The 230,686-nt window shown below is 30.2% G+C and carries 161 protein-coding genes, 3 tRNA genes and 1 other RNA gene (1 of these 165 only partly in view); 100 read left to right on the top strand and 65 right to left on the bottom strand.

Translation table 11 applies throughout. The features are described 5' to 3' along the window. On the top strand, positions 1–960 hold the 3' portion of the coding sequence (locus R3X25_RS01430; protein ID WP_317671128.1) for a Gfo/Idh/MocA family oxidoreductase. 114 nt of this gene lie to the left of the window's left edge; only the last 960 of its 1,074 coding nucleotides appear in the window; its start codon lies off the left edge, out of view; it ends in the stop codon at positions 958–960. Positions 961–972: 12 nt separating this feature from the next. Further along, positions 973–1,425, top strand: coding sequence for a MaoC family dehydratase (locus R3X25_RS01425; RefSeq protein ID WP_317671126.1), 453 nt, complete (start codon positions 973–975; stop codon positions 1,423–1,425). A 71-nt stretch (positions 1,426–1,496) separates the two neighbouring features. Here the strand turns inward: R3X25_RS01425 and R3X25_RS01420 are convergent, their stop codons facing one another. Beyond that, positions 1,497–2,822 carry a family 43 glycosylhydrolase gene (locus R3X25_RS01420; protein ID WP_317671123.1) on the bottom strand — a complete coding sequence of 442 codons (1,326 nt, stop codon included), beginning with the start codon at positions 2,820–2,822 and terminating at the stop codon, positions 1,497–1,499. A gap of 353 nt (positions 2,823–3,175) precedes the next feature. On the opposite strand from R3X25_RS01420, the gene galB (R3X25_RS01415) reads away from it, so the two are divergent. The 7 genes from galB (R3X25_RS01415) (at position 3,176) to R3X25_RS01385 (ending at position 17,791) form a co-directional block, all read left to right on the top strand. Further along, a complete protein-coding gene (gene galB / locus R3X25_RS01415; protein ID WP_317671121.1) occupies positions 3,176–5,608 on the top strand; it encodes a beta-galactosidase GalB in 2,433 nt (810 codons plus the stop codon). 41 nt (positions 5,609–5,649) lie between these two features. Next, a complete protein-coding gene (locus R3X25_RS01410) occupies positions 5,650–9,405 on the top strand; it encodes a T9SS type A sorting domain-containing protein (RefSeq protein ID WP_317671119.1) in 3,756 nt (1,251 codons plus the stop codon). Positions 9,406–9,414: 9 nt separating this feature from the next. After that, a complete protein-coding gene (locus R3X25_RS01405; RefSeq protein ID WP_317671117.1) occupies positions 9,415–10,959 on the top strand; it encodes an arylsulfatase in 1,545 nt (514 codons plus the stop codon). Positions 10,960–10,985: 26 nt separating this feature from the next. Further along, a complete protein-coding gene (gene galB / locus R3X25_RS01400; RefSeq protein WP_317671115.1) occupies positions 10,986–13,448 on the top strand; it encodes a beta-galactosidase GalB in 2,463 nt (820 codons plus the stop codon). A 152-nt stretch (positions 13,449–13,600) separates the two neighbouring features. After that, entirely contained in the window at positions 13,601–14,719 is a 1,119-nt protein-coding gene (locus R3X25_RS01395; protein WP_317671113.1) for a glycoside hydrolase family protein, read from the top strand. Between the two features lie 5 nt (positions 14,720–14,724). Continuing rightward, positions 14,725–16,317: a sulfatase gene (locus tag R3X25_RS01390; RefSeq protein WP_317671111.1), complete on the top strand. Its 1,593-nt coding sequence runs from the start codon at positions 14,725–14,727 to the stop codon at positions 16,315–16,317. Positions 16,318–16,372: 55 nt separating this feature from the next. Continuing rightward, on the top strand, positions 16,373–17,791 hold the full coding sequence (locus R3X25_RS01385) for a glycoside hydrolase family 28 protein (RefSeq protein ID WP_317671109.1): 1,419 nt from the start codon (positions 16,373–16,375) through the stop codon (positions 17,789–17,791). Positions 17,792–17,832: 41 nt separating this feature from the next. Here the strand turns inward: R3X25_RS01385 and R3X25_RS01380 are convergent, their stop codons facing one another. Beyond that, the gene (locus tag R3X25_RS01380; RefSeq protein ID WP_317671107.1) at positions 17,833–18,993 is read right to left on the bottom strand and encodes a hypothetical protein; all 1,161 of its coding nucleotides are present in this window, start codon (positions 18,991–18,993) and stop codon (positions 17,833–17,835) included. A 190-nt stretch (positions 18,994–19,183) separates the two neighbouring features. Here R3X25_RS01380 and R3X25_RS01375 point away from each other — a divergent pair, with 190 nt between their 5' ends. The 7 genes from R3X25_RS01375 to R3X25_RS01345 are packed head-to-tail and all read left to right on the top strand — an operon-like array spanning position 19,184 to position 33,074. Further along, complete coding sequence (locus R3X25_RS01375) at positions 19,184–22,021, top strand: glycoside hydrolase family 2 protein (RefSeq protein WP_317671105.1); 2,838 nt, start codon at positions 19,184–19,186, stop codon at positions 22,019–22,021. Positions 22,022–22,031: 10 nt separating this feature from the next. Beyond that, a complete protein-coding gene (locus R3X25_RS01370) occupies positions 22,032–24,860 on the top strand; it encodes a glycoside hydrolase family 2 protein (RefSeq protein WP_317671103.1) in 2,829 nt (942 codons plus the stop codon). 11 nt (positions 24,861–24,871) lie between these two features. After that, on the top strand, positions 24,872–26,158 hold the full coding sequence (locus R3X25_RS01365) for a glycoside hydrolase family 117 protein (protein ID WP_317671101.1): 1,287 nt from the start codon (positions 24,872–24,874) through the stop codon (positions 26,156–26,158). Between the two features lie 9 nt (positions 26,159–26,167). Beyond that, on the top strand, positions 26,168–28,696 hold the full coding sequence (locus R3X25_RS01360; protein WP_317671099.1) for a beta-mannosidase: 2,529 nt from the start codon (positions 26,168–26,170) through the stop codon (positions 28,694–28,696). Between the two features lie 12 nt (positions 28,697–28,708). After that, complete coding sequence (locus R3X25_RS01355) at positions 28,709–29,560, top strand: glycosyl hydrolase (RefSeq protein WP_317671097.1); 852 nt, start codon at positions 28,709–28,711, stop codon at positions 29,558–29,560. A 2-nt stretch (positions 29,561–29,562) separates the two neighbouring features. Further along, positions 29,563–31,524, top strand: a complete 1,962-nt coding sequence (locus tag R3X25_RS01350) for a hypothetical protein (RefSeq protein ID WP_317671095.1) — start codon at positions 29,563–29,565, stop codon at positions 31,522–31,524. 11 nt (positions 31,525–31,535) lie between these two features. Continuing rightward, positions 31,536–33,074: an alpha-L-fucosidase gene (locus R3X25_RS01345; RefSeq protein WP_317671093.1), complete on the top strand. Its 1,539-nt coding sequence runs from the start codon at positions 31,536–31,538 to the stop codon at positions 33,072–33,074. 8 nt (positions 33,075–33,082) lie between these two features. On the opposite strand, the gene R3X25_RS01340 is transcribed toward R3X25_RS01345, so the two are convergent. Beyond that, positions 33,083–34,471, bottom strand: coding sequence for a DUF2225 domain-containing protein (locus tag R3X25_RS01340; RefSeq protein ID WP_317671091.1), 1,389 nt, complete (start codon positions 34,469–34,471; stop codon positions 33,083–33,085). Between the two features lie 632 nt (positions 34,472–35,103). Between R3X25_RS01340 and R3X25_RS01335 the strand changes: the two genes are divergently transcribed. The 7 genes from R3X25_RS01335 (at position 35,104) to R3X25_RS01305 (ending at position 46,851) form a co-directional block, all read left to right on the top strand. Further along, positions 35,104–36,399, top strand: a complete 1,296-nt coding sequence (locus R3X25_RS01335; RefSeq protein WP_317671089.1) for a glycoside hydrolase — start codon at positions 35,104–35,106, stop codon at positions 36,397–36,399. A gap of 533 nt (positions 36,400–36,932) precedes the next feature. Next, positions 36,933–39,716, top strand: a complete 2,784-nt coding sequence (locus R3X25_RS01330) for a VPS10 domain-containing protein (RefSeq protein ID WP_317671087.1) — start codon at positions 36,933–36,935, stop codon at positions 39,714–39,716. 7 nt (positions 39,717–39,723) lie between these two features. Beyond that, positions 39,724–41,316, top strand: a complete 1,593-nt coding sequence (locus R3X25_RS01325) for a sulfatase (protein WP_317671085.1) — start codon at positions 39,724–39,726, stop codon at positions 41,314–41,316. Between the two features lie 192 nt (positions 41,317–41,508). Then, on the top strand, positions 41,509–42,822 hold the full coding sequence (locus R3X25_RS01320) for an amylo-alpha-1,6-glucosidase (RefSeq protein WP_317671083.1): 1,314 nt from the start codon (positions 41,509–41,511) through the stop codon (positions 42,820–42,822). Positions 42,823–42,833: 11 nt separating this feature from the next. Further along, positions 42,834–44,348 carry an alpha-L-fucosidase gene (locus tag R3X25_RS01315; RefSeq protein ID WP_317671081.1) on the top strand — a complete coding sequence of 505 codons (1,515 nt, stop codon included), beginning with the start codon at positions 42,834–42,836 and terminating at the stop codon, positions 44,346–44,348. An 18-nt stretch (positions 44,349–44,366) separates the two neighbouring features. Next, complete coding sequence (locus tag R3X25_RS01310; RefSeq protein ID WP_317671079.1) at positions 44,367–45,791, top strand: sulfatase; 1,425 nt, start codon at positions 44,367–44,369, stop codon at positions 45,789–45,791. A 175-nt stretch (positions 45,792–45,966) separates the two neighbouring features. Continuing rightward, on the top strand, positions 45,967–46,851 hold the full coding sequence (locus tag R3X25_RS01305; RefSeq protein WP_317671077.1) for a family 16 glycosylhydrolase: 885 nt from the start codon (positions 45,967–45,969) through the stop codon (positions 46,849–46,851). A 62-nt stretch (positions 46,852–46,913) separates the two neighbouring features. On the opposite strand, the gene R3X25_RS01300 is transcribed toward R3X25_RS01305, so the two are convergent. After that, the gene (locus R3X25_RS01300) at positions 46,914–47,927 is read right to left on the bottom strand and encodes a LacI family DNA-binding transcriptional regulator (RefSeq protein WP_317671075.1); all 1,014 of its coding nucleotides are present in this window, start codon (positions 47,925–47,927) and stop codon (positions 46,914–46,916) included. 161 nt (positions 47,928–48,088) lie between these two features. Here R3X25_RS01300 and R3X25_RS01295 point away from each other — a divergent pair, with 161 nt between their 5' ends. The 19 genes from R3X25_RS01295 (at position 48,089) to R3X25_RS01205 (ending at position 79,442) form a co-directional block, all read left to right on the top strand. Next, complete coding sequence (locus R3X25_RS01295) at positions 48,089–49,753, top strand: sodium:solute symporter family protein (RefSeq protein ID WP_317671073.1); 1,665 nt, start codon at positions 48,089–48,091, stop codon at positions 49,751–49,753. Next, positions 49,743–52,022 (top strand): FAD-dependent oxidoreductase, encoded by a 2,280-nt coding sequence (locus R3X25_RS01290; protein WP_317671071.1) that lies wholly within the window; start codon positions 49,743–49,745, stop codon positions 52,020–52,022. The genes R3X25_RS01295 and R3X25_RS01290 overlap by 11 nt, the downstream gene beginning before the upstream one ends. Before the next feature lie 87 nt (positions 52,023–52,109). Then, positions 52,110–55,148 (top strand): glycoside hydrolase family 2 TIM barrel-domain containing protein, encoded by a 3,039-nt coding sequence (locus R3X25_RS01285; protein WP_317671069.1) that lies wholly within the window; start codon positions 52,110–52,112, stop codon positions 55,146–55,148. Next, positions 55,145–56,200, top strand: coding sequence for a hypothetical protein (locus R3X25_RS01280; RefSeq protein WP_317671067.1), 1,056 nt, complete (start codon positions 55,145–55,147; stop codon positions 56,198–56,200). Before R3X25_RS01285 ends, R3X25_RS01280 begins: the two co-directional genes overlap by 4 nt. A 6-nt stretch (positions 56,201–56,206) precedes the next feature. Beyond that, the gene (locus tag R3X25_RS01275; RefSeq protein ID WP_317671065.1) at positions 56,207–57,307 is read left to right on the top strand and encodes a glycoside hydrolase family protein; all 1,101 of its coding nucleotides are present in this window, start codon (positions 56,207–56,209) and stop codon (positions 57,305–57,307) included. A gap of 2 nt (positions 57,308–57,309) precedes the next feature. Continuing rightward, complete coding sequence (locus tag R3X25_RS01270) at positions 57,310–58,872, top strand: sulfatase (RefSeq protein ID WP_317671063.1); 1,563 nt, start codon at positions 57,310–57,312, stop codon at positions 58,870–58,872. A gap of 10 nt (positions 58,873–58,882) precedes the next feature. Continuing rightward, complete coding sequence (locus R3X25_RS01265) at positions 58,883–59,992, top strand: glycoside hydrolase family protein (RefSeq protein ID WP_317671061.1); 1,110 nt, start codon at positions 58,883–58,885, stop codon at positions 59,990–59,992. Between the two features lie 19 nt (positions 59,993–60,011). Beyond that, positions 60,012–61,142 (top strand): glycoside hydrolase family protein, encoded by a 1,131-nt coding sequence (locus R3X25_RS01260; RefSeq protein ID WP_317671059.1) that lies wholly within the window; start codon positions 60,012–60,014, stop codon positions 61,140–61,142. Position 61,143: 1 nt separating this feature from the next. After that, positions 61,144–62,865: a glycoside hydrolase family 2 protein gene (locus tag R3X25_RS01255; RefSeq protein WP_317671057.1), complete on the top strand. Its 1,722-nt coding sequence runs from the start codon at positions 61,144–61,146 to the stop codon at positions 62,863–62,865. Beyond that, on the top strand, positions 62,853–64,097 hold the full coding sequence (locus tag R3X25_RS01250; RefSeq protein ID WP_317671055.1) for a family 16 glycosylhydrolase: 1,245 nt from the start codon (positions 62,853–62,855) through the stop codon (positions 64,095–64,097). Before R3X25_RS01255 ends, R3X25_RS01250 begins: the two co-directional genes overlap by 13 nt. A gap of 4 nt (positions 64,098–64,101) precedes the next feature. Then, positions 64,102–65,349 (top strand): glycoside hydrolase family 117 protein, encoded by a 1,248-nt coding sequence (locus tag R3X25_RS01245; RefSeq protein ID WP_411556555.1) that lies wholly within the window; start codon positions 64,102–64,104, stop codon positions 65,347–65,349. 83 nt (positions 65,350–65,432) lie between these two features. Beyond that, positions 65,433–66,728, top strand: coding sequence for a glycoside hydrolase family 117 protein (locus R3X25_RS01240; RefSeq protein WP_317671053.1), 1,296 nt, complete (start codon positions 65,433–65,435; stop codon positions 66,726–66,728). Positions 66,729–66,757: 29 nt separating this feature from the next. Then, the gene (locus R3X25_RS01235) at positions 66,758–68,209 is read left to right on the top strand and encodes a sulfatase (protein ID WP_317671051.1); all 1,452 of its coding nucleotides are present in this window, start codon (positions 66,758–66,760) and stop codon (positions 68,207–68,209) included. Between the two features lie 162 nt (positions 68,210–68,371). Continuing rightward, positions 68,372–70,957, top strand: coding sequence for a right-handed parallel beta-helix repeat-containing protein (locus tag R3X25_RS01230; protein WP_317671049.1), 2,586 nt, complete (start codon positions 68,372–68,374; stop codon positions 70,955–70,957). A 298-nt stretch (positions 70,958–71,255) separates the two neighbouring features. Beyond that, a complete protein-coding gene (locus R3X25_RS01225) occupies positions 71,256–71,450 on the top strand; it encodes a hypothetical protein (RefSeq protein WP_317671047.1) in 195 nt (64 codons plus the stop codon). 302 nt (positions 71,451–71,752) lie between these two features. Further along, positions 71,753–73,324, top strand: a complete 1,572-nt coding sequence (locus R3X25_RS01220; protein WP_317671045.1) for a sulfatase — start codon at positions 71,753–71,755, stop codon at positions 73,322–73,324. Positions 73,325–73,358: 34 nt separating this feature from the next. Continuing rightward, positions 73,359–75,818, top strand: coding sequence for a sugar-binding domain-containing protein (locus R3X25_RS01215; protein ID WP_317671043.1), 2,460 nt, complete (start codon positions 73,359–73,361; stop codon positions 75,816–75,818). A gap of 12 nt (positions 75,819–75,830) precedes the next feature. Then, a complete protein-coding gene (locus tag R3X25_RS01210) occupies positions 75,831–77,390 on the top strand; it encodes a sulfatase-like hydrolase/transferase (protein ID WP_317671041.1) in 1,560 nt (519 codons plus the stop codon). Between the two features lie 96 nt (positions 77,391–77,486). Further along, entirely contained in the window at positions 77,487–79,442 is a 1,956-nt protein-coding gene (locus R3X25_RS01205) for a glycoside hydrolase family 2 protein (protein ID WP_317671038.1), read from the top strand. Between the two features lie 80 nt (positions 79,443–79,522). Here R3X25_RS01205 and R3X25_RS01200 read toward each other — a convergent pair whose 3' ends face one another. Next, entirely contained in the window at positions 79,523–81,202 is a 1,680-nt protein-coding gene (locus tag R3X25_RS01200; protein ID WP_317671036.1) for a sulfatase, read from the bottom strand. A gap of 365 nt (positions 81,203–81,567) precedes the next feature. On the opposite strand from R3X25_RS01200, the gene R3X25_RS01195 reads away from it, so the two are divergent. From R3X25_RS01195 to R3X25_RS01180, 4 genes are all read left to right on the top strand, one after another. After that, positions 81,568–83,211, top strand: a complete 1,644-nt coding sequence (locus tag R3X25_RS01195; protein ID WP_317671034.1) for a sulfatase-like hydrolase/transferase — start codon at positions 81,568–81,570, stop codon at positions 83,209–83,211. 148 nt (positions 83,212–83,359) lie between these two features. After that, positions 83,360–84,661, top strand: a complete 1,302-nt coding sequence (locus tag R3X25_RS01190) for a sulfatase-like hydrolase/transferase (protein ID WP_317671032.1) — start codon at positions 83,360–83,362, stop codon at positions 84,659–84,661. A 4-nt stretch (positions 84,662–84,665) separates the two neighbouring features. Next, a complete protein-coding gene (locus R3X25_RS01185) occupies positions 84,666–86,033 on the top strand; it encodes a glycoside hydrolase family 28 protein (RefSeq protein ID WP_317671030.1) in 1,368 nt (455 codons plus the stop codon). Positions 86,034–86,045: 12 nt separating this feature from the next. Further along, positions 86,046–87,884, top strand: a complete 1,839-nt coding sequence (locus tag R3X25_RS01180; RefSeq protein WP_317671028.1) for a sulfatase — start codon at positions 86,046–86,048, stop codon at positions 87,882–87,884. A 77-nt stretch (positions 87,885–87,961) separates the two neighbouring features. On the opposite strand, the gene R3X25_RS01175 is transcribed toward R3X25_RS01180, so the two are convergent. Together R3X25_RS01175 and R3X25_RS01170 are read right to left on the bottom strand one after the other, a co-directional pair. Next, positions 87,962–89,149 carry a T9SS type A sorting domain-containing protein gene (locus R3X25_RS01175; protein WP_317671026.1) on the bottom strand — a complete coding sequence of 396 codons (1,188 nt, stop codon included), beginning with the start codon at positions 89,147–89,149 and terminating at the stop codon, positions 87,962–87,964. Positions 89,150–89,227: 78 nt separating this feature from the next. Continuing rightward, the gene (locus R3X25_RS01170) at positions 89,228–89,596 is read right to left on the bottom strand and encodes a hypothetical protein (RefSeq protein ID WP_317671024.1); all 369 of its coding nucleotides are present in this window, start codon (positions 89,594–89,596) and stop codon (positions 89,228–89,230) included. Between the two features lie 269 nt (positions 89,597–89,865). Between R3X25_RS01170 and R3X25_RS01165 the strand changes: the two genes are divergently transcribed. From R3X25_RS01165 to R3X25_RS01145, 5 genes are all read left to right on the top strand, one after another. Further along, the gene (locus R3X25_RS01165; protein WP_317671022.1) at positions 89,866–93,051 is read left to right on the top strand and encodes a TonB-dependent receptor; all 3,186 of its coding nucleotides are present in this window, start codon (positions 89,866–89,868) and stop codon (positions 93,049–93,051) included. Positions 93,052–93,067: 16 nt separating this feature from the next. After that, a complete protein-coding gene (locus R3X25_RS01160) occupies positions 93,068–95,065 on the top strand; it encodes a RagB/SusD family nutrient uptake outer membrane protein (RefSeq protein ID WP_317671020.1) in 1,998 nt (665 codons plus the stop codon). Between the two features lie 52 nt (positions 95,066–95,117). After that, on the top strand, positions 95,118–97,136 hold the full coding sequence (locus R3X25_RS01155) for a hypothetical protein (RefSeq protein ID WP_317671018.1): 2,019 nt from the start codon (positions 95,118–95,120) through the stop codon (positions 97,134–97,136). A 196-nt stretch (positions 97,137–97,332) separates the two neighbouring features. Then, a complete protein-coding gene (locus R3X25_RS01150; protein WP_317671016.1) occupies positions 97,333–99,186 on the top strand; it encodes a sulfatase-like hydrolase/transferase in 1,854 nt (617 codons plus the stop codon). Positions 99,187–99,284: 98 nt separating this feature from the next. Beyond that, positions 99,285–100,895 carry an alpha-L-fucosidase gene (locus R3X25_RS01145; RefSeq protein ID WP_317671014.1) on the top strand — a complete coding sequence of 537 codons (1,611 nt, stop codon included), beginning with the start codon at positions 99,285–99,287 and terminating at the stop codon, positions 100,893–100,895. Between the two features lie 91 nt (positions 100,896–100,986). Here R3X25_RS01145 and R3X25_RS01140 read toward each other — a convergent pair whose 3' ends face one another. The 19 genes from R3X25_RS01140 to R3X25_RS01055 form a co-directional block, all read right to left on the bottom strand. Continuing rightward, positions 100,987–105,198: a two-component regulator propeller domain-containing protein gene (locus R3X25_RS01140; protein WP_317671012.1), complete on the bottom strand. Its 4,212-nt coding sequence runs from the start codon at positions 105,196–105,198 to the stop codon at positions 100,987–100,989. A gap of 165 nt (positions 105,199–105,363) precedes the next feature. Beyond that, positions 105,364–106,908 carry an arylsulfatase gene (locus R3X25_RS01135; RefSeq protein ID WP_317671010.1) on the bottom strand — a complete coding sequence of 515 codons (1,545 nt, stop codon included), beginning with the start codon at positions 106,906–106,908 and terminating at the stop codon, positions 105,364–105,366. Then, complete coding sequence (locus tag R3X25_RS01130; protein ID WP_317671008.1) at positions 106,908–108,251, bottom strand: family 43 glycosylhydrolase; 1,344 nt, start codon at positions 108,249–108,251, stop codon at positions 106,908–106,910. Before R3X25_RS01130 ends, R3X25_RS01135 begins: the two co-directional genes overlap by 1 nt. Before the next feature lie 3 nt (positions 108,252–108,254). Further along, the gene (locus R3X25_RS01125; protein WP_317671006.1) at positions 108,255–110,903 is read right to left on the bottom strand and encodes a T9SS type A sorting domain-containing protein; all 2,649 of its coding nucleotides are present in this window, start codon (positions 110,901–110,903) and stop codon (positions 108,255–108,257) included. A gap of 8 nt (positions 110,904–110,911) precedes the next feature. Further along, on the bottom strand, positions 110,912–111,001 hold the full coding sequence (locus tag R3X25_RS15215; RefSeq protein ID WP_411556554.1) for a hypothetical protein: 90 nt from the start codon (positions 110,999–111,001) through the stop codon (positions 110,912–110,914). Between the two features lie 84 nt (positions 111,002–111,085). Further along, positions 111,086–111,991, bottom strand: coding sequence for an alpha/beta hydrolase (locus tag R3X25_RS01120; RefSeq protein WP_317671004.1), 906 nt, complete (start codon positions 111,989–111,991; stop codon positions 111,086–111,088). A gap of 78 nt (positions 111,992–112,069) precedes the next feature. After that, on the bottom strand, positions 112,070–113,644 hold the full coding sequence (locus tag R3X25_RS01115) for an alpha-L-fucosidase (protein ID WP_317671002.1): 1,575 nt from the start codon (positions 113,642–113,644) through the stop codon (positions 112,070–112,072). Positions 113,645–113,755: 111 nt separating this feature from the next. Then, positions 113,756–116,671: a glycoside hydrolase family 2 protein gene (locus R3X25_RS01110; RefSeq protein WP_317671000.1), complete on the bottom strand. Its 2,916-nt coding sequence runs from the start codon at positions 116,669–116,671 to the stop codon at positions 113,756–113,758. Between the two features lies 1 nt (position 116,672). Further along, on the bottom strand, positions 116,673–118,898 hold the full coding sequence (locus tag R3X25_RS01105; RefSeq protein WP_317670998.1) for a glycoside hydrolase family 3 C-terminal domain-containing protein: 2,226 nt from the start codon (positions 118,896–118,898) through the stop codon (positions 116,673–116,675). Between the two features lie 68 nt (positions 118,899–118,966). Beyond that, positions 118,967–120,511, bottom strand: coding sequence for an alpha-L-fucosidase (locus R3X25_RS01100; RefSeq protein ID WP_317670996.1), 1,545 nt, complete (start codon positions 120,509–120,511; stop codon positions 118,967–118,969). Between the two features lie 111 nt (positions 120,512–120,622). After that, positions 120,623–122,248 carry a DUF5060 domain-containing protein gene (locus tag R3X25_RS01095; protein WP_317670994.1) on the bottom strand — a complete coding sequence of 542 codons (1,626 nt, stop codon included), beginning with the start codon at positions 122,246–122,248 and terminating at the stop codon, positions 120,623–120,625. Between the two features lie 142 nt (positions 122,249–122,390). After that, positions 122,391–122,798 (bottom strand): hypothetical protein, encoded by a 408-nt coding sequence (locus R3X25_RS01090; RefSeq protein ID WP_317670992.1) that lies wholly within the window; start codon positions 122,796–122,798, stop codon positions 122,391–122,393. 61 nt (positions 122,799–122,859) lie between these two features. Next, a complete protein-coding gene (locus R3X25_RS01085; protein WP_317670990.1) occupies positions 122,860–123,807 on the bottom strand; it encodes a hypothetical protein in 948 nt (315 codons plus the stop codon). Between the two features lie 141 nt (positions 123,808–123,948). Continuing rightward, entirely contained in the window at positions 123,949–124,719 is a 771-nt protein-coding gene (locus R3X25_RS01080) for a T9SS type A sorting domain-containing protein (RefSeq protein ID WP_317670988.1), read from the bottom strand. Between the two features lie 461 nt (positions 124,720–125,180). Next, positions 125,181–126,815, bottom strand: a complete 1,635-nt coding sequence (locus R3X25_RS01075; RefSeq protein WP_317670986.1) for a hypothetical protein — start codon at positions 126,813–126,815, stop codon at positions 125,181–125,183. A gap of 49 nt (positions 126,816–126,864) precedes the next feature. Then, positions 126,865–128,643 (bottom strand): RagB/SusD family nutrient uptake outer membrane protein, encoded by a 1,779-nt coding sequence (locus tag R3X25_RS01070; RefSeq protein ID WP_317670984.1) that lies wholly within the window; start codon positions 128,641–128,643, stop codon positions 126,865–126,867. A 56-nt stretch (positions 128,644–128,699) separates the two neighbouring features. Further along, positions 128,700–131,897, bottom strand: a complete 3,198-nt coding sequence (locus R3X25_RS01065; RefSeq protein ID WP_317670982.1) for a TonB-dependent receptor — start codon at positions 131,895–131,897, stop codon at positions 128,700–128,702. Between the two features lie 227 nt (positions 131,898–132,124). Beyond that, a tRNA-Arg gene (locus R3X25_RS01060) sits at positions 132,125–132,198 on the bottom strand. Between the two features lie 35 nt (positions 132,199–132,233). Beyond that, entirely contained in the window at positions 132,234–132,383 is a 150-nt protein-coding gene (locus R3X25_RS01055; RefSeq protein ID WP_317670980.1) for an SsrA-binding protein, read from the bottom strand. Positions 132,384–132,930: 547 nt separating this feature from the next. Here R3X25_RS01055 and R3X25_RS01050 point away from each other — a divergent pair. After that, a complete protein-coding gene (locus R3X25_RS01050) occupies positions 132,931–133,866 on the top strand; it encodes a calcium/sodium antiporter (RefSeq protein WP_317670978.1) in 936 nt (311 codons plus the stop codon). Positions 133,867–134,165: 299 nt separating this feature from the next. On the opposite strand, the gene rho is transcribed toward R3X25_RS01050, so the two are convergent. After that, positions 134,166–135,866: a transcription termination factor Rho gene (rho, locus tag R3X25_RS01045; RefSeq protein WP_317670976.1), complete on the bottom strand. Its 1,701-nt coding sequence runs from the start codon at positions 135,864–135,866 to the stop codon at positions 134,166–134,168. 213 nt (positions 135,867–136,079) lie between these two features. Here rho and R3X25_RS01040 point away from each other — a divergent pair, with 213 nt between their 5' ends. After that, entirely contained in the window at positions 136,080–136,514 is a 435-nt protein-coding gene (locus R3X25_RS01040; protein WP_317670974.1) for a DUF4293 domain-containing protein, read from the top strand. A 136-nt stretch (positions 136,515–136,650) separates the two neighbouring features. Further along, complete coding sequence (locus R3X25_RS01035) at positions 136,651–138,345, top strand: tetratricopeptide repeat protein (protein WP_317670972.1); 1,695 nt, start codon at positions 136,651–136,653, stop codon at positions 138,343–138,345. On the opposite strand, the gene R3X25_RS01030 is transcribed toward R3X25_RS01035, so the two are convergent. Next, positions 138,342–138,836, bottom strand: coding sequence for a metallophosphoesterase family protein (locus R3X25_RS01030; RefSeq protein ID WP_317670970.1), 495 nt, complete (start codon positions 138,834–138,836; stop codon positions 138,342–138,344). The two genes, R3X25_RS01035 and R3X25_RS01030, sit on opposite strands and share 4 nt — an antisense overlap. A gap of 63 nt (positions 138,837–138,899) precedes the next feature. Here R3X25_RS01030 and truA point away from each other — a divergent pair, with 63 nt between their 5' ends. Further along, positions 138,900–139,652, top strand: coding sequence for a tRNA pseudouridine(38-40) synthase TruA (truA, locus tag R3X25_RS01025; RefSeq protein WP_317670968.1), 753 nt, complete (start codon positions 138,900–138,902; stop codon positions 139,650–139,652). Next, on the top strand, positions 139,645–141,408 hold the full coding sequence (locus tag R3X25_RS01020; RefSeq protein WP_317670966.1) for an ABC transporter ATP-binding protein: 1,764 nt from the start codon (positions 139,645–139,647) through the stop codon (positions 141,406–141,408). The genes truA and R3X25_RS01020 overlap by 8 nt, the downstream gene beginning before the upstream one ends. Here R3X25_RS01020 and cdaA read toward each other — a convergent pair. From cdaA to R3X25_RS01000, 4 genes are read right to left on the bottom strand one after another with little or no spacing between them, the layout of a single operon-like run. Then, positions 141,405–142,178 (bottom strand): diadenylate cyclase CdaA, encoded by a 774-nt coding sequence (cdaA, locus tag R3X25_RS01015; RefSeq protein ID WP_317670964.1) that lies wholly within the window; start codon positions 142,176–142,178, stop codon positions 141,405–141,407. The two genes, R3X25_RS01020 and cdaA, sit on opposite strands and share 4 nt — an antisense overlap. A gap of 50 nt (positions 142,179–142,228) precedes the next feature. After that, on the bottom strand, positions 142,229–142,942 hold the full coding sequence (locus R3X25_RS01010) for a hypothetical protein (RefSeq protein WP_317670962.1): 714 nt from the start codon (positions 142,940–142,942) through the stop codon (positions 142,229–142,231). Next, a complete protein-coding gene (gene folP, locus R3X25_RS01005) occupies positions 142,939–143,772 on the bottom strand; it encodes a dihydropteroate synthase (RefSeq protein WP_317670960.1) in 834 nt (277 codons plus the stop codon). The genes R3X25_RS01010 and folP overlap by 4 nt, the downstream gene beginning before the upstream one ends. Beyond that, on the bottom strand, positions 143,772–144,353 hold the full coding sequence (locus R3X25_RS01000; protein WP_317670958.1) for a TIGR00730 family Rossman fold protein: 582 nt from the start codon (positions 144,351–144,353) through the stop codon (positions 143,772–143,774). Before R3X25_RS01000 ends, folP begins: the two co-directional genes overlap by 1 nt. An 83-nt stretch (positions 144,354–144,436) precedes the next feature. Between R3X25_RS01000 and R3X25_RS00995 the strand changes: the two genes are divergently transcribed. From R3X25_RS00995 to R3X25_RS00960, 8 genes are all read left to right on the top strand, one after another. Beyond that, positions 144,437–144,973 carry a DUF1599 domain-containing protein gene (locus R3X25_RS00995; RefSeq protein WP_317670956.1) on the top strand — a complete coding sequence of 179 codons (537 nt, stop codon included), beginning with the start codon at positions 144,437–144,439 and terminating at the stop codon, positions 144,971–144,973. Between the two features lie 17 nt (positions 144,974–144,990). Beyond that, positions 144,991–145,956 (top strand): DoxX family protein, encoded by a 966-nt coding sequence (locus R3X25_RS00990; RefSeq protein ID WP_317670954.1) that lies wholly within the window; start codon positions 144,991–144,993, stop codon positions 145,954–145,956. Then, the gene (gene crcB / locus R3X25_RS00985) at positions 145,957–146,328 is read left to right on the top strand and encodes a fluoride efflux transporter CrcB (protein ID WP_317670952.1); all 372 of its coding nucleotides are present in this window, start codon (positions 145,957–145,959) and stop codon (positions 146,326–146,328) included. 287 nt (positions 146,329–146,615) lie between these two features. Continuing rightward, positions 146,616–146,954 carry a P-II family nitrogen regulator gene (locus R3X25_RS00980; RefSeq protein ID WP_317670950.1) on the top strand — a complete coding sequence of 113 codons (339 nt, stop codon included), beginning with the start codon at positions 146,616–146,618 and terminating at the stop codon, positions 146,952–146,954. Between the two features lie 32 nt (positions 146,955–146,986). Next, positions 146,987–148,186, top strand: a complete 1,200-nt coding sequence (locus R3X25_RS00975) for an ammonium transporter (protein WP_317670948.1) — start codon at positions 146,987–146,989, stop codon at positions 148,184–148,186. Between the two features lie 57 nt (positions 148,187–148,243). Next, positions 148,244–149,248: an outer membrane beta-barrel protein gene (locus R3X25_RS00970; protein WP_317670946.1), complete on the top strand. Its 1,005-nt coding sequence runs from the start codon at positions 148,244–148,246 to the stop codon at positions 149,246–149,248. Between the two features lie 347 nt (positions 149,249–149,595). Then, the gene (locus R3X25_RS00965) at positions 149,596–149,934 is read left to right on the top strand and encodes a P-II family nitrogen regulator (protein WP_317670944.1); all 339 of its coding nucleotides are present in this window, start codon (positions 149,596–149,598) and stop codon (positions 149,932–149,934) included. A gap of 21 nt (positions 149,935–149,955) precedes the next feature. Then, positions 149,956–151,194, top strand: coding sequence for an ammonium transporter (locus tag R3X25_RS00960; protein ID WP_317670942.1), 1,239 nt, complete (start codon positions 149,956–149,958; stop codon positions 151,192–151,194). Between the two features lie 60 nt (positions 151,195–151,254). Here R3X25_RS00960 and R3X25_RS00955 read toward each other — a convergent pair whose 3' ends face one another. Next, on the bottom strand, positions 151,255–151,869 hold the full coding sequence (locus R3X25_RS00955; protein ID WP_317670940.1) for a DUF1684 domain-containing protein: 615 nt from the start codon (positions 151,867–151,869) through the stop codon (positions 151,255–151,257). Then, positions 151,869–152,399 carry a DUF4252 domain-containing protein gene (locus tag R3X25_RS00950; protein WP_317670938.1) on the bottom strand — a complete coding sequence of 177 codons (531 nt, stop codon included), beginning with the start codon at positions 152,397–152,399 and terminating at the stop codon, positions 151,869–151,871. Before R3X25_RS00950 ends, R3X25_RS00955 begins: the two co-directional genes overlap by 1 nt. 240 nt (positions 152,400–152,639) lie before the next feature. On the opposite strand from R3X25_RS00950, the gene R3X25_RS00945 reads away from it, so the two are divergent. Next, positions 152,640–153,860: an MFS transporter gene (locus R3X25_RS00945; RefSeq protein ID WP_317670936.1), complete on the top strand. Its 1,221-nt coding sequence runs from the start codon at positions 152,640–152,642 to the stop codon at positions 153,858–153,860. A gap of 6 nt (positions 153,861–153,866) precedes the next feature. On the opposite strand, the gene R3X25_RS00940 is transcribed toward R3X25_RS00945, so the two are convergent. Beyond that, positions 153,867–154,640, bottom strand: coding sequence for a DeoR/GlpR family DNA-binding transcription regulator (locus R3X25_RS00940; RefSeq protein WP_317673374.1), 774 nt, complete (start codon positions 154,638–154,640; stop codon positions 153,867–153,869). A gap of 317 nt (positions 154,641–154,957) precedes the next feature. Between R3X25_RS00940 and R3X25_RS00935 the strand changes: the two genes are divergently transcribed. The 4 genes from R3X25_RS00935 (at position 154,958) to R3X25_RS00920 (ending at position 160,934) form a co-directional block, all read left to right on the top strand. Then, the gene (locus R3X25_RS00935; RefSeq protein ID WP_317670934.1) at positions 154,958–156,520 is read left to right on the top strand and encodes a glycerol-3-phosphate dehydrogenase/oxidase; all 1,563 of its coding nucleotides are present in this window, start codon (positions 154,958–154,960) and stop codon (positions 156,518–156,520) included. A 341-nt stretch (positions 156,521–156,861) separates the two neighbouring features. Then, the gene (glpT, locus tag R3X25_RS00930) at positions 156,862–158,199 is read left to right on the top strand and encodes a glycerol-3-phosphate transporter (protein WP_317670932.1); all 1,338 of its coding nucleotides are present in this window, start codon (positions 156,862–156,864) and stop codon (positions 158,197–158,199) included. Between the two features lie 82 nt (positions 158,200–158,281). Beyond that, positions 158,282–159,574 (top strand): glycerophosphodiester phosphodiesterase family protein, encoded by a 1,293-nt coding sequence (locus R3X25_RS00925; protein WP_317670930.1) that lies wholly within the window; start codon positions 158,282–158,284, stop codon positions 159,572–159,574. Between the two features lie 22 nt (positions 159,575–159,596). Continuing rightward, on the top strand, positions 159,597–160,934 hold the full coding sequence (locus R3X25_RS00920) for an OprO/OprP family phosphate-selective porin (protein WP_317670928.1): 1,338 nt from the start codon (positions 159,597–159,599) through the stop codon (positions 160,932–160,934). A 69-nt stretch (positions 160,935–161,003) separates the two neighbouring features. Here R3X25_RS00920 and trpB (R3X25_RS00915) read toward each other — a convergent pair whose 3' ends face one another. From trpB (R3X25_RS00915) to R3X25_RS00880, 8 genes are all read right to left on the bottom strand, one after another. After that, positions 161,004–162,209, bottom strand: coding sequence for a tryptophan synthase subunit beta (gene trpB / locus R3X25_RS00915; protein ID WP_317670926.1), 1,206 nt, complete (start codon positions 162,207–162,209; stop codon positions 161,004–161,006). A gap of 139 nt (positions 162,210–162,348) precedes the next feature. After that, complete coding sequence (locus R3X25_RS00910) at positions 162,349–163,047, bottom strand: methylmalonyl-CoA mutase family protein (RefSeq protein WP_317670924.1); 699 nt, start codon at positions 163,045–163,047, stop codon at positions 162,349–162,351. Then, entirely contained in the window at positions 163,037–164,227 is a 1,191-nt protein-coding gene (locus tag R3X25_RS00905; protein WP_317670922.1) for a methylmalonyl-CoA mutase family protein, read from the bottom strand. Before R3X25_RS00905 ends, R3X25_RS00910 begins: the two co-directional genes overlap by 11 nt. A 53-nt stretch (positions 164,228–164,280) precedes the next feature. Continuing rightward, positions 164,281–164,598: a septum formation initiator family protein gene (locus R3X25_RS00900; RefSeq protein WP_317670920.1), complete on the bottom strand. Its 318-nt coding sequence runs from the start codon at positions 164,596–164,598 to the stop codon at positions 164,281–164,283. 1 nt (position 164,599) lies between these two features. Continuing rightward, entirely contained in the window at positions 164,600–165,205 is a 606-nt protein-coding gene (udk, locus tag R3X25_RS00895) for a uridine kinase (protein ID WP_317670918.1), read from the bottom strand. 157 nt (positions 165,206–165,362) lie between these two features. Beyond that, positions 165,363–165,436, bottom strand: a tRNA-Thr gene (locus tag R3X25_RS00890). 389 nt (positions 165,437–165,825) lie between these two features. Beyond that, positions 165,826–165,900 (bottom strand) — tRNA-Pro (locus tag R3X25_RS00885). A gap of 49 nt (positions 165,901–165,949) precedes the next feature. Beyond that, positions 165,950–166,288 (bottom strand): thioredoxin family protein, encoded by a 339-nt coding sequence (locus R3X25_RS00880; RefSeq protein ID WP_317670916.1) that lies wholly within the window; start codon positions 166,286–166,288, stop codon positions 165,950–165,952. A gap of 170 nt (positions 166,289–166,458) precedes the next feature. Here R3X25_RS00880 and trxB point away from each other — a divergent pair, with 170 nt between their 5' ends. Next, positions 166,459–167,406: a thioredoxin-disulfide reductase gene (gene trxB / locus R3X25_RS00875; RefSeq protein WP_317670914.1), complete on the top strand. Its 948-nt coding sequence runs from the start codon at positions 166,459–166,461 to the stop codon at positions 167,404–167,406. A 153-nt stretch (positions 167,407–167,559) separates the two neighbouring features. Then, complete coding sequence (locus R3X25_RS00870; protein ID WP_317670912.1) at positions 167,560–169,146, top strand: aspartate:alanine exchanger family transporter; 1,587 nt, start codon at positions 167,560–167,562, stop codon at positions 169,144–169,146. A gap of 19 nt (positions 169,147–169,165) precedes the next feature. On the opposite strand, the gene R3X25_RS00865 is transcribed toward R3X25_RS00870, so the two are convergent. Further along, positions 169,166–170,014, bottom strand: coding sequence for a GIN domain-containing protein (locus R3X25_RS00865; RefSeq protein WP_317670910.1), 849 nt, complete (start codon positions 170,012–170,014; stop codon positions 169,166–169,168). A 218-nt stretch (positions 170,015–170,232) separates the two neighbouring features. Here R3X25_RS00865 and R3X25_RS00860 point away from each other — a divergent pair, with 218 nt between their 5' ends. From R3X25_RS00860 to R3X25_RS00815, 10 genes are all read left to right on the top strand, one after another. Further along, positions 170,233–171,624: an anthranilate synthase component I family protein gene (locus R3X25_RS00860; RefSeq protein ID WP_317670908.1), complete on the top strand. Its 1,392-nt coding sequence runs from the start codon at positions 170,233–170,235 to the stop codon at positions 171,622–171,624. A gap of 102 nt (positions 171,625–171,726) precedes the next feature. After that, the gene (locus tag R3X25_RS00855) at positions 171,727–172,302 is read left to right on the top strand and encodes an aminodeoxychorismate/anthranilate synthase component II (protein WP_317670906.1); all 576 of its coding nucleotides are present in this window, start codon (positions 171,727–171,729) and stop codon (positions 172,300–172,302) included. A gap of 97 nt (positions 172,303–172,399) precedes the next feature. Continuing rightward, on the top strand, positions 172,400–173,386 hold the full coding sequence (gene trpD / locus R3X25_RS00850; protein ID WP_317670904.1) for an anthranilate phosphoribosyltransferase: 987 nt from the start codon (positions 172,400–172,402) through the stop codon (positions 173,384–173,386). A gap of 37 nt (positions 173,387–173,423) precedes the next feature. Continuing rightward, positions 173,424–173,702 carry a GIY-YIG nuclease family protein gene (locus tag R3X25_RS00845; RefSeq protein ID WP_317670902.1) on the top strand — a complete coding sequence of 93 codons (279 nt, stop codon included), beginning with the start codon at positions 173,424–173,426 and terminating at the stop codon, positions 173,700–173,702. A 49-nt stretch (positions 173,703–173,751) separates the two neighbouring features. Then, positions 173,752–174,537, top strand: coding sequence for an indole-3-glycerol phosphate synthase TrpC (trpC, locus tag R3X25_RS00840; RefSeq protein ID WP_317670900.1), 786 nt, complete (start codon positions 173,752–173,754; stop codon positions 174,535–174,537). A gap of 114 nt (positions 174,538–174,651) precedes the next feature. Beyond that, complete coding sequence (locus R3X25_RS00835) at positions 174,652–175,266, top strand: phosphoribosylanthranilate isomerase (protein WP_317670898.1); 615 nt, start codon at positions 174,652–174,654, stop codon at positions 175,264–175,266. Beyond that, the gene (gene trpB / locus R3X25_RS00830; RefSeq protein WP_317670896.1) at positions 175,266–176,447 is read left to right on the top strand and encodes a tryptophan synthase subunit beta; all 1,182 of its coding nucleotides are present in this window, start codon (positions 175,266–175,268) and stop codon (positions 176,445–176,447) included. The genes R3X25_RS00835 and trpB (R3X25_RS00830) overlap by 1 nt, the downstream gene beginning before the upstream one ends. 107 nt (positions 176,448–176,554) lie before the next feature. Further along, a complete protein-coding gene (gene trpA / locus R3X25_RS00825) occupies positions 176,555–177,319 on the top strand; it encodes a tryptophan synthase subunit alpha (protein ID WP_317670894.1) in 765 nt (254 codons plus the stop codon). Positions 177,320–177,344: 25 nt separating this feature from the next. Next, entirely contained in the window at positions 177,345–178,472 is a 1,128-nt protein-coding gene (locus R3X25_RS00820) for a helix-turn-helix domain-containing protein (RefSeq protein ID WP_317670892.1), read from the top strand. Between the two features lie 120 nt (positions 178,473–178,592). After that, positions 178,593–179,840 carry a DUF1566 domain-containing protein gene (locus R3X25_RS00815; protein ID WP_317670890.1) on the top strand — a complete coding sequence of 416 codons (1,248 nt, stop codon included), beginning with the start codon at positions 178,593–178,595 and terminating at the stop codon, positions 179,838–179,840. Here R3X25_RS00815 and R3X25_RS00810 read toward each other — a convergent pair. Next, the gene (locus R3X25_RS00810) at positions 179,837–180,490 is read right to left on the bottom strand and encodes a uracil-DNA glycosylase family protein (RefSeq protein WP_317670888.1); all 654 of its coding nucleotides are present in this window, start codon (positions 180,488–180,490) and stop codon (positions 179,837–179,839) included. The genes R3X25_RS00815 and R3X25_RS00810 overlap by 4 nt on opposite strands. Before the next feature lie 67 nt (positions 180,491–180,557). Here R3X25_RS00810 and R3X25_RS00805 point away from each other — a divergent pair, with 67 nt between their 5' ends. Further along, positions 180,558–182,807 carry an FUSC family protein gene (locus tag R3X25_RS00805; protein WP_317670886.1) on the top strand — a complete coding sequence of 750 codons (2,250 nt, stop codon included), beginning with the start codon at positions 180,558–180,560 and terminating at the stop codon, positions 182,805–182,807. Here the strand turns inward: R3X25_RS00805 and R3X25_RS00800 are convergent. From R3X25_RS00800 to R3X25_RS00790, 3 genes are read right to left on the bottom strand one after another with little or no spacing between them, the layout of a single operon-like run. Further along, a complete protein-coding gene (locus R3X25_RS00800; protein WP_317670884.1) occupies positions 182,779–183,447 on the bottom strand; it encodes a M15 family metallopeptidase in 669 nt (222 codons plus the stop codon). The two genes, R3X25_RS00805 and R3X25_RS00800, sit on opposite strands and share 29 nt — an antisense overlap. 5 nt (positions 183,448–183,452) lie before the next feature. Beyond that, positions 183,453–185,180, bottom strand: a complete 1,728-nt coding sequence (locus tag R3X25_RS00795; protein ID WP_317670882.1) for a TonB-dependent receptor — start codon at positions 185,178–185,180, stop codon at positions 183,453–183,455. A 25-nt stretch (positions 185,181–185,205) separates the two neighbouring features. Then, positions 185,206–188,220, bottom strand: a complete 3,015-nt coding sequence (locus R3X25_RS00790; RefSeq protein ID WP_317670880.1) for a tetratricopeptide repeat protein — start codon at positions 188,218–188,220, stop codon at positions 185,206–185,208. Between the two features lie 204 nt (positions 188,221–188,424). Between R3X25_RS00790 and R3X25_RS00785 the strand changes: the two genes are divergently transcribed. Next, complete coding sequence (locus R3X25_RS00785) at positions 188,425–189,108, top strand: cell division ATP-binding protein FtsE (RefSeq protein WP_317670878.1); 684 nt, start codon at positions 188,425–188,427, stop codon at positions 189,106–189,108. 3 nt (positions 189,109–189,111) lie between these two features. After that, positions 189,112–189,999 carry a glycosyltransferase family 2 protein gene (locus tag R3X25_RS00780; protein ID WP_317670876.1) on the top strand — a complete coding sequence of 296 codons (888 nt, stop codon included), beginning with the start codon at positions 189,112–189,114 and terminating at the stop codon, positions 189,997–189,999. Positions 190,000–190,002: 3 nt separating this feature from the next. Here R3X25_RS00780 and R3X25_RS00775 read toward each other — a convergent pair whose 3' ends face one another. Beyond that, positions 190,003–191,118: a glycosyltransferase gene (locus tag R3X25_RS00775; protein WP_317670874.1), complete on the bottom strand. Its 1,116-nt coding sequence runs from the start codon at positions 191,116–191,118 to the stop codon at positions 190,003–190,005. Continuing rightward, positions 191,115–191,354: a uroporphyrinogen decarboxylase gene (locus tag R3X25_RS00770; protein ID WP_317670872.1), complete on the bottom strand. Its 240-nt coding sequence runs from the start codon at positions 191,352–191,354 to the stop codon at positions 191,115–191,117. Before R3X25_RS00770 ends, R3X25_RS00775 begins: the two co-directional genes overlap by 4 nt. Before the next feature lie 339 nt (positions 191,355–191,693). On the opposite strand from R3X25_RS00770, the gene R3X25_RS00765 reads away from it, so the two are divergent. Beyond that, on the top strand, positions 191,694–192,194 hold the full coding sequence (locus R3X25_RS00765; protein WP_317670870.1) for a hypothetical protein: 501 nt from the start codon (positions 191,694–191,696) through the stop codon (positions 192,192–192,194). A gap of 10 nt (positions 192,195–192,204) precedes the next feature. On the opposite strand, the gene ssrA is transcribed toward R3X25_RS00765, so the two are convergent. Continuing rightward, positions 192,205–192,598: a transfer-messenger RNA gene (ssrA, locus tag R3X25_RS00760) on the bottom strand. 118 nt (positions 192,599–192,716) lie between these two features. Between ssrA and R3X25_RS00755 the strand changes: the two genes are divergently transcribed. Both R3X25_RS00755 and R3X25_RS00750 read left to right on the top strand, forming a co-directional pair. Continuing rightward, the gene (locus R3X25_RS00755; RefSeq protein ID WP_317670868.1) at positions 192,717–193,922 is read left to right on the top strand and encodes an NAD(P)-dependent oxidoreductase; all 1,206 of its coding nucleotides are present in this window, start codon (positions 192,717–192,719) and stop codon (positions 193,920–193,922) included. After that, positions 193,909–194,127 carry a DUF3820 family protein gene (locus tag R3X25_RS00750; protein ID WP_317670866.1) on the top strand — a complete coding sequence of 73 codons (219 nt, stop codon included), beginning with the start codon at positions 193,909–193,911 and terminating at the stop codon, positions 194,125–194,127. The genes R3X25_RS00755 and R3X25_RS00750 overlap by 14 nt, the downstream gene beginning before the upstream one ends. 101 nt (positions 194,128–194,228) lie before the next feature. On the opposite strand, the gene creD is transcribed toward R3X25_RS00750, so the two are convergent. From creD to R3X25_RS00735, 3 genes are read right to left on the bottom strand one after another with little or no spacing between them, the layout of a single operon-like run. Then, the gene (gene creD / locus R3X25_RS00745; protein ID WP_317670864.1) at positions 194,229–195,596 is read right to left on the bottom strand and encodes a cell envelope integrity protein CreD; all 1,368 of its coding nucleotides are present in this window, start codon (positions 195,594–195,596) and stop codon (positions 194,229–194,231) included. Between the two features lie 51 nt (positions 195,597–195,647). Then, on the bottom strand, positions 195,648–195,944 hold the full coding sequence (locus tag R3X25_RS00740; RefSeq protein WP_317670862.1) for a transcriptional regulator: 297 nt from the start codon (positions 195,942–195,944) through the stop codon (positions 195,648–195,650). Positions 195,945–195,952: 8 nt separating this feature from the next. Next, positions 195,953–196,570 carry a hypothetical protein gene (locus R3X25_RS00735; protein ID WP_317670860.1) on the bottom strand — a complete coding sequence of 206 codons (618 nt, stop codon included), beginning with the start codon at positions 196,568–196,570 and terminating at the stop codon, positions 195,953–195,955. A gap of 162 nt (positions 196,571–196,732) precedes the next feature. On the opposite strand from R3X25_RS00735, the gene R3X25_RS00730 reads away from it, so the two are divergent. The 3 genes from R3X25_RS00730 (at position 196,733) to R3X25_RS00720 (ending at position 200,829) form a co-directional block, all read left to right on the top strand. Beyond that, positions 196,733–199,282 carry an adenosylcobalamin-dependent ribonucleoside-diphosphate reductase gene (locus R3X25_RS00730; protein WP_317670858.1) on the top strand — a complete coding sequence of 850 codons (2,550 nt, stop codon included), beginning with the start codon at positions 196,733–196,735 and terminating at the stop codon, positions 199,280–199,282. A gap of 69 nt (positions 199,283–199,351) precedes the next feature. After that, positions 199,352–199,729 (top strand): DUF1801 domain-containing protein, encoded by a 378-nt coding sequence (locus R3X25_RS00725; protein ID WP_317670856.1) that lies wholly within the window; start codon positions 199,352–199,354, stop codon positions 199,727–199,729. Positions 199,730–199,830: 101 nt separating this feature from the next. Next, entirely contained in the window at positions 199,831–200,829 is a 999-nt protein-coding gene (locus R3X25_RS00720) for a T9SS type A sorting domain-containing protein (RefSeq protein ID WP_317670854.1), read from the top strand. A gap of 272 nt (positions 200,830–201,101) precedes the next feature. Here the strand turns inward: R3X25_RS00720 and kdsA are convergent, their stop codons facing one another. From kdsA to R3X25_RS00705, 3 genes are read right to left on the bottom strand one after another with little or no spacing between them, the layout of a single operon-like run. Next, positions 201,102–201,923: a 3-deoxy-8-phosphooctulonate synthase gene (kdsA, locus tag R3X25_RS00715; protein WP_317670852.1), complete on the bottom strand. Its 822-nt coding sequence runs from the start codon at positions 201,921–201,923 to the stop codon at positions 201,102–201,104. 29 nt (positions 201,924–201,952) lie between these two features. Continuing rightward, positions 201,953–202,165, bottom strand: coding sequence for a DUF2007 domain-containing protein (locus R3X25_RS00710; RefSeq protein ID WP_317670850.1), 213 nt, complete (start codon positions 202,163–202,165; stop codon positions 201,953–201,955). A 45-nt stretch (positions 202,166–202,210) separates the two neighbouring features. Next, the gene (locus R3X25_RS00705; protein WP_317670848.1) at positions 202,211–208,885 is read right to left on the bottom strand and encodes an alpha-2-macroglobulin family protein; all 6,675 of its coding nucleotides are present in this window, start codon (positions 208,883–208,885) and stop codon (positions 202,211–202,213) included. Positions 208,886–209,052: 167 nt separating this feature from the next. On the opposite strand from R3X25_RS00705, the gene R3X25_RS00700 reads away from it, so the two are divergent. Then, a complete protein-coding gene (locus R3X25_RS00700) occupies positions 209,053–210,408 on the top strand; it encodes a UDP-N-acetylmuramate--L-alanine ligase (RefSeq protein WP_317670846.1) in 1,356 nt (451 codons plus the stop codon). Positions 210,409–210,431: 23 nt separating this feature from the next. Here the strand turns inward: R3X25_RS00700 and R3X25_RS00695 are convergent, their stop codons facing one another. The 3 genes from R3X25_RS00695 to R3X25_RS00685 form a co-directional block, all read right to left on the bottom strand. Further along, on the bottom strand, positions 210,432–211,931 hold the full coding sequence (locus R3X25_RS00695) for a TrkH family potassium uptake protein (protein WP_317670844.1): 1,500 nt from the start codon (positions 211,929–211,931) through the stop codon (positions 210,432–210,434). Between the two features lie 3 nt (positions 211,932–211,934). After that, positions 211,935–213,281: a Trk system potassium transporter TrkA gene (trkA, locus tag R3X25_RS00690; protein WP_317670842.1), complete on the bottom strand. Its 1,347-nt coding sequence runs from the start codon at positions 213,279–213,281 to the stop codon at positions 211,935–211,937. Between the two features lie 169 nt (positions 213,282–213,450). Then, a complete protein-coding gene (locus R3X25_RS00685; protein ID WP_317670840.1) occupies positions 213,451–214,155 on the bottom strand; it encodes a carboxypeptidase-like regulatory domain-containing protein in 705 nt (234 codons plus the stop codon). A 134-nt stretch (positions 214,156–214,289) separates the two neighbouring features. On the opposite strand from R3X25_RS00685, the gene radC reads away from it, so the two are divergent. The 3 genes from radC to R3X25_RS00670 all read left to right on the top strand — a co-directional run bounded on the left by radC (position 214,290) and on the right by R3X25_RS00670 (position 217,209). Continuing rightward, positions 214,290–214,988 carry a RadC family protein gene (gene radC / locus R3X25_RS00680; protein WP_317670838.1) on the top strand — a complete coding sequence of 233 codons (699 nt, stop codon included), beginning with the start codon at positions 214,290–214,292 and terminating at the stop codon, positions 214,986–214,988. A gap of 86 nt (positions 214,989–215,074) precedes the next feature. After that, positions 215,075–216,304 carry a polysaccharide deacetylase family protein gene (locus R3X25_RS00675; RefSeq protein WP_317670836.1) on the top strand — a complete coding sequence of 410 codons (1,230 nt, stop codon included), beginning with the start codon at positions 215,075–215,077 and terminating at the stop codon, positions 216,302–216,304. After that, positions 216,301–217,209 (top strand): hypothetical protein, encoded by a 909-nt coding sequence (locus tag R3X25_RS00670; RefSeq protein WP_317670834.1) that lies wholly within the window; start codon positions 216,301–216,303, stop codon positions 217,207–217,209. The genes R3X25_RS00675 and R3X25_RS00670 overlap by 4 nt, the downstream gene beginning before the upstream one ends. A 14-nt stretch (positions 217,210–217,223) precedes the next feature. Here the strand turns inward: R3X25_RS00670 and R3X25_RS00665 are convergent, their stop codons facing one another. Continuing rightward, positions 217,224–218,483, bottom strand: a complete 1,260-nt coding sequence (locus R3X25_RS00665; protein WP_317670832.1) for a polysaccharide biosynthesis C-terminal domain-containing protein — start codon at positions 218,481–218,483, stop codon at positions 217,224–217,226. Continuing rightward, on the bottom strand, positions 218,476–219,498 hold the full coding sequence (locus R3X25_RS00660) for a glycosyltransferase family 4 protein (protein ID WP_411556567.1): 1,023 nt from the start codon (positions 219,496–219,498) through the stop codon (positions 218,476–218,478). The genes R3X25_RS00665 and R3X25_RS00660 overlap by 8 nt, the downstream gene beginning before the upstream one ends. A 169-nt stretch (positions 219,499–219,667) precedes the next feature. Here R3X25_RS00660 and R3X25_RS00655 point away from each other — a divergent pair, with 169 nt between their 5' ends. From R3X25_RS00655 to R3X25_RS00640, 4 genes are read left to right on the top strand one after another with little or no spacing between them, the layout of a single operon-like run. After that, positions 219,668–220,348, top strand: a complete 681-nt coding sequence (locus R3X25_RS00655) for a YjjG family noncanonical pyrimidine nucleotidase (protein WP_317670830.1) — start codon at positions 219,668–219,670, stop codon at positions 220,346–220,348. Positions 220,349–220,373: 25 nt separating this feature from the next. Next, complete coding sequence (locus tag R3X25_RS00650) at positions 220,374–220,919, top strand: hypothetical protein (protein WP_317670828.1); 546 nt, start codon at positions 220,374–220,376, stop codon at positions 220,917–220,919. Further along, complete coding sequence (locus R3X25_RS00645; RefSeq protein ID WP_317670826.1) at positions 220,916–222,289, top strand: DUF5723 family protein; 1,374 nt, start codon at positions 220,916–220,918, stop codon at positions 222,287–222,289. Before R3X25_RS00650 ends, R3X25_RS00645 begins: the two co-directional genes overlap by 4 nt. Before the next feature lie 33 nt (positions 222,290–222,322). After that, a complete protein-coding gene (locus tag R3X25_RS00640) occupies positions 222,323–223,198 on the top strand; it encodes a hypothetical protein (protein ID WP_317670823.1) in 876 nt (291 codons plus the stop codon). Positions 223,199–223,256: 58 nt separating this feature from the next. Here R3X25_RS00640 and R3X25_RS00635 read toward each other — a convergent pair whose 3' ends face one another. Further along, entirely contained in the window at positions 223,257–224,531 is a 1,275-nt protein-coding gene (locus R3X25_RS00635) for a replication-associated recombination protein A (RefSeq protein WP_317670821.1), read from the bottom strand. 506 nt (positions 224,532–225,037) lie between these two features. Here R3X25_RS00635 and R3X25_RS00630 point away from each other — a divergent pair. After that, the gene (locus R3X25_RS00630) at positions 225,038–225,715 is read left to right on the top strand and encodes a rhomboid family intramembrane serine protease (protein ID WP_317670819.1); all 678 of its coding nucleotides are present in this window, start codon (positions 225,038–225,040) and stop codon (positions 225,713–225,715) included. Positions 225,716–225,788: 73 nt separating this feature from the next. Next, positions 225,789–226,484, top strand: a complete 696-nt coding sequence (locus R3X25_RS00625; RefSeq protein ID WP_317670817.1) for a hypothetical protein — start codon at positions 225,789–225,791, stop codon at positions 226,482–226,484. A gap of 105 nt (positions 226,485–226,589) precedes the next feature. Here the strand turns inward: R3X25_RS00625 and rlmB are convergent, their stop codons facing one another. Beyond that, positions 226,590–227,327, bottom strand: coding sequence for a 23S rRNA (guanosine(2251)-2'-O)-methyltransferase RlmB (gene rlmB / locus R3X25_RS00620; RefSeq protein ID WP_317670815.1), 738 nt, complete (start codon positions 227,325–227,327; stop codon positions 226,590–226,592). A gap of 82 nt (positions 227,328–227,409) precedes the next feature. Further along, a complete protein-coding gene (locus tag R3X25_RS00615; RefSeq protein WP_317670813.1) occupies positions 227,410–230,631 on the bottom strand; it encodes a PA domain-containing protein in 3,222 nt (1,073 codons plus the stop codon). Between the last annotated feature and the right edge of the window lie 55 nt (positions 230,632–230,686).

Genomic DNA, 230,686 nt, shown 5'->3' with positions numbered 1-230,686 from the left:
TTTATGGTTGAAGGAATTACTAACAGAACAAAAAAAAGAGCTGAAGATTTAGCAGCATCATTTAACATTCCAAATGTGTATGATACTGTTGAAGAAATGGTTGCAGCGGCTCCAGAAAATGCAGTTTTCGATTTAACATTAATGCCAAATCAGTTTGTAGCGTCGTTAGAGCTATTGCCAGATGAAGCAGCGGTTTTAATTCAAAAACCAATGGGCGATGATTACCAACAAACATTAGCTATTTTAGAAGTTTGTCGTAGAAAAAAATTGAAAGCAGCAATTAATTGTCAAATGCGTTATGCGCCGTATGTGATGGCTGCAAAGTATTTAATTGAGCAAGGCTTAATAGGTGAATTATACGATTTTGAAGTTCGTTTATGTTTATACACACCTTGGGAATATTTTCCAAATGTGGTAAATCATCCACGTTTAGAAATTCAACAACATAGTATTCATTATATAGATTTAATTCGTTCGTTTTTAGGGAATCCATGCAAAGTGTATTCAAAAACTTTAAAACATCCTGCAAAACCTATGTCGTCTACGCGTACAACAACTATTATGGATTATAGCGATAGTATGAGAGCGGTTATCAATACCAATCACGATCATAATTTTGGTGAGAAAAATCAAGAAAGTTTTGTGAAGTGGGAAGGAACAAAAGGAGCAATAAAAGCTAGAATAGGATTGCTACTAGATTACCCGAATGGAAAACCAGATTTATTTCAATATTGTATTGTTAAAGAAGGTGAAGAGCCAAAATGGGTTGAGGTTGAACTAGAAGGCTCTTGGTTCCCAGATGCTTTTGTTGGTACAATGGCGTCGTTAATGCGTTATGTTGAAGGTTCAACAGATGAATTACCAACAAGTGTTGAAGATGTGGTGCACTCAATGGCAATTGTTGAAGCAGCTTACGAATCGAATAATGATGGAGGAGTACCTCCAAATTACAATATTTAATAAAAAATTATTATGCATATAAAATCACAATTTTTTGAAGATTATGAGTTAGGTCATAAACGTGAAACATTAGGAAGAACTATTACAGAAACAGATTTTGTGGTTCACGCGGGACATACAGGAGATTATTTTCCACATCATATGGATGCTGAATGGTGTGCAACACAACCGTTTAAGCAAAGAATTGCACACGGAACATTAACTTTTGCTGTTGGAATTGGAATGACTGCGACGGAAATTAACCCAGAAGCTTTTTCTAAAGGGTATGATAGACTGCGTTTTGTGAAGCCAGTTTATATTAATGATACTATTAGAGTTGTTGTTACAATAAGCGAGAAAAAAGAATCTAAACGTCCGGAATTAGGGCATGTAAATGAGCACGTAGAAATATTTAACCAACGAGATGAGTTAGTGCTGGTTTGTGATCATATTTTGTTGGCGAAGAAAAAAGAGTTTGAAAAGTAAATTTTTAAATTTTAAAGTAAAAAAGGGTGAAATTAATTTCACCCTTTTTTTATATAGCTTTTTAAGAAAAATTAATCAAATTTTATCCAATCAACATTCATTAGATAACTATCATTTCCTTCAAAAACCAGTTTAATATTTTGAATTCCTTTAACTGTTTTGTCTAAAGGAACTTTAAATTCTTTCCAATTATCCCAGTTTCCTGTATTTGTAACTTTAATTTTTGCAATCAATTCATTAGCAACAAAAACGTTTACAGTTCCTCCTTGCATTCCAGAAGAAGCTTTTAAAATTACATTTTTTGCGGTTCCATTTCCAAAATCAACTGAATTGTAAGTAACATATGAACCATTTTTTATATAGTCTAATTGCCATCCAACAACATCAGCATATTTAAGTCTGTTCACTTTTAAATTATGTGCTTTTGAATAGCGATCGATTTGAATAGGTTTATCAATTTTTGTGATTCCAATTCCTCTTAAAGTTGCTTCTTTTTTTAATATTGCTCCTTTATTGTCGAAGAATAAACTATCAGCTCTCATTGATCGTAAGTGTTGATTGTTTGAAATATCATGATGATGGTAAAAAATAAACCATTGTTTTTTGTATTCAACAATAGAATGGTGATTTGTCCAAATTCCATCTTTAAAACGATCCATTATTATACCTTGATATTCAAAAGGTCCCATGGGATTTTTACCAGTAGCATATGAGATTTCTTCAGAACCAGATTGATCATGAGGAAATGTAAAATAATAGATTCCATTTTTTTTAAAAACAAAAGAACCTTCTTTATACCGAGTTGGTAATTTTTCAATGGTTTTTGGCTTACCTTTTATGGATTTCATATCAGCATTAAGTTCTACAGCTTTTAAATTTTCACCACCGCCATAATATAAATATGCTCTTCCATCATCATCTATTAAAACATTTGGATCAATACCTTCAACACCTTGAATATAATTGTCTTCCAGTGTGTAAGGGCCTTCAGGAGAAGTGGCAGTTGCAACTCCAATTCTTCTAAATCCTTTTCCATCTTCCGGTGGAGCTGGGAAAAAATAGTAGTATATTCCATCTTTTTCAACACAATCTGGAGCCCACATTCCAAAACCATCTTTCTTTCCCCAAGGCACATCAGTTTGATCAATTATTAAACCATGATCTGTCCATGTTGTTAAATCTTCAGTTGAAAAAACATTATAAGATGGCATACAAAAGCCATTTTGGCTTTTCCCTTCTTCACACACAATATCTGTTGAAGGAAAAACATAAAGTTTGTTATTAAATACACGTGCAGTTGGATCTGCTGTGAACATATGTGTTACCAATGGGTTTTGAGAAAAAGCATGCCAACTTGTTAAAATAATCAGACATGTTAAAAGTAAAAATTTATTCATTATTTTTATAATTTAGGTTACTACAAACTTAAATATATATACTGCTTGGTATTAATTTTATTGGGTTTAATCATATAACAAATGGTTTTATAAAATCAAATATTTCGTATGTAATTGCTATGTTAAAAGTAATTGCAAAACGCATTGAAATGGTTAGTGTAAAAAACAAAAGCTTGTTCATTGTCTATTTATGTAGAACAAATGTTTATAAAATAGAAATACTGTTCGCAATATTTTTTGAAGGTTATGGTAACAGTTATATTTACGTAGTAAACAAAACAAATAGAATTATAAATATCCATATGCAACTTTTAAATTTATATAAATCAGTATTTTTTTTAGGAATAATTTTGATGCTTCAAGCCTGTAATACTAGATATTCGGAATCCATTCCAGATCAAAATTTTAATAAAGATTGGCTTTTTCAAAAGGAAGCACCTGAAGAAGCAAAATCTATAGACTTTGACGATGCCGATTGGAGAAGTTTAAACTTACCACATGATTGGGCAATTGAAGGTCCGTTTGATAAAAAGTACAATGCAAGAACGGGAGGTTTACCTGTTCATGGAGTTGCTTGGTACAGAAAACATTTTACTATTGAAAATAAATATAGTGAGAAACAAATCTCTATAGAGTTTGATGGAGCTATGAACAATGCTAAAGTTTGGTTAAACGGAGAGTTTGTGGGAGAAAGACCTTATGGCTATATTGGTTTTGAATTAGATTTAACAAAGCATATTAAGTTTGGAGAAAAGAACGTAATTGCGGTTCAGTTATCTCCTGAAGATCTTGCTGCTAGATGGTATTCTGGAGCTGGAATTTATAGAAATGTTCGTTTAAAAATAAATAATTCAATTCATATTCCACAATACGGAACGTATGTAACCACTCCGAAAATAAACAAAACAAAGGCTGAAGTTAATATTGAAACTAAAATAGTAAGTGCAGCTAAATCATCAGAAGAAGTAGTATTGAAAACTATTATTTTAAACTCAAAAGGAATTCAAGTAGTTGAAAATTTGAAAAAAATAACAATTCATAAAAATTGGGAAGTAGTTGAGAATGTTGGTTTAACAGTTGAAAATCCTGATTTATGGGATCTTAATAATCCAGTTTTATACACTGCTAAAAGTTCAATACTAATTAATAAAAAAATAGTTGATGAATATGAAACAAAATTTGGAATAAGAGAAATAGAATTTGATAAAGACAAAGGGTTTTTATTAAACGGAAATCAAGTTGAGTTAAATGGTGTTTGTATGCATCATGATCAAGGTCCATTAGGAACAGCTATTAATTATAGAGCCAAACAACGTCAAATGGAAATTATGCAAAGCATGGGTGTTAATGCATTGCGTACAAGCCATAATCCACCATCACCAGAAATTTTACAAGTTTGTGATGAACTAGGAATTGTGGTTATTGCTGAAGCTTTTGACGAATGGAAATTAGGGAAAGTTAAAAATGGATATAACAAGTTTTTTGATGAATGGCATGAAAAAGATTTACGTGATATGATTAAGAGAGATCGAAATCATCCATCGGTTATAATGTGGAGTATTGGGAATGAAATTTTAGAGCAAAGTAGAAAAGACGGTTGGAAAGTAGCAAAACAATTAAATGATATTTGCCACGATGAAGATATTACACGTCCAACAACAGTAGGCTTTAACTATTATCCAGCTCCTTTTAAAAATAAATTGGCAGAATATGTAGATATAGTTGGAATGAACTATTGGCCAGAAAATTACAATGAAATTTTAGAGGCAAATCCTGATATGATTATTTATGGTTCTGAAACTTCATCATTAACAAGTAGCCGAGGTGTTTATCATTTACCAATTGAATTTACAGAAAAACACGAAACAAATCATGTTTCAAGTTACGATGTTATTGTTGGTCCGCCATGGGCGTATCCTCCAGATGTTGAATTTGATGCTCAAGAAAAGTGTCCTAAATCTTTAGGAGAATTTATGTGGACTGGATTTGATTATATTGGAGAACCAACGCCTTATGGAGGTAGAGATAATTCAACACATGGTTATTGGAACGATGATTGGCCATCGCGATCATCTTATTTTGCACCAGTTGATTTATGTGGATTTCCAAAAGATAGATATTATTTATACCAAAGTCAATGGACAACAGAGTCTATGGTTCATGTTTTACCACATTGGAATTGGGAAGGTAAAGAAGGAGAAACAATTCCTGTTTATTCTTATACAAATTGTGAAGAGGTTGAATTATTTGTAAACGGAAAATCTTATGGTAAAAAAGTAAAAGGAAAAGATTTTACAATGATTCCTGCAGAATATCACGATTATAAAAAAGGAATGTACAAGTCTAAATACCGTTTATCTTGGAATGTACCTTATCAACCAGGAAGTTTAAAAGTTGTAGCATACAACAAGGGAAAACAAGTTGTAACTAAAGAAATAAAGACTGCAGGAAAACCAGCAAAAATTTCATTAGTTGCCGATAGAACTGAAATTGATGCAGACGGAAATGATTTGTCTTTTATTACTGTTAGAGTTGAAGATAAGGATGGAAATATGTGTCCAGAAGCTAATAATTTAGTGAATTTTAAAATTGAAGGTCAAGGAGTTTTAGCAGCTGTTGGAAGTGGTGATCAAACTTCGTTAGAATCATTTCAAGTTCCAAAAAGAAAGGTTTTTAATGGAATGTGTTTAGTAGTTCTAAAATCTTTAGAAACCACAGGAGAAATTAAACTAATAGCAAAATCAGAGCTTTTAAAAGAAGCTCAAATTGTGATTAGTACAAAATAAGTTGAAGCATAAAAAGCGAGTTCATAATTAAAAAAATAAAAATGAAAGTGTTTAATTTATTGAAATTTGTTATTGTTCTATTGTTATTTCCCGTAATGTTAAATGCTCAAGTTTTTAGTAGCGGGTTTGAGAATGATTTGAATACGGATTGGCATTCAGATACTAGTGGAACAGGTCTACCTATTTTTGAAATTAATACAGCTTCAAAATATCAAGGTTCCAATGGCTTTCATATGGAGTTTAACCAAGCTGAACAAAAGGGAAATTTATGGACACCAAGAAATATAGATTGGAAAAATGGAGCAACCTATACTATTTCATTTTATTACAAAGCATTAGTTCAAGGTACTAATTCGGAGCCAAATATTAAGATATTTTCTAGTGATGGAACTAAATTAGAGCAGCTAAACTTTACCTTATCTAGTACAGATTGGGTAAAATATTCAGCTAATTTCACTTCAACTTTAGACGATGATGGTGGTTATGTGTTATTTTCAATGAGACCAAATGACAATGAAACAGGAGAATTTTATTTTGATGATTTTTTAATTGAAGAAACTCAAGATAATTCGGCTTTTTTTAATTCTTTAAGAACAACAGATGTCGATTCTGACTCATCTATAGTTTGGCAGCAATTTGGACCAGGAATGAGTGGGAATAATAAGGGAGCACAATGGCACCCAACCGATTCAGATATTTTATATATTGCTCCTAATATGGGGAATGCTTATCGTTCAACAGATAGAGGATTTACCTATGAAACTATGATGGATGAAGATGGTCCATCTTATAACACAGGTCTTCGTGGACCACGTGATTTTACTTCATTAGATTTTTCAAGGCAAAACCCAGATTATGGATTTTGTACAGACGAAAATAATAAAGGAATTTTTCATTCAACGGATAAAGGAAAAACATGGGAGTTGCAAGATAAATTTGGAGATTCTTATTTGTCTTGTGTAACCGTTGACCCAAATAATGAAAATATATGGTTTGTTGGAGCAGGAAGAATGCGAAATTTAGGTAGAATTTTATTTCCTTTAGCTGAACCACATGGAATCTATACTGATGATAATAGCGAAGGTAAAATTTGGAAAAGTACAGATAAAGGAGTTAGCTGGACATTGAAAAATGCTGGACTAGATTCAAAAGCCGATGTTGAAACTATTATAATTGATCCAGAAAATTCATCTACAATATATGCTTCTACAAATTATGGTTTTTATAAAAGTACTGATAGTGGAGATAGCTGGGTGAGAAAAAATGTTGAAGTTGATGGTTTAGATGTGATTCGTTCGTTTACAATGCACCATAATACAACTTCAGGCGATTTAACTTTTTATGTAATAAGTAGTGTAATGTGGGAAGCAGATGGAACTTCAATTAAAGATGCTTCAGGAGGAATTTTTAAAAGTACAGATAGAGGTGAAACATGGCAGAAAGTAAATGGAAATATTGCTTTAGATATGACTCAATTTAGCAGTAATAATGATGTTAAAAAGAGTTACTATGGTGCGGTTTCTTATTTTTTTGGAATTACAAGTAGCGAAGCTGAAACAACATATTCAACCTTACCTTCAAGTATTACGCAACGTTTTAATACCATAACGGTTGATCCAATGGATCCAAATAACGTGTATGTAAACAATATGTATTCCAATGCATCAGACAATAATTTTAAACCTGGACAAATTTGGAGATCGAAAGATGGAGGTGCAAATTGGTATGTGACCTTCAGAAATGGTACAAATTGGGATAGTGGTAGCGATATAGCTTATTGGCAAGGAAGAGGAAATCCAATAGGTAGTAATGTTACAATTAAGTATTTAAGCCATTGGATGAATAGAGATGAATATGAAAGAAAATCGTGCAACTTTATGAAATTCAATGCTGATGGTACAGTATTGCACACTCAAATGGCAAAAATTTCATTAATGTCTTATAATGGCGGCGACACGTGGGTAGATATTGATGATCAAGAAACTTCAACTCCAGAAAGTTATGTTGGAGCTGGAAATAGTAATGTGCCTGGTCATGGATTTTTTCAACATGAATTAATTGAAGATAAAGTATTCTGTTCTGCTGGTGAAAACACCTTGTGGGTAACAAATAATGAAGGTGATGAAGTGCGAACTGGAGCACAAGCTGCAACTTCTTATAAAATTTTAGATGATGAGCAATCATTAAGTAGCTATACAATTCATCCAACAAATGTAAATATACATTATGCATTATTTTTTAGACAAGCAGGAAAAGGAAAACTGTATAGATCTTTAGATGCAGGTGCTAATTGGGAACATATAGGAACTCCAATTCCTGAATGGCCAACTTCTACAACAAATACAGGTGGAGACCAATCTGTACATCAAATTAGTTTTATAATTGATAAAACCAATCCCGATTATATGTATTTCTGTGTGCCTCAAAAAGCAAGTAAAATACAATATGTTGGTGATTCTGTTGGAGAATGGGGAATATTTAAGTCAGTTGATGGCGGTGTAAATTGGACCAAGCCAAATACTGGTTTGCCAAGCTCATTAGATGTAACTGCTATAGCTTTAGATCCAAATGATTCCTCAATACTATATGCAACCATTCAAGGTACAGATGGAGGTTTATTTAAATCTGTTGATAGAGGTGAAAATTGGTTGGAAGTAGACTCGGCAGCAGCTTTGTTAAGTAGATATGGAGTGAATGATATTCATTTTTCAAAAGATGGATTGGTTTATATTACTACAGGACATAGTTGGTGGGATGAGAATGAAGGTGGTTTATGGGTTAGTAATGATGGAATGGAAACTTGGGAACGTATTTTTGATTTTCCTTGGGTTTTTAGAGTTGAAACAGCTAATTACGATCCAAAAACAATTTTAATTTCTACGTTAGGAAATAATGCTACAGATAATAAAAACCCTGGAACATATCTTTCAAAAGATGGAGGAGAATCTTGGCTGAAAATAAATAAAGGAAATGGACAGTCAGATAGAATTAATGATATAGCAATAAATTATAGCGTACCAGGAAAATATTATGTGTCAACTTATGGAAGTGGTTGGTATGTGGCTACAGATCCTAATCCAAATGAACCTGATACAACTTTGTCAATTGATGAATTTGAAATAATTGGTGTTAGTGAAACATGTAGAGATAGTGATAACGGAAGTATTAAAATTAGTACAGATCAAACTTTAAATTATAAAGCAATTTTGAATGGGGAATCTATTAGTAAAACTGAAGATTTTTCGAATTCAATCAATTTTGAAGATTTGAAATCAGGAAGTTATAATCTTTGTATTCAGGTTGAAGAAAAGCCAGGTTATGAAGCTTGTTATATTATTAATATTGTAGAGCCTGATGAGTTGGGTGTTTCTTCAAAAGTAGATACAGAATCTAATAAAGTTTCTATTTCTTTAAATGGAGCAAAAAAATATTTTGTAACCTTAAACAATAAAACAATTGTCACTTCAAAATCTAATTTAGATTTGGATTTAGTGGAAGGTGAAAATATTTTAGAAGTTAGAACTGAAACTATTTGTCAAGGTGAGCATTTAGAAACTATTGTTGCTTCGTCATTTGGAAATAAAGTTTATCCAAACCCAGTAAGTAATGAATTAAATATTAGTGGTTTAACAAATGATAGCTACTTAAAAATATTTTCTTTTGACGGTAAATTACAAATGCATTTTAGTAATATTTCTAAAGGGAAATTTGATTTATCTTCCTTAAAAACAGGGTTGTATTTTTATTCTGTTCATAATAGTTTACAATCAAAATCAGGGAAATTCATAAAATTATAATAACAAATAATGAAATTATTTAAAATATCAATTAGCATTTGTGCAATGCTACTAGTTTGTGCTGTTTCTGCACAAAAAAAAGTTACAAAAAAGCCAAACATTATTGTTGTATTAGCTGATGATGTTGGAGTTGGAGATATTTCAAAATATAGAAGGTTGCACAACCCAAAAATTATTGTTGAAACGCCTAATATTGATAAGTTGGCTGAAGGAGGTATGCTGTTCACTAATGCTCACGCACCGGCATCGTTATGTGCAACTTCCCGTTATTCAATAATGACAGGTAATTATAATTTTAGAAGTCCATTGCCTTGGGGTGTTTGGTCTGGTTATGCACAGAGTGTTTTTACTTCTGAAACTTTAACGTTAGGAAGATTAATGAAAAAGGCAGATTATAATACAGCTTTTGTTGGGAAATGGCATTTAGGAACTGGATTTAGAGATAAAACAAATCCTGAAAAGATATATGAATTAAAAAGAGGTAAAACATTGAACTTAAATGTTGATATCACTAAAATTGTTGCTGATGGCCCAATGCAAAATGGTTTTGATTACAGTTTTACGTTGCCTTCAGGAATTCAGAATGAACCTTATGCCGCTTATGAAAATGATGAATGGTATCCATTGAATGAAAAATCATTAATCGGTTTAATTGATGCAGATTATTGCAATCGTTTAGGTTTTGAATTAGATAAGAAGGAAGGTTTAGGAGATTCTAGATGGAATCCAAGTGAAATAGGTCCGCTAATTGTAAATAAAGCAGTTGATTATATTAAAGAAAATGCCAATAAGGACAAGCCTTTTTTTATGTATTACTGTTCACAGGCTGTACATACGCCACATATGGCACCAGAAGAACTTGATGGTGTAAAAATTAAAGGTACAACACCTTCAAAGCACTTGGATATGGTTAAGGAATTGGATATTCAAATGAAAATGATGATTGACGAATTAAAAAAGCAAGGTATTTATGAAAATACGGTGTTTATTTTTACTTCAGATAATGGAGGTTTACATACAGATGGTGGAACTTGGAATGCTAGACACGAACCAAGCGATATTTACAGAGGTTGTAAAAACGATCCTTATGAAGGTGGAAGTAGAGTGCCATTCATAGTTTCTTGGCCAAATAAAATTAAGGGAAATACAAAAGCGAATCAAGCAGTTTTAGGAACTGATATTATGGCAACTATTGCTGCAATTTCAGAAGTAAATATTGAGAATGGACAAGCATTGGATTCTTATAATTTAGTACCTGTATTAAATCAACCTAAAAAAGCGAAGACTAGACCGTTTGTAATTATTCAAGGTGGTTCAGGTAAAGAAGGAATGATTGTAAAAGATGGTTGGAAGCTTATTATTCAGTTTGATAAAAAAGACAAGACTGATAAAACTAGAACGCCAATAGCATTATTCGATTTGAAAAATAATATTTGGGAACACGAAGAATTTAATCAAATAAACAATCCAAAATATTCAAAGAAAATTAAAAACTTGTTGAAACTTTATAGTGATACTAGAGATAGTGATGTTGGAACTAGAAAAAATATATAAAACACCCATAATTAAGAATATTTAAAATGAGAAAAGTACTTTACTTAATGAGTTTTTTATTGCTAGCAATGGTTGGTATAAATAAAACTCAAGCACAAGATATTAAGTTTAACGATGGTTGGCGTTTTTACAATGCTGAAGCTGAAGGAGCAGAGCAACCAAATTTTGATGATTCAAAATGGAGAAATTTAAGTTTACCACACGATTGGGCAATTGAAGGTCCTTTTAGTGAAGAATACAATGCACGGTGTGGAGGTTTACCTTTTCACGGTACAGGTTGGTATAGAAAAGATTTCAAAATGGAAGCTTCAGCAAAAGGAAAAGTTGTAAGACTAGAATTTGAAGGAGCAATGTATGATGCTCATATATGGGTAAATGGAGAATTTGTAGGAAACAGACCATACGGTTACATTGGTTTTGAATTCGATATAAGTAAACACTTAAAATACGATGGTTCAAACAATGTTGTGGCAGTTCGTTTACGTCCACAAGATTTATCTTCTCGTTGGTATCCTGGAGCAGGTTTATACCGTTCAGTTTGGTTGAAGATTGACAGTCCAGTTCACGTAGAGCAATGGGGAGCTTATATTACAACACCAACAGTTTCAAAAAAATTAGGTGTTGTTCAAAATGAATCTACTATTGTAAATAATAGTAATACAGATGCTAAAGTTAAAGTAAAGCAAGAGTATTTTTCACCAGATGGAAAATTAGCTGCTTCAATTGATGATGAAATTACGGTAAAAGCAAATTCTAGCGAAGTTTCAGGAACTTGGGTAAATGTGAACAATCCTAAAATTTGGGACACTGAAAATCCACATTTGTATAAAGCAGTAACCACTGTTTCTCAAAACGGAAAAGTAATAGATACTTACAATTCAACTTTTGGTTTTAGATCAATTTCATTTACTACTGAAGGGTTTTTCTTAAACGGAGAAAAAATAAGATTTAATGGTGTTTGTTTACACCACGATAACGGTGCATTAGGTTCAGCAGTTTATAGAAGAGCTGACGAACGTAAGCTTCAAATTATGAAAAGTATGGGTGTTAATGCTATACGTACAAGTCATAATCCGCCATCTAGAGAGTTTTTAGAGATCTGTGATGAATTAGGTTTACTAGTTTTAGATGAAGCTTTTGATGTTTGGAAAGAAGAAAAAGTTCCAAATGGTTACAATGTATTTTTTGAAGAATGGGCGGAGCGTGATATTAAAGATATGGTGAAAAGAGATAGAAACCATCCATCAGTAATTATGTGGAGTACAGGGAACGAAATTCACGAACAACACGATAAAAAGAATGGTTGGAAAGTGGCTAAAATGTTAAGTGATTATTGTAAAGAAATTGATCCAACGCGTCCTACAACATTAGGAATGAACAATTTTGAAGCGCCTTATAAAATGAATTTTGCAGCACAATCAGACATTGCAGGTATCAATTATAAGCCAACTAAATATGAATATATTCACGAAACATACCCACAATTAGCATTGTATGGTTCAGAAACTTCAAGTTGTACAAGTAGTCGTGGTGTGTATCATTTACCAATTGAAAAATATACAACGCACGAATCTTTACACGTAACTAGTTACGATTTAATTGGCCCACCTTGGGCATATCCACCAGATGTTGAATTCCATTTTCAAGAGAAAAACCCAAATATTATGGGAGAATTTATTTGGACCGGATTTGATTATTTAGGAGAACCAACTCCATACGGAGGAAAAGATAATTCAACAAACGGATATTGGAATGGTCATTGGCCTTCAAAAAGTTCATATTTTGGAGCTGTTGATTTATGTGGATTCCCAAAAGACAGATTCTATTTATACCAAAGTCATTGGACAACAAAACCAATGATTCACCTATTACCACATTGGAACTGGAAAGGAATGGAAGGTGATAATATTCCTGTTTATTGTTACACTAACTGTGATTCTGCAGAGCTTTTTGTGAACGGAAAATCAATGGGTAAAAAAGTAAAAGGTAAAGACTTAACAGAGTTAATTGTTAATTTTATCAGGTATGAAGGAGAAACATTTCAATCTAAATACCGTTTGTCTTGGAATGTACCTTACGAAGCTGGTAACATAAAAGTTGTTGGTTATAAAGACGGAAAACAAGTATTAGAAAAACAAATTAACACAGCAGGGAAACCAGCAAAAGTTAGTTTAAAAGTTGACAGAAGAGAAATTAATGCCGATGGTGAAGATTTAGCTTATGTAACAGTTAGAATTGAAGATAAAAATGGAAATTTATGTCCAAATGCAACTAATTTGGTAAACTTCTCTGTAAAAGGTGCAGGAGAATTGGTAGCTGTAGATAATGGAAATCAAATTAGTTTAGAGTCTTTTCAAGCAAATCATAGAAAAGCGTTTAGCGGTATGTGTTTAGCTGTCTTGAAGTCTTCAAAAACTTCTGGGAAAATTACATTAACTGCAAAATCTAGAAGACTAAAAAGTGCTGTAGTTGTTGTAGAAACAAAATAATTTATGTTGGATATCGTCACCCTGAACTTGTTTCAGGGTCTCATAAAGAAGATTAACAACATTAAAAATAATGAGATTCTGAAACAAGTTCAGAATGAAGGTTTTCAAAACTTTTAAGGCAACACTTTATTTTTTATTGAAAATTATTAAAAATGGTTAAAAAAGGTATTTTAATATTAATTGGATTGTTTGCAATAGTTTCTTGCGGAACTAAATCAGGTGTAAATAGTCAAGAAGAAATAAGAGACTATAAAAACATTAGTTTTAAAGCTTTGTCGCCAGAAACGGTGGCTAGTTTTCAAAATAATAAGAAAACAACACAGGTTTTAGTAGAGCCAGATAATTTTGTTTGGGGATTAAGTGTCGTAAAATGGGAAGGGAAATACCACGCTTATTACGCTCGTTGGAATAAAAAATACGAGCATAAAGGTTGGATGACCAATTGTGAAATTGCACACGCAGTTTCAGATAATGCCGAAGGCCCTTTTGAGTTTGTAAATGTGGTTTTAAAAGATAAAAAAACTACTGGTTGGGATTTGAATAACTCTCACAATCCATACGCAACAATTGCTGAAGGAAAAATTTGCTTGTATTACATAGCGAATGATATTAAAGATCTGCTAAAAAAGGATGGTATTGAATATCCAACTCAAGATTGGTTTGAAAATAACAGAAAACCTATAAGAGATAGTCAAAGAATTGGAGTTGCAATTGCAGATAATCCTAACGGTCCATTTGTGCGTTCAGAAAAAGTTGTTGTGGAACCAGACAATGAGAAATTCAAAAAAATAGCTGTAAATCCTGCGGTAATTTATCAAAATAATCAGTATTTAATGATTATGAAAGGAGATGATTTAAAGTACGAAAATCCTTTTAGAATTCAATTAGTGGGAAGCTCAAAAAATCCAGAAGGTCCTTTTGAATTCAAGAAAAAACCTGTATATGCTAAAGCTCAAACAGAAGACGCTTGTATGTGGTTTGATCAAGTAATGAACAAATATTATATGGTTTGTCACGTTATGGGAAAAAAGGATTTAGCGTTGTTTAATTCTGAAGATGGATTTGATTGGCAACAAGATGAAAGAAGCGTTTTTATGAAGAAAGAATTCGTACTTTCGGATGGAACAATTTGGAAACCAAAACGTGTGGAACGTCCGTTTGTTTTAACCAATGAAAAAGGGCAACCAACTATGATTTATGTTGCGGTTTATGATAACAAAGTAAACGGAAATATTGCCATTCCAATTGAATATAAAAAAGCTAATAAATAATAATGATGAAAAAAATAGTTACACTTCTTTTAATAGTTGTTACATCACTTGTTTCGTGTAATACAAACAAAAAAGTTGAGGAAAAATCAACAGAGCCAGAAAAGAAAAACATTCTATTCATTCTTGCAGATGATTATGGATATAACGATATGAGTTTTAGAAACGATAGTTTTTATGAAACTCCTAATATTGATGCTATCGCCAAAGAGGGAACAGTTTTTAGCAATGGTTATGCTAATTGTCAGGTTTGTAGCCCTTCAAGAGCAAGTATTATGAATGGTAAATTTCCTGCACGTCACGGAATTACAGATTGGATTGGAGCTCGAGAAGGAGAAAAATGGAGAGAAAAGAAACGTTTTTCAAAGTTAATGCCTCCAACCTACAATCATAATTTAGCACATAAAGATGTTACGTTGCCAGAAGCTTTAAAAGAAGAAGGTTATACAACGTTTTTTGCAGGGAAATGGCATTTAGGTGAAGAAGGTTCTTGGCCAGAAGATCACGGTTTTGATATTAACAAAGGTGGCTGGGACGCTGGTGGACCTCGTGGAGGTTATTATTCGCCATACAAAAATCCAAATCTAAAAGATGGTGAAGATGGTGAAAATTTAAGTATGCGTTTGGCAAAAGAAACAGTGAATTTTATGAAAGATAATAAAGACAAAAAGTTTTTAGCTTATTTATCTTTTTATGCGGTTCACGGTGCTATTCAAACTTCAAAAGAAAAATGGGAAAAATACCGTAAAAAAGCAGAAGCAAACGGTATTGCAGAAAGTTCATTTAAAATGAAGAAATTTTTACCAATGCGCGAAACTCAAGACAATCCTATTTATGCTGGTTTGGTGGAATCTATGGATGATGCAGTTGGTGAAGTATTACAAGGATTAAAAGATTTAGGATTGGATAAAAATACCATTGTTGTATTTACATCAGATAACGGTGGAGTATCAGCTGGAGATTCTTATTCTACTTCAAATTTACCTTTAAGAGGTGGAAAAGGGTATCAATATGAAGGTGGAATTAGAGAGCCTTATTTTATAAAAGTTCCTTGGTTAGAGAGCATTGCGGAGAATAATACACCAGTTTCTGGAGCAGATTTTTATCCTACTTTGTTAGATTTAGTGGGTGCAAAATTAAAACCAGAAGAACATTTAGATGGTGTAAGTTTAGCACCGATTTTAAAAGGAGGAACTATTGAAGAACGCCCACTTATTTGGCATTACCCTCATTATGGAAATCAAGGAGGTGAACCTTCATCAGTTATTAGAAAAGGAGATTGGAAATTGATTCATTATTATGAAGATGGTAGAAATGAGTTATTTAATTTAAAGAATGATGTAGCGGAAATGAATGAAATATCAAAAGATAATGTAGAAATAACAGCATCATTAAAAAAAGAACTATTCGATTATTTAAAAGAAGTTGGAGCTAAATATCCTGAAAAAGACCCATTATATAATGCGGAGTTGGAAGCCAAACATTTAGAAAAAATGGCAACTAAAAAATTACAAAGTTTAGAGAAACAGCGAAAAGCTTATTTGTCACCAGATTTTGATCCTAAAAATAATTGGTGGGGAAGTTTTCAAACTATAGATTAATTGATTTGTCATTCTTGCGTAGGCAGGAATCTATTAAATAATACAAATTTTAAAAATGAAAAATAAAATCACTTTAATAGTTAGTCTTTTAGTAATCACATTAATGTCTTGTGAAAAACAAACAGTTTGGAATGTGAAAGATTATGGCGCTTTAGATGATAACAAAACAATAAATACAGAGGCAATTCAAAAAGCAATTGATGAATGTAACAAAGCCGGAGGAGGAACTGTTACTTTGGATGGTGGAACTTTTGTTTCTGGGACTTTATTATTAAAAAGTAATGTTAATTTAAATATTACTGAAAATACTGTTTTATTGGCAAGTGTTAATCCTAATGATTTTCCAGTTGTAGATCCATTTATTGATGCTACAGGTCAGTTTAGAGGTCAATGTTTTATTGGCGCAATAGATGTAGATAATGTATCTATAACAGGTAAAGGCACTATAAATGGTCAGGGAGAAATGTTCACTAATAAAAATATAGTAAAAACCTTAAAAAGGCTTGGTGAAAAAATGATTGTACCTGACTTTTCTGATTTAATTGCAAAGGACAATAAGTATGTAAATAATAATATACGATTTTCAAATCGTCCTTTTTTAGTGCGTTTAGTGCGTGCAACTAATGTAAAAATGAAAAATATTCATTTGCGTCAGCCTGCTGCTTGGACATTGCATCTTTTTCAATGTGATCAATTTGAAATAGATGGAATAGATATTCATAGCCATGCAAATCAAAATAATGACGCTATTGATATAGATTCTAGCACGCACGGTGTTATAAAAAATGCTACAATTGATTCTGGAGATGATGCAATTTGTTTTAAGTCTACGAGTCCTAAACCTTCATCAGATATTGAAGTTTACGACTGTAAAATTAAGAGTCATTGGGGAGCCATTAAATTTGGAACAGAATCAATGGGAGATTATAAAAATATAACAGTTAGAGACTGTTTTATTCATGATACTCGAGGAGGAGGAATTAAAATGTTAAGTGTTGATGGTGCAAATATTGACAATGTGTTAATTGAAGATATTACTATGGAAAATGTTGAAATGCCAATTTTTATTCGTTTAGGTGAAAGAGGTTTAACATATAGAGGTGTGCCAAAAAAGCCAGTTGGAAGTATCAATAATGTTGTAATTAGAAATATAAAAGCAAGTGTTTCTGAATTGTCAGAGTTAAGATTAACTCCAACTTCAGGTTTCTTTTTTACTGGAACCCCAAATCATAGAATTGGCAGTATAAAATTTGAAAATATAGAAGTTAGTTTACCTGGAGGTGGAACTGAAGAAGACACTAAAATTGTGGTGCCAGAAAATGAAACGGAATACCCTGAATTTACTAAATTAGGAGCTACACCTGCTTATGGTGTTTACGCTAGACATATTGAAAAGCTAGAGACTAAAAATATTAAGTTTACCTTAAGAAGTGAGGATAAACGTAAAGAAATTGTGTTAGTTGACGTGAACTAATAAATTACATTAATTAGAATATTTTTGAAATGGTAGTAAAATTAAAAACTTACTACCATTTCTAGTTTTATATCTGTATTAGTTCGGTTTTGCCCTTTAACTTTAAATAATGCTGTAAAATGTTTTTTATCTTTCAAAAATGTTTTTGCAAAGTGTTGCAAACTATCCTTGTTTGTGAAATATTCTGCAGTAGCACTTACACCAATATCGTGTTCAGAGAAAAATACAAAATGTTCAGTATCTCCAATGCTAGAATATTTTGAAACCAAAGCATATTCTTCTTCTACAATAGGTGATTTTAGGTTAAATATTGTATCCTTTAGTTGTGGATGATTTGTTAGCTTTAATTCACTATTTCCGATAGTAAAATAAGGATTGGCTTCATTAAAAAAACGAATAAATTGATTTTTATTTTTAATAGGACCTGCATAAATAGCATTTCCTTCTTTTATTTCTGAAATTGAAGTTAATGTTGAAAATCGAATTGGTAAATTTTGATGGTAATGTTGAAAAAGTCTTTCAAATTGTTGGGTTGCTAAAGCAGCCATTCTTGTAGTATAGGTGTAGTTGGCTGGTTTTATATAATTTTTTAATTCTGGTTTTTCTTCTAATAAATCATAAAATTCATTTATATTATTTATGTTAAAATCACGTGTCCAACCTGTATGCCCAGTTATTGTGGTTCCCGCAACACCAAAGTGATCACCGATAAACAAATTAGTAGGTTTTTCTTTGTTAATTATAGATTTCCAAAGGCTTGGTGGTTTTGGAGATGAGTTTGTATAAAAAAGAGCGAATATGGCTAGAAATAAACCAATATAAGGGATTATTTGAGCCCATTTCAGTTTTTTAATAAGTTGTTTCCCTACTTGTTTTTTAAAAAAACGAACCTCATATTGACCTTTATCAATAGTTAATTGCCAAATATCATCTTTTCCTTCATTTTCATAATATTGAGCAATTTTTTTTCGGAGGTTGTATACATTAACACGTACTCTAGGATTGTTTTTGTCAGTAACTACTTTACTTCCAAAAAATTCTATATCAATAACACTCTCTTTTAAATTAACACCATTTAAAGTAGCTTCGTTCAAATATTGCAGCAAGGCATTACTAGTTGAAGCCTTTTTAAAGGTATTACTTTCACGTATTTTAGTGACAAGTTCTTGTTTTTGATTTTTTGAAAGCTTTGTGCTAATCATATAGTTTTTGTTTGAAAATCAAATAATTAAATTTAAACATTAACCGTTATAGGTACCGTTAAAGGTGCGTTAAAGTTATTAAATATAATCCTTATAAATATATTTGATATGAAGTTTTTTTAGCTAAACAGTCAATTATGTTTTGAAAGAAATTTAGAAAGAAAACTTTAATCTTATTTAAATACAAAAAATGAAAAAATTTAGATTGGTTCTACTAGCATTAATTGTGTTTTCAATTCAGTTTGGAAATGCACAAAAAAAATCTCAAAATAACATTGAAACTCAAATCCAATACTTATCAGGAACAGATAAAGACAATCTTGTAGAGTGGGATTTTTATTGTTCTGAAGGAAGAAAAAGCGGAGAATGGACAAAAATTGGAGTGCCTTCTTGTTGGGAGCAAGAAGGTTTTGGAGCGTACAATTATGGTAGCGATGATGAAAAGAATAGAGCTAAAGAATACGGATTGTATAAACATACTTTTAGCGTTCCATTAAGTTGGAAAATTAAAGATGTAAAAATTGTTTTTGAAGGTGTAATGACTGATTGTGAAGTAAAGATTAATGGAAAATTGGCAGGAGAAATTCATCAAGGATCTTTTTACGAATTCAACTATTCAATAAACAAGTTGTTGAAATACGGTAAGAATAATCTACTTGAAGTTAAAGTAAATAAAGTTTCAGCAAACGAATCTATCAATCAAGCAGAACGTGTTGCAGATTTTTGGATTTTTGGAGGAGTTTATCGTCCGGTTTATTTAACAATTTCACCAAAAGATAATATAGATCGCTTGGCTGTTGATGCGAAAGCTGATGGGAATATTATAGCAGATTTATTTCTTGATTCAAAAAAAGCAAGCGATGTTAGTTTAGCGTTATTTGATTTAAAAGGAAATAAAGTTCAGGATATTAATGTAGATGCAGTTAAAAAAGAAGATGGTAAATGGCAAATTTCTGCAAAAGCAAACAATATAAAAACTTGGAATGCTGAAAAGCCAAATTTATATGCTGTACAATTCAATTTATTAGATAAAAAAGGAACTATTTTACATACAGTGAATCAGCGAGTTGGTTTTAGAACTGTTGAAATTTTAGAAGGTGACGGAATTTATGTGAACGGGGAACGAATTAAGTTTAAAGGTGTGAACCGCCATTCATTTCATCCAAAATCTGGAAGAACAACTTCAAAAGCTTGGAGTGTTGAGCAAATTGAAATGATGAAGGATATGAATATGAACGCTGTTCGTATGGCACATTATCCACCAGACACACACTTTTTAGAAGCTTGTGATTCTATTGGTTTATTTGTTATTGATGAAATTTGTACGTGGCACAATCCTATGTTAGATACTAAAGTTGCAACTAAAATTGTAAAAGAAACTGTGGTTCGTGATGTAAATCATCCATCAATTTTGTTGTGGGCAAATGGAAATGAACAAGGTTGGAATCCAGAAGTAGACAATGATTATGCAAAATGGGACATTCAAAACAGAGAAGTAATTCACCCTTGGAGTATTTATAAAAAAACAAATACTATTCATTATAGTCATTACCATTCTTTAATCAATGATTCATATTCGAAAGAAAAAATATTATTTCCTACAGAATTTTTACACGGTTTATACGATGGTGGGCACGGAGCTGGTTTAGATGATTATTGGAATATAATGTGGAATTTACCATTAAGTGCGGGTGGTTTTCTTTGGGATTTTGCAGATGAAGGCATTGAGCGAACAGATAGAAATGGAGAAATAGATTTACAAGGTAACAAAGCTCCAGATGGAATTGTAGGACCTTATGGTGAAAAAGAAGGAAGTTACTTCACTATTAAAGAAATTTGGTCTCCAATTTATATTGAAAACAGATTTATTAATGCAGATTTTAACGGAATTTTCAGAATAGAAAATCGTTACCATTATACCAATTTGGAAGAATGTTCAATGACAGCCAAATGGTTGAAGTTTGATGGTCCAAATGGAAAATCGAAAGCAACTATTCTATCTCAAAGTAAAGTAGAGTTACCTAATTTAAATCCTTTAGCAAAAGGTAAATTTGAATTAGTTAAACCTCAAAATTGGAGATCGGCAGATGCTTTGCATTTAACAGCTACAGATTTTCGTGGGAAAGAAATATTTACGTGGACATATCCAGTTTCAAAGCCAAAACAAGTGAGTATTCCTAAAATTGATAATGGAACAAAACAACAAATTAAAACTGAAACTGCAAACAAAACTATTAAAGTTGAAGCAAATGGAATAACTTATTTGTTTTCAGAAGAAACGGGCTTACTTCAAGAAGTGAAGAAAGGGAATACAATAATTCCGTTAAATAATGGTCCAATAATTTTAAATCAGAAAGACAAAATTAAAGAGTTGAAAGTAACTCCTTCAGAAGAAAAGGTAGAAATTTTAGTAGTTTTTGAAGAGAAAAAATGGATGCCTGCGTGGTCAACAATAAAAGAAAAACGTTCAGATATAATAAAGTGGACAGTTAATTCTAACGGATTACTAGATTTAAAAGTTGAATTTAAAGGATTCAGAAATTTAAAAGGGTTTAGAGGTATTACATTTTCTTTTCCAGAAAAAGAAGTTGCCGGTATGAAATGGTTAGGTGATGGCCCTTACAGAGTTTGGCGTAATAGAATGAAAGGAACAAAATTCCAAGTTTGGGAGAACGATTATAACAATACTGTTACTGGAGAATCTGGGTTTGTGTATCCTGAATTCAAAGGTTTCTTTTCAAGTTTATATTGGTCAAAAGTAAAGGGTAATAATAGCAATGGTTTTACAGTGTATTGTAAAACACCGCACACGTATTTACGTATGTTAACTCCACAAGAACCTAAAGAAAACAAGAATGGGAAATTACATCCTGAATTTCCAAAAGGTGATATTTCTTTTGTGATGAATATACCTGGGATTGGAACAAAGTTTCAGTTTTCTGAAAGTATGGGGCCTCAAGGGAATAAAGAGCATTATTTTGGTAATGATGACGAACCAATAGTACTTGATTTAACATTTGAATTTTAATTAGTATAGAATGAAACATTTAAAAATATATACGTTGCTTTTGGTTGCTTTTCTGTTTAGTATTTCAGAAGTAGTTTTTGCACAAAATCAAATTGAAACTCAATATTTATCAGGAACAGATAAAGACAACTTGGTTGAATGGGATTTTAAAGTCTCTTATGGAATGAACAGTAAAAAATGGACAAAAATTGGAGTGCCTTCTTGTTGGGAATTGCAAGGTTTTGGAAACTACAATTACGGAAGAGATTATAAAGCTGGAAAAGAATACCACGATGAACACGGTTTATACAAACATAAGTTCTCTGTTCCTAAAGAATGGAAAAATAAAGAGGTGAAAATTGTTTTTGAAGGTGTTATGACGGATGCTGAAGTGAAAATAAATGGAAAGTTGGCAGGAGAAATTCATCAAGGTGCTTTTTATGAATTCAAATATTCAATTACCAAATTGTTGAAATATGGAGGCGAAAACCTTATTGAAGTTAAGGTAAATAAAATGTCTTCTAATAAATCTATTAATAGTGGTGAGCGTAATACTGATTTCTGGATTTTTGGCGGAATATATCGTCCGGTTTATTTACAGGCATTTCCAAAAGAGCATATAGAACGTGTTGCAATCGATGCCAAAGCTAATGGAACGATTAAAGCCGAATTATTTACAAATTCAAAAAAAGCTGTTGATACAAAATTTGTTTTATTGGATGATAAAGGCAACAAAATACAAGATTTAAGTATTGATAATTTAGTGAAAGAAAATGGTAAGTGGATTGTTTCAACTTCAGCTTCTAACATTCAAACTTGGAATCAAGAGTTACCAAAAATGTACCAACTTCAAATAAGTTTGTTAGATAAAAAAGGAACTGTTCTACATACATACAATCAAAAAATAGGATTTAGAACTGTTGAAGTAAGAGAAGGTGATGGAATTTATGTAAATAATAAACGCATTAAATTTAAAGGTGTAAATCGTCATTCTTTTCACCCAGAATCTGGAAGAACAACTTCAAAAGCATTAAGTATTGAACATATTAAAATGATGAAGGATATGAATATGAACGCAGTTCGTATGTCTCACTATCCACCAGATGTTCATTTTTTAGAAGCTTGTGATTCGCTTGGCTTGTTTGTTCTTGATGAACTTTGTACTTGGCATACACCTTATTTAGATACTGAAGTTGGGAAAAAACTGGTGAAAGAAACAGTGGTTAGAGATGTAAATCACCCATCAATTTTAATTTGGGACAACGGTAATGAAACAGGTTGGAATACGGAATTAGACGATGAATTTGCTAAATGGGACATTCAAAAAAGAGAAGTAATTCACCCTTGGGGAATTTTTAAGAAAACGAATACATTTCATTATTTACCATATCACGGTTTGGCTTATGATGGTTATGTAAAAGATAAAATATCATTTCCTACTGAATTTTTACACGGTTTATATGATGGTGGTCACGGTGCTGGATTAGATGAGTATTGGAAAGTAATGTGGAATTTGCCGTTATCTGCAGGAGGTTTTTTATGGGATTTTGCTGATGAAGCAGTGGTAAGAACCGATAAAAATGGAATTCTTGATGCAGATGGTAATCACGCTCCTGATGGTATTGTTGGTCCGTATGGCGAAAAAGAAGGGAGCTATTTTACAATTAAAGAAGTTTGGTCTCCAATTTATATTGAAGAACGAAATATAAGAGAAGGATTTAACGGTGTATTTAGAGTTGAAAACAGATACCATTTTACAAATTTAGATGCGTGTACAATGCAAGCTAAATGGGTTTCTTTTGAAGGTCCAAATGGATCAGCTCAAGAAAAAGTAATATCGGAAAGATCTGTGAGTTTACCTTCATTAGCTCCAGAAAATAAAGGAACATTTAAAGTTGATTTACCACAAAATTGGAAAAATGCAGATGTTCTTTATTTAACAGCAACCAACCAACACGGAATGGAAATTTTTACGTGGTCTTATCCGGTTAAACTTCCGCAGGATTATAGTAAAATTAGCTATTCAGGAAATGGAGAAATTTCAACCAAAAGTAATACTTCCAAAATTGAAGTTTCAACAAATAAATTAGATCTAACTTTTTCATCAAAAACAGGTGAAATTGAGCAGGTAGTTAAAAATGGAGTAAGTATTCCATTATCAAAAGGTCCAGTTCTTTTAGGTACAAAATCAAAATTAGATACTGTGTATTTTAAAACTTATCAAGATAAGGTTGAAGTGATTGCACTTTATCAGCAAAAAAAGAAATATTGGGACTGGAAGGATAACAATGAAATGACACAAGATTTCATAAAATGGACCATTCACCCAAATAGTTTAGTGGATTTGCAAGTAAGCATTATAGGAACTCGTAAAACCAAAGATTTCTATGGAATTACCTTTTCTTTTCCAGAAAAAGAAGTTGCAGGAATGAAATGGTTAGGAGATGGACCATATAGAGTATGGCGTAATAGAATGAAAGGAACTCAACTAAAGGTTTGGGAAAATGATTATAACAATACAATAACAGGAGAATCTGGTTATGTGTATCCTGAATTTAAAGGTTATTTCTCAAGCATTTATTGGGCAAAATTACGTGGTAACAATAACAATGGTTTTAATGTGTATTGCCATAGCAATCATACTTTTTTAAGAATGTTAACTCCAGAGCAACCTGCAGATGTATTGCGAGGGGCATCAGTAACAAAGTTTCCAAGCGGCGATATTTCATTTGTAAAAAATATACCACCAATTGGAACTAAATTTAAAGAAATTGGCGAGATGGGACCAACAAGTAATGCCGAAATGATTTTTGGAAACGACGACGAGCCAATTGTAATTGATTTAACTTTTGAATTTTAAAACGTACTAAAATGAAAATAAAACACGAATTTTTATGGGCTATTATACTATTAATTTTAGTAGGTTGTAATGTAAATAAAACTGAAAAAGAAGTAACTACAAATGAAGAATTTCCTTTCTTTATTCCTGCTGAAAAACCAAGCAGACCTTTAAGTAAAGCTGTAGAAAGAAATTACAATGCGTATGAAAATATTCGTCCTGAACAAACAGAACTCTACACCCAATTTAAATACACAAAACTGAAAGGTTTTGATTATAATGGCGGTGACGGAACAATTACACGTCGTGACCCTTCAAAAGTGATTTTCGAAAACGGGAAATACTATGTTTGGTATACTGGCCGAAAAACACCAGTTAAAGCGGTTGGTATGTCGCGTGCAAAAGAAGCTACAGATGTAATTCCATCAGCAGATTGGGATTTAGCAGATATTTGGTACGCAACTTCTGAAGATGGTTTTACTTGGAAGGAAGAAGGAATTGCAGTTCCTCGACCTCCAAAACCACAACCAGGTTGGCGTTCAGTTACTACAACTGATATTTTAAAATTCAAAGGAAAATACTATTTGTACTTTCAAGCTTTTATGGAAGCAAGTGGATTACGTGGGGATTTTTGTCCAGTTTCTGTAGCAGTTGCAAATTCACCTGATGGTCCTTGGGAGCATACAGGGAAAATTGTAATTCCAAATGGGCCAGAAGGTTCTTGGGATCAATATTCTATTCACGATCCTTATCCATTAGTACACGATGGAAAAATATATTTATACTACAAAGGTGATTTTGATAAAAGACCAGAATTAAAACCTTCAAAAATAAGAATGCAAGGTTTGGCAATTGCTGAAGATCCGTTAGGACCTTTTACAAAGCATCCATTAAATCCAGTAATCAATTCAGGTCACGAAACAATATTATTTCCTTTTAAAGAAGGTGTAGCTGCTATTGTTCAGAGAGATGGGCAAGAGCATAATACAATTCAGTATGCTAAAGATTGGGTAAACTTTGAGATAGCTGCAATTACTGAATTACTACCAGTTGCTGCAGGGCCGTTTGTGCCAGATGCATTTACTGATACTAAAAATGGAAGAGGAATTACTTGGGGAATTTCGCACTTTATAAATGCAGGAGGAAATTGGAATCATACCATACTTACACGTTTTGATTGTGATTTAAGTCAAGATGTTGATGATCAAAAAATGAAAGATCATCATTACAATTATAGTCCTGAATTTCATTATACACACCGTTTAACAGGAAAGCAAAAAGAGAGAATTAAAAAACAAACTGAAGAGTTGAAGAAATAATATTTTAATATGAAACGAATTTTTATAAATACCTGTATAGTACTGTCGTTAATTTTTACGGTGAATGTTTCTTTTGCCCAAAATAATAATACAGCTTCTGAAAATAAATCAGAGAGAATAACACACGATTTAAGTGGTTACCATTGGAAAGTTCAAGGAACGTTACCAGGTAGAGGATTGGAAGAAAAATTTCCTGAAATTAGTTACGATCATATGGGAGATGCTCTGAATTGGGCAACTGCTCACGTTCCTGGAGATGTGTTTACAGATCTTTGGAGAGTAGGACGAATCGAAGATCCTCATTTTGGAAGAAACAGTGTAAAAGCCAAATGGGTGAATGAATATGAATGGTGGTATTTACGTATTTTTAATGTGCCAAAAGAAATGAAAGGCAAGAAGATTGATCTTACTTTTGATGGAGTAGATTATGCTTGTGATGTGTTTTTGAACGGAAAAATGTTGGGTTCTCACGAAGGAATGTTTACTGATTTTTCTTTTGATGTTACAGATTTGGTAAGTTTTGATTTTAAAAGACGAGGAAGAAATGTATTGGCGGTTAGATTGCATCCAGCACCAAGACGTTATAGTCAAGTGGCGGGTAGAAAACCTGCTTGGCACGGAGATTATTGGGTAGACCTTGTGCCTACTGGTATTTGGAAACCTGTGCGTTTAGAAGCTTATGAGTCAGCAAAAATTGAAGATGTTTATGTGCAAACCAAGCTTGGCAAAAATGGATCGGCAGATTTAGATATTCAGGTTGAATTAAATAATGAAGGCAATTCAGATGAATTGGTTGATATAGAAATTGAGATTAAAGGAGAAAATTTTGAATCTAAAACCTATTCAACAACTATAAAAAAACAATTGACTTCTGGAGTAAATGAATTTAAAACTTCAATTCATATTCCAAAGGCTAAATTATGGTATCCGTGGGATTTGGGTGATCAAAACCTTTATATTGCCAATGTTTCAGTAAAAAATAGTAAAAACAAATTGTTAGATGCTGATAATACCGTTTTTGGAGTTCGTGAGTTAAAAATGGAAATGAATCCTGGTTATACAAAAAATGAGGTAGAAAATCCTTGGACAGTAATGGTGAATGGAAAACGTCATTTTATTCGTTCAGGAACTTGGGGAGGTCCACCAGATATTTTCTTCGGAAGAGCTTCAAAAGAAAAATATGAAGAATTTGTGAAATTAGCGAAAGCAGCTAATATGAATAACCTGCGTATTTTTGGTTGGCATCCTACTGAAATTCCATATTTCTATGAATTATGTAATAGAGAAGGAATTACTGTTTGGCAAGATATTTTACCTATTGCAAGTTTATCGCTACCAAAAACAGAGGAGTTTAAAAAAGCCATTTTTTCTGAAGCAATTTCAGTAGTAAAAGATTTAAGAAATCATCCGTGTATGGTTATTATTGAAGGTGGAGAAGAAATTTTAATGACGGCTTCTGATCCTTTACACAATCTAAATTTAATGAAAGAATTGGGTGAAGTTGTAAAACCATATACCAATTTACACTACGTTCCGGTTTCGCCTTTAAGTGATCACGTAGGTATAAAATTAGGTTTTAAACCTAAAGAAAGTACACACGCCAATGGTTTATTTTATGGTGAAGGTCATAAAAATATGGAGCAATTTTTCAACAGTAAAGATTTTGCAGCGGTACCAGAGTTGGCTATTTCTTCTTGTCCAAATGTTGAAAGTATTAAAAAGTTTATTCCTGAAGATGAATTGTGGCCTCCAGGACCAAGTTGGGGACATCATTGGACGGATTTTGATACCTTTAGAACATTGAACTTTGATGCTTTAAACACGCAAGCAACTGGAAGTATGCAAGAATTTGTGGATGCAACGCAAATAGCGCAAGGTGTTATTTTTCAATATGGTTTGGAATACTTCCGAAGAAGAAAGCCAAAATCTAGCGCTATTAGTATTTGTCATTATATCACTTTTGCGCCTGATATGAAATGGGGAATAGTAGATTATTATCAGCAGCCAAAAATATCTTATGAATATGTGAAAATGGCATATCAACCATTATTGGTGAGTTTAGAACACGAAAGAAGACGTTGGTTGCCGGGCGAAGAGTTTATTGGTAAATTGTGGGTTGTAAACGATATGTATAAAGAGTTTAAATCTTGCAAAGCTGAAGTTGTATTTTACGATAATAACAAGAAAGAAGTACAAAGAGAAACGATAGAAATAGGTAATGTAAAGGAAGACAGTTCAAAGAAATATGCTACTGTAAATTGTAAAGTCCCAGGTAAATTAGGAGATCAATTTCACGTTAAAATTGAAATGAAAGATAAAAGTGGTGAAGTAGTTTCAGAAAATAGTTATTTATTATTGGTTGGTGACGAAAAAGTTGATTTACCAAGGTTAAGAGAAATTGGTAAAGAAGCAAGAGATAAAAAAGCTAAATACGGATCACATAATTACTTAAGATATTTTGAAGGCTTAAACGGAGCGAAAGGAATAAAACAGGCTGATGAAAAAATGCCAACAGTTAAAGAATTTGATAAAAATTAAATTGAAATTTTAATGAAGCATACACTAACATTAATTGCGTTTTTATTGGTTTGTTCATATAGTATAGCGCAACCAAAAGTTGAAGGTAAAGTTTGGGATAAAGTAAACGAATTAAGCGATGAGTTTAATGGAAATGAAATAGACGAAGCTAAATGGAATCTTGGTCCTGATGGACATTCTGAATTAAATTGGAAGGGGCGTGTACCTGCTTTGTTTCAAAAAGAAAGTTTTGGAATTGACAATGGATATTTAACTATTGAAGTTGGGAAGTTGCCTAAACCAGTTAAATTTAAATCAAATAATAAAACAATAACTTATAAATATCACGGAGGAATTTTAAGGTCTTTTGTTTCAACTTCAATTGGACATTATTATGAATGTAGAATGAAAATGAATAAGACTGAAATGGGCGGTGGTTTTTGGCTGTGTCACAAAGGAACTTGTGAAAATAAACACGAAATAGACATTACGGAATCTGTTGGCCAGTTAACAGAAAAAACACATAAGTGGGCTTATGATTGGGATCAGATAATGCATTCAAATGCCATACATAGAGAATCGGCTTGTAATAAATCGGTTAGAGACCAGAAAAAAATGGCGCCACCAACAAAAAATTCAGAAAGGTTTTATACCTATGGCTTTTATTGGAAAAGCGCCACAGAATTATTGTTTTATCTCGATGGAGAATACGTATATACTTTAACACCTCCTGTACCTTTTGATCAAGATTTGTTTTTACAGTTTTCCATAGAAGCTTATGACTGGAATCCAATTCCAGAAGAAGGAAGCAAAGTTGCTACAGCAAGTAAAGAAGATAGAACAACTTATATAGATTATATACGTGTGTATAAATTGAAAGAATAAAAATGAAAAAAATAAATGTTTTAATTGCACTGTTAGCAATTACGGCTATTGGTTGGGCTCAAGAAACAGAGATTAATGTTAATCTGCAAACCAAACACATAGTTGGAGATATTGAAGACTTTGATCGTGAAAAATACATTACCATTCATGCAAACATTGAGAGTGATTGGTCTGGAAATCATGTAAGTGCTGATATTAGGAATGAATTTTTGAATACATACGATGTGTATTTAGGAAGAGAAACCGGAGGTTTAAAAGGAGCTCTAAATCGAGTAAAACAAGACCCAAATAGGCCTGGATTTGCAGATGCTTCACATTTAAAAAAGTTGGGTTATAACGCAATTAAATCCTATAAAAATAAAGACCTTAAACAGTATGATAACAGGTTGAATAATATGGTGATTGGTTCACAATTTCATCCTATTTGGCCCGAAGGTTCTAAAACGAAACAAGGTTGGTCCTTGTCACAAAAAGATACTAAACAAGAACCTTTTGGAAAAGCTAGTGGTGAGTATATGGCTCATTATATTAAAGAATTTTTCTCTGCGGATAAAAAGCGCCCAAAGTTTATAGAGGTTATTAATGAACCTATGTGGGATTTGGTTCCAAGAAAGAATAGAGGAATAGCAGAAAAAGAAATTGAAGCTGTTCAGAAAATGGCAAAATTTCACTCAACGGTTGCTCGAGAGATTAAAAAATTAAATCCAGACGTGTTGGTGGGTGGTTTTACCTGCGCGTTTCCAGATTTTGAATTTTATGATTTTAACAGATGGAACTATCGTTGGAAGCAATTTATAGATATAACAGGTGATGATATGGATTTTTGGTCACTTCATTTTTATGATTTTCCATGTAAACAGAAGTATGAGAAAGGGAAATTAACCTATGTCAAAAAGTATCGTAAAGGGAGTAATATCAAGGCTACTCTAGATATGTTGGAGCAATATAGTATGCTTAAATTTGGAAAAATTAAACCTTTGGTAATTTCAGAATATTCAGTTCAAGCGCATAGATACAGAGATTTAGCTTGGACACCTTGGCGAGATTTCTTGTATGTAAAAAGTGCTAACTCAATGTTGATGACCTTTATGGATTATTCGAATTCCGTAGCAATGGCAATCCCGTTTTTTATGTTGAAATCTGAATGGGGAAGAACCAAAGATGGTCATCCATACCGAAGCAGATTATTTCGTCAACAATTTGAAAAAGAAGGTGAAACAGGAGATAAGTGGGTATATACAGATTTGGTTCATTTTTATCAATTGTGGTCTGATGTTAAAGGTAAGCGAGTTGATATTACTTCAAATAATATTGATATTCAGACCGATGCTTATGTAAAAGGTAATAAAGCCTATGTGATTTTAAATAATTTAACTGAAGAAAAAATTTCATTAAAATTAAATGTTTTTAATCAGAGAAATAATGTGCTTAAACGTGTAAAAATTAAACATCATTATGCACCTTATAAGCCTATAGAAATTGAAAGAGAAGGCGTTGTTGAGGAGAAAACAGTTAAAAAAATAAATGAAATAGAATTAGAGGCTGAAGGAACAATGGTTTTAGAATATTTCTTTAAAAAAACAATCAAATTTTCAGAGCTGAAAGAGGAAACAAAGTATTTTTCTGAAGAATATTTAAAGCCAATTGAAGCCAATAAAGAATTAATTTTTAATATAAATAATATTGAAGTTGCTGATAATTCAAAAGCTGTTTTAAGAATTGGAATAGGAAGAGATCATGGAAAAAGTTTGAAGCCTCAAGTTCAGTTGAATGGTGAAAATATTAGCGTTCCAGAAAATTATGCTGGATTGCCACAAACTGAAAGAGATCGATTTTATGGTGTTTTAGAGATACCAATTGATACCAAATTGCTAAAAACAAACAATAAAATAAGTGTAAAATTTGCTGATAACGGAGGTCATTTAGCAACAGTAACAATGAAAGTATTTAATTTTAAAAAGTAAACTTGTATATAATGAAGCTAAATAATTTAATTATTGCTGTTATATTGATTGGAAGTCTTTATGCTTGTAAAGAACAAGTTGTATCTAATCAACAGCAAAGCAAAAAAAAAGTAACTCATTTTGAACCAACATTTGAATCTCTTAAAAAACATAAAGCAGCACCAGAATGGTTTACCGATGCAAAATTGGGGATGTATTTTCATTGGGGACCTTATAGTGTGCCAGCATATGGTAGTGCTTGGTATCCAGCTAATATGTATATGAAGGGGAGTAATGTAAATAAGTTTCACGAAAAGAATTTTGGTCCAATAGAAGAATTTGGTTATGAAGATTTTATTCCAATGTTTACAGCTGAACATTTTGATGCAGAAGATTGGGCTGATTTATTTGAAATGACAGGAGCTAAATTTGCTGGTCCTGTGGCTGAACACCACGATGGTTTCGCCATGTGGGATAGTGAAGTGAATCCTTGGAATGCTGCAGATATGGGGCCAAAACGCGATGTTTTAGGAGAGCTATTTACTTCATTAAAGAAACGTGATATTAAAACATTGGCAACTTTTCATCATGCACGTAACGGACAACGAAATGCGAATAAGCCTGAATATTGGGGACGTAATGGTTTTAATAGTCATTATCCATATCATCCAGATTTACCTACGGCAACTACCGATCCAAAACTTCGTAAATTATTTGGAAACTGGGAGAAAATTGAAGATTTTAATCAGTATTGGTTAGACCAAGTTGAAGAGGTTGTAGACAAATATAATCCTGATATTTTATGGTATGATTCATGGTTAAATATGATTCCAGAACATAAAATAAATGAAATGCTTGCATACCACTTTAACAATGGATTAAAAAACAATAAAGAAGTTGTAGTTTGTAGTAAGCATCAAGATATTCCTTTGGAAATTGGAATTGATGATCTTGAACAGGGAGGACGTAGAGATATTTATCCATTACCTTGGATGACAGATATTACCTTAAGTCAAAAACGTTGGATGTATGTTGAAGGTGAAAAATATAAAGATGCGGCTTTAGTAGTAAGAAACATGATTGATGTTTGGAGTAAAAACGGAACAGTTTTGTTAAATATTTCACCTCGTGCTGATGGTGTAATAAATAAAGAGCAACGCGACATTTTAAAAGAGATAGGAGCTTGGATGAAAGTTTATGGTGAAGCAGTTTATGGAACACGTCCGTTTAAAGTTTTTGGATATGGTACAGCTAATGCAACAGATGCTTCACACGATGGGCAATCAGCAAAAGTAAAATATACTGCTAGTGATGTTCGTTATACGGTTGCCAAAGACAAAAAATCTATGTATGTGTTCTTTTTAGGAGTACCTAAAGGTGGAAAAACAATAAAAATGCGAGCAATAGGTGGTTTTCATCGTAATCTTCCTCCTTCACCAATTAAAAATATTAAGTTAATGGGTAATAATATTGATATAGATTGGGAGCTTACCACACAAACATTACTACTCAAAATGCCAAAAGTAGAGTACAATCCAATAGCAACAGTTTTAAAGTTGGAATTGGAGTAATCTAATTATTATAACTTGCTAATATAATCTTCTAGACTATCAGATCTTTCCAAACCAAGTTTTTTACGGATTCGAGATCTGGAAATATGAACACTATGTGGTTCGATATTTAATATTCGAGCCATTTCTTTAGTGTTAAACTTAAGTTTTATTAGAGCGCTATGCTTTTGTTCGGTAATAGTTAAATTTGGATGTTTTAGTTTTAATCTATTGTAAAAATCGGAATTTACTTCAGTAAAACGTAAGTTAAACTCATCCCATAAATCTTTTGCTCCTTTTTTGTATTTTGCACTTAATGATTTAAAAGAAGATGGAGATTTTTCTTTTAATATTTTAAGTAAATCATCAATGGCACTATCTTTATCAATTAATTGTAGCGCGTAAGAGGTAAGTTCCTTACTTTTTAGTTCAATTGCTTCTTCACTTTTTTCCTTATCTAATTTAGATTGTAATTCAGTTTCTGCTTTGTCAAGCAGTGATTTTTTTAGTTTTAAACGCATTCTAGATACCCAAAATAGAACAATGCCTAAAATAAAAACTAATGCTAATATAATTTTTAATTTAAATTGTGTTTGTTTATTTTGTTCAATTACCTTTTTTTGTTCAATAAGTAGAGTTTCTTTTTCTCTTAAAGAAGCTAAATAACTATTTTTTATTTCAAATATTTCACCATAAGCATTATTTTTAATTCGATTTAAACTGTCAGTTAGTTTGTTTTTTTTGACTAAATAGTTGTAAGCTTGTTTGGTGTTGTTTTTTAGATTATAAGCTTTTGATAAATTACTATAAAGGCCTAAAATAATAAATTTATTAGTTTTAATATTATCTGTTAATTTTAAACTGTTTTCAAAATAAAAAATAGCGCTATCTATTTCTTTTTCTTTTATTTTAAGTTCTCCTATGGTAGAGAAAACTCGAATTTTATATTTAACATCTTCATTTTTAATTAATTTTTTAATTTTTAAAAGGTAGTCGTTAGCCTCTTTTAAATCTCCAATTTTCACTAATAAATTCCCTTTTTCGAGCTCAAATTCAGTTGCTATGTAACTCTTGTTTTTAATCATTTTTTCAGTGAAAACGCAAGAATCTAAATATTGAAGGGCTTTATTGTAATTTCCTGATCTACGCTGTCTATTTGCTAAATTTAAATAACTAGCATTTAATTGTTGGGTGTTATTGTTGTTTTCATAAATAATTTCTTTTGAATAATAAAGTGCTTTTTCCAAATGAACTAAAGATTCTTCATCCTTATTAAATTGATCATATAGAATAGATAATTTTCTATGAATAACGGCCTTTTGAGAATCGTTATTTGTTTTATTTACTAAATACAATGCTTCCCATAAATGATCAAATGCAATACTGTATTTACCTCTTGTTTTTTGAATGTCGGACATATTTAAAAGACACTGAATTGCTTTTTTAGAATTTTTTGAATTCTTAAAATAGAGATAGCTTTGCTTAAATTTTTTGTATGATTTATTAGGAAATAGCTTTGATTGTTCAATTGCAGTTGCAATTTTAATTGTATAGAATTGTGTTGAATCCTGTATAATTTTTTTTTGAGCTAAAGTAGAGCCTATGCACAGAAGTGTTATAAGTAAAAAGGAATTAAAGTATTTGTTAATCAAGATTATAAGTTTTTTGTGTAGATGTTTTTTATTTCTAATAACAATAGTTAATAATAATGTAAAAGTATAAAAATTATTAAGCTGTATAGTATTTGTATAGTAAAATTTATAAGTGTGTTATGTAATAATTGGTATTTTTGATTAATTGTTATCTTATTTATAGCATTTAAATATAAATTTTAATTTATGTTTCAAGTTTGGTTAAATATATCCCTTCAGAAAAATTATTTAAATTAATTGAAGGGATATTTCAAAATTAGAATAACCTTATAATTAGAGAAAAACATTTTAAGTTGCTATAAGTATAAGATAATCATTTGCATTATTTAGAAAAACATATGTAGGGCATTGTTTTACTTGTAACAGTTAAATTTACAGAAATAAATAAACCTTTTATAATGAATAGTAACCAATATATTTTTCCGAAATTTTTAGTAGTATTAGTATTGATATTTCTTTTTTCTTGTGAGAGTAAAAAAAATAAAGACGTTGAAGAAACTAATAAATCTTCACAAGTTTTTCCTCAAAAATTACCAAAAGAAAAACCTGAAATGGAATTAAGTAGTGCAATAAATAGATTGTACAATGATTATTCGGCTCCAAAACCTCAAGAAAATGAGTTGTTTTCTCAATTTAAATATACCGAATTGAAAGGTTTTGATTATAATAATTACGATGGAACTATTACAAGAAGAGATCCGTCTAAAATAATTTTTCATAATGGGAAATATTATGTTTGGTACACCTATAGAAATACTCCAACGCCTCCTCAAGGTGCTGAAAAAAGTACAGATAAAATTCCATCTTCAGACTGGGATTTAGCTGAAATTTGGTATGCTACAAGTGTTGATGGTTTTACATGGGAAGAACAAGGTGTTGCAATTAAAAGACCTGAAAAACCATTGGTAGGTTGGAGATCTGTTACTACTACAGATATTTTAATTTGGAAAGGGAAATATTATTTATATTACCAAGGCTTTATGGAAGCTAGTGGTAAAAGAGGAGATGATTGTCCTGTTGCTGTTTCGTATTCTGATTCACCTGATGGACCGTGGACGCCATATAATAAAATTGTAATTCCAAATGGACCAGAAGGTTCATGGGATCAGTATTCTATTCATGATCCATACCCGTTAGTACATAATGGAAAAATTTATTTGTATTATAAATCAGATTTTGGAGAAAAAGGAGATTGGGTACGTATGCAAGGTTTGGCAACTGCTGATAATCCTTTAGGACCGTTTACAAAACATCCTTTAAATCCGGTAATTTCTTCTGGTCACGAAACTTCATTGTTTCCATTTAAAACAGGAATTGCAGCATTAGTTTATAAAGATGGAAATGAACATAACACAATTCAATATGCCGAAGATGGTGTAAATTTTGAAATTGCTGCAATTTCAGAATTAATGCCTTACGCTGCTGCTGCTTATATTCCAGATGCTTTTACTAACACTAAAGATGGACGAGGAATTACGTGGGGATTAGCTCACTTTATTAATGTTACTGGAAACTGGAGTAAGTTTAGCTCAAAACTAGTAAGATTTGATTGTGATTTAAGTCAAGATTTAAATGATCCAGAAATGAAAGAACCTAGAGTTAAACATAAACCAGATGTGTATTTTAGACAAGGTTTAAGTAAAAAGCAAAAAGAAAGAATAATTAAAGATAATTCAAAAAATACAGAGCTATAATCAATAGAATTATAATTTAAAAATAAGCTTAAAGAAGCAAAAAAAGCATTGAAATTTCTAAAGAAATATTTAATTAAAAGCAAACATTTCCACGTTTTTACTAAATAATTTAATCTCAAAACACATTAATTTAATGTGTTTTGGGATTTTTTTATTCCATTAGCTAGGGTTCATATAAAAAAACACATATATGATAGTTTCTAAATCAATAGTAAGTTTTAATGCAAAGGTTTAGTTCTAAATTTGTTGGAATAACAATTAAGTTAGAAGGATTTAAAAGAATTGAATTAAAAATAGGCGAAAAATAAACAGTAACGTTCAAAGTCTATCCGCAACAATTCACTCAATATAAAAATGGAGAATGGGTTATTAAACCTGAAAGTTTTGAATTTTTAGTTGGAACTACTTCAACAGATATTGGTTTAAAAAGAGGTATAGAATTAAAAGGAACTAAAAAGGTTTTGAAAAATGGGCGTTCAGTATTTTTTCAGAAAGAGAATAAATAAGTTCAAAATTATAAAAGAATAGCAACAATGAGAAAACATCTTATTTTATTAATTACAATTTTAACTGTTTCGGTAAACGGACAAAACAAGTTATTTAATCAATTAGCTAATAAAAGGGTAGCTTCTGGTAATACTATAAACTGGAAACAGGTTGGACCAGGAAATGCTGGTTTCGCAAATTTATTAAGATATCATCCAACAATACCTGGAAAAGTAGCATTATGTCCAGATATGTGGAATGTTTATCAATCTGAAAATAATGGTAAAGACTGGTATGGAGTTACAGATTTTGATGGCGATGCATCTTTTTATCATTTACGAGATTTAGAATATTCAATAAGTAATCCGGAGTTTGCTTTGGCTATTGCTTCATCAGAATTATGGTCTTCAAAAAATGGAGGGAAAAACTGGCAGTTGGTAAAAAATTGTCCATGGTATAAACCAGAAATTGATGGAAGCGATAAAGATGGATGGCGAAAAAAAGTAGCTGCATTAAATATAGATCCTACTAATGAAAATATTTGGTTTGTTGCCGGAGGAGAAAATGTGCGAGGTCAAGATTGGCTTTCGAGTTATAAAGATGTTACATCTGCAAATCCAAGAGGTAAAAAAGCTCAATTTGAAGGGGAAATATGGAGAACAAAAAATGCAGGGAAATCTTGGAAATTAGTAAATATTGGGTTAAATCCAAAAGCCCAAATTGGGAGAATTATTGTAAACCCTAAAAATTCAAAACAAGTATTTGTAGCTTCTAATTATGGAGTTTATCGATCAGATAATGGTGGAAATTCATGGGAGCAAATTACCAAAGGGCAATTAGATAATAATATTATTATGGATATGGATTATTACTATAATTCAGAATCTGGAAAATTTATTTTATACCTTATAGATCAAGTTCATTATATTCCAAATGACAAAACAACAAAATGTTCTGGAGGAATTTACATTTCTTCTAATGAAGGAAAAACTTGGCAAAAAATCAACGGAGATTTAGGATTGGATATTAATAGATTAACGGGTGGAGTTCCTAAAAATTATTATAATTATATTTCAAAATGGTTAGGTGTTCCCGTGTGGAAAGCAAAATCTATGTATCCACAACTACCAACAAAAGCTCTTCAATATTTTAATATGTTAAGTACAGATCCTAGTAGAGAAGGTGCTTTGTATATTGGTTTTTCAGATCCTCAAATTGGAAATTCTATTATGCCAGGGCGTGTTTGGACAACTTCAAACAATGGGAAAAAATGGATTAATACAGCACGTTTGTATGAAGAGACTTGGGCAAAAGATAAAGATTATTGGGCAGAAAGAGGAAACCCTTATCACCAGAATATGAAAGTTGGACATTCTTCACCGCATATGCGTTTTGGAAAAGATTATGCTTTGCGTTCAACTCGTGGTTTAGACGTTGGTGTTGATGGAAGTGTTATGATGATTTCTGACCACAGTACAATGTTAAGTACTGATCACGGTAAAACGTGGCAACAAATGGATGAAGATTATACACCTTCAGGAGCCATTATTGGACACGGAAATAGTAATTTACCGGGATTAATTATTAAGCAAGATAAGCGTTTTGAAACTACGCTGTTAGGATCTGGAGAGCACGAACTTTGGATACCTGCTAACGATAGTCCAGACGATAGAATTGCTTTAAAATATATAGGTAGTACGCAGCCAACGGTAAGTAATTTGGTGTTCGATCCTTACAATGCTAAAATTGTATATGCAACTTCTAACAGACAAGAAAATAAACAAAACATATTCCGTTCTACTGATGGTGGTTTGAATTGGGAAAATTATGGAGTTGCAACACCAGCAACTAATAAATGGTTGGATGATTTTTATACAAATGGTTTAATTATTGACCCAATAAATAATGAGAATTTATATTTTGGAATTTCTATAATTGAAAACCGTAGTAAGGCAAAAATGGGAGGTTTTTATTATTCAGATGATTATGGGAAAACGTTTTCAACTAGAAATTATGGACTTCCTTTACCTTTAAGAGTCAACGATGTAAAATTTGATCCAAGAGATAAAAGAATGGAGTCACTTTTTATTGCTGCAGAAAAACACACCATTAATTACCACGGACCAATTGCAGAAGGAGGAATGTATTATTCATCTAATAGAGGCTTGTTATGGGAAAAAGTGAATTTACCACCTTCAATTAAAGGAGTTAATTTTATCAGCTTCGATCACACCAACAGAATGTATATTACAACTGGTTTCCGTCAAGGTGGTAGCGGTGTTTGGTATTCAGATGATTTTGGGGAGAAATGGCATCAAATTTTTAAATATCCTGGAGCACAATGTATAGATATTTCACCATATGATAACAATTTGTTAGTTGTTACTGTCGAACATATGTCAAAAAATCCAGGCGTGTATATTAGTCGTGATAGAGGTGAAACTTGGGAAAAGAATAATGAAAATATTACCATTCCTCATAAAATTGAAGATGTTAAATTTGATATTCATAATCCAGGTGAAATGTGGATAGCTACATTAGGTTGTGGTTTTTATAAAGGTAAAATTAAGTATGGAGATAAAATTCAAGTTGTTGATATTTCAAAAAATACTGTTGAATTAAATAAAGGTGAAAAAATACAATTAACAGCTAGTATTATTAATTCTAATTTTTCTGATGAAAAATTGATTTGGAAATCAGAAAATCCAGCAATTGTAAAAGTGAGTACTAACGGAGAATTAACAGCAGTTAGTAATGGTTTAACTAAAGTTTGGGTAACTACAAAAAATGGTAGGTTTGCTGATTTTAGTGTTGTAACTGTAAAAAAATAGAATAAAAATGAAAACAATAAAAAAGTATATTAATGTAAGTGTTTTTCTTATAACAGTTGCTTTGTTTGCTCAAAATAAACAACCAAATATTATTTATATAATGTCTGACGATCACGCAGCACAAGCAATTGGTGCTTATGGAGGTGAATTGGCAACATTAAACCCAACACCAAATATAGATAAATTAGCTTCCGAAGGAATGTTGTTTAAAAATGCTTTTTGTAACAATGCAATTTGTACTCCAAGTAGAGCAAGTATAATTAGTGGGCAATATCCGCAAACAAATGGTGTATTAGATTTAGATATGGCTTTAGATACAAATAAGCAATATTTACCAATAGAATTGAAAAAGCTGGGATATTCAACAGCAATTATAGGGAAATGGCATTTAAAAAACGAACCTGTAAATTTTGATTACTATAAGGTATTGCCGAGCCAAGGAAAATATTTTAATCCTACTTTTCTTGAGAAAGGAAAAGGAGAATGGCCTAAAAATATATCAAAATCTACAGGTCATTCATCTGATGTAATAACAGATTTGGCTATTAATTATTTAGAAGGTGTAGATAAGTCGAAACCATTCTTTTTAATGCATCATTACAAAGCGCCACACGATATGTTTGAGTTTGCGCCACGTTATGAAGATTATTTAAAAAACACTGAAATTCCAGAACCTGCAAGTATGTACAATCAACCGTATTGGGGTTCAGAAGGTACAAGAGGTAAAAATGATAGTTTAATTAATTATATAGGAACATCAATTTCTCCAAGAAATACAAATGCGAATAAGCATAGCAATTATTCAAAATACTTTTTTGAAGATTTAGAAGTAGATGATAAAACAAAAACGCATTTAGCATATCAAAAATATTTAAAAGATTATTTACGTTGTGTAAAAGGTGTTGATGATAATTTAGGACGTTTGTTTGATTATTTAAAAAAAGAAGGGCTTTGGGAAAATACGGTTATTATTTATACAGGTGATCAAGGAATGATGTTAGGTCAACACGATTTAATTGATAAACGTTGGATATATGATGAAGCAATGCAAATGCCTTTTATTGTGCATTATCCTAAAATGATTAAGGAAAGAAAAACCACTGATTTGTTAATTAACAATACAGATTATGCTCCAACTATGATTGAACTTGCAGGCGGTAAAACACCAAAATATATGCAAGGAAAAAGCTTTATAAAAACCTTAAAAGGAAAAAGTGAAAATAAATGGAGAACAGCTACGTATTACCGTTATTGGATGCATATAATTCATCACTACGTACCAGCGCATTTTGGATTGAGAACAAAAGATTATAAGTTGGTGTTTTATTATGGTAAACACTATCTAGATGAAGAAGAATTTGAAGGCCATTATTGGAAAAAAAGTTATGAAGGTGTAAACAGAGAAACACCACATTCTTGGGAATTCTACGATTTAAAAAACGATCCAAAAGAACTTCATAATAGATATAATGATCCTGCTTATAAAACAATAATTGAAGAGTTAAAGGTTGAATTAAAAAAACAACGTGAAGAGTTAAATGAAACTGATAAAGAGTATCCTCAAATTCAAAAAATAGTGGATGAGCATTGGAACGATTAAATAATTTTAAAGGTTGAATATTTAAAATTCTTGAGCTAAAGATAGTTATAAGATAAGTTTATAAGTTGTTTGCATACTTGTTTTTTTGTGAATATTTGCAGTTTAGATTAATTATATGGAACATATGTTGAATTGATTTTCTGTATTTATTTATAGGAGTTAAATTAGTATAAACAATTCTACATAATAAAGATGAGATATAATTATTCAATAGTTTTAGCTGCAGTGTTTTCTTTCTTTTTTGTGAATTTAAACGCACAAATGAACAAGCTAGTTGAGATTCCAATCAATAAAAATTTTGATGCCAATTCAATAATCTTAAAAACAAGATTAAGAGAGCTGAATAAAGATATTGCTACTTACGGAATTTTACTAGATAAAGAAATAACCAACAAAAAATTATTGACAGGTTATAAATACGAGCAATTTTACGATTGGGATTTGTATTTTGAAAATATTTATATGTCGTATTACGGAATTTCAAATTTCAATTTCGACAATCTTGAAGGTTTTTTTGCTATTCAACATCCAGATGGATTTATAAAGCGTTCTTTAGGTCCAAAGAATTTTGGGTCTGATCACCATTTTAAGCCTTTTATTGCGCAAACAATTGTGTTAGGTTCTCGTCAAACTGGAAATTGGGAATGGGCTAAAAAATACTACAAACAAACTCAAAAGTATCTAGAGCATTGGTTTGAATATGATACAGATAAAAACGGATTAGCTTATTGGTCTGGTCAACAAAAAGGAAGTTGGTCTGGAGCTGCAGATCATAGTGGAATGGATAACCAAAACACACGAACGTTAGGTTTAAGCGAAGGTGTGGATTTAAACTGTTATTTGATTCGTGAATTACAAGCTATGGCAGTTATTGCTAAAGAAATAGGGAAGAAAAAAGATGTGAAAGGTTATCTGCAACACGCAGAAGAAATTAAAAAGATGATTAATGAACATCTTTGGGATGAAAAATCAGGTTTTTATTATGATAGAAACGAAGAAAATGGAAAAACTACGTTTGTAAAATCGGTTTCAGGTTTTACGCCAATTTGGGCAGGAGTAGCTTCAAAAGAACAAGTAAAACGTATGGTTGAAGAACATCTTAAAAACCCAAAAGAATTCTGGACAAAATTCCCAGTTCCTAGTTACGCATTAACTGAACCAGATTATCGTCAAAATTATCAAGGACAAAAAGGTTGTAACTGGAAAGGCTCCACTTGGATTCCAACAAATTATATGATAGTTCACGGATTACACGATTATGGTTACAAGGATTTAGCTAAAGAAATTGCAACTAAAACCTACAATTTAGTATTGAATAATAAAACTACACGTGAATTTTTTAATGCTGAAACAGGGGAAGGTTTAGGAATGAATCCATTTTTTGGATGGTCATCACTGGCTTACATTTTACCTCTTGAACTGGAATTGGGTTATGATCCAACAGATTTAAAGGAGAAAAATATAAAGCCAATAGTTAAAGAAAAAATAGGGGTTAATTTTAAATAAAATATTTACTAATGAGTCTAAATAAGGTTTTACTAATAGTACTAGTTCTTGTAATTTCAAAAATTTCAGGGCAAGAAAAATTTCAACCAGAATGGGAAAGTTTAAATAAACATAAAGCTACGCCAGAATGGTTTGCTGATGCTAAACTTGGGGTCTATTTTCATTGGGGAGTATACAATGTGCCAGCAAATGGAAACGAGTGGTATGGTCGTTTTATGTATGAAAAAGATCGTCAAAAATCTTGGGGAAAAGACATTTACGATTATCATACAAAAACCTATGGAAGAGATGTGGATTATCACGATTTCATTCCTCAATGGAAAGCTGAAAAATTTTCTGCAAAACGTTGGGTAGATATGTTCGAAAATATGGGAGCTAAATTTATTGGAACAATAGCAGAACACCACGATGGGTTTTCTTTATGGGAAAGTGAAGTAAATCCTTGGAATTCTAAAGATAAAGGACCTAAAATTGATATAGTTAAGCAAATTGCAAAAGAAGTTAAAAGTCGTGATTTAAAATTTATGACAACATTCCATCACGGATTTCATATGTTATTTTTCCCAAAAAAAGAAAACAGTGCACTTCGTCCGTTAAGTGAACACAACGTAGTTTATAAAAATCCAGAAGTTCCTCAAGATCCAAAATACCGTGCACTTTATGGAACAATGTCATACAAAGAAGAATGTGATATTTGGTTAGGTAAATTAGATGAAGTAATTAACGAATATTGCCCAGATTATATTTGGATGGATTTTGCACAGGGTTATGTACAAGAAAATTACCGTCAGCAATTTTTGGCCAATTATTTTAATAAAGCACAAGAATTAAGCAAAGAGGTGGTTGTAAATACAAAAGGAGATTTTTTCCCTACAGATTTGGCCGTTGTAAATATTGAAAGAGCAACAATGGAAGATATTACACCATTTGTTTGGGTAACAGATTTTCAATTAGGTAGTTCTTGGGGATATAACAAAGATAAACGTACGGCTTTAGATCCTAAAAAAGCAATTAGAATACTTGCCGAAGTAGTTAGCAAAAATGGTGTAATGATATTGGCTGCAGCTCCAATGGCAGAAGGTGTAATTCCAGTTGAACAAGCAAAATCTATGGAAGGTATTGGTGCTTGGTTAAATTTATATGGAGAATCTATTTATAGCACTAGACCTTTTGTTGAATTTGGACAAGGACCAACAGAATTAAAAAGAAATCCTAATGATAATTGGAATGCGTATGGTTCAATAAAAGCAGGTTTAAATAGCTTAAATAGTCAAGATGTTCGTTATACAAAAAATGGTAAATACGTATATGTAATTCAGTTAGGTTGGCCAGGTTCTAAAAAAGAAATTACATTAAAAACTTTTGCAGGAAAAGCTATAGATTTAAAAATTAGATCTGTTTCTGTTTTAGGTTCAAAAGAAAGAATTAGATGGAAAAAGACTGGTGAAGGATTAAAAGTTACTTCACCTAAAAATAAACCTGCTGAAGGTGATGCTGCAATAGTTTATAAAATTACTTTAAGATAATTATAGCCTATGTTTTTAATGAAGAAATATCTGTTTTTATTGCTGATTTTAATATCAGTGAGTTCTGTGTTTTCACAGACAAGCGACAAACAACCGAACTTTATCATCATTTTTACTGATGATCAAGGGTACGAAGATTTGAGTTGTTTTGGTTCAAAGAATTTAAAAACACCAAATATTGATAAAATGGCTGATGAAGGTGTTAAACTGACAAGTTTTTATGTAGCTTCTTCAGTTTGTTCTCCTTCAAGAGCAGCTTTACTTACAGGGAGAATGCCGAAACGTGTAGGTGTTCCTAGAGTTTTATTTCCGAAGAAAAACGAAAAAGGACTTCCTTCCGAAGAGATAACAATTGCAGAATTACTGAAAGAGAAAAATTATGCTACAGCATTGGTTGGGAAGTGGCATTTAGGTCACGATAAAAAGTATTTGCCATTAAATCAAGGATTTGATTCTTATTTTGGAATTCCTTATAGCAATAATATGTCAATTGCATCTGGAATTGATATTTCTCCAAATGTAGTGCTGAATGATGGCTATACGCTCGAAAAAATGCATTCGGATATTAGTAGAGTTGAAGTGGAGTCTAAAAAAGGACCAAAAAATGCATTGAAAAATAAACCTCCATTAATGAGAGGGAATGAAATTGTTGAGTATCCTACCAATCAAACTACTTTAACGGAACGTTATACGAACGAAGCAGTTTCATTTATTCAAAAAAATAAGGAAAAACCATTCTTTTTGTATTTAGCGCATTCGTTTCCACACGTACCAATTTTTGTTGGAGACAAATTTAAAGGTTCAAGTGGAACAACACCTTATTATGATGCAGTTCAGGAAATTGATTGGAGTGTAGGTGAAGTTTTTAAAGCATTAAAAGAAAATGGTTTGGATGAAAATATGATTGTGATTTTTACTTCAGACAATGGACCAAATAGTCACGGTTCAGCAAAGCCATTAAAAGGAAGGAAATTTGATACGTATGAAGGTGGACAAAGAGTGCCTGCTATTTTTTGGGCGCCTAATAAAATTAAACAAGGAATTGTAAGTGATGAAATTGTTTCTTCACTAGATATTTTTCCAACCATAGCTAAATATGCTGGTATTTCAATGCCAAAAGGTAGAGTTTTTGATGGATATGATATTTCAAAATTACTGAAAGGAAAATCAAAAAAATCACCTAGAAAAGAAATGTATTTCTATAGTTCAAATTCAACTAAAATTGATGGCGTTCGTGTTGGAGATTGGAAATATGTAATTAATGGCTACAGAAAAACTTCTTGGCGAAAACTTACCAAAGAAGACACTAAAATTAAATTATTCAATTTAAAAGAGAATAAATCAGAGGCAGAGAATGTAATCGAATTAAATTATAAAAAAGCAAAAAAATTATTGAAACGAATGAATTATTTTGATGCGGAATTAGAAAAGGATATATTATAAAACTAACATTTGATTTTTTGTATTTTAATAACTTAAAAATATGATTTTTTATTAAGTCAAAACGAATGATACAACAATTGATTAATAAATGGATACATATGATTTATAGTTTTATTTTTTCAATTATAGCATCTACTTTAGTGATGTAATAAAATTTAAAATCAGAATATAGAATATGAAGTATCTAAAAAATATAGCTAAACAAGTATTAGTTTTAATATTGTTTATAGCTGCTAGTACAATTTACGCTCAAAAAGCACCAACTTTTTTAAAAGGTGAAGATCCAAAACCAAGCGATAAAAAATGGAAATTAATTAAAAATATGTCCGATGAATTTAACGGTAAAAAGTTAGATGAAGCAAAATGGCAGTCATCTGGACAAGGATGGAAAGGTCGTGCGCCAGGATTATTTTTACCAGAAAATGTAATAGTAGCAGATGGTAGTTTACAAATTACAACAACCAAAATGGACAAAACCGTTATAAAAAATAACAAAGAATTTACACACGGAGGAGGATATGTTGGTTCAAGAAACGGAATGAAATATGGGTATTATGAATGTTCTATGAAAGCAAATAAAACCTTTATGTCTTCAACATTTTGGTTAATTAATGAGAATAGAGGTGTTCAAGGTTGCGATAGAAGAACTACAGAACTTGATATTCAAGAATGCGTTGGTCAAATTGTAAACGACGCCAAATGGATGGAGTTTTTTGATCAAAGAATGAATTCAAATACACATAGTAGAAATATTCCTGAAGGTTGTGATTATAAAAAAGGAACTAGCAAAGGTGGAGGAGACCTTGGAGGAAAAGTATACGATGATTATCACGTATATGGTGTTTGGTGGAAAAGTAAAGATGAGGTATTGTTCTTTTTAGATGGAAAATTAGTTAAAAAAGTAACACCTCCAGCAGATTTTAACATACCTATGCATTTAAGAATGGTTGTTGAAACGTATGATTGGAATCCAGTACCTGCTGATGGCGGAATGAATAAATCAAAAGAAGATAGAACTACAAATTACGATTGGGTACGTTCTTGGAAATTAGTTAAATAATAAATAGTAAGATTAATCTTAAATATAAAAAAATGATAATGGTTTCTTTTTAGAAATTTTTATCATTTTTTTATTGAAGATGCTCTAATATGAAGTTCTCCGTCTAAAACAATTGTCTTTGGAACATACTTACTTTCACATTCAATTTGGTCTAATAATAATTTAGCAGCTTCTTTACCAATTTCAAAAGTAGGTTGTTGTACCGATGTAAGTGGAGGTTCAACCATACTACCCATTTTAGATTCTGAAAAACCAACAAAAGCAATATCTTTTGGCACCTGAAAACCGTGTTTTTTAAATACATTCATCGCACCCATAGCCAATTGATCATTTGCCGCAAAAATAGCATCAGGTATGGTGTTGTTTGCAATTAATTGTTTTGCAATTTTTTCTCCATCTTCCATATGAAAACCAGAAGTAATAACTTGATTTTTTTCAACAGTTAATTTATGCTTTTTATGAGCATCAACAAAGCCTCGTCTTCGTTCTCTAGAAAGTGTTAATGTCTTTATTCCTTGTAAATGAAATATGTTTTTAAAACCTTGTCTAATTAAATGTTCGGTTGCGAACATGGCCCATTTGTAATCATTAAATAATACTTTTGAAGCATTAATTTCTTTATAAGTTCTGTTGAAAAAAATAATAGGAAATCCGCTATTTACCAAATCTTGGTAATAATCAATATTATCAGTTTCTGAAGACAAAGAAATTAATAAACCATCAACCATACTATTTTCTAAAGATTGTACGTTTTTCAGCTCTGTAGTATAGCATTCATTAGATTGGGTAATTAATACTTGGTATCCTTTTTCAAACAAAACCTCTTGTGCACCTATAATCACTTCAGGAAAAAAGCTATTCACAAATTCAGGAACTACAATACCAATATTAAATGATCTTTTTTGAACTAAATTTTTTGCCATTCTATTTTGGCGGTAACCCATTTCTTTGGCAGTTTTTAAAACAAGTTCTTTGGTTTTTCTGCTTATATCAGCTTTATCATTAAAAGCACGTGAAACTGTTGAAACAGATGTGTTTAGTTTTTTAGCAATATCTTTTATAGTAATATATTTCATATAAAAAAGAAAGTGTAAATATACATAAATTGAATTATTCCGAGAACGTTCTCGGTAAATATTCATTTAAACGAAAACGTTTTCGTTGATGCTGTGGGGAATTTGTTTTAAATGAAGAATAAGTAATGCTTAAATTTACTTTGTAAGAAAACAAACAAATTATGAGCGCTATTGATATTGGAACCATTCTAATTTTTACCCTTTTAGTTTTTATATGCGGATTAAGTTTTGCAAAGTCTGGAAAAAATATGAAATCCTTTTTTGCCGCAGGTGGAGCACTACCTTGGTGGATGAGTGGTTTATCGTTATTTATGAGTTTTTTCTCGGCTGGAACCTTTGTGGTTTGGGGATCTATAGCGTATAGTAGTGGTTGGGTTGCAGTAACTATTCAATGGACAATGTGTATTGCAGGTTTAATAATAGGTTTTGTAATTGCTCCAAAATGGCAAAAAACAAAAGCCTTAACAGCTGCAGAATTTATTACAGATAGATTAGGGTACAATACGCAAAAAGTTTACACTTATTTATTTTTAGGAATATCAGTATTTACAACGGGAGCATTTTTATATCCAGTAGCAAAAATAGTTGAGGTTTCAACAGGAATCCCAATTTCAGCGAGTATTATATTTTTAGGAGTGTTAATTCTTATATATACAGCAGTTGGGGGATTATGGGCGGTGATTGTAACTGATGTTTTACAATTTGTAGTTCTTTCTGCGGCGGTTTTAATTGTGGTTCCATTATCGTTTGATAAAATAGGCGGAATAGATAATTTTATTGCTAAAGCACCAGACAATTTTTTCAACTTTACAAATGCAGAATATTCGTGGGAATTTATGGTAGCCTTTGGATTGTATAATTTATTTTTTATTGCCGGAAACTGGGCTTACATTCAACGTTATACAAGTGTAGCAACTCCAAAAGATGCTAAAAAAGTAGGTTGGTTATTTGGTGGGTTGTATACAATTAGTCCACTAATTTGGATGTTACCTCCAATGATTTATAAAGTATTAAATCCTGAATTGGGAGGTTTAGCAGATGAAGGAGCTTACCTGTTAATGTGTAAAGAAGTTTTACCCGTTGGTATGTTAGGTTTAATGTTAGGAGGAATGATCTTCGCAACATCAAGTTCAGTAAATACTACATTAAATATTTCTGCAGGAGTGTTGGCTAATGATGTTTACAAGCACTTTTTTCCAGAAACCAATGGAGATAAATTGGTGAAAGTAGGAAGGATTTCAACCATAGTTTTAGGATTAATAACAATTGTTGTAGCGCTATTAGTACCTTATATGGGTGGAATTGTTGAGGTTGTTATGAGTTTAGCCGCTATAACTGGTGGAGCAATGTTTTTACCACCGTTGGTTGCTTTATTTTCAAAATATCAAACAGGTAGAAGCGTGTTAATAGTTACTATAGTTTCATTGGTAATTAATTCATTTTTCAAATTTGTGATGCCTTCTCTATTCGATTATAGTTTAAACAGAGCATTAGAAATGACAGCAGGTGTTGGTATTCCAATTGCTTTATTAATCTTTTTTGAAATATATGCAAGAGTTAAAAACACAGATGTTTCTCAATATGAAAAGTACACAGCGTTGGTTGATACAAAGGCTTCGTTAGATGCAGGAGAATCTGAAGGTGGAAATAAAAAAGGAGGTAGAGTTATTGGTATTGGAGTAGCTTCAACAGGATTATTAGTGGTTATCATCTCATTTTTAGAGGGAAAACCAACGTTGTTGGTTACAGGAATGGGAGTTTTAGTACTTGCTTTAGGAACTTATATAATTTTAAAAAATTCAAATAAAATTCAAAATGCTAATTAAAGATTTTAACAAAGAAGTTAGATCAAACAAAATTGTAGAATTACAAAGTAATTTTGTTGTTGTAGGTGGAGGAACAGCTGGAGTATGTGCGGCAATTACTGCTGCAAGAAAAGGAACTAAAACAGTTCTAATTCAAGATAGACCAGTTTTAGGAGGTAATGCCTCTTCAGAAGTTCGATTATGGATTTTAGGAGCAACTTCGCATTTGGGAAACAACAACCGTTGGTCTCGTGAAGGTGGAGTAATGGATGAAATTTTAGTTGAAAACCTTTATAGAAATAAAGAAGGAAATGCTGTAATTTTTGATACCGTATTATTAGAAAAAGTATTGAATGAAAAAAATATTACACTATTGTTAAATACTAGTGTGTATGATATTTCAAAATCTAGTGATACAAAAATAGAATTTGTTAAAGCTTTCAATTCTCAAAACTCTACAGAGTATGTTGTAAACGCACCTTTATTTTGTGATGCTTCTGGCGATGGAATTGTAGCTTTTAAAGCTGGAGCTGCATTTAGAATGGGAGCAGAAACTAAAGAAGAATTTGGAGAACTATTTGCACCTTATAAATCTTATGGCGAATTATTAGGGCATTCAATGTATTTCTACAGTAAAAATACAGACAAGCCGGTAAAGTTTGTTGCTCCTGAATTTGCGTTGAAAGACATTAAAAAAATTCCTCGTTATAAAGCGATTGGAAAAGATGATAAAGGTTGTCGTTTTTGGTGGTTTGAATATGGTGGTGATGGAGATACCATTCACGATACTGAAGAAATAAAATATGAACTTTGGAAAGTAATTTACGGAGTTTGGGATTATATTAAAAATTCTGGAGAATTTGAAGATGTAGATAATATGACTTTGGAATGGGTTGGTACGGTTCCTGGAAAACGTGAAAGCCGACGTTTTGAAGGCCTGTATATGATAAAACAACAAGATGTAATTGGTCAAGCTAATTTTGACGATGCCATTGCACACGGTGGTTGGGCCATAGATTTACATCCTGCAGAAGGAGTTTATAGCGAATTGTCTGGTTGTACACAATGGCATTCAAAAGGAGTGTATCAAATTCCTTATCGTTCATTTGTAAGTAAAGATATTGACAACTTGTTTTTGGCTGGTAGAATCATCAGTGCAACACACGTAGCGTTTGGTTCAACACGAGTAATGGCAACAACAGGTTTATGTGCGCAGGCTGTTGGTATGGCTGCTGCTATTTGTATTGAAAATAAGGTGAAACCTGCTGAAATATTAGAAAATGGTTTAATAAAAACCTTGCAAAATGAATTGAATCTTGTTGGGCAAAGCATTCCAAATATTCCAGTTCAAGTAGAAAGTAATTTAGTAAATGAAGCAACTGTTTCTAGTTCTTCAACATTAAAAATGAATGAAATTCCTTTTGATGGAGAATGGACAAATTTAGCAACTTCAGCAGCGCAATTATTGCCTTTTAAAGCTAACGAGAATTATAAATTTAAGGTGCAATTAAAAGCAGAGGAAGATACAAAGATTAAAGTCCAATTAAGAACTTCAAAAGAATCTAAAAATTACGCGCCAGAAGTAATTTACGAAACTCAAAGTATTAATCTTAAAAAAGGAGAACAAGAAGTTGAATTTGAATTTTCAACTGCAATGCCAGATGATCAATATGCTTTTGTAACATTTATGTTTAATAAAAAAGTATATTTTAAAAACAGTAACAAACGTTATTCAGGAGTTTTATCGGTATTTAATGGTGTAAATAAAGCAGTTTCAAATAACGGGAAACAAACACCACCAGATGGAATTGGTGTTGATACTTTTGAATTTTGGATTCCGCAAAGAAGACCAGAAGGACAAAATATAGCAATGGAAATTTCTCCAGCAATTGAAGCTTTTGAAGCTACAAATATTGGAAATGGATATGTACGACCTTGGGGAAGTGTAAATTCTTGGACAGCTAGTTTAGAAGACGGAAATCCTAGTTTAAAAATTGAATGGAAAACCGAAAAAGAACTTTCTGAAATTAAATTGTTTTTAGATCCAGATTATGATCATCCATTAGAATCTACTTTAATGGGACATCCAGAAGAAGTTGCTCCTTTCTGTGTTAGAAATTATAAAATCAAAGATTTAAATGGAGCTATTTTAATTGAAAAAGAAGGAAATTATCAAACCATTAATTCTTGGAAATTCGATTCAAAAATAAAAACAAAAGGAATAATAATTGAAGCTGAACATCCATCAGAAAATGTTCCTGCATCCATATTTGAAGTAATCTGTAGCTAGTGTGTTATGTCATTCTGAACTGGTTTCAGAATCTCATCTTATTGGTAGAAAAAAGAATATTAGAATTCATAAATAATAAATTAAGAAATGAAAAAAATATTAATTTCCATAATAATTATCAGTAGTTTAATAGCTTGTAATTCAACACAGCAAAATGTTGAAGCTCTTGAAAAAACTTCAGAAAACGTAGCAACCTTAAATGGTAATTGGAAATTCAATACCATTTATGGAATGGGTTCAAACCCTTTGAATATTATAGAGCAAAAATCTGATATTGTTATTGATAATAATGATAAAAGCAGAATAGAAATAAAAGGAAAGTGGAAAACTAAAAAAGTTGGAGGAAGAGGTTCTGTTTTTTATGGTGAAGATTATTTAACACATAGTTTTGGAATAAATGAAGCAGATAATAATTACGTGCGTTATAAACCAACAATAATCAAAACAGGTTATTACGAAGCTTTAGTTAAATATCCTTTTGCTTCGCACTTAACAGCGCAAGTAAACATTAATCATTCAGAAGGAAAAACTTCAGAATATGTAAGTCAACGTACTGATTGTGGACAATGGATAAGTTTAGGGATATTCAAATTCAATGCTTCAGAAAATAATTATGTTGAGGTTACTGCTATAACGGAAGGTGTAGTAGCTGCAGATGCAGTTATGTTTAGACCAATTTCAGAAGAAAAATATACCGAAGCAAAAGAGCAACCAAATCAAGTGTATTTATCAGAATACAACGATTCGGATTGGCATAATTTAAAAGTTCCTGGTCATTGGGGAATGCTAAATTCATATTCAAATTACAATGGTTTAGGTTGGTACAGAAAAGAATTTAAGCTACCAGAAGGTTGGAAAGCGAATTCAAACGAAAAAATTAGGCTAAAGTTTGACGGTGTTTATCACGTTGCTAAAGTTTATTTGAACGGACAATTTATAGGAAAGCATAGAGGAGGTTTTACACCTTTTGATTTTGAAGTGGAAGACCAATTAAATTTTAATGGGCGAAATATTATAGCTGTTGAAGTTGATAATAGAAATAAGGTTGGCGCAACTTGGAATTGGGGAGGAATAATTAGAGATGTTACCTTGGTGAAAAATAATGAAGTTAGAATTAACAATCAGTATATTCACGCAACACCAGATTTAGAAAAAGGAACAGCAGCTTTAAGGTTGAAAGTGAAAGTTGAAAATAACTCGGATAAAGCTAAAAGTATTTCAGTTAAATCTATTATTTCAAAGGAAGGGAAAATTTCAGAATTGGCTAAAACAGTTGAAGTTCCTGCTAATGTTATTTCAGAAGTTGTTTTAGAAGAAAAATTAGAAGCTAAAAATGTAGAATTGTGGCATTTTGACAATCCTGAATTGTACAATTTAGAAACTACTATTTCAGAAAATGGAACTGTAATTGATTCTAAAAACAATGATTTTGGTATTAGAAAAGTTGAAGTTACAGATTCGAAATTGTTATTAAATGGAGAACCTGTTCGTTTAGGAGGATTTAACCGTGTAAGTGAGCATCGTTATTATGGATCTTCAGAACCAATGGAAGTACTTGAAAAAGATGTTGATTTAATGAAAGAAGCTGGTGCTAATTTTATGCGAATTATGCACGGAACTCAAAATAAAAAACTGATTGAATTATGTGATAAAAAAGGGATTCTAATTTTTGAAGAAGTTAATGTTCGTGATTTAGGAAATCCTGAATTTACAGCTCCTGATTATCCGTTGGCAAAACACTGGTTAAAAGGAATGGTAGAACGCGATTGGAATCACCCAAGTATCATTGGTTGGAGTGTAGGAAACGAACTTTCAAATCATTACGAATATGCAAAAACAACAATAGATTTTGTTCGTGAATTAGACCCAAATAGATTGGTGACCTGTGTTAGTAATAGTGGTCAAAAAAGTTTCTCTAATCGTAAAACAGATCCAAATACAGAGGTTGATATTATTATGCATAATATGTATCGCTGGCAAGGTGAACCTCAAGTAATTATTGATAAATTAAGAAGTGAATGGCCAGAGAAACCAATATTTATTTCAGAATATGGTTTTGATCCGTACCCAACAACTTCATTAGACGGAGATCAACAAATATTTTCAGATTGGAATGAGCATTGGCGAGGTAAAAACGAATTTGTTATTGGAGGTTCATTATGGACATTTAACGATTACAGAAGTGGTTATGCGGCAACTTCTCAAGAAGAAAATAGAGTCTGGGGATTAATAAATGTTTGGAGACAAAAAAGAAGAATGTTTAACAGAGTGGCTAAAGAATTTAGCCCAATAAAAGATATTGAAGTAAGAGATTTAAACCTTTCTAAAAACAAAGCTGAAGTTTTTATTCCAATTAGAGGGCTAAATGATTATCCAAGTTATGCTCTAAACAATTACAAATTAGAATGGAATTTTAGAAATACTGATGGAAAAGTAGTTGAAGAAAAGTCTATTGAATTACCAGCTATAAATCCAGAAGATAAAACCTGGAAAGGCGAAATTACTTGGGGTAAGCTACCAAAAGACTTATTGGATTTAAGAATCCGCTTGGTGAGTTCTACTGGTTATCTGAGGTATGAGAAAGTAATACCGTTTACAGTTGCCAAATCTCCACAAATTTCTAGTGTTGATTTAGGAGATGCATCCGCTAGAGTATTCTTTGAAAAAGTTCCCGGAGCAACTGAATATTTACTTCGTTACAAAAATGATAAAGGTGAAACTGTGGAGTCTTTTAAAACCATTACAAATGCTATTGAATTGGATAGCTTAACCAACAATAAAGAATATAGTTTTAGTGTAATAGCTTTAAATGATAAAGGAGAAAGTACTTCGCCTAACACCGTTAAAGCAAAACCAAACGGTAAATTATTAGCTCCTAAAATTTGGGATGCATTTATTACCGACAACAAAATTGTAATTGGCTACACAAGTGAGTTTGAAGACACTTTTTATAATGTGAAATACGGAGCATCAAAAGAGAATTTAGATAAAGAGTTTAGGTCAAATGTTAGAGGGATGATGACGATTGATATTGAGAATGAAGATGCAATCTATTTCCAAATTCAAAGAGAAATTGGAGATAAGAAAGGTAATTGGACGCAAATTGTAAAAGCTGAAAAACAATGAAGAATTTGATAAGGTTTTGTGTGTTTTTTTTAAGTAGTTGGCAAGTTTCAATTGCTCAAACACCACAGCAACTTCCTGAAAATGGAAATGAATATGAAGTATACAGAGACAATAGTATTTCAGATGAATTTAATTCAGCAAAACTAGATGCTAAAAAATGGGGAAGACGAAATACTGGTGGAGCTTCAATTGAAGATTATGTCAATGATAAATCTTTGGTTCTAATGGAGAAGGAAACCGTAAATAACCTAACAACCAAGTATGTTTCTATAAAAGCAACTAAAGAAAAAGGAGCACCAAAAACAGCAGGATTAGTTAATAAAGCTAGTGGGTTTTACGGTTTTTATACGGTGAGATTTAGATTTAGAGGATTTGATACTGATGATGTAAAAGAAAAAGGTTCAGTATGGCACCCCGCAGTTTGGTGTGCCCTTCAAAATAATACAGATGTAGTAAAAAGAACTGCTACTAAAGATAAGGATTTTTGGACTGAAATAGATTTTATGGAGTGGGAAAATGGTGCAAACGGATGGAGTAGCGATGCGCCTGCTAGATTAAAAGATAGTAAAGGAGTTAAGCGGAAGGTAATTACTAAAGGAAAAGGTGCTGAAAAAGCAATTATGACCAAAGGTCCTTTTCAAACATATGATCCTGTTTGGCAAACTATAGGTTTAGAATATACTCCAGAATATTTGAAATTATGGAAATGGACAAATGGTGAATGGGTTCATATGGGTAATAGAGTTGTAAGGTTTGTTGAGGAAGACGAAACAAATCCTGAAAGTAAGTATACAATTAGTACTATTGGAAAGAACGCTAGAAAACCAGCCTTTTGGATTTTAGGAAATATTGTAGCCAGACACGTACTAGCAAAAGTTGAAAATGGTACAAACACACATACTATAAACGATATGGCGTTAGATTTTGATTTCTTTAGATATTATCGTCATAAGTCTACTGTAAATATTGATTGGATGTGGGAAAATGGAGTAAAAAATGGAGGAGGAAAAATTAATAAAGATTTTTCTGAAATTCAAACTATAAGAAATTAAAGAATTATGAATCTAAAGAGTGTAATAATACCCGTATTTTCTTTCTTTATATCTTTTATAGGTTTAGCTCAAACAGATTTCGATTTTAAAGAATTACTTCCTGAAAAATTTGATAAAGCAAACATAATTACGGAGAAAGATTACAATGTTTGGGGAACAAATATTTTAAAAGGGAAAGATGGTAAATTTCACGCAATTTATTCACGTTGGTTAAAATCTAGAGGACATTTAGGTTGGGTTACGCATTCTGAAATTGCACACGCAGTTTCTGATAATTTAGAAGGTCCTTATAAATTTAAAAATTTGGTTTTACCTCCAAGAGGAAATAAATTTTGGGATGGAGACTGTACGCATAACCCTCACGTAATTGAACACAATGGTAAATACTATTTATACCATATGGGTAACAAAGGTAGCGGTTTTTGGAATAAAACTGCAGACACAATTATGCCAAAATATACGGATAAAGAATGGTGGATAAATAGAAATAATCAACGTATTGGGTTAGCTATAGCAGACGATTTAAATGGAGAATGGAAACGTTTCGATAAACCGTTAATTGATGTTTCTGGAGATAGAATGATGACTTCAACACCAACTATTTCAATACGTCCTGACGGAAAGTTCTTGTTGGCATATAAGTATGTGGAACCAAACGAAAAATTTAAAAACGGAAAAGTAGTGCACGTTACTTCTCTTTCTAAATCTCCAATGGGCCCTTTTGTAGATACGGGAATTCCTTTTATTACGCATCCAACGGCAAGTTTTGCTATTGACGATCATTTAGAGTGGGTTTATAATGGAAATTACTATTGCATAGCAAAAGATTCACGTGGAGCTTGGAGCGATTATCCTGATGGTTCTACAATGTTATTTGAGTCAGGAGATATGGGTTTGGATTGGAAACCAGCAAAAAACTTTTTAGTATTAAAAGCAGGTGAAATAAAATGGACAGATGGTACAGTTACAAAAACAGAACGTACTGCAGATATGCCAAAATTTTATATGGAAAATGGAATTCCAAAAGCATTAATTATTGCCATTTTACCAAAGGATAGTGAAATATCATATTCGTTAGTTATTCCATTAATTCAGAAAAAACAGTAAAAATGAAAATAAGAATGTTAAAATATAGTCTGTTACTTTCTTTTTTAACTTCCTGTTTTTTAGGAATGAGTCAAGGTAATTCACAAAAAAATATAATTCTTATAGTTACAGACGATCACGCATACCAAGCAATTAGTGCTTATAATGATAGATTTGCCAACATTGCTCGAACTCCAAATATTGACAAATTAGCCAATGAAGGAGTTCGTTTTGATCGAAGTTATGTGGGTAATTCTATTTGTGCGCCTTCAAGAGCTACAATGCTAACAGGTAAACACAGTCATATAAATGGAATAAAAACGTTGAAAGAAAAGTTTAATGGAAATCAACCAACCATAGCAAACATTCTTCAAAAAAATGGATATGAAACTTCTTATTTTGGTAAATGGCATTTAAAAAATAATCCTGTTGGGTTTTCTAATTGGGATGTGTTAATTGGTCAGGGCGATTATTACAATTCCGATTTTAAAACTGAAAATGGAATTACCAGAAGTGAAGGTTATGTAACAGACGTAATTACTGATAAAGCAATAAACTGGCTAGATAATCAAAGATTAAAAGACAAACCTTTTATGATGATTGTTGGGCACAAAGCTCCACACGCAAATTGGTTACCACCAGTAAAATATTTAACCACATTTGATGAAATTGATATTCCTGAACCAAAGAATTTATTTGATGATCATTCAGGAAATGGTTTAGGAGTAAAAGAAACTGATATGACCATTGAAGAAATGCCAATGGGTTGGTATTGTCAATTATGGTCTGAAAAACAAGATAAACCTAATAGATATGAAGATTTAGGAGGTTCTTTATGGGAACGAGCTTATGGAAGGTTAAGTAAAGAAGAAAAGGCAAGTTTCGATAAAGTTTTCAATCCAAAGAATGAAGCTTTTTTGAAAGCAAATTTAAAAGGTGAAGATTTAATTAGATGGAAATATCAACGAATACTAAAAAATTATTTGGGATGTGTAAAATCTGTAGATGATAATGTTGGTAGATTAATGGATTATGTGAAAACTTCAGGTTTAGAAGAAAACACTTTAGTTATTTATGTATCCGATCAGGGATTGTTTTTGGGTGAACACGGTTGGTATGATAAACGAATGATGTACGAAGAAGCTTTTAGAACACCACTAATAGCTTATTGTCCTTCTTTAGTAACTAAAGGCAAAGTGAGTAAACAATTGGTTCAAAATATTGATTATGCTCCTACAATATTAGATTTTGCAGGTGTTGAAATTCCTTCGGATATGCAAGGTGAAAGTTTATTGCCAATTCTGAAAAATAGAAAAGCAAAGAATTGGAGAGAAAGTTTGTACTATCAATACTACGATTATCCTGGAGGACACGATATTCAAAAACATCAAGGCGTAGTAACCAAAAGGTATAAACTGATTTATTTTTATGAAATTAATGAATATGAATTTTATGACTTGAAGAAAGATCCTTCAGAAATGAAAAATGAGTATTCTAATTCAAAATATAAAAAGCAGATTTTAGAATTAAAAGAAGAGTTAATCAAGCTTCGGAAAAAATATAAAGTACCAAAAATAGAAGTTTAAAGTATAAAAAATGAAGAATTATATCATAGTGTTATTTATAATTGTTTCGTTCAGCGCATGCAGAAACAAGGAGCAAAAGAATGATTCGCAAAAAGAAATTACAAAAGAGAATTTTCAAATTGAATTAGGAACCGTTGCTCTTAAATCAAAATTTGAAAACGATTCAATTAGTATTTGGGGAGGTTCTATTACCAAAGGAAATGATGGCTTATATCATATGTTTTATTCAAGATGGAAAAAGGATTTAGGCTGGGTTTGGGAAACCCATTCAGAAATTGCGCATGCAGTTTCAGAGAGTCCTTTTGGACCGTTTAAACATAAAGATATTGCATTAGAAATAAGAGATGCTAAATTATGGGATGGATTATGTACGCACAATCCAACAGTTCATAAATTTGGGGATAAATACTACCTCTATTATATGGGGAATACTGGTGATGGTAAAATTTACAGTAAACCTGGAAAAATAAAACTAAATCCTGTTCATAGAAATAATCAGCGTATTGGAGTTGCGGTAGCTGATTCTCCAAATGGACCTTGGAAACGATTTGGTAAACCTTTAATTGATGTAAGTAAAGATTCAACATCTTTAGATGCACTTATGACCAGCAATCCATCAATTACCCAAAAACCTGATGGAGGTTATTTAATGGTTTATAAAGCAGTAAGTAAGAAAAAACCCGGAATTTGGGGAGGTCCAGTTGTGCATTGTGTTGCAACTTCTGATAATCCAACGGGACCATTTGTAAAATACGATAAACCCGTTTTTACAGCTGAAGGTCACAATTTTCCTGCGGAAGACCCATTTATTTGGTATCAAGATGGGAAGTATAGAGCTATTGTAAAAGATATGCACGGAGCCTTTACAGATGCTGGAAGGGCATTGGTTTTGTTTGAATCTATTGATGGTTTTGATTGGAAGCTCTCGCAAAACGCTTTGGTATCAACCTTGCAAATAAAATGGGAAGATGGAACTGTTCAAAAAGTAGATCATTTAGAACGTCCGCAGTTGTATTTAGAAAATGGTAAACCAAAAGTGTTGGTTTGCGCCTCTGATATTAAAAATGAGCAAGGTGTATTACAATCCTTTAATGTTCAAATTCCAATTGTCAATAAATAATATTTATAAAAATTAAATAATGAAACATATTGTAATTATTGTAGCTGCATTATTCTTGCTTTCATGTGGCGAGAAACCTAAAAAAACGGTTCAAAAAGATAATCAATCAAAAGAGATAGATTTAAAAATTGAATTTGGAAAAGTGTCACCAACATCTGTTTTTAGCGGTGGAGATTCTTTAAGTATTTGGGGAGGATCAGTAGTAAAAGGCGAAGACGGATTGTATCATATGTTGTATTCTCGTTGGCCAAAAAAGATAGGTTGGGAATGGGTAAATTATTCTGAAGTTGCGCACGCTACTTCAAAATCTCCATTTGGACCATTTAAACATGTTGATGTTGCTTTAAAAGAACGAGGTGAAGGTTTTTGGGATGGTTCAGCTACTCACAATCCAACGGTACATAAAATGAATGGGAAATATTACATTTATTATATGGGAAATTTTGGTGACAAAAAAATTGTAAGCGTTCCAGGTAAAGCAAAAATTAATTGGATGCATCGTAACAATCAACGTATTGGAGTTGCTGTAGCTGATAGTCCAAACGGACCTTGGAAACGTTTTGATAAGCCAGTGTTAGATATTACGCATACTAATGATGATGCTCCAGATGCGTTAATGACTTCAAATCCATCAGTTTGTCAAATGACAGATGGTAGAGTTTTAATGGTTTATAAAGCTGTAGGTAAAAAGTTTCCAATGCCAAATGGAGGACCAGTAGTTCATATGGTAGCCATTGCAGATAGCCCAACAGGGCCATTTGTGAAGCAAGATAAATTAGCTTTTGAAATAAAAGGAGAGCGTTTTCCAGCAGAAGATCCATACATATGGTATCAAGATGGAAAATATAGAGCTATTGTAAAACGTATAAAGCATGTTGGTAAAAAACGAATGTTCTCATTAGTTCAATATGATTCTGAAGATGGGTTAGATTGGAAAAAATCAAAATACCACGAAATTTCAGAGCGAATTATAACTTGGGAAAACGGAAGAGAACAACAATTTAAACATTTAGAACGGCCGCAGGTAGTTCTAGAAAATGGAGAAGCAGTAGCTTTAATGTGTGCTGCAGATACTTTAGACGTGAACAAAGTGCGTCATTCATTTAACATTCAAATACCTTTAAAAATAACAAAAGAAGAACGTAAATAATATGAAATCACTTTATTATTTCTTAATACTAGTTTTAACACTGTTGTCCTGTTCTGAATCACATGAAAATAATGTTGAGACTCAAATTTTATTAAATGGTACTTGGCAATTTTTAGCTTCTAATAAAGTAGAAGAAAGTGATGTAGTTAAAGAGCAAAATATAGAATGGGATACTATTAAGGTTCCAGGAAATTGGGATACCAGAGATCGTTATTCAGAATATGTAGGGAAAGGATATTATCAAAAAAGATTTGAAGTGCCTAAAAATTGGAAAGGGAAGCAAATACGATTAAAATTTGATGCAGTTTACCAAACTGCAAAAGTTTGGCTAAACGGAGAGTTGTTAGGCGAGCATATTGGAGGTTATACACCTTTTGAATTTAACATAACAGATAAAGTTGATTTTAGTAAATCAAATTCTGTTGTGGTAATGGCAGACAACACATACAAGCGAGGAGCTTGGTGGGCTTGGGGAGGAATTAGTAGAGATGTTACCTTACAAGTTAATGAAGATGTTCGATTTGTATATCAACATATTACATCTGAACCAAATTTTGAAACAAACAAAGTAAATTTCACTATCAAGTATAAAGTTGAAAATAATGGAAGTAGTAACATTGAAACTCAAATTAGTTCTAATATTGAGGGAATTTATACCGATTCACTTCTAATTAATGTTGAAGGTAATTCCATAAAAATTTCATTAGTAAAATTCGAAAAAAACCTTTCTGAAGTTGATTTATGGCATTTTAATTCACCAAATTTATATGAATTGAATAGTGTTGCCAAAGTTGAAGGTAAGGAGGTAGATTTATCAAAAGATAAATTTGGAATTCGAAAATTTGAAGTCCGTGGAGAACAGTTTTATTTAAATAATAAATCTGTAAGAATGAATGGAGTAAACCGAATTCACGACCATCCAGATTATGGAAATACAGAGCCAGATTATTTAATTAAAAGCGATTTATTAGATATTAAGAATAATTTACAATGTAATTTTTCTAGATTAATGCACGCACCACTTTCAAAAAATATTTTGAAATTTTGCGACAGTATTGGTTTTTTATTGGTTGAAGAAATTCCTGTTTGGGGAGAAAATGACCAACAATCAGTTCCAAATAATCCAGTAACAAAAAAATGGATGAAAGAAATGATTGAACGGGATTACAATCATCCGAGTGTAGTGGCTTGGAGTGTTGGTAATGAATTGAGAACAATAGAACCTAAATGGGGAAAGCAACACCTAACAAAAGATCAGTATAACTATGTAAACGAAATGATAGATTATACAGAAACTTTGGACAAATCAAGATTAAAAACGTATGTGAGTAATACATCATATCAAGGTGGAGAAATAGGGGATGAACCTTATGAAAAGGTTGACTTTTTATGTGTAAACAGCTATGGTGATGCTATAAAAATAATAAAGAATGTTCACGAGAGATTTCCCAATAAACCCATTTTTATTTCAGAAATAGGAAAAGGTCAAATTGGTCCTGCTCCAGATGCTAAACTTAAAAATGAGTTGATTTTTTATATCAAAGAATTAAAAAATTACCCATATGTAACTGGCGTATCAATTTGGAGTTATAATGATTATCGAAGCAATTACAAAGGTACTCCAGAGTCAGGTTTTAGAGAATGGGGAATAGTAGACGAAAGACGTAATAAGAAGAAAGCATATTATCAGTTAAAAGAAATTTATAAAGAATGGGAAGATTAATTATAACTTTAGTACTGTTATTTTTTGTTTCAGTAACTTTAAAAGCTCAATTGCCAGAAAGTATTAGTAATGAGTATAGTTTAAGTTGGGAAGATAATTTTGAGTATAGTAATTCAAAATTAGAGAAAAATTGGGAGTCTCAAAATGGGCCAAGTGGACATATTTTATGTAGTAGATGGAGAGAAAATGCAGTAGTTGAAAATGGGATTTTAGAATTACAGGCAAAAAAAGAACAACGTGGTGGACAAGAATGGACAGCAGGTAATATTTGGACAAAAAAGAAATTTAAATACGGTTATTTTGAATGCCGTTATAAGTATGCCGCAGCCAATGCAACTAATAATTCTTTTTGGTTAATGACGAGAGGTGGTGAGCCAACCGAAGGCAAAAAATTTGAAATTGATATTAATGAAGGACACTTTCCAAATGAAGTAAATACCAATATTCATAATTGGTCAGATTTCACATATAATGCCAATGGCAAAAAAAAGCATTGGTCTAATCACAAAGGCTTTTCTTTTGGAACCAAACCCGATTATTCATTTCAATTAGAAATACCAGTGAAAACTACAAAAGTGAGATTGGTTTCAAAAAATAAATCAAAATTTCACATTAGGGAGTTTCGTGTTTTTGGTGTTAATAATGATGGAAATTATCCAATTGTGTTATCTGAAACTGCAGATAAAGATGTTAAAGGTTTGGTAAATTATGTGAGAAATAAAAATGTAAAAATTTCTTCAAGTGGAATATTTAAAAATCAGTATTCAGAAAATAATTTAGCAGATGGAAAAATTAACACTTCTTGGGTTACTCAAGTTGATGGTGAAAAATGGATAGAATTTGAATGGCAGAAAGAAATAGAAATAGGCTGTATTCAATTTATAAATGGTTGGAATCACAACGGGAATTGGAACGATTTACTTTCCGAGTTTAAAGTTCAATATTTTAACAATGGTAATTGGCAAGATATTGCCGTTTTAGATATTGAAAAAAGCACAAATTTTGCGGAAGAATTTCATACTTACGGTTTAGAGTGGAATGAAAATGAACTAGTTTTCTATTTTGATGGTAAAGAAATTAGAAGAGAAAAAAACACTTTTTGTTATAGTGAAGCTCCAATTTGGTTAAGCTTGGCAATTATTAAATGGTCTGGAGCGGTAACAGATGCCATAGATGGAACTTCTATGAAAATAGATTATGTAAAATACTATCAACCTAAATCTAATTATTAAAATAATGAAATCCACAGTAGTCTATATAGTAAGTGTTTTATTAATTGTAGCATCGTCATGTTCCAATGAAAAACCAACACATAAAAAAGATATTGAACCGTTTCCATATACAGTTACAGAAGAAACGGCTAATATACAAATGAGTGCTGCAATGAAACGTAGTTTTGAAAACTACGATGGCATTCATCCATCAGAAAATGAATTGTATTCCCAGTTCAAATATACCGAGTTAAAAGGGTTTGATTATAATGGCCATGATGGAACAATTACGCGTCGCGATCCTTCAAAAATTATTTTTGAAAACGGCAAATATTATGTTTGGTATACTTATCGAAATACAGAGGTTCCTCCAATTGGAGCAAAAAGAGCTAGTGAAAGTACAGAAACTATTCCTTCAACAGATTGGGATTTGTGTGAAATATGGTATGCCACAAGTAAAGATGGTTTTACTTGGGAAGAACAAGGGGTAGCAATTCCTCGTCCACCAAAACCAGAAGTAGGTTGGCGATCTGTTTCAACAACAGATATTTTAAAATGGGAAGGAAAATATTATCTGTATTATCAAGGTTTTATGGAAGCTAGTGGTAAAAGTGGAGATTATTGTCCAGTAGCAATGTCTTATTCAGATTCTCCAGACGGGCCTTGGAAAGCAGTTAAAGGCGCAGTAATTGAGAATGGTGCTGAAGGTGAATGGGATCAATATGCAATACACGATCCATATCCTTTAGTTCATAATGGAAAAGTATATATTTATTATAAATCGGCATTTAACAGACCTGGAAATGTTTGGGTAGCAGGTGGATTGGCAATTGCTGATAATCCAATGGGACCATTTAAAAAACATCCGTTAAACCCTGTTTTAAATTCGGGCCATGAAGTAGCACTTTTTCCATTTAAAAAAGGTGTTGCAGCAATGGTAGCTAAAGATGGAAATGAACATAGTACAATTCAATATGCAGAAGATTGGGTTAATTTTGAAATTGCAGCTATAAGTGAAATGTTTCCATATGCACCTGGTTCATATGTGCCAGATGCATTTACAAATACAAAAGATGGAAGAGGAATTACTTGGGGTTTGAGCCATTTTAATGCTAGAACAAATAGTAAAAATATGCATACTATATTAGGAAGATTTGATTGTGATTTAAGTAGAGATATAAATGATCCAGAAATGAAACACACTCGTAATAATTTTAAATACGATGTTTATTTTTCAAAAGGTTTAAGTAAAAAACAAAAAGAAAGATATTAAATTCGAATAAATAACATTTCTATATATAGATTTATAGAGTATTCTCTATAGTAAATAGAATAAACTTAACAAATTTTAATAAAATGAAATTAATAACTAAATTTAAAAAAATAGGAGTAATAGCTATAGTTATAAGCATATTATTATCTTGTTCTGATAAAGAAAATAAATCAGAATCTATAGAAAAGAATGAAACAAAGGCTCCAACAATGTTCCCGTTTAAAATGCCTGAAAAAAAACCAAATATACCTTTAAGCGCAGCTTCAGAGCGTATGTTTGATTATGATCAGCCAAGAGTTCAGGATAACGAGTTATTCAGTCAGTTTAAATATACGCGTTTAAAAGGTTTTGATTATAATAATGGAGATGGTACAGTTTCACGTAGAGATCCTTCTAGACCAATTTTGGTAGATGGAACATATTACCTTTGGTATACAAAACGCCATACTAAAGTACCGCCAATAGGTTGGAATAGAGCTGCAGAAGCCACTGACGAAATTCCTTCAACAGATTGGGATTTATGTGATATTTGGTATGCTACTAGTAAAGATGGTATTACATGGGAAGAACAAGGCGCAGCAGTAACTAGACCTGAAAAACCAAAATCAGGTTGGCGTTCGGTTGCAACACCAGATATTCTAGTTTGGAAAGGAAAATATTATTTGTACTATCAAGCATTTGATGAACCAAGTGGATTGAGAGGAGATTTATGTCCAGTTTCAGTTTCATATGCAGATTCACCAAACGGACCTTGGACTCACGGAGGGGATAAAGTAATTCCTTTTGGTAAAGAAAACGAATGGGATAGAAACGCAACACACGATCCACATCCAATTGTTTACAAAGGGAAAATTTATGTGTATTACAAAGCAGCTTATAATAAATGGCCAGACAATAGAACTAATTATGCTGTTGGTCATGGATTAGCTATTGCTGAAGACCCATTAGGGCCGTTTGAAAAACATCCATTAAATCCAGTAATGCAATCTGGTCATGAAACTACGTATTGGCCATTTAGAGGAGGAATTGCTGCCCTAGCAATTAAAGATGGAAATGAGCGTGAAACTATTCAATATTCAGAAGATGGAGTTAATTTTAAAATTGCGTCGGGTGTTTCATTAACACCGACAGCAGCAGCACCTTTTATTCCAGATGCTTTTACAAATACAAGTAATGGTAGAGGTTTTACTTGGGGATTATGTCATTTTGTAAATGCAGGTACACCTAAAAAAGGATATTCTATTATGGCACGTTTTGATTGTGATTTAAGTTTAGATTACGATGAACCATTAATGAAAAAGACAGGAGTTTGGCATAAACCAGAGGTTTATTTTCAACAAGGAATGGGAAGTATTGGAAAAAATCCAGAAGGAAGATAACAACTATAATTTCATTAAAAAAGTTTAAAATGAAACCAGTATTCAATAATATTTTAAAAACTATATTAACTATATTTTTAATAGTTGTTTCTGTGTCGTGTACTTCAAAAGAAGAAGTGAAACCAAACATTCTTTGGATTAATTGTGATGATTTAGGTAGAGAATTAGCTTGTTACGGAAATAAAGATGTAAAAACTCCTAATATGGATAAATTGGCTAAAGATGGCGTAAGGTTTACAAACGCTTATTCTAATGCAGCTGTTTGTTCTGCAAGTCGTTCTTCTCAAATTTTAGGAATGTATCCAAGTGCAGCCAATGTGTTAAACCATAGAACTATAGAAAAGAAAGAATTACCTGAAGGAACTCCAACAGTTATGGATATTTTTCGTAAAAATGGATATTTCTGTACCAATGGTTGGGCGCATAAAATGAATAAACCAGGAAAAGAAGATTATAATTTTTTAGGTAAAAACTTTTTCGATGGTACCGATTGGAAAGAACGTGCTGAAGGTCAACCGTTTTTTGCGCAAGTTCAAGTTCACGAACCACATAGAGTTTTTGTTGAAGATAAGGACAATCCTGTAAACCCAGATGCTGTAAAATTACCTGGTTGTTACCCAGATTACCCACTTATTAGAGTTGATTGGGCAAACTATTTAGAAAGTGTACAAACTGCAGATAAACGAGTAGGATTTATACTTGATAGATTAGAAAAAGAAGGTTTAGCTGATAATACAATTGTTATTTTGTTTGGAGATCACGGTCGTCCACATTTACGCGATAAACAATGGTTGTATGAAGGTGGTTTGGCTATTCCTTTAGTTGTTCGTTACCCTAAAAAAATCAAGGCAGGTACTGTTAATAAAAATTTAATTAGTTTAGTTGATGTTACAGCGAGTTCTTTAAAATTGGCAGGAATTGAGGTTCCAAAACATATGCATGGTAAGGATGTTTTAAACGGAGAAAAAAGAGAATACATGTATGGTTTTCGTCAACGTTGTGGAGATGCTGTTGATAATATTCGTTCCATAACCGATGGAAGGTATAAGTTAATTTGGAATAGAATGCCAAATGTTCCTTATATGCAATTAACATCTTATAAAAAATTGCAATACCCAGCTTTTACATTATACAAAGTTTTAGATAAAAAAGGTGAATTAGAAGCTCCTTATAATCAGTTTATGGCTAAAACTCGCCCAGATTTTGAATTGTATGATTTAAAAAATGATCCAAATGAATTTAATAATTTAAATGAATCTGAAGAGTATAGTGAAATTCAAAAAAGATTATCTGAAAAGTTGATTTCAGAATTAAAAATTATTGAAAAAAACATGTTTATTGAATCTGATAAAGCAATTGAAAAAGCCAAGAAAGGATCAAATGCATTTTTATTAAAAGGATTTAAGAAAAAAGGGCTAAAGCCAGATGCTTCTGATGAAGAAATTATTAAACAATGGGAAAAAGAATTATTAAATAAATAAAATTAAAGGGCAATAGAGGTAGTAATTGGTTGTTTTAAAAAAATATTTTATAAAATATTACACATTATAAATAACCATTTGTTATTCATAAAAAACGAATAGTTGTATTTCATTTATAAATGTACTATTACTTTTGAGAAACAAAAGTAAACATTGATTATTATGCTTAAAACAATACACTATTTTATTTATGTATCTCTTATTTTATGTAGTTCAGCTATTTCTGCTGAAAATATTTACGTTGCTACTAATGGAGATGACTCTAATAATGGAACAATTAATAGTCCGTATAAAACATTTAGTAAAGCAATATCTGTTATGTCAGCAGGTGATGTTTGTATAATTAGAGAAGGAGTGTATACAGAAGAATTATCAATAAGTAAAAATGGAACTGCTGGAAATTACCTAACCTTTAAAGCTGCTGATGGTGAAACGGTAGAAATTAAAGCAACCAAAGCTATAAATGATTGGCAAGTTCATAGTGGTAATATTTATAAATCAAATGTAAATATGTCTATAGATAGTAGATTTCGTGCTGTTTATCATAACAGTGAATTTATGGATTTAGCCAGATGGCCTAATAATACAGATAACAATCGTTGGACTATTAATAGTGTGCCTGTAACAGATGGTGATGGAACACATTTTACAGCTGATGATATTCTAAATATTGATTGGACAGGAGGTTTAGTTTATTATTTAGGAGCACATTCAGGTGCAAGTTGGACCAGAACTATTACAAATAGCTCTACCACTCAAATAGATTTTACGGAAGTAGATATTACTCAATGGCCTTTTAGCACTCATAACCCAACTACTTGGAGAGATTATCCAGGAAATAATCGTGGTCAATTATATTTATTCAATAAGTTAGAAGCGTTAGATTATTCTAGAGAATGGTACTATGATCAAGATACAGAAACGCTTTATTTTCAAACAGCTGATGGTTCAATTCCAGAAGACGGAACAGTAGAATATGCTACTCGTAAATATGCAGTAGAACTTTCAGGAGATTACATTAAATTAGATGGATTAAACTTTTTTGGAGGTAGTATTAAAATCAATAATAATGCAGATAATAATCAAATTCTTAATTGTAAAATAATTCATGGAAGTGAAGGACATGATAGTTTAACAAATACATCAGCTCAAGTTGGTGAGGGAGCTATCGAAATTCTTGGAGATAACACTTTAGTACAAGGTTGTACTGTAGATCATAGTTCTGTGAGTGGTATAATTGTAGCAGGTTGGGCAGCTTCAAATTGTACTATTCAAGAAAATTACATAAGTAATATAGATTATGTTGGAATTCATGCATCTCCAATTAGAACAAGTGCTAATGATATGAAAATATTGAAAAACACTATTTTTAATGCAGGTAGAGATGGTATGTATGTTGCAGGTTCAAATTGTGAGATTGCTTATAATGATGTTTCTGCATCACAAAAAATAAATAGTGATTCTGGTGTGTTTTATACTGTTGGTAATTCCGAATTAAAGAATAATGAAATTCATCATAATTGGTTTCATGATGCCACGGCACCATCGTATTCTCATAACCCTAGTGATCCTGGTAAAGCTGCAGGAATTTATTTAGACAATAACAGTAAAGGTTATACAGTTCACCATAATGTAGTATGGAACGTTTCATGGAGCGGATATCAAGTAAATTGGAACAATACATATTTAGACTTTTTTCATAATACTATTTGGAATGCAGAACGTGCTATGGATTCTTGGGTAAATGGTTACACACAAGAAAATAATAAGATATATAATAACTTTGCGAGTTCAGGTGATTGGTTTACTGAAACATCAACAGATTTTGATATTCAAAATAATTTAATAACAAGTACTTCTCCATTTGAAGATGCAGATAACCAAAATTTTATACCATCATCTGGAAGTGAAGTAGTTGATGCAGGAATGATAATTTCTGGATTCGAAAAACCTTATAAAGGAAGCGCACCTGACATAGGAGCTTACGAAAGATTTGGTACCAATTGGACAGCAGGTGTAAATGCTATTGAAGATACTGGTGAAGGACAAACATTGTCTGTGTTAGATGCACAGTTTACAATTGCTGCAACAACAGAAACATGTCCTAATAAAAATAATGGAAATATTAATATTGTTGCAGATGTAGAGCAAAATTATACGGTTAGTTTTAATAATAAAGAAACTAATTTTACAAATGAAGTTAATATAGAAGATATAGAACCAGGTGTTTATGATTTATGTATTTCAATAGAAGATGCTTCAGAAAGTCAATGTTTTAGTGTAGAAATTAAAGAAGCTTCTGAAATTTCGGGTAAATTTTCTTTAGAAAATAAAAAACTATCTGTGGATATAGGTTCAGGTTCAGCTCCATTTAAGGTATTTGTAAACAACAATCTAAAATACGAAACATATGATAAATCTTTTATTGTTGATGTAAATCAAAATGATGAAATTAGAATAAAATCTAGTATAGATTGTGAAGGAGATATTATCGATATTGTTGATTTATATAACAATATAGTTGCATACCCAAATGCTACTTATGGAGATTTTCAATTACTTGTACCTGAAACAGAAGGCGATATTTTTGTTGAAATGTATGATGTTTATTCTCGCTTAATATCATCTAAATTATATGTTATTAAATCAGGAAGAATTAATTTAAGTTTAAAAAATAAGCCTTCAGGAATCTATTTTGTTAGAGTTATGAGTGAAAAGCCTGTAAGTGTTAAAGTTATAAAGAAATAATACACTTTATAAAGTTGAATTCTCTAAAACAGTAAACTGTTTCAGTATGAAAAAACACCAAATTTAGATAGTTTTTATAAAGAGTCAGTAAGGTTAACAGATTTTTTAATGATATTTATTACGTAAATAATAAGCCTAAACAATTTAAAGGTTATATTCAACATGCAATTGGTGAAAGTATAGGTATTTGGAAAGCTCAACAGGTTTCAGAAGGATTAAAGAATATGAATAATATGCATGCTATTAAAGTTGAAAAAGATGGTTTGTATAGAATTTCTTGTAGAAGATGGCCAGTAGAATGTTCAGGGTCAATATATTAGGTGTGCCTTATATAAACCCAAAAGGTGGAATGTATTATTACAAACCAATAACTCCAAAAAAAGTTAGAATTTTAATAGCTAATCAAATTTTAGAAAAAGCAATACAAAAAAATGATGAAGAAGTTGTTTTTTTGGTTAATTTAAAAAAAAGGAAAAACCTTATTGGTGAATGATTTTATTGAAGGAAAAGAAAAATACGGTGTATACTATACGTATATAAAATTTATAGAATAACGCTTATTTTTTTCAAGTTAAAAGCTCTAAATTTTCTTAAATAAAGCAGAGTTTTAGCTGTTGAAGAGTTTTTTATGTTAAATTTTGTTTGATTTTAAAATTTAAAATCACCTAAAAATATAAAATGTTCTTGAACATATGTTGTGTATTTTTATTTTATAGTAATACTATTACAATACTCAATTTGGAACATTTTGTTATAAATAGAATAGCTTTGAGTTATAATATTTATAAATAAATTATGAAAAAATTGAAGCTTATTTTAACAACTATAGTTGTAATAAATTCCCTTATTTCATGTGCTCAAAAAGATGAGCGACCAAACATTGTATTTTTACTTTCTGATGATCAAACAAGTGTTGCAACAGGTTGTTATGGTAACAATCAAGTAGTAACCCCAAATATGGATAATTTGGCAGCAGAAGGAATTTTGTTTGAAAACCATTACAATACTACTTCTATTTGTATGGCTAGTAGAGCTACAATTATGACTGGTATGTACGAGTATAAAACAGGTTGTAATTTTATGCATGGATCTTTACGTCCAGAAAAATTTCAAAAGTCATATCCAGTAATTTTAAAACAAGCAGGTTATTTTACCGGATTTGCAGGTAAATTTGGGTTTCCAGTTTCAAATCAAGAAGGTTGGGACGATAAAAACATGAAGGTAATACCTGCAAAAGAATTTGATATGTGGGGCGGAGGTCCTGGGCAAACACAATACAAAACTGCCAAAAATCCATCTATAGCCAAATACGCAAAAAAATATCCACATAGTACACGCGCTTATGGAGCTTGGGCAAATGATTTTATTTCTGAAGCAAAAAAATCGGGTAAGCCATTTTGTATGTCTATAAGTTTTAAGGCGCCGCATTTACCATTTACACCAGACAAGTATTTTGATTATGTTTATGAAAATAAGGAATATAAGAAACCTGCTAATTACGGAGCAGAGAATGCAACACATTTATCGCCACAAGCAAAATCTGGACGTCAATACAATAGCTATAATTTTTGGAGAGATTCTGAACAGAGTTATCAAAAAGCTATTAAAGGTTACAATCAATTAATTCATGGAGTAGATTATGCGTTAGGAATGATTCGTAAATCTTTAAAAGAACAAGGTGTAGATGAGAATACAATAATCATATTTACCAGTGATAATGGTTATAGTTGTGGAGCACATAATTTTGGAGGTAAAGTATTACCTTATGAAGAAGCTTCAAAATCACCTTTAATTATTTATGATCCTAGAACACCTAAAAATAAAAGAGGTCAAAAACGTGAAGTTGTTACAGCAAACATTGATATGGCTCCGACAATTTTAAGTTATGCAGGTGTTGAAATTCCTAAAAATATGGATGGTGAAAATTTACTTCCTTTAGTAAATAATCCAAAAGGAATTGGTCGTGAAACTGTTGCGTTAACAAATATGTGGGGAAATGATGAAATTCAGGCAATGAGTGTGGTTTCTAAAGATTGGAAATACATTTATTGGCAGTATGCAAATGATAAAATGCAACCAACTGAAGAATTGTTCAATATTGGAAAAGATCGATTAGAAATGAATAACTATGCGAGTACTTCAGAATACAAAAAACAATTGGAGAAAATGCGCAAGCTATACGACAAACAACTAGAAAAAATTGAAGCAGAAGCTATTAACTATAACGATTATAAAAAATATAGCATTATGTTTAACAGAAGTACAAAAGCTGAAGATAAAAAACAATACCTAACAGGCGATTATAACGAGGTGTTGAGACAGCAAAAAATAATGCAAGCAAAAAAAACAAAAACAAACAAATTATAATTACAGTTGTTAAAATATAAATTAACCTAAACAAATGAATTTTTCAAAAAACTTTTTAAATCTTACAGCTATTGTTTTGTTAGTGCTATCTTCTTGTTCAAAAAAGGAAGAATTTCAAACAGCTAACATTAATTTTAATAAAAATTGGCAGTTTTCCAAAGGGGAAATATCAGAAGCTATTCAACCAAATTTTGATGATTCAAAGTGGGAAACAATTAATGTTCCTCACGATTGGAGTATAAAAGGTCCTTTTTCAAAAGAAAATCCTTCTTTTTCTAGAGGTGGCTGGTTACCAACTGGAAAATCTACGTACAGAAAAACTTTTACAGTTCCTGCAAGTAGAAAAGAAAACAAAGTGTTTGTGTATTTTGATGGAGCTTATAGAAATTCTGTTGTTTACATAAACGGACAAAAAGTTGGTTATAGACCAATGGGATATATTGGGTTTGAGTATGATTTAACGGAACATATTAATTTTGATGAAGAAAATGTTTTAACCGTTACTTTAGATAATAGTGAGCAGCCAGGTTCTAGATGGTATACCGGAACAGGAATTTACAGAGATGTAACTTTAAAAATTAGAAATAAAACATACATTCCAAATTGGAGTTTGTATGTAACAACTCCGAAAATTTCAAAAGAAACGGCAACTATAAATGCGGCTTTTAACATTAAAAATGAATTTAGTGAAGCTACCAATATTACCGCAAAAACAATAGTTTTAAAAAATAATGTTGAAGTTGTTTCAAAAGAAAATGAAGTTACACTTTCACCTGATAAAGCAGAAAGCTTAAATGTCTCAATTGATATTGAAAACCCTAAATTGTGGGCGCCAGAAACACCTGAATTATATACCGTAAAAGTTCAGTTATTTAACAAAGGTGAATTAATTGGCGAAGAAACTACAAGAACTGGTATTAGAGATTTACAGTATAGTAATAAAACTGGTTTTTCAATTAACGGAGTTCAAACAAAATTAAAAGGTGTTTGTTTACACCATGCTGGTGGTCCACTTGGTTCAGCAATTTATAAAAGAACAATTCAGCGTCAGTTAGAAATTCTACGTGAAATGGGATGTAATGCTGTGCGTACTGCTCACAACCCTTTTTCTACTGAATTTTTAGAGGTTTGTGATGAAATGGGATTCTTGGTAATGAACGAAGTTTTTGACGAGTGGGAAGTTGTAAAAAAACCAGCAACAATTCAAGATGGAAAAAAGATTCGTATTCCTGTAAAATTTTACGCTGATAAATTTAAAGAATGGGCAGATACAGATTTAACTGATTTTGTTTTACGAGATAGAAATCATCCATCTGTTGTTATGTGGAGTATTGGAAACGAAATTGACCAAATGAAAACAGATGAAGGTATTCCAATTGCAAATAGATTGATAGATATTATTCATAAACTAGATGATAGACCTGTAACAAATGGACTCATTGGTTACGGTTGGGATGCTTGGCCAAGTGAAGGTGCCGCGCAAACAAGTGATATTAGAGGTTACAATTATATAAAAGAAAATGGATTAGATAGAGAAGATAAAATTGCTCCAAACGCCATGGGAATTGTAACAGAATGCGCTTCGGCTCAATCTTATTATCCACGTAGCACTTATTTATATGGAAAAGAAAAAGAAGAATGGTGGAAAAAACTAGGCTATACAAGTGATGATGCTTACAAATGGGTTGAACAACGAGAATTAATTGGTTATAGAGGTGTACAAGCTTGGAAAGATATTAAAAATAGAGATGACATTATGGGACAGTTTATTTGGACTGGTTGGGATTATTTAGGTGAAGTGATTCCTTTTGGTTGGCCAGCACGTTCATCATCTTTCGCTCCTATAGATTTATGTGGATTCCCAAAGGATGGTTATTATTTTTATCAATCACAATGGTCTGATAAGCCAATGGTTCATATTTTTCCTCATTGGAATTTAGAGGGTATGGAAGGGAAAGAAGTTACCGTTTACGCTTATACAAATGGAAATGAGGTTGAATTATTTCAAGATGGAAAATCTTTAGGTAAACAAAAAAATAACTTAAACAATGTTGAATATCAAGAGTGGAAAGTCACTTACAAACCAGGAACTTTAAAAGCTATTTCATACAAGTACGGAAAAGAAATTGCAACCAAAGAAGTTAAAACGGCAGGAAAAGCAGCAAAAATTGAATTATTTGTACGTAGAACTAACTTAAAAGCTGATGGAGAAGATTTGAGCTACATTGAATGTACAATTTTAGATAAAGATGGAAATGTGGTGCCAAAAGCAGCTAATGTTATCAATTTTGAAGTTACTGGAGAAGCAAGTTTAATTGGAGTTGGAAATGGTGATAATATGAATCTAGATTCTTTTCAAGCTTCCAGCAGAAGAGCTTTTAACGGTAAATGTTTAGCTATTATTAAAACAACTGAAATAGAAGGTGATATTATTTTTAAAGCCACTTCCGAAGGTTTAGAAACGACATCAATAAAGTTTACGTCATTAAAATAATAAAAGATAAAAATGAAAAACAGTAAAAATCTTATAAGAATAGTTTTACTACTATTAGCGGTTGTAAATTCAACTCAATTATTTTCACAGAAAAGAAGTAAAAAACCTAATGTACTTGTTATATATACGGACGATCATAGATATACCGGAGTTCATGCTCTTGGAAATATGGCAGTAAAAACCCCAAATATAGATGCTCTAGTTCATGAAGGTATTGCATTTACAAACACCTATTTAATGGGGTCTTTTTCTGGAGCAACGTGTATGCCAAGTAGAGCAATGTTACATACAGGAAGACAGTTATTTAATTTAAAAGCTCAAGGGCGTCATATTCCTACAACTGATACTACAATGGGTGAAGCTTTTCAAAAAGCAGGTTATACATCTCATATTGTTGGAAAATGGCATCAAGGGAATCCTTCATTAAATAGATCGTTTGATACGGGTGATAATATTATGGGTAGAAGTGCTTATCTAACAGACCATTTTAGAATGCCTTTTTGGGATTTTGATAAAAAAAGCGATTATACAAGAGGTGAAGCTTTTTTGTTGATTTATGATAAAGATGGAAACACAAAAAGACGTGGTTTAACTAAAGATGATAAAAGAGGTCCAACAGGTACAGAAGCTAATGGACCACATACCTCGGAAGTTTTTGCTGCAAAAGCTTCAAAATATATAAAGGAAAGTAATAAGAAAAAACCATTCTTTATGTATGTTGCTTTTCATGCGCCACATGATCCTAGACAAGCTCCAAAAAAGTATATGGATATGTATCCAGTAAAAGATATTAATTTACCTCCTTCATACATGGAACAGCATCCTTTTGATAATGGAGATATGGTTTTAAGAGACGAAGCTTTAGCACCTTGGCCAAGAACGTTAGATGTTGCAAAACAACATTTAGCAAGCTATTATGCTATTATTACTCATTTAGATGCGCAAATTGGGAAAGTTATTACAGCTCTAAAAGAAAGTGGACAATACGAAAATACAATTATTGTATTGGCTGGTGATAGTGGTTTAGCTGTAGGTAATCATGGTTTAATGGGGAAACAAAGTGTGTATGATGAAGATGGAATCCATGTGCCATTTATTATTTCAGGAAACTTAATTAAAGATAAGGGTAGAACCATAAATTCTTTAAGTTATATTCATGATATTTTTCCAACAGTATGCGATTTAGCTCATATAGAAAAACCTACATCAATAGATGGTAAAAGTCTAGTTCCTGTAATTAATAATGAAGTTAATCAAGTTAGAGATTATACATATCATGCATATAAACAATTTCAAAGAGCTTATAGAAAAGGTGATTTTAAGTTGATTGAATATGTGAAAGCAGATGGAAATCATTATAAAAAAGGAAAATTTGTTGCAGGTTCTAGAGTAACTCAATTATTTAATGTAGTTAAAGATCCGTGGGAAACTACTAATCTTTCATTCTTAAACGAATACAAACAGAAGGTTGCAGAAATGCAAAAAGAAATGAAAGAAAAAGCAATAGAATTAGGTGATGATAAAGAAAAAATTGATGCTGTAGAATTCGATTTCTGGGATTATTATAATTAAATTGCATTTATGAAAAAATACATCTTTTTTATTATAACAGCCCTAATCTCATGTAATATAAACGCACAAATCCCTTTTTTAAAAGAAAGGGATTTTTTGAAATTAGAAGATTGGAGTTTTGTTAAAGGTAAATTTAATGGCGCGGAAGCACTAAATTTTGATACATCTACTTGGTCTAAAGTAAAAATACCACATACATACTCAATGGATGCTATTGAAAATATAGGGTATTACCGTGGTGAAGCTTGGTATAAAACTAGTTTGCAACTTTCTGAAACCATAAAAAACGATAGAATTTTTATACGTTTTGAAGGTGTTGGCCATGATACACAAGTATATGTTAATGGAGTGAGTGTTGGTAAACATGTAGGAGGATATTCGGCATTTTGTTTTGAAATTACAGATGCTATAAATAAAAATGGAGAAAATACAATAGCAGTAAATGTAACTAATGAGCCAAATTATAAACGCATTCCAACAAACGATAAATTATTTAATTTCTATGGAGGTATTTATAGACCAGTTCAAATATTTAGTACTCCAAAATGTGCTATCGACCCAACGTATTTTGCCTCTTCGGGTGTGTTTGTTGAAACAAAATTAGTAGAAGAAAAAAGAGCGCAAGTTGAGGTGAGAACCCATATTTCTAATACATCAGATTCGAATAATATTGACTTAAAATATACGCTTGTAGATAGTAATAATGAAGTGGTTTTTTCTGATGAAGTGAAACAGGTTTTAAATTCTAAAAATCAAGTAGTTTCAAAAGTAATAAATATTGAAAATCCTATTCTTTGGAATGCTAGAAAAAACCCAAGTCAATATACTCTAAAAATTCAATTAGAAAATAACAATCAAGTTGATATTGTAGAGCAAAAATTTGGAATAAGAACTTATAATTTTGATAATGACAAAGGTTTTGTTTTAAATGGAGAGCCTTATAGGTTGTTTGGAGTTTGTAGACATCAAGAATGGAAACAATTTGGTCCTGCTTTGGAAAATAAACAGCATGAAAAAGATATGGACCTTATTGATGAAATTGGAGCTTCTGCGTTAAGGTTAGCACATTACCAACAATCTGATAAAATGTATGAAATAGCAGATGAAAAAGGAATATTAGTTTGGGCAGAAATACCTTTTGTACATGATTATACAGGAAGAGAAGGTGGTAATGCCAAAGAACAACTTAAAGAGTTGATACTTCAAAATTACAATCATCCAAGTATTTTTGTTTGGGGATTATGGAACGAAGTTAGAGCGTGGAAGGATCCAAACGAATTTCCTGTTGGATTAACTAAAGAATTGAATAAAATTGCTCATAATTTGGATAAAACTAGATTAACAACTTCAGCAAGTGATAGAGGAATAACTTCTAATATGGGTAGTATTACAGATTTGCAGGCGTGGAATAAATATTTTGGTTGGTATAGTGGAGATTATTCAGATATGGGAAAATGGATTGATGAATCACATAAAATTCAACCAACTATTAAAATTGGAATAAGTGAGTATGGTGTTGGAGCAAATATTGCTCACCAAGATAGAAGTAAGTTAGAAAAACCAAAAGGAAATATTTTTCCAGAGCAAATACAAACTGAATACCACGAAACTACGTGGAAAATATTAAAGGAAAGACCTTTTGTTTGGGGAACTTTTATATGGAATATGTTCGATTTTTCTGTTGCTAGCTGGAATAGAGGTGGAGTTAGAAATTTAAATCACAAAGGTTTGGTAACTTTTGATAGAGAAATAAAAAAAGATGCTTTTTATTTTTACAAGGCAAATTGGTCAAAAGAACCAGTTTTATATATTGCTGAAAGAAGAAATAATAAGCGTACAGAGGATGTTGTTAATGTAAAAGTTTTTACAAATTTAAAAGGTATAACGTTAAAAGTAAATGGTAAAAAAATTGCGTCAAAAAAACTAACATCAGATTACAAAACAATTGTTTTTAACAATGTTAAATTACTAAAAGGTAAAAATACGTTAACTGTTTTATCTAATAAAAAACACAATAGTTTATTAGATGAAGTAATTTGGTTTGTTGAATAAAAAAAAGCGTGTAAAAAACACGCTTTTCTTAATCAATCTAAAAATTAGTATAATCTTAATTTTACTAAACTACACTATTGTTAATCGTTCCAATGTTCGTCAATAACTTTTTGAATGTGAGGAAATTTCTCTCCATCTTCTTCATTAAGTTCTTTACGTTTAGCAGTTAATTGCTCTTTTAAATTGGCGATAATATCTTTATATGCTGGGTCATTATATGCATTATTCATTTCTTTAGGGTCTTTTGATAAATCGTAAAATTCCCATGCAGCTGGCGTGTGTAATGTAAATCTATTACCCCAACTTTTTTTATTCCATTCAGCATCTGGATTGTCAGTATCTACCCAATACCTTCCATAGAAGAAAATTAATTTGTATTGCTTTGTTCTTATTCCAAAATGAGCAGGATTTGCGTGTGCATGTGCCATATGCATCCAATATCTGTAATAAGTAGATTGTTGCCAACCTTCAGGTTCTTCACCAGTTTCTAATATATGTTTAAAACTATGACCTTGCATTGCCTCTGGCGGAGTTCCACCAGCCATTTCAATTAAAGTAGGTGCAAAATCGGTGTTGTTAATAATAGCATCAGTTCTTAAACCAGCTTTAATTTTTTCAGGATAGCGAACAAAGAAAGGCATACGTAAAGATTCTTCATACATCCAACGCTTATCAACATAATCATGTTCTCCAAGCATAAACCCTTGATCACCAGTGTAAACTATAATAGTATTATCATATAAACCTTCAGCTTTTAAATACTCAATTAATCTTGCAACGTTGTCATCCACACCTTTAACACAGCGTAAATATCTTTTTAAATATTCTTGATAAGTAGCAGAAGTATACTCTTTATCAGTCATTTGATCGTTAATTTTTGTTGAAGGATCAAAGTCAGGATCAGAAAAACGTACAGATTTTTTATTCCACGTTCTCATTCCTTTATTTCTAATGGTATTTCGTTTTGAAACAGAAGAACCTATTACAGATAGTAATTCATCATTTTCTCCTCTTGTAGCTATTGAACCGTTGTTTTTATTGTCATATAAACTTTCTGGTTCAGGAATAAAAGTATCTTCTAAATAATCTTTGTACCTTGGAGCGTATTCAAAATCATCGTGAGGTGCTTTGTATTGGTGAAATAAAATAAAAGGTTTTGTTTTATCTCTTTTATTTTTTAACCAATCTATAGTAATATCAGCAACAATGTCTGAACTATGTCCTTTATACATTTTTCCTTCATAAGCTGGATCTTTTTCTTCAGCAAAATGCATTCCAGTTTGCGTTAAATAGGGATCAAAATAGGAACCTTGTTGTCCATGTTTTGTAAATACATTGTAATAATCAAAATTAGGTTCAGCTTTTAAATGCCATTTACCAATCATTGCAGTTTGGTACCCTAATTTTTTCATTTCAATAGGTAAATATTGATGGTCCATTGGAAGTTCACCTTCTAAATCTAAAACACCATTTGCCTGACTGTGTTGACCAGATAAAATTGCTGCTCTACTTGGCGTACAAATTGAGTTGTTTACAAAGCAGTTATCAAAAATAATACCTTCATTAGCTATTTTGTCTAATGTTGGAGTAGGGTTTAATTTTGCCAATCGACTTCCATAAATTCCAAAAGCTTGAGACGTATGGTCATCTGCCATAATATAAATAATATTAGGTCTAGTAGGTTTTTCTTCTGAAGTCTTTTTTGCGCAAGAAATAGTTAGAGCAAAAATAACGCACAGAAATAAAATTTTAATTTTCATAAAAATCGTATTTAATAAGAAGAACAAATATCTTTTAAATCAATTAGATTCATTGCAACATATGTTTTAATTAGGGACACTAATGTTTGTATTCAATAAAAATATATTAATGTTTGGAAAACCAAATTCAATAAATAGAAATGTTATTTATAATAAAACCTTTTGAATAGTTAATAAAAGCGGTGGTTAAGGGTGTTTGTATAAACATTATATAGTTCTGTTTTTTAATTTATTTAAACATATGTTGTAGTATTATAGTGATACTCAATATTAATAATGTGATGTATTTAATAATTTTACTTCGTAACAAGAGAGTGAAATTCTTTTCTTTTAATAACGAAGCTAAAATTTAATAAATAATAAAAATGAAAAAATTTATAATCATTTGTTTTCTAGGACTTCAATTTCTTCAAGCCCAAGAACGTCCCAACATAGTTTTTATACTAACCGATGATCAATCTTATGGATTAATGGGTTGTACAGGAAATGAGATTGTACAAACACCAAACATTGATAAAATGGCGAATGAAGGTGTTTTGTTTACAAACGCACACATTACAAGTGCTATTTGTACTCCAAGTAGAATTTCAATATTATTAAGTCAATATGAGCGCACTCACAGCGTAAACTTTAATTCGGGAACAAGTGTTTCTGATGAAGCTTGGGAGCAATCGTATCCAATGGTTATGCGAAGAGCAGGTTATTTTACGGGTTGGATTGGAAAAAATCACGCACCAATTGGTGATGGCGGTTATACCAGCGGATTAATGGATAATAGTTTTGATTATTGGTATGCTGGTCACGGACATTTAAGTTTTTATCCAAAAAACCGTCACAAAATATTTAACGATGCAATTGCCTTTACACAACCTGAAATTTTAAATGAAGCAGTTGATGACTTTATAGATCCTAATGAGCGTAATTTAAAAGGTGCAATTAAGTTTTTAGATGAAAGACCAGCAGACAAACCTTTTATGTTATCGATTAATTTTAATTTACCGCATGGCGCAAGTACAAGTACCATGAAAATGAAAAAAGATGACGATGAAATTTATAAAACCTTGTACAGAGATTTAGATATTCCTTTACCTGAAAATTATATAGCTAAAAAAGATATAAAAACACCAAAATTACCTGCAGCTATTCATAAAGTAGAAGACAGACAAAAAGGTTATGATTATTCTGATACTCCAGAAGGAACTATTGAGCGTTACACACGCCAATTACAAGCTATGACTGGAATTGATCGTTTGGTTGGAAATTTAAGACAAAAGTTAAAAGATTTAAAACTAGACAAAAACACTGTAATTATTTTTAGTTCAGATCATGGTTTATTTATGGGAGAACAAGGTTTAGGTGGAAAATCTTTATGTTATGAAAAAACAACGCACGTACCAATGATTGTTTTAGATCCAAGGTTAAAGAAAAAACAAAGAGGTTTTAAAAGTGATGCTTTGGTACAAAGTATTGATATTGCTGCAACAATGGTAGCAATGGCTGGAATTGAAAAACCAGCTTCATTTCAAGGAAAAGATATTTCAGCTTTAATTAAGGGTGAAAATCAAGAAGTTAGAGAGTATGTGTATACTGAAAATTTATGGTCTACACACTTTGGAAATCCACGTTGCGAATCTGTTCAAAATAAAGAGTGGAAATACATTAGATATTATAAAAACAACAATTTTTCGGCAACCAAAGAAATTGCAGCAGCAAAATTAATTGGAATGCCAGTATCTAAAATGTTATACGCAGTACATGATCCAGAAATAGCAGTTTACAGAGATTATATTGAAGCTCCATTACAAGGTGAAAAACCTGTTTATGAAGAGTTGTACAACCTAAAAAACGATCCTGCTGAATTACAAAATTTAGCTATGAATTCGGAAAATGAAGCTATTTTAGAAAACTTAAGAAAAGTTTGGAAGGTCGAAATTACCAACGCTAGAGGTACAGGTAATCCAAAAGTGTTAAGATATACAAATGATAGTCATCCAAAAGGAGGACATTAATAATTAATTAAAAAAATAAGACTTGCTGAAAGTTTGAGTTTTCGTCAACCTGAACTTGTTTCAGGTTCTCATCAATAATAAACACTATGATGGGATTCTGAAACAAGTTCAGAATGACGATCTATACTTTGATAGTCTTTCTTAAAATATGAAAAAAATTCTTTTTACAGCAATACTATACTGTGTTTGTAATGTAGCAAACGCTCAAACAAACATTGTGTTTATAGAATCTGATGATCAAAGTAATCAAGCGATAGGTGCTTATGGTAATTCAGCAATGGTTACACCAAATATGGATGCTTTAGCAAAAGAAGGAGTTTCATTTATGAATGCATACAATATGGGCTGTTGGTCACCTGCGGTTTGTATTCCAAGTAGAACCATGTTGTTTTATGGCAAAACTCTTTGGAAATCACAAAAAATTAATAGGAAAAATGCACCAAAAGCTTTTCCTGAAGTTTTAAGAGAACATGGTTACATTACTTATATGACAGGGAAATGGCATGCTTGGGGTAAAAATCCACGAGATATTTTTGATAAAGTAGGAAGTATTCAACCAGGACAGTTAAAAACATACAACCAAAAAGCAGGTCATGTTACTGATATTACTGGAAAAGAAGCAGTTGAGTTTGTAAAAAATTATAGTGAAGAGAAACCTTTCTTTATGTATGTGGCTTTTAATGCACCGCATGTACCAAGACAAACTACTCAAAATTATTACGATTTGTATCCTGCAAAGGATATGATTTTACCTCCAAGTGTTGTAAATGGAAGGCCATTAAATAAAAATGTAAAGTATCAATATACCAATAATCCTTTGAGTTCAAAAACCATGCAATCTAGAGTTCAGCAAAACAATGCAATGGTAACGCATATGGATGATAGAGTTGGAGATATTATAAAGGCTTTAAAGGAAAAAGGTATTTATGATAATACTATTATTGTATTTATGTCGGATCATGGAATAAGTTTTGGTGAGAATGGAGTTGCCGGAAAAGTTTGTTTATATGAGCCAAGTGTAACAGCACCTTTAATTATAAAAGCACCCAAAATAAAACCAAACACAAAAATTGAAGATAGAGTTTACCTTCAAGATGTAAACCCAACATTGTTTGATTTATTAGGTATTCAAGGTTTAAGTGATATAGATTTTCAAAGTTTAGTACCATTAATTGAGAATAAAGAGACTGCTAGAGAGTCTATTTATTTAGCAATGTTTGATGATCAACGTGGTATAATATCAAACAATAAAAAATTAATACTGTATCCAAAAACCGGAGCTATTGAGTTTTATAATTTAGAAAAAGACCCTTGGGAAACAGAAAACTTAATTAAGTTAAAAAAATCAAAATCAACAGTGAAAGCTTTACTAAATCAGTTTCAAAGTTGGCAAGAAAAAGTTGGTGATACAGTTAGTATTTCAAAAACATATAAACAATACCTAAATTAAAATTATGAAAAAATTGATCTTTCTTATAATCATAGGCTTTCAATTACAAGTGTTTGCAACAGATTTTAATGTTTTGGATTATGGAGCAAAAGCCGATGGAATAACTAAAGATACAAAAGCTGTGCAAGCAGCAATTGATGCATGTACAAAAAATGGTGGAGGAACCGTAGTTATTCCTGCTGGAAAAACAGTGGTTATTGGCACCATTTATATAAAAGATTTTGTAACACTTCATATTCAAAATGGAGCAGTTTTATTAGGTAGCCCAGATATAGCAGATTACGCAACCGATACGCATAAAAATATGTATAAAAACGAACCACATATGGATCGTTGTTTAATTTTTGCTAAAAACGCAAAATCATTCGCCATTGAAGGTTATGGAACTATTGATGGTAACGGTCACCCAAAATATTTTACAAAGAAAAAAGGAGGAAGACCAATGTTAATGCGTTTTATGTATTGTGAAGATATTCATTTAAACAATATAAAAATTATAAATCCTGCAGCATGGACAGCAGCTATTTTGTATTCAAATGAAATTGCTGTAAGTGGAATTCGAATTAAAAGTAGAGTTAATAGAAATGGTGATGGATTAGATTTTGATGGCTGTACAAATGTTAGAGTAACCAATAGCTCATTTGATACAAGTGACGATTCTATTTGTATTCAAGCTTCATTAATAGAAAAACCAAGTAAAAATATAGTAGTTGATAATTGCGTGTTTACAAGCAAATGGGCAGGTTTACGAATTGGTTTATTATCTAGAGGAGATATTTCTTCAGTAGCAGTTTCTAATTGTACCTTTTTTGATATTCAAGATTCTGGATTAAAAATTCAAATGAATGAAGGCGGAGAAATGAAAAATATGACTTTTTCTAATTTAGTAATGAAAAACGTTCCTAGACCAGTTTTTATGACATTTACACAGCAAAAAGCTTGCGTTGATGCTCCAAATGAAATGTATCCAATGAAAGCAATGCATAGCTTTATTTTTAGTAACTTTATTGTTGATAATAGAGCGTTAGATAAAAATTCAGCCTTTTTTTTAACAGGAATGCCAAATAACTACATTAAAAATATTCAAATAAATAATATTCAAATCACAGTTGCTGGTGGAGGAACAAAAGAAGATGCTTCAAAAGAAATTAAAGAGTATACATTAGAAACTTTAGGTGGTTGGTGGCCAGAATTTAGTAAAGTTGGAACGTTACCTGCATCAGGTATTTATGCACGTCATATTAAAGGTTTATCTATTCAAAATTTTCATGTAAATACAATAAGTAAAGATGAGCGTAAGCCAGTTGTATTAGATGATGTTTTAGATGGATTTAGTAGCAACATATTTTTAAATAGAAAACAGATAAAATAATTATATTAATTTATGAAATATACTAGAATATTTTTACTAGGAGCACTTATTACTTTAAGTGCCTGTAAAAGTCAAGTTGTAGAACAACCAAATATTATTTGGATAGTTTCGGAAGATAATTCCAAGCACTATTTAAAAATGTTTGATGAACATGGTATTGAAACACCAAATATTGAAAGTTTAGCAGAAAATGGAGTTGTTTTTGATAGGGCATTTTCAAACGCTGCTGTATGTAGTGCGGCACGGTCAACTTTAATTTCAAGTTCGTATGGACCAAGAGCAGCATCTCACTACCATAGAAGAATCCAAGAAGTTCCTTTACCAAACGATGTTGCTATGTTTCCTGCGTATTTAAAACAAGCTGGTTATTATACAGCGAATAATGCAAAAGAAGATTATAATTTTGTAAAAGGAGATACTGTTTGGGATATGTCTTCGAAAAAGGCAACTTGGAGAGGTAGAAAAGAAAATCAACCTTTTTTCTATGTGTATAATATTGGAACAACGCACGAAGGTAGACTTCATTTTGATGAAGAAGTTTTAAACAAAGGAATCGAGGAAAATAAGAATACAGAAGTTTTTATTCAGCCAAATCACCCACAAACTGAAACATTTAAATATACCAACATCCATTACAGAAAAAAAATAGTAGAAATGGATACTGAAGTTGGAGATATTTTAGAAAAATTAAAAGAAGATGGATTGTATAAAGATGCTTTCATATTTTATTACGGAGATCATGGTGGAGTTTTACCAGATAGTAAAGGATATTTAACTGAAACAGGTTTACATGTGCCACTTGTAGTACATGTACCTGAAAAATACAAACATTTAGTAAATCAAAAAATAGGTTCTAGAACCAATCAATTTGTAAGTTTTGTAGATTTTGGAGCAACTGTATTAAATTTAGCTGGAATTGAAATCCCAAAAGCAATGGATGGAAAACCATTTTTAGGGAAAAACGCAGTGACAGATAATGATATAACCTACAGTTATGCAGATAGATTTGATGAAAAATATGATATGGTGAGAGCTGTTAGAAAAGGAAAGTATAAATATGTACGTAATTATATGCCTTTTAATTTTGATGGTTTAATGAATGAGTATCGTTACAAACAATTAGCATATAAAGAATGGGCTCAATTATATAAGGATAATAAGTTGAATAAAATTCAATCTCAATTTTTTGAATCAAAACAACCAGAAGCATTGTATAATGTTGAAGAAGATCCATTTGAAACAAATAATTTAGCAGGAAATAAAGAGTATATAGAAACTTTAAATAATATGAGAAATAAAATGACTACTTGGGTTAAAAGTATGCCAGATCTTTCATTTTATCCAGAGTATTATCTAATTAATAACGCATTTGAAAACCCAGTTGAATTTGGACAAACTAACAAAGCTAATATTGAAAAGTATATAGATATATCTAATTTAGTTTATAAAGATTTTAACGATGTTAAAAATGAATTAGAACAACATTTGAAATCATCTGACACTTGGGAACGTTATTGGGGAATTATTATTTCTGGTAGTTATAAGAATTCTGATAAAAACTTGAATGCTATTATAGCTGATATTGCAAATAACGATGACGAATTAATTAACAGAGTTAGAGCAGCTGAATATTTAGGTTTAAAAGGAATTAAAAATCCTGCTGAAGTTATACAAGAAGCAGTCTATAAATCAAATGATGGAGCAGAAGCATTGTTAATTTTTAATACTATAGTTTTATTGCAAGATGGATATAATTATAAAATAGATATAGATTTTGATAAGTTATCTGAAGTTGTTAAAAACGACAAACAAGTACAAAGAAGATTGGAATACTTAAAAATAGGGAAATAAATAGTAAATATTTCTATACTAATTAAAAAAGGCTTGCAATTATGCAAGCCTTTTTTAGTTGTGAAATAGAAGAGTACTTATTCTTTTATAAATTTAGATAATTTACCAGTATCTGTTTTAATTAAATAGATACCTTTTGATAAGTTTGAAACATCCATATTGGTTGGGTTGTTAAACTTTTTTACTTGTTTACCCATAACATCATAAATGTATACAGATTTAATATTATTATTAGCTGTAGAAATTGAAATAAAATCAGCAGTTGGGTTTGGGTAAACACCTATTTTTTTTGCTTCATAATTATTAACACCTAAAGTCCCATCGTTATCAAATACTATTTTATCTAAAGTAAAGTTTCCTGCTGCAGTAGTACCGTTGTTAATTCTAGGGCGTAAAATAATAGTTGAAATATTTCCTGTCCAAGTATTTGTTCCTCCTTGAGACAAATCTTTACTAGAAGATTGCTCAAAAGGATCTGTACTTGCCATTTCAGTAGTTATCCCTGTCATTTTATCATAAAGACCGTTATTAGCTGTGTGAAATGCAAATTGTGTGTTTGTAGATTCATTTCTATAATAAATGATAGCAAAAGGATTAGCTGATGCATCTATGTAATTTACACCTAAATCTATTTTTACACCTGAACTCATTTCAGCTGTGGTTGTAATAGTAAGTTCTCCATTTGAAACTGAATGTGTAGCGTTAGTTTCATCAGTAATTGTGTATCCTTCATCAAAATTAATTTCAGTTATTTCGATGGGGATAATTTCAATGGCTTCCATTGTAGTAGGGTTACTGTTTGTGTCAACCGTACCACTTGCAGTGTTTAGTAGCCTAACTAAAATGTCATATTCATTTCCTACAACATATGAACCTCCAGTACCACCACCAGCTGTGTTCTCTACCAATTCTGTAAAAGTAAAAGTTCGTTTTATAGTATTAGCATCTGTACCAGCAGCTTCTACAAAAGTATAAAAATTACCTGAGGTAGAATCTGTTGCATCTACGTTGATGTTAGTTTGCAATAATTTATCAGCATTAGCTAAAGACCCTGTGTTGTAAACTCTAATATTGGCTAAAATAGTTGTATTGTCATCAGGTATATTGTCAATAGTTATAATAAGTTGACTTCCTGGTGCAATTTTTCCTGTTGCTGCTACAATTTCATCTGGAAATGTATCAAAAGTAACTGTTTGTGCGTAAATAACTGTTGTTAAGCTTGTAAAAATCAAGGTAAACAAAGTTTTTTGTAGTAGTTTTTTCATCATAGTAAAAATTTTATATTGGTATATAGTATTTGTTAAAAATAACTAGGTTTATAAATTATAAACCTAGTTAAAGTCTTATTTCTTATTTTTTTTCCAAGTAGATTTTTTATATTCTTTGAAAAGAGTATTTGCTTGTTTAATTTCTTCTTTAGAAAATTTTGGAGCAAGTTTATTTTTAAATTCTTTTAACATAGTAGCCCAAATTTCCGTTTTTTCTTCTTTAGATAATTTTTTAATTTTTCCTCCAGCAAGTTTTTCTCTGTCTGCAGTTAACCTTTCAGCCACAGCTTCAACAAACAATTTTGATTGCTCTGGAGTTAAATCCATTTTTTTAGAAGCATATTCTAAACAAGCAGTTGCTTTTTTAGTAGCATCAAATTTCTTTTGTGCATTTACAGTAAAAAGCATTCCACAAAAAATAAATAATAGTATGTGTTTTTTCATAAGTAATAGGTTTTTAAATTATTAAGTTCAAAAATAAGGGTTTGTATTTGGTGTGTTTAGTTGGAATGTCTAATAAAATAGAACATATGTCTACCAAATTCAAAGGCAGTTAAATACTACGCTTCTTAATTTTAAATAACTTCTGAAAACGTTTTAAATAGGCGAAATTTGATTTGGACTATAGTGTAATTTAATTAAACATATGTTATATGTTAATCATATGTTAAATAGGATATTTGTTACAACCAAATTTAAAATAAACATAAAGTATGGAATTCAAATTAAATGTTAACTGGAAACTGAAAGCATCGATAATGACTTTACTATTAGTCATTAGCTTTAGTTTTACTCAAGCTCAAAAAGCTACGGTTAAGGGAACAGTAACTGGTGATGGTATGCCTTTGCCAGGTGTAAGTATTCTTGTTAAAGGAACTGCCAATGGAGTTACAACAGATTTTGATGGTAATTATGAAATTAAAGTAAAAAAAGGAAAAACTTTAGTTTTTAGTTATTTAGGTTTTCAAACAAGACAAATTGTAGTTGGCTCAAAAACAACAATTAATGTGGTGTTAAAATCAGATGTTTCAACACTAGAAGAGGTTGTTGTTATTGGTTATGGTACTCAAAGAAAGAAAGAAGTTACCGGTGCGGTTGTTAAGGTAAAATCTGAAGATTTAGAAAAAACAACAACATCAGATATTGGTACTGCCTTACAAGGTCAAATAGCAGGTGTTAATGTTGCTTCTAGTTCAGGTGCTCCTGGTGAAGAAGCAAATATTTTAATTCGTGGGTTTAGTTCTCTTATGGATGGACAAAGCGGCCCATTGTATGTTGTTGATGGTATTCCTTTTGATTCAGATCCGCAATTAAGTATTAGTGAAATTGAATCTATAGATGTATTAAAAGATGCAGCTTCCGCTTCAATATATGGTACACGTGGTGCTGGTGGTGTAATATTAATTACAACTAAACAAGGTAAGGTTGGTCAAATGAGAATCTCTATTGAATCTGAATATGGTATCCAAAGAATTACGTCGGATTTTGATCAAATGACTAAAGAAGAATATACATACCTTCACTTATTAAGATCAGCTATAAACACAGATAAGCCACAAGGTGGAGTAGACGGTGATATTCATAGAAATACTAGTTACTTTACAAACGATACTGATATTGGTGATGTATTATTAAATGATAATGCACCAATTCAAAATCATCGTATTAATATTACTGGAGGTAAAGAAGGGTTAACATATAATTTTAACGCCAATTATTTCCAACAAGAAGGATCTTTTTATAATTCAGACTATAAAAGATTTAATGTACGTGCAAATACTATGTTTGTAAAAGGTAAATGGAAAATTAAAACTTCATTAACTTTTAAAAGAGATGATCAATTAAAGCCTTGGTCTGGAATGATGAACAAAATTTATGAATATCAAGCTTTTAAACCAGCAGTTGATTTAGATGGTAGTGTGCTTGAAGATATTTCTGAAATAAGTACCGATGATCCAACTAATGATTGGAAATTAAATGAGGCTAGAGCTTTAGCAAATACTTTAAGAACCATTAAAACAGAAGACAAAAGAGAAGGAAACAGCCATGCGGGAAATGTGCAGTTTGATTTTGATGCTTCTGATAATTTAAGACTTACTGGAAGATTTGGTGTTCAATATGAAGATAAAAAATGGGTTGAAAAAGTTCCTAGATACGATATTTACAATACAGAAGGAGATTTAATTTCTAATCCAAATAATATTACATCTCAAACTATTACTGATATAACTTCTCAAAAATATACAGCTGAAGTATTTGCAAATTATAACAAAACTTTTGGATTGCACACTATTAATCTGTTAGCAATGACTTCTTTTGAGAAATCAGAATTAGAACGTTATAGTTTAGAAGTAAGAAATAACTTAAATTCAGAAATTACAGTTTTAGATAATTATGAATTGATTTATAATATTGAATCTGGAGGATATGATTATACTAAAACCTTAATAGGTAACTTGGCAAGAATTCAATATAACTACGATGGAAAATATTTATTTAGTGCTAGTGCACGTTATGATGGTTCTTCTCAATTTTCAGAAGACAATAGATGGGGATTATTTCCTTCAGTTTCTGTAGGTTGGAATGTGTCAGACGAAAACTTTTGGGAACCTTTAAAACATGTTGTTAATTCATTTAAAGTAAGAGCAAGTTACGGTACAACTGGTAACGATAGGTTTACAGCTTATAGTAACCAAGCTGTTGTTGAGCCAGGTGCAGATTATGTGTATGGTAGTAATAGCGCATCTGACGATCTTACTAGTGCCGGTACAGAATCAAGTGCTTTAGGTACTACTCAATTAGAATATGCAAACGCAAATTTAAAATGGGAAACAAATATTGAACAAAACATTGGTTTTGACTTTGGTTTCTTCAAAAATAAATTAACTTTCTCTGCCGATTTTTATAAAAATGAAAAAGAAGATTTATTATATCAAATTGTAAATCCACCTTCAACAGGAGTTTCAGGGTCTTATAGAAGTACTGTATTTAATGTTGGAAACATGGAAAATAAAGGTATTGAGTTAGGCTTTAATTACAAACATAGAGCAAGTAAAGATTTTAATTGGAGTGTTTCTGGTACGTTTACTAAAAACGAAAACATGGTAACAAAAACAAGTGAAAACAATCCAATTATATATTTAGATAATGGATATATTTCAACAAAAGGTTCTAAAGAAATTGTAACAGTTATTACTGAAGGTTATGAAGCTGCAGCTTTCTTTTTACGCGAAACAGCAGGTGTTATAAAAACCGAAGAGCAATTGGCTCAATACCAATTAATAAACCCTAGTGCAAAAATGGGAGAATTAATGTATGTAGATCAGTTAACTGAAGATACTGATGGTGACGGTGTTGCAGATGCTGGAAACGGTGCAATTGATGATGGAGATAGAATTTATCAAGGTAGTGGATCTCCAGATTTTGAAACAGGATTAAATATTTCTGCTAATTACAAAAACTTCGATTTTTCAATGCAATGGTATGCATCATTTGGAGCTGAAATTATGAATGGTAGTAAAGCATATGCGTACCAAGCAGGTGTACATAAAGATTTATTTTATTCATGGACAGAGAACAATCAATCATCTGATGTGCCTTGGTACGATGGAAATAATACTACATCTTATAGAGGAGCTTCAGATTATTTTTTAGAAGATGGTGATTTTGTTAGATTAAGAAACATTTCAGTAGGATATACTTTACCTAAAAAATCAAGTGCAAAATTAGGACTTAGTAAATTTAGAATATACGTGCAAGCGCAAAATTTACTTACTATTACAGATTACACAGGGTTTGATCCTGAAGTAGGTGGTAACGGATTAAGTACTCGTGGTATTGACCAAGGAAGATATCCTATATCTTCTCAAGTTAAGGCAGGTTTACAACTTCAATTTTAATTTAAAGTAGATGAAGATGAAAAATATACACAGAAAATTAGAAAATTATAAACTAATGATAAATAAGACATTTTTGAAAGGAATAATTCCTTTATTTATACTTGCCTTTTCGTTTCAGGCATGTGTAGATGAATTAGACCAAGTAAATCCAAATGCATTAACACTTGATACATTTTGGCAAACTACGGCAGATTTAAGTAGTGGATTAAACACGGTTTATGCCTCATTAAGAGATGAAGATATTTTAGGGATAAAATGGGAGTATAATAGAACAGATATTACAGTTCCTGCGGTTTTTAGAAGTAAAAGTACTGGGAATTCAATGTATGATCAATCGTTTGATTTAACAACAAATGAAGTGCAAAATAAATGGGATGCTTGCTTTAAGGGAATTTTTAGAGCTAACCAAGTTATAGATGCTTACTATAGGTTAGAGCCGACATTTAATGGAGAAGATGCAGTACAAACAGGCGTATACATACTTGCTCAAGCAAGAGCTTTAAGAGGGTATTTTTACTATGTTTTATACAATTCATACAATAAAGGTTCTTTACCGTTGTTTGAAACAGTTCCTGTAGATATTGATGATTTTCAAAGACCTTTTTCTTCTGCCGAAGATATTCAAGCTTTTTACAGAGCCGATTTAGAATATGGAATAGAAAATTTACCAGGCACATATAATGCTTGGCAATCTGAAGTAGGAAGCGGTAATTTAGGACGCATAACTGGCGGTTTTTGTGAAGCATTATTAGCAAAAAGTTATATAAATGAAAATGACTTTGTAAATGCTGAAATTTATCTGAAAAATGTAATGGATAATTATGGATATACGCTTGTTGATGATTTAGCAAAATGCTTTACAGGTATTGCAGAATTTAATAATGAGTCTATTTTTGAAATTAATTATTCCTACGATGCTAATCCGTTAGGTTTAGATGAACAAAACCTTTCACAAAGTATTTCACATCAATTGAATGATGGAAATCAGGTTCAATTTAGTTCTTGGTTAACATTAAAATACAGAAATGAAAAACCAGACCCATTAGATCCAGCAAATTTAGTAGATAGAAATGTTTACGATAGTTCTGGAGACCCAGAAAAAGATATGTTTGGGAATGATAGCATTCAAGTAGATGTTTTAAGAATGTATAGCTTACGTATGAACAACTCTATATCATCTGTAGATGATAGAGATGGTAGAATGTATGGTGTAGAGAATGCTATTTATGGAACAGAAAAAACAGCTAATACTCATGCTAGGCAATATCCAAATTTTATTAAAAAATTCACAGGTTGGAATACAGAAAATGGCGGAATGGGTGAAGATGAAGATGCTGATAAAGATAATAGATCAGATATCAATATACCAATAATGCGTTTGGGAGAAGTTTATTTAATGTATGCTGAATGTATGATTGAAAAAGGCGATTTAAGTGAAGCTTTAAGATACATTAATAGAATTAGAAAACGTTCTCATCTTATTTTGTTGGGGAAATCTACCGATCCAAGTGCAGAGTTTGCAGGTTCTGATACTACGTATATGGATGATATTGATTTAGATTCATCAAATGGAGAACAAATTGTAACATTAGAAAATTTAGAAAATCATTTAAGGTTTACAGAAAAACCATTAGAATTATCTTTAGAAGGCGATAGAGTTTTTGATTTAAGACGTTGGGGAGTTTGGAAAGAGCAATTAGAGCTTTTAGCATCATTCCATTATGATAGCTGGAACTTTAAAAATAATGTAATGGGTAAAAACCCTATTAGATGGAGAAGTTTTATTATGCCAACGGGAGAAGTTCCAACATATGACGATCCTAATTTACCAGCTTATGCTTTTAGATTTCCAAAAGATGATCCAGCGGATCTTTTTATTAGTGGAAATATGAGAGTTGATGAACCACATTTAAGAGATGCTCTATTAGGTTCTCAAAATTTTATTGAAGAATTACATGGGTATTTACCAGTTCCACAAGATGAAATAAACTCTAATTTAAACTGGGATCAGTAAATTGGGAGAGTTAAGTAATGTTACCTTAACTTTTAAACTAAAATATTAAATTATGAAAAAAATAAAATATATAATCAAAACAATATTTACATTGTCGGTACTAGCACTAATGTTAATTAGTTGTGACGATGATGATTATGAAGCGCCAGGATCTTTTTCAGATTTGTCAATTACTTGGTCACAAACTGCATCAACTAAAGAGTCTGAAGTAAATAGATTTTTCTCATTTATGGATTTATCTGCAGGTGTTGAAGAAAGCTTTTGGAAAATTCCAGATAACGCATTCTTTTTAGAAGGTCCAATTCCTAATAATTTAGACAATCACGATGCCTATATTATAAATCCAGGAACTACAATTTCAACAGATAAAACTGTTCATGTTTTATGGAAAAAAGGAGACTCACTAACTGAAGTTTCTTATCATGGTGTATTTGAAGATTCTACCTCTTTTGTATTTAATAAGTACTATGATATTGAACTTAAAACAGATGTTACTGATACTATTCGAACTATAAATGTGGATGGTAAATGGGTTGTAGATTATACCTTTATAATAGATGTTTATGATACCGTAGTTGCAGTACCAGAAGTTAGATATATGGACGAAACAGTTTTAGATCATAAAACAGTAGAAAGTGTAACTTTAACGTATGGAGATCAATTAATTTTTGAAGATTTAAGCGGATTACAACCGGATAATATTGGGCGTCCAGAAACTACTAAATGGCGTGTACATACTTTAGAAACAGATTCAACACAACAAACTAGTATTTATAGTAAAACTTTTACTAGAGTTGAGTTGAAAGATAGAGTGATAGATACTATTACTTTTAATAAATTAGGTGATTATAGAGTGGAATTAAAAGCTTCACGTGCAAGAACCGAAAAATTAAAATTAAGTGATGATATTTATGACATTCCTACTATATTTACTGTATTGCCTTTAGATGTTCCTTTAACATATACAGGAGATGTTGTAGAATCCAATGCTGATGAAATTATAGTGTCAATAAGTCATAAACTGCAAACATTTACTGAAAATGTTTCAAGTAATTTTATTGTAGAAGTTGATGGTGTAGAAAAAACTATTGAATCTGTGGTAAGAAATTCTAATGGAACAAAATTAATTATAACTTTAGAAAATCCTTTAGTACCAGCAGATGCTTCTAAAGCTGTAACTATTTCATATGATGGTGAAAATGCAGCTCTTTTATCTTTTGATGAACGTTTATTAGAAGCTTTTGATAATCTACCAATCGAAGTATATGTTCCAACTCCTGTTGAGCAGCAAGGTGATGTAGTTGAACTAGAAGACCAAACAATTCAAATTGGTTTTGATACTGAAATGGATCCAAATTCATTTACAGATCCAACTTCTGGTTTTGAAGTATTGGTAAACAATGTAGTTTTTCCAATAGCAACAGTTAGTGCAGACTCTGCAGACTCAAGCATATTAAATATAGTTTTAACGGATCAAATTTATAGAACAGATGTAATTACAATTTCATATGATGGAACAGGGTCTATTTATGGATTGGGTGATGGAGCTGTAACACCTTTTTCTAATTTAACAGTAACAATGTACGAAGGAAATATGATTTTAGATAGTTCTTTTGAAGGTACACTTGGAGACAATTGGAAAGAGGGAGCAAGTGGTTCTGGCGCAGTAGTTGAGTTTAGTACAGAACAAGCTTTTGATGGTTTGCAAAGTGCTAAATTAGAAGATTCTAAACCACGTTTAGAAACCGTAGGCGGAGTTTTAAATTATGAAGCAGGTGTAACGTATTTAATTACCTATAGAAGATATATAGCTTCAGGTTCTGATATACAAGAAAATGTTTCTGGAGATAAAATTTGGTACGATTTAAGTACTGCAGTAACTCCTAGATGGCAAGCCCTTGGAGATCCAGTTCCGGCAACAGATACTTGGGAATATGTGGAAGTAGAAATTACTCCAGGTTCAGATTCTATGGGTAAAAACTTAAGGCTTCAACCTGTTCCAACTTCAGGTGTAGACTTTGTAGTATATTACGATGATTTTAGAATATTTAAAAAAGATGCTAGACCTTAATTATCATAAAGTTTAAGTTTAGAAAAACCTGCAATATTTATTGCAGGTTTTTTTTTTATGATTAATTCTAACATGATTTTTGCATTAATCTACAATAACACTATACAACAAACATTTGTGCTATTTTATTAGACATCTGTAAATCAATTGCATTATTAGAATAGCCATTTTTGTAGCAATTAAAAAATCGTAATTCATGAAACATATTAAAAAAACATTTCTAATTACATTAATTTTTGTTGTAAAAATTTCAGTAACAAGTTTTGCTCAAAATGTAGTGAAACCAAATATTCTGTATATAATTACTGATGATCAACGTAAAGATTCTAATGGGTATTATAATGAGATTGTAACAGGTAAAAAGGAAAGCCCACTTGGATATGTGGAATCACCAAATTTAGATGCTTTAGCAAAAGAAGGAACAGTATTTACAAAAATGTATTGTAATTCTCCTGCGTGTCAACCTTCAAGAACTAGTATTATTACTGGTAAATATCCTTTTAGAAATGGTGTTTATGGATTTGAATACCATCATAATCAACCAGATTTTTTTAATAAAATTATGCCAGAAGTTATGAGAGATAATGGCTATGAAACGGCTTTGTTTGGTAAAAACGGTGTGTATTTAAGAAAATTCAAACAAAAAACACCATTAAATTTTCATTATGAAAAAACGGTAGAAGCAACAAAAAGTTTACGTGATTTTGGTGTAACAGATTGGACAAATAAAGCCATTTGGGGAAAAGTAAATGGAAAATCTAAAAAATTAGATACTAGAGTAAATTTTTATTACCCAAACGGAGTAAATAAATCGTTTAGTAGATCTAAAAATCTATCTGCTGAAGACAAAAAAACAAAAGCTGAAGTTGAGAAAGAACTAGATATACTTTATGCGTACACAAGAACTAATCCAGATTTAATTATTGGTGGAGTAAACTCAATGCCGGCTGGTAAAACTTTAGATGGAAATATTTATAAAGAGTATTCAAAATATCTTCAGAATAAAGATAGTAATTATAAGTTGGAGAATGGAGAAGATTTTGAAGGAGCAACTTCTAGCAAACCAATATTTGTAAACTTAAGTTTTCACTTACCACACACACCGGTAATGCCGCCAAAAGAATTTAGAGATAGGTTTAAAAATAAAACATATAACATTCCTGAATTTGATAAAAAAGAAGTGGAAAAACTTCCAAAACAAATGCAAGATTTATATAATAAATTAAAAATTGATGGATTGTCTTATAAAGATATGCAGCAAGCAATTAGAGATTATTATGCTTTTTGTGCATATGGAGATTATTTAATTGGTAAAGCAGTAAAAGAGTTTAAAACATATTCCAAAGTAAATAATAGACCGTATGTAATTTTATATGTTTGTGGAGATCATGGTTGGCATTTAGGCGAAAATGGAATTGAAGCAAAATTTACACCTTGGGAAATGTCTACACACACATCAGCTATTGCAGTTTCATCAGACAAAAAGCTATTTCCAGCTGGAAAAATATATCAAGATTTTACCGAATATGTAGATATTATGCCTACAATATTATCAGCCGGAGGTGTTAATATTTCTTCAAATGAATATAATTATCTAGATGGATATAATTTAGCAGAAGTTCATAATAATAAAAAATTAAAAAGAGAATATATACTTGGAGATTTTAATCATGTTGCTGGTCCTAGAGCATACATTAGAACTGAAGATTTTGCCTTTTCAATGCAAACTAGAGAATCTAGAAAAAAACCTGGAGGAAAATTAAAACCAAACGTAGCTATTAAATGGGGATTAGAAGCACCAAGAGAAGATGTTTGTTTAGCATTGTACGATTTGCGTGTTGACCCTTTAGAAAGAAATAATGTGGCAAATAATAAAAGTTACATAAAGTTAGCGGATTGGTTTAGAAATAAATTAGGAAATATTGTATTGGGAGATGGTAGAGTTGAATGCGATTGGAGTCAAAAAAACGTTTTTGATGTTTCAAATTTTGCTAAAGGAGCGGATAATAAAAAAATTGAAATTCCTAAAAAGATAATTCCAAAAGTTTAACTAAAAATAATCATATGTACTAGAAAAATGGTTTTTTCTAGCATTAAAATAAGTATTACAGCATTAATTTAGCACCATTACTAAATTACTTTAAAGTAATGGAGTATAGAATTTGTAATGAAACTAGTAATAAAAAGAAAAAAGATACTAAAATGAAATACAACAAATTAAATTTTGTTTTAACAGGGATTATGGCTTTAGGGTTATGTACCTTATTAACTGCACAAACTAAAAAATACGAAAAAAATTGGGAATCTTTAAAAAAAGTTAATGCAACTCCAGATTGGTTTTTAGATGCTAAATTTGGAATATATGCACATTGGGGACCAGTTTCTGAAGCATTTGAAGGAACAGATCCAGAAAAAAATTATAGAGGTTGGCATGGAATGATTATGTATAGTGATGGAAAAATTGTACCAACACATAATGGCAAACCAAGTAACAACTATGTTCACCATAAAAAGAAATATGGTAATCCTAAAAAATACGGTTATAAACACATAATTGAACAATTTGATCCTTCAGGATTTGATGCTGAAAAATGGGCTGAATTGTTTGCTAAATCAGGAGCTAAATTTGCGGGTCCTGTTGCTATGCATCACGATAATTTTGCAATGTGGGATAGTAAAGCAACACGTTGGAACTCTATGAATTATGGAGGAATTGATCCTTCAGCTGGTTTAAAAAAAGAGATAGAAGCTAGAGGTATGAAATTTATGGCTTCGTTTCATCATGCATTTACATGGAAATATTTTGCACCTGCGCATGCACACGGAAATATAGATGTAAAAGATTACGATTTATATACAAGTCCTCACTCTTTAGAATCTAATACGCCAGATGAAAGATTTTATACTGAATGGTGGGCAAAACTTAAAGAATATATTGATGTTTATCAACCAGATTTAATTTGGTTTGATTGGTGGTTAGAAAATATGACAGAAGAATGTAGACAAGAGTTTTTGGCTTACTACTATAATAAAGGTTTAGAATGGGGTAAAGAAGTTGGAGTTGCTTATAAAGAAAGTACTTTTCCAATAGAAACAGCAATAAAAGATTATGAACGAGGAAGACCAAACCAACCAAAAAATCCGGCTTGGCTTACAGATACTTCTCCTGGAGCTTGGTTTTATAGACCAGGTGCGAAATTTAAAACTCCAGATCAGTTAATAGATATATTAGCAGATATTGTTGCTAAAAATGGTTTAATGTTATTAAATGTACCACCAAATCCAGATGGAACAATACCACCTGTTATGGTTAATTTATTAGAAGAAATGGGAGCTTGGTTAAAAGTGAACGGAGATGCTATTTATGGTACTAGACCTTGGACAGTTTTTGGTGAAGGTCCAACACGTTTGCCTGAAGGTGGACACAAAGTTGAAAAAATTAAAATTGCATATAAAAATACTGATATTAGATATACAAAAAAGTCTGATAAAGAGTTTTATGCAATTGTTTTAGATACTCCACAAGATGAAATAGTAATGAAGACTTTAAGCACAGAAATAGGCGTTCTAAATTCTAAAATAGTGAACATTGAATTATTAGGAAGTAAAGAGAAATTATCTTGGGAAAGAAATGAAAGAGGTTTGGTAATTAAAACTCCAAAAGTATTGCCAACTAATTATGCACATGCTTTTAAAATTGTTTTAGAAGGTTATGTTGAAAATAATATTGGTGGAGCGGTTGATGCTCATAAAGATTAAAGTAAAGTAGTTTTTATATTAGATTGATTGAAAAAAGGTTTGGATTTTATATCCAAACCTTTTTTTGTATGTAATGTTTTTTATATTGCTTTTAACTATTAGAATTTTTATCTCTAATGTATTTGCTTGGTAAAATTCCAAACTGATTTTTAAAGCATTTAGAGAAGTATGAGGCTGTATTAAATCCAGTCATATACATAATTTCTTTTACAGATAAATCGCTTTGTTCTAGAAGTTGTACAGCTCTTTTTAAACGTACGCTTCTAATAAATTCACTACATGAAAGACCTGTTAATTCTTTAATTTTTAAGTATAAGCCACTTCTACTAATACTTAATTCTTTTACCAGTAGTTCAACACTAAAGTTAGTATCCATCATATGTTTTTCAACAATTTCGGTAGCCTGAAGAAGGAATTTAGTTTCGTTTGATTCTACTTCAATAGTTCCAGGTTCTATATTTACCTCTCTGTTAAAGCGTTTTCTTAATAGTTCTCTAGTAGATAGAATATTATTTAACCTTAATTTAAGCACTTCAATTTCAAAAGGTTTTTTAATATAAAAATCTGCACCTGTTTTTAAACCTTCAATTTCTTTTTCTTTGGAAATTGCAGCAGTTAGCATTACTAAAGGTATATGGCTTGTATCGTTTGTGGTTTTAAGTTTATTACATAATTCAACACCATCCATAATTGGCATCATAAGATCTGTAATAATAATAGTAGGAATGTATTTTAATGCCATTTCAAAACCTTGTTCACCATTTTCAGCTTCGTAAATATGAAAATCTTCTCCAAAACTTTTTTTAATCAAAGCTCTAATATCTTTATTGTCATCAACTACAAGTAAAACTGGGAGTTTAGATCTAGATTTAGAAATATTTTTATCAACCAAATCGTCAATAACACCTATTGCTTGAGATTCTTGTTCTAGGGTGCTTAAAAATAAATTGTCTTTTGAAACTTCATGAATGTCAGAAACTTCACAGTTTTCATAATAAACTTTATCTTTTGGTAAGCAAACAAAAAATGTACTTCCATTTTTAGAATCACTTATTACTGAAATACTTCCTTTATGCAGTTCTACCAAGTTTTTTACAAATGAAAGCCCAATTCCTGTACCTTTCTCACTTATCTTATTTTTGTCTATTTCAGTATAATATCGTTCAAATATATGTTTAATTCTATGTTCAGGTATTCCAGGTCCAGAATCTTTTATTTTTATAACAATACATTCCGACTTGTTAAATGGAAAAGTTACTTTTTCTAAAGTCTCGAAATCTTCACCTTCAATTATTTCTACAGAAATTTTACCATTATTAGGTGTGAATTTAAAAGCATTTGAAAGTAAATTATTTACAATTTTTTCTAAAGCGCTCCCATCAAACCAAGTTAAAATAGATTTTTGTTTTGAAGATATTTTAAAGTTAATTTGATTTTTATGGCTTAAAAATTGAAAAGGTTCACATATTTCTTTTATAAAATCAACAATGTTGTTTTTGCCAATTACCAATTTCATTTTACCTTTTTCCATTTTTCTGAAATCTAGTAATTGATTCACAAGGCGTAATAGGTAATTTGCATTTTTTTCCATGATACCTAGTTGCTCCACAGTATCTTTTATTTGAAGCTTTTGACCTTTACTTTTTAGATAGTCTATTGGTCCTTTAATTAGGGTTAATGGAGTTCTTAATTCGTGTGAAATATTTGTAAAAAATTCTAATTTTAATCTATTTATTTCTTCGTATTTCTCTTTTTCTAAGTGTTCTAATTCTAAATCATATTTTTTTGAAGTACTTATAACTGTAAACTTTCTAAAGGCAAATAATAGCCCTAAGATTAATAAAGCATAAATTGCTTTAGCAAAATTAGTAGCCCAAAATGGAGGAGTTATTGTTATGTTTAACTTGGCAGGAGTTTTATCCCATAAACCGTCATTATTTGAGGCTTTTACTTTTAATGTATAATTACCAGGGCTAACATTGGTATAGTTGGCAAATCTTCTGGCGGAAGTTGTGTAATTCCAATCTTGGTCAAAACCAACAAGTTTATATGCGTATTCATTTTTTTTAGGAGCTGCAAAGTGTAATGATGTAAATTCAAAGGCAAAACTATTTTCATTGTATTTTAATTCTAGCTCTTTTTTGTTGTTTATCGTTTTGTCAAGTAGAATTCTACCGTTAAATTTTTCATTAACTTCTATTGGTTTATTAAAAACAGAAAAATTTGTAATGGCTGTCTCGGTTTCATGGATATTGTTTTTAATACTATTTGGGGAAAATATAGTAAATCCGTTTACACCACCATAAACTAAATCGCCATTTTTTAATTTAAAGCAAGCAATTTCACTAAACTCATTATTTTGTAAACCATCATTAATGTCATAGTTTTTAAAGGTTTCTTTTTTAGGATTGAATTTAGAGATTCCACGGTTTGTGGAAATCCATAAATTTGAATTGTCATCTTCTAAAATTCCTTTAATAGCATTACTTGGAAGTCCTTGTTTTGTAGTGTATCTTTTAAAAGTACCCTTTTTGTTATTTTTTGAAGGTATGTATTTATTTAATCCACCGCCTAATGTTCCTATCCATAAAGTTCCATTTTTGCTTTCAAAAATATCGAGTATATAATTAAAACTAATACTTGTTGAATCTTTTGGTATGTTTTTGTAGGTTTCAAATTTTGGAATGTCTTTTTCAATCTCATTTGGCTTAAGTTTTGAGAGACCTCCTCCAGTAGCAAACCAAATATTTCCTTTTTTATCTTCTAAAATATCTCGTATAATGTTATTTGGTAAGCTAGATGGTTCATCAACTATGTTTTTAAAAATATTTTTTTTAGAACTGTTATTTAAAGTTCTTTGTACCCCATTATTGTAGGATCCCAGCCACAAATTATTTTTTGAATCTTGAAGAATGGAAAATATTCCAAAAGGAGAGTTTTCAACATTCTTAAAGTCACTTTTTGATATGTTTTTTTGAGGATCAGTAATGTCAACTTCAACAAGTTTTCTTCCAGAACTTAAACCAATTAAAACTTTTTTTCTATCCTTATCTTTGATTTCTGAAATTGTAAAAGATCTAGATAATGATTTGAAGTTTTTAAAATTATTAAAATTTCCAGAATCTTTTGATTTTAGGAGTAGGTTTAATCCGCTAGATTGAGTTCCTATCCATAAATTACCGTTACTATCTTCAAAAATAGATCGAATTTTACTTTCAGATAAGTTTCCTTTATCTGGGCCAGATTTTATATTTTTAAATTGTTTTTTTTCTGTATTTAAAATGTTTATTCCGCCACCATTAGTTCCAATCCAAATAATTCCAGTTTTATCGATAAAAACAGACTTAATTACATTTTGGCTTAAACTACTTTCATTTTTTAAGTTATGTGAAAATTTATTTTCAAGTTTTGGAATTGAATACTTTCTAGAATTTGAAAATTTTAAAAAACCTGTTGTAGTTCCTACCCATATATTATTTGATCCATCAAGAATCATTTCTGTTACAGATGAAGAATTAACCAATCGGAATTCTCTATTTTTTTTGTTTAAAGGATAACTAAAAAAACCATTTTGGGATCCTATTAATAAATTATGAAAACGATCTTCTATAATGCTATTTATTGTAGAGCTAAATAAATCAAGTTTAATATCTAATTTTTCAAGAACAAAATTTTTATTAGAATCTATTACTTTAAAAAGACCTTGAGAAGATCCAATCCAAATTGTGTTATTACTATCTTCAAAAAAAGATTTTATTACGAGTCTTTTATTTACAGAAGACTTGGTGATTTTAATTTGAAAATGTTGAAAATTTATTGAATCAATTGGTTTATTTAAATCTACTACGTCAACTCCATTTGGAGTTCCAATCCATAGTTTATTACCACTATCAATAAAAAGTGAGTTTATAATGTTACTACTTATGCTGTTTTCTTTTTTTGGTTCATGAACAAAATGTTGAAATTCTTCGGTGTTTTTATTAAGAAAATTTAATCCATGTCCTGTAGTTCCAATCCATAAATTATCATTTTTATCACCAACAATATCCCATATTAAATTGCTATTTATACTTGTAGGGTTGTTAGATTCGGGAACATAAGTGGTGAAATTATAGCCATCAAATTTATTTAAGCCATCATGGGTGCCAAACCACATAAAACCTTCCTTATCTTGATATATACTATTGACATCATTTTGAGACAATCCATCCTCAGTAGATAAATGTTCAAATTTATAATTTTGAGAAAAGGTTATAAAACAATGTAAAATTATAATAAGAGAAAAGGCCTTTTTTATATACACAGGAAACAATATTTAATAATCAAACAAAAATACTAATAATAAAGAATATTTGTTAAAAATGCAATGTACTAATTTTGAAATTATTGGTAAGATAGTTTAAAAAAAAGAGGACAACAATTTGTTGGCCTCTTTTTAAGTTTTTAGTTGAATTTGTTACTTGGTACTTTAACTTTTTCCTGTTTTTACTTTGCTATCTCTAGTTTGGTTGTACTTTTCAAATAGCTCTTTTACTTTATTTTGGTATTTAGGATTATTAATAAGGTTTTGATTCTCATTTTCAGAGATGTTTTTGTTAAGATTAAACAAAGCAAATGGAGTTCTCTTTTTAAAAGTTTTATCTTTTTTATCAATCTGAATAATCAATTTCCATCCATTTTCAGTAATCATAACTTGTTTTCCTGTCCCACTTTGTGTAATTAAAAATGGGTGAGGTTCAATATCTTTAGCATCTAGTAAAATAGGCAATAGGTTTGAAGAATCCATAGCTTGGTTTTCTTCAATATTTTGGTTGGTTAAATTAGCTAGCGTAGCCATAATATCAATTCCTAATATTGGAGTGTTAGATACCGTATTCGCTTTAATTTTACTTGGCCACCAAGCAATAAAAGGAACTCGTGTTCCACCTTCATACATTTGATTTTTTCCACCTCTATAAATATCACTTGATTTATGTTTTGAGGCCATAGTTTTTTTAATCAATAAACCTCCATTATCTGATGTGAAAATGATTAACGTATTGTCATAAATTCCTTGTTTTTTCAATGTTTGAACCATCATCTCCACTTGAATATCTAATTCTTTCACCATATCTAAATGGCTAGATGGAGTAGTGCCTGCAATTTTGGTTCCATTCAATTTTTTTGAAGGTGTATGTGGTTTGTGAACTGCTTGAGAGCAATAATACATAAAGAAAGGCTCATTTGTTTCACTATTTTTTTCAATAAAATCAACAGCTTTGTTAATTAGTAGTGTTCCAGCATTGTGTGGATCCCAATTACTATCTCCTAAACCTTCTTTTTTATCTAATTTAAAGCCAAGGTTACTTGCGTATTTTTGAGTAATTAGAACAATTTCTGAATCTTCTTTTAAAGGAGCCATTACACCGTTTTCATATACGGCATAAGGTTCTGCTTGAATTCCTGCAGGATACATAAAACTGTAATCAAATCCATTTTGCACAGGACCTCTGTCAATAACTTTACTTATATCTACATCAGTTTCATGCTCTTTTCTTGGGCTTTTATAAACTTCATTTGGATTGTCTTTTCTTGCGAAATCCATTCCAAATCCCCATTTCCCAAAAAAGGAAGTTTTGTAACCAGCTTGTTTCATTAGTTTACCTAAAGTTAATTGGTTTTTTTCAATAGGAGAAGGTTGGTAACAACCCCAAACACCTGATGGAGCATAACTTCTGTAGCAATGGTTTCCTGTCATTATTGCATAACGAGTAGGAGCGCATAAAGCAGCTGGAGAATGTGCGTCTGTAAAAATTTTACCTTCTTTAGCTAATTTATCTATAGTTGGCGTTTCAACAATAATATTATTAGAATGGATTCTTCTATAATGTGAAATGTCTCCAGAACCTATATCGTCAGCTAAAATTACGATTACATTAGGTTTACTTTCGGCTTCGCTCAATGCAAGTTCTTGTGAAAATAGGGTTGTTGAAATTAATACAACACCCAAAATTAATAGTTTTTTAAAATTCATTATTTAAGTTTTAACCAGTTTAAATTTACAGCTTTTTCTGAACCCCAATCAGATTTAAAAACAACTACAATATTTTGAATTCCAGTTACTTTTTCAGTAAGTTCGGTTTCTATAGTTTTCCAAGTGCTCCATCCTCCAGTATATTCAATAGGAAATGTTGCAATTAATTTTCCTTTTGGGTTTCCTAAATGTATTTCAAAGCTACCTATACGTTGGCCGCTAGCCACACGAGCTTCGATTTTTGTTGCTTCTCCATTACCAAAATCAACCTTATTAAATTGAACGGAACTCATCATTTTAGTATCACAAACCATCCAACCATTTGGCTCATTCTCTCCACCAACAAATGCAATATTAGCTTTTGAAATTTCATTGTAACGATCAATTTGAATAGTGTCACCTACTTTAGGAATCCCAATACCTCTTATAGTAGGTTTTACTTTTTTTATGGTTCCATCTTTTTTAAAAGTTATATAATCTGCTCGCATTGAACGTAATTTGTTATAACCACTTATATCCCACCAGTGATAAAACAATATCCACTCACCGTTATACTTTACAATGGAATGATGATTGGTTCCGTTTCCAATATTGTCCATTATTTTTCCTTGATATGTAAAAGGTCCTAAAGGGTTTTTAGCTGTAGCATAACCAATAGTATAACCTTCATCTGGAAAAACGTGCGCAAATGTAAAATAGTAAATACCATCTTTTTTAAAGGCGAAAGAACCTTCTTTGTAACCGGCAGGTAAACCTTCCACTTTTATTGGTTTTGCACTAATTTCTTTCATGTTATCTTTTAAAGGAGCTACAAATAATTCTTTTCCTCCTCCAAAGTATAAATAACCTTTTTCGTTGTCATCAATAAATAAACCTGGATCAATTCCACTTACACCTTCAATATAACTTTTCTCCCACTTAAACGGACCAGTTGGATTTTTTGACGTTCCTACACCAATTCTTCTAAACGAAGAACCATCTTTTGGTTTTGCAGGAAAGTAATAATAATAAGTGTCACCTTTTTTAATGCAATCTGGAGCCCACATTGCAAAAGTATCTTTGTCTCCCCAAGGCACATCGTTTTCTTTTAATATCCAACCATGATCTTTCCATGTAGAACCATTTTCTAATGAAAAAGCGTGATAACCAGGCATACAAAAACGAGGAAATTCTTTTTCTCTACCTGCAGGAGGATAGGTGTCACTTGAAGGGTAAACATATAATTTTCCATCAAAAACTCTGGCTGTTGGATCAGCCGTAAACATATGTGTAACTAGTGGGTTTTGAGCAATACAAACCTGAATAACAAATAGGAGTGAGGCAAGAATCGATAATTTTTTCATAAATTATTGTTTAATAATTTTAATATTTTTTGAAGTTTGAAGCGTTTCAACAGAAAGTATATAAATACCATTAGTTAAGTTAGATGTATTTAATTCTATTTTTCCATTTGAAACATCATATTTTTTCGAAAACACTAAAGTTCCTAGGTTCGAAATTAAATTTACAATAGCTGTTTTACTTTGGTCAATACCTAAATCAATAGTGAAATTATCTTTAATTGGGTTTGGGTAAGCAATAATTTCACTACCAATGTATATTTGTTTTTTATATACTCCTTGGCATTCTTTTTCTGCTTTAATTTCAATACTATTACTTCCGTTTATCAATGGTAATTCAATAAAAGCGTTTGTTGAAGTATATGCTTTGTTATTAATAGTGATATAGTAAGTTTCACTTCCTTCTAAATTTAAGTTGATAGATTTTGCTGTTTCATTCACTTTTGATGAAACTTTTAAAGCAGCTACTTCAGGAATAATTACCGTAAAGCATTGTTTATAATCTGGTATTTCAGTTAAGGTAATACAAAGTTCATGTTCACCTGGTGCTAAATTTTCAAAAGATGCATTTTGGTTAAAAGTTTTACTTAAACTTAAATCTTTAATAGTAGCTGTATAATTAAGATTTTGGTTAGTGGCAATAGTTACCATTCCATTATTTTGATTGTTACAAGTTTCTCCAATAGTTTGAATTGAAAAATTATCGCTTCCAATTTTTACAACTTCTTCACTTCTTTCTATATTTTTACTAAAAGAAAACGCTTGTAAAGTTAAACTACTTACATGTCCTCCTGTATCTGGAAAATTGATAGAAATAGCATTATTAGTTTGTAATAAATTATATGGAAATTCAATTTCTAATACTCCAAAAAATTCATCTCTTCCATGTTGATCATTTCCTCTCCAATTGGTTGGAACCTCAATTTCAGTATTGTTTATTTTAATAGTTGGGTTTAAGGATTTTCCGTGATCTCTCCCAACACCTAAACGTAAAATTGCTTCTCCGTTTGTTGAAGTAGTTACACCGTTAATATTAAAGTTAATTTCCTGATTTGCAGTAATAGGTTTTAAATAAGTATCAGCAAAGTATTTTGTTTCATTTGAAGTTTCTCCAATGGCAATATTTTTATCAAAGGTATATTCTAAAATAATGGTTGCTTCTCTTCCAATATTAATTCTGTCAATAGGCGTTGTAATTGTTGATTCATCTAACGCAGGAACTCCGTTGTTTTCAGCGTGAAGATGTTTTATTAAAATACTTTCAATTGTAGCATCACCCAATCCTTTTAAACTTAAATCTACAGTTCGTGCTTCATGATGCATGTTGTTAATGATTACATAAGCTTTATTGTCATTTACATAAGTATCAATTTGAGTGTCTAAATTACTTGCTTTTGTGTCGACTCTAGTTCCATTTACATTTGCCCAAAGTTGGTAGAATTTTACAATTTCAGTATACACCCATTCATCACCTGTTTCGCCTTCTAGTTCCTTTTTTTGTCTAAATAATCTATGTGCATATTTAGCATCTGGATCTTGAGTGCCTGATGGACTCCACCAATTTGCTTTTAAAAGAATAAAAGGTAAAGCTTGGTCAATTACATCAGGTCTTTCTAAAAACTGCATAATCATAGTAGAGAACGAACGTAGGTTGTGCCAATCTCTTTCTTTAGTATATAGTTCACCTTCAGTATTTAAACAACCATATTCCGAAAGGCAAAAAGGTTTTACTTCTCCTAATTTTAAATACTCGTAATGTTCTACCATATCTAAAATAGCTTCTACATTACTACCGGCGCGGTACTGACCTTCGTCTTGTTTTTGAACGTTGTCATATAAATGCAATGAAAAGAAATCCATTTCTTCACCAGCAATATCGATAAATGTTTTCCAGTTGTTTTCCCAATGTTGAAAATCTGATGCTTCGTATGCTGGATGCGCAGCACTATAACCACCCACTTTAGCAGTAGGATTTAATTCTTTAATTCTTTCTGAAACTACTCTATACATTTCTGAAAGATTTTCTCTTGTAGTTCCTAAACTATTTGCTTTTACAAAAGGCTCGTTCATCACTTCAATATATGTAGGTAATGGTTCACCAGTTGTTCCTCCATTACCATGAAAATATTTAAAATAATTAGCAAAAAATTCTGCTAACGGAGCATAACCTTCTTTTGCCATAGTCCATTTTGCACCATTAGGTCCAATTTCATTTTCTCCATTTGGATACATTCCCTCTTGTCCGCCAATCATATAGCGACTAATTCTATTTTCGTATTTGTGTTGGCTAGTGTTGTTTATATAGTTGGTAATAGCTGTGGCTCCTTTAGATTGTAAATAACTAATACTTGGCCATCCAGGTTTGTCAGGATCTTCTTCACAGATAGATAAATTCCAAGGTAAACTACCGTTATTTCTACCTAAATAAGTATCAAAATCTTCTAGAAATTCTCTTTGATATTCATCACTTGGCCACTCACTATCATTAATACCGGCATGAACCATTAGATATTTTGATCGGTCAAGTTCTGAAACTCCACCAACTGAATGTTTTACATCTAAATTAATATCAACAATATCTTGCGCTATTATTGATGTATGGCTAACAATGAATAACGTAAAAGCGGTTAATGTGGATTTAAAAAAAGTATTCATAGCATGTATTAATTTTTTATAATTTTTAATCGTTTTGTTGAATGTTCAGTTTTAATTTCAAGCATGTAAATACCATTATTTAAGTAATTTGTATCCACAGTAATTTTACCATTACAAATTTACTTTATCAAGAACAGTGAATTATTAACAAATGATTAATAGAGTATAACTAATGAGTTTTACTAGTGTTCACCTAGCCAATCAAGAAATAAGTTGGGCCAATTATTCAATGGTTTTTTAGTTTCTGCAAAAGCAAATCCATGACCACCAAACGGATAAATGTGTAGTTCTACAGGGATATTTTTTTTAGTTAGTGCTTGGTAAAATAAAATGGAGTTATTTACAGGAACTGCTTTGTCATCTGTAGCATGGACTAAAAATGTTGGAGGTGTGTTTTCTTTTACTTGTAGTTCATTTGAGAAATGCTTTTTTAAACTATCTGTTGGGTTTTTACCTAGTAAATTAAATCTTGATCCGTTATGTGTAATTGAATCTCTCATGGATATTACAGGGTAGATAAGTCCCATAAAATTAGGTTTTGCTGAAACACTATCTATTGTATCTGATTTAGTGTAAATAACTTCGTTAAAATGTGTTCCTGCAGTGGAAACTAAATGACCTCCAGCTGAAAATCCTAGCAGTCCAATTTTGGTAGAATCAATATTCCATTTTTCTGAATTGAATCTAACAATTCTAATAGCTCTTTGAATATCTTGCAATGGAGCTTTATGTTTTTCTATTATAGATTTAGATTTTGGTAATCGATATTTTAATACAAAAGCATTAATTCCTTTAGAATTTAGCCAAGTTGCAAATTCAGTACCTTCGTATTCGAATGAAAGATTTCCGTAACCACCTCCAGGGCAAATAATAACTGCTTTTTTTGTGTTTAAGCTATCTGGTGTTAAAAAAACAGAAATTGATGGGTTTTGAACATTCGAGATATGTAAAATACGATCTCTTTTAGAAATTTCTTTTTCTGAAGAAGAAATTTGATTTGGAACTGTTTTCCATAAAGGAATAATTTCTTGACTATAATTGTATAAATGAACGAATGTGATAAGTAGTATGGTTAGAATTTTTTTCATTTTCAAATTTAAATAATTAAAAAAGCCTTAAAAAATATTTTCAAGGCCTTTTATAAATTAATATAGAGAATTATTAAATTATCTTTTTGGTGTTATTTTAAATGAAAAAGCATGCTTACCAACTTTAGAAGGTAATTTAATTGTTAGTGCTTCATCTTTTTTTGTAAATTCTAGATTACCTTCGTTCCCAAGCATTTGAATAGACTCAATATCTGAAGTAAATAATTTATTACCTTCTTTTAAAGAACGAATATTCAATTCTTTACCTTCTGGCCAATCTAAAACAATTGCATATAAAACGTCTCCTTTAGTTGTGAAACGAATATCTTTTGCTGTGTTATCAGCATTTTTTTCTTCGCTTAAATGTCCTTCAACAACTTCAGCATCACCTTCACCATAAATTTCAAAAGTTCTTGTTCCATAAATAGCTTCACCATTTACTTTTAACCATTGTCCCATTTCTAATAAACGTTCTTTTACTGGCTCTGGAATTGTTCCGTCCGCTCTTGGAGTAATGTTTAATAAAACTGCTCCATTTTTGCTAACAACATCCACTAAAAAGTCAATAAGTCTATTGGTAGATTTGTATTTTGGATCATCGATGTGACACCAAGCTTTCCAATCAATAGAATCATCTGTTAACCAAGGGAAATCTTTCTTTTCACTCATTCTAGCACGTTCTAAATCATAGACTGCAGAACCTTCAGCAAAATCGTAAAATTTATATGTAGAAACTACTTCTTGGTTATTTTTTGCTGCATGATTGTAATAATATTCTAAAAACTCTTTTCTATGTTCTTCGCTAATTACATCCATTTTATTGTCGAACCATACTAAATCTGGATTGTATTTATTGATAATTTCTTTTAAACGGTTTAACCATTCATCGTTAAAAGCTTTATCAGCAACAGGATAATAGCTTTGATCACCATTATCTAATTGATGTTTGCTTTTTGGCATTTTATTGTCACCTTTTTTTAGTTTTGGACCATATAATCCAGCGTATTTTGGATCTGAAGCATCTGTTGTTTCATCCCAAGTTGGATACCATCCAAATAACCATTGACGGTGGAAAGTGGCAATAAATTTCATGTCTCTTTTACGAATTTCTTCAGATAATTCACCCATAATATCTCTTTTAGGCCCCATATCTTTAGCATCCCATTCGGTTAGAGCACTATCCCACATGGCAAAACCATCTGCGTGTTCTGAAACTGGTCCAGCAAATTTAGCACCAGCTTTTTCAAATAAGTCTGCCCATTCAGCTGCATCAAATTTTTCAGCTTTAAACATTGGTATAAAATCTTTATAACCAAATTTGTCTAGTGTTCCATATGTTTTAACATGATAATCGTATATTTTATGAGCTTTACCATTTCTAGCTTCAGGATTATTTGCATTTACATACATCCAGTGAGCGTACCATTCAGTTTCATGAGCAGGTACAGAATATGGTCCCCAATGGCAGTAGATTCCAAATTTTGCATCTAAAAACCATTCAGGTGTTTTATGTTTTTTTAATGATTCCCAATCAGCTGTAAATTCAGGAGTTTCTGTTTTTTTTGTTTCATCTTTTTTTGATTCATTACAAGATGTTATAAAAAAGATAGCAGCTATTACTGTTAGCAGTTTTGTATAATGTTTATAATTCATGTTACTGATTTTTTGGCTAAAATAGATTAGTTGAACGTGCTAGAGTATAACAAATGGATTAATTTCTACCACATTTATATTTCATAAATAAAATATGTATTTACATATAAACTATTTCCAGTTGCTTAATTCGAATGCATTAAACCATATTCCTTTATTTCCGTTTCCGTTAAAATTGACTATTACAGGATTTATTCCGTCGGATTCAATTATAATTTCTGAAGTTCCAGGTAAATCCCATTGCATTTGTTTTCCTTCTGTAACTTTTGAAATTACTTTAACTTTATTAATAGAAGCTTTTGAGGTTACAATAACTTGTTTTTCATAAGGTAATTTATGAATTTGTAGTTTTTGCATTTTCTCTTTATTTGGATCCATTAAATCTGAATTGGTTCTTGGTGCGTGATGCCAACTTTTTAATTTAAAAATTCCTTTAGGAAGGTTTTTTAATTCTAAATTAAATCCTTCAGAATCTATTGAAATTATTCCGTCACCATATGCAAAACCATATTTTCCAATTACATTCATTTCACCTAACCAACGTATAACTCCGTTATTTGAGCCGTTTAAAATTTTGGCAGTTACACCTTTAAAGTTTTTAAATGAGTAACTGTTTTCACCTGTTTGGTTTCCGTTCCAAGCATTCCATCCAAATTGTAGTAATTGATCTTTAGCGCCTAAATCTACCCTTTCTGTGGTAAAATCGTAAATGGGTAATGCATGTTTTTCAATTTCATTTGTATTATTTTTAACTAGTGAAATTTTTGAGCTTGCAGATTTTAATCCTTTAGATTTTGCTGTAATTATAATTTCTCCTGTAGTTTTTCCAGCTTTAACTAATGCTGGAGCAACTCCATATTCAGTAAACATTGGATTTGCATTAATATTTGCATTGTCACCAATTATAGATGCGTCTCCTTTTACTGAAAATTTAATTTTTTCTTTAAAATCAGATACTATATTTCCATTTTTGTCAATTACTGTTGCATAAGCTAAAATTATATCGTTGTTATCAGCTACAAAAGTTCTTCCTTCTGAATCAATTTTTAATTCTAACGCATAGGCTTTTCCTGCTGTTGATTTTTTAGTTTCTAAAGTTTTTCCATTTTTAAAATGAGCTTTTGCAATTAAATTACCTTTTTCATATTTTATTTTTTTAAAATGAAATGGAGCATGATCTAAACCAACATAACTAGTATCTGCACTTGGTTTTGATTTTTCTATAAGTTTTCCATTTAATAATAATGAAACTTCAGGAGCATTGCTATATACCGTAACTTCTTCTATACCTTTTTTCCAATCTTCAACAATTTTTACAAAAGGTTCAGTTTTAAGTTCAGTTTTGTACCAATCTAATTCAGGTCTAGGATATCTAAAAATTGTCATCATTCCACTTCTGGTTCTGTCAACTTTATCTTTTGCTCTGGCATGTGTTGGATGAAAGGTATAATAGGCATGTGCTGTCCACGAAATAATTCCTGTCATTAATGGGTCTCTTTTATACGGAGCAACACCTGCAGGTCCATGTCTTCCTTCCATTGCAAACATTGGTTCAGTTCTATCCCAAATAAATGGTCCATATAACATATTTGCATTGATATCTGTTAATCCAGAAGTTTGCCAACCAGTCCAACGTGCGCTTTGAGAAGCGGTTAGTCGAGTTGGATCTTCTTGTTTTATAGTGTTATGAATTCTTGGAACATAACCTCTATGGTTTACACCAGCTCCCCACATAACAATTGAAGGGTGATTTCTATGATTTCTAACTAAAATTCTTGCAGCTTTTTCTAAATTATTCCACCACACATTGTTTTGAGAAATTGAAACCCAAGTTGGAGCTTCTTCATACACTAAAATTCCTAACTCATCACAAGCATCAATTAAAGCATTATCATGTGGGTAATGAGCTGTTCTAACCATGTTAAAACCAAACTCTTTAAACTGCAGCATATCTTTATAATGTAGCGAATTTGGGACTGCATCTCCAATATACGGAAATTGTTGATGACGGTTAGCTCCAATTAGTTTTATAGGTTTGTTGTTTAAAATGAAACCTCTGACAGGATCTAATTCAAATTTGCGTAACCCAATTTTATTTTCAACAAAATCTATTTGTTTATTGTCTATTTTAACAACACTATTTACTCTGTATAAATAAGGGTTTTCTGTATCCCAAAAATGTACATCATCTTCAAGACTTCCTATTTGGTTGAATTGGAATTCTTGTTGGCTTTTAATTTCTGAAGAATTAACTAGTTTTAGAACAACTAATCCTTCTTGGTTTATAATTCGAGTAATTAATTGGCATTCTACAGTTGTTTTATTTTCATTTTTTACTGAAGTTTTAATATTAATTACAGCATTTTTGTTTACCACATCAATAGTTGGTGTGGTAATATTTACTCCAGAATTTAATGTTTCCCAATTAAAAGTTACGTGAACAGGATTTGTTTCAACTAAATAAACATCTCTGTATAAGCCACTAAACTTAACATAATCAAAAGGACCTGGATCTGGTGGGATAACTTCATTTCTTCTATTATCAACTAATAAAGTTATTTGATTGTTTCCTTTATTTACAAAATTTGTAATATCAAAATGAAAAGGAGAGTAACCACCAACAGCAAATTGACCAACATGTTTTCCATTTACCCATAAGTCTGTAACCTGGTGTGCTCCTTCAAATTCAAGAAATATTTTTTTTGAGGTGTTATTTATTTCAATATTTCTTCTGTACCAACCAACTTCTCTATGAAAAATTAGTTGTGTTTTATCGTCTTCTAAACCATCTAATGTAAGTGAAGTTAGTTTTAAAGTATGTGGTATGGTTACTGATTCCCAATTAGAATCGTTAGTATTAACTTCATAATTTTTAGCTTCAGGATTTCCTAAATGAAATTTCCAATCTTGGTTTAAATTAAGTTTTGCTCTATCTGTTTTTGGGAATCCAAAAGGTAGATTTTGAGCAAAATTTTGATTGAGAATGAATGTAAAAATTAGAAGAAATTTAAAATGTTTAAAATTCATTTTATTGGAATTTAACAGTTGTTGAAATTGTTTTTGAAGCTCCTAAATCAGTACTTCTTTTGGAAGGTAAAGAGCCTCCAACATAAACAGTATAATCACCATTTCTAATTATTTCTTCTCCTTCAGTATTAAACTGATTAAAAGTTTCTTTTGTTAAATTAAATGTAACTGTTTTAGTTTCTCCAGCTTTGATAAACTCACGTTTAAATGATTTTAAATCGTAAATAGGATCTTTTGTTCCAGCTAAAGGAGAACTGATGTATAATTGAATTACTTCTTCAGAATCAATTTTTCCTGAATTTGTAATTTCAGCAGTTACTTTGTAATTGTTGTCGATTTTTAAATTTTTGTATTCAAATGAGGTGTAAGACAATCCAAACCCAAATGGATATAATGGTTCTTTACTCATGTATTTGTATGTTCTACCTTTCATACTATAATCTGTGTACGGAGGTAATTGATCTACAGATTTAGGGAATGTAATTGGTAGTTTTCCTGAAGGAGGTACATCTCCAAATAAAATATCAGCAACAGCATTTCCGCCTTCTTCACCAGGATACCAAACAAATAAAATAGCATCTACTAAATCGTGTAATTCTGGAATTGCAATTGGGCTTCCACCGGTTAAAACTAATACAATAGGATTTTTTGTTTTAGCTCTAATTTTTTTAACATAATCAATTTGATTTTGAGGTAATTTAATGCTTTTTCTATCTCCACGTGCATCAGATGCAATTGCTTCACCTTCTTCACCTTCTAATAAGCCTGAAATACCCATAACAGCAATACAAACTTCAGATTGTCCTGCTTCACCAGTAGACCAGTCGATTGGGTTTACATTGTTTCTAAAAGGTAAAACTCCTGATTTGTAGTTAATTGTTGTTCCTGGGCTAACATGGCTTACAATACCATCTAAAATTGTTTGAGTACTACTTGTTAAACCGTAATAGTTACCCAATAATACTTCTTGGCTTGAAGCATTAGGACCAACAACATACATTGTTCTTGCATTCTTTTTTAGCGGTAAAATGTTATTCTTGTTTTTTAATAGAACAATAGATTTTTGCGCAACTTCTTTTGCAATTTGTCTATGTTTGTCAGAGTCAATTACTTCGGCAGAAATATTGTCGAAAGGGTTTGTTCCAATTGGGTCAAACATTCCTAATTTAAACCTAGTTAATAAACTTTCTTTTAAACGTTGGTTAATTAACTCAATAGTTATTAATTTTTGATCTAAAGCGCTTTTTAATACTTGGTAAACATTACCGCAGTTTATAGTTGTTCCACTTTTTAAGGCTAATGCTGCAGATTCTTCAGCGGTTTGTGTTACTTTATGAAATCTGTGAAAATCACTTATAGCTCCACAATCTGAAACTATGTATCCATCAAATCCCCAATCTTTTCTTAAAATGTCTTGTAACAAATATGGACTTCCACAACAAGGCTCACCTTGTGTTCTGTTATAAGCGCCCATTACACCTTCAACTTTTGCTTCTGTAACTAAAGCTTTAAATGCAGGAAGATATGTTTCAAATAAGTCTTTTTTACTTACAACAGCATTAAATTCGTGTCTAAATTCTTCAGGTCCAGAATGTACTGCGTAGTGTTTTGCACAGGCAGCAGCTTTCATATATTTGGAATTAGTTCCTTGTAAACCTTTTACAAAGTTTACGCCAATTCTGCTTGTTAAAAAAGGATCTTCTCCATAGGTTTCTTGACCACGACCCCAGCGTGCATCTCTAAAAATATTAACATTTGGCGACCAGAAGGTTAAACCAGCATAACGATTTCTATTTCCAATTTTTATGGATTCGTTGTATTTGGCTCTAGCTTCATCTGAAATTGCAGTTCCAACCTTTAAAATTAATTCTTCGTCGAAAGTTGCTCCAAAAGCTATTGCTTGTGGGAATACGGTTGCTCTACCATTCCTTGCAACTCCGTGTAAAGCTTCGTTCCACCAGTTGTATTCTAGAATGTCTAAACGCTCAATAGGAGGGCAGATGTCTAATAATTGCGATGTTTTTTCTTCCAAAGTCATTTCAGCAATTAGTAAATCAACTCTTTCTTCATTTGAAAGTGAAAGGTTATCCCATTTGAATTTTATTTCATGGGGAATTTGTTCTGTTACGTTGTTATTTTTATCGGTTTTACAACTGGAAAAAATAAGTGTGATTGCACAGAAAAAAATAAAGGTGTTTATACTGAACTGGGTTAAAGGTTTTTTCATGATATTTAGTTTAAAAAAAAAGTACATTTATAAAAATAAATGCACTTTTTTAAATCAATATAAAAAAATTAAAGTGTAAACTCTAATGAAAATGCGTATTCACAAGGTTTTTTATTTGGAAGTTTTACTTCTAAATAATCATTGTTTTGGTTAAATTTTAAATCATCGTCACTTCCTAAAAGGCGTAATTTTTTAATAGATAAATTTTTAGAGTACTCTGAATTTTTACCTAAAGTTTTAATTTTCACAATCCCATCTGCAGGCCAATCTAGAACAATTGCGTAAAGTTTACCATCTTTTTGAGTAAATCTAATGTCTTCAGAAGATAAATCTTTGTTATTTCCTTCAGAATGGTGACCTTTTTTCACTTCAGTTGGGCCTTCTCCAAAAGTGTCCCAATATTTAGTGTCGTAAATAGCATCACCATTTACAGTTAACCATTCTCCAATTTGAAGTAAAATTTCTTTTTGGTCTTCAGGTATAGTTCCATCAGATTTTGGACCTACATTTAAAAGTAAGCATCCATTTTTAGATACAATATCAACTAAATCATCAACTATTTGATTTGCTGTTTTAGATTTCCAATTGGTTACATAACTCCAAGAATTTTTACCAATAGAAGTATCTGTTTGCCAAGGAAGTTTTCTAATACCTGGTAATTTACCACGTTCTAAATCATAAATTACGGTTCCTTCTGGAAAAGCTTCGTGCGAAAAGTTTTTGTCTTGTAAAACAACTTCTTTATTCCATTCAATTCCTTTGTTGTAGTAATATGCTGCTAATTTTGGTCTCATGTCAGCAAAGTCTGGAATGTCTAAATAAAAATCGAACCATAATATATCTGGTTGGTAGTTATCAATAACATCTTTAGTTCTTGCCCACCAACGTTCTTTGAATTTTTCAGAAACTGGTTCTTCTAAATTTTGACCTTTTGATGAATATAAATCGGCATATGCAGGATCAGAAGTATCGAAGTGATCTTTTTTATTGTAGAAAGACCAGTTAAATGCAAAATGTGAAGAAGTTCCCATAATCATTCCTTTTTCTCTACCTGCTTTAAATAATTCACCTAAAACATCTCTTTTTGGTCCCATGTCGTAAGCATTCCAACGCGTAGTATGTGATTTGTACATAGCGAAACCATCGTGGTGATCGGCTACTGGAATTACATATTTAGCACCTGCTTTTTTAAATAAATCAATCCATTCGTTAGCATTGAATTTTTCAGCTTTAAACATTGGTATAAAATCTTTGTAACCGAATACTTTTTGATCTCCCCATTTTTCTTTATGGTGTAAAAACTCTTTTGTTGGGCCTTTTTTTCCTGTACCTAATTGTGCATTAAAATTGGCAGTATCCATATACATGTGTCTTGGATACCATTCTGAACCATAAGCAGGAACAGTGTAAGCTCCCCAATGAATAAAAATACCGAACTTTGTTTTATTAAACCATTCAGGATCTTTATAATTTTTTTTAATAGATTCCCAATTTGCCTCGTATTTAGGTTTTTGTACTTCAGCAATATTTTTTTCAGTTTTTTTATCTCCACATGAGATAATGGTTATTGCTATTAAGAAGAGACCTAAAAGTTTAATTACGTTGATTTTCATTTTAGTTTTTTCTTTATATAAGTTTTAATTGTAGTGTAAAAATATTGTTATATCTGTATTTGTATAATTACAAATGGGTTTTATAGTACATTAAATGTTTAAAGCTTGCTTTTAATCTATTTTTTTTGAAATTAATATAGCATCTGCTTTATAGCGCCAAGGATTGATTTGTTTTTGATTTTTTCCTGCCATTTTTTCTTCGGTAAATTCTCCTGTTAGTGTGTTAAACCATTGTACAGTTCTTTTGCCGTGTTTTGGTTGTAAATACCAAACATTAGATCCAAAATTTTCTTTTGGAACATATAAAAGTATAGTTTCATTTTTGTCTGTTAAATTATAACTACTTGTGTTTTTCCATGGCATTGGTTTCATGGTTGAAAAGTCGAATTTTGTGAACAGTTTTGTGAGGTGTTTAAAATATTCGAATTTAGGCTTTGAGAAATCTTCTGGTTGCTCAAAAGGATTGTAAATTAAAACATTCCAAGATGCACCTTGCCAATAATAAGTTGAATAAACGCCAGCAAATAAACACATGTAATTTCTTCTTAAGCAATATTCTGCATTGGTATAATCTCCTGTAAACACAGTGTAAGGCGATTCTTCGTAACCGCCATGTTCAATATTAAATACTGGCTTGTTTTTGTATTTTTCTTGTACTTCTAACATTCTATTGTAAATGTTATGTCTCCAATCTTGTGTTGAAATAAAATCTACTTTGTCAGCATATTTTGAGCAAAATTTAAAGTCGTGAACAGATAGTAAACGTTTGTAGTTGTCTAGTTTTCTAACCCTTTTAATTCGATTTAAAATATAGGTTTCATCAGCTCTTCCATAATATAAAGCCTCTTTAGAAATATCCCAAACAATGTTTGGGAATGCTTGGTAGCGTTTTACAACATAGTCAAAATACATATTATCTGCTTTGCTATCCATATCTGGCCATGCAACTAGTTTATTCCAAACATAAATCATTAAATGAGAAACAATTCTTTTATCGTGCATTAAACTAATTGTGCGATCTAGTTTTTTAAAAAAATCGGGGTTTAATGAAGAATAATCAGGGTTTTTATTATTTCCTAAAAAAGGAAAAATATCTTGTGGTCCACCAAATTCATGTTCTGGATGTTTTTTTAATTTTTCGTCTTTTTTCCAGCTAACATCATAGGAGAAAACATTCATTACAATTTGATTGAAACCGTTCTGGTTTAATAGGTCTAGAAAGTGATTTGTTTTTGGAATCTCTTTATTGTTTTTATAATCTAACGCATATAGCCAATCGCATTCAAAAGCCATTAAAAAATATGGATCACCATTTTCATAATAAAAATGTTGAGGATTTTCTTTATTTAAAACTATAGCACCTTTATTATTTTGGTTGTTTTTTGAAACTATAATTTTTCCTCTTTTATTTTGAAGTTTTTTTATGCTTGAAGTTGTTTTAAAAGTCCATTCGCCTTCTAATGAAGCTGAAAACCTTAAAAGCCACTCGCTATTGCCATTGTAAAAACCTGACACTTTTTGAGTATTTCCATTTTTATGAGTAAAAATTGCGTCAAAATTTTCAGTAAATGGTGAAGCTACTTTTGAGGTGTTTTTAAATTTAATGTCTATAACTTCCCATTTTTTTACAGTATACGTTTTGTTTTTTTTATAGGTTTTTGCTTTTAATTGAGCTGTTATTGAAATTGTTGACAATAATATAATTAGAAGTACGAGGTGTTTAGCTAATGGTTTCATTAATAATTTATTGAATATTTACATTGTAAATTTAAGTTTTAAAGGTGTTTAGCAGTGCAACATATGTTTTAAACATTAGAATAATTAACAAAAAAAAGCCTGTAACTAGTTACAGGCTTTTTTTTGAATATGGTTTTAATAACTATTTTACGATAGTTACGGCTTTCCAGTTTGAAATCCATCGATTTGCTGAATTTTTGAAGGTCATAAAAATTCTGTATTCTTCATTTTCTTCAAGTTCTGAAGAAGTAGGTACATTTTTTCTAATTTTTAATTTTCCAGAGGCTTTACCTTCTTTTGTTCCTTTTGTAGATTCATCGGTATTACTTGCTTTCCAAACAAACTTTTTTGTTTTTGTATTGAAAACTCTTAATACAAATGCTACTCCATTTTCTCCAACAGTTTGGTTTTCACCTGCGTTATATGTTCCTTCAACTTCAACTACTGCTCCTTTTGAAATAGGTTCTGTAGGAAATGTTGTTATTGTTGCTTTTTGTGCAAATGTTACAGCTGAAATTAATAAGGCTACAACTAAAATTGTTTTTCTCATTGTTTTATAATTTTTCTTTTTAAACCATTGTTAATTTGGAAACAATGATGTTATTTGTGTTTTAAAGTGTTGATGTTTGTCTTAACTCAAAATCATCAAAATAGATAATTTCTTCTTGTTTTTGTTTTTTAGTGGTATTATTTATATTGAAGTCTAATCTGTTACAGACACCTGGAGTAGGGAACTTTCCTTTCTTGTTTTCAATATTTCCCATAAATACTTCAGCTTCATACCAAGTATTTAATTCTAAATTTGAAAAAGTAGCTGTTGTTGGTCCTTCCGCGTAAGCAAATTCTTTACTCCAACCATCTATCCAAGGAACTAATTTAATAGTTATGTTAGAGTTACTTGTAGTTAAAAATTTAAATTTTAAATATTTTCCGTTTTTATCGTTAAATTTAATTTTTGTTCCTAACATATAAGGAACTTCCCATTCAAATGTTCCTTTAGGAACCGTTACTTTCATAACTTTATTACTACTGTTTATTCCAGATTTTGAAGGGTTTTTAACCACTTTAGCAGTAGCTTTTTTACCTTCTAGTTTTGGAACTTTTCCTTCAAAATTTAGAGACCAAGACGGAGCTGCAACTATTTTTATTTTTTCTGTTAATGAAAACCATTTGTTTTCTGAAGTTCTAAATGTTACACGGATTACATAGTGTTGACCTTCAGCTAATTCAGAAGATGGTTTTAAGTCTTTCTTTATAAGTAGAGTTTTTGTAGACTTTCCTGATTTTTTACCTGAAGATTCTTTGTCTTGAAGCCCCATTAACCATTCATATTTGTTTTTTTTAGGACTATTTGCATCAAATAATTGCAAATTAAACTGAACTTTATTTACATCATGAATTGTAGCATTTGTACCTGCATCCCAAGTTGCCTCTAATTCTAGACTTTCTCCTAACATAATTGAAGATGGTGGAGTAGTTGTCCAAGCAGCACTTGGTTTGTTTTGAGCGAAGCTAAATGCTGTAATTAAGCAAATTGCTATTGTTGTAATTTTTTTCATTTTTATTAAATTAATTATTATAAAAGCTAAATTATTTTTGAAATTAGAAGAATAAGGTGTGATATGTTTTCTAAGGCCTTAAATAATTTTATAAAAAAAGCTTTGCTTAAGCAAAGCTTTTTTTTGTTATTTTTTAAAAAACTATTGTTTAATAATTTTTCTTTTTAAACCATTGTTAGTTTGTAAATAGTAAATACCAGTTGATAAATTTGAAATATCAATAGTTTTTTGAGCTTTAAAGCTTTTTACTTCTTTACCTAAAACATTGTGAATAGAAATAGTTTCAATATCAGTTAAATCTGAAATGTGAATAAAATCACTTGTTGGGTTTGGATAAACTTTTATATGGTTTAAGGCAACATTTTCAATGCTTAAAGTTGAATTTAGCAATTGTTTTATATTGTCAATATAATAAACATCTCCTGCAACTAATTCAGTGCCAGTATGAATTTCAAAATCCATACGGGAAATATAACCTTCAGTTGCTGAAGTTAAATCAAATTCAATTGTCTTCCATTCTGAAGTTGAAGCTCCAGTAAAGTTCGATATAAAAGCAGATTGTTTAACTCCTCCAATCCAAGGATAAAAATAGATTGAACCATCTGAATGAGGCGAAAGAAATTGCAAAGTAAAATATTTACCTAAAGTGCTATTGACTTGTGTTCCAGAACTATTCAGGCCTAAAAATGGATAAGCCCAAAAACCAACATTTGCGTTTACTGTGAAACGGAGTACATCCCCACCAGATTCATTTCCAGTTGTTGCTGGATTTGCAATTTTATCTGAGGTTGTTTGTCCTGTTCCTTGTGCGGCAATTGTGTAACCAGGGGTCGCTTCATCAAAAGTGATTGTGTATTGCCCGTAAGAAAGTGTTGTTGCTACTAAAGCAACCAATAATAGTAATTTTTTCATCATATTTAAGTTTAGATTTATTTTTTATCAAACTTATTTAATAATGTTTTATTAAAGTTAATTGAATGGTTTATTTTGTAAAACATATGGTTTTTGGTACTATTTCTATTATGATTAACATTATATGTAGGCTTTTATAAATAGTTTGTGTATAATTTTAAAGTGTAGAAGATTTTTTGGCAAAATTATATAAGTAAATGATGTTTCCATTATTTTTATAACATGCTTTTGATCTTCTGGTGAAATTTGTAGAAGTAGTCAAATCTTTTAAAATATTTAATGTTCTATCAGTTTCCTGATTATTTTTTTGAAGTTTTGGTGCGTTTATGCCAGTTATCTAATTATATTTATTTGATTTATAACTATATAATTTTTTAAATTAATAGATAGTTTCTATTAAAAAAAAAGCTCTGTTTAAATATATTTAAACAGAGCTTTTAATTTTAAAATATTATAAAAGTTTACGGTCTTTCTTCTTTCTCCACAACTTTAAAATCGTCATAGTAAACTGTTAAATCAGTTTCTAAACTAGCATGGATAATTCTTACGTAAAATCCAGTAATTGTAGCTGCGCTAAACTCACCTGTTACAGTAACCCATTCTCCTTTTGGTTTGTCAGCAAGGTTAACCCAAGTTTGAGCCCAAGAAGGGAATCTGAATAATCCCATTGATCTACCATCTGTGTTAGAATCTTCAGTAATAAACATTTTCCAGCTTACTACAAAATTTTCACCTGTGATGTTTTTAATTGTTTCAAAATCTTTAGTGCTTATTGAAGCTTCTTTTTGCCCATAAACCATGTCGAATTTTGCACTGTAATCACCAGCATAAGATTTTTCAGTAGTAAAATCTATAGTACTGTCATTACTCCAATGAGGTGCCCAAACTGTTCCTCCTCCATCTTCAAAACTAGAAAGAGCAGTTGTGCTTAATAAATTAACATCGTGCATTTGTACTTGAATATCTGAAAAAGCTACAGGAGTACGTGTATCTGTTGATTCGATACCGCTACCTTCTAATAATGAAACAAAAAGTACATCAGGACGATAGATTGGTTCTGCCATTACAATATCAAGAATTGTACTATCATCATCATTTATTGTAACTGAAAGAATATCTAATTCTGTAGTAGTACCATCTTGATCTAAAATAACTTTAAAAAACTCTTCTTTATCTAAGAAAGGAGCAAATTCCCCATTAAATGGTATTTGAATAGTTTCATCTTCAAGTTCTTTTATAGTTCCTGTAAGCACAAATGGTTGTGATGAAGGAATTACTTTAAAAGGAGCAGGGATAATGTAAGTTTCAGAATCTCCAGGTATGTTTTGACCTGTTCTGTTAACAGTTACACGCGCTGTAAAATCTCCTAGCTTTTTAAATACTAAATCTGCTGTTTGGTTACCGCTTGAAGCGACAACATCACTTGGATCTTCAACAGCTCCTTCTTCTAAAGTTTTACGAACAGACCAGTATCTACCTGTCGGTTCTCCAATGGTTGTATTGTCAATAAATTGAACAACATCACCAGCTTCAACATATACTGTATCTAAACTTGTATGGTCAATTACTTCACCAAATTGTCTCACTTCAATTTCAGGTATAATTGTATCGTATACTTTTACTACAAAAGTAGTGTCAATTACCCAATAGTCTCCTTCTTTTACAGAAGGTAATATATAGTCAACATTTGAACCTACGTTATCGTCCCACATATTTCCTCTAAATGCTACAGAATCTTTAAATAGATTACGTAGTCTTACTTTTTGATTACCTGAATTGTTAAACTGTACATGAATTGTTTTGTCTTGAACAAGTGTTTGTCCAGGGTAAATTTGAGTATAGACTGAATCTCTACTTTCAATTGGCCCATCTAGAAAAAAGTTTCCTTCTTCTATAGTCCAAGTATGTTCATATTCTCCTTGAGATACATCTACAAACGATACGTAATCATATATGTTAACGAGAATTTCATCTGCTTGAGCTGCACTGGTATAAAAACCAACATCAGAGAATGTATTTGGTTCGTCGTAGTCGTTATCCTCACATCCAACTAGGATTCCAACTATTGCTAATATTAATAAAATTTTGTTTTTCATTTCTTTAAATTTTCTTTAATTTACGTTTAAATAAAACTAAACATTAAGATTATTCAGCTCCACTGTTTATAGCAGGGTTTGTAATTAACTCGCTAGTAGGTATTTTCCAATAGGCGTGTTCATTCTCTTGGTAGTTTATAGCAGCGTCTTCAAATTCATTAACTCCTGGTTCTACATCAGGGCTACTTGGATCAACTTCTACAATCATAGAGCTCCATCTTGTTTTTGTTGTACCTTCAGAATCTACAAATGTATAATGTAAAGCGTCATATCTTCTTTGTGATAATTCTTCAAAACGTTGTTTTTTAACTCCCCATCTTCTTAAGTCAATATTTCTACCATTACCATTTCCTTCGCAAGATAATTCTAAAGGATATTCTTTGTAACGTAAATGTTCCATTAAGCTTTCGGCATCGTATGTAAGGTTGTCATGATCGTTTAATGGGTATTCACCAGATCCAACAGGACCTAATAATTGTACTCCAGAACGTCTTCTTACTTTGTTAATATAAAGTAGAGCTTCATCTATGTTACCCATTTCTATTTGACATTCAGCATATTGTAAATAGATTTCAGCTAAACGAAGTAATCTATCATTTACACCACTTCTAACTTTACCAGGAGAAAGTGCTTCTTCACTTTCAAAACCTAAATCCCAGTTGGTGTGCTTTCTCCAAAAACAAGTCATAAATATATTAAAGTTTGCAGCTTCAGCAGTTGTAGGATACCCATAGTATTCTAGATCTCTATCTTCAACAATAGCAACAGACCATGATGTACGTAAGCTAACGTCTCGGTATCTTTCAAAGTTACCATCTTCATCATAAACTTCATTTCTAGGGTCAGATGTATCAATAGGATCGTTTCTGTATTCTTGAATTAACCAGTTAGCAGCTACAGCTCCCCACCAACCACCAATAGCAGTTAGTTGTTTTTGTACAGATGTAGCACCAGTATCTCTCCAGTCCCATTGGTTTAAGTCACTATTAAAATCTGTTGAACGAACAACTTCTAAGATAGATTCTTCATTTAATTCATCCATAGTAGTAAAGTTACTTCCTATGTTTTCAGTAAGAGAATAACCGTAATTATTAATTACGTTTTCAAAATAATCGGCAGCAACGTCAAATTTACCATCGTATAAATAAGACTGGCCTAAAATAGCTTCAGCAGCTCCAGAGGTAACTCTACCTTTTTCAGTAGCTTCCCATGATGCTGGAAGGTTTTCCATTGCAAATTCTAAATCTGCACGGTAAAAAGCTTTTACATCTTCAGAAGGCGAAACATCGTTATAAAATTCAGCTTCAGTAACTGGTATTTTGTCCATTATAATTACATCTCCATTATTGTAAGATGTGTTTAAAATAAAATACATGTAGGCTCTTAAAAATTTTGCTTGTGCATAGATAGCTAAAGCTTCCTCTTCATCACCAGTGCTTAACGTACCTGTAAGTCTTTCGTATGCTTCTATAACTTGGTTTGCATAAAAAATGGTAGTATATAATTGTGCCCATTTTTGTGAACCAGCTATACTAGCTTCATTAAAGGTTTGTAAGTACTGCTCATTAGTATTAAATGGTCTTTGATAACCACTTCCCCATGATAAATCACTTCTGTTAATTTCTTCAACAAATTTATAATTATCGGCATCACTAAACGCTTTGTAAGTAGCTACTAAACCTAGGTTTAAATCTGTTACACTTGTCCAGAAACTATCCGTTGAAAGTTCGTTTGGGTTGGTTTGCTCTAAAAATTCATCAGAGCAACTCAACATTGTAAACGCTATTAGCAAAAACAATGTAAATTTTCCTATTATTAAGTTTTTCATATTGAAATGTTTTTTTGAATTTTTATATCTAAGTATCATAATATAACGTTTTTAGATTAAAATTCCAATTGTACACCAGCTCTAACTTGAGAAGTAACAGGATAAGTACCTTTGTCAATACCTCTAGTACTAAATCCGTTATTACCTACTTCAGGGTCGTACCCAGTATAATCAGTTATTGTGATTAAGTTTTGTCCAGCAACATAGAATCTTAATTTAGATAAACTTAATTTTTCTAATGTTTTTTTAGGTAAGTTGTATCCTAGAGTTATGTTTCTTAATCTTACATAGTCTCCATCTTCCATATAATAATCATTTCTACCTCTCACGTTATTGTGTGTTGCAGAACCTCTAAATACTGGAATTTCAGATGTAGGGTTTTGTGGTGACCATTGGTATGCAAAATCTTGGTGGTTTCCGTATTGGTATGCATAGGCTTTACTACCATTCATAATTTTTCCTCCAAAGGCTCCAAATACTTGTGCCGATAAATCAAAATTACTGTATTGAATAGATGCGTTTAAACCTAATTCCCATTCAGGAGTACCGCTTCCCATATATTGTCTATCATTAATATCAATAACTCCATCACCAGCATCAGCAACGCCATCTCCATCAGTATCTTCTGTTAATGCATCTAGTAGTCTTAAATCACCTAATGCTGCACCACTAGTTGGGTATTCAGCTAAATAAGCATCTAACTCTTGTTGCGTTTGAATTACACCGTCTGTTTTAATTAAGAAGAAAGAACCAACTTGGTAACCTTCAGCTAGTACAGATACATCATCTTGGTCATTATTATGACCTGAAATTGTACTATCAAAATAAATAATATCGTTACTACCACTCATTTTAGTAACTTCGTTTGAGTTTTTAGAGAAGTTTAAACCAGCATTCCATCTAACTTTTCCTCTTCTATCTTTATAATTTAAAGAGAATTCTACCCCTTTATTTTCCATGTTTCCAACATTCAATACTACATCAGAATTATTTCCAAGTCCTACACCTGTTGATGGTGGAAGGTAAACAGAGAATAACATATCTTCTTTTTCAGTTTTGTATAAATCTCCTGAAAATGTTAAGCTGTTATTGAAGAAGCTCATATCAAAACCAATATTTTGAGAAATAGAAGTCTCCCATTTTACATTTTCATTTGCATAATCAATTTGTGTAGCTCCTAAATTATAGGTTTGGTTATCACCATCTTCATCTACTGCTCCAAATACATAATCATGTTCTAAAACAATTGTTGATGTATAGAAATAATCTTCAATACCTTGATTACCTGTTGTACCATAACTAGCTCTTAATTTAAGTGAAGAAACTACATCTTTTATAGGTTCCCAAAAAGGTTCGTCACTTACATTCCAACCAGCAGAGAAAGAAGGGAATGTTCCCCAAGGTTCTTCTTTAAATCTAGAAGATCCATCATGACGTACAGAGGCGCTTAATAAATATTTACCTTTGTAGTTGTATTGTGCACGTGCTAAAATACCAATAAGTGTATTTTCACGATCTTGTCCCCATTGTCCTGTACCAGTACCTGCTTGTGCATCTCCAGTAGCACCATTTAGAGTAGTAATATCATTATTAAAGATGTCAAATTTAGCAGCATAAAAAGAAGAATAACTATATTTTTCAGCTGAATATACACCTGTAAAATTTAAATTATGATCTCCAAATGATTTTTTCCAATTCAAAATGTTTTCCCAAGAGTACTTTTCACTTGTAGTACTTTGGTTGTATATTTTAGATTGCTCTGTTGGAATAGGATCTCCTTCCCAATCATATGCAACAAATTGAGGATTGATAGTAATTCTCTCTCCATCACTCCAACCTGCAGATGCACGTGTTGTTAATCTTAAACTAGGAGTTGCTTGGTATGCAATACTTATTCTTCCATCAAAGAAATGTCCTGTACCAGTATCATCTTGAATTAATTTTCTACCAACATAAGAAAGGTTGCTAAAAGCACTATCAGTTTCACCACTACCAGCATCAGCAATATCATCTAGACTACTTGATAAGTCAGTTTGTAAAGCAGAATATCTGTAAGCATCTCTTAAAATTCCCCATGGAGCATATTTTCTATCTTCAACTCTGAAAGAAACACCAGAATCAATAGTCCATTTGTCTTTTACCATTCGGGTATTAGTTCTAACATTAAATCGTTGATAGTTTGAGTTTAATACTGTACCTTCTTGTTTGTAGAAGTTTCCAGAAACACTATAAGTTAAACCAGCTTTTCCTCCAGATAACATTAAGTTATAGTTTTCAATTGGAGCACTATCATTTAAAATGTAGTCAATTAAATTAGTATCGTTTGTTAACTGTGAAGGATTTTGTTCTGCACTGTGCCAAGTATTACCAAAATAAGTTGGAGAAGCATCATTAGCAGCCATTAAAAAGTAAAGGTATAATTTATCTTCTCTGTTTAATAGGTATGTATTAGATGTAATGTTTTGAATACCATAATATCCATTAGCACTTACTTTTAAAGATCCTTCTTTACCTTTTTTAGTAGTAATTAAAATTACACCGGCAGCACCACGAGTACCATAAATTGCTGCAGAAGCGGCATCTTTTAATACATCGATACTTTCAATTTCATTTACACTTAATTTAGGGTCATCTTCAAAAGGAATTCCGTCAACTACATATAATGGTTTGTTAGAACCATAAACAGATGAAACACCACGAATTAAAATATTCGCTTCAGATCCAGGTTCACCAGAACTAGCAACTACACTTACCCCAGCCACTTGACCTTGTAATGCAGAACCAACATCAGATGTTGCTGTTTTTGCTAATTCATCAGATTCAACTTTAACAACTGCTCCAGTTACTTCTTTTTTTCGTTGAGTACCGTAACCAATTACAACAACTTCTTCTAATGCAGCAACATCAGATTTTAAAGTAACATTTAAAGTTGCTTTAGTTACTTTAATTTCTCTAGCCGTAAAACCAATATAACTAAAAACAAGAACGTCGTTAGTTTTGGCTTTAATTTCATAATTACCGTCAAAATCGGTTACTGTACCGTTTGCGGTTCCCTTTACTAGCACACTTACACCTGGTAGAGGTTCACCATCTCCAGTTACATTACCTTGTACAGTAATTGATTGTGCTTGTATTGTACTAAAACTAAATACTAGCATTGTAGCTAATAAAAAAGTTTTGAGTTTCCAATCAACAAGTAAATTGAATTTCATATTTATATTTATTTTAAGTTTAGATGCTACAAATTTTGGCATTTTTTAAAGTATTAAGGGAAACAAATGATTTTATGACTAAAACATATGGCTCTTTTCTTAAAATTATGTTAATGCGTATACGAAAACGTATGAAAAGGTATGAAAATAGTTTTAATTGTTGTCTAGTTTAAATAGACATTAATAACAATATATGTGAATTAAAAGAAATTGATTAAAAAAAGAAACCACATATTAAATATGTGGTTTAATTATTTAAAAAATAAAAGTGACCTCGGGAGGATTCAAACCTCCAACCTCTTGAGCCGTAATCAAGTGCACTATTCAGTTATGCTACGAGGCCTTTTTGCGGGTGCAAATATAACATATTTTAATTATTTACAAACTATTTTTTGTAACAAAATATTTCCAACCAATAATTGCAAGTTGCCATTTTTTAGCTTTTGCCATATCTAACCGTTGTTTAGTAAAGCTTGGCAGTAACACTTTATTAATTTTAGAGAGTATTTTAAATAACTTTTTTTTCATGCAGCTAAAATACAGCTAAAAAAAAATCTTACAAAATGTAAGATTTTTTTACTTGAATTATTAATTTAAATTGGTTAGAAGAAAAAATTAATAAGAGTTAGTACTAGTTTAGTTACTAGTATAAAAAATTGTATCATACTAATAGAATTTAAGGTTAATAAAAAGATTGTGATTAATTCTATATTGAATGTACAATTATTGCAAACCTACTTCCAAATATTAATAGTTGAGTTTATTAATTTAACTTTCAAATGTTAATTTATATACAGTTTTAATTTATTGTTGTAAATTAAATACTACAAATATATTTTAAAATGAAACTTTAAAATGATTTTAACTGTAAAAAAGTAAGTAAATAATGGGTGGTTTTTGTGTCTAATAGAAAAGTAATGGAGTTGTTATGTGATTTTTAGCTGTAAAATAGGGTTTGGATAAAATTGAAGGCAAAAAGTAATAGATTTAGTTTAACTAAATTTTAAGTTTCTTATTTTTATTCTCAAGTAATTCGTAACATTTTAAATCTGTTATATTTGCAAAAAAATATTTAATGAATATATTGTTTTTGGTTATAGGATTGGTGTTGTTAATTTTAGGAGGAAATTGGTTGTTAAAAGCAGCCGTTGGTTTTTCATTGCGTTTAATGATTCCTAAAATTGTAATTGGGATGACTGTGGTATCGTTTGCAACTTCTGCTCCAGAATTAATAGTAAGTGTAAAATCTGCTTTAAATGGTCACGCAGATATAGCTTTAGGAAATGTAATAGGATCTAATATTGCTAATTTAGGCTTGGTTTTAGCTATTACCATATTATTATCTACAATTAGTGTTGAAAAAAGTTTTTACAAAACAGATTGGCCTGTAATGATGGTTGCTTCATTATTGTTATATGGATTTATAGCTTTTGATGGTGTTTTAGTAAGATGGGAAGGAATTATTTTATTTTCATTCCTTATTATTTTTCTAGTGTATTTACTGCGTTTTCAAAAGCCGGCTGTAGTTGATGAGATGCCTGAAGATGATGTAATGTTGCCTTTATATAAAGACGTTTTGTTTTTAATACTTGGAGGATTAGGATTGTGGGGTGGTTCTGAATTATTAATTAATGGAGCTATTGGTTTAGCTGAAAATTTTAATGTTAGTGAGCGCGTTATAGGAATTACAATTGTATCTGTGGGTACAAGTATTCCTGAATTAGCAGCTTCGGTAATTGCTGTAATAAAAAAAGAGAAAGCAATATCATTAGGAAATTTAATTGGTTCTAATGTGTTTAATATTTTGGCTGTATTAGGTATAACTTCAATGATAACACCTGTGACTGTTGCAGATCCAGGATTGTTAAATAATGATATATTTTGGATGTTATTTATTTCATTTTTAATTTTACCATTAAACTTTGTTCCTGTTAAAATGAAACTTACATGGAAAGAAGGTCTTATTTTAATTTCTCTATACTTATTTTTTGTAATTAGAATGTTTATATAATTATTTTCTAATTCTTAAAATAGCAATAATTTAAATAGGTATTTATTGGTGAGAAATAGATAATAGGGTTATTGTTTAAATTATTAAGCAATTATAGAAATTAAGATTAATTTTTGAGATTTGCAATAATGTTAGTTATTCTAATATAGAACTATATGCTATTAACACTTAATCTAATGCATTAGCACAATACACTAAAAAGAAAACAATACAAAAACAAAAAAGGTAGTAATTTTAAATTACTACCTTTAATATATTAATTTTGTAACTCTATTTTAGAATGTTACCATTATAAACAATTAACCATTCATAGAGATTAAAAATTCATCGTTATTTTTGGAGTATTGTATTTTATCTTTTATAAATTCCATAGCTTCAACAGGGTTCATATCTGCAAGGTATTTACGTAATACCCACATACGTTGAATAGTTTTAGGATCTAACAATAAATCATCTCGTCTAGTACTAGATTTCACTAAATCAATTGCAGGATAAATTCTTCTATTAGAAATATTACGCTCTAATTGAAGTTCCATATTACCAGTTCCTTTAAATTCTTCAAAAATAACTTCATCCATTTTAGAACCTGTTTCTGTTAATGCAGTAGCAATAATAGATAAAGAACCTCCGTTTTCAATATTTCTTGCCGCACCAAAGAAACGTTTTGGTTTATGTAAAGCATTTGCATCAATACCACCCGATAATATTTTACCTGAAGCTGGAGCAACTGTATTGTAAGCTCTAGCCAAACGCGTTATTGAATCTAATAAAATAACAACATCGTGTCCACATTCAACTAAACGTTTTGCTTTTTCTAAAACTATATTAGCAACACGTACGTGTTTATCAGCTGGTTCATCAAAAGTAGATGCAACAACTTCGCCATTAACACTTCTTTGCATATCAGTAACCTCTTCTGGACGTTCATCAATTAATAAAATAATTTGATAAACTTCAGGGTGATTGGAAGCAATAGAGTTAGCAATGTCTTTTAATAACATTGTTTTACCCGTTTTTGGTTGCGAAACAATCATACCTCTTTGCCCTTTTCCAATTGGAGAGAACAAATCCATAATTCTTGTTGATAATGTTGCAGATCTTCCAGCTAAATTAAATTTTTCTTGAGGAAATAGAGGCGTTAAATGTTCAAATGAAACTCGATCTCTAACAACATTTGGTGGTAATCCATTTATTTTGGATACTCTAATTAGTGGAAAATATTTTTCACCTTCTTTTGGAGGTCTTACAACACCTTTTACAGTATCACCTGTTTTTAATCCAAATAATTTAATTTGTGATTGAGATAAATAAATATCATCAGGTGATGATAAGTAGTTGTAATCTGATGAACGTAAAAATCCATATCCATCAGGCATCATTTCTAATACACCTTCACTTTCAATAATTCCATCAAATTCATAATCAGGATCTCTATAACGGTTTCCATTTTTACCACGTGGTTGTTGGTTACCTTTATTTTGTTGATTTGGATTTTTTTTATGTTGAGGTCTATTTTGTTGACCTTTATTTTGTTGCTGTGGTTGCTGTTTTTTTTGTTCATGAGGTTTTTGTTCATGAGGTTTCTTTTCGTCAACCTTTGAAGTTTCAGTAGCTTGTGGCTTGTTTTGAACTTCTTTTTTTACAGCTGGTTTTTCATGCTTAACAACAGGTTTAGCTTGCTTTTTTTGTTCAGGTTTAACCGGAGTAGTTTCTTTATTTTCGGCTTTTACGTCTAACGCAAGTTGTTGTTCTTTTTTAGGCGCTTGATTGTGTTTGGTATTAGCAGGTTTGTTTGCTATACGTTTGCGCTTTGGTTTTGGTTTATTTTCTGAAGTAGTATTTTCTTTTTTTACTACTGAAGGCGCTGAAGCTTGAATGTCTAGGATTAGATAAACCAGATCAAGTTTTTTTAACTGACTGTATTTTTTAGCTCCAATATCTTTTGCAATCTCTTTTAATTCTTCGAGATTTTTCGCCTTTAATTGGGAAATTTCAAACATTATTTATGATTGTTGTTATTGTATAAATTATAATATGTGTTAATTCTGAATAGAATTTTAATTTTCAAAAAAATAATTAGGGTAATTAAAGTTTAGTAGTAATACTGTATGGTTATTATTCACAGTACATTGCAAATATAATAAATTAATTTATATAATATTCTTTTTATTTCTTTAAAAATAAAACGTATTTTTGCGTTAAGTAATATAATAATGATTCAAAGAATACAATCTATATATTTATTGGTAGCTACCTTACTTTCTGGTGGCTTTGTTTTTTTAGCGCCTTTATGGAAAAATGAAGATGCTATTAATTTCTTTGTTTTGGATGCTTTTTCTACAGATAGAATAATTTTAAAAGCAATACCTGTATTATTTTTCTTGTCTGCTATTTTAACTTTTGTAGCTATTTTTAAATTTAAAAATAGAAAACTACAATTTGTGTTGGGTAGATTTTCAATTATGGTCAATTTTATTTTATTAGGAATAATAGTAGTAATTACGCAAAACTTATCTGGAGGAATTTCGATTTCGGAGAAAGGTATTGGGTTGCTTATACCTATTGCTAGTATTGTGTTAGTTTCTTTGGCTAACCGTGCTATAAAAAGGGATGAGGAGCTTGTAAAATCAGCGGATAGATTACGTTAGACCTAACATCTTAGTATATTAGTGCAACAAACCATTTCATTTATTTGAAATGGTTTTTTTGTTATTCATAACCTTTAGTGTTATAAATATACTATTTTTGAACTATTATAAGTTATGGTGAAAAATTATTCGTTAAATGAAGAAGGTAATTAAGTTATTTACTCTTATTATATTTATTACTACAGTTTCTATTGGTCAAGAAATCAATAGAGAAAAACAAGTTGAAGAATCTAGTGAAATTTCTAAAATAAGAGAGTTATTTAAAAATGGATATTCTAAAAAAGCTTTAGAAAATTTATATTCTTATTTAGAACTTGTAAAAAGTAATAACAATACTTCTGAAATTGTAGAGGGTTATACCTTAATGGCAGATATTTATAGAGATAATGGAGACTATAAAAAATCAACAGAGTATTATAATGAAGTTTTAAAACATACTTCTTTAAATTATTCAAAACTTCAGTATATATATTATAAAAAAGGTGGAAATTTTCAATTAGATGGAATTATAGATAGTGCTTTTGTTAATTATAAAACAGCTATAGAATACTCTAAACAAGTTAAAGGTTTTGAAGATTTAAAAGCTAAAATGCATGCAAATTTATCTGGTATATATTACATAAAAGCTGATTATGATAAGGCAATTGAACACTCAAAAATAGCTGCTAATTTTCAAAAAATATTAGGAAATCTTGAAATTGAAGCTGGAATATTAAATAATCTTGGAGGTATTTACTATATGAAAGGTGAATATAAAGAAGCTTTAAAAGTATTTCAAAGTGTTTTAGATTTAGTTGGTAATGGAAAAGAAGATTTAGAAAAAAAAGCTCGTAATATGTCGTACATAAATATGTCTTATGCGTATGGTGGATTAGGAGATTATAAAAAAGCATTTGAGTATCAAGAAATGTTTTTAACGCTTAATGATTCACTTCAACAAGATTTAAAATATAAAGAAATTACAGAAATAGAATCAAAGTATAAAGTTGAAGTTAAAGAACGTGAAGCTGAAATAGAAAAAGAGAAAAGGCAGCGAATTGAGCAATTGTCATATGGTTTAGGTTTTGCAATTTTAGTTTTATTATCAGGTATTTATGTGCTATATAAACTGATAAGATCTAATAAAAAAAATCATGAATTAAAAATTCAACAAGAGCAACTGATACATCAAAGTAGCATTGAAAAAATTAAAAGTGAAAGTCAATCTAAAATACTTAATGCAACTTTAGATGGTAGGTTGGTTGAGCGTAAAAGAATATCGTCGGTTTTACATGATGATGCAAATGCAATGCTTTCAGTTGCAAAACTTCAATTATATGCTGGAACCAAAAAAATAAATGCAGAACTACCTAAAGAACTAAAAAAAACAGAGACTATAATTTCTGAAGTTATTGAAAGTTTAAGAAACTTATCTCACAACTTAATATCCTCTTCATTATTAAAATTTGGTTTGGAAAAAGCTGTTGGAGAATTATGTGAAAAATCATCAACTTCTGAAATTAAAATTAATTTTAAAGCAATTAATATTTCAAGATTCGAACAAGATTTTGAAATAAAAATTTTAAATATAATTACAGAGTTAGTTAATAATATTTTACGTCACAGTGCCGCTACAGAAGGGTTAGTTAGAATGGAACAATCAGAAGGGTTGTTGAAAATTTTGGTTTCGGATAACGGTAATGGTTTTGTGTTTGATAGATTAGATCCAAATAATGGAATAGGTTTAAGTCAAATAGAAGCCAGAGTAAAATCCTTTAAAGGAATTATTAAATTTAATGAAGCGCAAAGTGAAGGGGCAAAAATATTTATTTCAATACCTATTAATTACTAGCGTTTTTGAAGTTCAATAACTTCTAAATTTTCAATTTTATCATTATTTATTTCAAATCGAGTCATAGTTCTAACTTTATGAAAACCGTGTTTTCCAGCTGCTCCAGGGTTTATATGAAGTAAATTCAGTTTTTTGTCAAACATTACTTTTAATATATGTGAATGTCCACTAATAAATAATTTTGGTGGATTTTGATTTATTTCATTTCTAATAGACATATCATATCTATTAGGGTAGCCACCAATATGCGTTATCCAAACAGGCACATTTTCAATAGTAAATTTTTGATGTAAAGGAAACTCACTTCTAATAGTTTTGTCATCTATGTTTCCATAAACGGCACGTAAAGGTTTTATTTTTTGAATTTCATCTGTAACACTAATATTACCAATATCTCCAGCATGCCAAACTTCATCAGCCTGTTTTACAAATTTTAGTATTTGCTCATCAATATAATTATGAGTGTCGGAAAGTAGTAGTATTTTTTTCATAAATATCAAAAATTAAGCTCGTAAATAAGCCTTATATTTGCAACTGTAAAAATAACATTTCAGTTGAGATATTTTATAGAGTTAGCATATAAAGGTACAAATTATCACGGTTGGCAAATTCAGCCCAATGCAATTTCTGTACAAGAGTGTATTCAAAAAGCGTTGTCAATAATTTTAAGAAGTACAATTGAAGTGTCTGGAGCAGGTAGAACTGATGCTGGAGTGCATGCAGAACAATTATTTGCGCATTTCGATTTTCCTTCAGAAATAAATAGTGAAGAAACTACTTATAAAGCAAATGCTGTTTTACCTGATGATATTACAATTTTTAAAATTTTTAGAGTAACCGAAAATGCCCACGCAAGATTTGATGCTGAAAATAGAAGTTATGAATATAGAATTTTATTAGGTAGAAATCCATTTGATATTGAAACAACATGGCAGTTAATTAATAAAAAGTTAAATATTGAGAAAATGAATATGGCTGCTCAAATTTTGCTAACTTACACCGATTTTCAGTGTTTTTCTCGTTCAAATACTGATGTTAGAACCTATAATTGTAAGGTAACTAATGCTGAATGGAAATTAAATGGAAACTCATTAATTTTTTACATTTCAGCAGATCGTTTTTTAAGAAATATGGTTCGTGCAATTGTTGGAACGTTGATAGATGTTGGTGAAGGAAAAACTACCATTAAACAATTTATTGAAATTATTAAAAGTAAGGATAGGTGCAAAGCAGGACCATCAGCTCCTGCATTAGGTTTATTTTTAACTAATGTTACATATCCAAAATCTATACTATTAAATGAGTAAAAAAGTTACAGGAAAAGCTTTTGATGCAAAAATATTTAAGCGATTAATGGGATTTGCAAAAGGTTATAAATTGCAATTCTTAATTGGAACATTGTCTGCAATTCTATTATCATTAGCAGCAGCATCTAGACCAATAATTCTAGAGCGTATTGTTGATGTGTATTATGAAAATAAAGATAAAGAAGGATTGTTGAATTTTTCTTTATTAATGCTTGGTGTTTTAATGTTTGAAGTGCTATTGCAATTTGTTTTTATATACAAAGTAAACTGGTTAGGGCAGCATATAATTAAAGATATTAGGGTAAAATTGCAAAAGCATATGTTGCAATTTAAAATGGCCTATTTTGATAAATCTTCAGTAGGAAAACTAGTAACAAGGTTGGTGAGTGATACCGAAACAATTGCACAATTTTTTGGGCAAGGTTTGTTTATGATAATAAGTGATATTTTAAAAATGTTTTTGGTAGCTCTTGTTATGTTGTGGATGAATTGGCGTTTGGCTTTAATTGCTTTTATTATTTTACCAATATTAATCTATGCAACTAAACTTTTTCAAATTGCAATAAAATCTGCTTTTCAAGAGGTTAGAACTCAAGTAGCAAACCTTAATGGTTTTGTACAAGAACGTGTAACCGGAATGAATATAGTTCAGTTATTTAATCGTGAAAAAATGGAGTATAAAAACTTTATGGAAATTAACGAAAAGCATAAAAAAGCACATATTAGAACTGTTTGGTATTATTCTATTTTCTTTCCTATTGCAGAAATACTTTCGTCTATTGCCGTTGGTTTATTGGCGTGGTATGGAGGTTTAGAAATTATAGGTTCTGGTACTACTTCAGCAAGTCAGATTATTGCATTTATTATGATGTCTCAAATGTTGTTTAGACCATTACGACAAATTGCTGATAAATTTAATACACTGCAAATGGGAATGGTTGCAGGAGATAGAGTGTTTGAAGTGCTGGATACTCAAAGTCAAATTACTAAAACAGGAACTGTAGAAGCTACATCATTCAAAGGAAATATTGAGTTTAAAAATGTACGTTTTAGTTATATAAAAGGGGAGGAAGTATTAAAAGGAATTTCGTTTAAAGTAAACGCAGGTGAAACAGTTGCTATTGTTGGTGCAACTGGAGCTGGAAAATCGACCATTATTAATTTAGTGAATAGATTTTATGAAATTAATGGAGGCGAAATATGTGTAGATAACCATAATATAGACCAATACACATTGCAATCTTTAAGAAACCAAATTGCAGTTGTTTTACAAGATGTTTTTTTATTTTCCGATTCTATTTTTAATAATATTGTATTAAGTAATAAAAATATTTCATTAGATGAAGTTAAAAATGCAGCTAAAGAAATAGGTATTCACGATTTTATAATGGGTTTACCAGAAAATTATTATTACAATGTAAAAGAAAGAGGTGTAATGTTATCTGCAGGACAACGACAATTAATTGCTTTTTTACGCGCATATGTTAGTAATCCTAGTATTTTAATTTTAGACGAAGCAACTTCATCAATAGATTCATATTCTGAAAAATTAATTCAACAAGCAACTGATAAAATTACAAAGCACCAAACGTCAATAATTATTGCGCATAGATTAACTACGGTTAAAAAAGCAGATAGAATTATTGTAATGGATAAAGGTGAAATTGTTGAGCAAGGGTCGCATTTAGAATTGTTAAATAAGGATGGTTATTATAAAACTTTATACGATATGCAATTTGCCAATGATGTTGCTTAATTTAAATCGTATCTAATAAGTTCTATTAATTCGTTTGTTGATTTGTATAAAACAAATTCTCCATCTTTTATATAGGAAATTTCGCCAGTTTCTTCTGAAACTATTAAACAAAGCGTATCTGTTTTTTCAGTTACTCCAATAGCAGCTCTGTGACGAAGCCCAAATCGAGAAGGTAAATTTTTATTAGATAGTGGTAGTACTACTCTTGTTGCAATTATAAAGTTTTCTTTTATAATTACAGCACCATCATGTAGAGGGCTATTTTTATAAAAAATACTTTCTAAAATAGGTTGGTTTACTTCAGCATACATTTTATCTCCTGTACTTTTTACAAAATCTAAATTATGAGTTCTTTCTAAAACAATCAAAGCACCAGTTTTAGTTTTAGATAAAGCTTCACATGTATTTACAATTGTTTCCACATCCATTGTGGTGTGAATTTCAGTTTTCAGGAATTTTAACTGTTTTAAAAAATTTCTTCGATTTGTAAAGTTTGTTGAGCCTAGCATTAACAAAAACTTACGTACTTCTGGTTGAAATACAATTAAAATTGCAATAGCTCCAAGACTAATAAGTGTTCCTAAAAGCCCACTCAACATTTCCATTTGTAGTGCTTGCGTTATTTTCCATATTAAAACAATAAGCGCAATCCCAATAAAAATATTTATGGCAACTGTTCCTTTTAAAAGTTTGTATATATAATAAAGTAGTGTTGCTACTAGTAAAATATCTAAAACATCTAAAAAGGTGAAATTTAAAAAATCGAGCATTTAAATATGAAGTTTTTGTAAAAGTACTAAAAAGTTATAATTAATACTGTTTATTCGCAGCCACAATCTGGCACTTTAGTTTGATCAAAAATAAATTCTAGGTTATTTATAATAATAGCTTCGTTTTGTATACTGTTTAGTAACATTTTAAAGTATAAATAATCTTGGTAGTTTAAGTTATTATTAAAATTAGTATGAAGCATTGTTTTACTTCCTTCAGCAGAAAACTCTATATACTCTAATAAAACAGTTTCAAAATCTTCATTTTCTAATTTGCTATCGTTAATCCAAATATTGTTTGGGTTAAAAGTTAGATTTATGTTGAAATATTTTTTATAATTTTCACTGTTTTTTTTAATATAATATTTTGAATGTATGCTGTCGGTTTTAAATTCAACGTTATCAATTTCAATGAAGGATAATTTTTTTGAGATAGTGTCTGAATAGCTAAGATAATCATGCTTTCCTTTTTCTGAATGCATTGAGTTAGCATGTTTATATTTTAGGCTTATTAAATCTTCAATAAAAGTTTTTAAAGGAAGTCGTTTATCAATATTATAAATCCAATGTGTAGAGCTTATGGTATTTTTACGATTAACGTTAACAATGGTATCGTTATTATTTACTTCAAAAAACATCCATACTTGTGAGTGATCTTGTACTTCTTGAATTCCCTTTTGATGTAAAACAGGTATTTTTAATTCTTTTTTTGCGCAGTTGACAGCTAAAAGAGAAAAGGTAATTAGTATGAAAATATTTTTCATTTGTTATTTTTAAGTAATTTAACAATTTTAATGGTTTCAACAGCTTCTTTAACATCGTGCACGCGTAAAATATTTGCTCCTTTTAAAAGGGCAATAGTATTTGCAGCTGTTGTAGCGCTTAAAGCCTCGTTTGGTGTTATTTCTAAAGGTTTAAATAGCATAGATTTTCTTGAAAGTCCAACTAACATGGGTGTTTCTAGATTATTAAATAACTCTAAATTATTTAATAATTGGTAGTTGTGTTCAAGAGTTTTTCCAAAACCGAAGCCAACATCAGAAATAATATCATTCACGCCAAGTGTTCTTAATTTATTTATTTTTTTTGAAAAATAAAAAATAATATCTTTTACAATATTGGTGTATTCGGGATTTTGTTGCATGGTTTGAGGTTTACCTTGCATGTGCATAAATATATATGGTACTTGTAATTGAGCAATGGTTTTAAACATATTATTGTCTAATTCACCTGCTGAAATATCATTCACCAAACTTGCACCTTCTAAAACACATTGTTTTACTACTTCACTTCTAAAAGTGTCTAATGAAATAATAATATTAGAAAATTCTTTAATTAAAAGTTTTATAACAGGTACAATTCGTTCTAATTCTTCTTTTTTAGAAATGTGTTTTGCTCCGGGTCTAGAAGAGTATGCTCCAACATCAATAAATGTTGCGCCTTCATCTAACATTTTTTCAACTTGGTATAAAATTGCTTTTTCGTTGTTGTATTTTCCACCGTCAAAAAAGGAATCTGGTGTAATGTTTAAAACACCCATTACTTTTGGAGAAGATAAATCAATAAGGTTTCCCTTGCAGTTGATACTTTTCATTAGCTTACTACCTTATTTATTACTTTGCTTACTTTTGGAATTTTATAATTGTCCATTTTGGCTATTAATTCTTCAATAGTATTTCCAATAAGTAACATTTCTTTATTAGATTGTTTTAAGTAACCTTCGTTAACCATTACATCTAGTTGTTTTATTAAATAATTAAAAAACCCATTAGTATTTAAAATACCTACTGGTTTACTTTCAATACCTAATTGACCTAATGTAAGTGCTTCAAAAATTTCATCTAAAGTTCCAAAGCCTCCGGGTAAAGCAATGTATCCGTCAACCAATCTGCTTATTTTTACCTTACGTTCGCTCATGGTTTTTGTAATGTGCATTTTGGTAATTCCGTTATGGGCTACTTCTTCGTGACGTAATAAATTAGGAATTACTCCAATAACTTCACCTTTTTTTTCTAAAATAGCATCAGCAATAACACCCATCATTCCAATTTTTCCTCCACCATAAACCAAACCTATATTATTATTAGCAAAATAATCTCCTAAATTTTTGGCCTCATTTTTAAATATTTTTTTGAACCCTGTGCTTGATCCACAAAAAACTGCTATTCTTTTCATTTAGACTTTTTTAAATGTATATCGAACTTTTGTTTATTAAAATCGTTAAATTTGTTCGAAATTTACGGAAATAATTAAAGTATATGCAACAAACTTCGAAACAATACGATGCCATAATTGAAAAATGTCGTTTATTATATAGTAAAAAATTAAAAGATTACGGAAGCGCTTGGAGAATTTTACGTTTACCATCGTTAACAGATCAAATATTTATCAAAGCACAACGTATTCGTCAATTACAGCAAAACTCAACTAGAAAAGTTGATGAAGGTGAAGTTTCTGAATTTATTGGTATTATTAATTATTCGGTAATGGCTCTAATTCAATTAGAATTAGGTGTTGTTGAACAACCTGATATTTCTAATGAAGTAGCTATTGAATTATACGATAAGCATGTTGCAGTTACAAAGCAATTAATGGAAGATAAAAATCACGATTATGGTGAAGCTTGGAGAGATATGCGTATAAGTTCATTAACAGATTTAATTCTTCAAAAATTATTGCGAGTTAAACAAATTGAAGATAATAAAGGTAAAACAATTGTTTCTGAAGGAATAGATGCAAATTATCAGGATATGATTAATTATGCCATTTTTGCTTTGATACATATTAATGAATAAGAATAAAATATTTTAAAATGAAATTACTTGTATTTATAGCAAGGCTAATAGTTGGAGTAACATTTGTATTTTCTGGATTTGTAAAATTGGTAGATCCTATTGGTTCGCAATACAAATTCGAAGAGTATTTTGGAGCAGATGTTTTAAATCTGGAGTTTTTAATTCCATATGCTTTGCCTTTCTCTATTTTATTGATTTTAGCTGAAATTATGTTAGGTGTTATGTTATTGCTAGGTTATTTGCCAAAGCTAACTGTGTGGAGTTTATTACTTATAATGTTGGTGTTTTTGTTTTTAACGTGGTATTCTGCTTACTATAATAAGGTTACAGATTGTGGATGTTTTGGAGATGCTGTAAAACTATCTGCTTGGGGAACCTTTTATAAAAATGTATTTTTAATAGTAGTAGTGCTAATTTTAGTTTTTGGATTTAAATATATAAAGCCATTGTTTAGTGGTAATATAGTTAAATGGGGAACCTTTATTTTGTTTTTTACTTTTTTGTATATAACCTATTATGTATTAGTTCATTTACCAATTATAGATTTTAGACCATATGCTGTTGGGAAAAATTTACCAGAAGGTATGGAGTATATAGGCGAAATAGAGCCTCCAATTCACGATTTTTATTTGGAAAGTGTTGAAGGTGAAGAATTAACAAATATAGTTTTAACTAATGATAAGGTGTTATTGGTTTTAGCATCTAATTTAGATAAAAGCGACTTGGAAGGTTTTAATAAGTTAAAACCAATAACAGATAATGCTATTGCTAAAGGGTATACAGTTTATGCACTTACGTCTTCGATGGTTGAAGATTTTCAAAAAATAAAAGTTAATTACAAACTAAATTTTGATATGCTTTTTGCTGATGAAACAATGTTAAAAACAATTGTTAGAGCAAATCCCGGAATTGTGATTCTTAATAAAGGTACTGTTACTGGAAAATGGAATTGGACGGACGCAGATAAAGTTCAAATTGAATAAATGAAACAAGCCTTATTAGTTTTTATTGGAGGAGGTGTTGGAAGTGTTGCTCGCTATTTATTAGGTAGATGGTTAAACAATATCGAAAATATAATTCCTTATGGAACAATGCTAGCTAATGTACTTGGGAGTTTATTAATAGGAATTGTTTTAGGCTATTTAGCTAAAACATCATCAGTTTCACAAACACAATCGTTATTGTTGGCTTCTGGTTTTTGCGGAGGTTTTACAACTTTTGCCACTTTTACTTACGAGAATCACTTATTTTTAAAAAATGGAGACTATTTTAGTTTTTTACTCTACACTTTAGGGTCACTTTTTTTAGGATTTATAGCTGTTTTTATAGGTGTTTACTTTTCTAAAGTCTTCTAAAAATTTCAAATTAGAGATATATTAAACCTTAACTTTTGTAATAATGTAGTATAATTTTAAATATATAAATTACTTTTTAATGTTAAAAAAGACCTAAACTTTAGTTTTAGGTCTTTTTTTTGTTGCTTATATTATAAAAAATACAATTGAATTATTAATAACCCCTAAAAAAATAGGGGTAAAAAATAAAAAAGAATAAAAAAGTAGTTTTATACATTAAAAAATTAGGGGTTTAAATAATTTAAATATATTTTTGAATTCGAAATCAATTAAATAAATCATTTATTATGAAGAAAATCGAAGCAATTATTCGAAAATCAAAATTTGATGAAGTTAAAGAAGCTTTACATGAAATTGCGGTTAACTTTTTTAGTTACTGGGATGTAACTGGTGTTGGGAATGAGAAAGAGGGCCATGTGTATCGTGGTGTTAGCTATAGTACTAGTGATATTCAGCGTAGATATGTATCTATTGTTGTATCTGATCATTTTTTAGAAATAACAATTGATGCTGTTTTGAAAGCAGCCTACACAGGAGAGGTTGGAGATGGTAAAATATTTGTGTCGACTGTTGATGAGGCGTACAGAATTAGAACTAAAGAAAAAGGTTCAGAGTCTATAAACTAAAAAAATTATTAAAGAATTAAAAATATATTATTATGGATACTAATGCGGTATTAGATTTAATGTGGATTGTTATCTGCGGAATTTTAGTGTTTTTTATGCAAGCTGGTTTTACTTTGGTAGAAACTGGTTTTACAAGAGCTAAAAATGCTGGAAATATTATTATGAAAAATTTTATGGACCTATGTATAGGTAGTCTTGGTTTTTGGGCTGTTGGATATACAGTAATGTATGGTGATACTATAGGTTCTTTTATCGGAACTCCTTCATTATTTTATAGTGATGCTTCCGATATGCATAACTTATTCTTTCAAACTGTGTTTGCAGCTACTGCTGCTACAATAGTTTCAGGAGCTGTTGCTGGAAGAACAAAATTTACAACATACATTATCTTTTCTTTGGTAATGACTGTTATTATTTACCCTATATCTGGTCACTGGGTGTGGCAAGGTGAAGGTTGGTTAACAAATCTTGGTTTTGTTGATTTTGCAGGTTCTTCTGTAGTGCATTCTGTTGGTGGATGGGCAGCTTTAGTTGGAGCAATATTGGTAGGTCCAAGACTAGGAAAATATACAAATGGTAAGTCTAATGCAATTCAAGGTCATAACTTGGTGTTAGGTGCGTTAGGTGTATTTATCTTATGGTTAGGTTGGTTTGGATTTAATGCCGGATCTGAATTAGCAATTTCTGGTGATAGTGCAAATAATGCTGCAGGTATTTTAATTACAACAAATTTAGCTGCTGCTGCTGCTGCAATGTCTGCAATGTTTGTTACTTGGGTTAAATATGGTAAACCAGATATTTCAATGACATTGAACGGTGCGTTAGCAGGTTTAGTTGGTATAACTGCTGGTTGTGCTGCTGTAAGTCCCGTGGGAGCAGCAATTATTGGAATTATTGCGGGAATTGTTGTTGTATTTTCAGTAGATTTTATAGATAAAACGTTAAAAGTAGATGATCCTGTTGGTGCGGTTTCTGTACATGGTGTATGTGGTGCATTAGGAACATTGTTGGTAGGTGTATTTGCTACTGATGGTGGATTGTTGTATGGTGGTGGATTTTCACTATTAGGTGTGCAAGCTATTGGAGTGTTAGCTATTGGAGCTTGGGCTGCGGCTACTGCTTTTATTGTATTGTTTATCTTAAAGAAAACAATGGGATTAAGAGTTTCTAAAGAGGAAGAAGTAGATGGTTTAGATATTCATGAGCATAAAACAAATGTTTATAACAATTAGTGGTTGTAAACTCAATATAATAAAGAACATAAAAAAATCAAATTAAAATTTTACAGTATGAAAACAATTTTAGATTTAAATTATAGAAAAATAGTGTTGTTGCTAATGGTTATGTTTGCTGTTCCTGCAATTGCACAAGAAGAGGGAGAAAAGAAAAAAATTAGTGTTAGTGGTTCGGTAGATGCTTATTATCAGTCTTATTTGTCTGCTTCTGATGATATGGGGCAGTCGTTTGGAACTTCGTTCGCTGGTGATTCTGGTTTTGCGTTAGGTATGGCTAATATAGTTGGTACTTATGAAGGTGAAAAAACTGGAGTGGTTGCAGATATTGCTTTTGGTCCTAGAGGTGATGATGCTACTGGAGGTTTTAATATTAATCAATTGTATGCTTATTTAAATGTTTCTGAAAGTACAACATTAACTTTAGGTAGGTTTAATACATTTTTAGGGTACGAAGTTATATCTCCAACAGGAAACTTTAACTATAGTACTTCATGGTTATTTTCAAGTGGTCCTTTTTCTCATGTTGGTTTAAAAGCAGATTTTGCTTTGTCAGAAAAAGTAAGTTTAATGTTAGCTTTTATGAATGTTACAGATGTTAATCAAAACTTAACTGGAGCTTATTCTTTAGGTGCTCAATTAGGAGTTGCTGGTCAATACTTGAATTTTTATTATGATGATGGTGAAGCTTTAGGATTTGAAATAGATTATACAGGTGGATTTGATTTATCTGATTCTATTTACTTTGGAGTTAATGCTGCATATGCAGACAATGATGGTGAAGGATTTTATGGAGTTGCTTTATATCCACAAGTTTCGTTATCTGATTCTTTTGGATTAGGGTTAAGAGGTGAATATTTTTCACAAGTATCGGACTTGATGACTGATGAGCCTTCAGTATTTGGTTTAACTTTAACTGGAAGTTATTCATTAGAAAATTTAACAATTAAGCCAGAAATTAGATTAGATTCTTGGAGTGATGATGAGCCATTCTTAGATTCAGATGGTATGGCTTCTGATAAATTATCTTCATTTTTAATAGGTGCAGTGTATGCATTCTAATGAAGAGTTAGTAGTAAAATAAATTATAGTATTTGAAGGCATCATTTTTGTTTTGATCCTAAATAAAATGTTTAATCAGTGTTCTTCAAACTATGTATATAGGAAAATAGGATTGTTGTTAATTAATTATTTTAAGTTAAGCCTGCTTGTATTTCTAGCGGGCTTAATTTTTTGTATTAAGTCTTATTGAATTAATAAAAAAATAACTTAAAAATAAAAATACTACAAACATATTGGGGGTTTAATTTTAAAATATATAAAAATTTAAAGTTAAGCCCTTTAAAATGTAGGGAGTGTAAAATATATTTATATTTTTACGCGCAGTATCAATATTAAATTTATTTATAATGAAGAAAATTGAAGCAATTATTAGAAAGTCAAAGTTTGTAGACGTTAAAGAAGCTTTACACGAAATCGGAGTTAATTTTTTCAGCTATTGGGATGTTACTGGTGTTGGAAATGAGAAAGAAGGTCATGTGTATCGTGGGGTTAGCTACAGTACTTCAGATATTCAAAGAAGATATCTATCAATTGTGGTTTCTGATCCATTTTTAGAAAAGACAATTAAAGTATTGTTAGATACAGCTTACACTGGGCAAGTTGGGGATGGTAAAATTTTTATTTCAGATATAGAAGCGGCATATAGAATAAGAACAAAAGAAGGCGGAACAGAGTCTTTAAAATAATAATTTTAAAAATTAATAAAAATGGGAGATTTACTTACGGTAAATAATGTGTGGATGATGATTTGTACCGCTTTTGTATTTATAATGCATTTAGGGTTTTCATTATTAGAGATAGGATTTACAAGGCAAAAAAACACGATAAATATATTATTTAAAAATGTGTTTATTATAACAGCAGGGTTGTTGCTTTACACAATAATAGGGTTTAATTTAATGTATCCTGGATCCTTTATTTGGGGAGTTTTACCAGATTATTTTGTTGATTTATTTGGTTTGTCGTTACCGGAAAATGGCTTAACTGCAGAATATGCAGATGCAGGTTATACTTATTGGACAGACTTTTTATTTCAAGGAATGTTTGCTGCAACAGCAGCTACAATTGTTTCTGGAGCTGTAGCTGAACGTATTAAATTAGGAGCATTTATGATTTTTACAATTGTATATGTTGGATTTATTTATCCTATTGCGGGTTCATGGAAATGGGGTGCAGGTTGGTTAGATGAATTAGGTTTTTATGATTTTGCAGGTTCAACATTAGTGCATTCAGTTGGAGGATGGGCAGCATTAATTGCGGTTTATTTATTAGGACCAAGAATTGGAAAATTCAAAAAGGATGGTTCGTTAGGAGCTATTCCTGGACATAATATTCCTTTAGCAACTGCAGGTGTATTTTTATTATGGTTAGGTTGGTTTGGATTTAATGGTGGTTCGGTACTTTCTGCTGATCCAGGAGCAACATCATTAGTGTTAGTTACTACATGTATTGCTGCGGCTTCAGGTGGACTTTCTGCATTTTTGGTGTCGTTATTTAAATATAAGCAATATGATTTATCAATGTTTTTAAATGGAATTCTTGGTGGGCTTGTTGGTATTACTGCTGGAGCAGATGTAATGAGTGTAACAGATTCTGTAGTTGTAGGCTTTATAGCTGGAGCCTTAATTGTTTTGGGTGTTAGTTTTATTGATAGATTAAAATTAGATGATCCTGTTGGAGCTATTGCTGTTCACTTAATTTGTGGTATTTGGGGGACTTTAGCTGTTGGAATATTTGGAGATTTAGCTGGTTGGACTCAACTTGGACATCAATTAATTGGAATTGTTTCTATTGGTGCTTTTTGTGTAACTTCAGCGTTTATTATAATTTATACGTTAAAGAAAACTGTAGGAATACGAGTTTCTAAAGAAGAAGAACAGGAAGGTTTAGATATACATGAGCATGGTATGGATGCTTATCCAGATTTTCGTTTAAATCAACATTAGTAATTGTTTTAAGTTATTAGATAAAAAAAAAGGCTTCCAAATGGAAGCCTTTTTTTTTATCTAATGTTTTTTAAAAATTTTAACACCTGCTTTAATTTCGGTATTTAAAAAATTTTCAGCTGGAGGAATTGGACACGAGTATTTGTGATTATAGGCGCAATACGGATTGTATGCTTTGTTAAAATCAATTGTAATTGTGTTGCTATCTGTTGAAGGAATTTCTAAATCAATATATCTGCCACCTCCATAACTTGTTTTGTTGTTTGTCAAATCATTAAAAGGAAGAAATAAATGATTTTTGTATTCAACCGAAGTTAGTAAGCTTTGATTTTGATAGATATTTAATCTGAATTCTTTACCATTTAAAATAAAAGATGCAACTCCATATTTTCTGTATAGAGGAAGTCTTTCTGTGCTAGTTTTCATTTCGAAAATTGCAGTATTTGGTGTTAATTCAAAATCTGCAATAATTTTATAGGCTTCATCAATTTCAAAAAAATCTAGAGATTTAAATTCTTTTAAATCTTTTATGGTTAAAGGTGAATCTTTTTCATTTGCGTAAAATGAGTTTAGTTCATATTGATGCTGTTGTATTTTTTCTAGATAGCTTTTTTTAGGTTTGTTACAGCTTAAAATTAAAAGTGTTATAGTGAATAATAAAGTAATTTTTTTCATTATTGAATGGTATTTGGTATAAGTTGTGGTTGTTGTAATAGTAATTTTTGAGTAAAATTTTCAAACTCTTCTTTTTCTGAAAACTGTTTTACTTTGTTTGAATCAAAATTTCCTTTTAAATAAAATGAGTGAATACTATTGTTTTTATAGTTGAAATAAACAAGTTCTTTTACAATTCCTTCAACTTCTTTTCCAATAACAACAATTCGTTTGTTTTCTTCGGTTTTTCTATAAATATCAGAGTAGTAGGATGTGTTTCCTATTAAATTAATTTCTTCATTTAAAATTTGAAATTTTGTTGGGTCAATATTGTTTAGGGTTATAAAACTAAAATCTGTCATGTTATTAAAAAATGAATTTACTTCTGGCGATAATCCACTTAAAACATTTTTCATAAAACGTGGCATTTGAAATGCGGTAGAGCCAATATCGTTTTTATGTGTGTTGTAAAATTTCTGATAGGTATGTGTTGGACCACAGTTTACAAACGTGAAGGATACAATAAATATAAGAAGATAAATTTTTTTCATTTGACTTTTTTTGAAAGATTAAATAATCACAAATATAATCTGCAATTTAGAGCTAATTAATAAATTTTTGTAGTTTTGATGAAAATTTGAATAGAATTATGAATAATTGTAAGCAATATAATACCGTTTGTAAGTGGTTTTTAAAAACCTTTGGGTGTAGTATTTAAATAAGTTATTTGTACATAACATATTAATTTAATTTTAACCCAGTTTTTAACTGGGTTTTTTAGTTTTATAAAAATGATAAGGAAGACAATTAATACATATATAGATTCTTTTAGTGGTTTGTCTAAAGAAATTTGGTGGTTGGCGCTTATAACCTTTATAAATAGAGCAGGGACTATGGTTTTGCCATTTTTATCACTTTATTTAACTGAAGATTTAAAGTTGACGTTGCCGCAAGTAGGGTGGATTATGAGTGCTTTTGGTGTTGGGTCGCTAGCAGGTTCTTGGTTAGGAGGGAAGCTTACGGAGAAAATTGGATATTATAAAGTAATGTTCTGGAGTTTGATGTTAACAGGGTTTCTGTTTATTGCTTTGCAGTTTGTAACAACTTTTACTGGATTTGCCATTGGTATATTTTTTACAATGGTTGTAGCTGATACGTTTAGACCAGCTATGTTTGTAGCATTAAAAACGTATAGCAAGTTAGAGAATCAGACAAGATCGTTAACGCTTATACGCTTGGCAATTAATTTAGGATTTTCATTTGGGCCTTTTTTAGGAGGAATTATTATTTCTACAATTAATTATTCTGGGTTGTTTTGGGTTGATGGGATAACTTGTATTGCTGCTATTTTGTTAATGCGAGTTGTTTTAAATCCTAAAAAGGTAAAAAAAATAGAAGAACAGTTGGTTGAATCAGAAAATAAAGCTACTTCTGTTTTTAGAGATTATCCCTACATTATATTTTTAACTGTTGTATTTATAATGGGTTTTATTTTTATGCAGTTATTTTCAACAATGCCTTTATTTTATAAAGATGTTCATGGTTTATCAGAATTTGAAATTGGGTTAATAATGTCTGTTAACGGATTTCTGATTTTTTTATTAGAAATGCCTTTAATCCATTATATAGAACAAAAACTTTTTAATAAAATGAAAATTATTACATGGAGTTTAGTTTTAATGGCTTTAAGTTATTTAGTATTAAATGTTTCTGGTTGGTCGGGAGTTTTAATAGTTGGAATGTTGTTAATTTCTATTGGTGAAATGTTAGCATTTCCGTTTACTAATAATTTCGCTATGAATAGAGCTCCAAACGGAAAAGATGGAATGTATTTAGCGTACTATACTATGGCTTTTTCGTATGCACATATTTTTAGTGCAAAAACTGGGATGGAAATAATAGATCGTTTTGGTTTTAGAGCAAATTGGTATGTTATGGGAATTTTAGGTTTGATTGCAGTTTTATTAATGGTTGTTCTTCAAAAATTATTAAAAAAAGAAAAACAAAATTAACAATTATTAATCTTGAGCAATAATAACATCAATTCCTAATTCAATTAAGCGTTCTTTAAAGGTTTTATCAATTCCAGAATCAGTAATTATTTGATCTACTTCATTTAGATTGCAAATACGACCAAAACCTTTTCTGCCAAATTTTGAAGAGTCAGCTAGGATAATTATTTTTTGAGCAGACTTGATCATCATTTGATTTAATGAAGCTTCCATAGAGCTAGTTGTTGTTAGTCCAAATTCTAAATCTATGCCGTCAACTCCTAGAAATAGTTTAGAGCAGGTAAATTCTGAAAGCATTTTTTCGCCTAATGGTCCTATTATTGAAGAGGAGCTTTTTCTAATTACACCGCCAAGTTGAATTACATCTACATTGTTTAGTTGTGATATAATTAGCCCTGCGTTTAATGAAGCTGTAATAACAGTAAGGCCTGTAATTGGTTTAATTTGATTAGCCATTTCAATAATTGAGGTTCCCGAGGCTAAAATTATGCTATCATGTGGTTCAATTAATTCGGCTGCTTTTTGAGCTATTTTACTTTTTTCTTCTTTGTTTAACTTTACTTTTTCGTTAACAGTTCTTTCTTTAGTGTAAGGGTTAATCGGTATTGCTTTTCCATGAGATCTAAATAGTAGATTTAGTTCTTCTAAAAGTTTTAAATCCTTTCTAATTGTTACAGATGATACATTAAATTCTAAACTTAGATTAGATACGGTTACAAATCCATCTTTTTCTAGTTTGTTTAATATTAGTTTGTGTCTTTCAGCAATATTAATACTCATAGTTCTAATTTTTTGTATAGCAAATATAGTTAATTTATCTGTGGTGTTTTGTTCTGAAAGTTTCATTTCGATTCAAAAATTTTACTTTCCTCGACTTTTTAGTTTCGTTTTTGTATAAATCCTTACGTGTATATGTTTAAAATTACCTTAAAAACCCTTTTTTAGCAGTAAAATTATCACTAATAAAGCCTTGTGAAATATAAGGTAATTAAAAAATAACACAAAAAGGTTTCAAAAAGTTTCGTTTTGTTTTGAAAAAAATATAAATTTACATCATAAAGAAAAGTCAAAAAATATAAAATAAAAATATTGAAGTCATGAAAAGAAGTGAAATGATCCATAAAATTGAGAAAAATTCTAAAGAATACGATTTTATTGTTATTGGAGGTGGGGCAACAGGAATTGGTATTGCGCTTGAAGCTTCAGCTAGAGGGTATTCTGTTGTATTACTTGAAAAATCAGATTTTACTAAATCAACTTCTAGTAAAAGTACCAAATTAGTACACGGTGGTGTTAGGTATTTAGCACAAGGAGATATTGGTTTGGTTAGAGAGGCTGTTGTTGAAAGAGGTTTACTTGCTCAAAATGCACCACATTTAGTAAAGGATCAATCTTTTATAATTCCAACTCATGGTTTGTTTGATGAATTGCAGTATACAGTTGGATTAACATTTTATGATTTGTTAGCGGGTAAGTTAAGTTTAGGTAGATCTAAAAGAATTTCAAAAGCTAAAACTATAAAACGTTTGCCAACAATTAATGCTGATAAAATTTCAGCTGGTGTTGAGTATCATGATGGTCAATTTGATGATACTAGATTAGCAATTAATACATTGCAAAGTGCAGTTGAATTGGGTGCTGTAGTTTTAAATTATTGCAACGTAACAGATTTAATTAAAAGTGCTGAAGGTAAAATTCAAGGAGTAAGTTTTACCGATGAAGAGTCTGGTAAAAAATACAAGTTAAAAGGAAAACAAGTTGTGAATGCAACTGGAGTTTTTGCTGATGACATTTTACAAATGGATTCTCCTGGAGCTAGAAAAACTATTGCGCCAAGTCAAGGTGTGCATTTAATGTTAGATAAGTCATTTTTATCAGGTAATGATGCTATTATGATTCCTAAAACAGATGATGGAAGAGTGTTGTTTTTAGTTCCATGGCATAATAAAGTGGTGGTTGGTACTACAGATACGCCTATAGATAAAGAGTCTTTAGAGCCAATAGCTTTAGAGCAAGAAATAGAGTTTATTTTAGCAACTGCAAGTCGTTATTTAAATAAACCTCCAAAACGTAGCGATGTGTTAAGTGTGTTTGCGGGTTTGCGCCCTTTAGCAGCTCCAAGTGGAGAAGGTAAAAAAACAAAAGAAATTTCTCGAAGTCATAAAATATTTACTTCAGATTCTGGATTGTTAACTATGGTTGGTGGTAAATGGACTACTTATAGAAAAATGGGAGAAGATTTAGTTGATAAAGCTGAAAAAATGCAGGATTGGGTTCATATTTCTACGCAAACAAAGCATTTGAAAATACACGGGTACAAAGAGAATGTAGATCATCAAAACCCATTATATTTTTATGGTTCTGATGAAGAAAAAATAGAGAAATTAGCAAAGGAAAATAATTTAGAATCTGAAATAAGTTCAACATTAAAAGTTATTGAAGGCCAGGTAGTGTGGGCAGTTGAAAACGAGATGGCTAGAACGGTTGAAGATTTTTTAGCAAGAAGAACACGTTGTCAGTTATTAGATGCTAGAGAGAGTGTAAAAATGGCTCCAAAAGTTGCTGAAATTATGGCGAAAGAACTTGGTGAGAGTAAAGACTGGGAAGAAAACCAAGTTAAAAATTACCTAGATGTAACTATGAATTACATATTAAATTAAGTATTTGATAAAGGAATGGCTTTATAAGTTGTTTCTAGACTATTTTTGGTTTCAAGCTTCGTTGTATTTGTATATAAACGAAGCTTGTTGGTTTTAAAGGTTTCGTTTAACTTTCGTAAAATTACTTTTAGTTTTGAAATAGCATGATAATTATCATAAAATAGAATAATAATTTAAAATATGTTTCGTATTGTTTCATTATATTGTATATTTGAGCATTCATTTCAGAAAACATTAAACTTTAGTTACGAAAACGTTTTAGGGTTTGTGTAGTTGGGATTTTTAAAAGTCTATTTCTGTATAATTTAATTCAAAAAAATAATTTAATAAACAATTATAAAATGTTAAATATATTTAAACCAGCAGCACATAAAAAGTTGCTTCCAGAAAATTTAGTAGATTCAAATTATAAGAGGTTGAGGTTGCAGGTGTTTGTTGGTATATTTTTAGGATATGCTGGATATTATCTAGTTCGAAAAGTTTTTTCTCTTGCAATGCCAGATTTAATTGCTCAAGGTTATTCTAAAACTGAATTAGGGTTTGCATTATCTGGAGTTTCAATTGCTTATGGATTGAGTAAGTTTCTAATGGGAAATGTTTCGGATAGGAGTAATGCGCGTAATTTTATAACTGCAGGTTTAGTTCTTTCAGCTTTTACAATGATTATTATGGGGATACTTCCTGTTGCAACTTCATCCATTTTAATAATGTTTGTATTGTTAATTTTAAATGGTTGGTTTCAAGGTATGGGATGGCCTCCTTGTGGAAGAGTTATGGTGCATTGGTTTTCAATACGAGAAAGAGGAACCAAAATGTCTATTTGGAATGTGGCGCATAATGTTGGAGGTGGAATTATTGGACCTTTAGCTATTTTAGGTGTGGCTATTTTTGCTGATTGGCATGCGAAACTTTATTTTCCTGGATTTATTGCTTTGGGGGTAGCAATAGTTACTTGGCTTCTTGTTAGAGATACTCCTCAATCTTGTGGGCTTCCAAATATTGAGTCGTATAAAAATGATTTTCCTGATAATTATTCTGAAAAGTACGAAGAAGAAATGTCTGCAAAAGATATATTTTTCAAATATATACTTAAAAATAAATTGTTATGGTCAATAGCTTTTGCAAATGCTTTTGTGTATTTGGTGAGGTATGGAGTGTTGGATTGGGCACCATTATATCTAGAAGAAAGTAAGGGTTTTTCTATTCAAGAGTCTGGTTGGGCATATTTTGCTTACGAATGGGCTGGTATTCCAGGTACTTTATTGTGTGGTTATTTAAGTGATAAAGTTTTTAAAGGAAAAAGAGCTCCAGTAAGTATTATTTATATGCTATTAGTAATGCTTTCTGTATTTATGTACTGGACAAGTGATTCAATTTTAGCAAATTCAATTGCTTTAATATGTATAGGCTTTTTAATCTATGGACCAGTAATGTTAATTGGGGTTCATGCTTTAGATTTAGTTCCAAAAAAGGCTGCAGGTACTGCAGCAGGTTTAACCGGTCTTTTCGGTTATTTAGGAGGGGCTCTATTTGCAAATATTGCTATGGGAGCTGTTGTTGATCAATGGGGTTGGTCTGGTGGTTTTATAGTGTTGATTGGAGCTTGTATTGTTTCTATTTTATTAATAGGAATTGCATGGAGACAAGAGAATAAAGGGCACAATGGAATACATTCTTAATTAAAGTGAATACTAAATATATAGAATATTAAAAAAAGTTAATCAAAACAAATTAACCTTAAAATTAAATTAAATGAACAAAATGAGTTTAAATAAAGCTCTAGTTGGAGCTTTGGCAGTTCTCTGCCTTGGTTTTGTAGCGTGTGAAGATGACACAAAAGACTACAATGAATACAATTATTATGAAGACATTGAATTGGGTGAATTAAGTGCAGAGGCTAAACAAGTTAGGGATTATGTTATGGATGATGCAATTATAGCTCATCGAGGTTCAACTTTTTGGGCCCCTGAAGAAACTGAAGCAGCCTTTAGATGGGCAAGAAATATGGGTGCTGATTATTTAGAGTTAGATTTACAAAGAACAGAAGATGGATTTTTATTGGCACTTCATGATGGTAATCTTAGAAGAACATCGAATATTGAGAGTGTTTTTCCTGGTAGCGAAGATTTACCTGTAAGTGCATTTACACTTGCTGAATTAAGAGAGTTAGATGCTGGAAGCTGGTTTAATGAAGATGAACCAGAAAATGCAAGGTCATCTTTTGAGAATCAAAAAATATGCACACTTGAAGAGGTGCTTATGATTGCTCAAGGATATCGTATTAAAAGAGATAGTGATGGAAATCCTGTTAAATTAAATGACGGTGCAGATTGGAAAGGTTTATATGAAATGGAATTAGATCCTTTAGATAATGGAAATAGACCAGGGATTTATGCTGAAACAAAAGAACCTTATTTGTTTGGTGGTATGGAAGATGATTTAGCGGAATTTTTAACAGAACAAGGATGGAATATTAATAGTCCTGGAACTTTACTAGAAGCGCCTTCTGGAGATGAAGGTAAAGTAGCTTATACAAATGGTCGTTTTATTTTACAATCTTTTTCTAGAGAATCAATTGTTAAGTTAGAGACTGCTTTACCAGGCATACCAAAATGTATGCTTTTATGGTTAAGCGAAAGTTCAGGTTATGTTAGACCAAGCAATACTTTAGAATCTTTAGCGGAGTTTATTAATTTTTCAGTTGAATACAATTGTCATATTGCAGGACCATCAATAGCTGGTTCACCTAATTATTATGATGATTTAACAGAGCCTTGGATGAATGAAATGTATCATAGAGCAGGAATGATTGTTCATGCATACTCATTTGATACTGAAGATCAATTAAGAAAATACAATGGTGATTATTACTATGGTGGTGTATCACGTTTTGATGATCCTGATCGTGAAGTTGTTGGAGATTATAGTTACGATGTAAACGAAAATATGTTTATAGATGGAGGTTTTACAAACCTAACAGATTTATCGTTAGAGTACTATGGTAGAGGAGCTAATAAAACAGCTCAAGAAGTGTTAGACGAGTTAGGATATTAAAAAATTTACAAGAAATCATATTATGAAAAAAATATATTTAACATTGTTAGCTATAGGTTTAGTTTTAACAAGCGCAATAGGTCAAGAAAAGAAATCATTACTTAGTGTAAGTGATGAAGGTGTTATGTTATCTTCACCTGAAAATGAAATTCAAGTTGGTTTTAATGGAAGAATTTATATGGATGGTGTACATTATTTTGATGATGTAACTGATTTAAGTTCTGACGCCTCAATAAGTGATGTTCGTTTTGGAACTACTGTAAGATGGGGTAAATGGCTGACTAAAATTAATGTTAGTTTTGGTAATGAAGAAGTGTGTGTTAAAGATGCTTTTTTAAAGTATTTTCAAAAAGAGAATAGTATTTTTACAATAGGTAACTTTATTGAACCATTTGGTCTTGAAGGAGCTGCTTCAAGTAAAGAGCTTCGTTTTATTGGTGCTTCTAACGCTACTCAAGCTTTTGGTATTGGTAGAGGAATAGGAGTTGGTTATTCTTATTTCACAGATAAGTTTTATGGGGCTACAGGTTTATTTGCAGGTTCTGTAGGTAACGATAACACGGGTGATCAAGGGTATAGCACAACTACAAAGTTAGCGTATACTCCAATTGTAAAGGAAAATTTAACTTGGCAGGTTGGAGCATCGTTTTCATACCGTAAACCGGAAGCTAATGGATTTAGTAGTGATTTAAATGATGATGATTATAACAGGGAAGTAATTTTAACAGCAGGTCCAGAAGACTTATTTTTAGATGCAGAAATTGAAGGTGCACAAAATGAAACAAAAATTAACTTTCAAACTTTAGTTCTAGCAAAATCATTTCTTTTACAAGGGGAGTATACAAGATCTAATGTTACAAGAGATGAAGATTATATTTCTGAATTAATGAAAGATGGTCCATCATATTATGTTACTTACGCTTGGCCAACATCACCAGATGATTACCCATCTTGGTATGGTGAATTAACAGACATTACAACTGAAGCTTTTTATGTGCAAGCAGGTTTTCTTTTAGGTGATGAGTATTCTTATAATTCATCTACAGCTTATATAAATAGACCTAAACCTGGAACTTATGAGTTTTTAGTTCGTTATGATAATACCAATTTGAATGATATTGATGGGACTTATTTCAATGGTTCTTTCGGGTCATCAGATTATGCAGCAGCTTTAAGTGGTGTTGGAAATAAGAGTATTGCTGGAGGGAAATCAGAAACAATTAGTGCAGCTATAAATTACTATGTAAATAACCATATTATGTTCCGATTAAATTATAGTGTAATGGATGTAGATAATATTAACTACCCGTTAGATGAAAATGTTGGAATATTAAACGCAAGAGTTCAAGTGAACTTTTAGTAAAAGTTAATAAATTTTGTGTTAAAACCCTGTAATTTTAATTACAGGGTTTTTTTATAAGTTGAATAATTATTCAGGTATTCCATAATTTTCAATAACAAAATCTAAATCTTTATCACCTCTACCACTTAAATTAACTAAAATAGATTGTTTAGGGTTTGCTTTGGCTAATTTCATAGCAAAAGCAACTGCATGAGCACTTTCTAAAGCAGGAATAATTCCTTCTAATCTGCTTAATTCAAAAAATGCTTGAATACATTCTTTATCGGTGATACTATTATAGCTAACTTTATTTAGATCTTTTAGCATGCTGTGTTCGGGACCAACTCCAGGGTAATCTAAACCACTAGCAATAGAGTGTACAGGAGCAGGTTCTCCTTTTTCATCTTGTAGTAAATAGCATTTAAAACCGTGAATAACTCCAGGCTTTCCTAAAGTCATAGTTGCTGCATGATCTCCTAGTTTTTCAAGAGATTTTCCAGCCGGTTCAACACCAAATAATTTGCATTCTTCATCTTCTAAAAATGCAGAAAAAATACCCATTGCATTACTTCCGCCACCAACACAAGCTACTATATTGTCTGGTAATTCTCCAGTCATATCAAAAAACTGATCTTTTGCTTCTATACCTACAATACGTTGAAAATCTCTAACCATCATAGGGAAAGGATGTGGTCCAACAACAGATCCTATGCAATATATTGAATTTATAGGGTCTTTTAAATAAGCTTCAAAAGCACTATCAACTGCTTCTTTTAATGTTTTTAATCCGTGAGTTGCAGGAATAACCTTTGTTCCTAATATTTTCATTCGTTGAACATTTGGATACTCTTTAGCAATGTCAACTTCTCCCATGTGAATTTCACATTCTAACCCAAAGTAGGCAGCAGCTGTAGCTAAAGCTACACCGTGTTGTCCAGCGCCTGTTTCTGCAATTAATTTCTTTTTTCCCATGTGTTTGGCAAGCAACGCTTCACCCATGCAGTGGTTTAATTTATGTGCTCCAGTATGATTTAAATCTTCACGTTTCAAATAAATTTGGCCACCATATTTTTGTGATAATCTATTGCAGTGATAAACGGGTGTAGGTCTTCCTTGAAAATGTTTTCTTATATCTCGAAGTTCAGAAATAAATTTATGAGATTTACTAATTGCAAAGTAAGCATCGTTAATTTTTTTCATTTCCTCTTCTAAATGTGGAGGAATAAAAGCTCCACCATATTCTTTATAAAACCCTTCTTGATTTGGGTATTTTTTAAAATAATTTGCTGACATAATATAATTATTAGTGTGTTTGTTGGTTTTGAATTTAAAAATTACCTCTAAAATAAATATTTTTCTGCAGCTATTCTTATAAAATTTATAAAGATTGTATAGTATTTTCCAATTTTAAAAGAAATATTGAAAGTTGATTTTATTTGTTTGAATTAAGTTTTAAAAACAAATCCCATGTTTTTGTGTAGAATTCTTCAGTAAATTTTTCAATTACTGTAGAGCCAGCAAAAGGATCGATGGTTTTAGTGATGAAAGTTGTATTTTTAATATAAGAAACCAATTCAATATTTGGGTTAAAAACCTTTGCCTCGCTAGTTAAAGCTATTAAGTATGAAGTGAAATTTTGATTGGTAATAAAAATTTCAAGCGCTAAAGATTTCTGATTTTTTGGTTGAAATTGTTGAATTATTTTTGCCCAAAGCATTCTGGTTGCTCTAATTTTACCAATTTCGGAAATTAAGTTGTTTGTTGTTTTCCAACCTATATGAATTTTTGGAGCTATAGCATCAATTTTAATTTTATTAGATATGTTATTTTTAAGTATAGTAGATGCTTTTAATAGTAATTGAGCAATTTGGAGTTCTGAATTTAATTCATGTTGATTTGTAAGTAAAATAGGTTTTTCATTTACAATGTTTTTTGTTGTGTTAATCTCATTTATATCATAAGGAAAAATCTGATTGATAGTATGTTGATTTAAGTTTGAATTTGTTGTTGTAAAAGAGTGATTTCCTCTTAAAAAAGGAGGTGTGCCAGCAATAAACCCCTCGTGTTTAAAGTGATTAGTTTTTTCTGTTTGAACTTTTATTTTTAGGTGTGAAAAATTTTTACGCTTCATTTTTCAGCCTTTTAGATGTTATGGGAATAATTAATGTTTTTCGGGTAACTTTATTTTTATTTGTTAGAGGAATTAGGTTTTCTTTTATTGAGTTTTCTTTTATTTTTCGTTGAATAATTCCTTCTTTTAATTGTTTTAAAAATCCACCACCTTTTTCAATATCTTTAAAAATAATTAAGGCTTTTTCTGCAAGTTGTTTTGTTATAGATTCTATATAATAAGAACCTGTAGGTATTTTTTGAAGGTTATTTTTGTTAATTAAATCTTGTAATAATTTTGAGTTGTTTTCAGTGTTTGTAACAGTATCTGCTCCACTTAAAATTGAACTTATTAGCTCGGTTGAAATTATAAACTCATTACTATTTAATATTGAATTAGTTTGACTGATTTTGCTAGGTTCAACAAAAACTTTTGCATCACAACTTATATTGTATTCACTTAATAGTAGTTGATATAGGTATCTAAAGGTTCTGATTTTTGCAATTTCAAAAAAGAAATTATTTCCAATAGAAAAATTAAACTGAATATTATTTGCTATTTCTCCACCAAATCTAGTAAAATACTCATTTGCGTGAGCGAGCGCATACGCAATTTGTTGCACTGTATTTGCACCTGCATTTTGATAAATAGTGGTATTTACGCTTATTAAATTTTTTGTTGCAAGTAGTTTTTCAACATTTTCAAAATCGTTATTTAATGTTGTAAACCAATTACCTGTTTTAGCTAAATTTCCTATAATATCAATATTGTAATATACAATTTCATTGGTTAAATAGCTAGCTAATTTTAAAATGAAATCTTTAGATAAAAATTCTAATTGAAAATGAAATTCAATTTTTTTACCTAATAAGTTTTTAAACAGGTTTTCTATGTTAAACTTTTGCTTGCATATAAATTTTAAGGAAGTTGTACCTTTATTAATAGCATTAATTGCTTTTTTATTGGCTTCGTTTTCTAAAGTGATGTGTATTTTTTGGCAAACCTTATAGTTTTCGGTTGTTGTTGGAATTTTTAATTTTTCAAACTCATCTATATGATAAAATGGTTTAATTGTAATTCCTTCACTTGTATTTGTTAGAAGTGTTTTGTTGTAATCAGCACCATTTAATTCAAATTGAATTTTTTGTTTCCAAGCGGCTGCAGAAAACTTTTGAAAATCATCAGTAAAAAAGTTGCTCATATTTTAGGTGTTTAAAATGAACTATGTGTGTTAATATGAAAACTTTTGTTTAGTTACTTTTTTAAAGTGTCGTACTCAATTAAATAAATATCTTCGTTTTCCTTTTTCATTTTATATTCTTCTCTTGCAAATTTTTCTAATTCCTCTTTTTTTTCTAATTTTTTAATTAGCTCTTTATCTTTATTAATTTCAGATTGGTAATACTCCTTTTCGTTGTTAAGTTCGTTTATTTCTTTATTAAACTCTCTATGATTTAAGTACGAATTTTCATCTAAAAAAGCCATCCATATTATAAATACAAACAGTATTAATAAATATGGATTTGTAAGAATTTTTACAATTGGTTTATTTCTAAATTGCTTAAATGTCATTTTAAAGTTTATTACTAATAACAGTTCTAACTATATCAACAGCTACGGTATTGTAACGGTCATTTGGAATAATTATATCAGCGTAGTTTTTTGTAGGTTCAATAAATTGTTGGTGCATTGGTTTTAGAGTTGTTTGGTATCGATTTAAAACTTCATTTACATCTCTTCCTCTTTCTGTAATGTCTCTTCTAATTCTTCTAATTAATCTTTCATCAGTATCAGCATGTACAAATATTTTAATATCAAATAAATCTCGAAGCCTTTTGCTATTAAAAATTAAAATACCTTCAACAATAATTACCTTTCTAGGGTGCGTTATTAGTGTGTCTTCAACTCTGTTGTGTGTTACAAAAGAATATACAGGTTGTTCAATTATTTTACCAGATTTTAATTCTGAAATGTGTTCCACTAATAAGTCAAAATCTATAGCCTTTGGGTGGTCAAAATTAATTTTTGTTCTTTCATCATAGCTTAATCCTGATGTTTTGTTATAATAACTGTCTTGAGAAATTACACAAACTTCATCAGCTGGTAATTCATTTAAAATTTGATTTACAACAGTAGTTTTACCACTTCCTGTTCCTCCTGCAATACCTAAAATTAGCATAAATAATTGTTTAGTTGGACAAATTTAAGCATTCTTAATATTTAGGAAACGGATTTATTTATTTTTTTAAATAAATAGTTGAAAAATTATTTTAATGAAGCTAAAAGTAAAGTATACATAAAATAAAAAAACCTTATCAAATTGATAAGGTTTTTAGAGCCGATGGAGGGACTCGAACCCACGACCTGCTGATTACAAATCAGCTGCTCTAGCCAGCTGAGCTACATCGGCAATAGCTTTAGTTTTAAAGCGAGGCAAATTTATAAAAACAAAACAATTCTGCAATATTTTTTTAATATTTTTTCAATAAAATTTTGAAGCTACTAAAATGAAAAAACAACTTTAAAAAATGGGTAGTTTATAATGTGTTTTTTTTTTAGTTGTTAAATAGTTGAATTTCAGTATGTTTTTATTTTTTTTAAAGTTTAGATTGTAAGTGATTCTTGATTATGAGTAGAAATGAATTAAAAAAAATAACCTTAACTTTAATCTAATTACAAGTAAAAACCTTTTTTCGATATTAAAAATTGTCAATTATTTCCAAATAAAAACATCTATAAAATAAAAACACTGACTATCATTAGATAATCAGTGTTTATTGTAGTCTAAATTTAGACTAGTCGGGGTGGCAGGATTCGAACCTGCGGCCTCCACGTCCCAAACGTGGCGCGATAACCGGGCTACGCTACACCCCGAATAATTTCGGACTGCAAATATAAAACTAAAAATAATTTATACAAGCAATTATTCAAAAATTAAATAATAAGGTCTTTTAATTGCTTCTTCAATCTCAAAAATACTAAAGCTTCTACTTTTTCTAATGGTCTCTTTGCCATCAAAAAAAACTAAAAGAGTAGGTTCAACAAAGGCTGAATAGTTTGCAGCAATTTTAGGCGATTGATTCATATCTATACTAAAACAACTTATTTTTTGAAATTTAGTTTGAATTAATTTATAAACTTTAGGTTCAACAGCTTCCCCAACAACACACGAGTTGGTTTTAAAGTACAGAAGAACAGCTTCATTTGTTTTTAGTATTTTGTCTAACTCTATTTGAGAAGTTATGGTGTTTTTAATATTCATAGGAAATAATATAATTACAAAAATACGCTTTATTTATGTAGTGTTTTAGCTAAAAGTAAACTCTATTACTAAAGCTTATTGCTTCATTATAAAAAATTATAAACAAAGGTATTTTAATACAATCAATTGCCCTAAATTTGTACTTCTAAAATTGAAAAAATTATTTTATTATGTCTGAAAATATAGAAAGAATTAAATGCTTAATAATTGGTTCGGGACCTGCAGGGTATACTGCGGCTATTTATGCATCTAGAGCGGATTTAAAGCCTGTAATGTATACAGGAATGCAAATGGGAGGTCAATTAACAACAACTACCGAGGTTGATAATTTTCCAGGATACCCAAAAGGTACAGATGGTACTGCTATGATGGAAGATTTAAAAAATCAAGCTGAACGTTTTGGAACAGAAGTAAGATTTGGACTAATAACTGAAGTGAATTTTAGTGATAAAGTTGGAGGAATACATAAAGTAACAGTAGATGGTACTACACAAATTGAAGCAGATACTATTATTATTTCAACAGGTGCTACAGCTAAATATTTAGGAATTGAAAGTGAGCAACGTTTAATTGGTGGTGGAGTTTCTGCATGTGCTACTTGTGATGGTTTCTTTTATAAAGGACAAGATGTAATTGTTGTTGGTGCAGGAGATACTGCTGCAGAAGAAGCAACTTATTTGTCAAATATTTGTAATAAAGTAACTGTTCTGGTAAGAAAAGATTATATGAGAGCATCAAAAGCTATGCAGCATAGAGTTAAAAAAACACCTAATATTGAAGTTAAATTTAATACTGAAATAGATGAAGTTTTAGGATCTAATGTTGTTGAAGGCGTTAGAGCAGTTAACAACCAAACAGGAGCAAAAGAAGTAATTGATGTAACTGGTGTATTTGTAGCTATTGGTCACAAACCTAATACCGATATATTTAAAGGTAAATTAGATATGGATGAAACAGGATATTTAATAACTAAAGGTAAATCTACTAAAACAAACTTACCTGGAGTTTTTGCAGCTGGAGATGTACAAGATAAAGAATATAGACAAGCTGTAACAGCTGCTGGTACAGGTTGTATGGCTGCTTTAGATGCTGAACGTTATTTAGGATCGTTAATTTAATAAATATAATATTTTACTATACTAAAAGCTCAAGCCAAAGGTTTGAGCTTTTTTATGATTTAAATCAAGGTTAATCGATTTCGTAACTTTTAAAAATTATTAGCCTATTATAGTTTTAAGCATTATAATTTTGCATAATAAAAATTTTAAAAAATGGAATTACTTACTAATAGTTACTTTGCTTTATTATTAATTATTTTAATTGGTTTTATTGTTGGAAGAATAAAAATTAAAGGAATTTCATTAGATGTTTCTGCAGTTATATTTGTAGCGCTTGTTTTTGGGCATTATGGAATTCAAATACCTAAAGATTTTCAATATTTTGGATTGGTATTATTCATATTTACTATAGGAATACAAGCTGGGCCTAGTTTTTTTGAATCTTTTAAAGAAAACGGAAGGGAATTAGGAGTTTTAGCTACTATTTTAATTTTTAGTGCTTCAATAATTACATTTTGCGTATACTATTTCTTTGGTATAGATAAAAGTTTAGCAATTGGTTTATTAAATGGAGCTTTGACAAGTACACCTGGATTAGCAGCAGCAATTGACGCAACAGGTTCACCATTAGCTTCAATTGGTTATGGTATTGGTTACCCATTTGGAGTTATAGGAGTTATTTTATTTGTGAGTTTTTTACCTAAAATTCTTCGTGTTAACTTATTAAAAGAAGAAGAAAAATATAAAAACGATTTAAAAGCTGGATACCCTGAAATAATTCGTAAATATTTTATAGTAGAAAACGAAAATGTAATAGGTAAATCATTAGGCGAATTAAATATTCGTTTTATGACCAAGGCTGTTATTTCTAGAGTTATGCAGGGAGATAAGGTAATAGTTCCAACAAAAGATTTAGTTTTTCAAAAAGGAGATTTAATTCGTGCAGTTGGTACAGAAAGTGCTTTAGAAAGAGTTCAAATTTTAATTGGTTCAGAAGAAAAAGAAAGAGAAATACCAAAAGACCCACAATTTGACGTAAGATCTGTATTAGTAACTAATAAGGATGTTGTAAAGAACACTTTAGGAGAATTGAATATTTTTAATACTTATGGAGCAACAATTACTAGAATAAGAAGATCTGGTATTAATATTTCTCCAAGCCCTTCAACAAAATTACAATTTGGTGATAAATTAATTATTGCATGTGGTAAGGCTAATATGGGACATGTAAGTAGAATTTTTGGTGATGATGATAGAAAACTTTCAAATACAGATTTTTTACCAATTGCAGCAGGTATTATTTTAGGTGTTTTAGTTGGAAAGTTAAGTGTAAACATGGGAGATTTTTCGTTTAGTTTAGGTTTAACAGGAGGTATTTTATTTGTAGCTTTAGTATTAGGTAGAACTGGTAAAACAGGGCCTATAATGTGGACTATGACTGGTGCAGGGAATCAATTATTACGCCAATTAGGGTTATTGTTCTTTTTAGCAGCTGTTGGAACAAATGCAGGTTCTAGTTTGGTAGAAACATTTTTAGAATATGGTATGGAGCTGTTTTTATATGGAATATTAATTACGATAATTCCAATGTTAATTACTACAATTGCTGCGCGTTATTTTATGAATATAAATCTTTTAACATTATTGGGTACTTTAACAGGAAGTATGACAAGTACTCCTGGTTTAGCAACTGTAGATAATATGGTTGATACCGATGCTCCTGCAATTGCATATGCAACTGTATATCCAATTGCAATGGTATTATTAATAATTGCAGTTCAAATATTGAGTTTATTCTAATAAATATTTAAAAAAATTATTAGAATAATTTTTTATCGAGTTCCCTTTTATATAAGGAAGCTTTGTCGAAAAATTCACTTATTGTAATTTTAGGATTTGAATAAATGTAAATTTCAGAGTTGTTATTTGAATAAATATTAATAGCTTCTGTACAGTTGATATAAGCATCAGAATTATTTGAACTTTTAACTTCAACAGTTTTTACTTCAAAATCACGCCCTTTAAAAGTTGAATTCCCTGAAGTTTCAATGTAAAGATTGTCACTGTTACCACTTAAATTCATTGAAGCTTTATCAATTAATTCAACAGTAGCCTTTTTTACAGTATAATTACCTTTTAAATCACTGTTTTCTTCACATCTTACGTTAATAGTATTACAAAGCATATCAATTTTTAAATCACTGGTTTTTTTTGCTTGTACATCCACAATAGTCGAATTTAATTTTAACTCAAAATCAGAATTATCAAACGCGTTAATTGTTAAAGAATCTATTTTTAGTAAGTTTTCTGAAATAACTTTAGCATTATTATAAGCATAGATCTCTTTTAAGTTATTATTTACTTTTAAAATAACAGTTAGTTCTTTTTTTCTAGTTATTTTAGAACTTGTTTTAATAGTTAGAGTTCCATTAATAACTTCAGTTAAAACAGCGTTTTGTAAATTAGAGTCGGTTTTTACTATCACTTCTTGATTATCATCATAAACCAGTTCAACTGTTAAATTATCAATTACTTCAATTTTGTAAAAATCTGAAATATCTCTATTTACTGAAGTAACTTCTCTATTTCCTTTTAATTTTTCTTGAGCTGAAGAAATAATAGTTGATAATAATATAATTAATATTGTAATTTTTTGTAAAGTTTTCATATATCGGTTTTTATCAAATTTAATAAATTATTTTTTTAATGAATAGTTTGCACAATCAAAAATGTATGTTAAATTTGTGAAATAATGATAAATAGAAATTTAAATACAACTTGGTGGTGGAACTCTCTTATACAATAAGCGAGACACCTGTTATATTTAAAAAATAATATAAAACATAAAGGACTTATCTCGCGATAAGTCTTTTTTTATGCAACAAAATGGAAAAACTAAAATTTAAAACAATTTCTAAACATCAACTATCTGATACGGTTACACCGGTTGGTTTGTACTCTAAAATTAGAGACAAATACGCAAATAGTTTGTTGTTAGAAGGTTCAGATTATCACAGTAAAGAGGAAAGTTACACATTTATTTGTGCCGACCCTATAATTACTTTAAAGGCCGATAAAAATACGTTTACATATAGTTATAAAAATCAAGAGCTTGATAGGAAAGAAATTAATAGAGATTTTTATTCAATTTTTGAAGATTATAAAAGTACGGTAGCTGTTGATTGTAGTGATGAAATAAAATCGTACAACGGATTTTACGGATACATTTCATACAATTCAATTCAGTATTTTGAAACCATAAAATTGAAGGCTGAAAAAGCACCTTCTGAAATTCCAGATTTACAGTTCAGTTTCTTTCGTTTTATTATTGTCATCAATCATTTTAATGATGAATTAACCTTAATTGAAAATATTGAAGAAGGTGAAGATTCTAGAATAGAAGAAATGCAAACTTTAATTAATTCTAGAACTTACGGTTTGTATAAATTTGAAATGGAAGGGCAAGAATCTTCAAATTGTACCGATGAGTATTTTAAAAATAATGTTGCTAAAGCAAAAATGCATTGTAAACGAGGTGATGTTTTTCAATTAGTATTATCGCGTCAGTTTCAACAATCATTTTCTGGTGATGATTTTAATGTGTATAGAGCATTACGTTCTATAAATCCTTCACCATATTTATTTTATTTTGATTACGGAAGTTTTAAATTAATGGGTTCTTCGCCTGAAGCTCAAATTAAAATTGATTCAGAAAAAGCAATCATCAATCCAATTGCTGGGACTTTTAGAAGAACTGGTGATATGGCAAAGGATATTTTGTTGGGTGAAAAACTTTCAAACGATCAAAAAGAAACTGCAGAACACGTAATGTTGGTAGATTTAGCGCGAAACGATTTAAGTAAACACGCTAGCAATGTAAATGTTGAGGTTTTTAAAGAAGTACAATATTTTAGTCACGTAATTCATTTAGTTTCAACAGTTCAAGGAAAGCCAAAAGGAGAAGCAATTAAAATTGTTGGAGATACTTTTCCGGCAGGAACTTTAAGTGGAGCACCAAAATTTAAAGCAATGGAGTTAATTGACAAATATGAAAACCAAACTCGTGGTTTTTATGGTGGAGCAGTTGGTTTTATAGGTTTAGATAACAGTGTAAATTTAGCAATTGCTATACGTTCTTTTGTAAGTAAAAGCAACAAATTATATTACCAAGCTGGAGCAGGAATTGTAATGAAATCTACGGAAGAAGGCGAATTACAAGAAGTAAATAACAAATTAGCTGCTTTGAAAAAAGCATTAACGTTAGCAGAGAAAATTTAAAATGAATTTTCGTCACCCTGAACTTGATTCAGGGTCTCATCATTATTAATGAAAAGATTCTGAAATAAATTCAGAATGACGGGTGAAACAATAAAAAGAACAATGAAAATATTAATATTAGATAATTACGATTCATTTACGTACAACCTAGTTCATATGGTTGAAGATATCACAGGAGAATATCCAGCGGTATTTAGAAACGATGAAATTGAAATTTCAGAAATAAATGCATACGATTTAATAATTTTATCGCCAGGTCCTGGTATTCCAGATGAAGCTGGAATTTTAAAAGATGTTATTAGAACATACGCAGGTATAAAACCAATTTTTGGTGTGTGTTTAGGCTTACAAGCAATAACTGAAGTTTTTGGAGGTAGTTTAGAAAATATGGATGAAGTTTTTCACGGTGTGGCAACAACTATGAACATTACTAAAAAAGATGCTGTAATTTATAATGGTTTTCCTGCAGAATTTGAAGCTGCACGCTACCATTCTTGGATCGCTTCAAAAAAAGGTTTTCCTGCTGAATTAGAAATAACTGCCGAAGATGAATTTGGAGATATTATGAGTATTCAGCATAAAGAATATAATATTAGTGCAGTACAGTTTCATCCAGAATCAATTTTAACACCAACAGGTGAAAAAATGGTTCGTAATTTTATTAATGCAAATAAATAAAATATATAGCGTAGAGAAAATAGAAGAAAGATAAAAGATAACTGTCATTGCTAAGGAGGTATAACTGTGGCAATCTCTTCTTTAAAAAGAATTTACAATGAAAAATATACTTAATAAATTATTTCAACAACAGCGCTTAACAAAAGAAGAGGCAAAATCTATATTAATAGAAATTGCAGCAGAAAAGTTTAATAATTCTCAAATAGCTTCATTTTTAACGGTGTTTTTAATGCGACCAATTTCTGTTGATGAATTGGCAGGTTTTAGAGAAGCTTTATTGGAATTGTCTGTTAAAGTGAATTTATCAGATTTTAATACAATTGATTTATGTGGAACTGGAGGTGATGGAAAAGACACTTTCAATATTTCAACATTAACCTCATTTATTGTTGCAGGTACAGGAAATAAAGTGGCTAAACACGGTAATTATAGTTCTTCTTCAGTTAGTGGATCATCTAATATGTTAGAATATTTAGGGTATCAATTTACAAATAATGAAGACCTTTTAAAAAGCCAAATGGAGAAGGCAAATATTTGTTTTTTGCACGCGCCTTTATTTCATCCGGCAATGAAAGCTGTTGGGCCAACTAGAAGAGAATTAGGTATAAAAACCTTTTTTAATATGTTAGGACCATTGGTAAATCCAAGTAATCCACAAAACCAAATGGTTGGAGTTTTTAATTTGGAGGTTGCTAGATTGTACAATTATTTGTTACAAGAAACCACTCAAAATTATGGAATTGTACATAGTTTAGATGGTTACGATGAAATTTCGTTAACAAGTGGTTTTAAGTTGTTTACAAAAGATAATGAGCAGTTTATTACACCAGAAGATTTGAATTTAAGAAGGTTAGAACAGTCTGAAATATTTGGAGGAGATTCTGTTGAAGCAGCAGCAAAAATATTTATTTCAATTTTAGATGGAAATGGAACCGAAGCACAAAACAATGTGGTTTTAGCAAATGCAGTATTTGCATTAAAAACATTTGATACTAATAAGAGTTTTGAAACAGCTTTTGAAGAAGCAAAAGATTCATTATTAGGATTAAAAGCAAAAGAAAGTTTAAAGAAATTAGTTAGTTAAATCGTCATGCTGAACTTGTTTCAGCATCGCATCCAAAATGAAGTTAAGTTATGTGTACATATTAGCAAATGAATATAGAACAACATTTTATATCGGTATAACAGGAGATTTAAACTCAAGGATTATAAAACATATTGAAGGAGTTGGTTCTAAATTTACAGCAAAGTATAATATAAAAGATTTGGTTTATTTTGGAGAGTTTAGTGATATTAACCAAGCTATAAAAAGAGAAAAACAATTAAAAAATTGGCATCACGATTGGAAGGTGAATTTAATAAAGGAAACAAACCCTAAATTAGAAACTTTAAAATTGTGATGTGACCCTGAAACAAGTTCAGGGTGACGTATTAAATATTAAGTGTAGAATGACGATACTAGAAAAAATAATAGCACATAAAAAGCAAGAAGTTGCGCAGTTAAGAAAAGAAGTTCAAGTTGAAAAACTAGTAAAAAGTCCTAATTTCCAAAGAGTTCCATTGTCTTTAAAAAAGAGTTTATTAAGTGTTGGTTCAACAGGAATAATTGCAGAATACAAACGTAAATCTCCTTCAAAAGGTATTATAAATGATCAAGCTGATATAGTTGATGTAACTAATGGTTATTTATCTGCAAATGTAGCTGCTCAATCTATTTTAACTGATACAGAGTTTTTTGGCGGTAACATAATGGATGTAATGAAAGCAAGAACAGTAAATGAAACTACTCCAATTTTACGAAAAGACTTTATTGTAGATGGTTTTCAAATTGTTGAAGCAAAAGCTATTGGAGCAGATGTTATTTTATTAATAGCAGCTTGTTTAACTAAAGAAGAACTTAAAAATTACGGAAAATTAGCTGAAGATTTAGGTTTAGATGTGTTGTATGAAATTCATACCGAGGAAGAGTTGGAGAAGATAGATGCAGACAATAAAATTATTGGAATTAACAATAGAAATTTAAAAACTTTTAAGGTTGATTTAGAGCATTCTATTGAGTTGGCTAGTAAAATTCCAGATACTTGTGTGAAGGTTTCAGAAAGTGGAATTAGTGATCCAAGGATTATTACTGGATTAAAAGAATATGGTTTTCAAGGTTTTTTAATTGGTGAGAACTTTATGAAAACTGAAGATCCAGGTTTAGCTTGTCAAGAATTTATTAATAAAATTGGGTAAATAGGATTTAGATTCTGCTTAATCATAAGTCAATAGTTGGTCACTGAGCGGAGTCGAAGTGATTGTAAAGATACTTGCCTACGCAGGTATGACAAAAGTAATAACAAAAAGAAAATGAAAATTAAAGTTTGTGGAATGCGAGATGCCGAAAATATTTCGGAACTAGTAAAATTAAAACCAGATTATATGGGTTTTATATTTTATGGTAAATCGAAGCGTTTTGTTTCAGATTTTCCACAAGTAGAAATTCCTTCAGAAATAAAAAAAGTAGGAGTTTTTGTAAATGAATCTTTTGATGAAGTTATAGAAATTGTAGAAAAAAATAAACTAGATGCAATTCAATTACACGGAAACGAATCTCCTGATTATTGCGAGGAATTAAAGGTTTTAATGATTAGACCAGTTGAAATTTTCAAAGCATTTTCAGTAGATGATAACTTTGATTTTTCTAAAACATTAGCATATCAAAAATGTTGTGATTATTTATTATTTGATACCAAAGGAAAAGAATATGGTGGTAACGGTGTTAAGTTTAATTGGCAAGTATTAGATAATTATAAAGGAGAAACTCCATTTCTATTAAGTGGAGGAATAGCAAAAGTAGATGCTGCTGAAATTAAAAATATTTCACATAAAGCTTTTGCAGGAATAGATATAAATAGTGGTTTTGAAATTGAACCAGCATTGAAAAATATAAAAGATATTAAAGAATTTAAACAAAATTTATAATGAGTTATTTTGTAGATGAAAACGGATATTACGGCCAGTTTGGTGGTGCTTACATTCCAGAAATGTTGTATCCAAATGTAGAAGAACTACGTCAGAATTATTTAAAAATAATGCAAGAGGATTCTTTTAAAAAGGAATTTGATGAATTGCTAAAAGAGTATGTTGGTAGGCCAACACCTTTGTATTTTGCAAAACGTTTGTCTGAAAAATACAGTACAAAAATCTATCTGAAACGCGAAGATTTATGTCATACAGGTGCACATAAAGTAAACAATACTATTGGGCAAATTTTAATGGCAAAAAAGCTAGGTAAAAATAGAATTATTGCTGAAACAGGAGCAGGGCAACACGGTGTTGCTACAGCTACAGTTTGTGCTTTAATGGGATTGGAATGTATTGTGTATATGGGCGAAATTGATATTGCACGTCAGGCTCCAAATGTTGCACGAATGAAAATGTTAGGAGCTACTGTTGTTCCAGCATTATCGGGTAGTAGAACTTTGAAAGATGCTACAAATGAAGCTATTAGAGATTGGATTAACAATCCGGTAGATACACATTATATTATTGGTTCAGTGGTTGGTCCACATCCATATCCAGATATGGTTGCGCGTTTTCAGTCTGTTATTTCTGAAGAGATAAAATGGCAATTAAAAGAAAAAGAAGGAAAAGAAAATCCTGATTATGTAATTGCTTGTGTTGGTGGTGGAAGTAATGCCGCTGGAGCTTTTTATCATTATTTAGATGAAGAAAGCGTAAAGTTAATAGCAGTTGAAGCCGCAGGTTTAGGTGTTGATTCTGGAGAAAGTGCAGCAACAAGTGTTTTAGGAAATGAAGGTGTTATTCACGGAAGTAAAACATTGTTAATGCAAACAAAAGACGGTCAAATTACAGAACCTTATTCAATTTCTGCAGGATTAGATTATCCAGGAGTTGGACCTTTACACGCACATTTATGTGAAAGTAAACGAGCTGAATTTCTATCAATTACAGATGATGAAGCTATGAAAGCTGGATTGGAATTGTGTGAATTGGAAGGAATTATTCCTGCCATAGAAAGTTCACACGCATTGGCTATTTTTGCTCAAAAAGAATTCAAAAAAGAAGATATTGTTGTGCTAAATCTATCGGGTAGAGGTGATAAAGATTTAAACACCTATATAAAATATTTTAAGTTGTAGAACAAATCTCGTCATTCTGAACTTGTTTCAGAATCACATCATTAAGATGCAAATTATTATGAGACCCTGAAATAAATTCAGGGTGACGATGATAAAAATGAAATAAAATGAACAGAATAAATAAAAAATTACAAGAAGATAAAAAGTTACTATCTATTTATTTTACTGCGGGTTATCCTAAATTAAATGATACTGTTGAAGTAATTGAAAGTTTAGAAAAAAGTGGTGTCGATTTTATTGAAATAGGTTTGCCTTTTAGCGATCCTTTAGCTGATGGACCAACAATTCAAGCAAGTTCTACTACTGCTTTAGAAAATGGAATGACTTCCGAAGTACTTTTTAAGCAATTAAAAGATATTAGAAAAACAGTTACTATACCTTTAGTAATTATGGGTTATTTTAATCCAATGATGCAATATGGAGTGGAGGCTTTCTGTAAAAAATGTGCTGAAATTGGTATTGATGGTTTAATTATACCAGATTTACCTGTGCAAGATTATAATGAAAACTACAAAGCTATATTTGAAAAATATGGAATTATAAATGTGTTTTTAATTACGCCTCAAACTTCAGATGAACGCATTCGATTTATAGATAGTATTTCAAACGGTTTTATTTATATGGTAAGTTCAGCTGGTGTTACTGGAGCAAAAAATAGTTTTGGAAATACGCAGGAAGCTTATTTTAATAGAATTGCTTCAATGAATTTAAATGCACCACAAGTTATTGGTTTTGGTATTTCAAATGCTGAAACATTTCAACAAGCAACTTCTAAAGCAAAAGGAGCTATTATTGGATCAGCTTTTATTAAGCATTTGACTAAAAATGGAACTACTAAAATTAATGAATTTGTAAAATCAATTTTAAGTTAAAAAGCAATCTTTTTAAAAAAGATTTATGGATGTAATTTTTTCAAGTGCAGGATGTATAACAGGTATATTTTATATATTAGTTATTCTTTTTTCAAAATCAAAGCAAATAAATAGTATTTTACTTTTGTTATTTATACTAACGCTATGTTTATCTCTAGTTCCTGTATTGTTAAATATGTTATTTTATTTTCCTCCATTGTGGTTAAATACTAGCTTTGGTTTATTGTGGGGGCCTTTATTGTATTTTTATATAGTTTCATTGTTAAAAGAAAAAATAAATTTTAATTATTTAATTTTTCATTTAGTGCCATTTTTAGTATTCTTTACGTTAACAGTTTTTTTTGAATATAATATTTTGCCTCAACCACCAAATGTTGAATTACCACCTAATTTAAGTAATACTAATTCGAAATTAATTTTTACAATTATTCAAAATATATCGCTATTAGGTTATTCTTTAGTTGCATTGTTTATTTTAGATAAACATAATAAAAACATTAAAAATCATTTTTCTTATACAGATGCTCGTTTAACAATACGTTGGTCTTATATAATTATCATCTTTTTTGTTTCAGCTTATTTATTAGTAGCATTTACTATGTTATTTACATTTGATTTAACTAGAATTATTCCTATTGATTTACATTTATTATTAATAGCTATATTTATTTATATTCTAGGTTATTTGGGTATTAAACAACAGCCAGTCTATTTAAATATGTTAGAAAAAGATAACGTTAAAGTAGAAGCTATTGGGAAAGAAAAATATGTAAAAAATAAGTTAGATGAAGACTTAAAAAATGAATATTTATCAAAATTAGTAGATTATTTGAAAAGAGAAAAGCCATACTTACAACCAAAATTAAGTATTGATGATTTATCGGAAGCTCTAGAAATTCCAAAACATTTTATCTCTCAAATTATTAACAATTCTTTAAATCACACTTTTTATTCATTAATAAACTCTTATAGAGTAGAAGAGGTAAAACAAAGAATTATAGATGATAAACAAGGTAAATATACTTTATTAGCCATTGCTTTTGATTCAGGATTTAACTCAAAATCTGGTTTTAATAAAAATTTTAAGCTTGAAACAGGCATGACACCTTTTGAGTTTAAAAAAACTATAAGTATTAATAAATCAAGTGCTTAAATACTTATACTTGCAAGATGATACCTTTTTTTTGAATAAAAAGAGTCTTAACTTATAAGATAAAGCGAACTACATTCTATATACACATACTTTTGAATCATAATATTAAAAACAATAATTATGACTAAAATAGTAAAAAAATCTTCCGTGTTTATAGTTGCTTTTTTATTAAGCTTCACCTTCTTATTGCAATCTTGTGATGATGACGATGATGAAATAACTGAAACTACAGATACAGAAACAACAGAAACTGAAACTTCCAATACACCTTCAGTAACATATACTTTAACAGATACTGGGCAAAACGTTTTTTACAATGCAGATGGAAATGAAATATCAGAACCTAGTGAAAGTGACGACTTTTATGGCCAAGATGCACAGTACACAGGAACCCAATCTTCATTTAAAGATAATGGTGATGGTACAGTTACAGATTTAAACACTGGTTTAGTATGGCAACAAACACCAGATTATAGTAGATATAATTATTACGATGCTTTTGATTATGTTGACGAGTTAGAAGTTGGAGGATATGATGATTGGAGATTACCAACAATTAAAGAATTATACTCGCTATTAAATTCTAATGGTACTTTAGACGCAACAGATACATCAATTTCACAACCTTACCTTTATAATGAGTATTTTGATTTTGAGTACGACCAAGGAATACCTTATGCAGGTCAATATTGGTCAAGTACCAAATATGTTAAAGGAGGTTTACAAATCAATAGTATTGAAGGCGCATTTGGATTTAACTTTGCAGATGGACACATAAAATCTTATGAAACTGGTTTATATTTTGATGGTACATCTGGTGTACAAGATCCTGGTTGTTTTGTAAGAGCTGTAAGAGGTGAAGAAAATGTATATGGCGTTAATGATTTCTCAAACAATGGAGATGGAACTATTACAGATAATGCAACAGGACTTATGTGGCAACAAGTTGATGATGGAAACACTTATAATTGGACAAATGCTTTAGAATATGCAAAAAATAGTGAATTAGCAGGTTATACAGATTGGAGATTGCCTAATACTAAAGAACTTCAAAGTATTGTTGATTATGAAAAAACTACAATTCCTGCAATAGATGAAACTTATTTTACTTGTACAGATACAGATAGTTGGTTTTGGACAAGTACTACACAAGGAGATTTTAAATACACAGCTTGTTATATTGCTTTTGGTTATGCTTATAGTAAAGATAATAGTAGTGCAACTGTTTATTACGATTGGCACGGAGCTGGTGCACAACGTTCAGATCCAAAAACAGGTGAGCCAGATGATTATATTTTAGAATCTGACAATGCAGCAGATTTAATAAGAGTTCAAAACTACGTTAGGTTGGTTAGAGACGCTGATTAAAAAAACTTTTTATACTGTAAAACCCTAAATTCAAATGTATTGAATTTAGGGTTTTCTTGTTTTAAGCGTTTGTATTTTTGATTGCTTCCAATAGCTCTATTCGCACTTCCAGATGGAGCAGTTAATGAAACAACTTCAATTATTCTTTTTTCATAATAAAATTGATGAATGCGTGGAACCTCGTTTGAAACAACTTTAAAAGAAATATTTTCAGCTTTTAAAACTCTTCTTAAATGGTATTCAGGTCCGTTTTTACTATTTCCTCCAGTTAGTATTAGAGAAGTAATTTTTGGAAATTTTTTCAGATAAAAAAGGATATCACGAAGTTTAATGTTTACCATTCCTAAATCGGAAGCGTCTATTTTTTTACGCTCGCAAGATTCTACAATATCACATATTCCAATATTTCTATTTTCTAAAAAATCTTTTCGTTGTTGAATTGCACTATCAGTTGTTTCAAAAAGTAAATTAAGATTAAATATTTTATTTAATATTGGCCATAATAATCCATCTATACTTCCGTAGCAAAAATCAACATCGCCTTTTTTTAAAATACCTTTGTGAAAACGTGGAGGTGGTAAAGTTCCAACAATTAATTTTGTTGTGTTTTTAGAAATAAATGGTTTGTAAGGATGTTTGTGTGTAAACATATTTTAATAAAAGTTTAAATATACCAAATTAATAGTGTCCTGAAAAAATACTGTGTAAATTTGCCGAATGTTTGAAAACATAAGGATTAATTTAAGGAGGTTTTTAAAAAGTATTCATTTTTTAAAAGCAGTTGTAATGGCTTTTGCCATGGCTATTCCTATTCTATTATCTAACTTTTATTTTGGTAGTATTGAATTTGGTTTTAGTATTGCTTTAGGAGTTATTTTTTGTGCGCCATCTGATATTCCTGGAAGTTTAAAACATAAAATTTTTGGAATGCTAGGGTCTATAGCATTAGCTTTTATTGCCACATTGGTTATTGGCTCGGTAATAGATAACCTAATAATACTATTGCCAATGTTAACACTTTTTATATTTGGTGTATCATACATATCAGTATTTGGCTTTAGAGCATCATTAATTGCAGTTTCAGGTTTATTGGCTATAGTTTTAGCATTTGCACATAGTACTACTGAAATGTCTGTTTTTAAACATTCATTGTTGGTAGGCGCTGGTGGATTTTGGTTTTTGGGACTAACCATGTTAGTATCATTCTTTCTGCCAAAAATACAAACAGATTATTTATTTGTTGAGGTGTTTACCAAAACGGCTGAATTTTTAAAAATTAGAGGAAGATTATTGGTTGAAAAAGAAAACAGAAACGATTTGTTTAAGGAAATGTTTAAACTTCAAACAACCATAAATGAACATCATGAAGAAATAAGAAGTCTTATTTTGAGTGAACGTTTAACCTCTGGTTATTCAAACAGAACAAGACGAGCTCAATTAGTATTTAGTAAATTAATTGAAATTTTTGAACTCGCAATATCTAACCCTGTTGATTACAATAAATTTGATTTGATTTTTGAAGATCATCAAGAAAAATTAAATGAGTTTAAAAATATAATTTTTGAAATTGCAAATCAGTTAGATCACATTTCAAGAGTAATTTTAAAAGAAGAAAAATTAGTTTTTAATAGAAAAATTTCGATTCTTTTAAGAAAAATTCAAACGCATATAGATTATTATAGAGTGTTAGTAGGTTTACCAAAATCTAGAGAAGGAACCATTTTACTTCTAAATTTAAAAACGTATCAAGAGCAACAAGCTCAAAATTTAAAAGATATTGAACGTGTATTAAACAATTATACGCATAACGATAATTTTAGTGTTAAAGATCCTGAACGATTTATAACACCACAAGATTATGATTTAAAAAAACTTAAAGCCAATTTTAGTTTAAAATCTCCAATTTTTAGACATTCACTTCGACTTACAATTACCATGATGATTGGTTTTTTAATTGGTCAGGCTTTTGAAATGCAAAATTCTTATTGGATTTTACTTACGCTGGTTGTTATTATGCGTCCAAGTTATGGACTTACAAAACAACGCTCTAAACATAGAGTAATAGGTACATTAATTGGAGCAGCTATTGGAGTAGGTATTGTTTTAATTACTCAAAACCCTATTGTATATGTAATTGTTGCCGTTACTTCATTAATAATTGGATTTTCATTGGTGAAATTGAATTATAAAAGCGCAGCCATTTTTATTACTTTATATGTAATTTTTATGTATGCATTAATTCACCCTAACATTTTATCGGTTATTAAATTTCGAGTTTTTGATACTTTAATTGGAGCAGCTTTAGCGTTTATTGCAAATTATGTGTTGTTACCTTCTTGGGAAGCAAAAAATATTAAAGAATTTTTTATTAATTCTGTTGAAGCAAATATTAATTTTTTAAAGGAAATAGATATACTTTATCATGTAAAAGGAAATGTATCTACAAATTATAAATTGTCTAGAAAAGAAGCTTTTTTACAAGTAGGAAATTTAAATGCAGCATATCAAAGGTTGGTGCAAGAACCAAAATCTAAACAATCAAATTTGAGCGTTATTTACGAATTAGTTACTGTTTGTAATACTTTTTTATCTTCACTTTCATCACTAGGAATGTTTATTAGAACTAATACAACAAAAGAGGTTCCAGAACATTTTGAGACGTATATTTATAATATTATAAGTAATTTAGAGAATGTTTTAAAATTACTAAATTCTGAAATATCTGCAGTTTCATTATCTACTAATGAAGTTGAAAAAGCTAGAAAAATTTATGATGATTATTTTAGTTGTTTGTCAGATAAAAGGGATAAAGAAATTGAAGAAGGTAAACCAATTGCAGATGATTTAAAAATAGAGTTGAGAGAAACAAAATTAGTCTCTGAACAAGTTAAATGGTTGTATAATTTATCTAAAAGTTTGGTTAAAAATGTACAACTAATTACTTTAGATCAAAATCAAAATACGTAGTTGGATATGGTTCGTTTCTTAAGGTGAAATGCCACCATTCTTTAGGGTAATTTCTAAACCCGTGAGCGTTCATAATATTTTTTAATAACAATCTGTTGTGTTGTTGTTTTACAGTTATTTTGGTTGAATATGTTGAAGAAATTGGATCAAATAAATCATAAGGACTTCCCATATCTATTTCTTTTCCAGTTTTTAAATTTACTATTGTTAAATCCAAAGTACTTCCTCTACTGTGTCCAGATTTTGAAGCTATATAACCTTCTTTAAATAAAAAGCGTTTTTTAATATTAGGGTAATAGAAAGATTTTGCAATGGTATCGTTCCAATCTCTAGCCCATTTAACAAAATAATTTACCGCTTTTTGAGGTCTATAAGCATCAAAAATTTTAAGTCCTAAATTTTGTTTGTTTAGCTCTTTTTGAATTTCAATTAATGGAAGGCTAGCTTCTTTTGAAATAATAGTTAAGGGCTTTAAATACCCATCAACTTTTTTTCCTGTAAAATTATTAACACTGTAATATCGAATTTCTAATTTTATTGAAGGAATTGTTTCATGAATATAAACAAAACCATTAGGTATACTTTGTGAAAATGAGTTTGTAAACCATATTAATATTAGAAAACCAATATACTTGTTCATTTAGATTATAGATCAAATTTATAGGTGATTCCTGCTAAAATTTGGATTGTTTGAACTTTATAATTTAAAAATGGTTGGTATTTAGTGCCTAAAGCATTATTTACTTTTGCAAAAGCAGTTAAACGTTCTGAAAAAATGTAACCACCATTTAAATTTAAATCTAAATACGAATCATTTTCAGTTATTGTAGGGTCTAAAGCCATATCACCATAAGAGTAAACTAAATCTTTAGTAGCGCCAACATAAAATAATTTAGCACCAGCAAACCAACTATTACTAACATAATCTCCAGTAATTGTAGCGGTAATATCAGGTAAATTCCAGGCTTCTTTTTGGGTTGTGGTTGAATAATTATTGTAATTAATAATTCCTCCAAAAGTAAATTTATCAGATGCTTCAATACTTATTCCGGCATTTACACCTAAAGTTTTTACATCATCATAAACTACTCCAAACGAATTTCCTAATTGGTATGCTTGGTCAACTGCTAAAGTACCATCTGTTAAAATAGTGTTTTGTATAAATAATGGTTTACTTTTTTCGCTAGTATGACTTACCGTAAAGTTATAACCAATATTTGATGCTAGTTTTCCTTTTGCTCCCGCAAAAGCTTTGTATTGTTTGTCGGTTTGAGCAATAGTTAAAGTAGGAGAAACGTATGGGTTTTCATTTGCAAAATCTTTATAATTATTCTGAATTAAATCTCCAGTTACACCTCCAACCAACGTAAATACTTCATCCACTATTTTTAATGATGCAGTTACATTTGGATACGCGTAAAAGTTATTTTCTTTTTGTTCAAGATTGTTAGAATAATATAGTTTAGCACCTAAATTAAAAGTTAAATTATCTCGAAGCACTTCAAAGTTTGGATTAAAACCAAGATTTAAAAAACTGTATTTTATATCATCTTCAACCGTGTAATTTTGTTTAAATTTTCCCGAAATTAAATCTACTAACACTTCAGCGTTTATTAATTCTGTAGAAATAGGAAATTCGAATTTAGGTTTAACAACTAAACGTATTTCGCTAGAATTATAATCATCAGTAAAGTTATTTACTTCGGCAGATGCACCTTGAAAAAATGAATCTTCCATTGTAATTTTTCCACCTATATAAATATTTTTGTACAATTGTTTTTCATCTATTGAATTTAATAAAACTTCATCAAATTCAACTTCAGAAGGAAGACCGTAGTAATTAAATACTTGTCTTTGTACACCTGCATTTATTTGCCAATTATAATCTCTGTCGAATTGTTTGTAAAAAAGATCAATTCTAGTGTCAGCAAAATTATCGTCTAACAAAACTTCATCAATGCCACCTTCTGAAGAATGGTGATTTATAAACACTCCAAAATCGTTATATCTATTGTTTCCTGAATGAATGTAGGCTTCAAATAAAGGACTTGTGTAATTTCCAAAACCAGCAGAAATATAGTTTTGAAATAAGCGTTCTTTTGGAGCTCTAACAACACCTTTTACTTTTCCTTTTGAAGGTGTAAATGTTGAAGCAACTGGAAACGAGAAAATGCTATACTCAACATTTTCTTTTTCTATATTTTTTGTTTCTTCAATAGATGGATTAGATTTTATTTTAAACGCATCTGCAATAGATGGCGTGTAAGGTTTTACTACTAAAATTTCTTCCGTTTTTAGCGTATCTGTTTCTTTTTTTTGAGCGTAAATAAACGTAGAACTAATTAAGATTGATATAATGAATAGCTTGCGCATTGTTTTAATTTTAAGAATTGAACGATTATTGTTTAATAGATTCGTTAGTTTTTGCTTGTTCTGTTTTTATACTATTTAATTGTGTAGTAGCTTCTTTTACAACATCGTTAAATTGAGCAAAATTTTGAATTACACTTTCTAAAATATAAGTAGCTTGGAAGGCATCATTAAGTTCGTAATAATTATTTGCCATAACAACTAAACCTTTTGCACTCCAATATTTATACGAAGCATAATCGGCAGCTAATTGTTGAACTATTTTATTAGAAACTCTATAACTTCCATCTTTATTTTCAAAGTAAGCACTGTAATATAAGGCTTCGGCTTTTAACTCTCCTGAAGCAATTTTTTCAACTTCACTATAAGCAGTTCTGGCTTTAGCTTCATTATTAGTTTTAATTGCTGAACGTGCAATAATAATTTGTGCATCAGACTTTACTCTATTTTCAATTTTACTGTTCGATAACACTTTATCGGCATATTCTACAGCTTTATTAAAGTTTTCTTGCGCGTAATAACCTTTCATTAAATTAGATTGTGCATACGTTTTATTTTCAAAATTAGTTGCTTCTACTTCCAAACGTTCCAATAGCGGAATTGCTTTATCCCAGTTGTTAGTTTGAAGATATACTAATGAAAGTCTAGAAAGGGCATTTTCCGAAAATTGGTTTTGTGGTTGTTCAATAACATACGTATAATATGGTATTGTTTCTGTTTGTTTTTTTTCTGAAAATAATGATTGTGCTAGATAAAAATTAGCTTGTAAGCTGTGGATACCTTTTGGGAAATTTTGAATGTATTTTTGAAAGCTAGAAATAGCTTTTGAATGGTTGTTTTGCAAAAATTGCTTTTCAGCAGACTCATACATATCGTTATCCAATTCAGCATCAGATACGTTTACAAAATCAATATTTTTTACCCAAGCAGCATATTCGTCAACTCGTCCTAAATCTACATAAATCTGACGCGCATTTTTTACCGCTTGGTTAGCTTCTGCAGTATTTGGAAAATTACTTACAACATTTTTATAAGTTGTTAAAGCTTGTTCATTTTTATCGGTATTATAGTAAATTAACCCTTTTTTTAGCATTGCTTTTGAAACTAACGGACTTCTTTTAAAGTTAACAATTAGCTTATCAAAATTTTGTAGTGCTTCGTTATTTCTTCCTTTTTTTACTAATGAATTTCCTAAAACGTAATGTGCATTATCTCTATAACCCGATGTGGTTTGTGTATTTAAAAACGAATTTAACTCTTCAATTTTTTTGTTTTCATTACCAGTTAAACCGTAACTAATTGCTTTTTGAAATTGAGCGTAATCAACATCAGCTTCGTTTAAAGCAATAGATTTATTATAGTTTAAAATAGCACTAGAATAATTTCTTGAAGCAAAATAACTATCAGCAATACGCAAATAACTATCGTTTAATTTAGTTTTATCTTTTTCATTTGCAATGTAATTATTGAAAGCTGTTATAGCGTTTGAATATTCTTTTTGTTTAAAATATGCATAACCTAAATTGTAATTTAAAAGTTCAAACTCATTTGTTTTTGAAGCTTCAGTATTAGATTTGAATGTGTTAAAATCTTCAATTGCGTTTATAAATTTATTTAAACGGTAATTAGTTTCACCTTTCCAAAAGGTTGCTTTTGCAACTGTTTCAGCATTTAAAGGAATTTTTAATGAGTTGCTAAAATGCTCTTTAGCGTTGTTAAAATCACCTTTATTAAATAATTCTACACCTCTGTAAAAAGCAACTTTTTGATATAGCCCTTGTTCTTTAGTTCCTTTTTTATTTTTTAAAAACTCTAAAGCACCTTTAAAATCGTTAGATGTTATGTATGCGCTAATAATTAAATCGTCAATTTCCTGTTTATGTTCAGAATTTGGATACAAATCTAAATATTCTTGTAAAACGTCAGGAACACTTTTATATGGATTCCCAATCTCGTAACTTAACTTTGCATAATTTAACCAAGCATCTTGTTGAATATCTGTTTTGTATTTCATTGAAGCAGCATTTCTAAATGCGTTTAGCGCTTCATTTTTTTGATTTAATTTTAAATAACATTCGGCTAAATGATAGTAAGCATTCTGTGCAACTTCATTTTTACCACTTATAATTTTATTGAAATTATTTACAGCTTCTTCGTAATTTTTTTGTTGGTAATAGGTGTAACCCAACAAATAATAATCTGTATTAGTCCACTTTCCACGTTTACCTTTATAATTTATTAAATGCGGTAAAGCTTCGTTATATTTTTCTAAATTGAAAAAACTTTCACCAATAATTTTAGAAATTTCAGAATGTTCAACTCCTCTTGCTTTAGCTAAAAGAGGTGATGCGTTTTCAATAGCTTTTTCAAACTTACCAAGTTTAAAATTCATATCAGCCAAATAATAACTCACTTTACTTTCGTATTGAGAATCGTTTGCAACTTCGCCTAAATATTCGTCTGCAGTTTTATAATCATCTTGGTTATAAGCAATATAGCCGTAATAGTATTTTGCTTGTGAGCCATAGGTTGGAGAGTTTAATATGTTTAAAAATAACTCTTTTGCTTTGGTGTAATTTTTATTAACAAATAAAGAGTATGCATAGTTAAAATAATATTCTTCTTCTTTTTTTATAGTTAAACTAGTATTTTTAACTTTAGAATACCATTTTGCAGCATACGCATATTTTCCAACTTTAAAATAATAATCTGCTACATTTATAAATGCACTGTTACGTTTTGTGTTTGTTGGATATTTGTCAACAAAATCTTGCATTAAGTAATCTGCATCTGGCTGCCCAAGCATTACAGCACAATTTGCGGCGTAAAATTCACAGTTAGCTTTTAATTCTGATGAGGGTTCAAAACTATTTTTAATAGTGTTAAATTTTTCTTGAGCGGCAACAAAAGTTTTATTGTTGTACAATTCCATGGCGTGGTTGTACTCTTTTAAAGAGTTTGTATAAATAATGGTTTGTTGCGCTGAAATAGAATGTGTTAATAGTGAAATAACACAAATAAGAAAGAATTTTTTATAATTCATTTTACTGCAAATTTGTTGAATAAAGCTATACTGTATAAACGTAATTTTTGGTTGAAATTGCATTTAAACCTTAAAATTTAAAGAATAGCTTTACAAATATTGTACCTTTTTTTGATAAAGAGCGAATTTACCTAATTTTTAAATAGTATAATTATTGTTGATACTTAATTTTAGAATAATTAGATTTGTTGAAAATCTATGTTTATGTCCGAAGCAATTCTTACTTTACAGAATGCCCAAATATTTCAACGTGAAAATTTAGTTTTAAAAGATGTTAATTTAAAAATTGATAAAGGTGAGTTTGTTTACCTAATAGGTAAAACGGGAAGTGGAAAAAGTAGTTTAATGAAAACACTTTATGGAGATTTACCATTAGAAAAAGGATCAGGAAGTATTGTTGGTTACGATTTAAAAAAATTAAAAGAAAAAGAGATTCCTTTTTTAAGAAGAAAATTAGGAATTGTTTTTCAGGATTTTAAATTGTTGAACGACAGAAATATTTTTGAAAATTTATCTTTTGTTTTAAAAGCAACAGGTTGGAAAGATAAAAGTAAAATGAAGGAAAAAATAATAGAAGTACTTTCTAAAGTTGGTATGGAAACTAAAGATTTTAAAATGCCATTTCAACTTTCTGGAGGAGAGCAACAACGTGTTGCCATTGCCAGAGCATTGCTTAATGATCCTGATTTAATTTTAGCAGATGAGCCTACTGGAAATTTGGACCCTGTAACTTCTGTTGGAGTAATGAATGTTTTAAAAGAAATTCACCAAAGTGGAAAAACTATTTTAATGGCAACACATGATTATGCTTTGATTCTTAAATTTCCTAATAAAACTATTAAGTGTGAAGGTGAAGAATTATTTGAGGTAGTTCAACAGAAAAATTAATCAATGATTTCAGTTTTAATTCCTGTTTATAATTTTAATGTTACTAAACTTATTGAAGAGCTTGTAAGTCAATTTTCAAAGTTAAATATTGATTTTGAAGTGATTTGCATTGATGATGCTTCACCTAAATTTGACAATGAAAATTTAAAATTAGAATTAATACCAAATGTTACTTTTTTACAACTTAAAAAAAATATTGGAAGAAGTAAAATAAGAAATCTTCTTGCAATAAAAGCACAATTTAATTGGTTGTTGTTTTTAGATTCTGATTCGTTTCCAGCTTCCAAAAATTTCATTAAAAATTATATAAATTGTATTTCAGAAAACAGTAGAGTAGTGTATAATGGTGGAGTTGTTTACCATGAAAATAAACCAAATAAAAATGCTATTTTACGTTGGTTAGTTGGTAAAGAAAGAGAACAAGTTTCTATTTTTGAACGAACTAATAATCCATGTAAATACTTTTTTTCTGCTAATTTTTTAATTAATAAAGAAGCTTTTGTAAAAGTTTTATTTGATGAAAATCTTAAAGGTTATGGTTATGAAGATTATCTATTTTCTCAAGAATTATTGAGGGGAGCTATTGAAATTAAACATATTGATAATCCAATTTCACATTTAGAAGAAGAAGAGACAGATGTGTATTTAAAAAAAGTACAAGAAGCACTTTCAAATTTATTATATCTGTTGAATACTAATAAAATAGTTGATTCAGAAATTAGAATATTAAATTTTTATTTAAAGTTAAAAAAGTACTATTTAACTTTTTTATTAAAGTTTATTTATAAAATTGGAAAAGGAACAATAGAAAGTAATTTAAAAAATGAAAATCCTTCACTTTTATTGTTTGATATTTATAGATTAGGATATTTGTCAGTACTTGATAAGTGAAAATTATTTTAAATTCTGATAGATTTTTTTTAGTACTTTACTTTCATTTTCCCAGTTAAAAGTTTCTCTAACTGTTTCTAGATTTTTTTTCCATTGGTTATACTTTTCATTATTCTTAAAAATATCATTTACAATATTTGCTAACTCTTTTGGATTGTGAGTTTTAGAAACATATCCAATGTTGTTTTCTGTAATAAGTTTAGAAACTACTTTTGTGTTTGAGGTTAGAATTGGTGTTTCAGCTTGGATGTAATCAAAAACTTTATTTGGTAAACTTAATATATAATTTAGGTTTGTATTTTTATCTAGTGAAAGACCTAAATCTGAAATTTGTGTATATTTCATAAGTTCCAAATAGGGAATTCTATCAATTATTATAACTTTTTCTTGTAGTTTTAATTCAATAACTTGTTGTTTTATTAACTCAAAAATTTCACCTGATCCAATAATATAAAGTATTGTGTTTTCAAGATATTGCATCATTTCAATAGCTTCTTCAGCACCTCTATCAATATTAATTCCACCGCCTTGTAGAATAAGCATTTTGTTGTTGCCTTTTATTCTTTTAATAAAATCAGAATTAATTATTTGTGGCTTATATTTTTTTGCAATATTTCTTATTACTCTAACATTAACTTTGTATTTATTAGTATAAATTGATGCAATTTTACTATTTACTGTATAAACATTTTTGAGTTTTGGAAATATCAATTTTTCAATTGTTGTCCAAATACTTTTTACAAATGGTCTGTTTGATAATTCTGGCATTTCAGTAAAAAGCTCATGAGAATCATAAACCAATTTTTTATTGAAAAGCTTGCTTACAATAAAGTTGGGAAGTAAGGTGTCTAAATCGTTAGCTAAAAGAATATCTTTTTTTATAAAAAGAAGCTTAAAAAATAAGCGAGTATTAAATTCCGCATATGATAGAAATCCTTTTTTAAAAAGTAAATTAAATTTATGTGTTTTAAAATTTAAATCTACGTCTAAATTTTTAAGCGGTTTTTTTCTTCCTATAACAAATACTTCAAACCCAAAATCAATTAGTGAATTGCAAATTTTCTGAACTCTTTGGTCAGTACTTATGTCATTATATACAGATACAACTATTTTTTTCAAAGGGAATCAGTTCTTTTCTTTAAAAGTAAATAATAAATATTAGCCATTAAAATAAAAGCATTAGTAATTATAATTGGATAGGATGTTTTTAATAAAATTCCATAAACAACAAATAGAATGGCACCAATAGAATTAATTATTCTTAAAGTGTACATATTTTTCATTAAAAAAGAAATTATTAGCGCTAAAGAAGCTAAATAACCTACCCATTCTGTAATTGAAATTCCAAATAGCATATAGTTAATTTTATAAGGGCAGCAAATGTAGTGAAAATACGGAAGTTTATAAAAAAATAAACCTCACTCTTTCGAGTGAGGAAAATTGCTATGAAAAAGATTGGTAAGTATTAACTTACCATGAACAAAAGTACAAAAAAAAACATGTAATAATGTTAAAAAATGTTAAACTTTACTGACGGTTTAGTTTCTATTGCTTTTTTTTATAAAAAAGTCTAACATTTGTAATAGAATAGCGATTAAATAAATAATTAGCTAGTATAATAATCTACTATTTATAAATCCTTTTTTGTATATTTAATTAAAGTTGTATTTATAAAGAATTTAAAACTAAATAACATGAAAACTAATCTATTATTAATTGTATTTATAAGTTTAAGCTTAACTGAACTATTTGCACAAGATAAAACAATTGGTTTTGAAAGTAAGGATGGTTGGTCTACACAACACAACCAAATTTGGAATATTAATAATGAAAGAGCTGCTGAAGGAATATATTCTTTAAAGTTTAAAAGTGGTAGTGTAGATTCAGAATTAAAACATGTAGAGTTTATAAAAAATTCTGAAACTATAGAGCCAGGAACATATGAGGTAACTTTAAAAGTTTGGCAAGAAGATTATAGTGTAGTAAAAGGATTTTCGATAAATTTTCAAAACCCATGGCATTCAGTAGCTTTTAAATTAAATAAAGTAAAAAAAGGTGAATGGGTAGAATTATCAAAAAAATTAATTATAGAAAAAGCAACCAAAAAAATGGTATTTTCAGTTTCAACAAATCCTAAATGGGGAGGTATTGGAACTTTCTATTTAGATGATGTACAATTTAAAAAAATAGATTAAAAATTTAAAATAGTGGAGACGCCGGGAATCGAACCCGGGTCCAAACAAGCAACATAAGTAGTTTCTACATGTTTAGTTTTTGTTTAATTTTCGACTTAAAGATGACCAAAAACCGCCCACTTTAAGCTTATTTTCTTTAGCTTCAGAAAATCATCGAAACGCTAACTTTCCTATGTTAATTTTTACGATGCCTCAATTTAGAACGCCATTAACCAAGGCTTTCAAGAGACATTTAGCTTGCACACCTTGTGTGCCGAGGCTTATCCTACTGTGATTCGGATTAAGCAGCTAAAGCGTAGTTATTCTCGCCGTTTAAAAGTTTGAAATTGTGATTTACGAGTGCTATTTCATTACTCGACATGCTTCTAGTTACATTGACCTCGCTGTCAAAACCAGTCGTCCCCAATAATTCAAAGATCTTTTCCAAAGGATGGCAAATGTACAAAATTTATGTAATACAATTCATTTGTGGAATCCTTTAAATGCTATATCTTAGTACAAATTTTAGACCAAATTAGTTTTATGAAGTTAGGAATTATAAAAGAACGTAAAAACCCACCAGATAGACGAGTAGTTTTATCGCCTAAAAAATGTAAAGAAATTCTGAAAGAATATCCGCAATTAACAATTAAAGTTGAAAGTTCCGATATTAGAGTTTATTCCGATGAATCTTATAAAAAATATGGAATTGAAGTTGTTAATGATGTATCAGATTGTGATGTTTTATTGGGTGTGAAAGAGGTTCCAATCGAAAATTTAATTCCTAATAAATCCTATTTTTTCTTTTCTCACACTATTAAAAAGCAATCGTATAACAGGGAGTTATTAAAAGCTATTATTAAAAATAATATTAAGTTATTTGATCATGAAGCAATAGTAGATAAACACAATATGCGTTTAGTTGCATTTGGTAGATATGCTGGTATTGTTGGGGCTTACAATGGATTAAGAACGTATGGTTTAAAATCTAAATTATTTAAAATGCCTAAAGCTGAAGTATTACACAATCAACAAGAATTGATTGATGAAATGCAGAAAGTGAAACTTCCTAGCATAAAAGTTGTACTTACTGGTTGCGGTAGAGTAGGAAATGGAGCAAAGGAAATGTTGGAAGGAATGGAAATGCGTGAAGTCACTGTAAATGAATTTTTAAATGATACGTTTAATGAACCCGTTTTTGTTCAAATAGACGCATTAGATTATAATGTTAGAAAAGATGGTTATGTAAAAGGTTATCAAGATTTTTTTACGCATCCTGGTGCGTATCAAAGTAATTTTATGAGGTTTGCCAAAGTGGCAGATATGTATATTGCCGGACATTTTTATGGAGATAATGCGCCATTTATTTTTACAAGAGAAGATGCTAAAAATTCAGAATTCAATATAAAAGTTGTTGCAGACATAAGTTGTGATATTGATGGACCTGTTGCTTGTACAATTAAACCATCTACTATAGCAGATCCTATTTATGGATATTCACCTTTAGAAGAAAAGGAAGTTGATTTTTTAAATGAAGATGCAATTGCTGTTATGGCCGTTGATAATTTACCATGTGAATTGCCTAAAGATGCTTCAGACGGATTTGGTAAAAGTTTTGCTGAACATGTAATTCCGTCCTATTTTAATAAAGATGAAGAAGGTGTATTAAAACGAGCTCAAGTAACTGGTAAAGGAAAGTTAAAAAAGAGATTTAGGTATTTACAAGATTATGTTGATGGACTTGAATAATCAACATTATTTAGAAAAATTAGCAAATACAAAAATGCCTTTTGGAAAATACAAGAATAGGTATTTAATTGATTTACCGGAACATTATGTGGTGTGGTATCACAACAAAGGTTTTCCTAAAGGTAAGTTAGGTGATATGCTAAATTTGGTTTATGAGCTTAAATTAAACGGTTTAGAAGATTTAATTAGAAAATTGAGAAATTAATTTTTCAAATAAAATGATTGATAAAAACCCTGAACAATAGGCTAGTAAATATTTTAATAAAGAGAAGAACTTTTAAAAAGTTCTTCTCTTTAACATATAAATTAAAAACTCCAATCAATTTTTCGTGAAGCATACATTACCAATGCTAGAATGGTAAACAAACCAATACTTCCAACCAATAAGGCATAGTTTTCTAACTGGATAATTACATATATAAAAGTGTACAATGCCGTTAGTGAAACTCCTATAAATAAAGGAAACTTAAAGGTTTTTAAAATAGATTTTGAGTATAAAACTATTAATCCAATTACTGATATTCCTGCAATTAAATACGCTTTTAAAAAATTACTATGTTCTGAAATTGATATAAGTAATGTATAGAACATGGTAAGTGCTAACCCAATCATTAAATATTGAAACGGGTGAATTGGAATTTTACTAATGCTTTGTATTAAAAAGAACACTAAAAAAGTAAGTGCAATTACTAAAAATCCATATTTGGCGGATCGTTCACTTTTTTGATATTCATCTACAGGAATCATAAAGTTTACACCAAAAGCAAATTCTTTTAAATTTGGTAAATGTTTAAAATATTCCTGTGAGAAAGGTCGGTTTATATGAAGAACTTTCCATTTCGCATTAAAACCATCATCCGTAATTTTATCGTTGTTTAAAGGTAAAAATTCACCAATAAAGTTTGCAGTTTTCCAGTTAGATTTTACATTTAAGTCAGTCTCTCTACCTATTGGAATTACTTTGAATTGTTTACTACCGCTAATGGTTAGGTTTATTGAAAACAATTGTCCTTTTTTTGAAATTAAACCTTCCTTATCTAAATAAGAAGTTTCTAGTTTATGCATTGAAACTTCTTTGTTATATATATTTCTATCTTGCTGCTCATATTTTGGAACAAAGCTGTAATTATGTTTATTTAGTGCTATTTCAACTTGATTGTTAATTCCTTTTAGGTTTGAAGTTTTAATAATTACGGTAGCCTTTTCCCAAAGAATATCTTTATCATTTGCTTCAATAGAATTGAAGTTTGGTTTAGAATAACTTCCGTTAAGTTTTATAGAACTTTTATATACTGAGGTTTTATAAATACCACGTTGTTTTACTTCAGGATTTATTTCACTTTCAATATTTAATTCTTCAGGAAAAAAGTAGGCATAATTAGTATGCTCAATAGTTTCTTTTGTAACCTTTTTGGTTTCACTATTGGTTAACAATTTTTCGGTATACGTTTTATAAGGAACCTTTAGAATAGGGCCATATAATAAAACTTCATTTCCCCATTTCTGATTAATTTCATTCACAACAGATTCTTGTCTTGATGATCGCTCTACTATAAGAGATTGAATGTATGAAAGAGGAATAAGTAGCACAATAATTAAAATACCTACCATAAGCATTCTTGCTGTAATTGAGTTTTTTAGCCAGTTGCCAAATTTGTTTTTTTGTGTTTCCATATGTTTAAATTAAAAGTACTTTGAAAAACAAAGTAAATAGTTAAAAAAATATTATTTGTTATGTATTAATTTTTCAAGAGCAGTAATGTGTTTTTTAAATTCTAATTGTCCAAGTTTAGTTATGCTATATCTAGTATTCGGTTTTTTTCCAATAAATTGTTTTTCAATTTTAATATAATCTACTTTTTCCAAAGCTTTAATATGACTAGCAAGATTTCCATCGGTAACGCCTAATATTTCTTTTAACGAATTAAAATCTAAATAATCATTCACCATAAGAGCTGCCATAATTCCTAACCGAATTTTGTTGTCAAATGCTTTATTTATATGTTGAAGAATATTTTTCATTTTAATGTTTATTTATCGTACTTATTATACATTAAGGTACCATAAATAATATGAAAAACACCAAAGCCTAAAGCCCAAAAGAATAAACCAAAACCAATAAATTGCGTAGCAATTAAGCCTAATACAACATTTGCTAAGCCTAAATAAAAAATATCACCTAAAGTGTATTTACTTGCATTTATACATGCCAAACCATAAAAAACCAAGGTACAAGAAGCAATTAAGCCAATTAAATTATATTGATATAAAACCACACAAAATACACCACCAGAAAGTAATGGAATTAAAAAGTGCACAAGTAATCTTTTAGAAGTACTATTCCATACTGTTTCATTATTTTTTTTAGCCTTTTTCCGTGTTAAAATAAATGCAGTAATAACGGATAGTAACAAAATTGTAATGGCAACGGTAATAATAATAAGTTCAAAATAATTTAATGGCATTAAACTAATTGGACTTTCATTAGTTTTATACGAATTAATTAAAAAGTATCCAAAAGCTGATCCTAATAAAGCATAAATTCCTGCTAAAATTCCAGACAATCCACTTAACGAAATAAATCGTGTTGATTTATTCATAATAGCTTTAATCTCCGTAATATCTTGTAAATAATCTTTTTCGCTCATAGAGAAAGTACTTTGAAACACAAAGTAAGTGCAAAAAAATTAATTCAACAAACTTTTCAACAATAAAATGTAGATAACTAATTTTAGTTATAGATAAAATAGGATTAATAATTAGCTAATTTTAATTTCTCAAAACTGAATATAAAATTTTGCTTAAGAATTATGACAGAAGAATTAGTATTTCCAAAGATTTTCACATATAAAGATGTGTTAGCTAAATGTTTAGATTATTTTAATGGTGATGAATTAGCCGCAACAACTTGGATGAACAAGTATGCAATGAAGAATAAAGATGGAGAATTTTTAGAATCTTCTCCTGAAGATATGCATACTAGAATGGCTGCTGAATTTGCTCGTATTGAAAAAAAATATGATGATGGTAAAAAGGATAAAGAAGGCTTATCGGAATACGGGAAAGAACGTAAATCTTTAGATGAAAAGGCTATTTTTGAGCTTTTTCAAGACTTTAAATATACTATTCCGCAAGGTAGTGTAATGTCTTCATTAGGAAATAAAAATGTAATAGCATCTTTATCAAACTGTGTGGTTGTTCCACCAGTATATGATTCTTATGGAGGAATTTTTCATACAGATGAACAATTGGCACAATTATTTAAAAGAAGGTGTGGAGTTGGTGTAGATTTATCAAATTTACGTCCAAATGGAGCTACAGTTTCTAATTCAGCAGGCTCAACAACAGGAGCCGTTTCCTTTATGCACCGTTTTTCAAATACAACACGTGAAGTTGCACAAAACGGTAGAAGAGGAGCATTAATGTTAACAATGGATATTGCCCATCCAGATGTTGAAGATTTTGTAACTATTAAGCAAGATTTAAAAAAGGTAACTGGTGCTAATATTTCATTGCGTTTAAGTGATGAATTTATGATGGCAGTTGTAAATGATGATGATTATACCTTACGTTGGCCAATTGATAGTAAAGAACCTGTTTACAAAAAAACCATTAAAGCAAAAGAACTTTGGGATACTATTATTAAATGTGCGCATAATACTGCAGAGCCAGGATTAATTTTTTGGGATCGTCAGCATTATTATTCAACTTCATCAATATATCCAGGTTTTGAAAATAGCTCAACAAACCCTTGTTCTGAAATTGCAATGCAAGGTGGAGATAGCTGTAGACTAATTGCAGTTAACCTATACAGTTTTGTAAAAAATCCTTTTACAGATAAAGCTTCATTTGATTATAAAAAATTCTATAAAGTTGTTTATGAAACTCAACGTTTAATGGATGATTTAGTTGATTTAGAATTAGAAGCAGTTGATAAAATTTTCAACAAAATAATGCATGATAAGGAGCCAATGGAAATTAAACAGGTTGAAATTGATACTTGGAAATTATTATATAAAGCTGGAAAAACCGGAAGAAGAACCGGTTTAGGTTTTACAGCCTTGGCTGATGCAGTGGCTGCTTTAGGGTTAAAATTTGATACTGATGAAGCAATTGCTGTAGTTGATGATATTATGAAAGTTAAATTTAGAGGTGAATTTGACAGTAGTATTGATATGGCCATTACACGTGGAAAATTCAAAGTATTTAATCCTGAAATTGAAAAATATTCGGAATTTGTTCAAATGATAGAGAAAGAATTTCCAGATATTTATAAAAGAATGATGAAGTACGGGCGTAGAAATATTTCTATTAGTACCGTTGCACCAACAGGTAGTTTAAGTATGTTAGCACAGACTTCATCAGGTATAGAGCCAGTTTTCTTATTATCCTACAAACGAAGAAGAAAGGTAAATGCGGAAGATGAAGGAGCAAAAGTTGCATATGTAGATGATATGGGTGATGAATTTGAAGAGTTTGATGTGTACCATAACAAATTAAAAAAATGGATGGAAATTTCAGGTGAAACTGATATAGAAAAAAGTCCATATAAAGGTGCAACAGCTCCAGAAATTGATTGGAAAAAGCGTGTTGAAATGCAAGCCTTAGTTCAAAAATATACCACACATTCAATTAGTTCAACAATAAATTTAGCTAAAGATGTTTCTGTAGATTTGGTAGGTGATATTTATATTGATTCTTGGAAAAAAGGATTGAAAGGAATTACCGTGTATAGAGATGGTTCTAGAAGTGGAATTTTGGTTTCAAATGATGATAAAAAAGATACTAAAAGAGAAGGATGTTATGCTGAAACAATTTTCCCTAAAAGACCAAAAACAATTGATGCTAAAGTAGTTCGTTTTCAAAATGATTACGATAAATGGGTAGCCGTTGTAGGATTAATAAATAACCGTCCTTACGAAATATTTACAGGGAAATTAGAAGATGCATTTTTATTACCAGCTTGGTTAGAAGAAGGTTGGGTAATTAAAAATAAAGACGATGAAGGAAATACAAGATACGACTTCCAATTTGCTGATAAACAAGGATATAAAGTAACGCTAGAAGGTTTATCTAGAACTTTTGATAAAGAGTATTGGAACTATGCCAAATTAATTTCTGGTGTATTACGTCACGGAATGCCAATTCCATATGTTGTTGATTTAGTTAACAATTTAAATATGTACGATACTAATATTAATACATGGAAAAATGGTATTGCTCGTACACTAAAACAATTTGTTGTTGATGGTACTGAAGCAGTAGATAAAAAATGTCCTGAATGTGGTGATCCAGAAGGATTAATTTATGAAGAAGGCTGTTTAAAATGTAAAAGTTGTGGACATTCTAAATGTGGATAAGAATTTGAAGTAATTCATAATTTTAATTTAAAACACCAACAAAAATTTATATCTTGTTGGTGTTTTTTTATGAACCCAATAGACAATTATTTATATAGCCAAAAGGAATCTTACCAATCAATTATGCTTTATGTAAGAAGTGTTATTCATAAAACCTTACCTAAAGTTCAAGAAAAGTTTAGCTACAAAATTCCTTTTTTTATGCATTGTAAAAAACCAATGCTGTATTTAAATGTTTTAAAAGGAACCAATTTTGTAGATATTGCATTTGTTCAAGGCATTCTATTTGAAAAAGAGTTTCCTATTCTTAAAAACTATAACAACCGTAAACAAGTACGCTCAATTCAAGTTAAATCTCTAGAAGATTTTAATGAAAAAGAATTTGTGAAATTATTAGAACTTGCTTGTAGCCAACTGGAAAAAAGTAAAAAAGCTTGGTTCTTATAAAATTATAGTTAATAATTAAAATATTGTAATGTTTTAATCTTTAGTGTTTTATATTGAATAATTTTTGTAATTTGTTTTTTTAAATCAAAAAAAATTAAACTATGAAAACAAAATTACTTTTTATTACATTATTAGCTTCATTATTTGGTTTCTCGCAAACTATAAGTACTTATAATAATGCGCTATCTGCAAATTATACTGTTGTAACATCTACACCAGCAATAGATCAAAGTACAGCAGGAACAGGGTTAACTTGGAATTTTAATACATTCACATCTGCTGGAACATCTTCAGATGTACATACAGCTCCAACTTCAACAGAGTTAGTAGATTATCCAGGAACAACAACAGTTCAAACAACAACTTCTGGGTCAACAACTACCAAATTATTTTCTAAAGATATTGCTAATGAAATATCGTTAACCGGAGCAGAAACTACAGATGCTGATTTTAATTATAATACAGATAATGCACTTATAGGAACGTTTCCATTAAGTTATGCTTATAACAATACAGATCCTATTTCTGGTACATTAACTTATTCTGGAACTACTGTTTCATTTACAGGAACAATTAATACAGCTGTTGATGCCACTGGTACATTAAATATGAACGATGTTGGCTCTGGAGCATACGGTGCTAATGTAACACGTTTAAAAATTATACAAAATATAAGTTTTACAGCAATTATATTTCCAGGGACAGCTACACAAACAACTTATAATTATTACGATAATAGTACGGGTAATTTAGTGTTTAGAAATACAAGTATAAATCTTTCTGTTCCTGGGGCTGGTATAAGTGAAAATACAGAAGTAATGGAAGTATTATCCAATGTTGTTTTAGGTACTTCGGAATATAGTTTAGTAAAAAACACATTAAATATTTTTCCAAACCCAGTTAGTGATATTTTAAACATAAAATTAAGTAATTCTGAAAATATTAAAGCGTTAACTATTTCAGATCTTAATGGTAGAGTAGTTTATAAAACAAATGAATTAAATTCAGAACTTAACGTAAATAGCTTATCAAAAGGGATGTATTTTGTATCTATTGAAACAAACAAAGGTGTTTTAACTGAAGAATTTATAAAAAAATAAGATTACTTTTAGAATTTAGAAATAGAAAAATTATCCAGAAGTTGTAATTCAATTTTTGGATAATTTTTTTATAACTATTATATTTTCAATTCGAGTTAAAACTTTAGAAGATTTTAATGAACATGGAGAAAGATATCGCTATTTTATTAAAAATAGTGATAAAGCGTGGTTTGTGTAATATTAATATCGTCACCCTGAATTTATTTCAGGGTCTTATTAATCTTGGTTTAATAGTATGAGATGTTGAATTAAGTTTACCATACTAAAAAAGTTTATTTAAAACTATTAATTGTTTTTCTAATAGCAACTAAATTACTTAATAAACCTTCTAAATATTGTAAGTCTAGCATATTTGCACCGTCACTTTTTGCATTTGCCGGATCAAAATGAGTTTCTAAAAATAAACCGTCAACACCAACAGCAACACCTGCTCTAGCAATAGTTTCAATCATATCTGGTCTTCCACCAGTTACACCACTAGTCTGATTTGGTTGTTGTAATGAATGCGTAACGTCTAAAACAGTAGGAGCGTATTGTTGCATTTCAGGAATTCCTCTAAAATCAACAATCATATCTTGGTAACCAAACATAGTTCCTCTATCGGTAATCCAAGCTTTTTCGTTTCCAGAATCTTTAACTTTTTGTACTGCGTGTTTCATTGCTGAAGGACTCATAAACTGTCCTTTTTTCAAGTTCACAACCTTTCCTGTTTTTGCAGCTGCAACTACTAAATCTGTTTGACGTACTAAAAATGCTGGTATTTGTAATACATCTACATATTGTGCGGCCATTGCAGCATCTTCATTGGTATGAATATCTGTAACCGTTGGAACATTAAAAGTTTCAGAAACTTTTCTCAATATTTTTAATGCTTTTTCATCTCCAATTCCTGTAAAACTATCAATTCTACTTCTGTTTGCTTTTTTAAAACTACCTTTAAAAATAAAAGGAATTTCTAGCTTATCAGTTACTTTTAAAATATGTTCAGCTATGCGTAACGCCATTTCTTCACCTTCAATAGCACAAGGTCCAGCTAATAGAAAAAAGTTATTACTTTCTGTATGTTTTATATTCGGAATCAGATTTAAATCCATTTTTTATATTTTTATGCAAAGGTAATTTTTTAATTGGTATTCATCTCATTTAATACCTCTAATGCTTTTTCTAAATCTATATTTGATACCTGAAGTTCAACTTCAAATGAAGGCATATAATTCATAATTTGAGTTGTAAATTCATTTTTTAAATAACATTTTATTCCTTCAGATTCTAATTTACTTTTAAGTATTAATAGCTCTGCTTCAATATGTGATTTTTTAATGGTAATAAAACTCATAATTGATTATTTTTTTATTGTTCTATAAATTTAATTAATTTTATTTTAGTTAACCTCAATTCTAACACCTTCACTATGACTGCTAAATTCAGGAGCATACATACTTTGAATGGTTGTAATTCCGTTGCTGAAATTACCAGCATTGTTTACACGTAAATCGTATTCAAAAACATACACACCTTTTGGTAAACGTTCCATAAAAAAGTTGGTTGAAGCATCTTTGGTACTTTCATAATAACCCAAACCATCTTGCCATTTGTAGCTAGAAAGCACGTTTATTGGCTCTAAACCACTTGCTCGCATATCTTTCATATGAACAAATTCCATTGGTCTATCCACTTTTAATTCTATTCGTACTGTAATTAAATCACCCAATTTAAGCGTTGAGGTTTCTGTTATTTCAGTTAACTCTTTTCCAGTATTTGTATTCGATTTTAAGAATAATTTCTTGCTTAATTTCAATGGAGTTTCGGATGAAGTAATTTTATCTAAATCTTCAAAATATTGCCAATACAATCCGCCCCAAGCAATACCTTCATCTTTTTTAGAAATAGTAACATCTCCCATTTCTGAAGTGATTTCAGTTCCATTCCACGAAGTTTTAAAATAACCAGTTCCAGCTTCAACTTTTATGGTTGAAGATTTTGAAGGTTCTATTTTTTGTTTTCCTACGGTAACTTCAACCGATTCATTTACCGAAAGCCAATCGCTGCCTTGTAATAATAAAGCATACACAGCTTCAGTTGTTGCTTTGGTTGTTTTCCATTGTGTTGTTTGCTTGTTTTTTAATAGCCAAACTTTTAATTCATCTACAATTGCACTATCATTTTCAATTTCTGAAAATACTTCAATTAACAGTGCTTGTGTTTCAATTGGTGCTTGATACCAAAACCAACTTGGTGTGTTTTCTTTCCAATACATTCCTAATTCTTCGCTAGATATACTGTTTTCTTTTAACGATTTTAATATTTCAGCAGGAATTAATTTATTGTCATTTCTATACTGAATTAATGCAATCATACCTTTGGAATATAAGTTGAAATCTGTCCAAAAGGTTGCCGATTGATTTGTGTAATAGTCCACTGCTGTTTGAACCTTTGAAGAAATTTCTAACTCTTTATAAAAACTACGCATATACAAGTAATGTAATTGTGTATGACCTAAATTATTTTTCTCTAAAAATTCTTGTTCAGCTTTAATTCCTTTAGCTTTTGTCTTTGCTTTATCTCTTATTTTTTTAGCTTGTTCCAACAACTTGTTATAATCATTAAGAATTTCATCATCTAAAAACTTGACAGCTTTTGTTATCATTTTTTCAGTCTCATCTTTTTGCGTTTCGACTCCGCTCAACGACCAAATCTTTTTTAAATGTCCATAACTTGATGCAATGTGTTGTGTAATATATCTGTTTGGGTATTTACTTCCTTTAAACCAAGGGAAACCACCATTTGAGAATTGTAATTCCTTTAATTTATTTAAAGCAATTTCTTGCTCATTTTTCATTTTATTCAAGTCGAATAACAAACCGATTCTTTTCTTCTGTTTCGTTTCATTTTGAGCATCACGCAACCAAGGAGTTTCCTGAATAATAATAGATTTTAATTCTTCATTCTTCTCTAAATTAGAAACCAATGCGTCGCTGGTTTTCCATAAGTTAAATACTTCTTGAATACGTGGATTTGAATTCGCAATATGACTTGCCAAGGTATTTGCATAATAACGTGAGAATGTTTGCTCGGCACATTCATAAGGATACTCCATTAAATACGGTAAACTTTGCACTGCATACCAAGCCGGATTGGAAGTGATTTCTAATGTTAATTTATGGTGACTTAGCGTAGTCGAAGTCTGATTTTTCAACTTATCTAAACTAAATGTTTTTGTTTGATTACTTCGTACCCACATTGGCAAGGTTTCGGTAACCAACATCCTATTTGATAAAACAGGTAATACATTTTGTTCGCCATCTGAAAATTCACCAGCTTTTGCTACTATTTTATACTGTATGGCTTGTACATTGTCTGGAATTGTTAAACTCCAAGTTGTATTTGTATTTCCTTTAGCATCAACAGTAAAGTTTTGAAGCCCTCTCTGTCCTTTGGACATCTCTCCCGAAGGGAGAGAAGCTTTAAGAAGCTGATTAGTAATATCTTTTCCTGAAATTGCATCGGTCAATACCAATTGAGCAACTCCATTTAAAGGTTTGTCAGACAGATTTGAAATTTTACTAGAAAACTGAATTACATCACCTTCACGTAAAAATCGTGGTGGATTTGGTAATACCATCAACTCTTTTTGAGTTACCGTTGTTAATGTTTTGGTGGCGGTTTCTAATTGTGGCGTATGTGCCAATAATTGCAATTTCCAACGTGTTAAAGCTTCGGGCATTGTAAAGCTAAAGCTTACAGTTCCATCTCTATCTGTTTTTAAATGAGGAAAGAAAAATGCAGTTTCTTTAAAGTTTTTACGTGCTTTAACATTCGCCAATTCTTTTTCTAGTTTTTCTTGTCCGCTTTTGGTTGAAATTATAACAACTCCGTTTGCAGCTCTTGAACCATAAAGTGATGTTGCAGCAGCATCTTTTAATATATTAATAGAAAAAACGTCTGCATTATCAATTTCAAATTTTTCTACAGGAACACCATCAACAATATATAAAGGTTGATTATTACCATTTATTGAAGCTGAACCTCTAATCATTATTTTTTTATCAGCACCTGGAGCGCCATCTGCTTCTGCTATTGAAACACCTGCAACTTGTCCTTCAAGAACAGTAGAAACAGCTCCGGTTATATTAGATTTTTTTGTAGTTCCATATCCTACAACTACAACTTCGTCTAATGCAGCTGAATCTTCTTCAAGTTCTATATCTATTGTAGATGATTTTCCAACAACAACTCCCGTTGGCATAAATCCGATATAGTTAAAAAGTAGCTCATCATCTTTTTTAACCTTTAATGAATAGGCTCCATCAAAATCTGTTTGAGTTCCATAAGAAGTACCAGAAATAACAACTGTAACTCCAGGTAATGGATCTCCTGTGCTATCAGTAACTACACCAGAAACTATTTTATCAAAAGAACTTCTTTGAGATTCTTTACGTTCAACAGAAGCTTTGGCTTTCACCATATATTGTCTTTGTAAGTATCTGTTGTTATTTAAGCTAAATCCAAACCAATTTAAGTTGTCAAATTGTTGTGTTTGTTGTTGATAATAATGTCTAGGTAAATTATAAACTCTAAAGTTTGTATTGCCGTAAGCGTTATTACTATTCCAATTGTTATAACTGTAATAAGTAGAATGTTGAATTGGATTAAAACTCCAACTATGCGATTTAAACTGATCTAATGAAGCATCGTACATACTGGCTAAAATTTCAGCAGTTACTTTGTCTTTGTTTTTACCTTTTATGTTAAAACTCCAAGTCTCTTCTTGTCCTGGTTGTAATTTATCTCTAAAAGTCTGCGTTTCAATTTGTAAATTATTTATGGTAGATGGCACGTTAATTTTAACCGTTCCACTTTTAAATTCATTGTATTTTGAAAAACTATACTTTACTGCAAAACCACTTAAATCTTCTTCAGTAACGGGAATTTTAATGGTTTTAACTTCGTTATTTAACTTAATAATTTGCTGATTTACAATTTTGTGTTGCTTTTCTATAGCAATGGTTACATAAACTTCTTTAGCAGATGTTCCTACTTTTAATTCAACGGTCTCATTTACTTTGTATACATTTTTATTGGTTGAAATTTCAAATAATTGCTTATCTGCAATTGCAGGTTTTTTAGAGTTAAAAACCGAAAAACGAGTTTTGTCTTCAACTTTTTGATTGAATTTATCTTGTGCTTCAACTTCAATAACATAGCTACCAATTTCCCATTTTTTTAGATTTTTCAATACCAATTCTTTACTTTCTTCGGTGTTAAATTCAGTTTCAAAAGATAAAGCTCCTTTTTTCCAATTATTTATATTGTTTTCATCATTTGTATAAGGTTCGTAAGGAAATAAATTTTGATATGCTGCTTTTGAAAGATTTTGATAATCTGGAACATTCCAAGGTCTTTCTCTTAAAACATTGATAGGTGATAATAACTTATAAATTTTTAGAGTTCCTTTGGTTGGAACAAATTCTCCATTTAAATTATTAGTTGTTAATGATACAATCTGTTCTTTTTTATTTAAATCTATTTTACTTGAAATACTTGCCGAAATAGCTAATGTATGGTCGCTAACTTTTACAGTAGTTGTAGCGCTTCTAGTTTCTCCATTAATGTCTGTAATATCGGCTTCAATTTCATAGGTAAATACAGGTTTGTTGTTAGCATCAGCACTTTTATCTGGTATTGCTTTAAACGTAATTTCAAAATTTCCTTGGTTATCGGTTGTAGTTTCACCGTGCGTAATTTCCATTGCTTCGGAAGTATTGTGTGAAGGACGATACCAATAAAACCAACGAGGATACACTACTTTTCTATGCACTTTATAATTAACTTTGGCATTGGTAATAGAACTACCAGCAAAAGCAATTGCATTTCCTTTTACGGTAACCGAATTGTTTAGTTTAAAAGTTTCAGTTACAGGTTTAAATTCGGCTTCAAATTTTGGGCGTTTGTATTCTTCAACAGAAAATCTATAAGTATCATTGTCAAAATAGTAATCTCCATCATCAAATAATTTACTATCGTACTCATAACTACCATCTATATTTATTGTGTATTCACCGTTTAAACCATTGTTTGGTAAAATAAAAGTTCCGGAAGTTGAACCAAATTCGTTCAATTTTAAATCCAATTGTTTTACATCTTCACCATTAGGATTTTCTAAAATAAATTCAACATATTCATTGGTTAAAACTTCGGTTTTTTCACCTTGTTTTTTTATAAAAATAGCTTTAAAATGAACCGTTTGCCCAGGACGATATATACTTCTATCAGTAAAAATAAATGGTCTAATTACAATTTCTTCATCTTCACTTTTTTCAACTTTTTGTTTTCTGTTTTCGCTTAAATAATAATCGCCAAAAGATGCTTTTTCATCCGCTGTTTCTACAGAAATAATTACATTTCTATGATAATGGTTAGTTTTAAAACTAAACTCTCCAATTTCATTTGAAGTAAAATTTCTAGAAATAGCTCTATTGTATCTTCCTGTATTATAATTTTTAACTGAAACGGAAGCCTTTTTGTATGGTTTACCTGTATTTCTATCAATTACTTGAAAAATATTTTGTTCATTATTACTTTTTTGAATTAAAGAAATATTGCTAACCTGAATGTTGGTTGTTGCAAACGTAGCATTTTTGTTAATTGCTTTTTGTGGTGAAGTAACTAGTAAATAATTACCGTTTTTTAAAGCTGGTAATACAATTTCTGTACTATGTTGCTGATAATCTTTTTCGTTTTTTAAGGTGTTTTGTAACGTTTCAATTTTAGTGAGTTTGTTTATAAATGCAATTTTTAAAGAATCGTTGTGAATTTTTTTGAAGCTTCTAATTTCATTTTCTGAAATGCTATAAATAGAAGTATGTAACTCGTTTAAATTTTTGTAAGAAACTAAAAACTTCGAATGCTTTTCTGTTGGAATGTGTTTTTCAGTTAACAAATTTAAACTTGGCTGTAGAATACTAGTTTTTAAACTTTTACATTGTTTTGTTCCAAAACTTTCAGGGAAATTTTTAATAGCTAATTCGCATATTTCTAGTGCTTTTGCTTTTTCAAATTGATGTTTGTTGTTTTCAGCATTGTATAAATTTCCATTTTTGTTGTGAATACTAGCAATTTCAAAATCTATTAATGTTGAAGCTTCGTGGTTTTTGAAGTTTTGTTTCAGTGCTGTTAGGTTTTCAAAATAAATAGCATCTTTACCTTCAAAATATGCGTTTTGATTTACAAATTTTAAGCGCGCTAATTCTGCCGAAACAAATGCATTTTTGTTATTGGTTTTATTATGAAAAGCAATTAAGTTTTGATAAATTTTTAAAGCGTTTAATTGTAAAGATTGCTGATCAACTTCATTTAAATAGCTTTCATTTGTTTTAAAAAATTGATTGAAATCTTTTGTCGAGAGTTCAAATTTATTAGCAGGTTTTGTAATTGAGTTTTCAGGTGTTTTGTATAAGTCTAGTGCGTTGTGTGCAATAAAATCGTATAAAGTTGGTCTGTATTTTTTAGAATCTTTTTGAAGGTGTAAAATATCGTTAAACGTATCTAAATTTGTTTGTTGAAGTATAATTCCGTTTTGTAAAGATTTTTGAAAATGAGTATGGATTTCATTAAACAGCGTATTTAAATCCCAGGTTCTAAAATCTGAAGAAATTTTTTCAGCAGTTTTTGTTCTATTATAGAATTTGTATCTATTTTGTTTAAAATATTGCCAATATATGTTTGCTAACACACTTTCTAGTACATTTTTAGTTGGAGTTTTAGCATTTTCAATTTCAGTTTTAAATTGGTCAATTATTTTTAATTGCGCATTTTCTTCTAAAGTCATTGTAAATTTGGACTTGTATAGAAGCGTTTTTACAATTTGTGCAGAATTCTCTTCTTTTTTTGCTTTTTTATAGATGGTTTCTACAACTTCTAAAGCCGATTTAGGTAAAGATTTTACTTCAAATTGTTGAACTTCTTTCCATAATTCAGAATAATTATCGAATTTTTGAGCGTTTGAAAAGTTAGAAAATAAAAATATGGACATTAGTGTTATGGCAATTTTTTTCATAATTGGTTTATTTTAGATACTAAAGATACTTGTATTAAGTATCAAACAGACGTATAATTGAGTAAACCATACGTTTTGGTTCGTGAAACTAACTTCTAAATTAGTGTTTCTAAATTTATAAAAATTCTGAATGTGTTTTTGTACATTTACCGTACAAAATTATTAGAATGAATATACATTTTATTGCTATTGGCGGAAGCGCTATGCACAACCTCGCTATTGCTCTACAACAAAAAGGATACCAAATAACTGGAAGTGATGATACCATTTTTGAACCATCAAAATCTCGACTAGATAAACGTGGTTTATTACCAAATGAGTTTGGCTGGTTTCCTGAAAAAATAACTACTAATATTGATGCAGTTATTTTAGGAATGCACGCAAAAGGTGATAATCCAGAATTGTTAAAAGCAAAAGAATTAGGTTTAAAAATATATTCGTACCCAGAGTTTTTATACGAACAAAGTAAAAATAAAACACGTGTTGTTATTGGTGGTTCTCACGGAAAAACTACCATTACTTCTATGATTTTACACGTGTTAAATTATCACGAAGTTGCTGTTGATTATATGGTTGGAGCACAATTAGATGGTTTTGATACTATGGTACATTTAACTGAAGAGAATGAGTTTATGGTGTTAGAAGGCGATGAGTATTTGAGTTCCCCAATAGATTTGCGTCCTAAATTTCATTTATACAAGCCAAATATTGCTTTAATAAGCGGAATTGCTTGGGATCATATCAATGTATTTCCAACTTTTGAAAACTATGTAGAGCAGTTTTCAATTTTTACCGATTCCTTAACTAATGGTGGAATTATGGTGTATAATGAAGAAGACGTTGAGGTGAAAAATGTTGTTGAAAATTCTGAAAGCCCAATAAAAAAATATCCATATTACACACCGCAACATACCATTAAAAACGGAACTACTTATATTGAAACACCTGATGGTGAATTGCCTTTAGAAATTTTTGGAAAACACAACTTACAAAATATGGCTGGCGCAAAATGGATTTGCCAACATATGGGAATAGGAGAGGAAGAGTTTTACGAAGCTATTTCAACTTTTAAAGGAGCAAGTAAGCGTTTAGAAAAAATTGCTGAAAGTGATTCAACAGTTGTATTTAAAGATTTTGCACATTCGCCAAGTAAGGTGGAAGCTACAACCAATGCAGTTAAAAATCAATATGTAAAGCGAAATGTAATTGCTTGTTTAGAATTACATACCTACAGTAGTTTAAATGCAGAATTTTTAAAAGAATATGAAGGCGCATTAGATAAAGCCGATGTTGCTGTAGTTTTTTATTCACCTCACGCAGTTGAAATTAAAAAACTAGAAGAAGTTTCTGAAAGCCAAATTAGAGAAGCTTTTAACCGTGAAGACTTAATTATTTACACAAATCCATCAGAGTTTAGAGAATACTTATTCAATCAAAATTTAAATAATTCAGCCTTATTGTTAATGAGTTCAGGTAATTATGGAGGTTTGGATTTTGATAAGTTAAAAGAGTTATTGAAATAAAATATCTTTAAAAATCAACTTTATTAACACTTTTTCCAAAAGAAAGGGGTTAGTAAAATTAAAACAGTAAATAATTCTAACCTACCAATAAGCATTAAAAAGGAACATGTCCATTTTGCAGGAATAGTTAAATGAGCAAAATTATCAACAGGGCTTACTGTACCTACTGCAGGACCAATATTACCTAATGATGATGCGGCTGCTCCCATTGCTGAAATAAAATCTAGACCAAAAACAGTTAAAAGAATACTACTAAAAATAAAAATGAGCATATACAATACAAAAAATGATAGGATATTATAAATAATAGTTTTTGGAACACTTCCATTATCATATCTAACAGGAATTATAGCATTTGGATGTAACAATTTTTTAAATTCATAAAAGCTACTTTTTATCATAACAATATGTCTAACAATTTTAACACCACCACTAGTAGAACCGGCAGAACCACCAATAAAAAATAGTGAAAACATTAACATAGTTCCAATTGAACTCCACATTGTAAAATCAGCAGAAACAAAACCTGTAGTTGTAAGCACAGAAACTACCTGAAAAGCTGCGTGTCTAAATGCACTTTCGGTTCTACCCCAAGGTTCTGGGTGATGAATACTTGTTACTAAATTAAGATCTCTATAGTTTAAAATTATTACTGAAAGTATTAATGTGAAAAAGATAACACCAAAAAAGTAATATCTAAATTCTTCACTTTTAAATACTTTTTGAATTTTTCCTTTTAAAGCAAAATAAGTCAATACAAAATTAGCTCCTGCAATAAACATAAATAGGGTAATTATATATTGAATTAATGGGATATTGTTATAATAAGCTACACTAGAATTTTTTGTTGAAAACCCTCCAGTACTCATAGTTGCCATTGCATGGTTAATGGCATCAAACCATGTCATTCCCGCAAATTTTAAAAGAAAAAACTCTACAAATGTTAAAATAAAATATATTAACCAAAGTCTTTTGGCAGTTTCAGTAATTCTCGGATGCATTTTATCAGCAGATGGTCCAGGAGCTTCTGCCATAAATAACTGCATACCTCCAATACCTAATAATGGTAATATGGCAACCGTTAAAACAATAATTCCCATACCTCCAATCCAGTGAGTTGCACTTCGCCAAAACAATATTCCTTTTGGCATTGCTTCTATATCGGTTAAAATAGAAGATCCAGTTGTTGAATATCCAGATATTGTTTCAAAAAAGGCATTGGTGTAATTTGGAATAGTTCCAGTAAATACATATGGTAAAGTTCCAGTGAAAGAGAGCATTAACCAACCTAAAGTTACAATAAGATATCCTTCTTTTTTTCCAAGATTTTTTTTGGCATTATTATTAAAAAACCAGAGCGCAAAACCTATAAAAATAGTTAATAATCCGGCTTGTAAAATACCCCATTTTTCAGATTCTCCATAATACATACTAAAAGGAACTGCAAAAAGCATAAATATTCCATTTAGCATAGATGTTAATCCTAAAAAACTAATAATAATTTTGAAATTAATACCTTTCATAAACTAGTTAAATAATTTTTCTACTTTATGAATAGCTTCTGGTAAGCAAAAAACTACAGCTTTATCACCAGCTAATATTTGAAAATTACCAAAAGTCATATGGGCAACTCCATTTCTAATAACACCACCAAAAACAGCTTTTTTAGTAATATTTATATCTTTTACTAATTTTTTAGTTACTGCAGAATTTTCTTTTACTCTGAACTCTAATACTTCAGCATCAACGTTATGTAAGTTGGCTAGTTTTAAAACATCACCTTTTCTAACATGTTTAAAAATAACATTTGCAGCTAATAGTTTTTTATTAAGAAGTGTATCAATACCAATAGTTTGAGAAATGTTGATATAGTCCATGTTTTCAACCAAGGCTATTGTTTTTTTAACTCCTTTTGATTTTGCAACCAAACAAGACATAATATTGGTTTCCGAGTTTCCTGTAACGGCAACAAACGCATCCATTTCAGAAATATTTTCTTCTTCAAGAAGTTCAACATTTCTACCATCACCTTTAATTATAAGAGCGTTGGGGATTTTTTCAGCAACTTCTTTAGCGCGTTCTTTTTCAATTTCGATTAATTTTATATTGAATTTGTTATCGCATAAACTTCGTGCAGCTTTAACACCAATTTTCCCTCCGCCTAAAATCATAACATCTTTAACTCCAAATTGAGTTTTACCCATTAATTTGTAGAGATTTTTAATACTTTCTTTGGGTGCAGAAAAATAGATTTGGTCGTTTGCATGATACACAGTATTACCTCGAGGAATAATAGTTTCACCACTATTTTCTGGTTTTATAGCTATAGTTATAAATTCTATTTCAGAAAATTTTTCTCGTGCTTCTTGGATTGTTAAATTTATTAATGGAGAATTATAATCTAACGAGCTTCCTAAAATATTTAATGTTCCATTTTCAAACTGTATAGTGTCATTAAAAGCAGATTGATTTAAGAGCATTTTAATCTCATCGGCAGCTAATTCTCCGGGAGAAATCATAAAATCAATTCCAATTTCAGCAAAATCAATATCTGTTCCTTGAATAAATTCGTGATTTGAAATTCTAGCTATTGTTTTTTTAGCACCTAATTTTTTTGCCAATACAGCAACAGTAAAGTTTGTATTTTGAGATTCTGTTACTGCTAAAAAAATATCGGCTTTATCTATATTAACTTCTTTTAAAAGTTTAATTGAAGTGGCATCACCTTTTTTTGTTATAAGATCAATATGGTTACTTGCGTACTCAAGTTTTTCAGAATCCATATCTATTAAATAGATATCTTGAGATTCAAAGGAAAGAAGCTTGGCTAAATGGAAACCAACATCTCCAGCGCCAGCAATAATTATTTTCATTGTTTAATAGTTGTTTGTTTTATGAAAATGAATTTTACATTTCTTTCATTTTCAGTATTACTTATAAAGTTTTTATGCGAATAACTTCATAACAAATACATTGCAAAGATATTACACTTATTTTAATAAATAAATATTATTTTTTAAAATACTACTAATTTAAATAAAATTAGATACCGTGTTTTAGAGTAATTTCAATGGCTCCATTACCACCTCTAACTCCCCAGTGGCCAGCTTCATTTCCAACTAAAACTTTAATAGTTTTAATTAAAGATGGATGAATTGAGGTAATGCTCTCCACAACAACACCATCAACAACTAATAAAGCGTCTGGTGCAGCAAAAAAGGTGTTGGGGCCTCTAGTTTCAACGGTTACAATTTCTCTCCCATTTTCAGGATCTATTGAAAATTTAGCACTTGGGCAAATAGTTTGTACTAAATCTGCTATGGAAGTAAATCTATCATAATTATTGTTATCTTCGAGTAAGGTGTTTATACAGAAGTCTAAACTTTTTTTTGAGAGGTAATTGTATTTTAAAATGTCTTTATAGGAGTTTTCATTTTCAACATAAATTAAATTTACGTGTATGTTTTTTTCGTTTTTAACTTTTATTGATTCTTGTTGAAAGCCATATGCATTGAATTTTAAAACGTCTTTTTTTGCACATTTAATGGTGAAATTTCCGAGAGAATCTGTTTTTACAACTTCTTTAGTTTTTTTTGTTTCTACCGTAACCCCATTTAATGGATATACTTTAAATGCAGTTACATTTCCAGTAATAATTTTTCCTTGTGAATAAGAACAAGTATTAATTAAAATAAGAAGTAGTATAAAAAGGGTGGTTGTAACATTTGTATTTTTAAAGTTTTTCATAGTTGATTTTTTAAAACTAAAAATTATAATATGTATAAAATTAACTCTTTTATTTTAGTTGAATTATAATTAATTTAAAAATTTAATGAGAATTGTTTTTGGGTAAATTTATTTTATATTTGATTAAAAATGTTATGAATTATAAAGAGAATTCCCTTTCTATTAAAGCTTGGGCTGAAGATGATAGACCTAGAGAAAAGCTATTACTTAAAGGTAAATCTAGCTTATCAGACGCTGAATTAATTGCTATTTTATTAGGTTCGGGAAGTAGAAATGAAAGCGCTGTTGATTTAGCAAAACGTATATTGGTTTCGGTAAATAATAATTTAAATCAATTAGGGAAAGTTACTGTAAACGATTTAATTAAATTTAAAGGAATTGGAGAAGCAAAAGCAATATCAATTATTACTGCGCTAGAACTAGGTAGACGCCGACGTTTAGCAGAAGCAATGGTACAATCTAAAATTACAAGTAGTAAAGCGGTTTTTGAATTAATGCAACCCATAATTGGGGAATTAGCACACGAAGAGTTTTGGATTGTGTTTTTAAACAACTCAAACAAAGTTTTACAAAAGCAACAATTAAGTAAAGGTGGTTTAACTGGAACTTTGGTTGATGTTAGGTTGGTTTTTAAAAAAGCGATAGAATTAAATTCAACTGCTATAATTTTATGTCATAACCATCCGTCTGGAAAACTGCAGCCAAGCAATGCAGATAAGTTAATTACCACTAAATTAAGTAATGCAGGAAAATCATTAGATATAAAAGTGCTAGATCATATAATTATTACCGAAAATGCGTATTTTAGCTTTGCAGATGAAAGTTTACTTTAAGCAACAATAAGCATATGTTATTGGTATATACAAACAAAATTACACCACGATTAAATTATATTTTTAAACACTATTTTGTTAGAATATTGCAAATATCAGTATCATTTACAACAAAAGTAGAAGAATTTGTAGCTCATAATGGACCAAAAATAACGTATGCTAAAGCGCCTTTAGGTTCAGAATTTTTTATTAGAAGTAACGATCTACTTTTTGAACAAGGTATAAATGATATTGAGATTAATGTTTTAAAGTGGGACGATGTTTCTTGTTTTTTTCCAACTAGTGAACAATCCGCAATTCCGTTTGATATATTTGCTGCTGGTTTTTATTTAATATCGAGATATGAAGAGTATTTACCACATGTTCAAGATGAACATGAGCGTTTTCCTGCTCAAGAAAGTATTGCCTATAAAAATAATTTTTTAGAGCAGCCTGTTATTGATATTTGGGCTTATAAGTTATTAGATTTATTTAAAGAAGCTTTTCCTAATTATAAGTTTAAAACACGTGAGTTTAACTATATTTCAACGTTTGATGTTGATGTAGCTTATGCCTATAAGAATAAAGGAATTGTTAGAACTTTAGGTGGATTTGCAAATGATGTTTTTCAGTTTAGATTAGTTAATTTTTGGAATCGATTATTAACTATTTTAAATTTTAAACAAGATTCATTTAATACATATAGAGAAATTTTACGAATTCATAAAAAATATAAAATTGAAACGCTATTTTTTGTTTCTGTAGGAGATTACACAACATTTGATAGAAACGTTTCTTCATCAAGTAATAACTATAAATCATTAATAAAATCGTTAGCAGATTATGTGAAAGTTGGATTACATCCTTCCTATTTTACATTAAAAGATGAAGAAATGTTTAAAAAAGAAAAATTACGATTGGAAAGTATTATTAATACACCTGTTCAGTTTTCTCGTCAGCATTATTTACGGTTTTCAATGCCAGAAACATATCATACCCTGTTAGATTTAGATATTTTAGAAGATCATACAATGGGTTATGCGAAGCAAGTTGGTTTTAGAGCTAGTACTTGCACACCTTTTTATTTTTACGACTTGGATTTTGAAATTCAAACACCTTTAAAAATATTTCCTTTTGCTTTTATGGATGGCGCATTAAAAAACCATTTGGCATTATCTAACGAAGATTGTTATAAAACTATTTTAAAATTAATTAATGAAGTTAAAAAAGTGAACGGAACATTTATATCGCTTTTACATAACGATACTTTAAGTAATACAGGTATGTGGGTTGGTTGGAAAACTATTTATAGAAAAATGGTAAAAGAATTAGCATGATTAAATATTTAAAACGAAGTGAAATTGATATTGAAAAGTATAATAATTGCGTTGAAAAATCATTCAATTCAAGAGTATTTGCTTTTAGTTGGTATCTAGATATTGTTGCTGATAATTGGGATGTTTTAGTTTTGAATGATTATGAAGCTGTAATGCCTTTACCCTGGAGAGAAAAATATTTTATAAAGTATGTTTATTGCCCATTTTGGGTAATTGAATTGGGTATTTATTCGTTTAAAAACAATGTTGAGTTAGATTCTTTTCTACAAAAAGTATTTGAAAATTTTAAGTATTCGAATTTAAGAATGAATGCTGATAATGTATTCAATAAGTTTTCAGAAAATAGGCATAAAAAACAATTACAGTATATTGATTTAGAAAAAGGTTACAACAATATTTTCAAAGCTTATAGTAGAAATAGAAAAAGAGATTTGAAAAAGGCTAATGATTTTAATTTAGTTGCTGAATGGAATACTAGAAACAGCGATTTAGTGAATCTTTTTAAGAACAATGTTGGTGTTAGAGTTAAAGATGTTAAGGATAAGGATTATAACAGATTATTAAAGCTTTTAAATGAATGTGTGGCTAGAAATGTTGGGGAGTTATTGTCCATATTTGATGAGAATGGAAACTTAATAGCTTCTTCATTTTTTTTAAAACATAAAAATAAAGTAACAGAATTGGTTTGTTCAACCGATTTTAAAAATAGAAATAACGGAGCCAATACGTTTTTTAATGATGAAGCAATAAAGAAGTATTCAAAAGAATTTAAAATTTTCAATTTTGGAGGGTCATCAATGAAGAATATTTCAAACTATTATAAAAGTTTTGGAGCTGAAACAGAAAATTATTGTGAATTAAATTATAATAATTTACCCAAACTTATTAAGTATTTTAAAAAGTAGATAGCTTTTAGGTTCTATATTGTTTTTAGTTTTTTATAATAGAAATAAAAAGCAATAACGGCTAAAATTCCAGTAAACCACATTAAAAAGGCAGAAGTTATAGATGCTCCTAAAATTCCATACATTGGAATTAATTGAAAATTTAAAATTACATTTAGAAGTAATGCAATTCCTGTAATAATGAAGTTTATATGAGCTTTACCTAAAGAAGATAATAAGTTTCCAAATAAGCCGCGCAAAATTAAAATTCCAGAAATTCCAATTGTTAAAACAAGCATTGAGCTGTAATAATCACTGTAGGATGTATCAAATAATTTCAGAATCATTTTTCCAAAGAGAATTATAAATACAATGCAAGCTAAAGATAAAAAACTAAACAGTTGAATATAGTTTTTTATATATTTTTTAATATGTTTTTTGTGGTGTATTTTTTCTGTAAAATCAACAAAATCAGTTGTTATTACTACTTGCGATAAAAATAAAAAGCTAAAAGGAATTAGCGAAACATATTTAAACGCGGTTACATCTTCTAAATTATTTAAAAGGTTACCTATTAAAATAATATCTATTGAAATAAGTAATTGAGTTGTTACATTAGATAAGCTAGCAAAAAAACCATATTGCCAAAATTTAAAATTTATAATTTTTAGGGCAGTAGTGTTTTGGAATTTAAGTTTCAATTTTGGTATAAAAAACAAAGAACTTATTATTGGGGCTGCTATTAATGCAATTGCATATCCTAATTCTTTATAAAACCAACTTAATAGAAATACTAAACTTATTAGAGTTAAATTATATGTAAATTCTAGATAAGCATATTGCTTGTTTTTTTTATGAAGTCTAAATTGAATTTTAACTAACTCAAAAATATAATGAGTTATAAGAGCTGCAGATAATAATATTAAAAAAAATTGTGTTTTTGGCAGGCTAAAATCTATTAAATATGAACAGCAAATAATGACTGAAGCTATTATCGAACTTATAATAAACCCTTTTTTAAGTGAAAATAAGAATAAACCATTTTTACTTTCAATAGAATCTAGTTGGGCTCCATATCTAATCAAACTTTGATTTAGTCCCATGCTAGAAATTGGAATAATAAAAGAAATAATTTGAAAGGCGAAAATTACAGCTCCTAGTTCTTTATTTGGAATTAACTGAATGGCAATCCATGATGCACCAAAGGAAAGTAATCTTGAAATTAGTGTTGCTAAAAAAACATAATTTCCAGATTTTCTGATGAATTCCTTTATAAAATCAATAATACTATTCAAGTTTTAAAGTTTTAAAATATAAATTTGAAAATTTAGTGTTTATTGCTGCTATTCCAAAATTATCGATTGCATAATTATGCATTTCCTCTTTTTGAAAGCTTTTATTATCATCCATAAATTTCGATAATTTTTCTTCCAATTCAAGTTTGTTTCCTTTCTGAATTAAATAGCCAAAATCCTTCGGAAAATATTCAGCAATACCACCAACATTTGTTGATATTACTGGAGTGCCGCATGAAAATGATTCTAAAATTACACAGGGAAGATTCTCATAATTACTAAATAATACAAAAACACTAGAATTTTGAAGGTATTTTACAACTTCACATGCTGAAATATGATTTATAAAGTTTACATTTTTTAAACCAAGTTTCTCTGAATACGATTTATATTTTATAGAGTTTTCTCCAATTAAATTAAAAATAAAATTGTAATTATTTTTTTGAAGATTATATAGAACATCTAAAATTCCAGTTATATTTTTATGATTATTTCCTAGATGGGAAATATGTGTTACGGTAAATAATTTTGGAGTTTTATTAGATACAACAAATTGATTGGTATTTACAACATTTGGTATGGAATAATAATTTCCTTTCAGACCTAATGCTAACATCGATTTTGACAAATTATCGCTTACAGGACATACAAAAGAAGCATTTTTTATTATTTGTTTAGTTATGAATTTTTGTAAAACAGAAATTTTATTTGAATTTTCCTTTTGGTATATTGTAGAATGTTCTGAAATTATATATGGTTTATTCTTAATTTTTTTTAAAAAATAGGCTATAGATCCTACTGGGTAAGTTATATTTAAATGAATAATATCTATACCTTTAATGCTATTAATCTGCTGAAAATAAATTTTAAAAAAGGTGAAAGCTTTGCTAAAACTACGTGGGATATAAATAATTTTCGTTTTTACATTATTTATAATTTTATTATCAACTTCAATACAATTTATATTTAAATCTGTTACAAGATGAATTAATGTTACATTATGGTAATTTGCAATAGCTTCTGCGTGTCTTTGTACAAAATCTCCATCATTTGGGAAAACTCTTGAAGGGTACCATGAGCTTAAAAATAGTATGTCTAATTTTTTTTTCAGAAAAAGAGTTTATTAAGCAAATATAATCACTTAATACAATTAATAATATGGTATAAATTTATATTTTTAAAAAATGAAAATAAAACACATCTTTTTTGATTTAGATCACACACTTTGGGATTTTGAAAAAAATTCTGATTTAGCGTTTAAAACAATTTTTAAAAAACATAAGGTACATGTAGAATTTGAAAAGTTTGCAAATTATTACAGACCTATAAATCAAAAATATTGGAAATTGTATAGAGATGAGAAAGTTTCCAAATCAGAATTACGTTATGGAAGATTAAAAGATACATTCACAAAAATTAAATTTGAAGTAAGTGATTCAGTTATAAATAGTTTAGCAGTTGATTATATTGATGTTTTACCAAATAACAATTACCTGTTTGATGGTGCTATTGAAATATTAAATTATCTTCAACCCTCTTATAAATTACATATAATAACAAATGGTTTTAATGAAGTTCAGTATCAAAAAATTGAGAATTCTGGATTAAAAAGTTATTTTAGCAAAATAATTACTTCAGAAGAAGTTGGAGTAAAAAAACCAAACCCTAAAATATTTAAGTATGCTTTAGACAAAGCAGAAGCACTTTCAAAAGAGTCTTTAATGATTGGTGACAATTGGGAAGCTGATATTATGGGAGCTAAAAATATAGGATTAGACGTAATCTTTTTTAATATTGGCAATCAACCGGTTTCTGAAAACATTAAATCAATAGACAATTTATATGCTATAAAAAAGTTTTTATAATAAGTACAACTAACTAACCCAAAAAATGAGAACCCCAAAAACAATATTTATACTTCTTTGTATCCTTTTGTTTCAAAGCTGCACTGAAGATGTAGATTTTGATCAAATTGATGATGCAAGTATTCAAACTTCTTATAAGCTTTCATTAGTTTATGTAGATTTTGAAGCACCTGATTTTTTAAATATACAAAACCAAGAAATTCCGTATACTTTCGATTTAATACAAACCACGGTAGAGGATTCAAGTCAAGATTATTTAGAAAAAATTGAAATAACAGTAATAACTGAAAATACATTTAGCAGACCGTTTACCTGTCAGTTTTTAATGTATAATGCAGAAGGAAAAACAATTTATTCGCTTCAACCAGAGGTGGTTATAGAACCTAACTCCATAGAAAACACAACAATATTAGAAATACCACAAGAAGATCTTCATTTTTTATTTGAAGCAGCAGCTTATGGCTTTATTTTCGAACTGCCACCTTCGGCAAATCAAATTAACTCAACAACAATAGGTACTTTAAGTTTTAAATCATCTATGGAATTGTTTTTCAATTTTAATAACCAATGAGAAAGTTAATTATAATTTGGAGCTTACTAGTTACAACAATTAATTATGCTCAAAATAAACAGTTATTGTATGGTTTTGACGAGCTTCCTCAAACGTTGTTATTAAATCCAGGAGCAGAAGTTTCTTATAAAACTCATGTTGGAATGCCTTTGTTATCTGGAATTCATTTACAAGGTGGATTTTCAGGATTTTCAGCTTATGATATTTTTAAAGATGATGGAGTAGATGTAAACATAAAAATTAGAAATGTTGTTGATCAATTTGGAACTCAAGAATTTGTTAGTTTCAACCAACAATTAGAAGTAATTAATGCTGGATTTAGATTGCCAAACAACAGTTATTTAAGTTTTGGTTATTATCAAGAAACTGATTTTATTGGTAGAATACCTAAAGATATGGTCGATTTATTCTATCACGGAAATACCATAGATAAAGTGTATTCATTTAACAAATTTGGATTAAGAGCAGACGTTACAGGAGTGCTACATGTTGGAATTTCAAAAAAAATAAATAATAAATGGCAAGTTGGTGCAAGAGCAAAAATTTATTCAGGAGTTGCAAATGCAAGAGCAAAAATTAAATCTGGAGATTTTTATACTGAAAATGGAAACCAAAATGTGTACAATCATCATTTAGATAATGTAGATTTATATTTTCAATCTTCTGGAATTATTTTAGATGATTATGACGATGTTGAGACTTCATTTTATACAAAAAAATTACTATTTGGCGGAAATTTAGGATTAGGTATTGATGTTGGGTTTACACATCATTTAACAAAACATTGGGAAATTACAGGAAGCGTGTTAGATTTTGGATTTATAAGCAACTCAAAAGAAACAGAATCTTATACCGTTAAAGGAGATTACCAAATAGAAGGTATAAATTTATTTTTTGATGAAAATAACCCACAAGACTACTGGAGCGATTTAGAAGACGATTTTAATTCTAAAGTTGTTACAGATACCATTTACAGTAGTTATACTTCATTAAAACCTATTAAATTTAATGGAGCTATTACGTATTCATTTGGAAAACCTAGAACAGATGATTGTAGATTTCAAACTGAATTTAATGTATTTACTAACAGACTTGGTTTTCAATTATATTCAACATTAGGTGAAATTAATTCTCAAATTGCAGCAACACTTTTTTATGAAAGAAGAATTAATAAAAATATAAGAGTAAAGGCAACATATACAGCCGATTCTTTTTCATATAAAAATATAGGATTAGGCGTGTCAACAAAAATAGGTGCATTTAACTCCTATTTACTAGTTGATAATTTACTGAATATGAATAATGTTTACAATGCAAAAAGTGCCAGTATTCAGGCAGGAATAAATCTTATATTTAATAATAAAAATTAGTACATTTACAATTAAAGTATTTAAAAAATAATTATGCGTAAAATAATCATAGTTTTAGTCTTATTGGCTAATATTAATTTAGGTTTTGCACAAAAAAGTGTAAATAATTACAAGTACATTATAGTACCAAATCAATTTGAGTTTTTAAAAAATGAAGATCAATACCAAGTAAATTCATTAACCAAGTTTTTATTTGAAAGAGCCGGATTTGATGCATATATGGCAAGCGATATAACGGTAGATGTTGTTAAAGATAATTGTTTAGCGTTAAAAGCTAAAGTAATTGAAGAGTCTAGTATGTTTACTACTAGAGCTAAAATACAATTAATAGATTGTTTTAATGAAGTTGTATTTGAAACACATACAGCAAAAACAAAAGAAAAAGAATTTAAAAAAGCCTATCATGCGGTTGTAAGAGAAGCTTTTGAAGATATTGAAAATTTAAACTATAGTTACAAACCATTAAATAGTATTAACACCACAAAAAAAGCTATAGAAGAAAAAGTAGTTGAAAAACCAGTAGTTACAGAAAAAACTGTAGAAGTAGAAAAGGTAAAAAAAATAACTAAAAAAGTTGAACCAGAAGTAGTAAAAGGTGAAGTAGAATTGGTAAATAAAAAACCAGCAAAAGCACTTGAAAAAGTAAAACTATTTTCCAAATCAATTTTAGGTACTTATACTTTTAAACAATGGGGTAAAAGTGTTGTTTCTGCCGATGGAGATAATTTTGTAATTAAAGGTGGAGATGAAAATTTTGAATTTGCAGCTATTTATAAAACGTCAACACCAAATACGTATATTATTAAGTATGTAACTTACAAGCAACCTCGTTTACTTAAAATTACTTCCAAAGGTAATCTTGAGATTGATACAGATAATGGAGTAGAGGAGATTAAAAGAGTATATTAAGCTAAAAAACAAATTAATTTATATTAAAAAAGGATTCAATTCAAAATTGAATCCTTTTTTAATATCCATATTTATCTTTCCAACGTAGTTTTAAAAAATCTCGCATCGCATTTTCTCTTGCATTTTTTCCTGGCTCAAATAATTTAGTTTTTTCAATTTCAGAAGGTAAAAATTCTTCTTCAGCAAAGTTGTTTTCAAAACTATGTGCGTATTTGTAATTTTTACCGTAGTCTAATTCCTTCATTAATTTGGTTGGCGCATTTCTTAAATGTAACGGAACCGATAAATCTCCCGTTTCTAGCACTATTTGTTGCGCTTTGTTTATAGCCTCGTAACTAGCATTACTTTTGGCAGAGCATGCTAAATACGTTGCACATTGACTTAAAATAATTCTAGATTCTGGAAAACCAATAGTATTTACAGCCTGAAAAGTGTTATTAGCCATTATTAAAGCCGTAGGATTTGCATTACCAATATCTTCACTAGCTAAAATTAGCAAACGTCTGGCAATAAATTTAGCATCTTCACCACCTTCAATCATTCTAGCCAACCAATAAACAGCACCATTTGGATCACTTCCTCTAATAGATTTTATAAAAGCAGAAATAATATCGTAATGTTGCTCACCCGTTTTATCGTATAAAACCGTGTTTTTCTGAATTTTTGAAAGCACCAAATCATTGGTAATTTCTATCGGTTCTTCCTCGCCATTAACAAGTAATTCAAAAATATTTAGCAATTTTCTAGCATCACCACCCGAAATTCTTAACAAAGCTTCCGTTTCTTTAATTTCAATTTTTTTAGACGAAATAAAAGCATCTTTTTCCATAGCACGTTGCAATAACGCTTCTAAATCAGTTTTGTTAAAAGAATTCAAAATATAAACTTGGCAACGCGATAAAAGTGCAGGAATTACCTCAAAACTTGGGTTTTCAGTAGTAGCACCAATTAACGTAACCCAACCTTTTTCAACAGCACCTAAAAGCGAATCTTGTTGAGATTTACTAAACCTATGTATTTCATCAATAAACAGAATCGGATTTTTAGTAGTAAATAAGCCACCACTTTGTTTTGCTTTATTAATAATATCGCGTACATCTTTTACACCAGAACTTATAGCACTTAACGTGTAAAAAGGTCGTCCAGAATCTTTAGCAATAATATTGGCAAGTGTAGTTTTACCAATACCTGGTGGACCCCATAAAATAAGACTAGGAATAATTCCAGTTTTAATTTGCTTTGTTAACGCGCCATGTTCGCCAACTAAATGTTGCTGACTAATATAATCGTTTAAATGTTTAGGTCTAATACGTTCTGCTAAAGGTTCATTCATACTGTAAAAATAGTAATTATTTAGGTTTTGGGCGTTTCACTGCATTACATTTGTGCCGGGCTATCCGTTAAATCTTTTTTTGGAAAGTGAGCAGAGTCTAAATCCAAAAAAAGGATACCACTGCTATCCCTAACGCAAAAAAATCAATAGCAATGTTGTTTTAATTTTAATAGTGCTATTACATTTTAAATTTAAGTATAATACTACGTGTCAATAGTTGCCCGACAAAAATAAAAAGTCGCCCGACTTTTAAAATTAGTCGCCCGGTTTTTTAAAGGTTTAAAAATAACTACGTTTTGCTAAAAACTAAAACTAAATACCCTAAAACGTCAGTTCAAGTATTTTCATCCATTTCATTAAAAAAAATAACACTTTTAGATTAGCATTTGAGAATTTCACATATTAAATACTATATAGAACTCAAGTTAAACTAATAACTTCCTACTCACTACTTATTACTTCCTACTTACTACTAATAACTCACAACTCTTTATTATATTTATCACGTGGAAGAAAAACAATTTAAATACAGTACAAAAGCACTTTTAATTCCTTTTATATGTGTTTTTTTATGTTGGTTTGTATATTGGATAGAATATTATTTTAAAACAAGTTTTAATTCATATGGCTTGTATCCCCAAACTATTAAAGGTTTACGAGGAATATTATTTTCTCCATTTATACACGCAGACACAAAACACTTATTCAACAACTCGGTGCCTTTATTTGTTATGATATGGGCTTTATTTTATTTCTATAAAAAAATAGCCTATAAAGTTTTAATTTACGGAACGCTTTTAACCGGATTGTTAACCTGGACATTTGCTCGTCCATCGTATCATATCGGCGCAAGTGGAGTTGTTTATTTATTGGTAAGTTTTTTATTTTTTAGCGGAATGTTTAGAAAGTACTATCGTTTAGTAGCACTTTCTTTAGCTATTGTATTTTTATATGGAAGTATGATATGGTATATTTTTCCTGTTGAAGATAAAATATCATGGGAAGGTCATTTATCAGGTTTTGTAATAGGTTTTATTTTTGCGTTTATATCCAGAAAGTTAGGTCCGCAACCTGAAAAATATGAGTTTACTAAAAACGAAGCATTTGATAAATTATTTGATGAAGATGGTAATTTTAATCCACCAGTTGAAGAAGAAATAACAGATGAAGTACACGTTAATTAATTGTGAAAAAATTAGTGTTGAAGTTTTACTTTCAACAAAATTTGTATATTTAGATTAAATTTATAAAAAAATTATGAAGTATATTTTAGGATTGGTGTTTGTTTTTTTCTCTGTAGTAATGGTAGCCCAAGAAAATTTAGCTTATAGAGGTGAATTTATTAGAAAGGCAATTATCAAAGAAAACCTTAATGTTGTAGGTAAAGATTATATTTATAATGAATATAATAAAGGAATGTTAGTGTTACATGATAGTATTTTTTCTAAACAAGATTATTTAAAATACGATATTTATAATGATAGAGTTTTAATTAAATATGATTTAAATAGCAATGATGTACTTGAAATTTCAGATAATTCACTTACAGCTTTTTCTATTTTTGAAATTGGTAACAATTTAAAACATGATTTTGTTAGACTTTTTGGAAGTAGTTTTGAAGATGGAGTAGGAGAAGGTTTCTATGAAATTGTTTACAATCTTCAAAACACTAATTATTTTATCAAGAAAAATGCTAAAATAATATTTGATCCAAATAGAAGTAAAGGAAGTCAAACTGAAAACAATTTACCTCGTGAGTTTAAAGATAAAAACACGTATTACATAAAAAATAATGAGGGTTTATATGCTAAAGTACTATTAAAGAAAAAAAGTATTCTTAAAGTTTTAAATAAACATCCAAAATTAGTTAGTTCGTTTATTAAGGGTAAAAAAATAAACTTTAGAAAAGAAAGTGATGTTATAAAACTAGTAAATTACTACAAATCACTTTAAATTAATTTGAAATATTAAAAATTATAAAAACAGTATAATACTAAAAAAATAGTGCGTAACTTTTATAAAAGTTGCGCACTATTTTTAGTTTATTACTTATTAAATTTATAAGCGTTGTCTAGTAGCTTCATATAAAAAAGCACCACAAGCAACAGATACATTTAAAGATTCAATTTCACCTAATAAAGGTAATTTAGCTTTTTCATTTACCATTTTTAAAACAGAAGGATTTACACCTCTATCTTCCGATCCCATAATAATAGCAATAGGCTTTGTAAAATTAATATTGTAAACGCTATTTTCAGTTTTTTCAGTAGCTGCTACCGTTTGTATATCCGCAGCTCCAAATTGAAACAACGCATCTTTAATATGGTCAACTTTACAAATTGGAACCTTAAAAGCTGCACCAGCACTTGTTTTAATAGTTTCAGAATTTACTGGAGCACTACCTTGTTTAGAAATTACAATTGCATTTACTCCTGTACATTCTGCAGTTCTAATAATGGCACCAAAATTTCTAACATCCGAAATACCATCTAAAATAAGAAAAAGGGGAGAAGTATCACTAGTTAAACTTTCAGAAATTAGAGTGTCTAAATCTGCAAACTCTATAGGAGAAATTTCAGCAACAACACCTTGGTGGTTGTTGTTTTTAGACAATCTGTTTAATTTTTCAACAGGAACATAACTTTTAGAAATATTGTGTTTAGCTAACAGTGTGTTTAATTCAGAAAATAATTGACCACTTAAACTTTTTTGTAAAAAAACCTTACTAATAGTTTTTCCAGAATTAATAGCTTCAATAACAGCTCTAATTCCAAATATTTTTGATTGTTGTTCCATGCTGCAAATGTAGTTCAATTAGTGGAATAAAAAAACCACCTTTTTAAAGGTGGTTTTTAAGCTTTTAAATAACAAGTTTTAGTTATTTAATAATAATTTTTTGTGTTTTTGTAGCACTATCACTAGTATTAAATCTTACAAAATAAATACCTGATGATAGGTTTAAATTTAACAATTTTGATTTAGCAGTTAAGTCTAGTTTATCTGTATAAACAATTTGACCACTAACATTGTAAATATTTAAATTTAAATCGCTGTATTGTAATGTAGATTTAACGGTTAGTTCACCTTCAGTTACTGTTGGGTAAATTGAAATTCCATCTAAATAATTATAATCATCAACACTTGCAGTTACTTCTTCTGCTGTAAGTTGTCCAGAAAATATACCTCTACCATAGGTAGCAGCAAAAACTACATTATCATCTCTTAAATCTAAATCTAATACTTTAACATTGCTCATTCCATTGTTAGCTTGTTTCCAATTAGGGCTAGCATCAGAAAAATTACCAGTATACCATACTCCTAATTCAGTACCTATCATTACTTGTTCCAGATTTAATGGATTTTGTAAAATAGTTTTAACAGGTAAGTCTGGTAAATCACCTTCTTTATTTTGCCAAGTAGCTCCACCATCATTTGTATACCAAATACTTACAACACTATAGTTATGCATAGTTACAAAAATTTCATCTATACTTTGACCAAATTCTACATCAGAAATACTACCAACTAATTGGTTACCATCCAATGCTGTCCATTCTGCAGTTTGTACAAAAATACTAGTACTTGGCTCAACTAGTAATACATCACCCAAAGCAGTACCTACTAATAATACTGAATCGTCACCAGAATATGGAGAAACAGTTAATGCAGTAGGCGAAGCAGTTAAAAGGTCGTCTGTTAAATCTGTATGAGATAACGTTAATGAAGATTTAATTCCTGAATATTTTCTCACAATGCTTCCACCATCAGTTGAAGAGTAATTTGAATACAAAATATCATTTTCAGAATCTAAAGCTTGTGGGTTTATAAATGCTCCATTAGAAGAACTTTCATTATTAATTGTAACATTAATACCATCAAAATTGTATAAATTTATTCCGCTATTGTATACATAATTTCTAATAAAATATCTGTCGGTTCCATCTTGGTCAAAGAAAGTATACGCACCATCTCCACCATAAGCTTCTTCAGAATCATTAATTATATCTGTTGTTGCTTCTTCAAATAATTGTGTACCATTATCTTGTAGTCCACCTGCAAAATAGTCTCCTGTATAAGGAGCAGTAGGTCCAACACCAACTGTATAGAATTGAGAGGTATTATAACCTTTATTTCTTTCAGAAATTACAGTTCCAGAATTTGAAGAATAATAAACACCTCCATCGTTACCATAAACTTGCTTTGTAGTCTCTGTATTTCCAAACGCTAACCCATGTTGATCTGCGTGCACATATTGTTCTCCAAAACCACCATACCAATGTGAAATTTGATTCCAGCTTGCTCCACTATCTGTACTTTTAAATAAATCAATACCTCCAGTATACACAACTGTATCATCTGCAGGATCAACTTCTAGCATTAAATCATAAAAAGCTTGTCCTCTTGTAAAATCATCAGCATCAATACTTGTATCGGCATCATTTGGAAGCGCTAATTCTGTTGTTTGGAAAGTGTTTACAAACGCATCTGTTGTTTTTTTCAATATTACTGAACCTCCAGAAGAAAGTTCGGCAAGGATGTATATTTTACCAGCATCGGTAGGAGAAACCGCAATTTGAGTTCTTGCTCCATTTGTTATTGCATGTTTTTCTGTAAAAGTTACACCATTATCAGTAGATGAGAATATTTTTCCACCACCATCACCATATAGGCTACTGTTTTTTGTACTCATCCAAATAGTACCATCTGCACTTATTTCAATATCGTTAGGGCAATGTTCATGACCTTCTTCAGTTTCAGGTACATCTAATAAAGACCAATTTGCACCTCCATCAACCGATTTATACAATCCATAAGATAAACCACCCATAGTTGTTGTAGCATTTGAATCTCCATAAAAACCATCAGATGCTGCTACATAAATTTCAGAAGTACCACCATTATTTTTTATTTTTATATCATTAATATGTTGTACACCAGGTACCACTAAAGCAGTAAAATCTCCTTCTGAAGGATTTAAAGATGCATTTACTGTATCTCCATTTAATATAGCTGCTTCAATTATATCACCATCTTCTTTTGAAATCATTACTGATGGAATTTCTATAGTGGTATCATCTCCTCCCATTGGAACAGGTTCTCCACTTACATTGTTCATCATAATAACTCCTAAAGCTCCTGCATTCTCAGCATTTTTAACTTTATCGTCAAAATTACATTCACCTCTTCTTATCAGTGCAATTTTACCAGTAGCATCACCTCCAAAAGATGAACAACCTTCAGTTGGTTCTCCTGAAGAATCATTTGCTAAAATTAAATCTGCAGTAATTACTTCAGTTATTTCGGTTCCAAATGCAGTTGTAGGAAAAGATTGATAATCAGTTGCTACTGAACTTGGTGAATTTACGGTAATGTTAGATGCAGAAACAAAGTAACTAGTTCCAGAAATACCTCCAAATACATTTGTCCAAGTTGCACCAGCATCTGAAGATTTCCACAATCCATTTCCATTTACATCACCACCAACATAAGATTCTCCAGTACCAACATAAAAAGTATTAGAATCGTTTGGATCAACGGCAATACTAGATACTGTTAAATTTTCGTCAATACCAACTCTTACCCAAGTAGAATTTTCATTAGAAATATTTGTGTTTTTCCATAAACCACCACTTACACCACCTGCAAACACTGTTTCATCGGTTGGATCATTTGGATCAAAAAGTAAGGCTCTTGTACGTCCACCCACATTATTAGGTCCACGTTCTACCCACATATTATCCATTGCATCTCCAGGAGTTCTACTTGCAATATTAATATTAGATTTTGATTTTTGTTTGTTAAGTTCTGCTTGTAATTCTAAAACTTTTGATGGATTTGGCTTTCCTGTAGCCGGATCCATAGTTAACTCCCACATTTGTTCAAAATATTTGTTTGGAGGTAAACCATGTGCAATTCTTTCTTTTTTTGAATATCCCATTTGCTCTTTAAATGGAGAATTTTCAAGATGTTTTTTGTGAAGTTCTTTTATAGCTGAAACAGGTGATGTATTTGAAGAATCGTTTCTTAAGGAATTAGAAACAAAATAACCTCCAGCAACAATAACTGCTATTGCTATAAAAAGTGTAATTGTTTTTTTCATTTTTAATTATTTTTATATTTATAATACTTTTTTAGAATCTTAACTAATTATGTGA

It is taken from the genome of Lutibacter sp. TH_r2 (genome assembly GCF_033101135.1).
Classification (GTDB): Bacteria; Bacteroidota; Bacteroidia; order Flavobacteriales; family Flavobacteriaceae; genus Lutibacter.
This window is presented reverse-complemented; position numbering and strand designations above follow the sequence as displayed.

Bases quoted from the DNA above. Each gene is read 5' to 3' on its own strand.
- R3X25_RS00750 (WP_317670866.1), top strand. From the start codon at position 193,909: ATGGACTTGAATAATCAACATTATTTAGAAAAATTAGCAAATACAAAA.
- R3X25_RS00790 (WP_317670880.1), bottom strand. From the start codon at position 188,220: ATGAATTATAAAAAATTCTTTCTTATTTGTGTTATTTCACTATTAACA.
- R3X25_RS01030 (WP_317670970.1), bottom strand. From the start codon at position 138,836: ATGAAAAAAATACTACTACTTTCCGACACTCATAATTATATTGATGAG.
- R3X25_RS01215 (WP_317671043.1), top strand. From the start codon at position 73,359: ATGAATTTTTCAAAAAACTTTTTAAATCTTACAGCTATTGTTTTGTTA.
- R3X25_RS00795 (WP_317670882.1), bottom strand. From the start codon at position 185,180: ATGCGCAAGCTATTCATTATATCAATCTTAATTAGTTCTACGTTTATT.
- R3X25_RS01410 (WP_317671119.1), top strand. From the start codon at position 5,650: ATGAAAGTGTTTAATTTATTGAAATTTGTTATTGTTCTATTGTTATTT.
- trpB (WP_317670896.1), top strand. From the start codon at position 175,266: ATGAGTTATTTTGTAGATGAAAACGGATATTACGGCCAGTTTGGTGGT.
- crcB (WP_317670952.1), top strand. From the start codon at position 145,957: ATGAAACAAGCCTTATTAGTTTTTATTGGAGGAGGTGTTGGAAGTGTT.
- R3X25_RS01230 (WP_317671049.1), top strand. From the start codon at position 68,372: ATGCTTAAAACAATACACTATTTTATTTATGTATCTCTTATTTTATGT.
- R3X25_RS00735 (WP_317670860.1), bottom strand. From the start codon at position 196,570: ATGAGCGAAAAAGATTATTTACAAGATATTACGGAGATTAAAGCTATT.
- R3X25_RS01105 (WP_317670998.1), bottom strand. From the start codon at position 118,898: ATGAAAAAACCTTTAACCCAGTTCAGTATAAACACCTTTATTTTTTTC.
- R3X25_RS00700 (WP_317670846.1), top strand. From the start codon at position 209,053: ATGAATATACATTTTATTGCTATTGGCGGAAGCGCTATGCACAACCTC.
- R3X25_RS01425 (WP_317671126.1), top strand. From the start codon at position 973: ATGCATATAAAATCACAATTTTTTGAAGATTATGAGTTAGGTCATAAA.
- R3X25_RS01380 (WP_317671107.1), bottom strand. From the start codon at position 18,993: ATGATTAGCACAAAGCTTTCAAAAAATCAAAAACAAGAACTTGTCACT.
- R3X25_RS00975 (WP_317670948.1), top strand. From the start codon at position 146,987: ATGGATACTAATGCGGTATTAGATTTAATGTGGATTGTTATCTGCGGA.
- R3X25_RS00925 (WP_317670930.1), top strand. From the start codon at position 158,282: ATGAGTTTAAATAAAGCTCTAGTTGGAGCTTTGGCAGTTCTCTGCCTT.
- R3X25_RS01255 (WP_317671057.1), top strand. From the start codon at position 61,144: ATGAAATCACTTTATTATTTCTTAATACTAGTTTTAACACTGTTGTCC.
- R3X25_RS00945 (WP_317670936.1), top strand. From the start codon at position 152,640: ATGATAAGGAAGACAATTAATACATATATAGATTCTTTTAGTGGTTTG.
- R3X25_RS01040 (WP_317670974.1), top strand. From the start codon at position 136,080: ATGATTCAAAGAATACAATCTATATATTTATTGGTAGCTACCTTACTT.
- R3X25_RS00835 (WP_317670898.1), top strand. From the start codon at position 174,652: ATGAAAATTAAAGTTTGTGGAATGCGAGATGCCGAAAATATTTCGGAA.
- R3X25_RS00765 (WP_317670870.1), top strand. From the start codon at position 191,694: ATGAAAACTAATCTATTATTAATTGTATTTATAAGTTTAAGCTTAACT.
- R3X25_RS01180 (WP_317671028.1), top strand. From the start codon at position 86,046: ATGAAATATACTAGAATATTTTTACTAGGAGCACTTATTACTTTAAGT.
- R3X25_RS01315 (WP_317671081.1), top strand. From the start codon at position 42,834: ATGAGTCTAAATAAGGTTTTACTAATAGTACTAGTTCTTGTAATTTCA.
- R3X25_RS01280 (WP_317671067.1), top strand. From the start codon at position 55,145: ATGAAGAATTTGATAAGGTTTTGTGTGTTTTTTTTAAGTAGTTGGCAA.
- R3X25_RS01365 (WP_317671101.1), top strand. From the start codon at position 24,872: ATGAAAATAAAACACGAATTTTTATGGGCTATTATACTATTAATTTTA.
- R3X25_RS01210 (WP_317671041.1), top strand. From the start codon at position 75,831: ATGAAAAACAGTAAAAATCTTATAAGAATAGTTTTACTACTATTAGCG.
- R3X25_RS01360 (WP_317671099.1), top strand. From the start codon at position 26,168: ATGAAACGAATTTTTATAAATACCTGTATAGTACTGTCGTTAATTTTT.
- R3X25_RS01090 (WP_317670992.1), bottom strand. From the start codon at position 122,798: ATGAGAAAAACAATTTTAGTTGTAGCCTTATTAATTTCAGCTGTAACA.
- R3X25_RS00940 (WP_317673374.1), bottom strand. From the start codon at position 154,640: ATGAGTATTAATATTGCTGAAAGACACAAACTAATATTAAACAAACTA.
- trpD (WP_317670904.1), top strand. From the start codon at position 172,400: ATGAAAAATATACTTAATAAATTATTTCAACAACAGCGCTTAACAAAA.
- R3X25_RS00950 (WP_317670938.1), bottom strand. From the start codon at position 152,399: ATGAAAAAAATTTATCTTCTTATATTTATTGTATCCTTCACGTTTGTA.
- R3X25_RS01265 (WP_317671061.1), top strand. From the start codon at position 58,883: ATGAAGAATTATATCATAGTGTTATTTATAATTGTTTCGTTCAGCGCA.
- R3X25_RS00990 (WP_317670954.1), top strand. From the start codon at position 144,991: ATGAAATTACTTGTATTTATAGCAAGGCTAATAGTTGGAGTAACATTT.
- kdsA (WP_317670852.1), bottom strand. From the start codon at position 201,923: ATGGATTTAAATCTGATTCCGAATATAAAACATACAGAAAGTAATAAC.
- R3X25_RS00720 (WP_317670854.1), top strand. From the start codon at position 199,831: ATGAAAACAAAATTACTTTTTATTACATTATTAGCTTCATTATTTGGT.
- R3X25_RS00710 (WP_317670850.1), bottom strand. From the start codon at position 202,165: ATGAGTTTTATTACCATTAAAAAATCACATATTGAAGCAGAGCTATTA.
- R3X25_RS01065 (WP_317670982.1), bottom strand. From the start codon at position 131,897: ATGCCAAAATTTGTAGCATCTAAACTTAAAATAAATATAAATATGAAA.
- R3X25_RS01290 (WP_317671071.1), top strand. From the start codon at position 49,743: ATGCTAATTAAAGATTTTAACAAAGAAGTTAGATCAAACAAAATTGTA.
- R3X25_RS01325 (WP_317671085.1), top strand. From the start codon at position 39,724: ATGAAAACAATAAAAAAGTATATTAATGTAAGTGTTTTTCTTATAACA.
- R3X25_RS01155 (WP_317671018.1), top strand. From the start codon at position 95,118: ATGAAAAAAATAAAATATATAATCAAAACAATATTTACATTGTCGGTA.
- R3X25_RS01355 (WP_317671097.1), top strand. From the start codon at position 28,709: ATGAAGCATACACTAACATTAATTGCGTTTTTATTGGTTTGTTCATAT.
- R3X25_RS01385 (WP_317671109.1), top strand. From the start codon at position 16,373: ATGAAAAATAAAATCACTTTAATAGTTAGTCTTTTAGTAATCACATTA.
- R3X25_RS00960 (WP_317670942.1), top strand. From the start codon at position 149,956: ATGGGAGATTTACTTACGGTAAATAATGTGTGGATGATGATTTGTACC.
- R3X25_RS00800 (WP_317670884.1), bottom strand. From the start codon at position 183,447: ATGAACAAGTATATTGGTTTTCTAATATTAATATGGTTTACAAACTCA.
- creD (WP_317670864.1), bottom strand. From the start codon at position 195,596: ATGGAAACACAAAAAAACAAATTTGGCAACTGGCTAAAAAACTCAATT.
- R3X25_RS01050 (WP_317670978.1), top strand. From the start codon at position 132,931: ATGAATATATTGTTTTTGGTTATAGGATTGGTGTTGTTAATTTTAGGA.
- R3X25_RS00980 (WP_317670950.1), top strand. From the start codon at position 146,616: ATGAAGAAAATCGAAGCAATTATTCGAAAATCAAAATTTGATGAAGTT.
- radC (WP_317670838.1), top strand. From the start codon at position 214,290: ATGAATTATAAAGAGAATTCCCTTTCTATTAAAGCTTGGGCTGAAGAT.
- R3X25_RS00870 (WP_317670912.1), top strand. From the start codon at position 167,560: ATGGAATTACTTACTAATAGTTACTTTGCTTTATTATTAATTATTTTA.
- R3X25_RS01345 (WP_317671093.1), top strand. From the start codon at position 31,536: ATGAAGCTAAATAATTTAATTATTGCTGTTATATTGATTGGAAGTCTT.
- R3X25_RS01350 (WP_317671095.1), top strand. From the start codon at position 29,563: ATGAAAAAAATAAATGTTTTAATTGCACTGTTAGCAATTACGGCTATT.
- R3X25_RS01390 (WP_317671111.1), top strand. From the start codon at position 14,725: ATGAAAAAAATAGTTACACTTCTTTTAATAGTTGTTACATCACTTGTT.
- R3X25_RS01195 (WP_317671034.1), top strand. From the start codon at position 81,568: ATGAAAAAATTTATAATCATTTGTTTTCTAGGACTTCAATTTCTTCAA.
- R3X25_RS01010 (WP_317670962.1), bottom strand. From the start codon at position 142,942: ATGAAAAATATTTTCATACTAATTACCTTTTCTCTTTTAGCTGTCAAC.
- trxB (WP_317670914.1), top strand. From the start codon at position 166,459: ATGTCTGAAAATATAGAAAGAATTAAATGCTTAATAATTGGTTCGGGA.
- R3X25_RS01085 (WP_317670990.1), bottom strand. From the start codon at position 123,807: ATGAAAAAAATTACAACAATAGCAATTTGCTTAATTACAGCATTTAGC.
- R3X25_RS01295 (WP_317671073.1), top strand. From the start codon at position 48,089: ATGAGCGCTATTGATATTGGAACCATTCTAATTTTTACCCTTTTAGTT.
- R3X25_RS01225 (WP_317671047.1), top strand. From the start codon at position 71,256: ATGTTCAGGGTCAATATATTAGGTGTGCCTTATATAAACCCAAAAGGT.
- R3X25_RS00860 (WP_317670908.1), top strand. From the start codon at position 170,233: ATGGAAAAACTAAAATTTAAAACAATTTCTAAACATCAACTATCTGAT.
- R3X25_RS00770 (WP_317670872.1), bottom strand. From the start codon at position 191,354: ATGCTATTTGGAATTTCAATTACAGAATGGGTAGGTTATTTAGCTTCT.
- R3X25_RS00935 (WP_317670934.1), top strand. From the start codon at position 154,958: ATGAAAAGAAGTGAAATGATCCATAAAATTGAGAAAAATTCTAAAGAA.
- R3X25_RS01125 (WP_317671006.1), bottom strand. From the start codon at position 110,903: ATGAATACTTTTTTTAAATCCACATTAACCGCTTTTACGTTATTCATT.
- trpC (WP_317670900.1), top strand. From the start codon at position 173,752: ATGACGATACTAGAAAAAATAATAGCACATAAAAAGCAAGAAGTTGCG.
- R3X25_RS00705 (WP_317670848.1), bottom strand. From the start codon at position 208,885: ATGAAAAAAATTGCCATAACACTAATGTCCATATTTTTATTTTCTAAC.
- R3X25_RS01135 (WP_317671010.1), bottom strand. From the start codon at position 106,908: ATGAATTTTAAAAAACTATTAATTTTGGGTGTTGTATTAATTTCAACA.
- R3X25_RS01275 (WP_317671065.1), top strand. From the start codon at position 56,207: ATGAATCTAAAGAGTGTAATAATACCCGTATTTTCTTTCTTTATATCT.
- R3X25_RS01130 (WP_317671008.1), bottom strand. From the start codon at position 108,251: ATGAAAAAATTATCGATTCTTGCCTCACTCCTATTTGTTATTCAGGTT.
- R3X25_RS01070 (WP_317670984.1), bottom strand. From the start codon at position 128,643: ATGAAAAACTTAATAATAGGAAAATTTACATTGTTTTTGCTAATAGCG.
- R3X25_RS01110 (WP_317671000.1), bottom strand. From the start codon at position 116,671: ATGAATTTTAAACATTTTAAATTTCTTCTAATTTTTACATTCATTCTC.
- R3X25_RS00640 (WP_317670823.1), top strand. From the start codon at position 222,323: ATGCGTAAAATAATCATAGTTTTAGTCTTATTGGCTAATATTAATTTA.
- R3X25_RS01235 (WP_317671051.1), top strand. From the start codon at position 66,758: ATGAAACCAGTATTCAATAATATTTTAAAAACTATATTAACTATATTT.
- R3X25_RS00805 (WP_317670886.1), top strand. From the start codon at position 180,558: ATGTTTGAAAACATAAGGATTAATTTAAGGAGGTTTTTAAAAAGTATT.
- rlmB (WP_317670815.1), bottom strand. From the start codon at position 227,327: ATGGAACAACAATCAAAAATATTTGGAATTAGAGCTGTTATTGAAGCT.
- R3X25_RS00615 (WP_317670813.1), bottom strand. From the start codon at position 230,631: ATGAAAAAAACAATTACACTTTTTATAGCAATAGCAGTTATTGTTGCT.
- R3X25_RS01330 (WP_317671087.1), top strand. From the start codon at position 36,933: ATGAGAAAACATCTTATTTTATTAATTACAATTTTAACTGTTTCGGTA.
- R3X25_RS01245 (WP_411556555.1), top strand. From the start codon at position 64,102: ATGAAATCCACAGTAGTCTATATAGTAAGTGTTTTATTAATTGTAGCA.
- R3X25_RS01260 (WP_317671059.1), top strand. From the start codon at position 60,012: ATGAAACATATTGTAATTATTGTAGCTGCATTATTCTTGCTTTCATGT.
- R3X25_RS01340 (WP_317671091.1), bottom strand. From the start codon at position 34,471: ATGTCCGACATTCAAAAAACAAGAGGTAAATACAGTATTGCATTTGAT.
- R3X25_RS01055 (WP_317670980.1), bottom strand. From the start codon at position 132,383: ATGAAAAAAAAGTTATTTAAAATACTCTCTAAAATTAATAAAGTGTTA.
- R3X25_RS01270 (WP_317671063.1), top strand. From the start codon at position 57,310: ATGAAAATAAGAATGTTAAAATATAGTCTGTTACTTTCTTTTTTAACT.
- R3X25_RS01150 (WP_317671016.1), top strand. From the start codon at position 97,333: ATGAAACATATTAAAAAAACATTTCTAATTACATTAATTTTTGTTGTA.
- R3X25_RS01320 (WP_317671083.1), top strand. From the start codon at position 41,509: ATGAGATATAATTATTCAATAGTTTTAGCTGCAGTGTTTTCTTTCTTT.
- R3X25_RS00670 (WP_317670834.1), top strand. From the start codon at position 216,301: ATGATTAAATATTTAAAACGAAGTGAAATTGATATTGAAAAGTATAAT.
- R3X25_RS00970 (WP_317670946.1), top strand. From the start codon at position 148,244: ATGAAAACAATTTTAGATTTAAATTATAGAAAAATAGTGTTGTTGCTA.
- R3X25_RS00845 (WP_317670902.1), top strand. From the start codon at position 173,424: ATGAAGTTAAGTTATGTGTACATATTAGCAAATGAATATAGAACAACA.
- R3X25_RS00685 (WP_317670840.1), bottom strand. From the start codon at position 214,155: ATGAAAAACTTTAAAAATACAAATGTTACAACCACCCTTTTTATACTA.
- R3X25_RS00725 (WP_317670856.1), top strand. From the start codon at position 199,352: ATGAACCCAATAGACAATTATTTATATAGCCAAAAGGAATCTTACCAA.
- rho (WP_317670976.1), bottom strand. From the start codon at position 135,866: ATGTTTGAAATTTCCCAATTAAAGGCGAAAAATCTCGAAGAATTAAAA.
- R3X25_RS00880 (WP_317670916.1), bottom strand. From the start codon at position 166,288: ATGAATATTAAAAACACCATAACTTCTCAAATAGAGTTAGACAAAATA.
- R3X25_RS01370 (WP_317671103.1), top strand. From the start codon at position 22,032: ATGAAACATTTAAAAATATATACGTTGCTTTTGGTTGCTTTTCTGTTT.
- R3X25_RS00655 (WP_317670830.1), top strand. From the start codon at position 219,668: ATGAAAATAAAACACATCTTTTTTGATTTAGATCACACACTTTGGGAT.
- R3X25_RS01375 (WP_317671105.1), top strand. From the start codon at position 19,184: ATGAAAAAATTTAGATTGGTTCTACTAGCATTAATTGTGTTTTCAATT.
- R3X25_RS01190 (WP_317671032.1), top strand. From the start codon at position 83,360: ATGAAAAAAATTCTTTTTACAGCAATACTATACTGTGTTTGTAATGTA.
- R3X25_RS00995 (WP_317670956.1), top strand. From the start codon at position 144,437: ATGCAACAAACTTCGAAACAATACGATGCCATAATTGAAAAATGTCGT.
- R3X25_RS01175 (WP_317671026.1), bottom strand. From the start codon at position 89,149: ATGAAAAAACTACTACAAAAAACTTTGTTTACCTTGATTTTTACAAGC.
- R3X25_RS01145 (WP_317671014.1), top strand. From the start codon at position 99,285: ATGGAGTATAGAATTTGTAATGAAACTAGTAATAAAAAGAAAAAAGAT.
- R3X25_RS01170 (WP_317671024.1), bottom strand. From the start codon at position 89,596: ATGAAAAAACACATACTATTATTTATTTTTTGTGGAATGCTTTTTACT.
- R3X25_RS01120 (WP_317671004.1), bottom strand. From the start codon at position 111,991: ATGAAAAAAATTCTAACCATACTACTTATCACATTCGTTCATTTATAC.
- R3X25_RS01000 (WP_317670958.1), bottom strand. From the start codon at position 144,353: ATGAAAAGAATAGCAGTTTTTTGTGGATCAAGCACAGGGTTCAAAAAA.
- trpB (WP_317670926.1), bottom strand. From the start codon at position 162,209: ATGTCAGCAAATTATTTTAAAAAATACCCAAATCAAGAAGGGTTTTAT.
- R3X25_RS01165 (WP_317671022.1), top strand. From the start codon at position 89,866: ATGGAATTCAAATTAAATGTTAACTGGAAACTGAAAGCATCGATAATG.
- R3X25_RS00815 (WP_317670890.1), top strand. From the start codon at position 178,593: ATGACTAAAATAGTAAAAAAATCTTCCGTGTTTATAGTTGCTTTTTTA.
- R3X25_RS01185 (WP_317671030.1), top strand. From the start codon at position 84,666: ATGAAAAAATTGATCTTTCTTATAATCATAGGCTTTCAATTACAAGTG.
- glpT (WP_317670932.1), top strand. From the start codon at position 156,862: ATGTTAAATATATTTAAACCAGCAGCACATAAAAAGTTGCTTCCAGAA.
- R3X25_RS01100 (WP_317670996.1), bottom strand. From the start codon at position 120,511: ATGAAAATCAACGTAATTAAACTTTTAGGTCTCTTCTTAATAGCAATA.
- R3X25_RS00650 (WP_317670828.1), top strand. From the start codon at position 220,374: ATGAGAACCCCAAAAACAATATTTATACTTCTTTGTATCCTTTTGTTT.
- R3X25_RS01395 (WP_317671113.1), top strand. From the start codon at position 13,601: ATGGTTAAAAAAGGTATTTTAATATTAATTGGATTGTTTGCAATAGTT.
- R3X25_RS00910 (WP_317670924.1), bottom strand. From the start codon at position 163,047: ATGAAGCGTAAAAATTTTTCACACCTAAAAATAAAAGTTCAAACAGAA.
- R3X25_RS01405 (WP_317671117.1), top strand. From the start codon at position 9,415: ATGAAATTATTTAAAATATCAATTAGCATTTGTGCAATGCTACTAGTT.
- R3X25_RS00955 (WP_317670940.1), bottom strand. From the start codon at position 151,869: ATGAAAAAAATTACTTTATTATTCACTATAACACTTTTAATTTTAAGC.
- R3X25_RS01080 (WP_317670988.1), bottom strand. From the start codon at position 124,719: ATGAAAAAATTACTATTATTGGTTGCTTTAGTAGCAACAACACTTTCT.
- R3X25_RS01240 (WP_317671053.1), top strand. From the start codon at position 65,433: ATGAAATTAATAACTAAATTTAAAAAAATAGGAGTAATAGCTATAGTT.
- R3X25_RS01310 (WP_317671079.1), top strand. From the start codon at position 44,367: ATGAAGAAATATCTGTTTTTATTGCTGATTTTAATATCAGTGAGTTCT.
- trpA (WP_317670894.1), top strand. From the start codon at position 176,555: ATGAACAGAATAAATAAAAAATTACAAGAAGATAAAAAGTTACTATCT.
- R3X25_RS00695 (WP_317670844.1), bottom strand. From the start codon at position 211,931: ATGAAAGGTATTAATTTCAAAATTATTATTAGTTTTTTAGGATTAACA.
- R3X25_RS01035 (WP_317670972.1), top strand. From the start codon at position 136,651: ATGAAGAAGGTAATTAAGTTATTTACTCTTATTATATTTATTACTACA.
- udk (WP_317670918.1), bottom strand. From the start codon at position 165,205: ATGCTAATTTTAGGTATTGCAGGAGGAACAGGAAGTGGTAAAACTACT.
- R3X25_RS01020 (WP_317670966.1), top strand. From the start codon at position 139,645: ATGAGTAAAAAAGTTACAGGAAAAGCTTTTGATGCAAAAATATTTAAG.
- R3X25_RS00920 (WP_317670928.1), top strand. From the start codon at position 159,597: ATGAAAAAAATATATTTAACATTGTTAGCTATAGGTTTAGTTTTAACA.
- R3X25_RS01300 (WP_317671075.1), bottom strand. From the start codon at position 47,927: ATGAAATATATTACTATAAAAGATATTGCTAAAAAACTAAACACATCT.
- R3X25_RS01420 (WP_317671123.1), bottom strand. From the start codon at position 2,822: ATGAATAAATTTTTACTTTTAACATGTCTGATTATTTTAACAAGTTGG.
- R3X25_RS01335 (WP_317671089.1), top strand. From the start codon at position 35,104: ATGAATAGTAACCAATATATTTTTCCGAAATTTTTAGTAGTATTAGTA.
- R3X25_RS00755 (WP_317670868.1), top strand. From the start codon at position 192,717: ATGAAGTTAGGAATTATAAAAGAACGTAAAAACCCACCAGATAGACGA.
- R3X25_RS00625 (WP_317670817.1), top strand. From the start codon at position 225,789: ATGAAGTATATTTTAGGATTGGTGTTTGTTTTTTTCTCTGTAGTAATG.
- R3X25_RS00645 (WP_317670826.1), top strand. From the start codon at position 220,916: ATGAGAAAGTTAATTATAATTTGGAGCTTACTAGTTACAACAATTAAT.
- R3X25_RS00905 (WP_317670922.1), bottom strand. From the start codon at position 164,227: ATGAGCAACTTTTTTACTGATGATTTTCAAAAGTTTTCTGCAGCCGCT.
- R3X25_RS01200 (WP_317671036.1), bottom strand. From the start codon at position 81,202: ATGAAAATTAAAATTTTATTTCTGTGCGTTATTTTTGCTCTAACTATT.
- R3X25_RS01305 (WP_317671077.1), top strand. From the start codon at position 45,967: ATGAAGTATCTAAAAAATATAGCTAAACAAGTATTAGTTTTAATATTG.
- galB (WP_317671115.1), top strand. From the start codon at position 10,986: ATGAGAAAAGTACTTTACTTAATGAGTTTTTTATTGCTAGCAATGGTT.
- R3X25_RS00855 (WP_317670906.1), top strand. From the start codon at position 171,727: ATGAAAATATTAATATTAGATAATTACGATTCATTTACGTACAACCTA.
- R3X25_RS00780 (WP_317670876.1), top strand. From the start codon at position 189,112: ATGATTTCAGTTTTAATTCCTGTTTATAATTTTAATGTTACTAAACTT.
- R3X25_RS01160 (WP_317671020.1), top strand. From the start codon at position 93,068: ATGAAAAATATACACAGAAAATTAGAAAATTATAAACTAATGATAAAT.
- R3X25_RS00810 (WP_317670888.1), bottom strand. From the start codon at position 180,490: ATGTTTACACACAAACATCCTTACAAACCATTTATTTCTAAAAACACA.
- R3X25_RS01075 (WP_317670986.1), bottom strand. From the start codon at position 126,815: ATGAAAAACAAAATTTTATTAATATTAGCAATAGTTGGAATCCTAGTT.
- R3X25_RS01250 (WP_317671055.1), top strand. From the start codon at position 62,853: ATGGGAAGATTAATTATAACTTTAGTACTGTTATTTTTTGTTTCAGTA.
- R3X25_RS01095 (WP_317670994.1), bottom strand. From the start codon at position 122,248: ATGAAACCATTAGCTAAACACCTCGTACTTCTAATTATATTATTGTCA.
- R3X25_RS00740 (WP_317670862.1), bottom strand. From the start codon at position 195,944: ATGAAAAATATTCTTCAACATATAAATAAAGCATTTGACAACAAAATT.
- trkA (WP_317670842.1), bottom strand. From the start codon at position 213,281: ATGAAAATAATTATTGCTGGCGCTGGAGATGTTGGTTTCCATTTAGCC.
- folP (WP_317670960.1), bottom strand. From the start codon at position 143,772: ATGAAAAGTATCAACTGCAAGGGAAACCTTATTGATTTATCTTCTCCA.
- R3X25_RS00635 (WP_317670821.1), bottom strand. From the start codon at position 224,531: ATGAATGAACCTTTAGCAGAACGTATTAGACCTAAACATTTAAACGAT.
- R3X25_RS00820 (WP_317670892.1), top strand. From the start codon at position 177,345: ATGGATGTAATTTTTTCAAGTGCAGGATGTATAACAGGTATATTTTAT.
- R3X25_RS00900 (WP_317670920.1), bottom strand. From the start codon at position 164,598: ATGACATTTAAGCAATTTAGAAATAAACCAATTGTAAAAATTCTTACA.
- R3X25_RS00965 (WP_317670944.1), top strand. From the start codon at position 149,596: ATGAAGAAAATTGAAGCAATTATTAGAAAGTCAAAGTTTGTAGACGTT.
- R3X25_RS00730 (WP_317670858.1), top strand. From the start codon at position 196,733: ATGACAGAAGAATTAGTATTTCCAAAGATTTTCACATATAAAGATGTG.
- R3X25_RS01220 (WP_317671045.1), top strand. From the start codon at position 71,753: ATGAAAAAATTGAAGCTTATTTTAACAACTATAGTTGTAATAAATTCC.
- galB (WP_317671121.1), top strand. From the start codon at position 3,176: ATGCTTCAAGCCTGTAATACTAGATATTCGGAATCCATTCCAGATCAA.
- R3X25_RS01285 (WP_317671069.1), top strand. From the start codon at position 52,110: ATGAAAAAAATATTAATTTCCATAATAATTATCAGTAGTTTAATAGCT.
- cdaA (WP_317670964.1), bottom strand. From the start codon at position 142,178: ATGCTCGATTTTTTAAATTTCACCTTTTTAGATGTTTTAGATATTTTA.
- R3X25_RS00865 (WP_317670910.1), bottom strand. From the start codon at position 170,014: ATGAAAACTTTACAAAAAATTACAATATTAATTATATTATTATCAACT.
- R3X25_RS00785 (WP_317670878.1), top strand. From the start codon at position 188,425: ATGTCCGAAGCAATTCTTACTTTACAGAATGCCCAAATATTTCAACGT.
- R3X25_RS01115 (WP_317671002.1), bottom strand. From the start codon at position 113,644: ATGAATTATAAACATTATACAAAACTGCTAACAGTAATAGCTGCTATC.